This is a genomic window from Labilibaculum euxinicum, assembly GCF_009795715.1.
GTDB classification, from domain to species: domain Bacteria; phylum Bacteroidota; class Bacteroidia; order Bacteroidales; family Marinifilaceae; genus Labilibaculum; species Labilibaculum euxinus.
In genome coordinates this window covers 57672-288357 of sequence record NZ_WTCR01000003.1, presented here as the reverse complement: position 1 = coordinate 288357, position 230686 = coordinate 57672, and the positions used below count along the sequence as shown (strand labels likewise).

Genomic DNA, 230686 nt, shown 5'->3' with positions numbered 1-230686 from the left:
AAAAAATGATTACAAAGCATTTATCGACGAATGTCACAGCAGAGGAATAGCTGTTTATATGGATATGGTACTCAATCATACCTACGGACAATCCCCATTTTTACGCATGTACTTCGATGGTTCAAAACCAACTGCAGATAATCCATGGTACAATGTTACAAGCAATTTTGAAAATCCGGATGCCCAATGGGGATACGATATTAATCACACAAGTACGGCGACACAAAAGTTAGTGGATCGGATTAATACCTATTGGATGAACGAATATCACATTGATGGATTTCGTTTCGATTTTACCAAAGGATTTTCAAACACACCACACAGCAACACCACTGATCCTTGGGGAGGACAATACGACCAAGAACGTATTGATATACTAAAACGTATGTCTACTGCAATTTGGAACGTTAAATCGAACGCTGTGGTGATTTTCGAACATTTATCCGATAATGCGGAAGAAAAAGAACTGGCTGCTCATGGAATTATGCTTTGGGGAAATGCCAATCATGAATACAGTGAAGCTTCCATGGGATATTCTTCTGATTTCAATTGGTATTCATGGAAAGAGAGACAATGGGTCGGCCCAAATTTGGTGAGTTATATGGAGAGTCATGATGAAGAGCGCATGATGTATCGTAATCTTACCTATGGAGCTTCTTTAGGTAGCTATAATGTAACAAACCTAAATACAGCCCTTTCAAGAGTTGAAGCTGCAGCAACTTTATTTTTCACTGTTCCCGGGCCAAAAATGGTATGGCAATTTGAAGAATTGGGTTACGATGTCTCGATTGATGAAAATGGTCGGGTTGGCAAGAAACCTATCCATTGGGAATATCAGGATGATCCAAACAGAAAAAGACTGTACGAAGTATTTTCGGCACTTATCAAGCTGAAAAAAGAAGAAGTTGCCTTCGAATCGGAGGATTTCACACTGAATACAAATACCGTTTTAAAACGTATTGAAATCAATCATTCCGATATGGATGTTAGAGTAATTGGAAATTTCGACCTTAAACTAAGAAGTATTGATCCTAATTTCAGTAAAACAGGTACATGGTATGATTATTTTACCGGGCAAGCAATTACTGTTACTGATGTTAACGCATTTATAGATCTTAAAGCCGGGGAATATCATATTTACACAACAAAACAACTTTCCATTCCTGATGTAAAATCAGCACCTGTTGCTTCAAACATTACTGTAAGCGGAACTTTCAGAGAGGATGAAACCTTAACGGCAAGTTATACCTTTACGGATTTGAATAATGATCCGGAAGGAAGTTCAATTTACAAATGGTACAGAGCAGACGATGCAAATGGAACCAATGAAACTGTTATTAGCGGAGCCGATCAATTATCTTATACTCTTGTTAGAGCCGATCGCGGTAATTTTATCCGCTTTTCAGTAACTCCTGTTGCACAAACAGGTGAATTATTGCAAGGTGATATTGTTTACAGTGCATACAGTGAAGAAATAACCTACTCAACAGGCATTAATGATATTTTAAACAAAGAATTACGCCTGTATCCAAATCCGGTTCGTGATATTCTTCATCTTCAAAATCTAAAACAAGTAAATAAATTACAGCTTTTTGATTTATCAGGAAAAGCAATCATAGCTGTAACAATGCCAAATGAATCGGCAGATTTAAACGTAAATAATCTAACAACAGGAACTTACATTTTAATATTTGAAATGGAGGATGGTTCGCAACTCAGTAAAAAAATAGTAAAGCAATAAACAGCATTTTTTTTCAATAGGTTTTAGATTAGATAAAATCCCGTTTTTTGGAACACCAAAAGCGGGATTTTTGACTACTTAATTGTCAGCTCCAATCGATATTTGATTTCTGAACCAACGGGAATCATCAGTAATTGATAATCTCCTGGAATCAATGGATCATCGGGCATTGAAACTTTAAATACAAATGGAGAATCGCCGTATTTGCCGATTTGTTCTTTAACCAGCTGCTTCTCACTATTCAACAGTTGCAACTTTAATGTCGTATTAAAAAATTGTCTCAAATGGAATTGAACAAATATATTTTCCGATTCAGAATAATAATATTCCTGATCGGCTCCCATAAACTCATCCCGGTCTTGAACATTGTTCTCATTCAAATCAATAAATCCTGTAAACAGAAAAAATCCCTCCTGCCCTTTTTTGAATTCAGGTGCTAAATTATCCACATTCTCAGAGGTTCCCATTTTCATTTTCGGTGCAGAAGAAGTTGTATCTTCAGCAACAACCGGTTCGGGCTCTACAGCTGGTTCTGAATCAGCAATCTGTGTTGTATCTATTATCTGAATGGGAATTTGATACTGTTTCACCTTCTCTCCTGCAACCGAAGCTGTAATCAGATAATTTCCAACGGAAGCATCACTTAAAACCTTCAGAAAATCATTCCCATTATGCAGGGTATCCTCTTTCATAGTATAATGCTGCAAGCTATCCAATTTAGAAATATTCATGCTGAGCAACTGATGCTGAGCATCCCAAACCTGATAAACAACCTGATTGGTAACAGAAGGAAGATTTAAACCCATTTCAAATTTTACATCACCTAAAAAGTATTCTTTCTGATTTAAAGCAAACACTTCAGAGCTATCTATTTTCATATCTCCATCCTCATCTATCCACATCCTAAAAATATACAGATCTTCAGGAAGTAGTTTTTTGCGAATTTGAGCAAAAGTGTTTCCATTTGGCTCTTTTAATGAAAAACGAATTTGGTAGGTTGTTCCGGTTTCCTCCGGATTAATGGTAAAAATATAATTCCCAACTGGCAGAAATGAATCGAAACCTGAATAAGTAAATAAAGGAGTTGAAGTATAATTCTTTTTAATTGTACGAATCAAATTACCACTGGTATCCCAAATTCTTAGTTTTAAATTTGAACCTTCGCTCAAATTTGGATCATATAAAGAGACACTAATGGCTTCACCTTTCGAAAATGAGTCTTTACCTAATCCGAAAAACTCATTACTTTCAACAAGCCCGTTCTCATTCAGATCAACCCATTTATTATATGCAAATAATCCAACTGGGATTGAATTTTTTTGAGCTTCCTGTGTAATTCCCAATGAATCAATCAGAATTAATTCTCCATTTTTGTCAGGTAGTTGTTCCTGACTTTTAACAGGTAAAATACTAAAACAAATGAAGGCAAGCGACAACAAACACCTACCGATTGTGCGGATGTATTTATGCAATGTCATGGCTATAAGTTTAAAGTTGAATAAAATGATACCCTATCAACTAGGGTACGATTTTAATCAAGCATTTGTTTTATTATCAGGCTGATAGTTTGACGAATTGCCTGCTAAAATTGGTTAAAAAAGCTTAACGGGAAATAACTAATAAAAGAACCTTAGAATTTTGATCCTGTTATTGAATGGTTTTAGCTCATTTAATGGGATGTGTAAAATAAAAAGTAGATCCTTCTCCATATGTTGAATCAAACCAAATTTTACCTCCCAATAATTCAGTTAAACTCTTTGAAATAGATAATCCGATTCCAACTCCATTATATTTCCTCGAAAGCTTTTCATTAGCCTGTCTAAACAAGCCAAAAATACTTTCCTGTACCTCCTCTGGAATTCCAATTCCTGTATCCTTTACAAAAAAATGAAGTACCCTTTCCGAATTCACATCTCCGTTCATAACGCCATATTCAATACTTCCTTTATCAGTAAACTTCAAAGCATTTTTTAATAAATTCAGAAATACCTGCTTAAAACGATGTGGGTCAGTATTTAAAATAAAATCCGAAAAATTAGGAGGAAGGTTTAATATCAATTCAATATGTTCCTTTTCAAGCACATTCCTCTCAACATGAATTACAGCATCAATTTCATAAAACAAATTTAAGAGGTTGTAATCTTCATGTTTAATTTTAACCGCACCGGATTGTATTAAACTAATATCGAACAGATCTTCTACAATATTTAATAGATTATGTCCGCTTTGATGAATCATTTTGCAATATTCAACTGCCGTTTCAATATCAACTTCATTATCTACCAATCCCGAAAACCCTATTACCGCATTTAAGGGGGTACGTAATTCATGTGACATAGTGGCTAAAAAAACCGACTTTAAACGATCCGATTCTTTTGCGTCATGTAAAGCTTTATACAATTCCTGTTCGGTTCTTTTTTGCTCGATAGAAATACTAATCTGATGCGAAACCAACTCAAGCATCTTCTTGTCTCCTTCAGAAAAAGCATTCTCGTCTTCGTAACTTTGAATCACCAAAACACCAATCACCTTTTCTTTTCCCTTAAGAGGCATTCCGAGCCAAATTTTGGAAGGTTCTCCCTTAAGTTCCACTTCTCCTTTGGCTCCTAACTCATCCAATTCTTCAGCTGTTGCCAAAAGTGCCGTTTCATGATCAACAACCCAGCCGGAAATAGTCTTGCCTTTAGGGAATTCCTTGAACAAATCATGTTCATCGTCATGAAAAGGCAGGCTAAACATCTCCGTTTCGTCATCATATAATGCAACAAAAAAGTTTGTTGTATCAATTATAGAAGACAATTCTTCCCTAATAAACTGAATAAATTCAAACAATGTATTTTGCGAAAAGACAGCGTTCGAAATATTTAATATAATCTTCTTAATTTGTTCTTGTCTCTTTCGTTCTGTAACATCTTCCTTAACTGCTATAAAACTAATAATTTGCCCTCTTTCATCCTTTATGGGTGATATTGTTGCAAACTCCCAAAATAATTCTCCGTTTTTTTTCTTATTCTGAATCTCTCCTCTCCACTCCTTACCGGATCTTATTGCTTTCCACAACGATTCATATAAATCAGTTGGATTATTTCCTGAGCTCAAGATGCGAGAATTCTGTCCAATTACTTCTTCCAAAGAATAACCGGTAAGTTCATTAAACTTTGGATTTACATACTCAATATTCCCCTCGCAATTTGTAATTACAACAGAAACCGGACTTTGTACAACGGACTGGGATAACTTAAGCAATTCGGTCTTGGTATTTTTATAATTGGTAACATCACGAATGGAAAGCAAACATATTACCTTACCTTTAAATGTAGAATTCTTAATTCGAACAACCACATCTATCTTTGAACCATCTTTTTTAGTACCGATCGCTTGAATTTTATGACGAAAATTTCTAGATTTTTCATCAAGCGAAACGATCCAGTGCTCTTTCTCAATAAAACTAAAAATAGAAACACCCGATAATTCCAATTCAGAATACCCAGTCATTACTTCAGCCCGAGTATTTATTTCAACAATCTTATCCTCATCAACAATAAAAACGGCTTCATTACTGGCATCTGCTAAAGTTTTATATTTACTTTCAGTCTCTGCTAATTGCCTAATAATTTTACCTCGATCAAGTACAATTGCAGTTAAATCCGATAATTCTGAAATTAACTCGATATCTTTTGTTTTGGGAATATTGGGTGTACGATGATAAATGGCAAAAGTCCCAAGAATTTTACCCGAAGCATCTTTAATCGGTTCCGACCAACAAGATCCTAAATTTGCATCTTTTGCAATACTTTTGAAGCTACTCCAATAAGGATGGCTATTAATATCTTCTACAGTAACCCTTTCGCCTGTATAAGCTGCTGTACCACATGATCCCATTCCATTTCCAATAGGAAGACCACTTACTGCTTTATTATAAAAATCCGGTAAGTCGGGTGCAGCTCCCAATAATAAGTGCTTTCCTTCCTCATCAATGCACAGAATTGAACAAATTGAACCATGAGAAATATCCTGAGCCTGTTTTACAATTTCATTCAAAATTACTGCCTCAGGTTCTCCCTTATATAGCAACTCCAATATGCTCGATCGTAGTGTGTTCTGCTCTTTCATTTCACAAAACTATCATATTTTAGCGATCACATGTACTTACCGAACAATTTATTTTCATTTAAACTGGTTGCAAAACAATAATTTTAATTGCTGAAAAGACATAGAGGTAAATCTATTTTGAAATTCTGCACTAAGAATTCATCGATGAGTATTCCTAAATACAATAGATACCTTAGTGCCTTCGCCATAAACAGACCCAAGACTAATTTTGCCATCATGTAAATGCATAATAGATCTTGAAATTGGCAAACCTATACCAGAACCATTCTCCTTTGTCAAATCTTAAAAAGATTGACCCAATTTAAAACAAATACACAACACCCTGTTTTACAACAACCTGAACCAAACACAAACAAAATATCAATACACTCTCCTTTTGTCCTTCACTTACGACTATTGTGGTCGTGGTAGCACGACCGTTGTAGTCGTAGTAGCACGACCGTTGTAGTCGTAGTAGCACGACCGTTGTGGTCGTAGTAGTACGACTATTGCAGTCGCAGCTCGATAGATGTGGCAGGGCGAGAAAGTGTCCTTTTTCAATATAGTACATCAACAATACTATTTACTGGAAACTAAAAAAAGTGCCACTCCGAAGAGCAGCACTTTTTAAGGTTGCGTATATAAAGAGAAAACTTTATCCTACTAATTTGCTTTTAGGTTTCATCCTATTCAGCATTTCCTTGGTTTTAAGATCCAAACGAGACTCTTTTTCTTCCGGTTGAGTAATCTCACCAGTCGCCTCCTCTGAAGTTCCACCCAAGCTATATAATCCTCTCAAAAGCATTGCTCGCTTTTCCTCAGCAGGAATTGCCTTGTAAGCAGCTTTTTGCTCGTCGATGATTCTTTGTTTTTCATTCTCTTCAGCTTCTACTTTTGCGTAGTAAGCATCCGCTTTGCGATTCTTCAGGAAAGGACCTGCAACTGTTGGGAACAATTCCAACAACAACATTTCTTTCTCGTTCTCAGCAAGCTTAACGCCACCAAACTCTTCCAATATAGGATTCTCTGGTGATTTGTATTTGCTTACATCGAAAGCTGTAGCATCACGCTGTCCGCAAATCTTCTGACGATACTCCGGATCAATCTCGATTGGAGTTTCGCCATATTCACCTTTCACAAGGTTGAAGAATTGGTTGTTTACGTTTGTATAAGGAGCTTTACCGCTGTTCACATCCAACACATAATTTACTGCCTGCACACCAATAATTTGTGATGATGGAGTAACCAATGGAGGACAACCTGCAGCAACACGTACTTCGGGTACCTTCAATAGTACTGTTGGCAGCAAATCTTCCAATCCCAATCCTTTCAACTGAGCCAACATATTGGTATACATACCACCTGGAATCTCAGCTGTTTTTACTTCTTCGTTTGGTGCAGGGAAGTTGAAGAATTTATCGATAGCGTTACATACGTCTAACAATTCTGCTTCTTTATCTGCTTTCGCTAATTCAATCGCTTTATCGAACAATGCATCAATCTCTTTTGGAAGATAATCAGCTGTAATATCGAATTCCAACGGGAACATTTTGTATGAATCGAATTCTGCAATCCGACTGCGGATTCCCTTTAATTCAGCATTAATTTTAACAACAGCATCTAAATTCACACCTGTGTCTAAACCTAACTTATCAGCAAAAATCTGAATGATTTCGAATGCCGGAGCAGCTGGTCCACCTGCAAAGTTCAGAATGTTTGTATCTACAATGTCAACACCGTTAACAATTGCCATTAAAACAGCACCTAATCCGTAACCAGGAGTACAGTGAGTATGGAAATCAATTGGTACATTCAATTCATTTTTCATTCTTCTGATAATTTTCCCTGACAATGATGGTGGAATCAATCCAGCCATATCTTTCACGGTAATCATATCAGCCCCCAAAGCCTGCATCTGTTTTGCCTTGTTCAGGAAGTAATCTACATCGAAAATCTTCTTAGGCAATCTCTTTCCGGACAGCAATGCTTTCCATCTTTGTTTTCCTGTAAATTTAGGATCAACAGTATAACAAACCGCACAGTCGGCAATACCTCCGGCTTCTTTCATGTATTTGATGGTGGTTTCCATGTTCTTCACATCATTCAAACAGTCGAAGATACGCATGATACCCAAACCGGATTTCACTGCATTTCTGTTGAAACCTTCGATTACTGATTCAGGATATGGAGAATATCCGAACAGGTTTCTACCACGGGATAGAGCTGTTAGATAAGAAACATCACCAATCACTTCTTTGATTGACTCCAAACGGTGCCATGGATCCTCGTTCAGGTAACGCATTACTGAATCGGGAATTGCACCACCCCATACTTCCATTGCATAAAAGTTGGCATCCTTATACATCGGAAGCACTTTCTCTATTTCAGCCTGAGGTACACGTGTTGCAAACAATGACTGCTGACCATCACGAAGGGTAAGATCACGAATCTTTAGTTTACCTGTACGTTTAATAGCAGCTCTTTCTGCTGCAATTTTCTTGCGGTTAACTTCTCTTTGAGCTTCGAATTCTGCTTTACGCTTTCCTTCCAGATAACCTTTAGCTACCAACGGGAACAACTCAAGCAACATGAATTCTTTATTATCCTTCGCCAACTTCACGTTTCCGTACTGCGGCAATGTTGGATTTTCAGGAGACACATAAGCATCTACATCGTATTCTACTTTTTCAGCTTTCCCGGTAATTTTTTTACGGAATTCAGGAGCAATCTCGATTGGAGTTGTTCCATACTCTCCTTTTACCAAATTAAAGAACTGATTCGATACATTGGTATAGAACGGACGTCCTGAATTCTCATCAATTACGCAGTTTACAGCCTGAACACCAACAATTTGAGAAGAAGGGGTCACCAGTGGCGGACAGCCAGCGTCCAAACGAACCACCGGTACCACTTCCAGCACTCTCTCTAACAGGGTTTCCAAACCTAAAGCTTTCAACTGGTTAAGCATGTTGGTATACATACCTCCGGGAATTTCCGCATCCTTAACCATTTGGTTCGGAGCCGGGAAATTAAAATATGCTTCAATTGCATGACATGCAACAAGTAGTTCCTCTTCCTTATCGGCTTTGGCATACTTAATCGCATCATCGAATAACTGATCGATGCTGGCAGGCAATTTATCTTTTGTAATATCAAATTCAATAGGGAACTGCTTGTAGCTGTCAACATCAGCTAAAGCATTCATACGAATCTCTTTCAGAATTTTGTTGATCTCAACAACGGTCTTAGCATCACCATCCAGTTCGATGCCTAATTTCTGACAGAAAATGTAGATCAATTCGTAAGCCGGCGCTGCAGATCCACCTGCAAAATTCATGATATTGGTATCGATGATATCAACGCCATTGATAATTGCAGTAAGAGCAGAAGCCAAACCGTAACCTGGTGTAGAATGTGAATGGAAATCTACAGGAATATTTAATTCTTCTTTAAAACGGCGGATGATTTGACCAGCATACGAAGGAGAAGCCAATCCAGCCATATCTTTTAATGAAATCATATCGGCACCTAAAGCCTCAAGCTTCTTAGCCATATCAACAAAGTAGTTCAGATCAAAAATCTGATCAGGAAGGTTCTTTATTGTTAATCTTTCAAGATCTTCTTTTTTGGTAGGAAATTTAGAATCAACAGTAAAACATACTGCACAATCAGCAATACCACCAGCAGCTTTCACATACTTAATAGTAGACTTCATGTTTTCGATATCATTCAAACAATCGAAAATACGCATGATTCCCAATCCAGACTTAACCGCCTGAGTATTGAAATCTTCGATTACTGATTCCGGGTAAGGACTATATCCAAAAAGGTTACGACCACGGGATAGAGCGGTAAGTTTGGAAACATCGCCTATCACTTCTTTAATCGACTCCAAACGATACCATGGATCTTCATTAAGGTATCGCATAACTGAATCAGGAACTGCACCACCCCAAACTTCCATTGCATAGAAATTGGCCTTTTTATACAGGTGTAATACCTTTTCAATTTCTGCCTGTGGCATTCTTGTAGCAAAAAGAGATTGCTGACCATCTCTTAATGTAAGATCTCTAACTAATAACTTCCTTTTTTTCATACCCTGACTTGTTAATTTTTTATTCCCATTTAATACTCGAGAGAGTTGCTTAAAATTGGAATCGAATCAATGCGATTTAATTCTGCATCAAAAATAAAAACAATTTTTCATTGGAGAAATTTTTCTGTATTATTCGCTGTATGTTGTACAATACACCGTTTAGTGGGTGTTTATACCCAAGAACATTAATGATTTTTTTCTTTAATAATAACATGTAGAAACTGCAATCGATAACGAAAATTGCAATCTTCACATAACAAATCACAAAAAAAGTACTGAAATAGGCACTCGCAGAAATACAGCCTGTAAAATGATTTACATTTAACCGATAACAACTACTGTTAAGCATTGATTGAGCTTAAATACCCAGATCAATTTTTTCGATTTCACAAATCTGCTGTACAACATGCCTCATTCTGCAAAGTCAGTTCGATTTAATGCTCTTTTCCAGGAAGATTTTATAGAGCAGAGCATTTTCAATTCGAAATTCGGGAATTGGCAATGCAAACGAATATTTCGTAAAAAGATGCTTACATTTACCGTGTTAAATTTTTAAGTAGTAAAACCGCACTTTCATCTGTAAGTGATTCTTATTCAATACAGATAAAGTGATAAAATATAATATTGTGAGTATGATTGGTCAGTTTGCATCGTTAAAAGTTGCTAAAATAGTCGATTTTGGAGTGTATTTACAGGGAGAAGATGAATCTTTAATTCTTTTACCTACCAGATATGTGCCTCCTAAAACCCAATTGGATGATACTATTAAAGTATTTATCTATCGTGATTCGGAAAATCGAATTATTGCAACAACTCTTATTCCCTATGCTACAGTAGGTGAATTTGCTTATTTAAAGGTGAAAACAGTCAATAATTTGGGCGCATTTCTCGACTGGGGAATCGCTAAAGATTTGTTTGTTCCGTTTAGTGAGCAAAAGGACAACATGCAGGTTGGTTATTCTTACTTAATATTTGTTTATCTGGACAATGCATCCGGCCGGATTGTTGGAACAGCCAAAATAGAAAACGTACTTAGAGACGTAGAAACCTCGTATGCCGAAGGCGACGAAATAGAAATCCTGATCGGAAGAAGAAATGATTTAGGCTATCAGGTATTGATTAGCAACGACGCATTAGGAATGTTGTATCAGAATGAAATTTTTGAACCTGTTCGCTGCGGAGATGTGCGCAAAGCATATATTAAGAAAATTCGTCCTGATGGAAAAATTGACGTTTGCCTTCAAAAACAAGGTTACGAAAACAAAATTCCTGATTCAGGAGAACAAATTCTATCTCAGCTAAAGAAAGAAGATGGTTTTCTTCCTTTAAACGACAAAAGTTCACCTGAAGATATTTATCACCTTCTAAATATGAGTAAAAAGAACTTCAAAAAGGCGGTCGGTCTTCTTTACAAACAAAAACTAATCACCATTGAAGATTCGGGCATATTTTTAGTGAAAGGCGCTAAATAGAAAAGAAGAACAAACAACACAATTGCTAAACAACACAACACGAACTTATGAAGAAACAATTTAGAATGAGCTTGTTCATTTTAATGGCGTCAATTTCATTTTCTGCCGTTGCTCAGGACAAATCAGATTGGAAAAACGGTGTTCCGGAAGGATGCACCACCATCACGGTTGGCAAAATGGCTACTGCCGATGGCTCTGTTATTACATCTCACACCGATGACAGCCACCGTACAAGAGCATGGATGAATGTTGTTCCCGCTAAGAAACACGACAAAGGAAATAAATTTGAGTTGTTTGAACGCTCTGCCTGCGATAGTTTGGCAATGCCAACTTATCAGCACAAAAAAATCGGAGAAATCGATCAGGTTGAAAAAACCTACCAATTCCTGAATACTGCCTACCCTTGCATTAACGAAAAACAATTGGCCATTGGTGAATCTACTTTTGGAGGTCATGAAGAATTGTTCTCTACAGAATGTTTGATCGATTGTCAGCGTTTGCAGCAATTAATGCTGGAAAGATGTTCTTCAGCCAGAGAAGCAATTAGTTTGGCTGATGATTTACTAAAAAAATACGGTTGGCGCGATTATGGTGAGTGTCTTACCATTGCTGATAAAAAAGAGGTTTGGCATTTTGAGGTTGTGGGTCCGGGAAAAGGAAAAGTAGGAGCCGTTTGGGTTGCTCAACGAGTTCCGAACGATCACATTTCGGTAAATGCGAACGCCAGCACCATTAAAGAGATTGATTTAAAAAATCCGGATTATTTTATGGCATCGGCGAATATTTTTGATGTTGCCAAAGAAAACGGATGGTGGAAAGAAGGCGAAACATTCCGCTGGAATTACGCTTATGCACCGGAGAGTCGTTTGTCTCTGGCTTCACGAAGAAGAGAATGGCGGGTACTTTCAATGGCAGCTCCTTCCCTGAATTTGGATGCCAACGACAAAGATTATCCTTTTTCGGTAAAACCGGATGAAAAAATAACAATGAATAAATTGGTGGAGATCTTTAAAGATTACTACGAAGGAACTCCATATAACTTTGTGAAGAATATCAAACAAGCAGATAAAGACGGAAACGAAGTGATATCTCCTTTTGCAAATCCTTTTATGCCTTACGATATGAACAAATTGTTTCGTGTAAATGGCGGATGGGATGAGTTGGGAGAAAGAACCATAGCCCGTTGGTATACTATGTATGCTACGATTATTCAATGTCGTGATTGGCTGCCCGATGAAGTTGGCGGAATTGTTTGGTTGGCGCAGGATAATGTGGCAAGCTCAATTTATATTCCGGTTTATTCGGGATCTACAGATTTAGCCGAAAGCTACAAAGTAAAAGCCCGCACATTGGGATATACCCGCACTTCTGCATGGTGGGCTTTCAACAGATTGGGCACACTATCTGCCCAGCGATGGGGCGACATGCGTCACGATATTGACAAGGTGTTTGTTCCATTACAAAAAAGCTATTTTGAAGAACAGGCGAAAATTGATGAACAATTCATGAGTTTGAGCAAGAAAAAAAGACTGGAATTCCTTACCAACAGAACCATTCAACTAGGAAACGAAGTGGTTGAAAAAGCATGGAAAATTGGAGATGGAATCTGGACCAAATACGATGAGAAATTCTAAGATCCATAAATATTAAATGAGAAAAGAGCAACCAAGCAGTTGCTCTTTTTTTTTGCAGCCTACTGTACAAACAGAATCAAGCTCATCATAAAATAAAAATGCATTACTATTTCTCATCTTGTTTCGGAACAAAAAAGGGGGTAAATTGTTGACTCGTTAATGTAAATAATCATACCATGCGAAAAATAATTACCATCTGTATCTTACTTATTTCAACTTCTTTTATGAGCTTTGCCCAAGAGAGTATCTATCAATTTACTGTTACTTCAATTGACGGTTCAGAGTTTAATTTTGCCGATTTAAAGGGCAAAAAAATCATGATTGTCAATACAGCATCTAAATGTGGATTTACTCCGCAATACGAATTATTAGAGGCATTGTACAAAGAATATCAGGATAAAGATTTTGTAATTGTAGGCTTTCCTGCAAATAACTTCCTTTGGCAGGAACCTGGAACTGATGAAGAAATAAAAGAATTTTGCACAAAGAATTATGGCGTCAGCTTTCCCATGATGTCAAAAATATCGGTAAAAGGAAGTGATATACATCCAATTTACAGCTGGCTGACACAAAAGTCGAAAAATGGAGTGATGGATTCGAAAATAAAATGGAACTTCCAAAAATACCTGATTGATGAAAATGGGAAGCTTATTGATGTACTTTTCCCAAAAGAAAAACCAAATTGCGAAAAGGTAATTTCATGGTTAGAACAATAAATGAGTTTCAACAAAAAAGAGACGCGATGGCGTCTCTTCAATATAATTGTATTGTTCTGACTGATCTAATTCTTACGTTCCAGTTCGTTTAAATTCTCCATTTTCTTTTTGCTCAGGAATGAGTAAATATCACCCAAATGTTCCTTCACCTTCTTGTTGCCAAATTCGTATACCTTCTCGGCCAAACCATCCAGAAAATCACGGTCGTGAGAAACCAAAATAATAGTTCCGTCAAATTCTTTTAAGGCGGACTTCAAAATATCTTTGGTTTTCATATCCAAATGATTTGTCGGCTCATCAAGAATCAGCAAATTCACCGGCTCCAGCAACAATTTAATCATTGCCAACCTGGTTTTTTCTCCACCGGACAGAACTTTCACCTTCTTTGTTGAATTGTCGCCTCCAAACATGAAAGCGCCTAATATATCTTTAATTTTTGTTCGAATATCTCCCTTGGCAATATCATCAATGGTTTGAAAAACCGTTAAATTTTCATCCATCAACGAAGCCTGATTCTGAGCAAAATAACCAATCATTGTATTGTGCCCGAGCGTTAAGTTACCTCCATGCTCAATTTCCTGCATAATGGCTTTTACCAAAGTAGATTTCCCTTCTCCGTTTTTCCCTACAAAGGCAAGTTTCTCCCCTCTTTGTATTGTGAAATTTACGCCCGAAAATACGGTATGATCACCGTAAGTTTTTTCAACATCTTCCATAATTACAGGATAATTTCCTGAACGAGGCGATGGCGGAAATTTTAAACGAAGTGCTGAATTATCCTCTTCATCAACCTCAACAATATCGAGTTTTTCGAGCATTTTCACCCTCGATTGAACTGCCAGTGTTTTGGAATACGTGCCCTTAAACCTGTCAATAAAAGTCTGATTATCGGCAATCATTTTTTGCTGTTCCTCAAATGCTTTTTGCTGATGAACTCTTCGCTCCTTGCGAAGCTCTAAATATTGAGAATAATTTACTTTGTAATCGTAAATTCTACCCATTGTAATTTCAATGGTCCGTGTTGTGATTTTATCAACAAAAGCCCTGTCATGAGAAATAATAACAACGGCTTTTCCCGAATTAATCAGAAAATCCTCTAACCATTGTATCGATTCAATATCCAGGTGATTCGTCGGCTCATCCAAAAGAATCAAATCGGGATTTTGCAGAAGAATTTTTGCCAATTCAATTCTCATTCTCCAACCACCGCTAAATTCACTGGTTGGTCTTGTGAAATCTTCCCGTACAAACCCCAATCCAAACAGTGTTTTCTCAACTTCGGCATCGTAGTTTATTTCTTCTATCGAATAGTATATTTCACTTAAAGCAGAAACATCCTCAATCAATTTGTAATAGCTCTCCGATTCAAAATCTGTTCGCGTACCCAATTCCACATTCATTTCCTCAATCTGCTTCTCCATCTCGAAAATGGAAGCAAAAGCCTGAGCTGTTTCTTCGAATACCGTACGGGTATTATCTGTCATTAAATGCTGCGGCAAATAAGCAATCACCTTATCCTTAGGACTTGAAACTCTTCCCCGGGAAGGACTTTCGGCTCCTGCAATTATTTTCAAAAGAGTAGATTTACCAGCCCCGTTTTTTCCCATTAAAGCAATTCTATCCTTTTCATTAATCACAAAGGAAATGTCTTTAAATAAAGTGGTTCCTCCAAATTCTACCGCTAAAGCATCTACACTAATCATCTCTTTAATTTAAATGAGCCGCAAAGATAATCACTTTAAGGAAATCTGAAATAAATTCTGTGCGATTGACATTTAAAATTTAAATAAGAACCCGATTGGCACTAGTCGCTTCTCTCAGTTTTAATTCTCGTCAAGTTTATCTATTACCCATTTATTGGTCACACTTTTAGGTCTGATAATTGGCTGTCCCAATCCTAAGGCAAGGATATTCTGAGCGCAAAAACCCATTACTCTCGAAACACCAAACAAAACGGTATAAAAATCGAACTCATTCAACCCGTAATTATGCAGAAGTGAACCCGACATGGCATCAACATTTGGCCATGGATTGGCAACTTTGCCTTCTTTGTAATGCATTAATATATCCGGAACAACCGAGAAAAGTTTCTTTGCAATCTTAAAACAATGATTATTCGCACAATTCGCCTCCCCAAATTTCATAAAAGCTGTGAATCGGGGATCTGTAACCCGCAATACAGCATGCCCGTAACCAGGAATCACTTTACCCGAATTTAAAACATCCAGAATATATGCTCTCAACACTTCCTCATCCGGATCAGCCCCAAATTTATCGTGAATTTTTAGAATAAAACGAAGGCATTCCTGATTCGCCAATCCGTGCAGCGGACCTGCCAAACCGTTAAGTCCTGCAGAAACAGCATAATACAAATCTGAAAGCGCGGAATTCACAACTCTCGATGTAAACGCACTTACGTTCCCTCCTTCGTGGTCGCAATGCAAAACCAAATACAGACGCATTAAATCTGCAAAACCCTCATCATTATTAACACCAAGCATGTGTGCCAAATTACCCGACCAATTCAAATTTGAATCGTAAGAAATTAAATTCCCGTCGCCAAAGCGAATTCGATAAATACCTGCTGCAAGCTCTGGTAACTTTGCAAGTATATTCATCGCATCCTCCAAGGTGTATTTCCAATAATCTGCTTTTTGTAAGCCTTTCCGATACTCCTTTTTAAATACAGACTCATTTTCCATCGACAAAATACCCAGACTCAACATGGTCATCGGATGAGTGTCTTTTGGAAGACTGCGCAACACATCCCACGTGTATTGCGGTACCTTGGCGCGTTTATTCAAATCATTCTGAAAATCGGCAAGCGATTCCTTATCCGGAAATTTTCCTGTACTCAAAAGGAAAAATATTTCCTCAGGTAATTTATCCGAAAACTCATTTGTTGTATACTTTCCGATATAAAGACCCGAATAAGGATCAACATAAGAGGTGTTGCAAGCCAATGCAACCAATCCGCGCATTCCACCGTATATTTGTCCGACAGTAATTTCCGAAACTACTGAATTACGGCCTCGGGCAAAAATATTATCAATTTCCAACTGCAATTCAATAATGTGATTTTGAATTCCTTCCCGTAGATTATCCATATCAATTTTATTATTCCGTTTCAACACAAATCAAAAAAAAAGAGTGCAGGCAATACACTTAACAGAGGCAAGAGGTGTCTTTATAAGTTACGACATTTCAACTAATTAATAAACCAAGGAGAAGGATTATTGATTGTTTCATAAACGAAATTTTTAAAAGGAATAAACAAAATTGGTCGGGAAATTTACAGATGAAACAGATTACAAAACACAGATGCTGATATTTAAAGAAAAACAACTAACTTTTCTATTACTTAATTATTACATAGAAAATCCGCAAATTAAAAATTACAGCAGATGGAAAAAAGAAACAAAATAATTTATTGGATTGCAACCGGCCTATTATCGGGCCTTATGCTCATGTCGGCAAGTTTGTATTTTACGAAATATGAAGTGGTAAGTGGAATGTTTACCTTTTTAGGATTTCCGACATTCGTAATTTATCCTTTAGCCATTGCCAAGATTTTGGGGCTCGTGGCAATATGGTCGAACAAATCCAAACTTTTAAAAGAATGGGCTTACGCCGGATTTTTCTTTGATTTTGTTTTAGCCCTCGGAGCTCATCTTGTTGCTGCCGACGGACAATTTGGAATGGCTGCAACCGCACTTGTATTACTGATTGTGTCGAGAATATATAACAGCAAAATATTTGGTAAGTAAACACTTTGAAATTACATAAGAACAAAGAGTGTGTCCGAAAAGTAAAGCTCCCACTTGGAAATATCATGTTGAGTGATCTATCGGGACGAAACATCTGTTATTCAAACACAAAGATTCTTCGACAAGCTTAGAATGACAATAAAATTGAACTTTTCGGACTCCCTTTTTCTACAATAAAAAAAGCACCCCAAAATGGGATGCCTAAAACCAAGCTCTTTCGTTTTTATTATTTCACTGCAACAACTAAATATTTTGATGCTTTCCAGAACTCATGAGGATCAAGAATTGTGATTGCTTCAATTTCTTTATCAGTTCCTTCAAATCGATAGGAATCACTTGGGTGCGATGTTACTAAACTAACTTTTCTTCCGGATACAGGAATCGTTGTTGTTTGAGTAATATCAATATTGTTGAAATTTTCAGGATTAATTTTCTGATTCAACTTGTTGGTTGATCCGATTCCTAAAATACCACCAGTACTTGTTACAACCTGCTTCAATTTCAGCTCCTTAATATCGCCGATTACGTAATGTGCTGTGTTTAAATTGGCAGTTCGTTCTTCAATCGTCTTATTGATGCTGTCATTCTCAGTACTTAATGCAACAACAGTTCCATTCAATTCAGTAACCTGACCATTCAAATTGTCAACTTCAACATTAAGCTGTGCAAGCTGCTCCGATAAAGCATTAATTGATTTATCCTTTTCTTCAATTTGTACTTTTAAACCAGCAATCAATTTTTTTAGTTTTGAGTTTTGGTACCAGCTGTTATTCAATTTTTTATCCAGACTTTCAAGCTTTGCCTTGTTTTCTTCCAAAAGATCGCGAACCAAACCTAAATCAGTAACGATCTGCGCTTTTTTTCCGGCACTTGGATTCTCACTTGCACTAACAGAAATAATATTTTCTTTCTCTTTAATTATTGCCAGATTAGCCGCAATAACATCAAACGATTCAACAAAATCATCAATAGTAGAATCTTTTTCCTGAGCCATTTGAGTCAGTTGAGAATTTTGCTCACGCAATTGCTTTAATTCTTTCTGATTACATGCTGTAAATAGAGGTAATACCAGGAGTGCAAATACTAACTTTCTCATAATTTTTAATTTTAATAAGTTTACATCAATTCAAATTCACAGATCAATATGAGAAATCTGTGCCAGAAATAAATTCAAATTAAAAACCACAACACAAAAGCAAATTAATCACTCATTACCAATACAATACACTCTGGCAGGCAATTCTAATTTTTCAATTTTCAGTTCGTAAATGTGTGGAATCTTTCCCACAGTTTGTAGAAACAATTTCTACAAACAAAAAGTGCCTGCATAAATGCAGGCACGAGGGGTTAACTTTCAAACTAAGTCTGAAAGCTATCGGTTATCTTTTGTTCCAGATTAAAGATGCTGCACCTAAAACCGCTGCGTCATCCTCAATTCCTGAAGCTAATATTTTAATTTTCCCTTTGTAAATGGAAAGAAGTTGTTTTTCGAGTGTTTCTGCAACCGGATTAAAGAGAATATCTCCTGCCTTTGTCAATCCTCCAAATAGAAAGATTGCCTGCGGACTGGTTACAGCCACAACATTAGCAAGAACCTCTCCCAGCATCCTTGCAGTATATGTAAATGTTTCTTTTGCAACTAAATCGCCTCTGCCGGCCGCTTCAGCAACCATTTTTGCTGTCAGCCTGCTAAACGGAACATCTCTTAGCTCACTATCGCCCATGTGGCGCGCCAACAACTTATAAACAGTTCTTTTCACTCCTGTTGCAGAAACATAAGTCTCTAAACACCCCTTACGTCCGCAGCCACACTCCCGTCCACTCGCGCGGACAATCATATGTCCAACCTCACCAGCAAAACCATCGTGACCATATAACAAATCGCCGTTCACTACAATTCCACTTCCCAATCCGGTTCCCAAAGTAATCACAATGAAATTATTCATTCCTTTTGCAGCACCAAAAACCTTTTCGCCCATGGCAGCAGCATTGGCATCGTTGGTAATAATAACCGGAACATCTATTCTCTTTTTCACTAAATCTGCTAAAGGGATACTCCCCTTCCACCGCAAATTAGCTGCATTTTCAATAGTTCCCGAATAAAAACTGGCATTTGGAGCACCAATACCAACTCCAATTATCTGCATCTTATCAGCTGATCCATTCATAGCAGATTCAACCTCAACAAACAATTCATCTAAATAATCCTCAATAGCCTCGTGCTTTTGAGTTGGCAAACTTCCTGTCACCAAGCAATTCCCTTCCGAATCAATACAGCCAAAAACTGTATTGGTTCCACCTATATCAATACCTAAAGCAACTTCCTTCATCCCAACAAAATAAAATTATTAATTAATTGTGTTTGTGTCCTCTTAAGGCATAGAATAAAATGTATCCGTAACAGATAATGGTTAAAGCAAATGCATTTCGCAATCCGAAATTATCAGCTAACACTCCCATTATCATTGGGATTATTGCACCACCAACAATCGCCAGACACAAAACACCTGAACCCTGACTGGTATATCTGCCCAAACCATCAATTGCAAGAGTAAAAATAGTCGGGAACATGATTGAGTTAAACAATCCTACCAAAACAAGACTCCACATGGCAACGTATCCATTGGTAAGCATACTTACAACAACTAATGCTACAACCATAACGGAATTGAAAGCCAACACTTTTGAGGCTGATACCTTTTGCATGATTGCTGATCCTATAAACCGGCCGATCATCGCTCCACCCCAAAATACCGAAACATAGCTGGCCGCTTCTGCTTCACCAAACAGGTGCAATCCTTCGTCTCCAAAATACATTACCAAAGCACTTCCTATAGAAACCTCTGCACCCACATAAGTAAAAATGGCAACTGCACCCAAAATTAAATGTCTGAATTTCCATACCGAACCTTCTGCTTTTTCTTCCTCAACCTCCTGTATTTTAGGCAACTTCACCAAAGCAAAAATCACAGCAATTACAGCCAGCGCAATTGCCAGACCAAGATATGGCATTTGAACCGCTTCAGCCTTGCCTGCACTATCAATACTTGTGTTATCCAATATTAAATAAGCACCAAAAATTGGAGCTACAGTGGTTCCCAAACTATTAAATCCTTGAGTAAGATTCAAGCGGCTTGAAGCCGTTTCGGGTGTGCCTAATTCTGCAACAAAAGGATTTGCTGCCACCTGAAGAACAACTATACCTACTGCCAACACGAACAAGGCAAAAAGAAAAAATCCGTAAGACAAGAATGCCGCTGCTGGAAAAAACAAGGCAGCACCCATAGCCGCAACACCCAATCCTGTTACAATTCCCATTTTATAACCAATCTTTCCGATAATCCAACCAGCCGGCAAAGACATTAAAAAGTAGGCACCAAAAAAGGTAAACTGTACCAACATTGCCTGCGTAATTGATAAATCGAACAATCCTTTTAAATGAGGAATTAAAATATCATTCATGCAGGTTAAAAATCCCCACATAAAAAACAGAGAAGTCAGCAGGGCCAGAGCTCCTTTGTAATTCATTCCCTGCGCCTGTGTGCCGGAATTACTCTTACTATTCGTACTAATTGAGACCATAAGTATATTTTTTCAATCGTTTGTATTTCTGTTTACAAATCTCAATCAATTTCTTATGAATTAATTTTACTATTTTATCATTTTATTGCACTATATTCACACTTTATTAATAACAAACGATAGCAAAAGGCAATAATGCACAAGTACTGCTTTTAATGATATTAATTTGCAATTTGAATTTAACACAAAAAACAGCCGGTAATATATTAGCTTTTATTGAGTAAATATTAAACAGAGCAGTTAAAATAATACAACTATGTCGCTACTACTTGAAGAGATACCGATAAAAAATGAGCATTCGTTCCGATCTAAGATTGATGTTTTACCGCACATTGAAGTTCCGTGGCATCATCATCCCGAATTTGAATTGATCTACATTGAAAAAAGCAGAGGCACTTTGGTGGTTGGCGACTGTATTGACAATTTTAAAGATGGTGATTTGATATTTATTGGGCCCAACACTCCTCATGTAATGAAGAACGATGAGTCTTACTACCGAAAAGAAAATGATTTGCGGGCCATTGCCTGGGTCGTTCATTTCAAAGAGGATAGTTTTGGCAAAGAGTTCTTTCTATTGCCTGAAATGTATCGAATTAAGAAGTTCCTGACCAAATCGTTTCAGGGAGTGCGGATTGAAGGCAGTTCCAAATACAAGATCATTCAGCATTTAAAAACACTTCATTCATCGGAATTCGCCCAGCGGATTCTTGTACTGCTGCAGATATTGCAGGTTTTGGCTCTATCGGACGATCTGGAGTATCTGGCTTCGGATAATTTTGTGGAAACGTTCCAGCACAGAAACAATCAAAAACTGTATCAGATTTACGAATATGTAAGTAAAAACTTTCAGCAAAAAATAGAATTGGACAAAGCAGCTAAAATTGCCAACATGAGTAAAACTGCATTTTGCCGCTTCTTTAAAAGCAAAACAAATAAAACCTTTTCTGAATTCGTGAATGAGATGCGAATCAACTATGCAAAAAAGCTTCTTGCCGAAGGCAGGTTAACGGTGGCTCAGATTGCCTACGAATGCGGCTTCAACTGTCCCTCCTACTTCAACAAGACTTTTAAATCGGCTACCGGAAAATCACCTCTTCAGCTAAGAGGAAAAGGTCTGGAATCGTTCCAATCTTAAAATCAGAAGAGATCGCGGCAACATTCAAGCAATTCCATTGAATTGGCGTATGTTTTTTCGGCATCGATGAGCAGGTATTTCTTTTCCAAATCGCGTAAGCAGCCGGCACTGCTGCACAAGCGCAGTTTACGGGCTCCGATGGTTTCTGCTCCGTAATCAACACCAATGTGACCGCTGACCAGTGTTCTCATTGGTGAATTTTGGCGATCCGCACTTGCGAACTGCAGCAAATCATCAATCATTTTCAAATATTCATCTCCATACTGCCGTTCGTTCCCATTCATTAATACATCCCACAAATAATCCCCTTCGGCAGTATTCATAAAATGGGAGCTAATCTGCGGATTATAGGTGTGAATACTTTCAATATGTGCAGTAAATTCTCCTTCGTGAGAATACTGCCTGAACCAATTCAAATCAAACTCTTTGGTACGCGCATAACGATCGGAACTACCGGTATGGTTCACCAAAACGCCTCCTTCGGTTCTCAGCAGAAAGGGCATATCCATAAAAAAGCGTACCACCTCTTCCCTGTTCTTCCGAATCCGGTTCTCGAACCAGGAGGTAAACTCCAGATTGCCCCGATGCAGAGGAATATGATAGATGTGAACCATCTCATGATTGCCCAACAAACAAATCACATCGCTTCCCTTTTGGTTTGCGCCCATTTTAATGAGCTCCTGAATCATTTCCAGAGATTCATCTTTTTGCTTTCCGGGATAAGCATGAATTAAATCGCCCAGAAAAACCAGATAATCCGCTTTCCCTTCGCTTTTTAATTTTCCATACACCCTCAAAATCTGCCGAAAATCAAATCCATTTCCATGCAAATCAGACACAATCATTAATCGCCCGTACTGAATATCACAAATCATTTTTACTTATCTTTATAATTCAAAGCTTTAATCTGCAAAAGTTCTAAAATTGTTATAAATTATATTTGCAAACTTACAATTACATTCAGGTAAAATTAAAATTTTTTAGATATGCTTGAAAAATTACTGAAAAACCCCGAAAAATATTTTTGGTCGATAAATAACGACGGCGATCTCGTTTTGGGAAATGCCGATCTTGGACTGAAAGCAAAACTCACGTTAACCTTAACCAATAAATGGATCAATCTGGCTCCTTTGGTTGAACGCAGTCCGGGAAATTACATCGGACAATCGGAAACCTTCATGAAAAATACAAAAGAATACGAGCTGGTTGCTGAACTTTACAAACTAATTAAAGCCCAGTTAAAAGAACCTACGCTAATAGAAAGAGAGAAAACCACTAAGAATACATATGCTTTTCTACTCAAATATTATAAAGAAAATAAATAATACCGATTGAATAAATCAGCGGGCTGCATTTCGCCATGCTCAACATTGCTTCCTGTTTGTTCGATCGGCATTCTACATATTTTGATTTTAAAACGGCATAATGATCAGATCAATTATAACTGCAGTATTTCTTAGCATTATCATCATCCAGCAAACAGCAGCACAAAATCCAGATAAATTAAAATCAGGAGATCTTTTCCCCGAAATAAAAGGGGAATTGTTGTCCTCTAAAATGGTCACTCTTCCCGATCATTGCAAAGGAAAAGTGAGCGTTTTAATCATTGCATTTAAAAGAGGTACTCAAGCCCAAGTTGACACCTGGACCAAACCACTCATGAAAGAATTCAGCATCCGCAACGATTTTCGTTTTATTGAAGTGCCCATGATCAGTAACTTTTACTCTTGGCTGTCGCATTATATCGACAATGGAATGCGGGGCGGCATTGCCAAACCAATGCACAAAAATGTAATGACTTATTATGGCCCTTTGGACAGCTATTACGACTACTTCGATGTTCAGGACAAAAAGCTGTGTTACCTTTTCCTTTTGGATAAAGAAGGTAGAATTCAGTTCCTTACCAAAGGCGAAGCCAAACCCGAAGAGCTATCTGTTTTACTTCAAAAAATAAAAATTCTTTTAAAATAGATTATCAGATTTTAGATAAGAGATATCAGACTGATTTACAAGACGCTTGTTCCCATTTTCTTTCTGCCGAAACACCCATCGGGAAAATCGCTCAGAGAATTAAGCAGAAGCAAAACATTCGTATTTTAAATGGCAGTACAGCATTTTCAAACTTTTTATCGAAATATTTAATGAATAAAGTTTACTTTTAATGCTTCGATAAAAAAGCATAGAAATGAATAAAAGAGGATTTGCAAGCGATAATTTTTCAGGAATATTGCCAGAGGTAATGGAGGCTATTCAGAATTCGAACCAAGGTCATGTAATGGCTTACGGCGGAGATCCGTACACAGCTGCCGCAATTGAAAAGTTCAAAACCCTGTTTGGAAACAATATTGATGTATACTTTGCCTTCAACGGAACCGGAGCCAATGTTATTAGTCTTTCAACATTAACCCAATCCTATCATTCCATTATTTGTCCGGCAACGGCTCACATTCAGGTTGACGAGTGCGGTGCCCCGGATAAATTTACAGGATGTAAAGTTATTCCTATTGAAACACCCGACGGCAAAATATCGCCCGAATTAATTCTCCCGCATTTGCACGGATTTGGTTTTGAGCATCACTCCCAGCCAAAAATGATTTCGATTACTCAATGTACCGAACTGGGAACCGTTTATACGCCCGAAGAAGTGAAAGCCATCTGCGATTTGGCACATGCCAACAACATGTACGTTCATATGGACGGCGCACGACTGGCAAACGCTGTTGTAAGTCTGGATGTTGATGTAAAAGAATTTACCACCCTTGCCGGTGTTGATGTACTCAGTTTTGGCGGTACCAAAAACGGCATGATGCTGGGCGAAGCAGTCATCTTTTTTAATCCGGAACTATCGAAAGAAGCCAAATACGTTCGTAAACAAAGCATGCAGCTTTGTTCTAAAATGAGATACATCGGTGCACAGTTCGATGCCATGCTCACCAACGGATTGTGGCTGAAAACAGCCCGTCATGCCAACAAAATGGCCAAACTGCTCGAACAGGAAGTCCTAAAAATAGATCAGATAAAAATTACCCAAAAGGTTCAGGCCAACGGTATTTGGGCACTTGTCCCTAAAAATAAAATTGAACAACTTCAGAAAGAATACTTTTTTTGGGTTTGGGATGAACATGCAGGCGAAGTGCGCTGGCTGTGCTCTTTCGACACCACCGAAGATGATATTCTTGGTTTTGTAAAACTTCTTAAACAGACTCTTTAATTCCATTCACCAATAACTGATTACTGCTCACTGAAAACTGATAACATGGCCTCTCTTCGTAAAAACGTTTCCTTAAAAGATTATAACACATTTGGCATAGAAGCCAATGCCAGATATTTTTTCGAATTTGATACTGTCGAAGAAATTCAAGACTTTTTAAGCAAGAATGATATTCTTAACATTCAGTATTTACTGCTGGGCGGCGGCAGCAACCTTCTGTTTACCGAAGACTTTAACGGCCTGGTGATTCATCCAAAGGTGAAGGGAATAAAAATTATTGAAGAAGATGACGATTCGGTTTTGGTGCAGGTGGGTGCCAACGAAGATTGGGATGAATTTGTAGCCTGGAGTGTTGAAAATCATTTATCGGGTATCGAAAATCTGTCCCTGATTCCGGGTGTGGTTGGTGCAGCTCCCATTCAAAATATAGGAGCCTATGGTGTTGAGGTAAAAGACGTGATTGAAAGCGTGGAAGCCATATCCATTGAGAGCAACAAAAAAGTAACTTTCAGCAATGCGCACTGCGAATTCGACTATAGGTACAGTGTTTTTAAAAACGAATACAAAAATCAATTCATCATTACCCACGTTAACTTCCGATTCAGCAAACAGGCCGAATTTAAAGTTCATTACGGCGCCATTGCCCGGGAACTGGAAGCTTACGATGAAGTGAATCTGAAAAATATCCGCGAGGTAATCATCAAAATCCGCGAAAGCAAACTGCCCGACCCAAAAGTACTGGGCAATGCAGGCAGTTTTTTCAAAAACCCTGTGGTTGCCAAGGCTGAAGCCGATGCGCTAAAAGCAAAGCACGAAGGCATGCCTGTTTATGAGCTAAACGAAACACAAAGCAAACTGGCCGCCGGCTGGCTGATTGAACAATGCGGCTGGAAAGGCAAACAAATAGGCGATGCCGGTGTTCACAAAGATCAGGCACTGGTGATTGTGAATCTTGGACATGCAAAAGGATCTGAAATACTCGAATTGGCCAACGAAATCAGAAAATCGGTGCTCTATAAATTTGGTGTGAAGCTGGAAATGGAAGTAAATGCGGTATAATCAGCCCAATGTGATGATGAAAAGTAATACCGCATTTTTTTTTCGATCGCCGCAGCTCAATAAATAAGAGAAACAATATAATATTGTATCAGTCTTGTCCTAATTGATTTTAGTAATTGGGCTTTCCGCCCAAACGCGACATCTTTTCTTGTCTTGAAACAAGAAACGAAGCAAAGAAATTCAAGGCTGCTTTTTAAAAAACTTCCTTATTTAACTCAAATCTAAGTGTGGCCGGGCGATCTTCGAACAAGTTCTCAGCTTCCCGGTCTTACTAAAGATTTGAACTAAAGCGAAAGCCCTTAAAAAAAGATGCCAATTAAAAACACATAAAAAAACCCCTTCGGACAATTGTTCAAAGGGGTTTGCTTCAGTTTGTATGTAGTTGCAAGTAATTCTCTTTAGTTCAATTTTAAATCTACTTTTTCCTTTTTGCGCTTTAAAGCAGCCATACGGTCGCGCAGCTTGTTATTGCCGGTTTCAATTAATGTACTTACCACATCGGCAAAAGGCTTGTATTTTGCAGGATTTACCTTCGCCATTGCGCCTAAATAACCCAACAACTCATTGTTAATAATGTTCTTCAATTCCTGGGCAACAACCGATGCCGATTTGGTATTTTCCCGTTCGTTTTTGTCTTCGATTAATTTGGATGCTGAAACATCAAAACCGGCCTGCGATTGCTCCAAATTATCCATCAATTGTTTTAAATCAGGTATTGCCTGAACATGTTCCTCCAATTCGGGCGCATTTAAATCGCTCAACATGGCCCGCACTCCAACACTTTCTATGCTGTACGATTCTTCGGCGATTTTTATCCCGTAACGATTCAAAATTTCATTTATATGCAAAGCCTTTTCCTGAGCAGCACTTGGGCGGCGCATGCATTTGGCTTTTACTTCATAAAAAATGGCGCGCAGATCCAAATCACGTGCCTCATCCTTATCCTTTAATTCACTATTCAACCAACCCGCATTAACCTTCCCAATTAACTCGTTCGACATCCCGGTTAATTTTTCGAGTGTGATGCTGTAGTATGCATCTTCTGTTATGGGATATTTTTTACTTAATTCTATTATGCCTTGACAGGCTTCTACAACTTCATTGGTAATTGCATTTGCATGTATTTTTTTCATCTCTGTTTGGGTTTGGTTAAAAATTGAAAGCTAAAATTATTCATAATATTTTAAAAAACAAACATAAACCAATAAATTATGGATGAATACACAAACACAAAAGGCCTATGTTAGCAGATTAAAATAGAAAACAATCAACAACACCAGTCAAAATAGACTAAAACTACCACCCTATTTAAACTATTTTATCAGATTAACAGATAATTAATAACTAATTAAAACAAACTTTTATAAACTCCTCAGATAAACAACTCCATATTTTATTTAACCAATTGATATTTACTCCTAACACAAATTCATATTAACCATTTTTTTCGTTGGACGGGATATCTGAAACTCATGGAAGGCATTTTTTCCACTGGACGGAATATCTGAAACTCATAGAAGCCATCTTTTCCGTTGGACGGAATATCTGAAACTCATAGAAGACTTCTTTTCCGCTGGACGGAATATCTGAAACTCATGGAAGACATCTTTTCCACTGGACGGAATATCTGAAACTCATAGAAGACATTTTTTCCACTGGACGGGATATCTGAAACTCATGGAAGACATTTTTTCCGCTGGACGGGATATCTGAAACTCATAGAAGACTTCTTTTCCGTTGGACAAGAAAAAAGGCCGGACTGAGGGCCTGGCCTTTTCAAAATAGCTACTGCATGAATTTCCTAACATTCAATAGTTGTTGTGTGTCCTCTTCCAAATAAAATATTTACAATCCCCGGGCTAAAGCACGGGGCAATGGATGTTGTGTATACCCTTCAAAATAAGAGCAATTACAACTAAAAAAATTAGGAGGAAGTGTAAAAGGAGGTTGTGTATACCCTTCAAAATAAGAGCAATTACAACACACCCAGAAAAATAATCTATACATCAGATTTGTTGTGTATACCCTTCAAAATAAGAGCAATTACAACTAATTCACAGGAGTATCAACTTGAAGCCGTTGTTGTGTATACCCTTCAAAATAAGAGCAATTACAACATTATTCTTTCAGTTTTTTCATGTTTAGGTGTTGTGTATACCCTTCAAAATAAGAGCAATTACAACACAATGGTAAATAGATACGGATACACATGGGTTGTGTATACCCTTCAAAATAAGAGCAATTACAACCTAGGTTTTATAAATGCCTTATTTGCAAAGGATAAACCGTTTTTTGCCGGGCAAAAAACGGAAGTATTTTCTACTATATAGCTAGTATGGCGTCAATTTTCTCATTGTAACGTTCTGCTATTTGTTGGGCAAAATTACTATTGTCCCACCGGGCAACAAACAAACTCATCGTTCTTTTTTGAGGGAATAAATTGTGCGAAAAACAATTCCGAACCCCATTTAAAAACAAAAATTCGTTTTCGTTTATTACCCCCTCTTTTGTAAGCCACTGCAAATAGGCTTTGTGCGGAATGTGTCCGTTTTTACAATCCTCATCTATAAAATTATCGGCACGATTGTTTGCAAGCAGCTTTTTTTCAAGTTCAAATGCCGCATCTAGAACCTTTTGTTTGGCTGCATTATAGGCCTCCAATTCGTTTTTAAGATTGGGCAATGGTATTTCGTTTTCTTCAAAATACTCGAACAACTCGGGCAAACGCCGGTCGAAAACATATTTATGAAGCATACTGAAATCTTTGCGCTTACGCCGATCAACAATTGTTTTTGTTATTTCGGCATTATTCTCAAAATACAATTTTCCGGTAACTAGTTCCTTTACGGTAATAATCTTGTTTAAAAGCGTATCTATCTGGTTCAGTTTTAAGTTCAAATCCTGATTGGGAGTCATCAGTTTTTCGAGCATCAGAAGCATTATCCGATCTTCTTCCTGCAGCAAACGAATTTGCTTTTCGGAATTCGAAATGCTTCGCTTAAACACTTTTTCTACCTGACTGAACTTAATATCCGGCAAACTTCGGTCGGTTCTTTGTTCTATTCTTCTTGCATTTCGTTTTGCTCTAAAGGCTTTTTTTACACTATCGGAATAAAAATCGGCAAACATGGCATTCTCCTGCAGTTTAAAATTCACTTTCTCATCAAAAATAAAATACTCCCTTTCGGCATTGTAAAAGCTTTGTGTGCTGTCGCCGCGCTTTTTCCACCAAATTTTAAAAAGCTCGTTGTATTTGGCCTCTGCAGGATACTCCACTGCGTGCGCTTCCAAATTATTTTGCAGCAAACGAGTTAGGGTTTCATCGAACAGGTTGGTTGGTAAATTGATCGGCGCTTTACCATCCCCTTTTACCTTTCCCTTTGTTACATTATACAGCCATTCATCCAGATTGTAGTTAGTTTTCTCTTTTAGCTGACGCAGTGTAAAAGGAACATTAGATAGATTAAATGGAATTCTTACCGTAGTAGATTCTTTACCTTTTTTATCATCCCATGCTAAATCGTAGAAGGTAGTATTCATCCATGAATCATCATTATAAGCATTCCTTTTCACTTTTTCCTGCAGGTATTTTGCATACAAGTCTTGCAAATAATTTAAGTTCTTAAAGCGAATATTTTTCAGGAAAGGATGTCCTCCAATATCATTAAGCATTAACTCTTTACTGATGAGATCAATAAACAGCGTTTTTTTTTCGGGATCGGCAAATAAGGCCAAACACTCCTGCATTTTATCGTAATAAAAAGAAGTGATTTTTTTCTTTTTATCGGTACTGATTACCATATCAACAATATCCTTTGCCAGAAAAGTAGCCATTTCGCCAATTTTTGGGATTTTCCCCTTTCCGGTTTTGGTAAATTTCTGATACGCCTTTAAGCGATCCATACCCTCTCGCTTCATTCGTTTAATCCTTTCGGAAATGGCTCGGTTCTCATCAATATCAACAATACACAACCAGTAATCTAAAATGCGTGTTGGTATTTGTTTGTGATTTAAATTGTATTGTGCCAGCACCTCATCCAAGGTTTTTTTACGTTTTCTTAAATAAGCCAATGCATTTGGCTTGTAGGCAGGATCTTTTTTCGAATCCGATCTTTTATTGAATTCGTTCCAGTCGTTTGGCAATTTCGCCTTCACCTCATCAATAAACTGCTTGTTGGTAATTTTACTGTTGCAGGCCAAAATAAAATCGTTGATCAATTCTTCCGGTTTTCCTTTCTTCAGGTGTTCCAATACAATAATTTTGGGCAGCTCGTGTAAGCTAAGAAAGGCTTCGGGCAAAGCTTGCTTAAGGTTTTTCTTAATTTTCGATTCAGAATTCGGCCTATTGATTATTATCGATTTCGCACTATTGGTGTGCAAACCTATCTTATTGTTTTTTGTGCTGTAAAAGGGTGCGTATTGCTCAAAGCCCAACGAATTCCCGTCTTTGTCAATCTGTTTTAAGACTTCTGCCTCTTCTTCAAAATCGTTTAACTTTCCAAATGCTTTCACATTTTGCACAATGCTTCGTGGGTACAATTCATTATTAACGGGCTTTTCGTATTCGTCAATCAATAGTTTCCCCAGATTAACCTGGAAACGCAATTTGCTAAAGATATCTGTTTCGTCGATAAATTTTAATGCAAAATAAGAGAAGCGGTTGCTGTGTCTTATTTTTCGTGTAAGTGCCTCAATGTACTTGTCGTAATCTTCAATAGCAGCCTTGTCGTTCGTGCTGTTATCCAACAAATTTTCAAGTTTCAGGCTATCCAAACCTGGCTTGAATGCTTTCCTTTCCTCATCGGTAATTACGCTGTACAGTTCTTTAGGGCATCGGTTCAGGGTATTGATTATATCCAGTGTGAGTGCCTGCTTTTTATCTTCGCTTACAAACCGATCGTGCGGAAGTTTAACACAAAAGGCCATTAATACCTCTCGTGTGGCAATAAAACTATTGAACTGAGTTCCTTTTAAGCCTTTAATTTTTCCAATAAACTGAAACGCATGTTCCCGCTCTAAAAACATGGAGATTAAAAAAACAAAACCATCAGTCGTTATTGTGTTATCCTGATTTACAAGCACACGTTCTTTGGCAGGTTCAAAATCTTCATCGTTTAAAACGCCGTTGAACCTTTCCTTTGTATATTCAATAGCCCGTGCAAAATTAAGCCTAAGAAATTCGGCCGCTTCTCCCGAAATTGTCGTTTTTCTTTTATCCCCATTTGCTATGGAATAGTAATGAGAGTAATCGTTTCTGAACTCTTGAATTTCGCTAAACAAACATCGTAGAGAAGCTGTCATTGCAGCAAAGTCTTTTCCTGCATTCCTATTATTCAGGTCGCCGGTTCTTTCCTGTTTTGGAAGACTCTCAAAGTCGAAGACCTTTACTATTGGCAGAAACTTAACTGCAATAGAATGAGCCAAATTCCAGTTGAGATGCTTTCTGTTGTTAGTGCATAAAAAACTATCCAGTATTTTTTCTTCATCGGAAAGAGTTGGCAGTTTAATTTTATGAGCAACCGAATTGTTAATACTAAAAATATTTAACCGTGCCATATTCAGATAGCCGCCAAAATACTGCGGATCGTTTTCCACTGTTTTGTACACATTTAAGCCTTTATGCTCTGTTTTTTCGATTGTTTCCATAGCACTAAATTTGTTTTAGGTGAGTAAAATAAGCCCAATACATTTTCATGACCATTCGTTTGCGATACCATTGGGCAAGCTGTGCCGAAACAAAAAGAATAAAGAACAATAATCCACCCAAGCAGAGTGCGGTAAATATATCCGGCTTGTTTAAATGGAGAGAAGTAATAAAATGCAAGGCAAACAAAAATACCTCCAGAAAGAGAAGCAGAATGCAGGCCAGAGCTGTTTGCCGAAAGAAAAAATAAAAGCTTTGAAAGGTTTTAGGGTGTTCTATTTTAGCATGATGCTCCAATTCGTAATACATGCGGTCGTAAAACTCATCCTGTAAAACATCCATTTTTTTCTGTTGATATGCTGCAAGATTATCGAAATTGGCTTTACTAAAAAAGATGTTTTTTCCGTACCATTCTTTTGCTTTCTCATTTAAAGTTTCATTCATCAGTTTGTGAAGAAACTCCATTTTTAAATAAAGAACAGCAACCGGTTTGTACATTCCCAAAAACCAATTGTACCATTTCTGTTGTACTAAATAGAAATTTACAGCGTAAAGCGTGGCTCCAATTATAAGTACTAAACACAATGTGATGCCAATGTTTACCTGCCAATTAAGCGCTCCGAAGAATGCAGGTGCAAATCCATAAAGATTACTTATGACATTACAAAAAAACAAAAAGAGTACTCCGGGCAGCAGCAGCCCTAACAAATCGTAAAGTGAAAACTTTCCCATCCTATTTATTGTTTGATTTAACTTCGGCTTTCAGCGGAATATCTATTCTACAGCATAACCAATTGTGAATCCGAATCTACAAAACAATAATTAGTTAACAAAATAAACAATAGCGAATAAAAAAGAAATTGCTAAAACGCTGGCAGATCTTTGGCGCTGTCAGGAGTTTTAGCAATTGGTGAATGTAAAGTTGGGGGAGCAAGTAAAATGTTCAAACAGCTTGTCAATGATAATTTTGTTTTTGTGGAGAATACCATGTGAATAGATACTCTTAGCAACTCAAGTTATCTATTTTATGTGGCTAAAGCCTGTTTTTAAATTTCATGTTATCAGTTGCTTAAAAGCAAAGCAATAAATGTTTTGTTTCAGCATCATTTTACTCCTTCAATAGTCTTCATTTCTTGTTATCAATTGCCTGAAGGCAATTACAATAAATGCTTGGCTTTTAGCAAGAATACTCTCTTATTTTATCTATCGCAGTTCGGCTTTAGCCAACTGGATTTAAAATATTCCAATCTTTTGCTTTAGCATCATTTTTACTCCTTCAACAATCTTCATTTCTTGTTATCAATTGCCTGAAGGCTATTACAATAAATGCTTGGCTTTTAGCAAGAACACTTTCTTATTTTATCTATTGCAGTTCGGCTTTAGCCAACTGGATTTAAAATATTTCAATCTTTTGCTTTAGCAACATTTTTACTCCTTCAACAATCTTCATTTCTTGTTTTCAGTTGCCTGAAGGCTATTACAACAGACACCTGACTTTTAGCAGGAAATCCTTTATAATTTCATCTATTGCAGTTTGGCTTTAGCCAACTGGATTTAAAATATTCCAATCCTTTGCTTTAGCTTCATTTTTACTCCTTCAACAATCTTCATTTCTTGTTATCAATTGCCTGAAGGCTATTACAACAGACACCTGACTTTTAGCAGGAAATCCTTTATAATTTCATCTATTGCAGTTCGGCTTTAGCCAACTGGATTTAAAATATTTCAATCTTTTGCTTTAGCATCATTTTTACTCCTTCAACAATCTTTATTTCTTGTTATCAATTGCCTGAAGGCTATTACAATAAATGCTTGGCTTTTAGCAAGAATACTCTCTTATTTTATCTATTGCAGTTCGGCTTTAGCCAACTGGATTTAAAATATTTCAATCTTTTGCTTTAGCATCATTTTTACTCCTTCCGCCCTAATCTTTTCTTGTTATCATTACCAAAACATTATTTAGAAGACTGATTTTATAAGCCTGGCTATGGCAGTTATTTTTTGTTTATTCCGAATGGCTCTGTAGGTTTCGAATTTCTTACAACAATTGCTGTTTGAAAAAAATCTGTTGTATTCCAGTCTAAGTCTCTATTAACTATCAAAAACGGATTGCTTTTAAAAGGTGAATTATTATGAGTGAGGTCGTAAACAAAAATTGAATTTTTGGGTGTTACATTTCTTAATTCCTTAACCTTCTCCTTCGTACCCGTAACCCAATTATCATCATTTTGTAAATTCAGATTGTAATAAAGTTTTTTCTTAGACTTTGTAATCTTTAAAAGACCTGGTATCCATTTCTCTGAAATCATGCATTTGCTGTCAAAATAAAAAATCCGATACGTATAAACCTTCTTTTTTAATGCATCCTTTAAATTAGCAGCAAACCAGCGAACTCCATCGGTTGGTTCTTGAAGTGTATGTGAATAGCCCCATACTCCAATCATTTTTTGATTCTTTAAATGAAGCTGAGATTCTAATTTCTTATAATTATCAAAAATACAGGAATCTCTTACTTTATCCCAACCAATATCAGATGCTGTATGAATTGCTGAGCTATAATTTAATATATTTTCCAAATGATACCTGTATTCAAATAAGTCTTCACTTCCGTAGCTTTTATTCTTCGATTCCTCATACAATTTTTTAATGTACCTAATATTCTCCTGATTCGAATTTATATTGTTGCCGATAGAATCCAATTTAGCATCAGCTTCGCCATACTTCTCTTTAATTTCAATAAGTCTGCATACAGTATTGCTTATGCCACCTGCAGGAATATCTACCCCCACGTATAAAATTTTATTTTCACTTTGCCTGTTAAGGTTTATGAGTTTTTTGTAAAAATCATATTTCTCTTTACACCACGCAGGTGACGACTTGGTTTTATCTATTAATCCCTTTAAACTTGTAGTATCTTCGTTTAACAAGTAAGAGTTCAACTTTTGAGATGTGGCCCAGTCCATTTCTGCCAATAAATAAGTGAAGTCAGTTCTGCTTTTATATTCTTTTATCAGCTTGTAAGCAACTTTATAGTTATCATTAAAACCATGTGTCTCACCAATAAAAACTATATTATATTTTTCAACAACACTGTCAGGAATTAATTGCTCCTGTAAGCTAAACTCTTGTTTCACAAGATTTAAATAATCAACAATACTATCCTGCGCTTTGCAGTTTATAGTCAGTAAGTAGATTGAAAGAAAAAGAATTAGTTGTTTCATATTCGCTTATTTAGTTCAGACTAATGTAAAAGTATTTTTACCTTTTCGGTTTTAAAATTAACAAAACATTATTTAAAAGACTTATTTCATTTCTCAGAATAGTTCCAAATAAAGGGTAAAAAGGAATTATCCATTGCAGTTTGGCTTTAGCCAACTGGATTAAAAATATTCCAACTAAATGTGATAAACTCGAATTAAAAGTTTGCCAATACTCCGGGAAGTCTTCGGTGCAGTTTCGTTTTTGCAGGCATAAAAAAGACCGGGCATGATGCCCGGTCTGCAATTTTCATTCAGCGCTTCGCTTTTCGCTTAATCCTTATCTACCAATTTCATAGCTGCTTCGGTATAACGCTCGCCGGTATTGGGATACTTTGCAATAATGGCTTCAATTTCCGCCACTTCGTTTGCTGTAAACTCAATATCTGCAGCCTTGGCGTTTAAATCAAGGTATTTGCGTTTTTTTGTTCCCGGAATCGGAATGATGTTATCGCCTTTCGCCATCAGCCATGCCAATGCCAGCTGGGCAGTATTGATGCTCTTGCCGTAAGCGAATTCATCCAGTGCCTTCATCAGGTTCTGATTGTTGATTAAATGTTCTCCCTGAAAGCGGGGTAAGTTCAAACGGATATCATTTGATGCAATATTATCCACATTAAAATTCTCGGTAAACATTCCTCTTCCCAAAGGTGAATAGGGAACAAATGTGATGCCCATTTCTGTAATTTCGGGCAGTACTTTCTTCTCTACATCTCTTGTTAAAAGTGAGTATTCACTTTGCAATGCCGAAATGGGATGTACTGCGTTTGCTTTTTTGATATTGGTAATGGATGCTTCTGAAAGTCCCAGATAACGCACTTTTCCCTCCTTTACAAGTTCTGCCATTGCTCCTACTGTTTCCTCAATCGGTACGTTCGGATCAACCCGGTGGGCATAATACAAGTCGATGGTTTCGATGCCCAATCGCTGCAGACTTAATTCCACAGCCTTGCGCATATATTTGGGTGAGCCGTCAAAACTACTGGCCAGCAAATTTTCCCCGCCATACTTAAACCCGAATTTAGTGGCTATAAATATCTTGTCCCGGTTTGGTTTCAGTACTTTTGAAATAAGTTTTTCATTCGCTCCTCCACCATAAAAATCGGCAGTGTCCCAAAAATTAATCCCTAATTCCAATGCTTTGTGCAAAGTGGCGATACTTTCCTCATCATTTCTTTCGCCGTAAACATGCGACATCCCCATACAGCCCAATCCTATGGCAGAAAGCTGTTCTTCTGTTTTTCCTAATGTTTTGTATTTCATCTGTTTATAATTTTAAGTTTTTATCGGATAGCCTGTCCCGAGCTTATTTCGGGAGAACTTACCATATAATCATCTCCTGTGTGTCGCAATTGCATGTCATGAATGTTTCATACCAATTGTTTAAATAATTACACAACAAAATTAATGATCCTGTTTCAATGGAAACAAGAGGAATCAAACCAAAAATTATAAAATTCAAACAATCTGCAATCTCGCTTCCTTTGGCGTTATCCCGGTTGCTTTTTTGAAAAAATTATTGAAATAAGCAGCATATTCAAAGCCCAGACAATAGGCAATTTCGGCAACAGGCCAATCGGTATGAACCAGCAATTCGCTTGCCTCGATAATAATACGGCCTGCAATGTGTTCAGTAGTTGTTTTTCCTGTAACCTCTTTTACTGCTCTGTTAAGATGGTTGGTGTGCACGGAAAGCTGACAGGCATAATCATTCGCCGATTTTAGTTTCAATTGATTCTGCATCGAATCAATAGGAAACTGGCGCTCCAGCAATTCCATGAACAGTGACGTAATACGGGTGGCTGCATTCTGCGTTTGCTCGTAGTTTTTTGCGGGTTCCATCCTAAGTGCATAATGAACAATCAGATGAAGATAATTGCGAAGCACATCCTGCTTGTGAATGTACGAACCTTCATTTTCCACCATCATTTTCCGATACAAATCAGCAATTTCCTTCACGGCATTTTCATCAGGAAAATAAACCTTATCGTGTCCCAGCTGAAACATTGGAAGATCCGTAAGCAGCTCATCCCGTTGTTTTACAAAGAATTCATTAAAAATACAGAACCATCCCGTCTGCTCTTTGGAGATATTCTGCCAGTTATAGGGAATCAACGGATTCGAAAACAATAAAGCAGGCCTGTCTATGTAAATGCTTTTATCTGCATAATCGAGCCTTCCTTCGCCCAATATCAAAGTTATTTTATAGTAATCTCTTCTTGAATAAGTGAGCGGTCCCGTACAGGCCGACCGTTCAAAAACATTAATATGGGGCCTGCTTAAAACCAGCTCCTGATCGGGCTTGTACTTTATTCTGTTGTAAAATTCGTTTAAATCTTCTCTCTTTTCCATGAAGCCAAATTACAAAATTCAAACAAAACAAACGGGCATGAATTTCGCTTTTTTTTTATTTTCATCATTTATAAAGGATGTAATCAGGCTTGTGGCAATCCGTCTCCGACTGAAGTTTTAAATCACCGACCGATCGGAACCAGCCGTGGTTTTCAGAGCATTCAGCAGCTTTTCTTTTAGTTCTGATAACTCCTGATCGTTTGGCCTGGTTTCTTCTGCATTTATTATTTTACTGTCCATCGTCCAAATCGGTTTCAAAGGGTTGGGATCGTCTTCATATCTGGGAATAATATGCCAGTGCAGGTGAGAATATGCATTTCCCAACATTTCGTAGTTTATTTTTTTGGGTTGAAAAGCCAGATGAACAGCCTCGGCAACGTCACTCATTTCCTTTAAAAATTTCATCTTAAACTCGTCGTCTAATTGATACAGCTCAGTTTTATGTTGTTTACAAAGCAATAAAACGTAGCCCTTAAAGAATTGAAAATCGCCCAAAACAACATAACCTGTTTCCAATTCAGCCACAAAGTATGGGTTTTCATGATTTAGAATTTTTGAAATTCTTTCACAAACAAGGCATTTATGGTGCATATTTTAAAATTTATGAATGAATAATTCTCGGTTATAAAGGACAGCCGAGTTTCCCTGCATTTTTTAACGAAGATAGCTGAAAAGAAACATTTTGCAGGATCAATTTTGATGTTAATCTGATATAGCTCTCCTATTAAAACATTAAGCTCTCCTTAGTCTGCGGGGAGTTAATTTGATAAAAAGCATTCGGTAGTTTGGTTTCTTATTGTTTTGCATCACCATAAAAACAGAAGTCAATATGAGAAGAATGGCCAAAGAACTTTTTAAGTCCATTACATCATTAAATACAAACACTCCTACCATAACTCCGGTAAGAGGTTCAAGTGTTGACAGAAGAGACGCATTCCCCGGACCGGTATGTTTCATGCCCATATAGAATAAAACAACCGACAAAAAAGTAGACCAAAAGCTAAGATTTACGATATAAAATATGGACAGAATACCAGGATTTGTGTTGATATTATTTGTGAAGAAGCATTTGCCAAAGAACAAAATTGCAGAGATGCCAAAAATCCAAAAAGCAACGCTGTAGGGCGAAATTTTCCTTAATTCGGGATTGGCCATGCACAAAATGTAGATGGCGTAAAATAAACCTGACACCAAAGCCCATAAAACACCTGTTGCATTAATTGCTGCACCACCACCTAAGGATAACAAGGCAATGCCAACAATTGATAAGAAGAGAGCCGTTAATTTTTTCAGTGTAAATTTCTCTTTGTAGACGATGCCTGCAAAAACAATGGTGATAATGGGGTACACAAAATGAAGTGTGCTTGCCAATCCCGACGAAATATACTGATAGGATAAAAAAAGTGTGTAGGTGGTCATCATGGTTCCTACAAATGCGAGAATCAGCAGCAGAAAAAATTGTTTTTTATTGATTCGGATACTAATCTTTTTGTAGATACAAAACAAACCAATCAGCACAAATGCAAAACTGAATCTGTACAACAACAGGTTACTCACATCAAAACCTTCGGCATAGGTTTTAATGGCAAAAAAAGGCAGCAGTCCAAAAAATACTGCTGATAAAAGTACCATAATGGTTCCTTTTGTCTGTGTTCCAATCATTGCTCTCAATTCAATTTACTTTGTTGCAATGATAATAAATCCTTTGATACAAAATGTGAGACGCAACTCTTATTTTTCAAGCCGGTTGCGTTTAATTATGCAAAGCTTTCTCTTCCGGCATTCCTCTTCCACTGATCCTGAATTTACAGATATAGAATTCACGGTTTATGGAACGTAAATATTCGGTCAGCAAAAAAAAGAGGATGTCCGAAAAGTTCAGTTTTAATTTGATTGGTGAACTTAAGTGCTGTAATAATCCCCCCCTTCCTTTCCGCTTTTAGAAAATGAAGGAGGTTTTAATTTTTCATGAATCAAAAAAACCTGCCAGTGCTATTACAAATTAAAAGCTTCTTTAAGGAACATTCTTAAATCCGTTTGTTCCCGTCCCAAAATACTCTCTAAAGTACCGTCAGCCATATTAAAATCATTATTCTTAATTCCTTTGGCAAACAAAACGGACATCAATACAATTTCTTCGGGCAAACCAAATTGCTTTAACATATCTTCAAATGCATCATCTTCCGGACTGGTGTAATTTACTTTTTTGCCTGACAATGTGGTAAGTTCAGCAGCAATATCCGCAAATGAATAGGTTTTTGATGCCGTTAAGTGATAGGTTTTGTTTTCGTGTCCTTCACCTGCCAAAATAATTGCAATAGCTTCTCCCAAATCTTTTCTGACAGCAAAAGGCACTTTACCCTCACCTGCAGGAAAGAAAATACCTGTTTTCAAAACATCTTCACCTACAAACATTGGAATCACCTCTGCATACAAACTATTTTGCAAAAAAGTAAATGAAAGCCCGCTTGCTTTTATGTAATCTTCTGTTTGAAAATGATCCTGAAGCAATGGCTGTAAAGGAGATGCTGCAATATCTTTCAATGCAACACCTGTATATAAGATATGTTTCACTCCTGCTTGTTTAGCAGCATCAACCACATTTTTATGCTGACCGATTCTATCATTAAAATCACTTGATGAGATTAGCAAAACTTTATCTATACCCTTCATCGCATTATTTAATGAATGGATATCCTGGTAACTTCCGATATTAACAGTTACACCTTTTGCTTTTAAAGCCTGTGCTTTGGATTCATCCCGAACTAAAATTGAAATTTGACCGGCGGAAACTTTTTTAAGTAGATTTTCAACTACAATATTTCCCAAATGTCCTGTTGCGCCAGTTACTAAAATTTTTTCCATCTTATATTTTATTTAAACTTACTATATAAAAGTTTTATACTTACTTTTGTATAGCAAAGATATATTAGTTTGTAAAAACGACCAATAAGGTACATCCTTGTTCTAAACTAACTTCAAGGTAACTATTGTTGATAATCAAAGATCTATGATGGGAAAAGAAATAAAAAAAAGTGAATGGGATATTACAAATTGTCCTGTCAGAACGGTTTTAGATCGCTTTGGTGATAAGTGGTCTATTCTTGTATTACTGATTTTAGGCGAAAAGCAGAAGCTGCGTTTCAATGAAATCAATAAAGAAGTTGGTTCAGATATATCTCAAAAAATGCTGACTGTTACATTAAGAAAATTAGAGGCTGACGGATTTATTCTTCGAACTATTTATCCGGAAATTCCTCCTAAAGTTGAGTACGAAATTACAGACTTAGGTAAATCTCTTGTTCCCCATGTGGATAATTTAACGAAATGGGCGGTTTCCAATATGCCGGCAATCAAAAGGTCCAGAGAAAGATTTAAAAAGTAAGCAGATATCCGTTATGAATACACTGACATTTGCCATACAGTGTATTCTCAATAAAAGCCTGAAAATTACAACCCGTAAATAGCAGAAGTACTAATTATTTCATGATGCCTCTTTGATTGAGCGCTCTTTGATAGCGACTTGCATTTTGATTGTGTTCGCGCAAGGATTTGGCAAATACGTGATATCCATTGAATTCGGGACTGGCACAAAAGTAGTAGTATTTGTGTTTTTCGTAGTTTAGAACGGCTTCGATACCGGAAATAGATGGCTGACGAATTGGTCCCGGAGGTAGTCCGCGATATTTATAGGTGTTGTATGGAGAATCGATTGTTTTGTGTTTGTTAAGAACCCTGCGTATGGTGAAATCGCCCAAAGCAAACTTTAAAGTTGGATCGGCATCCAATTTAATTTTACGGTTTAAGCGATTCATGTAAACACCTGCAACACGTTTCTTTTCATCTTTTTTAACGGTTTCCTCATCGACAATTGATGCCAGCGTGCTCACCTGAATAGGTGAAAGACCAATATTTTCAGCTTTTTGCAAGCGCTCAATATTCCAAAACTTACCATACTCTGTATGCATTCTCTCAATAAAATTTTCTGCATCTAAATTCCAATATACCTGATAGGTGTTGGGGATAAACATTCCTATAATGGTATGAGGTGCAAATCCGTATTTCTGCAATTTAGATTCGTCTTTTAACAGCGATAGGATGCTAATTGAATCGGCCTCGATTTGAGCAGCTATTTTGCCCGCAAAATCTTCTAAAGTGCGGGTATTATTAAAAGTAAGATTGAGTGGCGTTTGAATGCCTGAGCGCAATAAATTTATTAATTCATTATTGCTCATGCCATTTTTAATTTCGTAACGCCCCGGATGAATGTGATTTGCGAAATTTTTCTTCTCCATAACCCACTGAAAGGAAGAGCTGTTTTTCAGGCAGCCTTTTTCATTTAGAATTTGCAAAACATCTGCCTGATTTGAATTGGTGGGTATGTACAGTAAGCTGGTTTCTTCTTCGCCCAAATTAATGTTTGCTGAGAAAATATCCTGATAAAGTTTAAAAAGTACCGATCCTGTTACAACTAATACAAGCATTACAGCAAACACTACAAACTTCCACTTTTTTGAACGGTTGTCTTTCAGACGAAACAAATTGATCATTAGTTTGAATTAAAAATAAATACAGGACTACTCTGCAAAAATAAAGAAATAATATTTCCTTGATAAACAGACTTCCAAAAATAGAAGAATTTGTGATTATTTAAACGTTTACTAATCGTGAATTAGTACTCCGGCATCGCAATATAAGAATTCAACAGTTTCCTTGTCTGTAAAAATCAAAAAATCTACCTTTGAATGAATCACAAAAAAAACGACACACACATGAATATTTCATCGAATTTTGATGGCGGTAAAATTGAAGTTATTGATGCCGCCAATCCTCAAAACATACAGCTAAGCATCCCCAACGACACAAATTCTGAATTTTTTCAATGGTTCCATTTCAGATTGATGGGCGCAATGGAAGAATCTGTTAAAATGCGGATTACAAATGCCGGTAAAGCATCTTATCCGGAAGGATATGAAGGCTACCAAACTGTGGCATCCTACGATCGTGAGAATTGGTTTCGGGTTCCATCGAATTACGATGGCAAAGAGTTGATTATTGAGCATACGCCACTTTATAACTCGGTTTATTACGCTTACTTTGCTCCTTACACCTACGATCAGCATTTAAATTTAGTTCATCAGGCACAAATGTCGCCGGAGTGTGAATTGGTTTCGATTGGAAAAACGGTGGAAGGAAAAGACATTGATATGTTGATTGTTGGTGAAGCCGACGAAACGAAAAAAAGCATTTGGGTAATTGCCCGTCAGCATCCCGGCGAGCCCATGGCCGAATGGTTTATGCAGGGTTTAATTGACCGCCTTTTGGATCAGGATGATCCGGTTTCGAGAAGTTTGCTAAATAAAGCTGTTTTTTATTTGGTGCCTAACATGAATATTGATGGCAGTATTGCAGGCAATTTACGCGTAAACACAAAAGGATTTAACTACAACCGCGAATGGGCCGAACCTTCGATTGAAAACAGTCCTGAAGTTTTCCATGTGCGTAATTTAATGGACGAGTATGGCTGTGACTTAAATCTGGATATCCACGGAGATGAAACTTTGCCTTATAATTTTATTTCGGGAATAGAAGGCATCCCTTCCTTCGATGAAAGATTGAAAAAATTAACGGAAAAATTCATTGGTTCATGGATTGATTTATGCCCTGATTTTCAGGACACTCACGGCTATCCCAAGAACGAACCTGGAACTGGAAATTTAGCAATTTGCTCGAAACACATTGGAGAAAGATATAAATGTTTATCTTTGACAATTGAAATGCCATTCAAGGACAATAATGATTTACCAGACCCTGAATATGGTTGGTCTCCCGAAAGGAGTATTTTATTGGGAGAATCTGTTCTTCAGCCAATCTATCAAGTGGTGAATCACCTAAGATAATTAAAAGCATATACTACTAAGTATATTACTCGAAAGGCCCATGCTCAAGCTTCCGTGAGTGTGGGTCTTTTTTGTGGGGTAAATTCTGTTGTTTCAAGAAAGTGATCCATTTATTTTAACTTGATGTTCTTTTATTGGTTGTGGCATAGGTCTACACATATCATGAGGAACAATCCTTTTTCTCAACAAGGTCTTATCCATAAAATGTCTAGATATGTTATTGATTTTATCTATAAAATCATACTCATCTCCTTTTTCTCCATGATAGAAAACCTTTATTGATTTACAATTCTCGTGTTCAAATAAAGTATTCAACATCGTTCTATCTGATAATCCACATGAATGTCCAAAAAGGTATACTTGAAAAGGCAATTCGTCAATATATCGAATAAGAGAAAAGTAATTTTGCTTCTTAGAATATTCAAATGATTTTATATGTTTTAAATATTCATTATCATTCAAATCTTCAAACTCTTTATAATTTTGATCAAATTCATCCCCAAACCCAAAAATAGGATCACCATACCTTTTATCTAAACTACCATGTATGAAATTAAAACTTTTATGATTCACTGTCAACCTATCAAAGTATTCATGACCGATACTAGTATAATTAAAATTCAAGAAATAAATATGTTCGGGTCTTCCATTTTTAATAAAATCATTAGATACTATTTCTTTATCATTTACATCCTCTAAAAAGCACTCTACAATATTTTCAGAACAAATCGTTCTATCAAAATCATTTTCCTGAATCCGCAAATACTCAGATAATAGATTTTTAATAAATTCAAATTCCTGATGTAGTTCATCTAAGCCTTTCCTTTTACTCGTTTTAACAACCAAGAGTAATTTAAAATATTCCATTTCAATATCAACCCATCCTAGTGTTTCTATCCTGTTAAAAACAAGATTAAGAAGTACTGATTTAATCTTAACATATACACCTTTATCTCCACCTAAGACTTTTAATACCTTAAACGCATCTTCCTCAGTAACAACACCTATATCAAGTGGATTGATTCGTCCATTAAATTTGAATTTAACATCTAATAATAAATCTGAGTATTCATTTTTGCTATAAAATGTATTTATAGCATTAGCGAAGTAATCAGCTATAAAATCCTTAAAACTAGTTTTGAGACCATGAGCTAGATCAAAGCCATTTCCAATAATAATTAATCTATTCATTTTACAAGATTGAAAGATGAAACAAGATCTAAAAATAAAAAAAACAATTCTATAATTATCATAAATTTGATAACCTTTAAAGACTAATTTAAATCATCATTCTTCCCTAACTATTTGCTTTCAGGCTTGATTCTTGTTTCTTTTATTTATATTTAAAACTGAATCATCATAACAATATGAATACTTCCATAAAATCCATACTCTTTTTACTATTCTTTTTGGCTTATTCTCATGCAAATGCACAGTTGATCAATAAGATAGATGGTCTCATTTCGAAATACCCGGCAAATTTTAGCTCTTATGAGGAATTAGCTGATAAAATAAAAACTGATTTCAATACGGATGAAGATAAAGTCAGAGCTGCCTTTGCATGGATTGCCATGAATGTTGAATACAAAACAAAAGGAGTAAACAAGACTCATAAAATCCGCTTTTCGTATACTTCGGACGAAGATTTGCAGACACAAAAAGATCAGTTCAGAAGAGATCTGGCATTGGAAACAATAAAGAGCCGCAAGGCTTTGTGTGAAGGATACTCTACGCTTTTTCAGGAAATCTGCCACATACTAAACATAGAATGTGTAATAATACCGGGCGCTGCAAAACGATTTGTTTCGGAGATAGGAAACAACAAGTTGCCTTCGAACCATGCCTGGAATGCTGTAAAAATAAATGGGAAATGGAAGCTTGCAGATATTACCTGGGCGGCTGGTTCTGTTGACTACGCCAAAATGGAATTCCTAAAAGAATATACTCCTGCTTATTTCGATAACGATCCAAAGGAATTTGCCATGAAACATTACCCTGACAATCAGGAATGGTTACTGCTGAATAAAGAATTTACCCGGGAAGAATTTGCCCTTCAGCCCACCATTTTTAATGAATTCATCGGCAAAGGCTACCAAATAATCAATCCGGAAAATGGATTAATATCAATCCGAAAAGGAAATGAGATTGCCTTTTCAATTGCAAATGTTCCAAGTGGCATTCCGATTGCTTATCATTTTAAAAGTGAAAAATTTGGCCAACTCGTAAAACCTATTCTAAAAAAGAACATCGTTAACTTTTCTGTACCAACAAACAAGAAAGGCGATGATGAGTTGATCATTTATTTTGAAAACCAGCCGGTACTGGGATATAAAGTGAGTATAAAGTGAAAGATGCTACAAGGGTAAAGCTCCCCGAAAATGAAAAAAGCCTCCCCATAATTGAGAAAGCTTCTTAATAATCCAAATAAATATGCAGACACTGTCAGGTTAAAAAACGCTGTCAGGTCATGCCTAATTCTCGTCTCTGAAAAACAGTTTGTAGTAACTTAAATCACGAGCAGCATCGTATCCCTTTTCTATAAATTTTCGTTGCCCATGAATGTAAACATGAAAGTTTTTATCCAGCTTTAATATGTGTTTAAAGTGCTTTTGCTCTCCTTTTACAGCATCATTATTAATTGTGAATTCTGGTGTAACAGTTGTTCCCTGTTCGTTTTGATAATAGGTTTTGTACTCATCAAAAGCTGTGGCCACCTCAGGCTGTTCAATCACTTCCTTTTTAAATAATTCCTCGTTGAACAGCTTTTTATCCTTAAAAAAATTGATTGACTTGTTCATTAAATCAATCTGATCTGCTTTGGCAACTTCATTCTCGTCGTTGTACACATCACCAATAAAACCTTTACACATATCCAAATAATTTTGGGTATGATAGAAATTATCTTCGCGAAGTTTCAAATTCAAAAAGTCCTCTTTCCAGTACAAAGCCTCTTTGTTCGAATTGGTTTTATCTACAATACAAACTTTGAATCCTTTTTCCTTTTCGGAGTTGAAAATCAGGCAGCCTTTGTCCAATTTCTTGATATTGATTCCATTTTCACATCCCAACTCAAAATTATCCTGCTTTTGGTACACCTTTAAAAAAGTGTCTTTATTTTCTGATTTAAAAATACCCAACGCATCGCAAACTTCTCCATCAACCACGCAATTCGAGAAGCCCACCAAATAAAATTCGCCACCCTTTATATTCGGATGGTTTGATTTTTCATACAAATGAACTGCAATATTGGTTGACTGATCGTAAAAGGAAACATTCTCCTCGAAATACTCCGAAGCATAACAAAACACTTCATTCATATTCAAATCGGTATCATGTTGGAAATTATAGAATTCCTCCTTATTAAAGGCTGTTAAAAAATACTTTAGCAGGATATCCTTAACATCATCATCTTCCAATTGAATTTCCAATTTAGAAAGTTTCAAATCTTCATCGTGATGTTTATTTCCTACATTGTGAACCACAATACGGTCCAGATTTATATCTTCAAAGTTGAACATGCTTTTCCTTTTTTTAATCCGGCGATAAAGATACAGACTTTCAGTAAATAATTATTTCCTTTTAACTTATCATTTACAATTAGTAGATTTATCTAAAGTAACCCGTTAAAATATGAATGGCTAACCGCTTAAAAGAATTGGGAAGCAAGGTGAAATTCACGTTTTATCCTGAATCAACTCACAATTCGCGGACTGAGACTTACAATAATCCTAAACTATACATTTGGCTGCTGCAACAAAAAAAGAAGTGACTCCACATTCAACTAAGCTGATAAAAAAATTATTTTCTTTTGCTTCCGATACAAAACAAATCCTATTATCAAAATCCACAAAATACTGATTCCTGCCAATGGAATAAAAAGAATATAGAACCTGCCAAAAATATATTGGTAAATTCTACCGGTATGAGTTTCCAAACACAAATTCCAAAGTGACATGGGCGATTGCTGAATATTTTCAGGCATTGAGGTAAAACCGGATTGATCACTTAAATTTCCTGAGCCCAAATTGTAATCAAACAAAATTTCTTTTCCTTCTGAATCTTTCAAATATCCAGCAATTGGATGGGCAGAAATTGGTGGCCCGATTGTTTTTACAGGAACATATGTTTTTTTAGTAATATAATCGAAAACTAATCCCTTTTCAGGAATCCAATAAAATAATCCACTAAACGATCCAACCAGATAACTCCCATCATTCACCTTTTCGAACACATTCACTCCCATTACTGAAATGGGAGGCTGTACTGCAAAAACTTTCGGAGCAGAAGTAAAATCATCATCAGAATAATATACACTCTCATTGGTTGCCAAAAGAATCCGATCCAATTCTTCATCATACATGATTCTGCGCAACTGATCAAACCATGGATTGGGGTTATCTAAATGCGTAAATGAAATTTTAGGAACCCGATTCGAAACTATTGCAATCAACAATGGCGGACGCAAAAACATCCCCGTTAGAGTAGTTAAGACAAGAAAAATTATTAACCAATATCCAAAGTGATTGTGCCATTTCAAATTAAATTTCAGAAATTTAATCTTCCTCTTAGCATCTTTACTTTTCTGCTTTAACTTCTTTATCCATTTGGGATAGATAAAATACACCAAACCACTAACACACAGAAGAATGAACACCAAGCCTATAAAATCAACAAACAACTGCCCTATTATACCAAAAGCCTCACCACTATGAATTTCCCACAATGTTTTAAACAAACTGATCTTATTGTCGTAATTCTGATCTGGAAGCAAATTTACAATCTCAAAACCAATCTCTGTTTTTTTCAACAAGTGAGAACGTGTCAAAACAAATAGTTGATTATTAATCTCAACCAAATCAACAACTCTCTCCTCAGAAACAGGCAAGTCAATGTTTTCCCAATTTTCACTTTTCGGATTGTAATAGAAAAGTCCAAACAATGTTCCGGCATAAAGCGCTCCCCAACTGGTTTTAATCACTTTTTCAATTTTCCTATTGTCGACGCCAGATGTAAAGCCGGAATTAAAGTCCTGAAATGTTTTGAAATTATCGGTAGTTTTCCAGATTCCGATATTGCCGTAAATTAATGCTGTATCTCCTTGAATTGTTACAGCCGATTTCACCGCAGCCTTATTCCAATTTGAATACTGATACTCACTGCCTAAATATTTTCGATCTACATCAACAGAAGAAAATACTCCCCGGTGATTCATCACAATTCCAGAAATTGCGAACAATAAAATAAAGAAAGTCAATGCCAAAGAAGGCCATTTATGGTACTTCTTTAAGAATTTCATTGTTTTAGCTTGATCCATAACTGCATATAACATTACATAAATTGTTCCTAAAATAGTAACAAAATCAAACAAAAAACTGCCTAATGCAGAGTTTAAATCATCTACATTAGGCAGCTAATCACCCTAACAAACTAAAAAACGTTCCATTCACAAATCTCCTCTGTCTTTCTTCACCCGCAAAACGCTTTTTAAAACCTCAATTTCATCCTTAATTTAAAAACATTTTCATGTCTTCGTCAACAGTACCAATTCCTGCAATTCCGAAAGTATCAATCAACACTTTAGCAACATTTGGAGAAAGGAAAGCCGGCAATGTTGGTCCTAAATGAATATTCTTAACACCCAAAGATAAAAGTGCTAATAATACAATAACTGCTTTTTGCTCATACCATGCAATATTGTAAGCAATTGGTAGATCATTGATATCGTTAAGTTCAAACACTTCTTTCAATTTCAATGCAATAACTGCTAACGAATATGAATCGTTACACTGACCTGCATCTAATACTCTTGGTATTCCTCCGATATCACCCAACTCTAATTTGTTGTAACGATACTTAGCACAACCAGCTGTTAGAATTACTGTATCCTTTGGTAAAGCAGCAGCAAATTCAGTATAGTAATCACGACCTTTCATACGACCATCACAACCAGCCATTACAAAGAACTTACGAATAGCTCCGGTTTTCACAGCATCAACAACCTTATCAGCCAATTGCATTACTTGATTGTGAGCAAAACCCCCTACGATAGTTCCGTTCTCAATTTCAGTTGGAGCAGCACAATTCTTGGCTACTTCAATAATTTCAGAGAAATCTTTCTTTCCATTTTCGCCAGCAGTAATGTGCTTGAATCCTGGGAAACCAGAAGCTCCTGTAGTATATACTTTATCCTGGTAAGTAGATTTTGCAGTTGGAGGAACAATGCAGTTGGTTGTAAACAAAATAGGTCCGTTAAATGTTTCGAACTCTTCATTCTGCTTCCACCATGCATTTCCGTAGTTACCTACAAAGTGCTCATATTTTTTGAATGCTGGGTAGTAATTGGCAGGCAACATCTCAGAGTGAGTGTAAACATCAACACCAGTTCCTTCAGTTTGCTTCAACAATTCTTCCATATCCTTCAAATCATGACCTGAAATAAGGATACCTGGCTTGTCGCTTACACCAATATTCACTTCAGTAATTTCAGGATTGCCATAAGCAGATGTGTTTGCTTCATCAAGAGTTGCCATAGCAGTTACACCATTAGCTCCACATTCCATAACCAAAGCAACCAATTGATCAGCGGTCAATGTATCATCAGTAGTAGCCTGCAAAGCTTTCTGCATAAAAGCATACATTTCCACTTTTTCAAGACCTAAATTGTAAGCATGCTCAACGTAAGCCGCAAAACCTTTCAAACCATACAATAACAATTCTCTTAATGAACGAACATCTTCGTTTTCAGTAGACAAAACACCAATAACACGGGCTTTTGCGTCAAAATCATTCTCTTTATCAGCAAACCATGTTGCGGAATGATGAAGGTTTTCAAAAGTAACACCTGCTGCTTCAGCCTGATTTTTAATTTCTTCACGCAACTTAAGGCCTTCACGAACAGCCGCTACAAATTTTACTTTATCAAAATTGGCATTAGTAATAGTCATAAACAAACCTGTCATAATGAAGTTGTTCACTTTATCATTCTCAACACCAGCTTCACGGGCTTTGGTACTGAAAACGGAGATTCCTTTCATCACATACATCAGTAAATCCTGAATGTTTGCAACCTCATCGGTTTTTCCACAAACACCTTTAATTGTACATCCGGTCCCTTTTGCTGCCTCTTGGCACTGATAACAAAACATAGCCATAATAATATTTTTTAATGTTATAAATTTGATTATTCCAGTAACAAAATTGAGAAAGAACAAACAAAATAATTTCTGAAAAAAATCCGATTTACTCTTTCGATACCACAAAGATGCAACAGGATGATCGCAAAAAGTGTAACGGATGTTACAAACACGTAAATAATTCAGATTTTTTCATCTCTTTATCCCCATTGCTGAATTTGGACAAAAAAAATCCCAACCTAAATCGATTGGGATCCTATATTTTAAATTTATTTTTACATCAAATCTTTGCAATTCCGTTTGAGTTCTTCCTTCAGCTCACACTTACATTCAATGTAACTTGCCAACTGTTTATCAGACAGAACATCTTTCATTTCTACTTCTTTGCGTTTCAAACTATCACGAACTGCCTGCATACAAGGAAATCCATCCTTCTCCATAGTCAGCTTTTCAATTTCTTTTTCATACTTCAAATTTAAAACCTCAATCTGCGTAATCTGTTCCACAGACAAATCCAACTTCTTCTCCATCCAGGATGTAATTAGATTTGCTCTTTTTTCGGCCAAAGAATTGTTTTTGGCACTCACAGAAACACTCATCATCACAAATAGTAGAATCAAACTTCCAGCTACAATCTTCATATACTGATTTTTAATTTTCACTTCAATCAAACAGCTATAATAACGGCTGATTAAATAAAAAGTTGTTAAAACAATGGAAATTTAAATATTTTTAACGAAACATCCAAGCAAGACACAATTTAACAAGCTGTTATTCAGATCATAAAACGGCCTCCTAAGAATCTGCAATTAAAGAAAATTCAGTGCAATTAATTAAAAATTATTTAATAATTTAGGCATCCCTTTCTAATCATTTTAATGTAATCTTACGCAGGTAAAAATAGGATTGCAACAATAAACTTACGAATAGAAAGACAAAAAACAAAGACCATGAAAAAAATAGATATATTCCCAAGTACTAAAGCATTTATTTTTGATTTAGATGGAACCTTGGCTGACACCATGCCTTTACATTATGAAGCCTGGGTAAAAACAGCCAAAATCATGAACTTGGAATTTAGTATTGATTTTTTAAAAAGTTGTGCAGGAATGCCTTCTTCTAAAATTATTGATTTACTAAACGAGAAAAACAACCGTACTATTGATCCACAAAAATTCTCTGATATGAAAGAAGAATTTTTCGCGAAGGAGATGCACAAAATCAAAGAAATTACTGCCGTTACCGGTTTGGTATACAAATATCATGGTAAAATACCAATGGCAGTAGGAACTGGTGGGAAACGCAACATTGCCTCTGAAACCATGCAACTTTTAGGTTTAGATAAGTACATTTCTATTCTGGTAAGTGCTGATGATGTAGAAAATCACAAGCCGGAACCGGATACATTTTTAAAATGTGCTGAACTAATGGGGATTTCCCCTAAAAATTGCCAAGTGTTTGAAGATGCAAGCTTAGGCTTTCGGGCCGCTGAAGCTGCAGGCATGAGAGTAACCGATGTCACTCCTTTTTATTAGAATCAATAAAACTATTTCATGTTAAAAAAATTACTGTTTGTTCTTATGGTGGCTCTCATCGCCTTTTCCTGTTCTCAGGAAAAAAAAGAGTATACAATTGCATTTTATAATGTCGAAAATTTATTTGACACTCTTAACGATCCAAATACTCGGGATGACGATTTTACTCCAGAAGGAAAATTAGAATACACTGCCGAACGATATCAGAAAAAATTGGTAAATCTTTCCAGTGTATTATCTTCTATCGATAAAAATAATTTCCCTGCTATTATCGGACTTTGTGAAGTAGAAAACCGATCTGTACTGGAAGCATTAATAAGTCAGGAAAAATTAAAATCTGCGGATTATGGCATCGCCCACACCGAAAGTCCGGATCGAAGAGGAATTGATTGTGCACTTCTGTATCAAAAAAACAAATTCAAATACCTAAGTCATGACATAATTGGAATTCATTTTCCAGATGAACCAAACTACAAAACACGCGATATTCTTCATGTTGAGGGTATTTTAGGTTCTAATGATACCTTACACCTATTTGTTAATCATTGGCCATCAAGAATAGGAGGAGCAGAAAAATCGGAGAAAAATCGCGTATTTGTGGCTGAGCAATTAAAAATTGCCGTTAATAAATTGCAGGAAAAAAATCCCAATGCGAAAATCATTATCATGGGAGATTTTAATGATGAACCCAACAACAAATCTGCTGAAGAGATTTTAGCCGCTACCAACAATAAGGATACATCAAATCCTGAAGCTCTTTACAATCTAATGTACGATTTAAAGATAAACGGAAAAGGCACTTACAACTACAAGGGTGATTGGAACATGCTTGACAATCTAATTGTTTCCAACAGCCTTATAAGCAATACAAAAGGGCTGCACACAAATCATCAGGCAGGCAAAATCTTTAATGCTGACTGGATTTGCCACAAAACACCAAAAGGTATATTGGTTCCCAACCGCACTTACGCCGGTCCTAAATACTTTGGTGGTTACAGCGATCACTTCCCCGTTTACTTTCAGTTAAGCAATTAAAAAAACAATCAAATAAAATACAACAGCTGATTACCAACAACGTAATCGGCTGTTTTTCTTTCTGAAATGATCTGATAAGCTAGATTTTTCATTTAAAACTATCAAGGTTCATATTGTTTCTATATTTTAGCAATTCAGACATCGAACCAATCAAAAGTGCTGCATGAAATTTAAAATTGAATCAAAATTTAAACCAACAGGTGATCAGCCAAATGCCATTGAAGAATTATGCAAAGGCTTAAACGATGGCGCTCCTCATCAAACTCTGCTTGGGGTTACCGGTTCGGGTAAAACATTTACCATCGCCAATGTAATTGAGCAGGTACAGCGCCCAACCCTGGTTTTAAGTCACAACAAAACTCTTGCCGCTCAGTTATATGGTGAATTCAAAACGTTCTTTCCGAACAATGCTGTTGAGTATTTCGTTTCCTATTACGATTATTATCAGCCGGAAGCATATCTGCCGGTAACAGGCACCTATATAGAGAAAGACTTATCCATTAATGATGAAATTGAAAAGCTGCGTTTAAGCGCTTCCTCTGCCCTTCTGTCCGGAAGAAAGGATGTAATTGTAGTTTCATCTGTTTCCTGCATTTATGGTATTGGAAACCCTGAAGATTTTCATGCTAATGTTACCGAAATTAAAAAAGGACAATTAATTTCCCGTACCAAACTTCTTCACTCCTTTGTCGATGCTTTGTACTCAAGAAATGAAATAGAGTTTGACCGTGGAAATTTTCGGGTGAAAGGAGATACAATTGATATTTATCCGGCATACGCTGATTTTGCTTATCGCATTATATTCTGGGATGATGAAATTGAAGAAATTTACTCTTTTGACCCAATTAACGGAGCTAAATTAGATCACTATGACAGAATAACGATTTATCCTGCAAATATATTTGTTACCAGTAAAGACAGAGTCCAAAAAGCCATTCATCAAATTCAGGATGATATGGTAGCTCAGGTTGCCTTTTTAAAAGATATAGGAAAACATCTGGAAGCAAAACGTTTGGAAGAAAAAGTCAATTTCGATTTAGAAATGATCCGAGAATTGGGACACTGTTCAGGAATTGAGAATTACTCGCGGTATTTTGATGGAAGAGCTGCAGGAACCCGTCCGTTCTGCCTTATGGATTATTTCCCGGATGATTTTTTGGTGGTAATTGATGAGAGTCATGTTACCATTCCGCAGATTCGTGCCATGTATGGTGGTGATCACTCCCGAAAAATAAATTTGGTTGAATATGGCTTCCGCTTGCCTTCGGCGCTGGATAACCGCCCATTAAAATTCGAAGAATTCGAACAGATTGCCAAACAAACAATCCACGTAAGTGCGACACCTGCCGATTACGAACTGGAAAAATGCGAAGGCGTTGTTGTAGAGCAGGTGATCAGACCAACCGGATTACTTGATCCGCAAATAGAAGTTCGCCCAAGCCTTAATCAAATAGACAATTTAATTGCCGAAATCGACAAACGCACACAAATTAGTGAACGTGTTCTGGTTACCACACTCACCAAGCGAATGGCAGAAGAGTTATCGGAATATTTCACCAATTTAAATATTCGCTGCCGATATATTCATTCCGATGTTACTACATTAGATCGGGTGAAAATAATGGAAGATCTAAGAAATGGTGTTTTTGATGTTTTAATTGGTGTAAACTTATTGCGTGAAGGATTGGATCTTCCGGAAGTGTCTCTCGTTGCAATTTTAGATGCTGACAAAGAAGGATTTTTGAGATCCACCAGATCTTTAACACAGACCTCGGGAAGAGCTGCCCGTAATGTGAATGGCAAAGTGATCATGTATGCCGATAAAATTACCCGATCGATGCAGGAAACCATCGATGCAACAGATCATAGAAGAGAAAAACAATTGGATTACAATACCAAAAACGGCATTACTCCAACACAAATTACCCGTTCGAAAGCAAGCACAATGAATCATGGCAAAGATAACGGACCTGTTGCATATTCCGGTCCGGATTCAATTGAAATCGCAGCAGATCCTGTTGTTCAATACATGAGTAAAAGCAGTTTGGAAAAAACCATTGAACAAACCAAAAAAGCAATGCAAAAAGCAGCTAAGGAAATGGACTTTTTACAAGCAGCTCAATATCGCGATGAAATGTATAAGCTTGAAGCGCAATTAAAAGAAAAGAAATAAAAAAAAGCAGTTTCTTTCGAAACTGCTTTTTACATATCGTAAATGGAATGTTTTATCCCAAATAAGTTTTCAGTAATTTACTTCTGGAAGTATGACGTAAACGACGAATCGCTTTTTCTTTAATCTGACGAACACGCTCACGTGTCAAGCCAAATTTTTCACCAATTTCTTCCAAAGTCATTTCCTGAATACCAATACCGAAGAAAAGTTTGATAATGTCACTCTCTCTTTCAGTAAGAGTAGCTAGTGCACGATCAATTTCTTTAGTAAGAGATTCATTCAAAAGATTTCTGTCGGCTATCGGAGAATCATCATTCACCAATACATCCAACAAACTGTTGTCTTCCCCGTCAACAAACGGAGCATCAACAGAAATGTGACGACCGGAAACACGAAGTGTATCTGCTACTTTATCAGCAGGCAACTCTAAAGATTCAGCTAACTCCTCAGGAGATGGCTTTCTCTCGTGCTCTTGTTCAAATTTAGAAAAAGCTTTGTTAATTTTATTCAAAGAACCAACCTGATTCAATGGCAAACGAACAATTCTTGATTGCTCAGCTAAAGCCTGCAGAATTAAATCCTCGTGTCTCATCAAACTTTTCAGCTGCCTTAATCAAACCTAAATTACCCTCGTTAATAAGATCCGGTAGGCTTAACCCTTGATTTTGATATTGTTTCGCAACCGAAACAACAAAACGTAGGTTAGCTCTTGTTAATTTCTCTAAAGCTCGTTGGTCGCCTTTTTTTATTCGCTGCGCCAATTCAACTTCTTCCTCTACCGTAATAAGATCTTCTTTACCAATTTCCTGTAAATACTTATCCAAAGAAGCACTTTCACGATTGGTAATTGATTTGGTTATCTTTAATTGTCTCATAGTCCCTTTTCATCGAAATATTTTGCAAAATTAGACTTTTAAATACTTAAAGTCAAAATTAATTGCTCTTTTATTCGAATTATTATTATTTTCCCATTTAATTTCCTAATCTTTATCATTTAGAGAAAACGCGTAATACTTAACGCTTCCATCCGGATAAATTCCAGAGATAAATACACCTCCATCTTTTACATCCTGAAGCGCATCTTTAATATCATCTACCTTGAAGATTGGTGTTTCGTTAATTTTATAAATAATAAACCCCTCCTTAATCTTCTCGTCCTTAAACTTCCCATCTCGCAGATTCTTTACCCTCACTCCTCTGTTTATTTGAAGACGATACTTCTCCTGTGTTGATATAGGTTCAAATTCAGCTCCAAGAAAAGCCAGATCTTTAGATTTAATTACGTTGGTATTTCCTAGTCTATTACGTAAGACTACCTCAATTTGTTTCCTTTCCTCATTTCTTTTTATTAAAACCTTAATTTTGTCACCTGGGTGGAACTTACTAATCTGCTCTTGAAGCTCAGCACTAGAATTTACAACTTTCCCTTCTATATTCAATATAATATCTCCTTTTTTTATTCCGGCATTCTCGGCAGCACCATCTTCATTTATACCCGCAACATATACTCCTTCAATTTTATCAATTTTAAATTCATCAGCTAAATTAGCGTCAACTGTTCGAATAGACACTCCAATAAATGCTCTTTGAACCTCTCCGTATTTTTTCAAATCGCCAATTACTTTTTCAACGATAGTAACCGGAATGGCAAAAGAATAACCCGAATATGAACCTGTTCTGGATTCTATTGCAGTATTAATTCCAATTAGCCTCCCTTTAGTATCAACCAAAGCCCCACCACTGTTACCTGGGTTAACGGCAGCATCGGTCTGCAAAAATGACTCAATACTCATTCTATTTCCATTTAAACCAAGATTTCTTGCCTTTGCACTAATAATACCAGCCGTTACTGTAGATGTCAGATTAAATGGATTGCCTACTGCAAGAACCCACTCTCCAAGTTTTAGATCATCTGAATTTCCAAAATCCATTTTCGGAAGATCTTTTTCATCTATTTTAATTAAAGCCAAATCTGTATAAGGGTCAAAACCAACTAATTTTCCTTCATATTCTCTTTTATCGTAGAGTACAATATTTATTAAATTCGATCCTTGCACAACATGATTATTCGTTACAATATATCCATCATCAGAAATAATTACTCCGGAACCAGATCCTATACTAGCTCTTGGTTGCTGACTTCTACCTCTCTCTCCAAATAAAAAATCATAAAAGGGATTGGATTGGTATTCCTCATTTGAATAAAGTGTTTTTACATGAACAACCGATTTCACAGACATTTCTGCAGCGTATGTTAAATCAACCTGAGGCACACCAACAGTATGGTTTGTAAGTTGTGTCGTTCGCACTTCAGGAACAGTAATAATTCTTTCTTTTTTATCAGTAAATAACACAAATAATAAAACGGCAATTGTTCCACCTAAAATGGCAATTGCTAATTTTCCCAAAAATAATTTCAATTTCATCTGAAAAAACTTTATTAATTAATAATTATATGATGCCTGTTTGAAATCAAACAGGATGTTTTTCTTACTATGCCTAAAAAAAGGCAGAATGTTGCTTTCTCTATCTAAAATAAAAATCAAATAATTTCATGGATCAAATAATTTTGATTTTCTTGAGTGACGAAATAACTGATACCAATAAGATTCCTACATTTATACAACAATTTTAACGATATAAACTTAACAAGTGTTTATAATTTATTGGTATTTAACACTTCTTAACAAGATTTAAAAATGAAAGTTGAATTTTCAAAATATCAGGGAACTGGAAATGATTTTGTTTTAATTGACAATAGAAACGGTAGGATTGCTCCAGATGACTTCTCATTAATCGAAAAACTTTGCGACAGAAGATTTGGAATTGGTGGTGATGGATTAATGTTACTTGAAAATGCAGACGGATTCGACTTTCGAATGAGATACTACAACTCGGACGGAAAAGAAGGCAGTATGTGCGGAAATGGTGGTCGTTGTATTGTTGCTTTTGCTTATCATTTAGGACTTGTCTCAGAAAAAACAAAATTCATAGCTGTGGATGGAGAACATGAAGCAAAAATTACGAATACTGAAGATGGTATTCAGGTTAGTCTAAAGATGATTGATGTTTTAGATATTGAAATGGGTGACGATTTTTATTTTTTAAATACCGGATCGCCTCATTTTGTAAGATTCATATCCAATCATGAAAATTTCGACACTTTTGCTGAAGGAAAGAAAATACGCTACAACAATAGGTTCGCCGAAAAAGGGACAAATGTGAATTTTGTATCATTTCAAGGTCAAAATATTACTGTCAGCACTTACGAAAGAGGTGTTGAAGATGAAACCTATTCATGTGGAACAGGAGTTGTTGCATCGGCTATAAGTGCCGGTTTTAAAACGGGCAGTAACAAATTTATAATCAAGACAAAAGGTGGTTTTCTTGAGGTTCATTTCAGAAAAATAAGTAACAAACAAATTGAAGATATTTGGCTGACAGGACCGGCAACACATGTTTTTAATGGTACTCTCACAACATAATAATTGAATTCTACTTCCACCTTAATATGAAATTCTTTCTTGCTAAAATTATTGAAGACAAAAGCATTTCTAAAGTATTTTTGGTTTCACTTCTCGCCACTTCCTTTCTCCTAATTTCCATTCTTGGGATTTTTTGGGTACAGCAGGCAAGGCAAAAATTTAAGCAAGAGTCTAAACAAATACAGGACGACTTTTTTAAGATACAAGAAAAAACCCTTCAACACGAAACTCAAACTCTTATAAATTATATTGAAAACGAGAGAGAGCAAACAAGAAACACACTAAAAAAAGACATCAGCAGCAGAGTTTACGAAGCGCATTCCATTGCAGCAAACATATACAACAGCTGTAAAAATGATCTTACGGAAGAGCAGATAAAAAAACTCATAACAGATGCGTTACGCTCTGTTCGTTTTAATGATGGAAGCGGTTTTTTCTATATAAACAGCTTGGCTGGTGTTGTGCAAATGAATTCAGAAAACCCGGAATGGGAAGGACAAAACAAACTATCACTTAAAGATGTTTTTAGTATTCCGATTATCAAAAATGAAATAAAAATTGCACAAAATAATGGCGAAGGTTATTCAAACTATTCATGGCAAAAGGAAGAAGGGCAAAAAATCGATCCTAAAATATCCTTTGTTAAAATATTCAAACCATATAATTGGTATATCGGATGTACTCAATATGTGGAAAACTACGAATTAAAAATTCAAGATAAAATTCTGGATAAAATTACAGACATGCGATTTGATGAAAGCTTCTCAATTGTAGTATTTAATTTTAACGGAACGTGTTTAGCACATACACAAAAGGATCTTATTGGTCAAAATCTTTGGAATAAAAAAGACAAAGATGGCAAAAAGATAGTTCAGGAGCTGATTACAAGAGGAACAGATAAAGATGGTGGATTCGTTAGGTATGCGGATCCATACAAAAAGGGCAGTCAAGAATCTATCGCAAAATTGATGTATGCAAAAACCTACAAAGACTGGCAGTGGGTAATAGGGAGCGGTGTTCATATCAGCCAACTCACAGAATCAATTCAGAATAAGAGAAATGAACTAAAAGCTCTTGTAAATGGGTATTTTATAAAAGCAGGTTTAATCTTTTTATTAACAATTTTCATTATAATTACATTCACCCGATTTATGGTAAAAATCAGCAAGTCGGGATTAGAAATTTTAACTCAATTTTACAAAAACGCTGCGAGTAATTCACACATAATTGACATATCTAAACTACATTTTAAGGAATTTAAAATTCTTGGTGAGCATGCCAATGAAATGATTCTTAAAAGAAAATCGATTGAACACCAGCTTAATATTGAAACCGCGTACTTTGAACAACTTTTCGAAAATTCTCCGGAGGCGATAGCAATTACTGACAACGAGAGTAATGGTATAAAAATCAACAAACAATTTACAAATCTGTTTGGTTACACCAAAGAAGATTTAAAAGGAGTGGTAATAGATACCTTGCTTGCCGATGAAACAAGACAAGATGAAGCCAATAATTTAAATTACATCACAGCCAAAGGCCAGCTGGTAGAAATTGAGACTGTCCGGAAATGCAAAGACGGCAGACTAATTGACGTTTCGATTATGGGAAACCCAATTGAGGTTGATGGTGAGCAGATTGCTATTTTCGGTATTTACAGGGATATTACAGAGAGAAAAATATATGAAAAACATTTAACCGAAGCGAAAAACAAAGCGGAGGAATCTGACAAATTAAAATCAGCCTTTCTTGCGAATATGTCTCATGAAATAAGAACTCCAATGAATCACATTCTTGGATTTACTGAAATTATTACAGCTCAGGAAGTTAATGAAAGCGAGCGGCAAGAATACGGAGATCTGATAAAACAAAGTGGTATTAATTTACTGCAGCTCATTAACAACATAATTGATTTATCGAAAATAGAGTGCAAACAAATAAAACTTTCCTCTTTGGAAATTCCTGTTAATACAGTACTTACCGAATTATATGAAAAGTATTACATTCACAAAAACAAGAATAAAAAATCCCACCTTATTCTTAAAATTCAAAAGACTCTAAACGATGAAGACTCTATTATTTATACTGATCCTGGTCGGTTAGAGCAATTACTATCAAACTTAATCGAAAACGCAATCAAATTTACCGACAATGGGTTTATAGAGTTTGGCTATCAACTTAAAGAAAAAAACAAAATCGAATTCTTCGTAAAAGATACCGGCATTGGAATCGCTGAAAAATCAATGGAAAATATCTTTCACAGCTTCAGACAAATGGATGGATCGGACACCCGACGGTATAGCGGAACAGGTCTGGGCTTAACCATTTCGAAACGATTAGCTGAAATACTTGGCGGAGAAATAAGAGTTGAATCAAAAGAGAATATCGGTACATGTTTTTTTGTCACTCTTCCCTACAACAGAGAGAAATTGCAGATTGAAAAAACCGAAGTTTGTGACAAAAAAAATTACAACTGGAAAGGCAAAAGCATTCTTATTGTTGATGATGAGAAGATTAATTTCTCCTTCTTTAAAGCAAGTCTGGTAAAAACCAAGGCAGAAATACTTTGGGCGAAAAATGGAAGTGAAGCAGTAACAATATGTCAATCAATCGCTGTTGATCTTGTACTAATGGACATACAAATGCCAATCATGAACGGTTACGATGCAACGAAAGAAATTAAATCATTCAACTCACAAATTCCGATTATTGGCCAAACTGCTTACTTTCAAAAAGAATACAAGCAAAAAGTAATGGCGGCCGGATGTGATGACTATCTCTCAAAACCAATTAAAACAGCAAAATTACTGGATTCTATTGAAAAGCAGTTTCTAAAAAACTAATCCCATTTTGTCTTTAACTGTTCTTTTTTATAGTTCTGAATGTAATTTATAGCACTATCATAACTATTTACAAATAAATAATAGTCCCGGTAATCCTCTTTTGCAAAATTCTCTTGATAAGAAAGTTCAAATTGCGCTTTTAAAAAATCATAAAACCCATCCGTATTAATGAACACAATTGGCAAGTTATGATATCCCAACTGTTTCAGGGTTATTACTTCCAGAATCTCTTCGAGCGTACCAAAACCTCCCGGCAAAGCTACAAATGCATCTGATTTTTCACGCAGAATTTTTTTCCGTTCCGACATGTCAGGAGTGATGACTAATTCATCCAAAAAATCAGCCGATATTCCATAATCATTAATCAGCTTTGGCACTACGCCAATCACCTTTCCTCCAGCCTCTTTAACCGAAACTGCAACCTGATTCATAAGCCCCACGTTTGTTCCCCCGTAAACCAAATTGTATCCTGATTCACCAATTGATGTTCCAAGGTTTTTAGCTTCCAGAAAATACTTTTCATCCACAGAATTACTGGAAGAACAAAACACACAAATATTCATATTTTCAACATTTAAAATTTACGTGGGGTAAATTATTAATTTTGTTTTACACAACAAATAAAAACCACAAAATTGATGATTTGATAATAAAAAAGCCCTTGAGAAACAAACTCAAGGGCTTAACATATTGTATTTTACTGTTTATGCATCAATATTGGCATAAGTTGCATTCTTCTCAATAAATTCTCTTCTTGGAGGAACCTCATCACCCATCAACATAGAAAACACATGATCAGCCTCAGCTGCATTTTCAATTGTTATCTGGCGTAATGTTCTCACTTCCGGATCCATGGTTGTCGACCACAATTGTTCGGCACTCATCTCTCCAAGACCTTTGTAACGCTGAATGTGCAAAGAAGATTCTTTTCCACCACCCCATTCTTCAATTAAGCGCAAACGCTGATCTTCATTCCAACAATACTGTTCATTCTTACCTTTTTTAATCAAATACAATGGAGGTGTTGCAATATATAGGTAACCACTTTCGATTAATGATTTCATGTATCTGAAAAAGAAAGTCATAATAAGAGTTGCGATGTGACTACCATCAACATCCGCATCACACATGATTACAATCTTGTGGTAACGAATTTTCTCAACATTTGCAGCTTTACTATCCTCTTCGGTTCCAATTGTAACCCCTAAGGCAGTAAATATATTCTTGATTTCTTCACTTTCGAAAACCTTGTGCTGCATGGCTTTCTCAACATTCAAAATCTTACCTTTTAACGGAAGAATTGCTTGAAATTTACGATCTCTGCCTTGCTTGGCTGTTCCACCCGCCGAATCTCCCTCGACAAGGAATACTTCACAGTTTACAGGATCCTTATCTGAACAGTCGGATAATTTACCAGGCAATCCGGAGCCACCTAAAATTGTTTTTCTCTGAACTAATTCACGGGCCTTTCTAGCGGCATGACGAGCTGTAGCCGCCATTATCACCTTCTGTACAATAGTTCTGGCATCTTTTGGATGTTCCTCCAAATAATTAGCCAACATTGTGCTTACGGCCTGATCAACAGCAATACTTACTTCCGAGTTTCCCAATTTTGTTTTGGTTTGTCCTTCGAACTGCGGCTCTGCAACTTTCACAGAAACAACAGCCGTTAAACCTTCCCGAAAATCATCACCACTAATATCAAATTTCAATTTTGACAACATTCCTGACTTATCAGCAAATGCTTTTAAAGTTCTGGTTAATCCACGACGGAAACCTGTTAGGTGAGTTCCACCCTCTATTGTATTGATATTATTCACATAAGAGTGAATATTTTCAGAATAAGAAGAATTGTATTGAAGTGCTATTTCAACAGGAACTTCATTCTTGTCTATCGAAACATGAATAGTTTCCTCAATTAACCGCTCTCTTGTGCTGTCAAGATATTCAACAAATTCTTTTAATCCTTCTTTTGAATAAAAGGTCTCGAAACGAGGTTCTCCATTCTCATTTAGATCTCTTTTATCTGTAAGATTCAAACGGATCTCTTTATTCAAAAATGCCAGTTCTCTTAAACGTGCAGCTAAAATATCGTATTTATATTCAGTTACAAGAAAAATTGAATCATCCGGTTTGAAAGTAATATAGGTTCCTGTCAAATCAGATTCACCTATTGTTTCTATCGGCGCCAATGGCACCCCTTTAGAATATTCCTGACGATATATTTTCCCGTCACGATGGATTTCCGCAGTTAAAAGTATTGACAATGCATTAACACAAGAAACACCAACCCCGTGCAAACCTCCGGATACCTTATAAGAATCCTTATCGAATTTACCACCGGCATGCAAAACAGTCATTACTACTTCAAGTGCCGATTTGTTTTCCTTCACATGCAGGGAAGTAGGAATTCCACGACCATCATCCTTAACGGTAACTGAATTGTCCTCGTTAATAAACACATCGATATTTTTACAATATCCACCCAAGGCCTCATCAATCGAGTTATCTACAACCTCATACACCAAATGGTGCAAACCTTTAATATTTACATCACCAATGTACATGGAAGGGCGTTTACGAACCGCTTCCAATCCTTCTAATACCTGAATACTATCAGCAGAATATTCATTATTCCCGTTTGGTTTCTTTTCTAAATCACTCATTTATCAGATCTTTAGTTGTCAATCAAAGAATTTAACCAATAAATCGTATGATTATTGATCAAAATCATGATCTTATATTCTAATATTTTTTTTGTACAAAAATTAATTCATTCTCAGGAAAGTTTTTTCTGACTAAACCGATAAAAACCAGTAGTGAGGAGAAAGACAAAACACACTTACTGTCAGCATGTTAATCCATTACTAAAGCCTAAAAATAAAAGTAAAACAAAGATAGTAAAAATGATGAGTTTACAGGCTGTTTTATCTAGAAAAATCGTGCTTTTTAATAGTTTTTGTCAAACTGTTTTTAAAAGTACCAATCAGAAGAGATATCTGTCCGTTTATGTTTACAATTCCATAGAATTACTTCGGCGGGGTCTTTTCATTTTAAACCTGATAATAAAACTATTAATATCATTTCCCGTTTTAGTACGCCCGTATTCGTGAAGTTCAAATACTGTAGTTACATTTTTAAAATTTTTAGGCATTGCTTTCCACATCTTGTAAAAAACAACCTGAACATTCTCCATATCGGCATTATCGAGTTTAATTTTAAGAACCTCCCTGTTTTTTGGCATTGCAAAAACACTAACTCCGTGTGAATCCCAATCGATCGATTCTTCGGCCACAAAAGCCAGATTAAGAGTATCTCTGGTGATATCAAACAGATAGGTTACTCCCATATCCTCCATTCCCATCTCCATTAAAATTTCGAGTGGCTTTTGGTCATTATTGACTGAAAGCTTCCACCGCTCTTCTTTTTGAGCACAAAGCTCACTTACACATGAAAAAAGTATAATAACGAACGGAAGTATATATCTTGATTTACGGATCAATTTACAGGACATAATTTTGATAGAGATTTGATAATACTATTAAAAATAGCAAAAAGCGTGCAAAAAACAATTTGCAAACATAAGCAAAAAATAAAAAAGGATGCTCTACAAATAGAACACCCTTCTGTAAAATGCTTTTAATGCGACCTAAAATACGACTTTCACACCCAATAGAAAATTAAGTCTCTGAGAAGGATATCCATCCCACTGATAGTATTTGTCGGCAAATAGGTTATTTACTTTCCCAAAAGCCGTAAAATGCTTATTTAAACGATAATTCGCACCAATACTCAGATCATACACGGCATCCAATGTTTTTACAGTAGATCCCATAGAAACAGGTCTCTCGCCCAATATATTAACTCCCGCCTGAAAGTCAAGATCATTTGTGAATGCATATGTGGCATTTACATTCATTTCAAATTCCGGCTTGTGCCAGGCCTCTGCTTGCTTATCGAGAGTATATTTATTAAACCAAACTGATGAATTCAGTTCCAATTTATCGGTCCAACCTATACTTACTTCAGCGCCTAAACGAAGCAAACTAATATCATCATAAACCACATCAAATTTATTTGAATAAGTAGTACCAGAATAATCTGCATTTGCTGCACCGGCATTTCTTTGCATAAAGAAGTACTGATCATCAACAGAGCTGTATTCTGCCGACAATTTAAAGGATGAGTTAGAAGACAAACTGCCTTTTACACCACCAAACAATCTGTATTTTTGATTGGAAGGCACCACATTCAAACCTGAGTAAACGTATGGATTCTCGGCAATAATATCATTGTAATTATTCATTTTTAAATCCCCGTCCAATCCGGCAAACAGGGTCATAATGCCATCAATTGCTTCAAAATCAACAGCTATATCAGGATACAGCTTTGCTTCTGAATCGTCGCCCATGGCAAGAACCGTATTCAATCCTAATTTCAAATTCAAATTGCCGGTTTTAAGCGAATATTGAGGATTTAAGTTCCAAACGAGAGTATTCCTTTCAAACATAGATCCCAACTCTTCCATACTGGTAATTCCGTCGGTTGCAAAATAATCAAAAGATGATTTTAAACTCCAAAAACCATCACCACGACGAATTTTAGCCTCGGCACTAATCAATACATCATTCTCTGTAACGTAGATATCATCCGTAAAGTGCTCGTATTGCAAACCAACACCAAAATTCAACTTCTCTTCATCTTTAAAGGCAGTAAGGAACTCTGCATTCAATCCAAAACGATTTTGAACCTGCTCAGTATATGGAAATAAATCCACATAATCTGCTGCAACATCATCTTCTGCCGGAAATCCGAAAAAATCGTATCCTTTGTGCTCGTAATACACCTTTCCTGAAATCTTTCCCTCATCCAAATACACACTGCCATATACTTCAGCCAATTGTTCTTTCCAATCGGGCTTTGCTTTCCGACCATTTTCCAACTCCAATTTTCCGTTGGTGGAATAATGACGAATATGAATTCCAAAATCGCTTATTTTCGAGCGTTGGTTATTGAAACGATAATCCCCGAAAAGGGTTGAATAATTACCCCCTGCAAGAGTTAAGGCATGACTGTTAATTGATTGCAATGGCTCACCAACAATTCGTGCTGCCGGGATTAAAGCAGGAGAAAATCCTACGGCCAAAGGTTTTGTTTGTATAAAATAGGAAAACGAAGGAGTAAAGGTTGCTGTATCCTGAACCACCGGCAACTCACCAATTCGCTTTGATTTATTTATTTTGGGCTGATAAGCGGTTTTCACCTTCACTTCTTTATTTAAATCTCTTTCTTCCTGCGCATAAGAAACTGAACAAGCCAAACCGGCTATCGCCACAGTGAATATGATTTTTTTGAACATTTCTTCTTTTTATTAGTGGTTATTTACTTAATATCTAATCTATTTAACATCTTCTCTAACATGATTCTCTCCTCATCTAGTTTAAGAGAATCTGTTTTTACAGAAGACTTTTCAAATAACTTATTGCTTTCGGTACTGTCGGCTCCTTCGAACTGAACCTTTACTTCATTATTGGTTATTTTCTCCTCGGCCTTTTTCTCACTGGCTAAAAGAACATCCAGTTTCGCCTGAGCTCTTTCAATAATCCCATCGTTCTTTACCGCATAATTATCAACAATACTTTGCAGGGTATATCGAGCCTGAAATGGATCATTCTTCTTCATAAACACATCCGACAGCAAAAGAAAACTTTCTGCCAGCCAGTATTGATGAGGAGAATTCATTTCTATGAACCCGTTAATTTCTTTTTCGGCCAAATCGTACTTACCATTCTCAAAATAAACTTTTGCCAACAGATATTTTGACTCTGCCCCTTCGACACTCTGAGTTTCTTTGGCCAATTCTTTAAAATCGTTCGATGCCGCGACTGTATTCCCCAAATTCAAATAAGATTTGCCTCGTTTGTACTTCGCTTCCCGGATTAGCTCTTCCTTCGATTTGGCTGCCTCGAGCACATCGTTCGCCGCCTGAATGGTATTTTCATACTCCTTTAAACTATACACCGATCGCATGTATCCCACTTTGGCCAATTTCACATTCTCCGGAATCTCGGCCATTTGTGTCAATCTCGAAAATTGTTTCTTCGCCTGAGAGTAATTCTTATTTCTGTAGTTTAATTGCGATGAAGCCAGCAAAGCCCTTTCTGTAAACAAGTTGTTTGGACGATTCAGCACCTGTTCGAATCCGGCAAGTGCCTCATCGAATTTTTGCTGATTTAAAGCTGCATCTGCTTTGTAGAATTGCGCATTTAACTGAAACATTCCATTTGGGAAATTGGATAAATACTCATTCAATGCATTTGTACCTCGCCCGGTATCGCCTGACATGTACAATCGTTCGGCTGAAATATACGAAAGAGAATCTTTCTCTGAACTTCGAATTGCTCCACCTCCTTTAAACGACTCTGCGAACGCAAAATAGTCCTTCACATTATTCATATCAACATAAACATTCTTTAGTCCGATAAAGGCACTTTTCTTTTCTTCGCTTTGCGGATAATTTAAAACCACCTCTTTGTACGCACTAATCGCTTTTTGATATTCTTTTGCATTGTAATTGAGCTGTCCTAACTGCAGCAATGATTTAGGAGCATAACTGCTATTCGGAAATTTGCCTGCCAATTCTTTATAAATAGATACGGCAGCTGCCTGATCGTCCAGCTTCACTTTTGCATTGGCCAATTCGAACAATGCATCATCTAAATATTCCGAATCGGGATAAAAAGTACGTATTTGCTCCAGCAATTGTGCCTTTTCGCTTGTGTTGCCCATTAATCCAACCGAAAGAGCCTGCTGATACAATGCATAATCTGTATCCCATTTGTTGGCAATTGCTGATTTCCGGTAATATTCGGCCGCATTTTTATAATCTCTGTTCAAAAAGAAACAATCACCAATGCGGTTGCAGGCATCCGAAACAAAAGTGCTTTTTTTGTCGGATTGATTGACAAACTTGCGGAACCAATCGGAAGCTTCACTGTAGTTATCCTGTTCGAAGTAAGCATATGCAATATTGTAATAGGCACGCTCGTAATATTCCGAAGAACCGGAACCCGGTGACAATAAAAACTCGTTATAAAGAGTCGTTGCCTTAGCAAATTCACCCATTCTGTAATAAGCTTCTGCTTTCCAGTAGATGCATTCGGCTGCAATCTGGGAATTATAAATTTTGTATTGCAAAGCGGCATCAAAAGATTCGATTGCCTTGCTGTAATTCAACTGCTTCATCAACTCTAAACCACGCAGCCAGGAAACTCTTTGGTAAGCTCTTTTAATCTCCGGAGTTTTGTTTGCAATTTTATCCATAGAAAGTAACGCATCGCCATAATTCTTAGTAGTCATGTACACTTTCACCAGATAATCGTAAGCTTCATCATTACGATCAGAGTCAGGATAGTTCTGTAAATATTCATCGAAAGCCTTTATGGTCTCGTTAAAAGGCGAATAAGAAAGCTCGTAAGTCAATTTTGCAAAATTAAACAAAGCATCCTGTTGCATATTTTTATCGAAATCCATTCGGGCAGTAGTTGCAAAAGCAACTTTAGCTCCTTGTTTATCTCCCAATTGCAGAGAACAATCTGCCAGACAATAATTGGCAACCATCAGCAACTCATCATTTTCGCCGCCAACTCTCTCAAATTGCTCAACTGCTTCCCCATATTTCTTTTGCTTGTAAAGACAATATCCGTAAGCAAACTTATCCTCACGCGAAAAGCTTTTCTTTCCTTTATCCAGAAATAGAATTGCCTTTTGGTATTCTTTTAACTGGTAATGAGAAAGTCCGATCATCTTCGCAATTTCGTCGCTTCGTGTTACCGAGGCATCATCTAAAAATTGCGGAGCATATTCAATTACCTTCGCATATTTCTCCTGCAGGTAATAAATTTGCGTGATGTAGTAAGGAACAATCGGCTGAAAGGTTTTATTCTTAATCAGCTTTTCAAACCCATTCAGTGCAGTTTGATAATTCCCGTTTAAATAGGCAATGTGAGCATAGTAGTAATTTGCCGGAGCATTATATTCTCCCGACACTTCGATAATATCGAAAAAGAATTGTCTGGCCTCTTCATATTTCTTTTCTACAAAATAAGAATAGCCCATTTTAAACTGATATTCGGTTCGCTGATCAGAATTTAAAGCATAAACATCAACCTTTTTAAACCATTCCAAAGCATCCTTGTATTTCTTACTTTGATACTGCTGTCTTCCCAACTGAAAATAAGCAGCCTGTTTTAAATTACTCTCCGGATGTTTCTGAATAAAAGATTTCATTTCCTCTTCGGCCTCCGGACGAAAAAGTTCGATGGAACACCAGGCCATATAAAAATCAGCTTTGGTGGCTCGATCAGAATAAGCATCCTTCTCCATTTGAATAAAATCGGCGAATTCGTGTCTGGCTCCGCCATAATTTTTGTTTTGGAACATTTCCATGGCCGATTGCCAAACTTGATTACTGCTTTTAAGGGGTAATGATTTTTGGGCCTGAACTGTAAATCCCAAACATAAAAAAAACAGGAAAGTCAAAATCCACAAACTATATTTATTTCTCATATCTTCGTTGCGTGTGTAGGTATAACAAGTTAAAAAAACGTTGAATATCCAAGCCTTTCAGTGGCTGATTTCCGAATCAGATTCAACTCATAAAATCAGGCCTAAAGGTATAAATAATCTGTAAGCTTATTGTATTTCAAACGGTGGAAAGAAAGAAAAATTGCACTCTGTTTTGATAAAGAAAAGAGCAATAAAAAACCTTCTGCCGAAATAATTTTTTAGATTTGTATGTCAACACACAATTTGAATCCTAAAAAAACGAAATACATGACCAAATCTCCTATCATTGAACTTAAAAATGCAGTTATCCGCCAGGCAGATAATATTATTTTAACAGACGTTAGTTTGGAAATTGAAAAAGGAGAATTTGTTTACATCATAGGAAAAGTGGGCAGCGGCAAAACCAGTTTAATGAAAACCTTATACGCCGATCTGCCAATAAAAGAAGGAGGTGGTTCGGTTGCCGGATTTTATCTTCCTATCATCAAAACCAAACAAGTTCCTTTTTTAAGACGAAAAATTGGTATCGTATTTCAGGATTTTCAATTGTTAACCGATCGTAATGTTCATTCTAATCTGGAATTTGTTTTGAAAGCTACCGGCTGGAAAAACAAAAAAGAGATTGACCATAGAATAGAGGAAGTTTTGAGCAAAGTAAAAATGGGCAAGAAAGGATATAAAATGCCGCATGAGCTTTCGGGAGGAGAACAGCAGCGAATCGTTATTGCCCGTGCCTTACTCAACTCTCCGGATATTATTTTAGCCGATGAGCCAACTGGTAATCTTGACCCCGAAACATCGGATGAATTGGCTGAATTGCTTATGGATATCAGTAAAAACGGGCGGACTATTGTGATGGCAACACATCAGCACGATTTGCTGAAAAAATTTCCTGCCCGTACGCTTGAATGCATCAACGGAAAAGTTGTTGAAATTTCGAATCCAAAAACCGATGAAGAAATAGAGATTGAATTGGATTAAAACATCAGAAAACACCCCAAACCCCTAAAGGGGCTTCACTACTTATAAGTGCGGAATTTTGCGAGAAACCAGACCATACAATAAGGATTTTGAAAAATTGAGGCTAAAGCACAGTTTGATTTTTCCGCTCGCTTTTGTTTTTTTGATTTGGGCTGTTAAAATATTTGAATGGGGACTTGACCTTAATTTGTATTATCTGGGAATTTTCCCTTTGCACGCAAAAGGTTTATTGGGGATTCTCACCAGTCCGTTAATTCATAAGGATTTTAGTCATTTAATGGCCAACACAATTCCCTTTTTTGTTTTAAGTTGGGGCATCTTCTATTTCTATCGTCCGCTTTCGTACCAGATATTTATACTGTGTTATCTTACAACAAACATTCTGGTTTGGCTGGGCGCACGCGAAGCCTATCATATTGGTGCCAGCGGATTGGTTTACGCTTTTGCATCTTTCCTGTTTTTTAGCGGAATTATCCGCAATCACTATCGTTTAATTGCTATCTCTTTTATTGTGGCTTTTCTGTATGGCAGCTTATTTTGGGGCGTGTTCCCAATTCTAACTGATGTTTCGTGGGAAGGTCATTTGTTTGGTGGTTTCTCTGGAATGATTTACGCCTTGGCTTACCGAAACCAAGGGCCGAAAAAACCTGCAATTATTATTCCCGAAGATGATGACTCGATTCCTGAGGAAATTTGGAATTCGGAGGATTTTGAAGATAAGGAAGTGTTGAGGAAATGAGCAGTTAAAAAAATAAGGAAAAAGACTAAAGGAGTGAAAGAGAGAGGGGAAATTAAATGCAAACCGATGAAAAATTACACATCCAACAATTATTACCTTAGTGATTATCTTTCAGCCATACTGATACCTATAATTCTTATTGGTGCATTATCTTATTTTCTTAGAGATAACATTATATTTCCGGTAATTGGTACAGCACTACTAATTCCTCTATTATTAGTTGCCTGCCTGATATTTAAGAGACTGATGAAAATTGAATTCCAAGACAATTTCATTACCGTTACTTATAAATTCTCTCGAAAAATAATTCAAATAAAATACTCTGAGATACATGAATTAACACACATTTCGGCTTATCGAGGAACCAGCCGTACTATTTTTAAATATCAACAAAACAGATTCAAAAAAATAACCACGACTTCTGTTCTTTCAGATCAAGACTTTCATGAATTCATGATTTGGTTGAAATCCAAAAATGAAAATATCGAATTTAAATTTCTCCCATCAGATTCATTGGTGAAAGAAAGATATTTGAATCAACCAAAATAAAAAGACCTCACCCTATTCCTCTTCTTTAAGGAAATGAGAACATGGCTTCGAAAACCTTCGCAATATTCTCAGAAATTGAATAAAAAAATGGCATCCTCACTTGTTGTGAGAACGCCATAAATTTTTAAACAGTTTCTTATATGCTGCAGATTATTATTTCTTGTAATACTTCATTGCTTCAGGCAAGTATGCTTGCAAATCTTTTACACGGGTTGCATCGGCAGGATGAGTTGATAAAAATTCCGGTGGTTTTTGGCCTCCGCTCTCTCCCATTCGTTTCCAAAAATCGATTGCTTCAGCAGGATTGTATCCGGCCATAGCCATAAAAATCAAACCCATTTTATCGGCTTCACTTTCGTGAGAACGCGAGAAGGGAAGCATGACCCCAACATTAGCACCAACACCAAAGGCAGTCATCCAAATTTGTTGTGTTTCGGCAGGCTTTTCATTTAAAGCCATTGACAATCCGGTACCTAAAGCCTGAATTCCCATTTGCTGACTCATTCTTTCGTTACCATGACGTGCAATAGCATGTGCAATTTCATGTCCCATAACAACAGCCATACCGGTTTCGGTTTGTGTGTAAGGTAAAATTCCTGTGTAGAACACCACTTTTCCGCCAGGCATACACCAAGCATTTGGAGTTTCATCTTCAACCAGGTTGAACTCCCAAACAAAATTTGCAATGCGGTCGCTCATGCCGTTATCATTCATAAATTTTTCCACTGCGGCAGAAATTCGGGCACCGCAGGCTTTTACCATTGCCGATTGCTCTTTGTTATCGGAAAGCTTACTTTCCTTTAAAAAGGCATCGTATTGAGTTAAACTGGTAGCAATCATTTCTGTTTCGGGAAACAGATTCATTTGTTTTCTTCCGGTAATGGGCACAGTTGCACATGCAATTGCAAACAACAAAAAACCCGAAAGCAAAATGGTACGCCTGTTTTTCTTCATCATTTTCTTATTTTGATTTTAATAATTGGTTCTTTAAAAATTTATTTCCAATAAACTCAACGCTTACAGGTCTTCGACGCTGTCAGGTTTCAATTAAATTAATTCGCTCAACACTTCATATCCATTATTCTATTCTCAGGGCCTTGCCCTGAGCTGAAATAGTAAAGCCCTTCAGGCTTACAAAACAATCACTGTTTACTAATAACTGTTCTCTGCCTCCAGTTGTTTTAACAGATCACCGACCTTCGTAACAGGCCGTTTGCAGGTATGATTTTTACAAAGATAGAAAGTTGTTTGCCCATTTACATATCTATTTTGAAGCAAAGGCAAACTGCTTTCGGTTTTGCTCCCTGAAATCAAGACATTGGGTAAAAATAATTCTTCAATTTTCCGTTTCTGAACTATCGCATCTTCTCCGGCAACAACAATTTCGATGAGTGGATTTGCCAACCAAAAATACAACTGTCCCCAATTGGAATGATAGGAGATTGCCTTTTCGAGACGTGGTTTTACATTGGCAAGCATCTGTGCAGAACGCTCAACATATCGGCTGTTTCCCAAATAATTTCCTACTAAAAACAAGCTTTTGGCAATGGATGAATTGGATGAGGGAATTACATTATCGAGCAATTCCATTTTACGGGCAATCAAATCCGGATCCTCGTCGGATGTGTAAAAAAACATGCCCGACTGCTCATCGGAAAAATGAAGGATAACATGCCCGAGCAAATCGTTGGCTTTCAGCAGCCATTTCTCGTTAAAAGTTGCCTGATAAAGTGCAGTAAAAGCCTCGATAGTGAAACTGTAATCGTCTAAAAATCCGTTTATTTTCGAATTCCCATCTTTATAATTACGATGCAAATGCGCTTTTCCTTTCCAAAGGTATTTTTGAATGAACTCAGCATTTTTAATGGCTCTGTTCAAATATTTTTCGTCACCTAAAGCCTTGTAAGCATCTACATATCCTTTCAGCATTAGTGCATTCCAGCTGGTTAATGATTTATCGTCCAAACCAGGGCGGATCCTGCCCTTTCTTCTCTCCAAAAGAGCTCTTCTCCCCTTCTCCAAAACTTCGTCCAGTTTCTTTACGGATATTTCATACTTATCGGCCAATGCCTTTTTATCAGTCTGAATCATCAATATGTTTCCTTCCTCCCAATTGGCCCGGTCGGTAATGCCGTAATACTCACAAAACAGTTCGGATTGACCACCCAAAAGCTGATCGACCTCAGACTTTTCCCACACATAAAATTTCCCTTCCACCCCTTCGCTGTCGGCATCGAGCGAGGAATAAAAGCCACCTTCGGGCAAACTTAATTCCCTATCGGTAAACTCCAAAGTTTGCTGAATTACCTGTTTGTATTCAGGAATTTTAGTGAGCTGATAGGCCTCGGCATACAAACTAACCAACTGCCCGTTGTCGTAAAGCATTTTTTCGAAGTGCGGCACTTTCCAAATGGCATCTACCGAATATCGGGCAAAACCTCCGCCCACCTGATCGTAAATACCACCCATGGCCATTTTATCGAGCGTAAGCGTTACATGATTAAGCGCCGGCTGATTTTTTGTAAAATAATAGTAGCGCAGTAAAAACTGAAGGGAATTGGGCAATGGGAATTTTGGCGCCCAATTGTTTCCCCCTTCACGGGTATCGAATTCGGATTCCCACTGGCGAAAGGCTTTTTCTAAATCTGCGGCAGCAAACCGGGATACCTCTTCTTTTACTGCAATTATTTCGTTTTCACGGATTCCCCCGGCCAACTGATCGGCCACCTTCTTTACTTTATCCTGTTCGTTGATCCATGCATTTTGAATTCCTTTCAGCACATTCATCCAATTATCAGCAGGAAAGTAAGTGCCTCCAAAAAACGGTTTTCCACCGGGCATGGCAAAACAGTTCAAAGGCCAGCCACCACTGCCGGTCATCATTTGCACGGCATCCATGTAGATCTGATCGATATCGGGCCGCTCCTCGCGGTCGACTTTTATGCAGACAAAAAATTCGTTCATCAGCCTGGCAACCTCCTCGTTCTCGAAGCTCTCGCGCTCCATTACATGACACCAATGACAGGCGGCATAACCAATGCTCACCAATATAGGTTTGTTCTCTTTTTTGGCTTTGGCTAAAGCCTCTGCGCCCCACGGATACCAATTCACAGGATTGTGTGCATGCTGCAGTAAATAAGGACTATTCTCCTTTATTAAATGATTTGTATGTGTGTGATTCATTGTTTGATCGTGATTTTGAGAACGAGCCAGACTTACTTTTACAAGCACAAGCGATAAAAGCAGCACTACCCGTATCAATTTAATCCTCATCGTTTCCCTTGTTTTTAAAGCAAACTAAAGATAGAAATTATTTTTAATGATTTTAAATAAGAATGCAACAAACGGGTTGCTGCAAACGAATAAAATCGTATCAATTTATAAACCCACAGCACCTGTTCGGATTGTATAGGAACAGGCTTTTTTTAGATCTGATTGTTCGCACTGCAATTTTGCAGACAAATTTCTCTCAATCAATATCAATAGTGATAAAACCTGACAAATTGATTTTTTACCCCGTGCTAATAGTAGCAAAGCATGAAAAAATGATTTTTTGCTTCATGCTAATTGTAGCAAAGCCCGAAAAATTGGTTTTTTGCACCGTACTAATAGTAGCAAAGCATAAAAAATTGATTTTTTGCCCAATGTACAAAGTACAATGCACGAAAACTTGAATTTTGACTCAATGTACTGAATACAAAGCCTGAAAACTTGAGTTTTGACTCAATGCACTGAGTACAAAACTTGAAAACTTGAGTTTTGACACAATGTACTGAGTGCAAAGCTTAAAAACTTGAGTTTTTGCCCGATGTACTCAGTACAAAACAAAAAATGATAGTTTGAAAACTCAATAAATACAAAAACAAATCAGTCTTTGAAATATTTTAATTTCAGCGGGCTAAAGCCAAACTGCAACAGATGAAAAAACAACTCTCCTATTTGTCTCCCGTCCCGTTCAGAAAGCCTTTTTTATGCAATAATTCTTAAAGCCTGCAAGTTGGCAACTTTGACAGCTTGAATCTTTGTTTCGGTTTAGTACTTGATACCAAATTGGCTATAGTGTGAGCTATAAAGCTAAATGGTATAAGCTCGCGAATCTGTTTTACGCTTGAATACTGAAGAACAATCAGTTTGATTTTTCATTCAATACATTATTGCCACAAAATTATTTCTAAACAGCACAAAAGTATTGATTATAATTTGCTAAGTTTGGTATTGTAAAATTGAAAAAGGTGCACAATACACCCCAATACGGCATGTATTGTGCACCTTTTCATCTGATATAGCAGAAATAAGTGCACCCATAGTGCACAATTTAACAAGTTAGGTTGCATTAAAAATAATACTCGTGCTATCATGAAAGAAAATTCAAAAATATGCCTATAGATAGAGTTTCATTAGGAAAAAAACTAATTCGCTGTAGAGAAAATCTTGACCTTGAAATATCAAATGTTTCAGAAAAGATTGGAATACCTGTTCACCGTTTGGAGTCAATAGAGACAGGTAATACGGAACCAACTGGCGATGAAATATTAATTTTTGCTGATTTTTACAGGCAAGATTATAAGTATTTTATTAGTAATGAAAGATTATCGGCATCTGAACAAGTTGAAGTATTATATCGGAAGTTTGGTGATGATTTTTCAAAAGAAGATAGGTGGGCAATCCAAGAATTTATCTTTTTATGCGAAAACGAACAAGACATATTAAGCTACCTAGATTATAAAAAAACAGATTTCATAGCACCAAAGTATTCTAATGTATACAAAACACAGGGAACAGAAACAGCTGAAAAACTTAGAGGTTTCCTAGGATATAAAGATGATGAGCTGTATTCTGATTTATTTTCTGAGTTTAGGAAAATTGGATTACATATTTTTCGTAGAAGACTTAATAACTCAAAAATATCAGGTTTATTTATTAAACATCCGATTGCTGGAAAATGTATTTTAGTCAATTATGACGATGATACATATAGGCAAAACTTTACACTCTCTCATGAAGTATGTCATGCATTATTAGATGATGAAGTTGATTTTAATGTTTCGTTTAAAAACGAAAAAAACTATAGAGAAATTCGAGCCAATAATTTTGCTAGTAGTTTTTTGATTCCTAAAAGCCATATTGAAAGATTAAGGACTGTAACTTGGAATGACGAATTAGTTTTAAAAGTAGCAAAACAATTAAAAGTTAACGTTCAAACTTTGCTAATTGCATTGAAATCTAATAATTGTATTACGAAACACCAATATGACAAGTATATTTCTCTCAAAATTCCTAGAATGCAAAAAGATGATTTTGAATTAAATGGGATATCAGCTACAATTCAATCATCAAAGAAAACACTATTAGAAAAAGGTTTATCTACATTTTACGTTCGAAATAGCCATGAAGCATATAAAAAAGGGCACATTTCATCAGGAAAACTAGCTGAAATTCTACTAGTAGACGAATCGGAGTTGACTTATATTTTAGACTTGTTTAAACTGAAATTGGATTATGAATATTGATATAACAGAGTTTAAGAAAATAAATGTGATTGATACTTGCGCTATTGATAATCTCCTTTCTTCTACAACATTGTACCGTGCTGCTCGGTCTTCCAATTGCAGCTTTTGTTATACAAAATTTGTTGAGTATGAAATGTTGTATAAGAGCAGAAAGAAATTAGATGAAAAATCCAAAGAGCTTCAACAGAAGCTTAAGGATGAGACGAGCGCAAGACGGTTTGAATGCCATAATTTGAGTATTGATGACTTGCAAGAAATTGAAATCCTAGAACAACGGAAACGATTAGGGGGTGGAGAATTATCAAGTATTGCATTTGCAAAAAAAATAAATCAGAATTTCATGACAGATGATTCAAAAGCAAGAAAGTTAGGGATTTCCGTTTTGGGTAAAACAAGAGTTCAGACAACTCCACACTTGGTTGGATGGTTATTTTATAACCGAGATTTAATAGATAGTGATTTTTCTGTAATTATCTCCGAACATAAGGAATATAGAAGACCTTTAAGTAAATATTTTGAGGAGGCTTATCATGAAAGTTTGAGAATTAGAAGTATGAGTAAATAACGCAACCTAACAATGGCTCATAAAGCATAGCTTGCCGCAGGCGCAACACAAGCTACGCTTCATAGTCTGGTCGTTACCAGCAATTATGAAAACTGCTATCTACATATTATTAAGCTTTTTACCGTGTTTTGTATTTGGACAGGACTATCCCAAAATTGACACGTTGACCTATAGCGAAAATATCAGCCATGTGAGATATTTCATACAATACGACGGAGAAAAGGAGATGTTGTTGGAGACATATTGGTTCAATGAAATTGGGAAACATACAATTACTTACAGCGGATATGACGGCTTTGAATTATTCAAACAAACAAAAACAACCTTTGACTATGACACTTATGGTAATCTGTCCGAAACACAAAGCATATATTATATTAGTCCCAAAAATGACAGCATTGGCAAACTATACTCCAATGAAGCAAGAGAATATTTTCGCAAATACAATTCTATTGAGAAGTTAGATGAGAAATATCGCTCTTTGTATGAAAGAGTGAATCCCGAAAGTGTTGATTGGAATTCTGATTTGCCAATTTATGCAAAATTGATTTTTAAACGTAATACTTTAGGCAGAGACTCAATTATTGAAATATATAACACATTCGGTGACAAAATATATCTGGATGAGACTGTGTCATTTTTTTATGATAGTAAAAATAATCTTAAACGAAAAAAGTGGATGGACATTACCAATCCCAACATAATAGAATTTCAAGCATTCAGACCAAGTAGTACCGAGTTAGCAGACACAATAACGAAATTAACTGGTTCATATCAAGAGAAGACTCTCAACTATTTTAAAGATTCAATTGTGATACAATATTTTGCAAATGGAGAATTAACTGGTAACGAAATACAAATGACGGTCGACAACGGACAATTAAAAACAGAACTTACTTTAAATGCGAATGGTGACACTCTTTCATATTATAAAAGTGTTTATGATTCCGATAATCGTCTAAAGACTTGGCAAAGAATAATAGATACTGGATATGACGGATTTGGTTATACCATTGATTTGTCATTGGGCAATATTAAAAAGTATCAATACGATTTTAAAAACAGACTTTTACAAATTGACACTTATGAGAATGACAAACACATTTGTACTGAGCGATTTGAAATTAATAATAAATAACTGCTGGTAGTCGAGTAAGCTAGGGGAATTTCACCCCTAACTTCTCACAGAACCGTACGTGAATCTCTCAATTGGCTTCGCCGAACTTCGTTTCATACGGCTCTTATTATGCAGTCAATTCAATTTTAGGTTAACTGATAGCCTAATGTCCAATGATAAAATAGATTGGGATAACAATTACAGATATGCCTTAACCATCTCACAGCTAGTGCGCGATTTTATCGCGTTCCTTTATACTGGGAAAGAAGACAATTATTATCATGCGGTAAGTAATAATAAAGAATAAGTTTTCCATTTTATGCATCCTTAAAAACCACTATATTTAAAATTGAATTGTGCAGTTTAATTAATTTTTAGACAGACTGCCGTTAGGCTTCATGAATTCATCGATCGAAAAATAAATTTAACATGGAAACACCACCAGAGATATTTTATAAACCTGATTGGTCAACAATATTTGCTGGTTTAGCTCTACTTATATCATTTTTTGCACTTTATTTTGCAAAATTTAGTCGAGGAAAATTAATATTTCAAGGGTAATTTGAAGGTTAAAATTTACCGTTGGTCAGAATTTAAACGGAGATACTACATACCATTAATTATAGATAATGAAAAAAATATTTTTAGTAATACTGACTTTGGGTATTTTATGCCAAGTTGTTTTATCTCAAAACTTTAATAAAGACAAACTGGATGACTATTTCGATGTTCTTGAGTCAAATAATAAATTTATGGGCAGTGTTGCTGTTTCACAAAATGGTGAAATTATCTATTCAAAATCATTAGGATTTTCTGATTACGAGAAAAAGCTCAAAGCCAACGAAAGCACAAAATATGGTATAGGTTCCATATCGAAAACTTTTACTGCAGTATTGGTATTTAAAGGAGTTGAAGAGAAAAGAATAGACATAAATCAAACAATTAATAAGTATTTTCCAACAATTGAAAACTCCAATAAAATAACAATTGAAGATTTGCTCTATCACAGAAGTGGCATACATAATTTCACTGACGATAAAGATTATTTGACTTGGAATACTCAACCCAAGACAGAAAAAGAAATGGTAACAATTATCGCAAACAAAGGAAGTGATTTTGAACCAAACAGTAAGTCTCAATATAGTAATTCAAACTACATTCTATTAAGTTATATCCTTGAAAAGAGTTATCAGAAATCCTATGGAGAATTATTAAAAGAATATATTACTGCCCCAATCGGATTGAAAAACACCTATTTCGGAGAGACTGTTAATAATTCCAATAAAAAGTGTAATTCATACAGATATTTAGATAGATGGAAATTAGTCCCTGAAACGGATATTTCTGTTCCAATGGGAGCAGGAGGAATTGTTTCAACTCCTATAGACTTAGTAAAATTTAGTAACGCATTGTTTGACGGACAACTGCTAAATAGTGAGAGTCTAAAGAAAATGATGACTATTAAAGAAAATTTCGGAATAGGTTTGTTTCAAATTCCATTTTATAACAAAGTTGGTTTCGGTCATACTGGAGGCATTGATGGATTTACTTCCGTTTTTTCACATTTCTCAGATGGAGATATTTCCTATGCCTTAATTTCAAACGGAACAAACTATACCAATAATGATATCTCGATTTCTGTATTAAGCGCTGTTTATAATAAACCTTACGAAACCCCTACGTTTTCAACTATTGAAGTTAAATCTGAAGATTTAGATAAATATTTAGGAATTTACTCTTCTGCACAACTACCAATGAAAATAACAGTTACGAAAAATAACAATACACTAATAGCTCAAGCTACAGGACAATCATCATTTCCACTTGAAGCAACTGAAAAAGATAAGTTTAAATTTGACCAAGCAGGAATTGTTATGGAATTTAATCCTTCTGAAAAAACGATGATATTGAAACAAGGAGGAGGGCAATTTTTATTTACAAAAAATTAAAAACTACACACAATCGAATAGCCCGCCCCGCTAGTAATCACTAGCAGGGAGAGGCTTTCACACCACTGTACGTACGGGTCTCGTATACAGCGGTTCATTAAGTTGTGGGGAAATTTTCTTGTAAATGTCGAGCATAGATTCATAACCACGTTTCTGCAATCTTTCAAGGGTAATGGTCGTTCTCAGAATCGGACTCTGAGCTATCGCCCAACCACCCATTCGTGATCGACTCCATGCATAGGCTTGTCCTTGCTGAACGCCCAAGCGGATAAGGCTTCGCCTTTTCTTTTCGGGTTTCTTCCAATGGTGCCAAATGCAATATCTGAGTCTGTTGCGTATCCAACCATCAAGATCTTGAAGCTTGACTAAAATACTTGCCATACGGAAGTTATTTACCCAACCTTTTTGAACCTCTTTCAGTTTTTGAATGCGCTCTTCAAAGCTCATCGGTGTCGTTTTCCGAGTGATTGTTTTCAGCTTTTCTTTCAGTTTCTTCCAACTTTTGTCCGATACTACCAATTGATACTTACCCCGTTCACCTTTCTTGTAGGTCGGCACAAAACCGAAACCCAGAACGGTAAAATGAACAGGTCGCCGAATGCCACTCTTTTCCCGATTAATTGTCAACTTGAGTTTATTTCGTAAAAACTTGTAAACCTTGTTGCCTACTCGTCGGGCGGTAGCTTTCAATTTGGTATAAATACTAAAATCATCGGCGTAGCGGATGAATTTAAGTCCCTGTTTTTCCAGTTCCCGATCCAGTTCATGCAACATGATATTGGACAGTAACGGACTCAGTGGACTCCCCTGCGGTACACCTTTCCGACGTTTGACCAACCTGCCGTCGATTAAGATCGGGGCACGCAACCATTTGCGAATCAGGCGCATTGTGTCGCGGCATTTTACCTTACGATATAACAACTGCAACAAATGACAATGATCCACTTCGTCAAAAAAGGTCTTCAAATCAATATCAACGATATGCTGATAACCATCGTTGATGTATCCCTGAGCTTTTAGTACTGCCTGATGCAGACTCCGATTGGGTCTAAAACCAAAGCTAGAGTCCGAAAAATCGAACTCAAACTTTGCCGTGATAATTTGAAGTACAGCTTGCTGAAGCAAACGGTCGGTTACAGTCGGGATACCCAATAAGCGCATCTTCCCGTTTCCTTTTGGAATCTCAACTCCTAAAATGGCTTGAGGCAAATACTTACCCGAACGAACACTCTGTGTCAGTTCCGCTTTGTCAATTGACATCAGATCTGAGAGTTTAGTCACGGGCATACGATCAACTCCTGCTGAACCTTGGTTCTTCTGGACTTGATGCATCGCCCGCACCATATTCTTGCGTGTAAGTATTTGTTCAATCATTTTAATTTACTTTTTCTTTTCCCTGTTCCGCTTAACACAAAGCTAGAGCCTAAAAACAACAGCTTCTTTGCAACATTTGGAACAGCTTAACGTTCAGCCCTTCACTGCTCTGTGAGTCCTCCACAGTCTCTATTTGTGGCTCATGGTCTTACAGCTACTATGGCCTCTGCTGACTTCTCACCATAACCAACTCGTGGTTGATGAGATCTCCCTTGGTAAGGTAAATGTCCTTCCATCTAATCCTGCGGAATCTACATCGCTATCCTTTTGGTACTCGTGGGGCTTTGCAGTGATGTGCCTACTTACCCGAATAACAATGCCTCATATCCCGTTCCTGTTCGTCAGTTCAGACTTTTGCCGGTTGGCTTACTTCAGTGCATGGGTCAACCCAAACCACCTTGCCACTTGCTGATGCTTCCAGGAGTCACCCCAGTGCATAAGGGACTTGCACCCTCTGGACTTTCTTTTATAAAACTTAACATTATAAAAGAACTTTTATTAAATTTACCATTCAAGGCACACACATTTTGTATAAGTAATGGCAGGTAAAGTCTTAAATATCAAGGTTTGTAGCCCGCTCAGACTGCGCCGCGGTTTGACAGGAAACTACCACGCAATCTGCCACTACTCATACAATTTACCGTTGTACATAATTAAGAAAGACATTGCAAATGAGGAGAATAGTAAAAATAACAGGAAAAGTTGTTTTATTGATAATTGGATTGATAGGAGTAGTTTATTTAGGATTTCTGATAAATGAGTATTTAACAGGGAATAAGTATGTGGATTACTTAAAGAAACATAAATTAATATCGACTCAGATTAATGATTCTATTCCGCTAAAATTCGACAATACTTTTTCTGACAATCAATTGTTTTTAGTTGGAGAAATACACGAAGTGGGAACTTCACCTATTATTGATGTAGCAACTTTTAAATATCTCAATCAGCAAAATAATATTACAACCTATATTGCAGAAATGGATATTCCACAATCCTATTATATTAACAGATACCTAAAGGATTCCACAGATTTAAGTCTTGAAAAAATACTTAATAAATGGGTTGTCTATATTGGCACTATAAGTTCTGAATACAGAGCCAAAAAATGGGGGAACCTCAAAAAATATTACCAACAATTGGATGATACAAAGAAATTTGAAGTTTATGGTTTAAATAGACTTAATGATTTTAATTTATTAAATCGACTTTTAAAAGAAAAATTGCCTCTAACTTATTCTGCCGAAATTCCTGAAAGTAAAGATTCTTTAATTAATTGGGTTTCGTCTAATATACCTCAAATAGTTAGGACTACGTCCTTCTCAAAGCAGGATAGTTTATTATTATCAAATATTGAATTTAACTGTTCGAATCTTGAAAAAATTAAATCCAGAGATGAATTTATGTATGATAATTTCCTTAGGTATTATGAACAAAATGATTGGGAATCTAAAAAAATATATGGATGTTTTGGTTTATATCATTCTTTGCAGGGTATTGATAATACCTTAGGTGGAAGAATTAAGACAAATTCCTTTTTAAGTGGAAATATGGTTTCGTTGATTGCTCTTTATAATCATTCTCATCTTACTGTGCCAAGTCAAGGATTACCAGATTATTTAGCTGATAATAATACTTATACCAGATTACCCTACAGCAACGGCAATATATTTTTGGGATATATAAAAGGTATTGAGGATTTTAAACGTGTATCGGCTAAGAACTCAATTAATTTATTTAAGCTTGATGGCACAAATTCACCGTACAATCAATCAAATAGAGGATTAGATAACTTTAGCCTGATTAAATTATTTGGAGGAATCCCAATAAATGAGAATAGAGTGACGACTGACTATATTCAATATCTTTTTTATGTGGATGGAGCTGATTGGATAAAACCTGAAGAATAAAAACTATGCACAATCGAATAGCCCGCCCCGCTAGTAATAACTAGCAGGGAGAGGCTTTCACACCACCAGAAACTTCGCAAGCTCAGTACAAACCAAGCGGGTTTATTCACAAAATAATTTCACAATAAGGTATTCATTAAGGCTTCGCCGTACGTATACGGTTCCGATACACAAGGTAAAATTTAGGCATAACAACTAAATAGCAGCAATATGAAAAAAAAGAACTGGATAATCAGAGTCGGAATATTTTTGATTATTTTCTGTATTCCTTTTTTTCTTTTCATAGCTATAATTCCATTCCTCGAAATGGAAGCGACAACCAAAATTACAATCTCAACCATATCTCTGATTATTGGCGAAGTGCTGTTTTGGCTTGGAGGAATAATGGTGGGAAAAGAGCTTTTTAGCAAATACAAAACCTACCTGAACCCTAAAAACTGGTTTAAAAAAGCAGATCAAAACAAGGAATCAGAATGATATTTTGATGACAGCCGTAAAAACTCTATTCCCTCCATTTTAGGTAGGAGATTCATAATTTAACACCACAAAATCGACAATTTTGGCAGCCAGGCTCGCCGTATGCATGTCCCTGTCGAGCGATGGATTTAACTCTGCAATATCAAAAGCAATGACTTTCTTTGTTGCGAATAAAAAACTCAACAATTTAAACACAAAATAAGGTGTGAAACCCAATGGAGAGGGCGCACTTACGCCAGGTGCATAGGCCGACGAAAAGCCATCCATATCGATGGTAATGTACAGGTAATCGTTATTGGCAATAATGGGTGCCAGTTTGTTTTTAAGGCTTTCCATTTCCATAGCTGATGATTCACAATCGTAATTAATCGAATAGTTGATGTGCTCTCTTTTGGCAATATCGAACAATTCTTTGGTGTTGGATTGCTGCTGAATACCAATGGCATAATAATCTACCAGACCGCCCTTTTCGTGGCATTCCGAAATAATCTGATTGAAAGGAGTTCCGGAATTTCCTCTCCCCTCTACCGGGCGAAGATCAAAATGCGCATCGAAATTAATAATTCCCACTTTTCGCTTCGGATTTTCCTTAACGGCATCGCGTATTCCCATAAAATGTGCGTAAGACATATCGTGCCCGCCACCAATGCCAATCGGAAATATTTTCTGTTTTATTAAGTCGGAGATTGCATAGGAAAAAAGTGCCTGACAAGCTTCCATATCGTCATCGTTGCAGACAATATTGCCGGCATCAATCACGCGTTTGGACTCGAAGTGTATGGGTAATTTGGCCAATCGGTCGCGAATCGCCTTAGGTCCTTCGTGCGCTCCCATTCTTCCGCGGTTCCGTCGTACTCCTTCATCGCAAACATAACCCAAAATGGCAATATCGATCTTTGAATCATCAGACTGCTGATTCAATTCATCCCAGTTTACAAATTCAATTTGCTGGTGCCAATACTGTTTTCCCATGTCTGGATTTGACTTGCGTCCCTCCCAGTATCCTTTTTCAGCAGGCCTGTATTCAGCATTTATCGATTCATTATCTCTTCTCTCCACAACTACAAATTCGTATATATGAAATTGGTTCAGGAAATACCTGAACCAATTCTATTTTGATCTAAAAACGATTTTTAAAAAAGATCAGTCAGCAGGTTGTCATCTACCAGATTGGGAACGGTTACCTTTAAATCAGGTGTGCGTTCCATTTCCCGTTTAATGGCAAACATCGCTTCCTTGTTTCTTGCCCAGCTGCGTCGGGCAATACCGTTGTTTACATCGTAAAACAACATGTTTTTCAGGCGTGCATCAGCTTCCCGGGTTCCGTCCAATAACATTCCGAATCCACCATTGGTAACCTCTCCCCAGCCTACGCCGCCGCCATTGTGAATCGACACCCAGGTAGCTCCTCTAAAGCTGTCACCAATCACATTCTGAATGGCCATATCGGCAGTAAACTTACTGCCGTCGTAAATATTGGAAGTTTCGCGGTAAGGAGAATCTGTTCCACTCACATCGTGATGATCGCGGCCCAAAACCACCGGACCTATTTTACCGGCTGCAATGGCATTGTTGAAAGCTTCAGCAATTTTCGAACGTCCTTCGGCATCGGCATATAAAATGCGCGCCTGCGAACCAACTACCATTTTGTTCTTCTTAGCATCCTTAATCCAGGTAATGTTATCCTGCATCTGCAATTGAATTTCTTCAGGAGAACTTTCCATGATTTCCTGCAGCACATTCATTGCAATTTCATCGGTCTGATCCAAATCTTCAGCTCTTCCCGAAGCACAAACCCAACGGAAAGGTCCAAAACCATAATCGAAGCACATTGGACCTAAAATATCCTGAACATATGATTTGTATTTAAAATCAATTCCATTTTCAGCCATGATATCTGCGCCGGCGCGGGAAGCTTCCAACAAAAAGGCATTCCCGTAATCGAAGAAATAAGTTCCCTTTGCCGTATGATTGTTAATAGAAGCAGCATGGCGGCGTAATGTTGCCTGCACTTTTTCTTTAAACAACTCAGGCTCTTCACGAATCAATCTGTTCGATTCTTCATAGGAAGTATCAACAGGATAATATCCACCTGTCCATGGAATGTGCAATGATGTTTGATCGGAACCAATATGAATGAAGATATTCTCCGCATCGAAACGCTCCCAAACATCAACTACATTACCAATAAATGCAATGGAAACCACCTCGTTGGTCCCCTGTGCTTTTCTTACACGGGCAACCAATTCGTCCATCGAATCAATCAAAACATCAACCCAACCCTGCTCGTGACGTTTTTTGGCTGCTTTGGGATTCACTTCGGCCGCTACGGTAATACAACCGGCAATATTTCCGGCCTTTGGCTGCGCACCACTCATTCCACCCAATCCGGCAGTTAAAAAAATCTTTCCTGAAGGAGTTTCTCCCTTTTTCAGGATTTTACGAAAAGCATTCATCACAGTAATGGTTGTACCGTGAACAATTCCCTGCGGACCAATGTACATAAACGATCCTGCTGTCATTTGACCGTATTGAGATACACCCAGCGCATTAAATTTTTCCCAGTCATCTGGTTTGGAGTAGTTAGGAACAACCATACCATTGGTAACCACCACTCTTGGAGCTCCTTTCGAAGAAGGAAACAATCCCATTGGATGGCCTGAATACAGATTCAAAGTCTGCTCGTCGGTCATGGTCGCCAAATACTGCATGGTAAGCAGGTACTGCGCCCAATTCTGAAAAACAGCTCCGTTACCGCCGTAAGTAATCAACTCCTCGGGATGCTGAGCTACTGCAGGATTTAAATTGTTCTGCATCATCAGCATAATACCTGCAGCCTGTATTGATTTAGCAGGATATTCCTGAATCGGCCTTGCATACATTTTGTATTCCGGCTTAAACCGATACATGTAAATGCGTCCAAAATCGAGTAATTCCTGAGCAAATTCAACAGCTAACTCTTTGTGCCATTCCTTAGGAAAATAACGCAGAGCATTACGAATCGCCAACTGCTTTTCCTCTACCGATAAAATATCTTTCCTTTTAGGAGCTCTGTTCGCATCCTTCGGATATGCTTTTTTTGCAGGTAATTCGGCTGGAATCCCCTTCAATATCTGTTCCTGAAATGTCATACTTTTGTCTTTACTATTTCACAATAAAAGCTCTGGTCTTCACAAAATCAATCATTGCGTAGATGTCATCTTTTAAAACACGGTCATCTTCTAGTTTATCCACTTTACTTCTGATAATTTTGAAATTTTCTGTCATGATATCTGAAAAATGATTAGGACTTCTGAATTCCAATGCCTGAGCAGCATACATCAATTCAATGGCAAATATTTTCTCTATATTACCCAATATCTGATTGAATTTTCGTCCCGAAATACTTCCCATCGAAACGTGATCTTCCTGTCCTAATGAAGTTGGAACACTATCTGCTGACGGAGGAAAACAAAGTGATTTGTTCTCGGTTACCAAAGCAGCAGTAGTATATTGAGGAATCATAAATCCTGAATTTAATCCACCACTTGCAGTCAGCAAACGAGGCAATCCAAATTTACCTTCCAACAGCAGGTAACATCTTCTGTCGGCAATATTACCAAGCTCCGATGCCGCTATAGAACAGTAATCCAAAGCCATCGCCAAAGGTTGTCCGTGGAAGTTACCGCCTGAAATAGCTTCGGTATCGCTTAATACAATTGGATTATCTGTCACCGAATTCATTTCGATTTCAGCCAGCTCATTCAAATGATACCATGCATTTCTGGATGCACCATGAACCTGTGGAATACAACGTAACGAATATGGATCCTGAACACGTTCACAATCAATATGGCCCGCTAAATTTTCTGAGTTTTCCAACAGCATACGCATGCGTTCCGCCACTTTAATATTTCCTTTAAACGGACGAATAGCATGTAATTCCGGTTTGAAAGGAGCTGCACTTCCCTGAAAACCTTCCAGACTCATTGCTCCTGCAACATCAGCCAAATCAAGAAGATATTCCATTTTATACAAACCACGTATGGTGTGAGCCAAAATAAACTGAGTTCCGTTAATCAAACCCAAACCTTCTTTTGCTTCCAAACGAATAGCCTTCAGTCCATGCTTTGCCAATACTTCTTTGGCAGGAACAATATCTTTGCCGATCCAAAATTCACCTTCCCCTAAAAGAGGTAAAAATAAATGCGACAAAGGAGCTAAATCGCCCGAAGCACCAACAGAACCTTGTTCCGGAACAACTGGAACCAAATCATTTTCAATAAAAAATAAAATACGTTCAATCACTTCCAACCGAACACCCGAAAAACCCTGCGCCAATGCTTGTACCTTACAAATCATCATGATTTTAGATAGCTCTTTACCAATAGGATTTCCAACACCTACAGCATGAGTTATCAGCAAGTTTTCCTGCAATTTACTGGTTTCTTCCGGCGAAATCTGAGTATCACACAAAGGGCCAAAACCTGTATTAATTCCATAGTAAGCTTTATTGGACTTCGCCATTGTTTCTACCTTGGCTCTGCAGGCATTCACTTTACTGACAGCTTCTGCAGTTAATCCCGCTTTTAGCTCTCCCCGAGCAATTTGTATCGTCTTATCAACATTTAGTCGATCAATTCCGTATTTAAACATAATTCAAGTAGATTTATTTTTTATTACAAAGTTATTCGTAATTTTGATACTCAACAAGACTATTATTGTCATCATTTAATAACTATGAGTAATCAAATTGAGTTCAGACATTACAAATATTTCCTTGCTTTAGCCGAAGATCTGCATTTTAGAAAAGCAGCAGAAAGCTTGTTTATATCGCAGCCCGGATTAAGCCGGCAGATTAAACAAATGGAAGAAATTCTTGGAATCAGCTTGTTCGAACGCCACAACCGAAAAGTAAAACTTACTGAGGCCGGTCTTTACCTGCAAAAAGAGTTGACCACTAACTTTAAACGTTTGGATGAAATTATAAACCATGCTAAATTGTTGCATGACGGCTTGAATGGCAATTTGAATCTCGGCTATGTTGGTTCTGCCATGCAGGATGTGATCCCTGAACTATTATTAAAATTTAAGCAAACTCATCCAAATGTTCTTTTCAGTTTAAAAGAAATGGACAACAACAAACAAATTCAGGCACTGCTTAATCATGAAATTGATGTTGGTTTTGTGAGAATGGAACGAGTGCCCAGAGGATTAAGCATCCAATCCGTTTTCGAAGATACATTTTCCTTAGTTCTTCCTAAAGATCACCCAATTAACGAATCGAACTTCACGAATTTGTCTCAATTTAAAAATGATTCGTTCATCTTTTTTGATGCTTCGTACAGTGAATCGTATTTTGAAAAAGTAATGCAAATTTTCGATGAAAGTGGTTTTGCACCATTGATTTCGCACAACACGGTTAATGCCAGTTCGATATACCGGCTGGTAGAAAATAAATTTGGTGTTTCAATTGTACCAACTTCTCTGAAATTAGGCTACGACATGGCAATTAAATTTATTGAATTGAATAAAATACCTCAGAGAACAACCTTGCGGGCTGTCTGGAACAACAAAAATACCAATCCAATATTAAATGACTTTCGTACTATGATTGATGACAAAATGATGAATAAGTAAGTTTATCAAGACTAAAAGCACCTATTTCTTTGGTAAAAATATCGCGTCAAAATTTGTCTTTACAAAATTATACTGACCTTGTAACCGGGGTGAATTGTCTTCTATTAAAATTTCACAAACCAAGGAATTAATAGAATAGATAAAAAAAGCGAAGCTACTTCTCAATCAGAACATTAAAATATGTACTTTTGCGACTGTTTTGCGAAAAAGCAAGAAGAAGTGTCCTTAAAAAAACACTTTACATATATCAATTAAGAATTTTAGAAAGAGCCTGTATGAAGCGAGTTAATGCGTACAAAAAATTATTTAATGTTGATCAGGATACTGATCTTAAGAAATTAAAATCAACTTATCGAAATTTGGTTAAAGAGTGGCATCCTGATAAATTTCAATCTGATGATGAAAAATTTGCTGAAGCAGAAATCAAAAGCCGCGAGATTATTGATGCTTATCACTTTTTAGTGAGTATTGCTCCGGAGACAATTGAAGCAAACCTGGAAGAATATACTTCAACAACTACCGAATCGGGCATTGCTGATTACAAACACAAAGGCTTGTTGCTTGAAATCTCTTTCACCGATGGAACTACTTATGAATATTTTGGCGTTCCAAAAAACGTATTCAATAAATTCATCAATTCAGATAAGCAGTATCGCTTTGCCAAAAGAAGCATTTTCAACTCTTACCTGTACCGAAAGTCAAAAAAGGACGCTGCAGCAGCCTAAAGAATATATGATCAATAAAAACCCCAAGCTCAAAAAGCCTGGGGTTTTTATTTTTCAATCCTCCCAAAACCAATCAACTGGTTTTTAACCATCCGGTAATGCTTAAGCGTGGCTGATTACTGAGCAAAACTTCATGCTCGAGTTCACTGCTCTTAAAAAAAACACATTTGCCGTTAAGCGGAGAAATACACTGATTGTGATCCGAATGGTAAATGCACAATTCGCCGCCATCACCCGGCTTCCAATCCGGATTTAAATACATGATCATAGTGAAAGCTCTTCCCTTATTATTCACAAACTGATCGAGATGCTTTTTATAGAAAGTTCCTTTTTCGTAAAGAGCATAATGAAATTCATATCCGGTAATGCCTGTATAGCAAGTCTGATTTAAATAGGCTACAAAACGATCCATCAAATCAAAAAAACAGTCTTCGTGTTCATCATGATGTTTTCGATCGAGCCAATGTATTTTATCGCTGCGAATTAATTGATTGTGAACTAAATCAGTATTATTTCCAATCCCGGCAGGAAGCATCTGTTTTTGCGACAACAATCCTAATAAATTGCTTTTAAGCTGAGAGGCCAGAGTTTCACTCAGGAAATTATCTGCCAGGCCAACATTATTTTCTAAATAAGTCCTGACCAAATCATCAAATGTTGTATTCAATTGAATCAATTAATGTGTATGCGGAACGAATCCGCTGAACTACAAGGTAGACTATTAAACTGAGACATTTCCATGTATTCTAACGATCAAAGAAAGAAGTTCAATTTTAAGTGTTTATCTTTCAAAAAAAAAAATGAAAACAAACCTACTCGAAAACTTCAAAAAAATCAATGAATATTTCTCTCCCAAAGTGATTGGAGAAGTAAACGATTCTTACGTTAAAATTGCCAAAATAAAAGGCGACGAACTACCGTGGCACGATCATAAAAATGAAGATGAACTGTTCTATATCATTGAAGGCAGCCTTTTAATGGAAGTTGAAGGCTCTGAACCGTTTACTATGAATGCCGGAGATATGTACATCGTTAAGAAAGGCACTCAACATCGGGTATCCGCAAAGGAAGAATGCAAAATCATGCTGATAGAAAATAAAACTACGGCTCATACTGGAGATGTTGAATCTGCAATAACTAAAAATATCCAAGATCAACTCAAATAGGATACTATCTTATTTAGAATCATCCCGGCAATTTAATTTGTCGCTGCAATGTCTTTCGACCTAAAATTGCTTCTAAATTCTATATCTTTATTCATAAAAATAAGCTGAGTGATAAATATGGTGCATATTAGAAGAATTTTTCTTCAGATTTTAATTTTAACAGGCTTTATCCTGAATGCATCAGCACAGGACAATGCAATAGTTAACAAAATAAGGTTTACAGGAATCGATACGCTGCAAAAGGAAATTCTTCTTACGCAGATGAATACCAAAGCCAGACCTTTTACCGGAAAGTTAACTTTTTGGAAAAAAACCACCCGATTTTCCAGTTTCACATTTGATGAAGACTTACTTCAACTGAAAAAATACTATCAGAAGAATGGTTTTTTAGATGTATCAATTACATCGGATCTTCTGCCAGACAAAAGAAACAAAAAACTTGACATCCTAATTCACATCCGTAAAGGAACTCCTATTTCCATTGGTGAAATCAGCTATTCCTTAACCGGGACCGAAGCAAACATGCAAATTTTAGAGTCTGTAAAAATGATTCTTCCCCTAAAAACCGGAAACCTGTTTCAAGATGAAAAAATCATAGCCTCCGAAAATTTAATCCGAGAAAAATACAATCACGAAGGGTTTCCTTTTGTGAAAGTGAAAAAAAGCATCCATTTAAATGAAAAACTACATGCTGCAAATATTAATTTCAGTGTAAACCCTGGAAATAAAAGTTATTTTGGTGAGATTAATCTGGAAGGAAATTCTGTAATCAACAAAGCATATATCCTGAAACATGTTGAACTTAGTAAAGGGGAAGTCTTTTCTCAGGTGAAAATTGAAAAGACTCAGGAAGAATTATTCAACATGAATCTATTCCGGTACGTAACCATTCGTGCAATGTTGGATAGTGTAAATCATGATTCAGTGCCAATTTCCATTCACATAAAGGAGCTTCCCCGCTGGTCCGTTAAAATTGGTGTAGGATATGGAACCGAAGATAAAATCAGGACATCCATTCTATTCAAACGATTAAATTTTTTAGGTGGAGGACGAACTCTGTCGATTAAAGCACAGCACTCCTACTTCACGCCGCTTAGTATCGAGAGTAAATTTATACAACCCGATGTATGGAGCAAAAATCTTGATTTCATTTTAAATCCGTTCTTCTCGCGCGAAAGAGAAGACAGTTATGAAGTAGACAGGCTGGGAACTTCGGTTACTTTTCAGAAGGAATTAACAAAAAAATCTGCCGCTTATATTTCCTATACATTTGGTAAAGATAAAGTGGATATATCGAAAAGTGATGACTCCATATCGATTGAGGATGCCGGCAAATTAAATCACAATAAATCAGGCGTAACATTGGGCTACAACCTAAACACCACCAATGACATTTTTTCTCCTGAAAAAGGATTGAAATATGAAGGAACAGCAACCTATATGGGAATTGGTTTTAATTCTCAGTTTCATTACTATAAAATTATGACCGAAATAGACTATTTCCACTCTCTGTGGAAGAATGTTGTTTTTGCCGGAAAAATAAAAACTGGAATTATTGAACCAACCCAAGGCGATTCTCAAAGTCCTATCGAAGATCGTTTTTTAATGGGAGGAGCACTATCCTTGCGTGGCTGGGGCCGTAATCAGATCTCTCCAAAAAACGAAGCAGGAAGCAAATTGGGTGGAAACAGCATGATGGAAACCAGTGCTGAAATAAGATTTCCATTGTACGGTATCTTTTCAGGCACAGCCTTTACGGATTTTGGAAATTCATGGTTAAACTCATGGGAATTTAAACTAAACCAGCTAAACTATGATGCAGGCTTGGGCCTACGTGTGAAAACACCTGTTGGTCCTATTCGTTTGGATGTTGCAAGCCCATTATTCGAGGGGAAATTCAGAACCCAATTCTTTATTACTATTGGGCATGCTTTTTAATGTGAAATTAAATGATTGAAGGAATGAAACGATTTTTAAAAACAGCAGGTATTGCAAGTGCAGGAGTAATTATTCTCCTGGCAATTCTGCTTTTTCTCCTTTCTACCGGACTTTTCAATAATTGGATTTCGGAAACTGTGTGCCGCATAGCCAATCAACAACTAAATGCTGAGCTTACGATAGGAAAAATTGAAGGCAATCCTCTCTCCCATCTTCTAGTAAAGAAAATTGATTTGGAACAAAACAACAGCAAGCTGATAACTCTTGATGAACTGGAAATAAAATACAACATTTGGAAGATTGCAGGAAAAAAACTGGAAATTACATCTCTGAAATTAAATGGAACATCGGTTTTCTTACAACAAGACAAGGATGATTTATGGAACCTTGAAAAACTGATTCCCGGGGCAGAAAATTCTGAAGCTAAAGTTCCTTCGAGTCCCTTTTCATGGGAAATAGAATTGGCAGATGTATCTACGAAGAATTTTGAGGCCAAAATCGTGGCGAATGACAGCACACAGTTAATTCCGCAGCATGTAAAATTTGATGCTTCTCTCAGTTTCAAATTTGCAGCTGATTTTATGAATATCAATCTGCACAAACTTGAAGTAAGCACACAAAAACCATCTCTGCAGATTCAAGACTTACATTTTGAAGCAAGTTTAATTGATTCGGTATTTAGCTGGACTAATTTTGAACTTCAACTTCCTAAATCAAAGCTTAACTCAAAAGGTTCGGTTCCTTTCAATCAATTGCTTGGTTCCGAAGTTTCATTTCATGCAAACCCATTCGATTTTGAAGATGTAAACGAATGGATCCCTTCAATTCATGGCAAACCCAACATAAATCTTGAAATACTCAAAAAAGAAAATACCAGACAAATAGACTTCTCTATCAAACAACAGAATCAGATTTTTAAAATACTGGGAGAAATTAAAGATATTAACAGCTTGCCGGCTTTTGATTTTACTATAGAAATTGATAGTTTAAACGGCGAATACTGGACTCATAATGAAGACCTTAAATCGAATATAAAAGGTGAATTTGAGATCAATGGAAATGGATTGGATTTCGAGGAAAACTCAATTCATGCCAAGGCTAAATTCACCGATTTAAAATATAAGAATTACGAATTGGATGATTTTATTCTTCTTATTGACAAAGACAAAAAAGAACTCGATGCAAATTTAAAAGCAAGTACTCTTTTCGGAAAGTTAGATTCCAAAATTCACATCGAAAACATCTCTGAATTTGCAACTTACAGTTCCGAACTGAAAATTCGCAATTTGGATTTGAGCAAACTAAGCAGGAATAAGAATTTAAAATCAGACATTAACATCGACTTACAGGCAGTTGGCAAGGGCTTTATCCTTGGTGACCTGCAAACAAAACTTCATTTAGAATCAACCAAATCAGTCCTTTTCAATCAGCCAATCACAAATTTAAATGCCAACATTGTTATCAACAAAAAAGAATATCTAATTAATGATATCCATTTTGAAACGCCCTACTTAAAGGCTATTCTTTCGGGAAAGGGAAACATTGCCGAAAACAATCTTATTCATTTAGAGCTAAAATCAAATAACCTAAACGCACCGCTTATCGCGCTAGGCTTTAAACCCGTCGATTTTAACGGGAAAATTACAAGTGACTTATCCGGACCTTTTAATGCTTTGGATTTTAAAAGCGATATCAATATCGCACATGCCGGAATCGACTCACTCATTTTGCAAAATTTCAAAGCTAAGCTTCATTCGCGCTTTTCGGGGGATGAACTATTGGCAAATACGGATTCGCTTGAGAAAAAGGAAACCGGTACGGATATCTTTTTAAAAAACATCTATCTAAGTGCAAAAGCAAGTGCAGATTATATTGCATTTGAAAAGTACTATATGGCGAATACCAACTTAACTTTTGAGAAAAACCAAGAAAATAGTAGTGGTAACATTACTTCCTCCACAGTTTTAGGAAATCTGAAAACCAAATACTCTATCGAAAACCTATTCTCGGTTCCCACATATAAAATAGAAAGCAACTTGAAAAACATTGATCTTTCCAAGATCACAAAAAACAAAAAGCTCCGTTCCGATTTGAACTTTGAAATAGTTGCAGCAGGGAATGGGATTCAACCCGAATCAATGAATGCTGATCTGGAAATTCAATCGAACGGATCATCTATATTTGATTTGCCTCTTGAAAAATTTAAAGCAGAAATAAACTATAAGAAGGGAAAATATCAGGTAAACGGATTTCATATAGAAACGCCCTTTGCTTTCGCCGATTTAACGGGCAAAGGAAACTGGGAAAAGAACAATCTGCTCGAATTAAACATCAAAACTACTGACATTCAGCAGCTCCTCTCTGCCTTAGGAACCGACAAATTACAACTTGTTGGACAACTAAAAGCTGAAATTAAAGGTCCGGCCGATTCTCTGCAAATATCCTCTTCGGTGAATGTAACTGAATTGAAACTCGATACCATCAGCATCAACAAAATAACAGCTGATGCTGAAATCCATTTTGCAGATTCAACATATTCCGGATTCATGAACCTTTTGGTAAGTGACTCTAAAATACAGAATTTTAGTCTTCAGGAACTTCATTTTAAAAGTAAGTTCAATCAGCATAAAGCAACTAATTCGTTCGCCTTTTTTGCCAGCGATTCTTTACAGGGTAAAATTTTATCCGAACTAAAAATCAATAATAATCCCAGCATTTCCTTTCAGGATATACAATTAAATTTAAACAATCAGATTTGGAAGGGAGGCAACGATTCCAACTACATTAAATTTAGGCAGGATTCTATTGAAATAAACCAATTTGAACTTAGCTCGCAGCAAAGTGCATTAAAAGCAAATGGAATATTTGCTTTTAAAGGAACTGAAGATTTGCATGTTGAAATTCAGAACCTTAACCTGATCAACATTTCAGAACTGCATTTTTTGCCCTATCAGATATCAGGAAAAGTGAATGCTTTTCTCGACATTTCCGGAACAGCAAACAAACCAATTATTAAATCTATTCTCACTATTGATAATCCGGAAATTGACAGCCTGCGATTTAGCAAATTCCAATCTGATATCAACTATACAAACGAAAAGCTTCGTTTTGAGACATATCTTGATGGTTATTCGTCACGACTTATCAACGCAGAATTTGAACTTCCTCTGCACTTTTCATTTACTGAAAAGTTTGTACTTCCCAAGGAAGACAATCCCATCCATGCCATTGTAAAAATCGATCAACTCGATATCAATAAATTCAATCGTTTTATTCCAACAACAGGAATTGAAGCTAAAGGTTTGCTAAGCCTACAACTCAATGTTGATAACACCATTAACAATCCTCACATTAGTGGTTATCTAAATTTTGGCAAGGGTGCTTTTCAATATAAAAAACTGGGAATGAATTACAGTGATATCGAAATGCGCAGTCGCCTGGCAAACAACTATTTTTATCTCGACAGCCTTCTCATAAATTCCGGAAAAGGAAAATTGCAGCTGAAAGGATCGGCTGAAATGAAATCACTGGTTGATACTGAATTAAAAAACATTAATCTGGATGTAAAAGGAGAAAACTTCAAAGCCTTCGACTCCGAACTAATAAAGGCCGTTATCAATACAAATCTTAGCCTGAGCGGTTCCCCTGAAAACCCTACCTTCAAAGGAAAAGTCACAATTCTAAACTCAAACCTAAATACCGATATATTCCTAAAAGAATTCAATCGTGTTTATGATGATTCCAACCAACCACTCTTGGTTACTGCACGGAAAAATGCAGAAAATGAAGAAATAAAGTACACTATAAAAAAGAATTCAACACAAAAAGATTTCCCTTCAATTTATAAAAACCTGAAGGGAAATTTCGACATCGAGATTCCTAGAAACACCTGGATAAAAGGCAAAAACATGAATTTTGAACTGGCAGGAAATCTACAAGCGATCAAAGAAGATGAACAGATAGACATTTTCGGAACTATGAACGTAAAAAGAGGATTTTATAAAATTTACGGACGAAGACTTGAATTTGAAGAAGGTGAAGTCACGTTAACAGGTGGAGCAACTCTAAATCCGATTGTCAATTTCAAAGTTGCCTACAAATTCCGCGATCCGGATAATCAATTGCGAAAACTTAGCGTAAATGTAACTGGACGAATTTATGAACCCGAAGTTAAATTTTTTCTTGACGATACCTCCATCGAAGAAAAAGACGCCATTTCTTATCTGATATTCAACAAAAGCACGAACCAACTTGATACGAGAGAAAATACATCAATGAAGAGCAGTAATATGGATATCGCCAAGGATTTTGCAATCGGCCAATTCTCGAATGTACTTAAGGATGCCTTACAATCATCACTTGGTTTGGATGTGATTGAAATTTCGGGAAAAAGTGGTTGGACGCAAGGCAGTGTATCGGTTGGTAAATACATAACAAACAATTTGTACCTGAATTACGAACGAACATTTGCCATCGATAAAAAAGATAAAATTATTGAACCGGAAAAAATTTCAATGGAATACCAATTTTACCGCTCTCTTTTTTTACAGGCGACCAATCAGAGTGCGAATTCCGGTTTTGATTTCATTATCAAATGGACCTGGAAATAAGTTGGAATTCGAAACCTGTTAATTCGGTAAATAAAAGTAAATACCCAAGCCATTTGTAAATAGAATATTTCCATACAAAGAATGCTCCAAAAAAACTGCGTTTAACGATTTGTTGCGAAGATAGGTAAAGGAAAAAATAAGACTGCCTGCAAAGGTAAAGATCAAAGCCATCCAGTTTCTAAAAATAATGTGAGCCATGGAAAAACAAACCGCATTTATCAACAGCAGTAATAATGGATTTCTAAAAAGAAGTTTATACCGATAAAAAAAGAATGCCCGGTAAATGAATTCCTGTGTGTATGCTGACCAAATAGGATAAGTGAAAATTACAGCAAGCCAAATCCAAAAATTATTCCTCGGAAGGTAAAAAAATACATCTCCCCTAAAAATATAAACCCATATTGAGGTAATAAACAGCAATACAAATCCTTTCAATAAAAATTCCTGCCATGGATAGTCACGCTTAATTCGAAAAATACCGCGGTCAAAATTTTTATCCCTAAAAACAATAAAGAGACAATAGAGAAATACAATAACCAGTGGCACAGCTTTATGAACCGGTATAAGCTCGTAAAAATACAAGACAGGAAGTACCAGAAACATAAAAATCATTTCTAACCACAGGTATAATTTTTTCATCTCACTATCCACTAAAAATTTGAAAACAATAGAAAACCAATTGAAATAAGGAGGACTCCTTATTAAGACTCGTTCTATTTAATTTACAATTTTTAGATGGATTTTGTTTCAAAAACTTTGGTGAAATTTAGGAACGGAGGATTTTTATTGACTAACGAAATTATAGGGTTAATAAATCCAAAAAAATGACAATAAAAAGCCTTTTTTAATTGATTTATCTAACTCAAAAATAGACAAATACCTACAACTCGCTACAACTGCCAGCTAGAATTCTTTTCTTTGCGCTTTTCTTGCAGCAATAATTAGTAAATAACCCGCAATTACGGGTCCGTAAGACACAAAATAATATCCCTTCATATCGAACCAATGGAAATAGGTTCCCAGAGTAATTATACCACCAATTATCATTAGAGTCCATCCTATCAGGCGCAATTCCCTAGCCTTAAACTTCCCTTTCTTCTTCACTTCTCCTCTTAAAATCCGATCATCAATTGCGCGGACAATATCCTTAATCAGATCTTCTTCGATATTCTTTTCTACTAATTCTTTACGGATTTGGGAAAAATCCATTCCCTCTATTTTCTTTTGGTGATATAAATCAACCAACTCTCTAAAATTATTTTCCATAATTCAATTGTGCTATTCGTTCAACAAAACTAGCTACAATTGAACACATATTCAAAACAGTACCGGTAAATCTTTCAAGCATTAAGTAAAAACCAATCATAAACACAAGAGCAATACAAACTACCACTACAATACGACTCATCACCATACAACTAGAATATACCACCATATAAAGCGAATCTACTACCAAATAACTGAAACCTACTACCAAACAACTGGAATCTATCACCATGAGAATGGAATCCACCATCGTATAACTGGAATCCATCATCATACAACTTGAATTCATCATCATACAACTTGAATTCATCACCACAGAATATGAATACAGCCCCGGTAAGCTAAACCATTTAAAAAGTAAAAACGATTCCCATTAAAAAACAGGCTTCCCGAATAGGGAAGCCTGTGATGTATCTGATCAAAAATATTTGTTCTATTTATAAATTGCCTTTTTAGCAGCAAGCAAAGTATTCTGTAACAAGGAAACAATCGTCATTGGACCAACGCCACCCGGAACAGGAGTTATGAAGGATGCTTTAGGAGCAACTTCATCAAACTTCACATCGCCCAACAGCTTCCAGCCCGACTTTGTTTTATCAGATTTTACTCGGTGAATTCCAACATCGATAATAACAGCGCCTTCTTTTACCATATCACCTGTTAAAAACTCTTTCATTCCCAAAGCAACAATAACGATATCCGCCTGACGGGTAATTTCTGCAATGTTCTTAGTTCTGCTATGGCAAAGTGTAACTGTACAATCGCCATACTCAGCTTTACGCGACATTAAAACACTCATTGGAGTGCCTACAATGTTGCTTCGGCCAATAACAACGCAATTTTTACCTGATGTCTGAATTTTATATCTTTTCATCAACTCAACAATTCCTGCCGGAGTTGCCGGCAAATAGGTAGGAAGGCTCGATACCATTTTACCAACATTCATAGGATGAAATCCATCAACATCTTTTTCGGGACGTATGGTTTCAATCACTTTCGATTCTGAAATATGTTTTGGCAATGGCAATTGAACAATCAATCCGTCGATATCATCGTCGTCATTCACTTTTCTAATTTCTGCAAGCAATTCTTCCTCGGTAATGTCCTCTTCGAAACGAAACTCTGAAGATTTAAAACCTACCATATGACAAGCTTTCACTTTTGCAGCCACATAAGTTTCACTGGCTCCGTCGTGTCCAACAATCATAGCAGCCAAATGAGGAGTTTTTCCTCCAGCCTTTTTGATTAGTTCTACTTCGGCAGCAATTTCCTGCTTCACCTCTGCTGAGATTTTTTTTCCGTCGATTAATTCCATGGTTGTATCGTTTTGCGGTATAAAAAATGCCTGACCAAGTGGCCAAGCATTTCTATTTGTAAGTTTATTATCTTCGGCCTCCCATATTCCCCATCATTCGGGACATGTTTCCGCCTTTTGTCATCATTTTCATTAATTTTCGCGTTTCATCGAATTGTTTGATTAAACGATTCACGTCCTGAATGGTAGAACCACTACCATCGGCAATCCTCTTTCTTCTTGATCCGTTAATTAGCCCCGGATCTTCTCTCTCTGCCGGAGTCATCGAAAATATAATTGCTTCAACACCTTTAAAAGCGTCATCATCAATATCAACATTCTTAAGTGCTTTTCCAACCCCGGGAATCATCGAAGCCAAATCTTTCAGATTACCCATTTTCTTAATCTGCGAAATCTGAGACAGGAAATCGTTGAAGTTAAATTGGTTCTTGGCGATTTTCTTCTGAAGTTTTCTAGCTTCGTCAGCATCAAATTGATCCTGGGCACGTTCTACAAGCGAAACAATATCACCCATACCCAAAATACGATCGGCCATACGACTGGGATGGAAAACATCAAGAGCTTCCATTTTTTCTCCCGTACCAACAAATTTGATTGGTTTGTTAACTATTGAACGAATTGAAAGCGCAGCTCCACCACGTGTATCACCATCCAATTTCGTTAAAACAACACCATCAAAATCCAAACGCTCGTTAAATTCTTTGGCTGTATTCACCGCATCCTGACCGGTCATAGAATCGACAACAAACAGAATCTCGGAAGGATCAATAGCTTTTTTAACAGCCTCAATTTCCTTCATCATTTCCTCATCGATAGCCAAACGACCAGCTGTATCGACAATCACCAAATCGTTTCCGTTTGCTTTTGCCTGCTTAATGGCATCCTGAGCAATCTTAACAGGGTTCTTGCTCTCAATATCCGTATATACAGGAACTCCAATTTGTTCTCCTAATACTTTCAGCTGTTCGATCGCTGCAGGACGATATACATCACAAGCAACCAACAATGGATTCTTAGAACGTTTTGTTTTCAGAAGATTTGCCAGTTTACCTGAAAAGGTGGTTTTACCCGACCCCTGCAAACCAGCAATTAATATTACAGCAGGTTTTCCCTGAATATTTATATCAACCTGTGTACTCCCCATTAATTCAGCCAGCTCATCGTGAACTATTTTCACCATTAACTGATTTGGTTTTAATGCGGTTAGTACATTCTGTCCTAATGCTTTTTCTTTTACTGTATTGGTAAAGGACTTGGCTATACTAAAGTTTACATCGGCATCCAAAAGGGCACGTCTCACATCTTTCAATGTTTCTGCTACATTGATTTCAGTAATTTTTCCTTGCCCCTTTAATATCTGGAAGGATCGCTCAAGTCGTTCGTTAAGATTTTCAAACATTATTATACAGATTTATATTTCACTGCAAAATTAAAAAAATCTGCTTAGCGATAAAGACTATGCGATAGAAATGTCGATAATTTTATCATGATTCTTCATTTTCGTTAGAAATAGTATTAAAACAACACTTTTAAAATAAAAAAAGAGCGAATTCCAAAAATGAAATCCGCTCTTTACTAACAAATATATTTTTACATTCTTTCAGGAACACCAATTCCTAACAATTCCATTCCACTTTTTATAACCTGTGCAACCTGCTTAGAAAGAACCATTCGGAACGCTCTTAATTCAACATTGTCCTCTTTAGCAATTGGAAAATCGTGATAAAATTGGTTGTATTCTTTCACCAAATCATATACGTAATTTGCAATTTGAGCAGGACTTGTTGTATCACCGGCTTCTTTAATGATAACCGGATAGTTGGCAATCATTTGAATTAAATTTGATTCTTTCTCAGAAATCTCAATAGCTGTATTTGCGAATTCAGGAAATTCAATTCCTTCATCAACAGTCTTTTTCAAAACCGATTGAATCCTAGCATATGTGTACTGAATAAATGGTCCGGTATTCCCATTAAAATCAATTGATTCTTTAGGATTAAACATCATATTCTTTTTAGGATCTACCTTAAGAATAAAATATTTTAATGCTCCCATAGCAACTTTATTATACACATCCTCAGCTTCTTCTGCTGAATATCCCTGAAGCTTACCTAATTCATTTGAAGTGTCGCGGGCCGTATTTACCATTTCATCCATTAACTCATCTGCGTCAACAACAGTTCCTTCGCGGGATTTCATTTTTCCTTCAGGCAATTCAACCATACCATACGACAGATGCTGAATTTTATTACTCCATTCGTATCCCAGTTTACCTAAAACCAGCGACAACACCTGGAAATGATAATTTTGTTCATTACCTACAACATAAATATGCTCATCGATACTGAATTCATTGAATCGTTCGTAAGCTGTACCAATATCCTGAGTCATATAAACAGAGGTTCCATCATCACGTAACAATAGTTTATGATCCAATCCATCTGCCTCAAGGTTAGCCCAAACAGAACCGGTATCTTTACGGTACAAAACTCCTTCTTCCAAGCCTCTTTCAACAATTGCTTTTCCTTTCTTATAGGTTTCCGATTCGAAATAAACTTTATCGAAATCAACGCCCATTTTTTGATAAGTAACATCGAAACCAGCTAAAACCCAATCGTTCATCTTTCTCCACAAAGCAACAACTTCCTTGTCGCCCGCTTCCCATTTCACCAACATTTCCTGAGCTTCCAACAACAACGGAGCTTGTTTTTTAGCTTCATCAGCATCCATTCCGTTGGCTACTAAAGCTTCAATTTCTTTTTTGTATTCCTGATCGAATTTCACATAGTATTTTCCAACCAAATGATCTCCTTTTAAACCAGTTGATTCAGGAGTTTCACCTTCACCAAAACGCAGCCACGCAAGCATCGATTTGCAGATATGAATGCCACGGTCGTTCACCAAATTTACTTTGATTACTTCGTAACCATTCGCTTTTAAAATTTGAGCAACAGAATACCCCAATAAATTATTACGAATGTGCCCCAAATGCAATGGCTTATTTGTATTTGGTGAAGAATACTCGATCATCACTTTTTTAGCACCTGCCTCTAATTTTTTAAAGCCATAGTTTTCCGATTGAAAAGCAGTATTCAACACTGATATCCAATAAGAACTGTCAATAACCAAATTCAGAAATCCTTTTACAACATTAAAAGCAGTAACCGCTTCAATATTTTCCTGAAGAAAAACACCAAGATCATTGGCTGTAGCTTCCGGTGATTTTTTTGAAAAGCGCAAAAAAGGAAATACAACTACAGTTAAATCGCCTTCAAATTCACGTCTTGTTTTTTGAATCTGAACTGTTTCATTATCAATTCCATGACCATAACAACTATTTACGGCCTCTATAACCTTACCTTTTATAATGCTTTCAATACTCATCTGAAAATTCTTTATTTCGAATTCAACTATTTACAAACTATATCTCTTATCAGATCAAAATGGTCTTTTAGCCAGTCTAACTTTTCCATGCATTAACCGCCCCTAAAAGTACCCGATAATCCGAATGTGCAAAGATAATACGAATAAAATAAATAGTTCCCTACATTTAGAAAAAAGTCATTCATGACCTTGTTTATGGAATCCCTCAAATAGCCTCATCTATTTAACTTCTTATAGAGCAACATTACTTACCTTTGAGAAATTACAAAACCTTGTCTATTTTTAATTTGATATTTTTTAATTCTTTATTAAATTAAATAGAAATAAAAACAACAAAAACTTTCATTTTAAGTTATAACAGTTAATTGCACAAATTCTTAAGTTAAAAAGAATGAAAAACATACTCCTCCTTCTATTTTCACTAATTACCACCTTTCACGTCACAGCAACCGTCCAATCAGAAAGAATAGACTTTACAATAAAAAATGCAAATCTTGATCGCGTAATCGAAATTGCCCAATCCTACTTCAATTCAAATAATGCTGAAGCTTTAAAATTAAGCTTGCAGGCCGCTGATAAAGCACTTGAATTTGAGAACATGAAACAATACGCAATCGCGAATGAATTATTAGGGAAAATATATTTGTATCAGGGAGAATTTAAAAATGCCGAAACCTGTATTAATATTTCTCTTGAATATTGGAAAAGCATGAGAGACACTCTGAAAATGAGTTTTTGCTATGGTTATTTAGGCAATTTAAACTATTCAACATGTAACTATGATACCGCAGAATTGTTTTATCAAAAAGGATTTGAATTAAAAAAATTAACCCAAGACAGTATTAATTTCAGTTTTAGCTACAATGCCATTGGCAATATAAAATTAGAAAACTGCAGGTACGATGAAGCATTAAAAAATTACCATAAGGCATTGGAGCTAAATATACGTTTTAAGAACAATTCAGGCATTTGCTACACCCACAATGCATTGGGAAATGCTTATTTTGAAATTAATGATCTGGAATCATCAAAAAAACATTTCGAAAAAGCGCTGGAAATTGGCAAAGAAAATCATCTCGACAAAAATATTGCATATACTTTAAACCATCTGGCAAAACTGCACAACAGATTAAGCAATAGAATTACAGCCATTGATCTATACAATGAATCGTTACAAATCAGCAAAAAACTATTATCGAAAAATGGGATAGGACTGTCATATATGGGGATTGGCGAGGTCTATCAATCCCTTATGCAGAATGACAAAGCTTTAGAATATCTGCATAAAGCACTAAAGCTTTTTGAAGAGCTTGGATCTCAAAAAAATATTGCGAATTGCTACTTAAACATTGGTATGGTTTTATATGAAATGAAGGATCACACCATGGCTCGGGAAAAGTTTCAAAAATCAATAGAAATAAACGAACGAATCGGATATTTAAAAGGCAGTGCCGATGCTTATCGCAAAATAGGGAACACCTATTACCAAGAAAAAAATTACCCTCTTAGTCTTGCCAGCTATAATAAATCGCTTTCCATTCAAAGAAAAATAGGCAATTTAAAAGGAATCGCATCCTGTTATACAAATATCGGTTTAATTCATGTAAAAAGAGATAGTTTGGCGTTAGCCATGGATGTTTTCAACAAGGCAATTGTTATTAATATGGGTATTAATAACATTGGTGGTGTTGCATCAACTTACAATAATTTGGGTGAATTATATAAGACTAAAAACAACCACAAACTGGCAATTCAATATCTGTTAAAAAGCTTTGATATAGCCTCTGAAATTGGCCGAAAAACTCTCATGGCTGAGTGTGTAAAAAATTTATCAGAGATCTATTCATCCGATAAAAATTATAAACAATCCTTGCACTATTACCAATTGTATTTTGATTTGTACAACCAAATGTACAATGCACAAATGGAAAATAGAATTGGTTGGATTCAGATGCAAAACGAAAGAGAAAAACGAGTAACTCTGGAAAAAATTTTCGCCAATGAAAAATCAATCGAAAAAGAAAAATTAAATAAACAATCCCTTATCAATTCATTTTTAATAGTAATTGTAGTTCTCATTCTGCTCTCAACAACATTAATTTACAGACTTTACCTTGCTGTAAAAAAGGCAAATAAGAAATTAACCAGCGAAATTACGGTACGAAAAAAAGCAGAATTACAGCTAGAGGAGAATCATCGAAATCTTGAGAATCTCGTAAAAATACGGACGATTGAATTAATTAAAGCAAAAGAAAAAGCAGAACAATCGGATCAATTAAAATCCTCCTTTTTAGCGAATATGTCTCATGAAATTAGAACTCCAATGAATGCTATTATTGGGTTTTCTAAACTGTTGACGATGACCAATTCTTCAAAAAAACAAAACCATTACACTTCAATTATTTATGAGAACGGACATATTTTGCTCACTCTTGTCAACGATATCATGGATATTTCGATGATTGAATCAAAACAGTTGAAAATTAAAGAATCAAATTTCAAGGTTTATCCAATGCTTGAAGAATTAAAAAGCATTTTCGATGAGCTTAAATATGCTGACAAAAAGAATCATATTGAATTTACCATTCACTACAATGATATACCTAAAGATCTGACAATTAACTCCGACCGGGTTCGAATAAAACAAATTCTAATAAACCTCCTGCGAAATGCTTTAAAATTCACAAAATCGGGTCATATTGATTTTGGCATCGAATTAATTGAAAACAAAATACGCTTCTTTATTAACGACTCAGGCATTGGTATTCCGTACGAAGATCAATCTTTAATTTATGATCGATTTAGACAGGCAAGTAATAATTCTGCAGAGCACGGGGGTACAGGTCTGGGATTAACAATTTCAAAGAGTTTGGTTGAATTACTAAATGGTAATATTTGGTTTACATCGAAACCGAATGTAGGAAGCCAATTTTATGTGGATCTTCCTTTCCAATCAAATCCCATTAAGATAAGTTCCGAAACTTCAGAAGACGATAAGGAAACAGATTTTACCGGAAAAAAAATATTAGTAGCAGAAGATAAAAAATCAAATTTCCTTTACATTAAAGAAGTACTCCGAAAGACAAATGCAGAAGTAACCTGGACAAAAGATGGGGCTGAAACAGTTGAGCAGTTTAAATTAAATCATTTTGACTTGGTATTGATGGACATTCAATTACCAAAAATTGACGGATACGAGGTTACTAAGAAAATAAAGCTGCAAAACCCACATGTGCCTGTAATTGTTCAAACTGAATTTAACCATCAGAATGAAGAGCAAAAACGTTCAGAATCGGGCTTTGATGACTTCATAATAAAACCCTATACCGGGAGTAAACTTCTTCGTATCATATCACAGAATCTATCTTAAAATGTTCTTTACCAACTCTTAAATACTTGATTCCACTCATTATTATTTTTGATAATAAAAAATCCCCCCCCCATGAAAAAAGCAATTCTACCATTATTTATTATCATCACTCTAATAGTAAGCAGTTTTATTTTATATCCTGATGCAGAAAACAAATCTGATTATGCAATTGTAATTCATGGCGGAGCCGGAACTATACTGCGTAAGGATTTCACTCCTGAAAAGGAAACACAGTATAAAAAAGTACTTCAAGAGGCTCTCCAAATTGGTGATTCCATATTAAGAAATGGCGGAAGCAGCCTTGATGCGGTTGAAAAAACAATTCGCATTCTAGAAAACTCGCCCCTGTTTAATGCCGGTAAAGGTGCAGTATTTACCAATTCCGGAAAGAACGAACTTGATGCCTCAATTATGTGGGGAAAAGATTTAAACGCAGGAGCAGTAGCTGGCGTTGATGATATAAAAAATCCTATTAGTGCAGCCAGAAAAGTCATGGAAAATTCAGAACATGTAATGCTGAGTGGCCACGGTGCTTCTGAATTTGCCAAAACACAAGGTCTGGAAATAGTTGACCAGAGTTATTTTTTCACACAAAACAGATGGGATCACCTGCAGGAGATCCTTAAAAAAGAGAAAGAAATGACTCCGGAAGATCGTCACGGTACAGTTGGATGCGTAGCTTTGGATAAGGATGGAAACCTAACGGCTGGAACGTCTACGGGAGGTATGACGAATAAGCGTTTCGGGCGTATCGGAGACTCTCCCATTATTGGTGCAGGTACTTATGCCAACAATGCAAGCTGTGCAGTTTCATGCACTGGTCACGGCGAATTTTTTATTCGATTAGGTGTTGCTAAAGATATTTCATCCATGATGGAATACCAAAATATTAGTTTGGAAGAGGCCAGCAACAAAGTTATTGATAAATTGACTAAAATTGGAGGAACCGGTGGAATAATCGGCCTTGATAAAAACGGCAATATTGTAATGAAAATGAATACGGATGGTATGTACAGAGCTTATTCCAATTCAAAGGGGGAAACTGAGATATTGATCTATAAATGAGAATAATTTATTTTGCGGAATGAATATTTCAAGCTAAATTAAACTTAGTCAACAATCACACAAAAAAAATTAAGCTATGAAGATAAACCTTAACGGAAAATGGAAAAATCAGTACAATTCAGAAATGGATCTAACTGTTACAGAAAATCGTGTAAGCGGAACATTTCAAACTGCAATAGGGCAACCCAAATTCGAAGAGAAATTTGAAATTACAGGAAAAATCAATGCTAATGTTATTGCATTTATGGTAGATTTTGAAAAGTACGGATCTTTGGCTTGTTGGACAGGTCGTTTTGAACTGGACGAATCCGGACCTGTAATTCACACCATGTGGCATTTGTCACAGAGTGAAGGAGGTGAAGAAGAACAGCTTGCCAAAGCAATTCTTACAGGAGTGGGAACTTTTAGAAAACCATAGGTATAAATTAAGGGGCTAATTAATTAGCCCTTTATTCATGTATCTTAAATTAGACTGCAACATCTAAATTATCAATTTTACCGAGTAAGTTGTGTGTTGAATCTAACAAATCATCGTATATGGACTTATAATGATTCTTGATTTCTTTTGTTGTTTTACCACTTAATTTTTGATTAATGCGCGCAATATATTCATTTCGAGACGCTGCCGCCTCATTCATGATAACATACACGTCTTCCGAATTTTCACGTCCAAAGAAATTCAAATGAATGATACCTCTCATTAATATCTCGTTTGTTAGGAAATTTATGTCTTTTTTAAAATTTCTTCTGCTTGCCATAATTAAAATTTTAGATTTTGATGATTGCTAAATTACTAAAAATACCAAGAGTATGCATTCCAAAATTTATAATTCACACACATATTTTATAATCTTGAAATCATTGCAATTGGTGAGCAAAAAAAGTTTATTTGTAGTTGTAAATCTACATTAAGAACAGAGGCTGTTGATTATGAGTGAGTGTTTCCATTACATTTTTCTGAAAAATGAAAAAGCAAAACCTGCTAAAGATTTTAATGATAAAATCTTTTTGCGGGGAATAAGCCTGTATGAAGTTATTCGGGTCGTTTCCGGGAGAGCTTTATTTCTTGAATCACATTTTCAACGATTAACAAATTCAGCGACTTGCCTTGAACAGAACCTTTGGTTAAACCTGAATCAAATTAAAGAAAGCATATCTAATTTAATTGCATTGAACGATTCCCAAAACGGCAATATCAAATTAGTATTTCATATCGACGGTGAAAATAAAACTTTTCTGGCCTATTTTATTCAGCATTATTATCCCAATGAAGATCAGTATAAAAATGGTGTTAGAACTCTTGTTCATCAGGCTGACCGACCAAAACCAAATGCTAAAGTATACAACCACTCCCTTCGTTCTACAACCAATGATTTAATTAAAGAAGCTGAAATCTTTGAAGTACTGCTCCTAAACTCTATGGGAAACATTACTGAAGGGAGCAGATCTAATCTTTTTTTTATTAAAAACAATGAGTTACATACTGCTTTAGATACAGATGTTTTACACGGAATTATTCGTAGTAAAGTAATTGAAGCTGCTGAAGAACTTAAAATTCCTATTCAAAAACACTCCATTAAATATGATGATTTACCAAGTTTTGAGGCTGCCTTTTTAACTGGCACATCATTACAGATTTTACCAATAAAAAGAATCAATTCAATTAGTTACTCAAGCTCTCATGAAATTATTGGCAGGTTATCTGAAGTTCTTCGAACTAAAATCAGTGAATATTTAAAGTAAATATCCTATTGCTTAGGAAATCCTATCACCACTTTAGTTCCACTTGGAAATCCTTTTTCATCTGTCAAGTCTTCAATAAAATATTCATATATCCGACCATTACTCAGAACTTTATTCAATAATTTAATTCTATCCTGTGTAATAATCATTGTTTTATGATGGACTTTAATATTCGAATCCTCGTGCAGGTCTTTGGCCTTTTTTCGCCCGACACCATTATCTTTAATAATACATCTTAAATACCCATCCTGCTCAATCTCAAAATTCACATCAAGACTTCCCTTTGTCTCCAATGCTGCAAACCCATATCTTATTGCATTTTCCAAAAATGGTTGTATTAGCATTGGCGGCAATTTAGACTTAAAAGGATTAATTGCTGTATTTACAGTTATTTTGTACGAAAATTTATTAGAAAACCGCATTTGCTCCAACTTCAAATAAAGTTGTAAATAAGCAATTTCATCCGATAAAGAAATAAAATCCTTATTTGCATTTTCAATCTTCTTTCGCAGTACATTCGAAAAATCTGAAAGATATTCCAGGGCACTCTCTTTTTTCTCTTCCAAAATAAAACTCTGTATTGAATTTAAAGAATTAAAAATAAAATGCGGATCTAACTGATTTTGCAAAGATTTCATTTTCAATCCAATAACCCTATTCGATTGTTTAATTCCTTCCTTTTCTCTTTTTCGAATAAAATACGCATAACCCCACATGGCGACATAAACGAGTCCTCCAAAAATCAAGCTCAGCAATATGATGAACCACCACACTTTCCACCACGGAGTCTTCACAATAATATCAAAAGAAGAAGGAATAATAACACCTTCGCTTAAGTGTTTTCCTTCCACTTTTAAAGTATAATTACCACTTGGCAAGTGAGAAAATACAGCATCTGAGGAAGAACTCCAATTTGACCATTTCTCATCAAATCCATCTAATAAATATCTGAACCTAACATTTGATATATTCTGGCAAAAATCCATTCCAAACGTAAAAGCTAAATCATTCTCACCATAATTTAACTCAATTGGTGAATTAGTCCATTCATCTGCCAGTGAACTATTAGGCATCCAATCTTCACCATGGATTTGTGCCGAAAACCATAAATTCCCTTTTTCGTCTTCACAAATTGAATTAATTCTTTCTCCCTGCAGTCTTGAAAGTTCTTTCCGAAACTTAATCTCTTCACCAATAAATTCAAACAGTACTGCATCGGCCGCAAACCAAACCAGCTCTCTTGAATCTTGGAAAATATCAAAAACAATATTACTGAGAAGTCCATCAGCAATTGAAAAGTTCCTTGTTGATTGTAAATATGCTTTTACACACATTGGCATCCCAACAAAAAATAATATGATCAAGAATAATACTCTTCGGATAAAAATCATTCTGCAATAATAGTAAATAAGAACAAATTAAAAATGTGTCAAATGTGCCAAATGTGTCAAGTGTTATTAACAACTACTTATTTACTGAAAAATTGCATTAAACATGCTTGAATAATTACTACTCAGGATACTTTATCCACATCAAAATCAAGCCAAAGCATAAGTTTGCTTATTTACGATGATTCTGAATTACAAATTACAAGTATGATTTCACAAGAATTAAAGTCAAAAGATTAACAATTTTCAATTTGTTTCGTATTTAATTTATGATTTTAAAACATAAAAAGGCTCAATTTTAAATTGAATTTGTAAACCATTCATATAATTTCACTTCTTTTGTTCTCTTAATTACCAATTGAGAAAAATTATTTTATGAAATATACTTTTACTGCAACAAATTTAGCGAAGCTTAGCGAAGAGTATTCTGAGAATCAAAATTTTGTTCTTACTACGCTCCCACGGTTAAAAATTCTTCATGCAATAAAAAAAGACCTAAATGCCATTACTAATTTGGAATGGAACATAGAATACAGTCCTGTCAATATAAATATGAACCGCATAACAATCCACTATAAAAATCAAACATGTAAAGATTTCAATTTTTTTTATGAAATCCCGCTTTCCTTAAATTTTGAACTACGGGTTTATCTTTCCAACTCATCCATCCATTTTATTGATTTGTACAATTTTCTTCTTGAAAAGGAAATCCTGACCAAAGATCAATTTTCGATAAAAGCGGCTTATCATACTATTCCACATTTCATAATCAACAAAAAAACCAAGCGTTACGACATAAACATCATCAATAAATATTCTTATACAAATGAGTTTAATAAAAACTTAATTGATGAAAATGTGAAGAATGATATTCAATCCGGTTTTGAAATATTTAATCCGGTTTTTGACCAAATAATAGAACAATTCAAAATTTGAGTTAATTTTAGAATATGAATTTAAGGCCTTTAAAACAAAAACAAAATAATCTTAGTATTAGTAGAGCCTACTTTTTACTATTTCTTGTCTTAACGGTAAGCTTTCTTGTTGGAATAGGAGGCATTTGGATCTATAAAGAAGTCTCAAAATTCACAATTGAATCAGAAGCACTTAGAATTAAATCCATCGCTCACCAAAAGAAATTGCTGATAAGCAAAACCGAAGAGTGTACTAATTTTATCAATTATCAAAATACTCAGGCCGAAAACAGAATTAAAAACAGACTTAAAAACTTTGTTAATCAAGCACATGCTATTGCATCAAACATTTACAGACAAAACAAAGGAAAAATATCCGATCAGGAAATAAAACGCAGAATTAAGCAAGCTATTTCCCCCATGCGTTTCTCGAATGATAAAGGATACATTTTTATTAACACCTTGGCTGGAAAAGGCATTCTATATCCTTTATCAAAAGAAAAGGAGGGACAGAATTTAATTGATTTTCAAGATCTTAATAAAAACTATCTCATTAAGAATGAAATCAACTTAATGATGTTTCAAGATGAAGCTTATACTAAATATAAAAATCCGAATAAAGTAAAAAACAAATACAATGCTTACACAAAGGTATCATATATCAAGAAATTCATACCTTACAATTGGTACTTTGGAAGCTTCTCCTTTTTAGATGACCTGCAGGATGAAAATCAAAAAGAAGCGTTAAATAGAATTAGTCAAATCAGCCTTGCTGATAATAATTCCTTCTTTGTATATAAAAAAGATGGAACCTGTCTGCTTCATAATAATACTGAGAGTATTGGGAAAAACTACCGAGACTATAAAAATGCTCTTCGCAGAAATAATGTTGAAAATCTTTTATCACACGCAAAGTTAAAAAAGGAAGGCTTTATTGAATATGAAGATCCTTATTCAAATCGAGGCACAAAGGTCTCGTATATTGCAACAATTGAAGATTGGGATTGGATAATTGGAGCAGGTATATATACAAGAGACATTGACGCAAACATTCAAACAGCTCATATTGAATTGCGGAAAACGGTTTTAAATTATATCTATCAGATTATTATTTTGATTGGAATTGCCATTCTAATCTTCTATTTCACTTCGAAATTTATTTCAAAGAAGATGAATCGAAACTTCGTTTCATTCAATAATTTTTTCCGTAAAGCATCCACTCAATCCATTAAAATTAATCCTGATGAATTGTATTTTCCGGAATTTCGGGATATGTCGAAAACAATCAACAGGATGATTGACATTCGTAGTCAGAAGGAGAAAGAATTGGAAATTGCTAAGGAACGTGCAGAGGAATCTGATCGTTTAAAATCTTCCTTTCTTGCCAACATGTCTCATGAGATACGTACTCCAATGAATGCTATTATTGGATTCTCTGAGTTATTACAAGAAGATGATATACCTTACGACACCAGAAGACAATTTTTCAATCATATAAAAAACAGTGGAAACTCCTTACTAAATTTAATTAATGATATAATCGATTTTTCCAAAATTGAATCGGGGGAGCTTAAAATCTCAAGAACTATTTTTAATTTAAATCAGCTTTTTGATGAATTGCATCAAACTTTCGAAAAAATTAAAACGGGCAAAGGGAAAGATCATATTGATCTTCAATTCCTAAAAGGCTTAAATGACGAACAATCTGTTATTTACACTGATCCTTTTCGCTTAAAACAAATTATTACAAATCTCGTTGAAAATTCGTTAAAGTTCACCGAAAAAGGCAGTGTTATAGTTTCGTATCAATTAAATGGGGGTGAAATAATCTTTTCGATAAAAGATACTGGAATTGGAATATCAAAAGACAAGCAAGATGTTATTTTTAATCAATTTAGACAAGCAGATGATTCCCATGCTAGAAAATATGGAGGAACTGGCCTGGGACTTTCCATATCAAAAAAACTGGCAAAACTTTTGAATGGTAAAATGTGGCTGGAATCTACCGTAAATGTTGGAAGCAGCTTTTTCATCAGTATTCCTTATCAGAAAAAAAAGTCTTCTGCAGTAAATTCAACATCAAATGAGGATTCTGATTTCAATAAAAAATTAGCAGGGAAAAAGATTCTGATCGTGGATGATTATAAGGTGAATCTCACCCTCTTGGAAAAAATGCTTAAAACGACGGGAGCTGAACTCATCATTGCTCAAAATGGAAAGATAGCCGTTGATTATTGCATGAATAATCATTTTGATTTGATTCTATTAGACCTTCAAATGCCAAATTTAAATGGCTACGACACATTTAAACTAATTAAAAAAGATAGTCCAAACACAAAAATAATTGCTCAAACAGCCTATGCCTTAGCCAATGAAAAAGAACAAGTTCTTAAGTCGGGATTTGATGGCTTCATTACCAAACCAATTATCAAGCAGGAATTAATTGAAATTATCCACAGGATGATTTAATGAAAGTCTAGAATTTCGGACACTTAATTCGACCAATTTGTCTTCGGCGCCTAAGGTTTTTTTCCATAAAACCTGACGATCTGTTTTTAAACCTCATTAAAAAAGAAATTTCGTGAGCTCCTGTGTTTGTGTGTATTAATTTAGAAACCGTTTTATCGTAACTATAAGAAATCTGCCACCAATCACGAATAATTCCTAATTGCAGGATTATTGCATCGTATTCCAACTCCAAATTATCTCTGTACCACATTCCGTAAATAACAGAACCTTTTGAGAGATATAAGCCGTAATTTAGCTGTCTGTTAGTCCCTTGTTGTTGAAGCAAAAAATTAGGCGCTAAACTAAAATCAGCTCGATGCAAACCATTTCGGAAAACCGGCACGTTAACGCCACAATGCAAAGTGTATTTTCTTGGCAACTTAGAATAGTCGCTTTCATTTTTAAAAGTTTCGTCTGGTTCAGTTATATGATGAGCAGCAAACCCAATAAACCAATTTTTATAGGAAGCGATCATCCCGGTTGAGAAATCGAAATAATTCCTGCTTAAGTGATCAATAGCCCCTTCTCCTGTAAAAGGATTTATCAAGCCATTGATATAAAATTCATCAGTCTGATCCGGATAAGTAAAATTAGTATCATCCAACTTTCTTTGAATAAATGAAACCTGAAAGCCTGTTTTTATCAACAAATCACGGGACACCCGAAGTGTGTAGGAGTACATCCCACTTGCCGTTGTGGTACTAATTGTTCCATCGCCTTGTTCATCCTGCATAATCTGAAGCCCAAAACCACCGCCAAGCGCATTTACATATTGGTCGTAAGCTACGCTGTAGCTTATGTACGCTGAGTTTAACTCAGGCCACTGATTTCTGTATCCAAATGAAATTCTGGGATCGAAATCGGAACCCGCAAATGCCGGATTCAAATAAATTTTATTCGCATAGAACTGAGAGAACTCTACATCTTGTGAAAACAGATTTAAAGAATTCAATAGTAGTATAATAACACTTACTATTTTCAGTTTGTTTCTCATTATCTAAATAAGGTTACGGTGCCGTGAGCCCGTTCTTTTCCACCATAAAAAATCATCCAAACATATACGCCAATTTCGGCTTCTTCTCCTTTATAGGTTCCGTTCCAGCCATCGTATTTCAACTCATTATTACTGACGACATCTTTTCGCAACTCGAAAACCTGCTCACCCCATCGTGAATAAATATACAATTCAAAATCGGTAACCACACCTTTAAAAACAGGATAAAATATCTCATTTGGGCCTTTCCCGTTTGGTGTAAAAACATTTGGAACAACCATTTTAGGTTGTAATAATTTCACTGCTGCTGCTGATTGTGCAACACAACCAAAATCATTCATTACCTGAACAGAATAGTCGCCGGGTTCTTCAACCTCAATACTTCTCCAATCTGATCCTGTGCTCCAATAGTAAGAAGAATAACCAGAACCAGCATCTATCGTAACAGTCTGACCTTTGTAAAAGCTTAAGGTATCTGCAGCCAAACTTAACTCAGGACTAGGATAAACCTCCACATGCAAGGTATCTGTACCCATTATACCGTATACATCCCAAACACTTACGATATAATTGCCCGATTGGTTCACATTAATTGTTCTTGTTGTTTCACCGGTACTCCATTGATACCTTTCCCAGTGCCCTGGATCAAGCATAAGAGAGGTTCCCTGACAAATACCGGCATTCCCCCCCAAATTTATATTTGGAACAGGATTTACAGCTACTTTCACTTTCCCATTACCTCTGCAACCGTTCATATCTACAACATTCACAGCGTACTCTCCGTCTCGGTCCACTTTTAAAAATTGTGAGCTTTCCTGATTGTTCCACTCATACTGAACATACCCACTGCCTGCATCTAGTAAAAGAGTAGTTCCTTCAGCAATTGTAGTATCACGCCCCAAGTAAACATTCGGATTATCGTGAACAAATATTCTAATTTCATCATTCCCCACACAACCAAAATCATCAGTAGCTTTCAATGTAAATTCACCCTCTTCGTATACATAAATTTCTTTTGTTTGTCCGCCGGGAATCCATTCTGAATGATATCCATCAGGTGCTTCAATAATCAATTCTTCACCTGCACAAATAAACAAGTCAGGCCCCAGATCAACTATAGGAAGATCATGAACAACTACATTTACAGAATCGTAACCAATACACCCATTCAAATCCCGAACCTCAACAGAATAAACACCACTACTGTAGGCCAATCTTGTCTGAGTTGTAATTCCATCATTCCATAAAAAGCTTTCGCCATCACCTATATCCAACATCACAGATTCTCCAAAACACATATCAATCTGATTTGGAAGAGAATTAATTGGCAGATGAATTATTTCTACATGTACACTATCGGAACCTAAACATCCATTCTCATTTATAATATTTAGAGTGTACCATCCGGTATCCCCTGCCTTAATTGAATAATTTGCTTCGCCCACTAGCTGAGAACCATCCTTATTCCATTGATACGAATATCCTGTTTGAACAGGACCTTCTATATATGTTGAATCTCCATAACAAACCAAATTTGTTGAGTAAGATAAATTAAAATCAAAAGCCGGGTAAAAATTTACTGTAACACTATCTGTTGCAACACATCCGTTCGCATCTGTAAAATCAACAAAGTAATTATTTGCATCAGATACTGTAATTGTTTGAGTAGTTTCACCGGTAGACCATAAATAACTGCCAATTTGAGTTCCCGCATCAAGAACTACAAAATCTCCATCGCAATGTGTTTGATCCGCTCCCAAATCTAATGTTGGATTTGTATGGATGGTTGCATTGGCATCATCCGTAGCGGAACAGCCGTTAGCGTCAGTTACTGTTACCGAATAATTGCCTGAAGTGGAAACAGTGATTGTCTGTGCACTTTCACCTGTACTCCATAAATAAGTTGAACCTGCATTGCCTGCATCAAAAGTAATTGTACCTCCGGAACAGGTCTGCTGATCGACTCCCAAATTGACGGTTGGATTCGGGTGTATTGTTGCATTGGCATCATCCGAAGCCGAACAGCCGTTAGCGTCAGTTACTGTTACTGAATAATTGCCTGAAGTGGAAACAGTGATTGTCTGTGTGGTTTCTCCTGTATTCCATAAATAAGTTGATCCTGCGTTGCCGGCATCAAATGTGATCGTATTTCCTGAGCAAGTTTGCTGATCTGCTCCCAAATTAACAGTTGGGTTGGCATGGATACTTGCATTGGCATCATCCGCAACGGAACAGCCGTTGGCATTAGTTACTGTTACGCTGTAATTTCCTGAAGTGGAAACTGTAATACTTTGAATGGTTTCTCCCGAACTCCATAAATAAGTTGATCCTGCATTGCCGGCATCAAATGTGATACTGTTGCCAAAACAAGTTTCCTGATCTGCCCCAAGGTTTACCGTTGGGTTTGCATGAATCGTAGCATTCACATCATCTGTTGCTGAACAGCCGTTGGCATCAGTTACTGTAACGCTGTAATTTCCTGAAGTAGAAACACTGATGGTTTGAGTTGTTTCGCCGGTACTCCATAAATAAGTTGAACCTGCATTGCCTGCATCAAAAGTAATTGTACCTCCGGCACAGATTTCCTGATCCGCTCCCAAATTGACGGTTGGATTCGGGTGTATTGTTGCATTGGCATCATCCGAAGCCGAACAGCCATTGGCGTCAGTCACAACTACTGAATAATTGCCACTCGCTGAAACTGTAATTGTCTGTGTGGTTTCACCTGTACTCCATAAATAAGTGACACCAACATTTCCGGCATCAAAAGTAATTGTTCCACCTGAACAGGTTTGCTGATCTGCTCCCAAATTGACGGTTGGATTCGGGTGTATTGTTGCATTGGCATCATCCGAAGCCGAACAGCCGTTGGCGTCAGTTACTGTTACACTGTAATTACCTGAAGTGGAAACTGAAATCGTCTGTGTGGTTTCTCCCGTACTCCATAAATAAGTTGATCCTGCATTGCCGGCATCAAATGTGATGCTGTTTCCTGCACAGGTTTCCTGATCTGCTCCCAGATTGACGGTTGGGTTTGCATGGATAGTTGCATTAGCATCATCTGTTGCCGAACAGCCGTTGGCGTCAGTTACAGTTACTGAATAATTGCCACTTGTCGAAACAGTGATTGCCTGAGTTGTTTCTCCGGTAGACCATAAATAGGTTGAACCTGCGTTGCTTGGGTCAAATGTGATCGCATTTCCTGAGCAAGTTTCCTGATCTGCTCCCAAATTAACTGTTGGCTTCGGATTTATTGTTGCATTGGCATCATCCAAAGCGGAACAGCCGTTGGCATCAGTTACTGTTACGCTGTAATTTCCTGAAGTGGAAACTGTAATCGTCTGTGTGGTTTCACTGGTAGACCATAAATAAGTTGATCCTGCATTGCCTGCATCAAATGTAATGGTGCTTCCGGCACAGGTTTCCTGATCAATTCCTAAATCAACAACTGGATTTGCATGGATGCTTGCGTTGGCATCATCACTTACTGAACAGCCGTTGGCATCAGTTACAGTTACTGAATAATTGCCACTCGCTGAAACTGTAATCGTCTGAGTGGTTTCGCCGGTAGTCCATAAATAAGTCGAGCCCAGATTTCCGGCATCAAAAGTAATTGTACCTCCGGCACAGGTTTCCTGATCTGCCCCAAGGTTTACCGTTGGGTTTGCATGAATCGTAGCATTCACATCATCTGTTGCTGAACAGCCGTTGGCATCTGTTACAGTTACACTAAAGTTTCCTGAAGTGGAAACTGAAATCGTCTGTGTGATTTCTCCTGTATTCCATAAATAAGTGGCACCAATATTTCCGGCATCAAAAGTAATTGTACCTCCGGAACAGGTTTCCTGATCAATTCCTAAATCAACAACTGGATTTGTATGGATGGTTGCATTGGCATCATCCGAAGCGGAACAGCCGTTGGCGTCAGTTACAGTTACACTGTAGTTTCCTGAAGTGGAAACTGAAATCGTCTGTGTGATTTCTCCTGTATTCCATAAATAAGTGGCACCAATATTTCCGGCATCAAAAGTAATTGTACCTCCGGAACAGGTTTCCTGATCAATTCCTAAATCAACAACTGGATTTGTATGGATGGTTGCATTGGCATCATCCGAAGCGGAACAGCCGTTGGCGTCAGTTACAGTTACACTGTAGTTTCCTGAAGTAGAAACTGTAATCGTCTGAGTGGTTTCGCCGGTACTCCATAAATAAGTGGCACCAATATTTCCGGCATCAAATGTGATAGTGCTTCCGGCACAGGTTTCCTGATCCGCTCCCAAATTGACGATTGGATTCGGATGTATGGTTGCGTTGGCATCATCCGTAGCTGAACAGCCGTTGGCGTCAGTCATCACAACAGAATAATTCCCGGAAGTGGTCACCAAAATTCCTTGCAAGGTTTCGCCTGTGCTCCACAAATATGTAGATCCTGCATTACCTGCATCAAAAGTAATTATTCCACCGGCACAAGTCTGCTGATCCGCTCCCAAATTGACTGTTGGATTCGGGTGTATTGTTGCATTGGCATCATCCGCAGCTGAACAGCCGTTGGCATCAGTTACTGTTACGCTGTAATTTCCTGAAGTGGAAACTGTGATCATCTGAGTGGTTTCGCCTGTACTCCATAAATAGGTTGATCCTGCATTACCTGCATCAAAAGTAATTGTTCCACCGGCACAAGTTTCCTGATCAATTCCTAAATCAACAACTGGATTCGGGTGTATTGTTGCATTAGCATCATCTGTTGCCGAACAGCCGTTGGCATCTGTTTCAGTTACACTGAAGTTTCCTGAAGTGGAAACTGTGATGGTCTGTGTGGTTTCTCCTGTATTCCATAAATAGGTTGATCCTACATTGCCGGCATCAAAAGTGATGGTGCCTCCGGCACAGGTTTCCTGATCATCTCCCAAATTGACGATTGGATTGGCATGAATCGTTACGTTGGCATCATCCGAAGCGGAACAGCCGTTGGCGTCAGTTACTGTTACGCTGTAATTTCCTGAAGTGGAAACTGTAATGCTTTGAGTGGTTTCTCCGGTACTCCATAAATAGGTTGATCCTGCATTTCCGGCATCAAATGTGATGGTGCCTCCGGCACAGGTTTCCTGATCAATTCCTAGATCAACAACTGGATTTGCATGGATGCTTGCGTTGGCATCATCTGTAGCTGAACAGCCGTTAGCGTCAGTTACTGTTACTGAATAATTGCCTGAAGTGGAAACAGTGATTGTCTGTGCACTTTCACCGGTACTCCATAAATAAGTTGATCCTGCGTTGCCGGCATCAAATGTGATCGTATTTCCTGAGCAAGTTTGCTGATCGACTCCCAAATTGGCGGTTGGATTCAGGTGTATGGTTGCGTTGGCATCATCTGTAGCCGAACAGCCGTTGACATCAGTTACTGTTACGCTGTAGTTTCCACTTGTCGAAACGGTTATTCCCTGAGTTGTTTCGCCTGTATTCCATAAATAAGTTGATCCTGCGTTGCCTGCATCAAATGTGATGGTGCCTCCGGCACAGGTTTCCTGATTCGCTCCCAAATTGACGGTTGGATTCGGGTGTATTGTTGCATTGGCATCATCCGAAGCGGAACAGCCGTTGGCGTCAGTCACAACTACTGAATAATTGCCACTCGCTGAAACTATAATCGTCTGAGTGGTTTCGCCGGTACTCCATAAATAAGTTGATCCTGCGTTGCCTGCATCAAATGTGATCGTATTTCCTGAGCAAGTCTGCTGATCTGCTCCCAAATTGACGGTTGGATTGGCATGAATCGTTGCGTTGGCATCATCCGAAGCGGAACAGCCCTTGGCATCAGTTACTGTTGCACTGTAATTACCTGAAGTGGAAACTGAAATCGTCTGTGTGGTTTCTCCTGTATTCCATAAATAAGTGGCACCAACATTTCCGGCATCAAATGTGATGGTGCTTCCGGCACAGGTTTCCTGATCTGCTCCCAAATTGACGGTTGGATTGGCATGAATCGTTGCGTTGGCATCATCCAAAGCTGAACAGCCGTTGGCGTCAGTTACTGTTACGCTGTAATTGCCTGAAGTAGAAACTGTAATCGTCTGTGTGGTTTCTCCTGTATTCCATAAATAGGTTGATCCTGCATTACCTGCATCAAAAGTAATTGTTCCACCGGCACAGGTTTCCTGATCTGCCCCAAGGTTTATCGTTGGGTTGGCATGAATCGTTGCGTTGGCATCATCCGTAGCGGAACAGCCGTTAGCGTCAGTTACTGTTACGCTGTAATTTCCTGAAGTAGAAACTGTGATTGTCTGTGTGGTTTCGCCTGTACTCCATAAATAAGTTGAACCTGCATTGCCTGCATCAAAAGTAATTGTACCTCCGGCACAGGTTTCCTGATCTGCTCCCAAATTGACGGTTGGATTCGGGTGTATTGTTGCATTGGCATCATCTGTTGCTGAACAGCCGTTGGCGTCAGTCATCACAACAGAATAATTCCCGGAAGTGGTCACCAAAATTCCTTGCAAGGTTTCGCCTGTGCTCCACAAATATGTAGATCCTGGATGACCTGCGTCAAACATGATGTTATTTCCATTACACTCCTCTTGGTCTGCCCCCAAATCAACAATTGGATTTGGATGAACGGTAATATTTATATCATCAGTGCCTGAACAGCCGTTGGCATCAGCTACAACAACAGAATAATTCCCAGAAGTTGAAACCGTAATAGTCTGAGTGGTTTCGCCTGTATTCCATAAATAACTCGCACCAACATAACCGGCATCCAAACTAATTGTATTTCCCTGACAGATATCCTGATCAGAGCCTAAATTCAAATTCAGGTTACTATTAATATCGACCCTCACAGTATCCAATGCAGGATTTACACAAGGAACAATTGGTTGCGCACTTAGCTCTATATCAATAAATCCATTTAAGATATCAGCACTACCAGGTGTATAAGTAGGATTCAAAATTCCAGTATTGTCAAAAAAACCATCCCCTAGACTTCTCCAGATAAATGAAGATTCATTGCTTACAACACCGCTCAAACTTGCTGTCCCTGATTCACAAATGGCAAGATCTGAACCTGCATCAGCAACTACATGCTGAATAACTTCAACCGTTACATCTAATGGAATCTCAGATAATTTATACATACTAATACCATCCAAAGCAAAAGCATTATCAACACCCGTTGTGCTTGTATTATTGATTTGAACATTTAAAGAACTTGAGCTATCGGAATAAACCAGTCTTTGATATTTATCCCAATTACAAGGAGAATTGGTACTAAAGCTTTCGATTACAACACCATTAACAACCAGCTCAAAATCATCAAAACTATCATTCTTAAGATTTGTAATATTTAAAGCAAAGACATAATAACTATCCGGATCAACATTTATATCTTGTTCCCAAACTGTATTATTTACAGATCCACCTTCAACAACCATTACATTATCGGGAGAATTTCCAGTAACACCTGTACAACTGCTTTTATCTGATCCAAATGCCCGAGTATTACTACTAACCGTATATTTACTTGAACGGCTTCTACACGACCAACTTGAAGTACTTGAACAATAGTAGTAGTCACTTTGAAAACCTATATTCCCTAAAGTAAAATCGCCATTATTAACCAATTCCAAAGTCTCATCAATATAGAACACACGTAAATTGTATGTTGTTGTTGAATCTGGTGAAACTACGACTCTGGAAGAAAGACCATCTACATCCCAATTAAATAAGAAGTCATTTCCAGCGTAAAGCTCAACAGACTCATCTCTACAAATAATGGTATCATTTAAAGTTACATCAGGCACAGTACCCGCAGCACTTGTAATATTGACCATATCCATAGCAGAACAACCATTCATATCAAAAACACGAACAGCGTACAAACCTGGCTTATCAACATCAAGATATCTGTTTCTTGATCCATCATCCCAAATATAGAAGAAGTGACTTCCTGCATCCAATCGAATTACGTCACCTGCGTTCAAAACCTGATCAGGTCCTAAATCAACCACCGGAGGTGGAACCAAAGTCACATTAATATCATCTGTTGCATTACAACCATATGAATTTGTGACAGTAACAGAATAATTACCATCACCATACACTATAATCTCTTGTGTTGTTTCACCTGTACTCCATAGATAAGTTGCTCCTGAAATTCCCGCATTTAAAACCACTGGATTTCCTGAGCATACTGTACGGTCAGGTCCCAAGTCAATTGTTAGATTTGCATAGAAACCAACATAAACAGTATCAGTATCAACACAATTAAAAGAATTTGTCACTTCAACAGAATAGGTTCCGGCTGTTGACACTTCAATGGTTTGGGAAGTTTCCCCTGTATTCCAAGAATAAATTGAACCTGCATTCCCCGCATCTAAAATAACATTTCCACCACCACAAGATGCCTGATTATCACCAAAACCAATAACTGGAACAGGATTCAGATTAAGAGTTAAAAAATCAGAGACAGCTCCGCAAGGAGAATTCGAATTAGCTGTCGCTGTAAGTATTACACTGCCAGTGGCTGCATCATTACTTCCCGGAGTGTAACTAGAATTAATATTTGAAGGATTTGAAAAAGTACCATCACCCGAAGTTGACCACAAGAAACCTGTTTGGTTGGAAACTGTTGCACTCAAACCTGCAGTTTCATTACCACATATAGTAATATCTGACCCCGCATCAATCATCGCAGGTTCAATTACTGTAACTGTTCTGCCGTCCGGCACTTCAACCAAAGGATTAAAAGAAATACCATCTAAGGCATAATCGTTACCACTTCGGATTAAATTTTTATTTACAATTGATATTTCAATAGATGTTTTTGTACCCGAATACCACAAAGAGTAAAACTCTTCCCAGTTACAAGTCAATCCAGCACTAGGTTCAATATAATCCCCCATTAAAACTCCATCAATCTTAAATTCCAATCGAGCCGGATTGGTTGGATGAACATTTGCAGCCCAAGTAGAAAATGCATAATATTGATTCGGATTTACCGTAATGGTCTGGCTCCACACAACTACATCTTCATCAGGAGCACCATTAACAATCAGCATTTTATCCGGACTATTTCCTGTATGTCCGCTGCAAGGAGAAAAATTAGCGTGATATGCCTGAGGATTGCTGTCAACAGCATATCTTCCCTCCATCCACAAAGATTCATTATCGGAATGACTAGCTGAAGACAAAACAGGATCCGGACAATAAATATATTCACTATAAAAGCCAGTATTTCCAAGATCAAATTCACCATTGGAAATTAACTCAGTTCCTGTATCCGGAACAAAGACACGAAGATTGTATGTGGTTGTTACTGCCGGAGAGACACTAATTGCAGATGAAAGTTGTCCTGTACTCCAATTGTACATATACGAACCTGTTTGTGCTTCTAAAATAACAGATTCACCAACACAAATAGTTGTATCATTAACTGGTCGTACAATTTGTGCTGTTCCAGAATAATAACTAAATCCTATAATTATCGTAACACCAATAAGCTGTAGAAATCTTTTCATATTCACTCTTTCGTTAAAAAACCATCTACTCCAAATCTCCAAGCGTCTGCCTTTTGATGAAAGGCTATTTTTTTTACTTTAATTACGCAAATTTAACGATTAAAGTTTGGCTTTTTGTCACTTGATTCACTTTGCTCTTCAAAAAAACACCTAACCAACAGGATATGAACAAATTGCTCATTTGTTTAATTTTTATTAAAATGCAGACTAAATAAAAATGCGGTTGGATTTATTAATTAATAAATCTGAACAATCATATTTTTTCAATACCTTAAAATACAGCCACAAAACCGAAAACGATTTCGTAAAATAATACTTTTCAACCCTTCATAATTCAATTATGATATATTTAACAAAGCTAAAATTTAAATTATCACCCCAACATACTCACTACCTAAATATAAAAATATCGTTTAAATGCATTATCATCTCAAAATATTTCACATTTTTTAACACAGATAAAACATCTAATTAAAAGACACTTAACAATCATACGTAGTGGCAATGTTGTGTTGATTTTCATTTCTGTTGAGGTTTAATAAACACAATCAATTTGGAACAAACACCTATATAGGCCGACCTTTATGAGGTTATTAATAATCAAAAATAAAAGAGCATGAGATTACTATTATCTAACCTAATTCTTTTGTTGTTTTCTATATCTGTATTTGCACAAAGCAGTACTAATATTACAGGTATAGTTACAGACCAATCTGAAATGCCATTAATTGGTGTTACCGTATTTGTTAAAGGAACCACTTCTGGAACCGTAACAGATATTGATGGGAGCTACAGCATTGAAGCTTTAAGCAATGCTACACTCGTTTACAGTTTTATAGGTATGAAAACTCAGGAAATTCCTGTAAATAATCAAACCTTGATTAATGTGTCTTTACTTGAATCTACCACAGGTCTGGATGAAGTTGTTGTTATTGGATACGGAAAGATGAGCGTAAAAGATCTAACGTCATCAATAACCACTGTAAAATCTGAAGACTTGGTTAAAACTCCTTCTGGTAACGTTATGCAATCGTTACAGGGGAAAGTTGCCGGACTTCAGGTTATTAGTTCCGGGGCTCCGGGTGAATCACCAACCATACGCCTTCGTGGTATTGGTTCTTATCCCGGACATGGCAACGAAGGACCTTTGTATGTTGTTGATGGAGTATTTTACGACAACATCGATTTTTTAAATACGGCTGATATTGAATCAACCTCAGTACTTAAAGATGCGTCAGCGGCAGCTATTTATGGAGTGCGGGCTGCAAATGGAGTTGTATTAATTGAAACCAAATCCGGTAAACGAAATCAAAAAGCCCAAATTAATTACAATGGCTATTACGGATATCAAGTGGCTCAGAATGTATTGAAAATGGCTAATGCTGAACAATACACAAATATGGCCTTAGAATCAGGATCGGCGGCAGATGAACAATTCATATTAAATGCGATGCAGCGATACGGCAGAAGTCGTATAAATCCAAATGTACCAAACGTAAATACAGATTGGTATGACGAAATTATGCGCACTGCAGCTATTCAAAACCATAGTTTAAGTGTATCCGGAGGTAACGAGAATACGACTTACTCAATTGGAACAAGTTTCTTTACCCAGGAAGGTGTTTTGAATATGAAGAATGAGTATGAACGTTTTAACCTTCGTTCAAAAATTGACTTCCAGGCAAATGAATGGTTCACAATTGGTGGCAATATTATATTGAGTAATTCGACCAAATATGAACCCGAATCGGCAGCTTGGAATGTGGCTTATTTTGCGGTACCAATTATGCCTGCTTACGATGAACTAAATACTGCTGCAAGCCCAACAAGATATGCGAGTGCTGAAGACTTAGGGTATCGGGGAGGTAAAAACCCATTTCCAACGATGGATTTAAGTGAAAATCGCATTAGAACAAAAAAAGTACTTGCAAATTTCTATGCTAAACTGGACCTTATACCAAAAAAATTAAATTTCAAAACAACTTACAGTCAGGATTTCACTTCACAGGAAGGACGATTTGTTGATCTTGCTTATTTTGTCAGCACTAATTTTAAGCGTACTGATGACTCAGTTCAAAAAAACTCTCAAACTACAACAAACCAAACCTGGGATAATATTTTAACATATACCGACAGCTTTGGAGGACACAACTTTACACTTATGGCTGGATCATCTTACAGAGATGAAACCTGGAATTATCTTAGTGCAACCGGTTTAAATTTCCCATCCGGACTTGAAGAAAACTGGTACATTAGTAAATCAAAGAGTAAACCATCTGATAGTGTTAATGATGACGGAAGAAAACAGTATGGTATGTCCTATTTTGGAAGAATGTCTTATAATTTCAACAACAAATATTTACTCTACGGAACCATGAGAGCGGATGGCAGCTCAAAGTATCAGGAAAAATGGGGTTATTTCCCAACTGTTGGTGCTGGTTGGGTTATTTCAGAAGAAAACTTCATGAAGGATGTAGAATTTATTGATTTTTTAAAATTTCGTGCAAGTTGGGGTAAACTGGGAAATAATAAAATCGCGGCCAGCGATGGTGCTAACTCAACCAATGTAGTAACGACTGCAATTGATGGTGTTTTAGTTTCCGGTACAACAACCTCGAGTACCTACTCTTCTCTTAAATGGGAGGTTACCGAAGAAACAAACTTTGGTGTTACGACAACTCTTCTTGCTAACAGACTATCTGTAGATGCTGATTATTATATCCGCGACACAAAAAATGCAGTTATAGATGTTACCAATCCTCTTATAGGAGGTACTGTAAGAAAAAATGTTGGTGAAATCAGAAACTCGGGATTCGAGCTGGCTTTGAATTGGAGTGATAATATTACGAAAGATTTAAAATACTCAATTGGAGCAAACGTTTCTACTCTTAAAAACGAAGTAAGGGATTTGTTTGGTCAGCCCTATATAGACGGAGGACAAGCAGAATTTCGTCAGCGTTCAATTGTTGGAGAACCATTATTGGCATTTTTCGGACGTGAGGTAGTTGGTGTTTATCAAAATGAGGCTGAAGTCGCCGCTGATCCTGTTGCCGTGGAAAATGGGTTGGCTCCCGGGGATTTAAAATACAAAGATCAAAACAAGGATGGAAAAATTGATGATGACGACAGAGTTGTTTTAGGCTCTTATTTTCCAAATTTCATGTACGGTGCAAATCTTGGTATAACTTACAAAAACTGGGAATTCACAATGAACATTTTAGGACAGACAGGAAACAAAATTCTCAATCGTAAACGCGGTGAGTTAATCTGGACAAATGATGGAAACCTGGATGCTGATCTTGCAAAAAATCGTTGGCATGGTGAGGGAACATCAAATAAATATCCTTCATCTGCAGGATTAAGAAAAGGCTGGAACCAAAAGATGAGTGATTATTTTGTCGAAGATGGATCCTACTTCAGAATCCAAAACATTCAAGTTGCTTACAATCTAAAACAAAAGGTAGTGTTTGGTGTAAAAGTTCCTGATGCTAGAATTTCATTCACTGCAGATCGTCCTTTAACCGTATTTAGCTACAATGGATTTAATCCTGAAGTAGAAAATGGAATTGATACACAAACCTATCCTATTCCTGCAGTATATACACTTGGCTTAAATGTTAATTTTTAATTCGAAAAAACATTTCATCATGAAACTATTTAAATATTCTATACAGATCACCCTTGCAGCAGCTGCAATTCTATTTGCGACGGCCTGCGATGACAAATTAGACGAACCAGCCGAGAATATTGCCATTACAGACAGCACTGACTATTCTATTGCTGAAAATATGATTTCACCCTTAATTGGTCTTTATGCTGAATTCAACAATAAAGGCTGGGAAGCAAATCCATTGATATCCGTTCGGGGAGATGATGTAAATGCAGGAGGTTTAGGTGATCAGCAAGATTTTGCCGAGACTGACCTATACAATTACAACAAAGATTTTTGGATGTACAATTCCGCCTGGGAAGGTGAATACCGCGATGTAATCACCTCTCACAGTACAATGGAGCAAATTCAATTGTATGCTGACAAAACAGGAAATCAAAGCTTAGGAGACCAGTATATTGCAGAAGCAAAAACAATTCGCAGCTGGATTCTCTTTAATATATCCCGAACATGGGGAAATATTCTTGTTCCTACGAGTTCAGATCCTACAGAATTATTGGCTGCAGATATCACATCAAAAAATGATGTGATGCAGCACATTTCTAATCAAATGGACGAGGCAATTCCTTTCTTACCGGATATGAATCCGAATCAAAGAACTGATATTCGTGGCGGCGTAACCAAATACACCGCGCTTGCGATAAAAGCTCTTGCAAATTTGGAATTGAAAAACTATCAGGCTGTTGCTGATGCTACTTCGCAAATTATCAGTTCAAATAAATTTAGCTTGGAAGCTGATTTTTACGAGCTGTTTAAAATTCCCGGGAAGCTAAACAATGAGAATTTACTGGAAATGCAATATTCTGACTTTGGACAAGCTTCAGGAGACAGCAAAAGTTACCTGTTCGAATTCTTTGGACCGCAAAGCTGGACTCCAAAAGTTGAAGGAGCCGGCAGTGGCTGGGGATTTTGGGAACCTAGCTTAAAATACATCAAATTCATGCTTGACAGAGGTGAAACTGTTCGTCTGGAAACCAGTGTATTATTTACAGACAGGGGTATTTCTGAAATTCAAAAAGATCCGAATTATGCAACACTTCCTGCATGGGTTTCAAACACAACCCGATCGGGAGATGTAATTAATGATTATGCCCGTGCACTTTTTGCCAGTGGCAAGCACTATTTACCATCAGACCAGCTTACACCTGGACGTACTACATACGGTACGAACAAAAACTTCACCTGTATTCGTTATGCTGAAATCCTGTTAATGCACGCCGAAGCCATAACGCAAGGCGCATCAAGCTCATCAATATCTGCAGATGCTGCGGTTAATTTAGTTCGGGAAAGAGCTGGCTTAACAGCAATTTCAGGAGTTACAAACGAACAGGTTATGGATGAAAAATTTGCTGAATTAGCCATGGAATGGGGAACACGCTTTTTTGATATGGTTCGTCTTGAAAAATACAACGAGCTAAGCTACGAAGGAAGAACCTTTAATGCTGATTTGATTTACTTACCCTATCCTCAAAATCAAGTTGATTTACTTCCAGTCTTAAAAGGCAGCAACTAATAATTTTGATCATTAAAATGAAACGCCCATGTAAAAAAACTACACACAAGAGAATGAGTGTAATTTGGGAGTTCCATATGGCAAACAGAAACAAATAATAATCATATGAAATTATTTAAAAATATACTAATTGTAATGATTGCTCTCGTATTTGCTACGGCATGCGACGAAGGAATTGATCCGATTACAGCAGTAAAACCAGGAGTGGATGAAACTGCCCCCGTAATCAAAATAAACTACCCTACTGAAGGAACAGTCATAAAAGTTCTTGATCTGGTAACATCAATTAACATTGATATTAAAGTAACCGATGATATTGAAATTGGAAGCATATCAGTTCTAATGGATGGAAATGAGATAGCCGGTTTTACTACATTTACGGATTATCGAATTGCTCTTGAAGAATTTACCTATGACAACGTAAATACAGGAAATCACATTATGACTGTGATCGCAACTGACCTGGAAGGAAAAAGTACCACATCGTCGGTAAATTTCTCAAAAGAACCTCCTTACACACCATTATTCGATGGAGAATTGTTCTACATGCCATTTGATGGAGATTATTATGAATTGGTTAACATTGTACAGGCAACTAAGGTTGGATCTCCTGGTTTTGCCGGGGAAAGTATAATCGGAACTGATTCTTATTCGGGAACTACCGATTCTTATCTAACCTACCCAATTGCTTCAATGCATACACCTGAATTTACTGCTGCATTCTGGTACAAGGTGAATCCATCACCGGATCGGGCAGGTATTTTGGTTATTGGAAATGATACCCCTGAAAATCGTAATCAGGGATTCAGATTATTCCGGGAAGGAAATGGTACCGAGCAAAGAATTAAGCTTAATGTAGGTATTGGTACTGCAGAAGTTTGGAATGATGGCGATGTTATTGACGTTGCCGCCGGAGAATGGGTACACATTGCTATGACTATTTCACAAACTCAATGTACAATATTCTTTAACGGTGTTGAAATGCGATCTTCCCCTTTAGCTACTGCTGTTGATTGGACTGGCTGTGAAACATTGACAATTGGTGCCGGAGGCGAAACATTTAGCTATTGGAATCATCTTTCGGACAACAGCGCAATGGATGAGTTACGTTTATTCAATAAAGCGTTAACTGCAGGCGAAATTCAAGATATGATTAATGTTACCAATCCGTACCAGCCAAAATATGGTGAAACATTCTATATGCCTTTCGATGGAAACAATACCGATTTAGTCAGCTACAATGAAGCCACAGTAGTAGGTACAACAGGCTTTGCAGGCGAAAGTGCACTTGGAAGTGATGCTTTTGCAGGAGCCACTGATTCTTACCTTACTTTTCCTATCGAAGGGCTGTTTGGAGAAGAGTTTAGTACTGTATTTTGGTATAAAGTAAACCCTGGTCCGGACCGCGCTGGAATTCTTGTAGTTGGAAACAACATTCCCGAAAATCGCAACCAGGGCTTTAGATTGTTTCGGGAAGGAAGTGCAACCGAACAAAGAATAAAATTAAATGTTGGTACCGAAACAGCAGAAGTTTGGAATGATGGCGGTGGTATTGATGCAACTGCCGGCGAATGGATTCAAATTGCGGTTACTGTTTCTCTAACTAAAAGCACAATTTATTTCAATGGTGTGGAAATGTTATCCTCAGATCTTTCTAAAGGTATTGATTGGACCGGATGTACCACGATGACGATTGGTGCCGGAGGTGAAACTTTCAGTTACTGGAATCACTTATCCGATTCAAGTTTCCTTGATGAATTACGTTTTTTTAATACAGCTCTTTCTCAGGAAGAAATTCAAACAATATATGATGCAGAGAAGTAATCTCTCTGTATAGAATTCTTAATTCCAGAGGTTTCTCACAACCAGAAGCCTCTGGAATTCAATATTACTCAACCAGAATTAAAACCAATGCTCAGACTATTAACCATCCTTTTAACTTTTGTAAGTGTTTCAGCTTTTGCTCAGCGTACAGCAGAAACCTATTGCAATCCGCTGAATATTGACTACACCTACATGATTTACAATTCCCAAAACGACCTTTCCTATCGCTCTGGAGCAGATCCTGCAGTAGTGGAATTTCGTGGCGAATACTACATGTTCGTAACACGGTCATTGGGTTACTGGCATTCTACAGATTTGCTGAACTGGGATTTTATTCAACCCGAAAAGTGGTATTTTCAAGGATGCAATGCTCCTGCCGCACACAACTACAAAGACTCGGTTCTATACGTAACCGGAGATCCTTCCGGTTCTATGAGTGTTTTATATACCGATAATCCTAAAAAAGGAGATTGGAAAATTGTCCCTGCCATTCTCAATAATCTTCAAGATCCCGATCTGTTTATTGATGATGATGATCAGGCTTATATCTTTTGGGGATCTTCCAATCAATTTCCAATCAGAGGCAAGAAGTTAGATAAAAACAAAAGATTCATTGCAGAAAAAAACACCACTGAATTATTCAGCCTTAACCAGGAAATTCACGGATGGGAACGATTTGGGGAAAACCATTCCGATACCATTCTTAAAGGATATATGGAAGGTGCCTGGCTGACAAAGCACAAAGAAACTTATTACATGATGTATGCCGCACCGGGAACAGAGTTTAATGTTTATGCTGATGGCGTTTACACCTCTAAAAATCCACTGGGACCTTATACTTACCAAGCTCACAATCCGGTTGTATACAAGCCCGGAGGATTTATGAACGGAGCCGGACATGGAAGCATCGTAAAAACAACTTCCGGTGCTTACTGGCATTTCGGATCGATGGCTCTTTCTGTCAACGAAATCTGGGAGCGCAGACTTTGCATGCATCCTGTTTTCTTTGATGAAGACGGACTCATGCACAGCAATACCCGATTTGGAGATTATCCACATTATGCGCCAAATTCAAAAGAAAAAACCGGCAAATTTCGTGGATGGATGCTTTTATCATACAATAAACCCGTTAAAAGTTCATCTCCCAAAGGAATTGAAAACCTAACAGATGAAAATGTAAAAACATTCTGGTTGTCAGAAACAAACACTGGCGGAGAATGGTTTACAATCGATCTCGAAAAGCCAATGGATGTAAAAGCGGTTCAAATCAATTTTCACGATCACAAATCGAATATGTACGGCAGATATAAAAATTTAAAACATCGGTATCTGATTGAATACTCTGTTGACGGATCAAATTGGAAATCACTGATTGACAAATCCAATAGTTTTAAAGATACTCCCAACGATTACGTTGAACTGGATCATGCTTATAAGGCCAGATTTATAAAATATACCAATATTGAGGTTCCTACTCCATCGCTTGCAATTTCGGATATTAGAATATTTGGAAATGCTTCAGGCAAAGCACCATCAACAGTAAAGAACTTTAGCGTTGAACGCTTAAAAGACCGACGCGATGCAAAGATCAGCTGGAAACAAATGGAAGACTGCCAGGGATATAATATCATTTGGGGAATCGCTCCGGACAAGCTATATAATTCATGGATGATTTATGGTAAAAATGAACATTTGCTTAAATCACTTGACTCTGACAAAACCTACTACATCACAATTGAAGCGTTTAACGAAAACGGCATTTCGAAAACCTCTCAGGTTATTGAAGTAAAATAAGACAACAAGTTATGAACTATACAATTTTACTATCTCTTTTCATGCTTCTTTCATCATGTGGTAAAGATAAAGAGGTTAACATTCCCGAAGAGGAAACCGGCAATAATGGCCCAAAAATTTATCAGGGATTATCCGATGAGATGTTATTGGATACCATTCAATATTATACTTTTCAGTATTTCTGGGATGGTGCAGAACCCAATTCGGGTTTGGCTCCTGAGCGAATCAATTTATCAGGAATTTATCCGCAAAACGATCAACATGTTGTAACAACCGGAGGTTCGGGTTTCGGGCTTATGGCTGTACTTGTTGGAATCGACAGAGGATTTATTTCCCGTGAAGAAGGCGTGCAGCGCTTTGAAAAGATTGCCGGTTTTTTGGAAGAAGCAGATCGTTTTCACGGAGCCTGGCCACATTGGATGGATGGAAAAACAGGAAAAGTTGTACCCTTTGGTCAGAAAGACGACGGCGGCGATTTGGTTGAAACATCCTTTCTTGCGCAAGGCTTAATATGTGTTCAGGAATACTTTAAAACCGGATCGGAAAGAGAAAAACAATTGAGCGAAAGAATTAAAAATCTTTGGCATGGTATTGAATTTAATTGGTATGAGAAAGACGGCAGCAATGTGCTTTACTGGCATTGGTCACCAAATTATGCATGGGAAATGAATTTTCCTCTGGAAGGTTACAACGAGTGCTTAATTACTTACATCACAGGAGCCTCATCGCCAAACTATTCCATCAAAGCCGATTCATATCACAAAGGCTGGGCCCGAAATGGAAACATTGTTCAGCCAAGTTCAAAATACGGATATACTTTAGATCTAAAACACAATGGCAATCCATCTGCTGGCGGCCCTTTGTTTTGGGCACACTATTCCTACTTAGGTTTTAATCCAAGTATCAGTTCTGATAAATATGCCAACTATTGGGATATTAATGTTGCACACACCCTAATGAACCGAGCCTATTGCATTCAAAACCCTAAAAAGTTTGATGGATACGGCGAAAATCTGTGGGGATTAACAGCCAGCTATTCCATAAAAGGGTACAGCGAATGGGAAGATGGTGGAGGAAGAGAACGAAATGATTTGATTGCAAGTGATCTCTATTTGGGGTATGCAGCTCATAATCCCGATAAAGACTATGGAGTCATCGCTCCCACCGCAGCTCTTTCCTCTTTTCCTTATGCACCAGACGAATGTATGAAGGTTGCAAAGAATATATACTTCAATTTGGGAGACAAAACCTTTGGTAAATATGGTCCATACGATGCTTTTAGCGTGGAATACAATTGGTATCCGAGAAGTTATCTAGCCATCGATCAGGGGCCAATTGTATGCATGATTGAGAACTACAGAACTGGTTTACTCTGGGATTTGTTCATGAACTGTCCGGAAGTGAAAGAAGGATTGAACAAACTGGAATTTACTATTCAACAGTAAGTTATAAATCGTGATCAAACATTATCTAAGAAACATTCAAAATGAGAGATTTTAAAACTATATGTCTCGGACTGATCCTTTTTTTGAGTTTAGGGCATACTTATGCTCAAGACTTAAACCTGTATCAGAAGGCCAATTTTATTCTTGAACAGGACACCTTAAAATATCGAATCCTTTATCCGGAAAACATGGAAAAAGGCAAGAAATATCCATTGGTATTATTTCTTCATGGTTCCGGCGAAAGAGGAACTGACAACCAAAAGCAGCTGACTCACGGAGCAAAGCTTTTTCTGGATCAGACAAACAGAAAAGAGTATCCTGCTATTGTTGTTTTTCCCCAGTGTCCCCCTGATATTAAGTGGACACATCGATTAAAGGAAAAATCAGCAGCAGGAGACTGGATTTTTAAATTCCCTGCGGAATCAGGGCCAACAAAACCAGCCTATATGGCCGATCAGTTAGTAAATAAAATAGTAGAGGAAGAAAATATCGACCCGAAGAGAATTTACATCATGGGCTTATCAATGGGAGGAATAGGAACGCTGGAATTTTTATACCGTTGGCCGGATAAGTATACGGCGGCTGCTGTAATTTGCGGTGGACACAACCCGAAATTGGTCACAAAATACTCTCACGTTCCAATTTGGTTTTTTCATGGGGGCAAAGATGATGTTGTACCCGGAAAGTATTCTAAACTAGTCTACGATGAGCAAAAAAAATACAATGCTGAATCAAAATACACGCTTTATCCGGAAGCCAATCACAATAGCTGGGATCAGGCATTTGCAGAACCTGATTTAATAAAGTGGCTCTTTAGCAAGAGCAAATAATTAATTACAAATAAACAATAAAGCGATTACAGATTACTATGAAAATGATTAGAAAAATGAAAACAAAGCTTACACTATTCAGCATATTGGTATGCATTGCAATGTTTTCATGCAATACATCCAAATCGAAATACAAAAGTTATAGCGGCGATGCCGAAATTGAACGAAAAGTGGATTCTGTTCTCTCTTTAATGACATTAGAAGAGAAAATTGGACAAATGACTCAGTTCTCTGGAAGAGGTGATATTACAGGACCCGAAATGCAAAATGAGGTAATGCCTTATCTTAAAAAAGGTTTGGTAGGAAGTATGTTTAACGAAGCAACTGTTGAAAAAGTCAGGCCACTTCAGGAGGCTGCTCTGGCAGAATCAAGACTAAAAATTCCTGTACTTTTCGGATACGACGTCATTCACGGCTTTAGAACTATATTCCCAATGTCGCTTGCAGAATCGTGCTCCTGGGATCTTGATTTAATGAAAGAAAGTGCCCGGATAGCTGCAACAGAAGCTGCCGCCGAGGGCATTTCATGGACTTTTGCTCCAATGGTTGATATAGCCAGAGATGCACGCTGGGGACGCGTAATGGAAGGTGCCGGAGAAGACGTTTATCTTGGAAAACTGGTTGCCACAGCAAGAGTTAAAGGTTTTCAGGGTGAAGGCTGGAAAGATTTAAAATCGACCAATACGGTGCTGGCCTGTGCCAAGCATTTTGCTGCATACGGAGCGGCAGAAGCTGGTCGCGACTACAATACAGCTGAAGTTTCGGAACGTACTTTAAATGAAATCTATCTTCCTCCTTTCAAGGCAGCCAAAGATGCTGGTGTAGCAACCTTCATGACTGCTTTTAACGAAATTGGCGGCGTACCATGTACTGCGAGCAAATATTTATACAAAGATGTTCTTAGAGACCGATGGGACTTTAGAGGCTTCGTAGTTACCGACTATACCGCAATTAACGAATTGGTTGAACACGGCATTGCAAAAGACGAAGCTCAGGCTGCAGAATTGGCAGCAAATGCCGGAATCGATATGGACATGACAGGTGGTGTTTACCTGGAGAACCTAAAAGCTCAGGTTGAAGCCGGAAAAGTAAGCATGGAAAGCATAGATATCGCTGTAAGTCGAATTCTGGAAATGAAGTTTTTACTTGGCCTTTTCGACGATCCTTATCGATATATGGATGAAGCCAGACAAGAATCAACACGAATGAAACCAGCATTTCTGGCATCAGCAAGAAATATTGCGAAACGTTCTGTTGTTTTATTGAAAAACGAAAACATATTCCCAATTGATAAATCTTCACGAAAAACCGTTGCTTTAATTGGCCCGATGATTAAAAACCAGACCAGCTTAAATGGTGAATGGGCTGGCCGTGGAGATAGAAATCAAAGTGTTTCTTTGTTCGATGGTTTACAAGAAAAATACAAAGGTTCAAATATTCAATTTACCTATGCTTCGGCCTGCGGTTTAAAAGGAAACGATAAATCAGGATTTAAATCAGCATTTAATATTGCGCGTAAAGCTGATCTTGTTCTTGTTGCCATGGGAGAAGATTTCAATTGGTCAGGCGAAGCTGCCTGCAGAACAAATATTCAGTTGCCAGGCGTTCAGCAGGATTTTCTAAAAGAGCTTAAAAAACTAAATAAACCAACAGGTTTAGTCCTTATGAACGGACGTCCGTTGGATTTATCGTGGGAAAATGAGAATATGGATGCGATAATGGAAGCCTGGTATTTGGGAACAACAGCAGGAGATGCTCTTGCCGATGTTATTTCAGGAGATTACAATCCATCTGGAAAGCTAACCTTATCTTTCCCCCGCAATGTAGGGCAGGTTCCAATTTATTACAATGAGAAAAACACAGGCCGCCCAATTCCCAAAGATGATCCTGATGCAGATTATAAATCCACTTATATCGATGTTGAAAACTCCCCTCTTTATCCTTTTGGATATGGTTTAAGTTATACCACATTTTCGATAAAAGATGTGAAATTAAATACCAATACTCTTAAATCAGGAGAGCAATTAACGGTAAATGCCACGTTAAGCAATACCGGCGGCCTTTACGGAGAAGAAGTGGTGCAATTGTATGTTCAGGATTTATACGGAAGCGTAACCCGTCCTGTGAAAGAATTAAAAGGATTTGAAAAAGTAGGATTAGAGCCGGGAGAAAGTAAAGAAATACAATTTACAATTTCGGAAGATGATTTGAAATTCTTCGATATTAACATGAATTTCGTTGCAGAGGATGGTGATTTTAAACTTTGGGTAAGTACCAGCTCATCCGACGAATCGAACGAACGTTCATTTAACTTTAAGCATTAGTTTATCAATAGTTGGTTTTATTAGTTACAGCGGTACAATTTCTAAATTGTACCGCTGTTTTTTTTTGCTTTACAGCCAACAAAAAATAAAATTCCCACAAGTTAAAACTCATCTAAAATACTTTTAGATTCAGAATTAAATTATACCCTGACATCACAGACTTGGTTATAGCAAAAGCATAACAAGCCGCTGTTTTAAGCCGTCCTGATCTTTAATCGTATTATTTGTTGCCGCCCAAAAGGCGAATTACCTCTTTCAGGATTTCATTTTCAGTAGTAAGCTTCTCTATTTGCGGATTAATTGGGTTTTCAATATTGAGTTCTCCGGCGAGTATCTTAAAAAAATTAACCTGAAGTATTTCACTAATCTTAGCCAGACGATCGGTTTGAATGTCTGGCTTTTTTAGGGTGTTGTAGGTGGCATTTAAACTTAAGCCAAGCTTTTTAGCCATATCAGATATGCTCACTTCCTGCTTTTTCATTTCTGATAAGATCAGCTCGTTAATGGGGATTGTTTTATTCGAAGTCATGCTTAAAAATAGTGATAATAATTTACATTCTGGAATAACAAACAAATTTAAATGGAAACTTATTCCTATATTTCAGTAATTAATTACAATAAAGAAGTATAAAAACACAATCACACAATGATAAAATACCAATACTTAATTATAATATATAGTCCTATGGTAACATATTACATTCCTACAGTAGCAGGTTACAATCCTAAGGTAGCAGTTTCCATTCCTATGGTAGCAGATTACACTCCTACAGTAGCAGGTTACAATCCTACGGTAGCAACTTCCATTCCTACAGTAGTAGATTACATTCCTATGGTGGAAACATACAGATCTGCAGCAACAATGGTAAATCACCAACAAAACTATGTCAAAATGTTTCTTTTAGATTCAAGTCATACCCTGGAATAGACGGCTTGATTGTAGTAAGAATATTAGCTGACAAATCAATTAATACCTCATAATCACTTTGGTGAGATTTTCATCGGGTTCCAACTCCATTTTTTTTCGTAGTCTGTATCTGCTCACCTCCACACTTCGAACTGTAATTCCCAGAAGTATCGAAATTTCTTTCGAATTCATATTCATTTTCAAAAGAGAACACAATCGTAAATCCGCAGGAGTTAAATTTGGATAATTCTGCCTCAACCCATCGTAAAACCCACTTTGAGATGCAGCAAAATGCCGCTCAAAATCGAGCATGTCCTTTTTCTGAGTCAGCTGTCCGTTTATTACTTTCAAAATCTTATCGTAATCGCGGTGAGGAAAACGTCCTTCCAATTTCTGGAACATAACTTCCAATTCGCGTTTTATTGTATTTATCGATCTGTCCTTCTCAACCAGAGCGTTGGCTGAAACCGTTAATTTCCCCTGCAGATTCTCCAGTTCTTTTTGTAAAACATCATTCTGAAGCTGCTCTATTGTCGATTCGTTTTTCTTGTGTTGATCGGTATGTTTTTTCTCAATGATATAGGTCTGTTTCTCCAAAATGCGTTTATTAAAAATAATCAGTAAACCAACACAAACCACCAGCGATAAAATGATAACAACAACGCCTGTTTTTGAAGCAAACCAAGGAGGCAAAATTACGAATGGGTATTCTACCACATTCGATCTGCTGCCGTCGGAAAATACAGCTCTGGCCTGATATACATATTCTCCGTGCGGTATATCATTTATTGTATTTACATTTTCAGTTTCACCTTCAATCCAATCGTCATAAAGATTCACAATACGGTATTGATAGGTCACATCATTAGGGCCATAGTTGACCGAATTAATAGTAAATTCCAGAGAATTATCTCTGTTCTTAAGTTCCAAAACCTTGTTGTTATGCAAAGGCAGTAAAATTCCCTTATTATCGACACCCTTTTTCCCCTTTACAACTTGAGTGATGACCAATGGCTGATGCTTGTAAACATCATTCGATTCATTGGGAAGGATAGCAAAGCCATTCTCCAAACATAAAACACTGGCATCTTTGTTAATTGAAATATTCTGATACTTATCGGGAAATGAAAATTGTTTATCCAGCGTGAAAGCACTTACAAAACTCATCGAATCTGCTGTGTTTTTCATATAAACAGCCTCATTATCGGCGATAGCCCAAAAATGGTTTTGATCGGCATTTACAATATTTACAGCCTTTTTAAAACGGCCAAGAGTATTATTCAACTTGTTAAAAGGCAACATTCTATCAGTAAGATCATCATAAGTGTAAATCTCCTCTCCTGTTGTTACAACCACCCGGTTATTAACGGTAAAAACATTCAGCTGATATTCTGTAGGCAAGCCTGATTCCAAACCAAAATACTTGTTGGATACTACCTTTCTAAAATCATCAGACAGCTTCAAACGATTCAAGCCTTTTATTTCGTGACTGATCCAGACATAACCAGCATGATCAACCTCAATAAACCGACATGCACCTTCAAATCCATCAACAAAATGAGAAAAAACCCATTGGTTATTTTCTCTTTTAAACATCCTTATTTTGAAGTAAGTAGATTCAATTAACCATTCCTGCCCGTTTTTTTCAATAATTTCAAAATCAGTACCTCCGATTGCTGTTGACAATGGATAAGCGTTTCCCTGATCCAATTTGAAGATACCATTATTGCTGCCACACAAGAGTTCGCCCCTCAAAATTTCCAATTTCCAGATGTGCCCGGTAATCCCCTCTAAAAGGGATAATTCTCTAAAATCCAGATCTGCATAATCCTTATCAAATTTTGAGCAAAGAACCCCGTTGTTTGTTCCAATATAAATGTATCCATTGTGTTTTATGACAGAATAAATTGCCGACGGAGCATTATCCATATCTATTTTATACTCAATGGTCGAATTTAAGTCGACATAAGACAATCCATTATCCATTCCCAGCCATAAATCTCCCGAATGATCGAGAGCCATTCCCAAAACAGTATTGTTTTCCAGTTTAGACTGCCGGTCGATGTGACTAAGGATTTTACCATCATGATTAATAATGTATAAACCACCCAATAAGGTTCCTACTGCATATGCAGTATCACCAATGGAAACGGCAGAATTTACATCTTTTGAAGACAATACCTCATTGGCTTCACAATTCCATTTCTTAGTTTTTCCATCCTTTAAAATGTGAAGTCCTGATTTTCCATCGCCAACAATAATACCACGCTCGTTGGGTAAATAAAAACGGATGGTCGCATTTTTTGCAAAATCGGAATCAGCAATAACTTTAATCTCCCCGGCTTCGATTTTACAAATTCCCCGACCGCTGACTCTTGAATAGACTGTGTCATTTATCTTTCCTAAAAACATCAGTTCACCTCCCGGCACTACAGATTTTACCTCTTCGGTTTCCGTATTGTATATAAAAAGTGTTGGGAATGACTGAAAAAGAATTTCTTTTCCGCTCTTAACAATGGACCATATTCTCTCACTGGAGAACTTGTAATCGTTTAATTTTTCGGCTAATGAATAATAATTTAATACGCCTAAGCTGTCCCTCTTCCAATATCCAAAATCTTCGTAGCAACCGGAATACAATCTCTGGCTATGCTCATCAAACAACAGAGATCGAATTGCCGATTTAGATCTGTGCTGATGTAAAACCCAATCTTTCCCGTTGTATTCAAGTACACCGCCGCTGTTCCCAAAATAAGCCCTTCCAAGCTCATCAAATGCTACTGCCCAGTTCTGGCTCATTGCCTGATACTCACTCCGATCGTGATTAATAACAAAAATCCCAAACGGCTTTTCTATTGCGGAAATAAAAGTCGTCTGAAAGAGTAAAAATAAAAGAAGAATTAAATTGGCAGGTTTCATAGTTGCAATTCGATCTGGTTTCCTACAAATATAAAAAAATCAGGCACGATATTACCTGATTTAGTTGATCTTGCAATAAATAGCAAAGAAAAAAGGAATTAAAAATTTAAGAATATTACTATTTTAAATCTCATCGAAGGTTTTAGCGGAATCCTCGCACAAATTGAGCAAGGTTTGCAATTCTGTTTTAGTAAACGAGCGGTACTTTCCAACTTTTAAGCTGCCTAAGGAGATGTTCATAATCCGAAGCCTTTGCAGGGTTTTCACATTATAATCCAGATATTCGCACATTCTGCGAATTTGTCTGTTTAAGCCCTGAGTCAGAATTATTTTAAATGTAAAATCATCAACTCTCCAAACTTTACATTTCTTAGTTACGGTATCTAATATAGGAACACCATTTCCCATTTTTTTAATAAAATCGGATGTTATTCTTTTATTTACCCGAACAATATATTCTTTTTCGTGGTTGTTACGTGAACGAAGTATTTTGTTCACGATATCGCCGTCATTGGTCAGAAAAATAAGCCCTTCACTCGGTTTATCCAATCGTCCAATTGGGAAAATCCGCTCCGGATAATTAAGGTAAGTTATGATATTTCCCTTTATATGAGTATCTGTAGTGCAGGTGATGCCAACTGGTTTGTTAAATGCCAAATAAATATTTCCAACTTTCTTACTTATGATTTGTCCTTTAACCTTGATCGTATCCTCGCCGGTAACCTTAACGCCTAAATCTGCAGTTGTCCCGTTCACCTTCACTCTCCCACTCTCAATCAGCTTATCAGCCTCTCTTCGTGAACAATATCCTGTTTCGGCAATTGCCTTGTTTAGTCGTTTTAATTCCATTTTTTCTCTGCTTCCATCCAATTGAAATGCAAAACTACAGTAATTAATTAATTATCTGAAAAGAAGAAGCTTTTCTTTAAAAAAAACCAATTTAAAATTGCCTGCAGCCACTCCTAAAAACAACACCCCCAACCCGAAAGATGGAGGTGTATTTTATGATTGTGAGGCAAAAAATATTACTGATTATTTTTATAATGACGATCCAAAAATAAGTAGCGATTATCATTCTTTGCGTGAACCACTTTTGATTCTACATCAATAAGCATGACAGGCGGAGCAGGATCCATTGCCTCAGCTGCCGGCCATTTCTCAAGACCAACTCCACTAGGGTTGCCTGTTCGTATAAAGTTGGCAAAATAAGTCAGCATGCTTTCCGATACAGTATAATCATCATCTGTCCATGCATAATCGTTAACCAAATACAGGTTGCCCATGCAGTATTCAATTTCACTGGCATGAGCAGCGCCAATCGGCTCAGGCATCTTAAATGAATCATCCTCTTTCTTTTTCGTACCTCCGGCAAGTCCTGACACGGATTCCTGATCAACCAGGGCCGGACGAATTCTACTGAAAAGATATCTGTACACAGGCTGAGAACTATTTTTCCGGTGCAAATCGAACCATTTCCACGTACTGTAGGATATAAACCTGTCGGACGCAAGATCCGTTGCCGACTGTTCTATTTCTTTTTCAGTATCATGTGCATAAAGTTTTAGCACCTCATCGTAAGAATCAGGATAAGTAATTTTCACCTTTTTAATAAAATTCTCCTTAGTATACGGCAGTCCCTGCATAAATGCCATTCCGGGAATTTCAGCCGAATTCCATCCCACCAATAAAGGCACCTGTGCCTGTTCCTTCGCATTAAAAACAGCAGGGAGTGATTTGGAGTAAAAATATCCGTCAAGCACCGTTGGAAAGCTATAAATTTTCGATTGTTTGCAAATTTCAAAAAGTTCATCCGTAGTTAGTTTTCTTAATTCGGCCAATGAAGTTAAACCAGCCTTTTTAGTAAACTCTACGCCTTTTTGCTCTGCCTCTGCCAAAGGTATTGGAAATAAAGTTGGATTTATTGCGGCCCCACTTTCGCCGATTGCACCTGCAATTAATTTATTTGATAAAGGAGAAGCCATCTGAGCACTTACTGAAATAGACCCTGCTGATTCTCCTGCTATGGTCACCTTTTTCGGATTCCCTCCAAATGCTGAAATATTTCTTTGCACCCATTTCAGGGCTGCACTCTGATCAAGCAATCCATAATTACCAGATCCCTTATAATCCGTTTCGTCACTAAGTTCCGGATGGGCAAAAAAACCAAAGATATTCAAACGATAATTTACGGTAACTACAACAATTCCTTTTTGCGCCATACTTGCCCCATCATATCTTGGTTCAGAGCCATCTCCAGCCATAAAACCACCACCATAAAAATAGACCAGAACAGGTAATTCTTTCTTATCTCCTTTTTTAGCCGGAGTCCAAACATTAAGATAAAGACAATCCTCACTCATACCCTCCGATCGGGATTTCATATCACCGTAAACATTCGTTTGAACGGGCTTTGCTCCAAATTTTTTAGTCTCTAAAATTCCGTCCCAATTGTCCAATGGCTGAGGAGCTTTCCATCGCAATTCACCAACGGGTGGCTTTGCAAATGGAATTCCAAAATACAGACTAAGACCTTTGTGCGGATCTTTAATTCCTTCGATTATTCCATTCTCAATTTTTACTTGTTTGGAACTGTTTGTATTCTGAGCCATTATGGATATACTCAGCGAACAGAAACAAACTACCAGATACATTTTTCCCATTTTGTTTTGTTTATTATATGATTGTAACAACCAGTCACATTGAAATTAGTGATGAGCAAAATTTTCCTTTGGCAGACTGTACCTGCATTCTTGTATACCATCAAACTGTTAATTGTATGTTTTTAGAACCAAAAAACCAAATAAAAACCAATGGGAATAAAAACACCCCGGACACTCATCCATCCAGCATCATCAATTTTACAAAAAAATCAGCAAATAAAGGAAAAAACCGAAGCTGTATTTTACAGATACAAGGAAATTAATATAAATCTTCAAGGAGTCAGATGAAGTTCTGCAGGATTGCATTTCTGACTCGATGCAATTGAATAATTGAAAACGAAACTGTAAAGCAAGCTTTAAAAGCGTTATTTTACACACATTAATCTTTTGCGTGGCATTGCAATGAGTCGACAGTATTGTTACCCGTTCACCAATTGTCTAAATTTTTATTCTTCTACAATCGACAAGCGGTTGGTTTCCACATGATAGAACAAAGGAGCAACTGTAATTTTCGGATATTTCACACGCAATCGCTTGGCTTCAGTCACTACAAATTCTATTTCATTTCCTATTTCGAACATGGGAGCGAAATTGGTAAAATGTTCTTCCGCTCTTTCTGCTGTCCAACCTGCAGTACCAACCAAACCACGTATAAATTCATCTTTTCGGGAATGCAGATTAACCATGCCGCAGTTATCATGGCCAATGAGTGCTATGTGCTTAATTTTACCAACAGAAATAGCATATGAAACTTTAAACTCACTATATCTTAAATTGGCTCCTCCTGATCGGATAATATAAGAGAAATTTTCAGGGATATGCAGATGTTTGCGATTATCCATACACATACCAACCAAAAGCTGGGCTTCGGTATAAGTGGCAAAAGGCCGTTTTAAGTTATGGAACTCCAGCAGCAATCCAATGGGTGTTTGTCGATATTCCGGCAAAATATCCTCAATACAATTAACAGGCAACAGTCGATTCATGATTACAATAGCTATTTCTTTTCCACTAAAAAATCATCATTTTAGAGTGGTATGGTTTAGAATGATTCTAAAGATAGCCAAATGATTCTTCTGTGCAAATCAGAAATACAAAGAAGAATTATTCGACCGGATAATTTTCCAACTGTCCCCATTCCGCCCACGAACCATCGTAAAGATATTTGCTGTTTGTTCGCACCAGCTCGCAGGCCAGTAAAACAATACAAGCACTTACTCCCGATCCGCAGCAAAAAACCAAGGGTTTATTCTTTACAGATAAGCGTTCAAAAATCTCATTTAATTCATTTTTCGGCAGAAACATTCCATTAGCCAAAACGCTGCTAAAAGGAATATTAATGGATTTTGGAATGTGACCACTTTTCACATTTTCCCTGGGTTCGGGAACTCTGCCCAAAAACCGATCTTCTGAACGAACATCAATTACAAGGCTCTGCTCACTATTGATATTTTCGAGAATTTGTTCAGAATTCAAGACTGATTCCAGATTAAAATCAGCTTGGAAATCGCCCGGTTCCAATTCGATGGATTTCTTTGTCTCAACGGCAAAATTTTCTTTGCTCCAACACGGCAAACCACCATTCAAAACAGCGACATCATCATGCCCCATTGCTTTAAACAACCACCAAACTCTTGGGCTCGAATAGGTACCTAAATTATCGTAAACAACTATTTTACTATTCTTATTAATTCCCAATTTACGGCACTCTGCGGTAAAACGATCCGGACTTGGAATCATATTTGAAATTGGATTGTCAGGATCACAAAATGTATTTTTCAAATCGAAAAAACGCGCATTTTCAATTTGAATACCTTCGTATTCTGATTTTAACCCGGCCTTATTATCCTTTAGACTAGCATCAAGAATAAGCAGATTAGGATCATCCAAATGCTGAGAAAGCCATTTGGCTGATACTACCGGTTTCAATTTGATTTGTGTTTTTAACATGAATTAAAAAATTGAAGATTCAGTTTCGCTGGTAAACAGTTCCAAAAATTTCATTCCCTTACTCGAATTTCCCTTTTTATTCAACCTTGGACTCCATACTGCAATGCTGTATTGATTAGGAAGAATGGCAACAATACCACCACCAACACCACTTTTCCCCGGCAAACCAACTTTAAACGAGAATTCACCAGCTTCATCGTAAAAACCACACAATTGCATTACAGCATTAATTCTTTTCGATTTACTGGAACTTAAAAACTTCTCATTAGTTATAGGATTTTTCCCATACGAAGCCAGAAAAAGGAATGTTCTTGCCAGCTCACTACAAGTCATTTCGATGGAGCACAAATTAAAATAAAAGTCCAAAACTGTATCAATGTCATTACTGATATTCCCTAAATCCTTCATTAAATTGATTAGAGCAGCATTTCGATAACTTGTTAATTTTTCAGATTCGGCAATACGGGAACAATACTCAAGAGATGAATTACCTGATAGAGTTCTCACAAAATGAAGAAACTCTTCCTTAGGATTTTCAAGATGTTCCACTAAAACATCGCAAATTACCAACGCTCCTGCATTTATGAATGGATTACGCGGAATTCCCTGATCGTATTCTAACTGAACCAAGGAATTGAAAGGAGTACCCGATGGCTCAACCCCCACTCTCTTCCATAAATCCTCATCTTCCAACTTGTATGCCATTACCAAGGACAAAACTTTTGAAATACTTTGTATGGAGAACTTTTCTTCTGAATCTCCCAAACTATAATTTTGGTTCGTATTTGTAATTAAATGAACTCCAAATTTATCCGGATCAACATCACGAAGTTCCGGAATATAAGACGCAGGACTCCCGGAATCCTTATAATCGTCCATCTTTTTTAAAATCTCAGTAAATATCTTTTGGTATTCCATAAACCAGCTTATTAAGTTGGCTTAAAGTTACATTTTGAACGGTAAAAACCTAATAGATTAAAATGAGTTTACAGTACTCTATTTTCCATATGCAATACAAAGACAATAAGGATTTTGATCTGATTCCCTTCCAATTTATATTTTGTGGTGATTGAGAGCCATAATGCAATTCCCGGCTTTCTTAAATTGATTATTATTGGAAACAATGCTGAAAAGCTATCAATCAACCGAAAATTATGTCCTCTTTTTAGTCAAAGGTCAGTAATCGCCTTTGTATTTTCCCTAATCTTATTCAACAGTTCTTCTCTCTTAAAAGGCTTTGCGATGTAATCATTGCACCCAACATCCAAAGCCTTCTTTTTTTCATTTCCAATGGCAAAAGCAGTTTGAGCAATAATAGGGATTTTATTACGAAACTCCCTAATTATCTTAACTGCTTCGTAACCGTTTAAAACCGGCATTTTAATATCCATCAAAATCAATCCTAAATTTGCGTTCTTCCGACAAATGTCCACTGCCTCCTGTCCATTTTTCGCTCTTAAAAAATCGATTCCCGCATCGTTTAATATTTTTGATATATAAAGAAAATTATATTCTTCATCTTCTGCAACAAGGACACAACCCGGCCTTAAAACACTCTTCGAATCTGCTTTTTCCTCTACTGTAGGTTTCTGAACAACGAAATCACCAGGAATTGTAAAATAGAATTTGGAACCAATTCCAAGATTGGATTCTACCCAAATATCACCACCTAATAAATTCACATTCCCTCTGCAAATGGCTAAGCCTAAACCCGCTCCACCAATCGTTTTTGTTGTTTCAATCTCTGCCCTGTGAAAACGATCAAAAATTTTCTCATGATATTCCGGAGCAATCCCAATTCCTGAATCCTTTACAGAAAACAGCAGTTTATTTTCCTTCGTCTCACACCCCAATTCAACCTCTCCTTTTGGAGTATACTTTATTGCATTACTAATCAGATTATCCAGGATTTGTCCCAACTTTACCCTATCGGAAAAAACAATGTAATCTGAGCTGAAAAGCGTATTATTTAACTGAAGAGAAATATCCTTCGTTAGAATTGTGCCATGAACTGAATGAATCTGTTCCAGAAATTCATTAAGATTAAATTGAGTTTTATTAATGATCACATTTCCCGAATCTATTAATGAAACATCCAATACATCATTAACTACATTAAGCAATTGATCCGAACTTTTAGTAATAATATCAAGGTACATTTCCTTTTTATCTTTGGTCAGATCGTTTTCTTTTAGAAGGCCTGCAAAACCTACAATCCCATTCATAGGTGTTCTTATTTCATGCGATATGTTCTGCAAAAAAGCAGTTTTCAACTGATCGCTCTCTCTGGCTTTCTTTTCTGCATTTCGAATTTTAATCAAATGCTTCTTTAGTAAGAAGTAAAACAAAATACCAGTCACCAAAACATAAAACCAACCTTTATAAGTTTGTATTTCTGTCAGATAATTGGGATCAGAGATTATCTTTTTCGCCAATTGATCAGAGAATGAGATCCATAATCCTCCTATCAATAAATATGAAATAAGAATTTTATATTCAAATTTTACTTTTACCATATCTAGTCTTCCTAATATCTGAAATGCCAACAATAGTACGCAGGCAAAACATTAAAGTTGAACTTTTTGCAAAAAAAAGCAACAAGATCAATTGCATTTTTTTTTTAGCTTATCAGTTCATTTCGTTATCATTTTTTCCCACTACGGTAAATTTCTTGTACAAAGTATTGCCATGATTGTCAACCAAACTAAGTAGATGCTCTCCTTCATCCGGACTTAATTCCATCTGATGCAGATGAACCGTTGTCCCAATAAATTCACCATCCAAATGCCAAAAAACTTCAGCTTCCGGATCGTGATGAGCCATCTCAAAAACAACTTTCCCACGAATTCCATCCAAACCGATGGGAACAAAAATCTGATCGTTTCCCTTCGGATAAATCAGCTCCATCACTTCATGATTCTGAGTCCCGGAACAATCATCCCGAAAGGGAGGCAAAGGTCGGTACAACGCATTTCTTTTTTTATAATACCATTCCATTGCCGGGGGCAAAACAAACCAGTTTACATGTTGCATATTAGTCACTTTCTCGCATTCAGAATTCACCTGATATCTCTTGCTTGCATCCAAATGTACAAGCCTGTGATAAGGACAGGAATTGGTCTTCAAACCTGTCTCACAAACCAACATCGTATCAACAGTCTCGCACCACCTTCCTGCTCTGTATCCACTTTGCCTGCATACAGGAATCTCTTCCATCTCCTCAAACGGGATATCAAACCAAGAACCTGAAGGAAGTAAATTAAATACATCGAACATGACAGGAGCTGCTGAACTTACACCTGTTAAGCCCGGCCGGCCTTCTCCATCAGCGTTGCCAACCCAAACCCCAACTACAAAATCAGGTGTAGTTCCAATGGCCCAGGCATCGCGAAAGCCAAAACTGGTTCCGGTTTTCCAGGCCACTTTACGTGATGAAGAAAAAGATTTCCACCCATTTTCACCATCCGGTCTGTTGACTTCCAGCAAGGCTTCAAATGTTTGATAAACGGAAGCAGCACTTAGTCTTGATTGGATTTCAGGATTCCCTTTCTTCACAGAATCCTGAAGTCGGTAAACCGGTTCGCGAATATCATTCGTATAATAAGTTTTATTGTATTGATTGTAATGAGTTAAACTTCTTGCCAGTCCGGAATACATCCCGCATAAATCCCACAATGTACCTTCTGCCCCTCCCAAAATTAAAGACAATCCATAATGTCCGGCCGGACGATTAAGTGTACTCATTCCCAATATCTTCAATAGGTGGTGAAACCGCTCTACACCGAAATCGCGAAGCATACGAACTGCAGGCACATTTAAAGACCGGGACAGCGCCTTTTGAGCTGGAACGGCACCATCGTAGCGAAGATTAAAATTCTTAGGCGAGTAGCCTGCTATCTGAGTTGGAATATCGGGAATGAGGGTATTGGGAAGAATTTCTCCGCTATTCAACATGCCGGCAAATAAAAATGGCTTTAAAACACTACCTGTACTTCGGGCAGCACGAATAACATCTACCTGATTTCCATGATTTTCCTCATCCAATTTAGCGGTATTTCCAACATAAGCTATGCTTTGACCGGTTTCTACATCTAAAACCAAAACAGCCATATTGTGAATTTGATTGGCCTCTAAATTCTGCTGATATTTTCGGACCAACGCATTTACCTGCAATTGAAGCCGATAGTTTATTGAGCTTGTAATTCGTTCGCCTGTATGTTCAACATTTGCCTGATCCAATAAATGGGGAGCCAACATTGGCAATGAATGAATTTTAGAAGGTATTTCTTCTAATTTTGCCAATTTACAAGTCATGGAATCAATAATTCCTCTTTCCACCAACCGATCCAAAAGGCGATTTCGTTTATCACGAAGTTTCCTGCTGTTTCTTCCCGGATAAATTAATGAGGGAGCATTTGGCAATACTGCTAAAGTGGCAGCTTCTGCCCATGATAAATCTTTGGCATTTCGTGCAAAAAAACGCCACGAAGCAGCTTCCAATCCAACCACATTTCCTCCAAAAGGAGCATGAGAAGCGTACAAGGCAAGAATCTCCTTTTTAGAATATCCCAACTCTAAGCGAATCGATTTTATCATCTCAACCAGTTTCTGATAGAGGTTTCTGCTCTTGCCTTTGCGGGAAATACGAACCAACTGCATGCTTAACGTACTTCCGCCGCTCACTACATGACCAGCCTTTATATTTTGAATTAAAGCTCGTCCTAACGAAACCGGATTCACTCCCGGATGGTAATAAAAATACTGATCCTCGAATGCCAAAAGTGATTGCTCAAACTTTTCCGGTATTTGTTCCGATTCGGGAAACCGCCATTGTCCATCAGCAGCAATTCTAGCTCCAAGTAACTTTCCTTCTCTGCTATAAAGAATAGTTGATGTGGGATCGTGAAATAATTTTGATGGCAGAGAAAACCAAAATCCGAGCCCCAACAACAAAAATGCCAACATGAAAATGCGGCATTTTTTAGATTGGCAATATTTTATTTTTGGTATTTTCATTTAACAAAGAAAATATCCTTTCGGATTTACTATATTTCAACACAATAACGCTGTCAGGTCTTTCAGACTCTGACAGGTTATCTTATTACCTCTATTTCACAACTTCAACCCATTGACCCGGCTTGCGGGCATGAATACGATCATCGTACATAGCTTCACAGTTTACTGTTGGCAGATAATATTTTCCAACGTAAGCGGCATTCATAGTAATCGAGAAAGTTTTGCTCTTGTTTCGATCCAAATCAAAATAGGTATACACCCGGTCATCACGAATATCCTGATAAGTGGGAACATCAGATTTTACAAGTTCATCAACATCTCCGAAACGAGTATTCACAATCTCCCAGCCCGATGGGAATATCTGAGTTAAAGCCATTTGTTCATAATTGTCCATCACACCCGGATTTTCAATTCGAACTTCTACTTTAAAATCAGTTCCCTGATGCAGGTTTTTCACATCAATCAAATTTCCCTGCATATCTTTGTAAGAAATCTTCATTTTCAGATTCTCCTCGGCAGAGGTCTGGTCTCCTGTTGCAGGAATTCCACTCATACTTACCCGTGCATAAAGAACACCATCGGATAGGTTGTTGACTTTTACACTTGGTTTCCCTGTTTTTAAATCCAAAGGAATTTGAATAAGCGGATTATTGCTCTTTAATTCCTGCATTTCACCACCATTTAGGGAATAAGAAATATTCAATTGCTTTGATTCTCCGCGCCCTGCAAACTCGGCCATCCCAATCAAACAAAATGCTGTTGTTTGTGTACTCATCCAGGACTTACTTGATAATTCTGCTGATAATTTCTGAACCAAAGGAAAAGCCTTTGTTTTTTTATCAAGCAAACTTAAAGTTTCCAAAATCATCGCTCTGTCACGGGTATCAGACCCAAAAGAACCTGAATTTTCACGATAAGCTTCCACTTCCGTTCCCAGATTTTCAATCAGATTCTCTGCAACTTCTGTTTGTCCTATTAAACGATAAGCAGCTGCCAATCTCCATTTTGCAGCTGATGAAAGTTTTATTTGTTCTCTCATCCTGTTCATTGAAGCCAAATCAGGCGTTTCAGCTTCGGCAAGAGTATACAAGCGGTATGCCTGCAGTAAATCATGACGGGAATAGTAAACACCTCCACGATAAGAAGAACTCTCCCAGCTTTTAGCCGCAGATTTTTGATATCGTAACCAGGCAGATTTCAAGCCAATTGGTAAAGTATAGCCCATCTCCTGAGCTTTCAGCATAAAATGCCCCGCATAACTGGTTCCCCAATCACTTTCATAATCTCCTCCCGGCCAATAACTGAATCCGCCGTTTGGCATTTGAAAACTCAACAAACGGTTCAATCCAGCCTGAACGTTTTTAGAAATCCGGGCTTTTTGTTCTGAATCCAGAGTCACTACTTTATCTAAAAATAACTGAGGAAAAACCGACGAAGTTGTTTGTTCAATGCATCCATGAGGATATCCGATAAGGTACTCTAAACGACGGCCAAAATCGATGGGTGGAATATTCGACAATTCCAAAATCCCTTTGTTGGTTCCTTCCATTCCGGGTAGTTTCAATATATTAGCCCAGCTCTCACCCGCTTTTAACAAAGTGTCACTTACATTTACCACACGTGGATTCGGATTACGCACATCCAATTCAATATCATATGTTGTTTTTACATTTCCACTTTCCGCAAAAACTTTTACTTTGGCAACACCCAATTTAGAAGCCACTTTCAAATCAAAATCAATTACCTGCTCTCCCGTTTTTTCAAAAACCACGCTCTTTTCAAGACCGCCTTCGCTGATGAGAAATTCATTGGGTTCGATTCTTACTTTTACGTTCTTAATTTTAGGATCCATAGCAAAAACAGTAACGGGTAATTTTACTGATTCGGCAGGACCAACCACTCTAGGCAAGGTTGCCAGTATCATTAAAGGCTTGCGGACCTGAGTCGTTTTCTCGGCAGAACCATAAGCTCCCTTATCTCCTGCAACTACCATAGTACGAACAGATCCAACATAGTTAGGCATGGAAATTTTGTGCAATTTGCTATCTCCGGCGTGTAATGTGTAAGGACCATAAAACATTACCACAGGTTTAAACCGATTTGCCTTGGCTTGCTTCTTTTCTCCCAAATCTTCATCACCTCCAATAGCGAATGCTTTTTCCAATCTGGCACCAAATGCCCCCATCACTAAATCATACATATCCCAGGTTTTCACTCCAAGAGCTTCGCGGGCATAAAATGTATTCCAGGGATTTGGTGTTTTAAAGCGTGTTAAATCAAGCAAACCATCATCAACAACCGCTAAAGTATAAGTCATTGCCTTTCCATCCTTCTCCGAAACTGTCACCTCAAATTCTTTCTCCGGCTCCAACACATCAGGCATTTTAATTTCCGGATTCAATCTGGTATTTGGATCTTCCACCAAAATTGGAATCACACCATACATCCTAATTGGCAAATCGTTCTCGGTTTGAGCATGAGGCTGAACCAAACTTACACTAACATATGCATTGGGTGACATTTCCGAAGTTATCTCAAATGAAAACTCAGATTCATTGGTTTTTGTATCAATCCAAAATGCTTGTAAAACTTTTGCTCCGGTTTCGATACTTACCAAAGCCTTTCCCGATTTTGAAGAAGGAATTGTAACTGTAGCTTTTTCGCCAACGCTGTATTTGTCTTTATCAGAAGTAAAAGAAAGCATTGCGGCATTGCCTGGCATTCCTTCAGGAGTACGGCCATACCATTTCGAAAAATAAGCTGTTTCGCCGGTTGAATGTCCACTTACCGGATCAGTCACCCGAATTAAATAACGTCCGTAATCGTTCCAATCGTTGTATTTTATATTCAACTTAAATTTCGCTTTTCCCCCTTTGGTGCTTACCCTTTGATGCGAAACAATCCTGGTTGATGAACGGCTAATGTACGAAGCCAGATTTTCCTCGCCTGCATCCCACCACCAACGCCAGTCAATCTTGTAAACTTTCACTTCCAAATCTTTCCGGTCAACAGGAGCTCCATCAGAATTTACTGTGGCAATTTGAATTTCATGATCTGTGTCCGTTAAATACCATCCTCTCTCCGATTCCGGCATTTTTATCCCAACAAATGACTGATAAGGAGCAAACTTCACTCTTTGCATATCAATACTAAAATCACCGCCTTTTTCAAATACACGGGTTATAAAATTGGCATTCAACATTCCGGGAGCAGATTTGTTTCCTTTTAAATCCAAATCCACAACAGCTTTTCCATTCTGATCTACTTTTCCATCAAAAATGACTTGTTCGTCGGCATAAAATTCTTTCGACGGGTCATCAAAAATATAGCGGGGATATTTACCGAATGAGGTTTTAGCTGGAGTCAACCGCAGACTGATATTTGATTTTAAATCGCGGGCAATGGCTCCATGCAGCCATTTCACTTCCAGATTGGCTTTTTGATTCGCTGCCGCAGATTTTAAAACTTCAGATTCAAATTCGAGCTTTATTTTTAACCTGTTTGGTTTAACCGTTTCTATTTTTACCGTTTTGGTAAAAGTTGCACCTCCTACTTGTATTCGGGCAGACCAGGTTCCTGTCGGCACATCAGCATCCGTTGCGCAGGTGAAAGAATAAAATCCATTAGCTCCTCCTGTACTTATTTTGTGAGTAACGGTTTGTCCCTGAGGATTTATCAACTCAAAAACAACCGGATGATTATCAGGTAACACATCATCAGAATCCTCTAAAACAAAAGTCAGGTATAAATTATCTCCCGGACGCCAAACGCCACGTTCTCCGTATAAATATCCTTTTATCCCCTTTTGAACTACTTGTCCGCCAACATCAAAATTACTAAGCGAAAGCGAGGATCCGTCGTCTAAACGCAAATACCCGCGCTGAGTTCCTTTTTTTGCAACCAAAAGGAAAGGCTGCCTGTCCAACTGCACTTTAGCCAAACCATCTTTATCGGTTTTACTTCGGGCCATCAGCTGTTTTTGGTAGTTGTACACTTCCAGTTCAACATTAGCTTCCGGCTCTGCTGTAATCAGATTGGAAACAGCAAAAGTGATCGATTTATCCGTTCCCCCTTTTGCAATAATCCCCAAATCGGAAGCAAATAAATTCCGGCTAACAAACCGTTCTCCGTTATAATAGGATACATGACAAGGATTCTCTTCTTCTCTCCATGTGTATCCGGCAGGATAATAGTAAGACTCATACCATCCCGGCCGATCCCAATCCTGCATTTCTTCCTCTAACTGTTGCTCTGCAACTATATCATCCAGACTATTTAACTGATCCCCGCTTTCCTGTTCTGCTCCGCAGGCATACAATGAATACTCTTTTCTAAAGCGCAATTCAATTCGGTAAATCGATCCTGGTTTCACATCAATGTAATTCGAAATATCCAAGGTGTATGCATTCCATTTGCGCAGATCAACAGCACGATTGGTTCCTAAATCGATTCGTTTTTGCAAAATTAAACGAGCTACTCTTCGAATATTACCCGATTCGCCCATTCGGTTATCCTGCAAAAACTGATGTACATTGTTCTCGAATATTTCTACAACTCTCACATCAACAGCATTCAAACTAACAGCCTCGAATGGTAAAATCAATCCTTGCGATGAAGGAGAAATAACTCCTTTTCCGATTAATCGGACTGCTGGTTTAATGTCTTCAAAAGTGAGTTCCATCTTAGTGCTTTTCATCAAAGCGTATTCCATTGCATTTCGAATTCCTTCTTCAAAACTTACTGTTTTGATTCCAGATAACCGATAGCCGGGATAAGCCCTGACTTCATTTCCTTCTACAATAAATTTCAAAGAAGATACTCCGTCAATACGAATTAAACCATCCAGATTTTGATTCTTTTTCAGTGGATCAGAAAAACGAACCGACACATATTGCTCCGGTTGCTGAATCACCTTTGCACTCATCACTTTAAAAACATTTAATGCAGGAATCTCAATTTCTTTCTCCCCTTTTTCATCCACTCCAATGGATGCCCCGTTCCACACTAAATTCAATTCTCCTTTGTCCTCTTCTCTTTTCAAGCTATCCACAACAAAATGATGCTGTTTTCCATCAGCAGAATGCATCCACTCAATATTTTTTTTCTGAGAATTAATTGTGGCAACCAAAACCGATTCAATCTCATCATCAACAATTACATCAGCTGTTGTAATGTATCCTTTGTATTTCTGATAAAGCATATCTGTTTTATCGTAAGATTGTAAACCTTCTCCTGTAAAGGCAAAACTTTGTTTTATGGTTTGGAAATTGAATTTTAGCTCGGCATATTTCGCAGGAACCTCCATCAATTTCGATAGTTTCACATTCACTTTGTATTCTTTTCCCGATTCCATTCTGGTTTCTGGTCGGAATTCAATACAACGAGGATCTTTCCAATATGCTTTTCCCTTTACCGAAGGAGCAATACTAACAATTCCCTCTTCCAGTTCCTGACCAGATTCAATCTTTTGATCGTAATCATTTACCAGTCTTATTTGAATCACTGACCCTGCAGAAACAACTCCGGAAGTAAAAGCCGAAATATATTGTCCAAAACCAGGATCAACTTTTTGTTTTACACTCTTTTTGTCTTTACAGGAAAACGTCGCAAGGATCAAGATTGACAACGAAATCAGGAGGTAGAATTTTTTTCTCATTTTGTAAATTGTGCGGATTAATTAAGTCAGCATAATATTAAGGATAAGAAATGATTTATCAAAGTTTACAAACGATCATAATCAATACTGTTTTTCAACAATAACCGAATTAAAAAAGCCGAAAAGGATTTCCTCTTCGGCTTTGCATATATTTTAGAATTAACTTCTGTTCCGGTTTCTTACTCAGCTCGTTTCTTGGAGGCTGAATTGCCACGCCTCCATTCTTTATTTCCTGAATATGATGGTTTCGAAGAATTTGGCGTTCTGGAAGCACCTGAAGACTTTGAAGACTTTGAAGAATTCGATGATCTTGAACCGGACGATCTGGATGAATTTGATGGTTTTGAAGATTTAGATGACCTGGGCTGTTGCCTTCTTCTATCTGACTTCACTTCCTCTACGGCATTATCCTCAACTCCACCCGGAAGAAAAGGATGATCCTTAACCACGTCAATATCTTGTCTTATTAACTTCTGGATATCTTTAAGATATGGTTTTTCTTCTGTATCACAGAATGAAATTGCATTGCCGCTTGCACTTGCACGACCTGTTCGTCCGATGCGATGAACGTAAGTTTCAGGAATATTTGGTAAATCGTAATTTACAACCAAAGACAATTCCGACACATCGATACCTCTGGCTGCAATATCTGTTGCAACAAGTACCTTTGTACTTCCATTTTTAAAATTACTTAAAGCAAGCTGTCGGGCATTTTGAGATTTATTCCCATGAATTGCTTCAGCAGGAATGCCTGCCTTTTGCAAGCCTTTAACTACCTTATCGGCACCATGTTTTGTTCTCGAAAACACCAGGGTAGAATCGGTTTCTTCAGTTTTCAAAAGAAAAATCAGCAATTTTGGTTTTGCTTTTTTACTCACGTAGTAAAGCGATTGCCCAACTTTTTCGGCGGTAGTCTGTTCCGGCTTTACTGTTACTCTATCAGGATTACCTAAAATTTTACCTGCCAAACTTACGATGCTTGCCGGCATGGTTGCAGAAAAAAACAAGGATTGTCTTCTTTTAGGCAATAGATCAATAATTCGACGAATGTCATGAATGAACCCCATGTCGAGCATCTGGTCTGCCTCATCCAAAACAAAATACTTAATGTCTCTTAATGAAATATACCCCTGCTGTATTAAATCCAGCAACCTTCCCGGAGTGGCAACCAACACATCAACACCTCGGTTTAAAGCCTGTGTTTGTGCGCCTTGTTTCACTCCTCCAAAAATAACGGTATTCAAAATTCCGGTATACTTTCCATACTCTGAAAAGCTGTCCTTAATCTGAATAGCCAATTCGCGGGTTGGAGTTACCACCAAAGCCTTAATTTTGCGACGACCTTTTTCCGGTGTTGCATCATTGTAAATATGCTGTAAAATTGGAATTGCAAATGCTGCAGTTTTACCCGTTCCTGTTTGTGCACAACCTAATAAATCTCTTTTGCGAAGTAAAATGGGTATTGATTTTTCCTGAATTGGAGTGGGATGTGTATAACCTTTTTCCCCAATCGCTTTAAGAATGGGATCTATAATCTCTAATTTGTCAAATGTCATAAATGTACTTAAAATTGAACGGCAAAGATAGTCTAATAGTTTGGATTAACAGCAACTATCGCAAAATAGCTGATTATCAACAATATTTACACAATAACAATTAAATTAAAATTGGGAAAACTGTTTATTCTAACAACTCAGAAACTATTATTTAAATCAATTATTTCTTCGAAGAATTGGATGAAGGAGAAGCCTTTTTCTTAATATGTATCAGTTCCATTTTTCGGATTCGGGCTCGGATAGCTCCTTTGGTGCGTTTCAATTTAATAGCCATTTCACCAACAGGAACACCATCAAAAAACAGATTGATCAATTCATCATCATCTTTTCTTGACCACGGATTGTAGGCCTGCTGATTTTCTTTTTTAATTTTCTTGATGGAATCAAAATTGTCCTGGTCCATGGTTTTAAATTGTTTGATGTTATTGTTTATGGTGCAAAGGTAGTCAGAAGAATCTATTTTGAAGAGAAAGAGCCACCAAATGAAATGAATTCACTCAATGGCTCTTGATTTATTTAAAACCGATAAAAAAATCAGTTTACTTCTTTTCAAGCATCTTTAACAGCATTTCAGCTACAAGTGCTGATGATGCCGGATTCTGACCGGTAATTAAATTACCATCCTGAACGGCATAAGTAGCCCAATTATCACCTTTGCTGTAAATACCTCCATTTTCCTTCAACATGTCTTCTACCAAAAAAGGAACAACCTTAGTCAACTGCACAGCTTCCTCTTCTTCATTGGTAAATCCAGTCACTTTTTTGCCTTTCACCAGGAATTCACCTTGTGCATTTTTCACATGCCGCAAGGCTGCCGGTGCATGGCAAACAAAGGCAATTGGTTTCTTAGCCGCATTAAAATCCTGAATTAACTTTGCAGAAGTTGCATCTTCCGCCAAATCCCAAAGAGGACCATGTCCGCCAGGATAGAATACCGCATCGTAATCTTCAAAATTAACATCAGCTAAAGCAATGGTTTCATTAATTTTTTTCTGAACTGCCGCATCTTCGTTAAAACGCTTGGTATCTTCAGTCGCATTTTGAGGCAAGCTAGAAGTTGGATCGATTGGTGCAGCACCGCCCTTTGGTGTTGCAATTGTTATATCAACCCCCTGATCAACTAATGTATAGTAAGGATTGGCAAATTCTTCTACCCAAAATCCTGTTTTGTGACCTGTATCTCCCATTTGAGAATGAGAAGTCAGCACGAATAATATTTTCAAAGCTCCTGTTGTAATCGTCATATCTATTAAATTTAAACCTGTTTATTTTTCTTAAAATTATATTTTCACAATCATTTTTCCCTTATTCTTTCCTTCGAAAAGATCAAGAAAAGCCTGCGGCGTATTTTCAAATCCTTCAACAATTGTTTCAGTAGATTTTAATTTTCCTTCCTGCAGCCATTTTGCCAATTGAGGAATTGCTTCTCCCCATTTCTCCAGATAATTGGATACTACAAATCCTTGCATCAGTACCGAATTCTTAATCAGTATGGGCTGAACTCTAGGTCCCATTGGAACGCTGGTCGCATTATACATCGAAATTGCTCCACAAACAATAATTCGTGCAAAACGATTCAAATTCATCATCACGCCATCTGAAATTTCTCCGCCTACATTATCGAAATAAACATCTACTCCGTTGGGACAAGCTTCTGCGATTGCCTGACTCATGTTTCCGGCAGTATTGTAATTAATTGCAGTATCGAAACCAGATTCCGAAACCAGTTGTTCCACTTTCTCGTCGCTGCCGGCAATCCCTATCACGCGACAGCCTTTCAGTTTTGCAATTTGTCCCACAATGCTCCCCACAGCACCTGCAGCTCCCGAAACTACAACAGTCTCTCCTGCTTTAGGCCTGCCAATTTCCAACAATCCGAAATAAGCAGTTAAACCTGTCATTCCCAACACGCCCAAGTAAGAAGACAATGGAGCTTTCTTTGCATCTACCTTTAACAAGCCTTCGCCTTTAGATACCTGAACCTCTTTCCATTCCAACATGCCCGATACAAAATCACCTTTGCTGAAGCCTGCCAATTTTGATTCAACGACTTCAGCAATCATACCCGAGCTAATTGCTTTATTCAACTCGAATGGCTCGACATACGATTTACCTTCCACCATTCTTCCTCTTAAGTAGGGATCAACAGAAATATGTGTTGCTTTTAAAAGTATCTCTCCTTCTGCAATTTGTGGCTGTTCTTCAGTCACAAATTTAAAATCGGATAATTTTGGTACGCCTACCGGTCTGCTTTTTAATTGTATTGTTTGCATCTTATTTTGTTTTTTATATTAATGAATGTTCATTCTCTTTCGAGGATAAAAAAAGCCTTACCTATGAACTCTACAGATAAGCGCCAATCTCTTGTATTTTGTCTGATTCAATTATCTTATAATCTGGTTTTGCCTGAGCCAAAGCATGTAATGCATTTGCAATTGTCTCTGCCTCAATCGCCCGGTATTTTTTCCATTTCCACAATAAAAACGGACTTAGCACTTTCATGATAATCGATCCAATTTTTTCACCCAATCGATCTTCATCTCTTTTCCCATTAATCAGAGAAGGTCTTAAAATATAGGTATTTGCAATCTCCAGACTTAAAACCGCCTGCTCCATTTCTCCTTTTGTTTTGTTGTAGAAGATATTGCTCTCTGCATTTGCTCCCAAAGCTGAAATTACAAGGAAACTTTTAATTCCATTTGCCTTAGCCAAACTTGCCGCTGATGCAGGAATACCAAAATCAATCTTCCTGTAAATGGTTTTATCCTTCGTTTTCTTGGCAGTAGTTCCAATGCAGCAAAATACTTCATCGCCGGTGAAATCCTTCTTAAATTCCTCTAAACTAAGCAGGTCTCCAATAAACTCTTTTAACTTGGGATGAACCAAATCTAAACCTCGGCGGGTAAAAATCTTCACTCTCGTATAGGCTTCATCTTCCAAAAGCCGGTTCAACAGAAGCTTCCCTGTTAATCCGCTTGCTCCCAATATAATTGCTGTCTTTCCCATAACTGTATTATATTCGAATGCTATCCCAGGCCGACTGAAATGCCTGTTCCAAACTTTCTTGATTTATCTGGTAAAGGCCGCGTTTTTGCATATTCATTAAAAAGGCCAATGGATTGATGGCATAAGCATAAAGAATGTATGGCGAAACATCTTTAATAATACCTTCCTTCTGCCCCTTTTCCCATAAATCCAGTAATGGCTGTAAATGTTTTAAACCTTCCTGCCTGCTGTCCTCATCAATCATCATTGTGTTATCGCACTGCGATAAAAACCATGCTTCCTCAACCTGTTTCAACTTATAGTCAGCAATATTGTACCAGATAAATTCAAAGGCTTTTTTTACGGGCATATTTTCAGAATAATCTTTGAATGCCTGCTTAGTATATGATACTTTCAGTTCCAGATAAAGCTGATTGATCAGATCCTGTTTGTTTTCGAAATAAATGTAAATAGTTGCCGGTGACACATTGGCCATCTTGGCTATTTTAGACATCGGAGCATCATGAAAGCCGTTATTGTTCACCAAATTCAAGGTAGCTTTTAACAAAGCATTCCGTTTCTCCTTACTTTTTTCTCTGATTGCCATATTGGAAATTCTGATTTAATAGTCTTTTTTGATTTTGATAGAACAAATATAAAATAAATAATTCACAAAATGAATGAACGTTCACTTATTTTAACATTTGAAATACAAAAAAACCGGTATCAGAGGATTTCAGAAGTATTCTATGCAGGAAAATGAGTATACAGAATAAAAAAGAAGCTTGTAATCTCCACTTCTAAGACTAAACAAGGAAAACAACAGGCAATTAGTTTGTATCGGAGTAAGTGTAATGCCCAATAATGGGAAATTCAAATAAACAATCTTCAATTATCTGACCAGCGCCAATGTTGTGCACTATTAAGAAGCGTTTGCCATCTCTGGATTTTTTATTAATTACGATGCCAATGTGTGTAATTGCACCGCCTAAATTCCAGCAAACAATATCGCCGGGAGAATAATCAATGGAATCTTGACTTAATGGTTTCTCCTGTCCGTTACGCTCAAAAAATTTCATCAGGTTGGGTACTCTTCGGTGATCGATATTGGTATCGGTATGTTTCAACCCCCAAATGTCCGGATACAAACTAAAATTGACTTTCATATCCTCATGAACCTCTTTCTGCAAATCGATTCCCAATTTTCGGTAAGCACGAATCACAACATCAGTGCAAACGCCTCTATCCGAAGGAATATCTCCATTTGGGTAAGGAATTGAAAAATAGCTGGGATCGTAAATAACTCTTTGCTGGGTTAGCTGCAAGGCGGCATCCGTTAATTGCTCAGGAAATGTTTGTGCAAAACCAACTCCTCCAACAACAAAGAGTAAAACTGTGAATAGAAGTTTTTTCATCTGTTTATAATTTTAAGGTTTTGCCAGATGGTCCCGAAAGCTTTCGGGATTACCATGCTGGAATAATCACCCCACTGTGTGTCAAAACATCCTCGTCATGGACGTTTCATGTGTCTAAATTTGTTTTTTATTACCACATAGCCTGTCCCGAACTTGTTTCGGGAGAACTCGCCAACCTAGTCATCCTCGTCTGTGAGAAAAGTCTTCTCATGGCTCGTTTCATCAAATCATTCATGAAAATATAGAGAACACAAATAAACAGCATGCTCCCGGAAGATAAAAACAACCGAAACATGCTGTTTAATATTATTTTATAAAATTAATCTTTCTCGGGAGACATGTACTTGTATACCAAGCCGGCCAAAATTGCACCTGCAATCGGCGCTAGCCAGAACAACCACAATTGATCCAAAGCCCAATCGCCAACAAAAAGTGCCTGACTTGTACTTCGCGCCGGATTCACTGATGTATTTGTTACCGGTATGCTGATTAAATGAATCAGAGTCAACCCCAGACCAATTGCCAATCCGGCAAATCCAGCTGGTGCTTTTGAGTGTGTTGCTCCTAAAATAATCAGTAAAAACATAAAAGTCATTACCACTTCGCTCACCAAAGCTGCCAACATGCCGTATCCACCGGGCGAGTGCTCGCCATAGCCGTTCGCAGCAAAACCTCCCATATCAAAACCAGCTTTACCACTTGCAATCAAATACAAGATTCCTGCACCTGCAATTCCTCCCAATACCTGAGCCACAATATAAGGCCCCAGATCTTTCAGTTCAAAACGTCCGCCAGCCCAAAGACCAATAGACACTGCCGGATTTAGGTGACAACCAGAAATATGCCCAATTGCATAGACCATGGTAAGCACAGTTAATCCAAAAGCAATTGCCACACCAACAAATCCAATTCCCAATTCGGGATATGCGGCCGCCAAAACAGCACTTCCACATCCACCCAGAACCAACCATAGGGTTCCTATAAATTCTGCGACTAATTTTTTCATGCGTTCATATTTTTAAGGTTTAAGGTAAAATAAACTAGATTTGATAATAAACAGATACTTCTCATCTTACCAAACAATAAATATAATAAATTCTTTTTTTACGGCTAAAAATTTATCAGTGGACTCTAATAATTGACTGAACCAGCTCCTAATTACAAATCTACAGGTATAGAAGTTGGACTGGCACTTCTTTCACAAAAAAATAACTTCGAAATCGATTGTATCTGATTAATATTGACCACATGCTGTTTCAGTATTTTTAAATTATTAGAATAATTCCAAATAAATTATACTTTTGTGGGCTTAATTTAAAATAAACAAGATTTATGACCTGCTACTCAACTTTATTGTTAAGAGTACTAACTCTGTTTTTATTATTTTCATTTTGTAAAAATTCATATTCCGAAGAAATAACTCTAAATAATAATGTTCTAACAACAAAAAAAATAAGTGTTTCAATTGATGGAATTGGTGGCCACCAGAATCATATTCATCCTTTAAATAGTACAATGCTTATCACTAAGGAGAAATGGAATCATCAATATTTTTTAAATCCTGAACCATGGTCAGCAATCAATAGTAATTCTGTATGTTCGTTACAAATTGAGTTTGAAATTTCAAATTCACAGTTGAAAAATAAAATCGGCTCCGATCTTCCCTATCAGCATATATCTGATGTTCTATTGAAACTAGACAATAACAAGGTTGAAGATATCAGAAGACATAAACTATACTATTATGCAGATAATGCTTGGATCGAGAGCAAGTACATTCATAATTATAAAATCGCTCAGAAGGATGTTAGAGTATTAATAAATATCCCAATAGTAAATTCAGAATTAGAAACTATAATCAATAGCAATTCCAATTCGATAAAAAAAGTCAGAGTTTTGTTTGATAACGATGAAAAATACATTGATTGGGTTCTTGATGAGAATAATGAAATATTAAAGGAATTGAATAGAATTGCACAAATTGATTATAATGAGAGTATAAAAGAATTACACAGAAACCGAATACTCAAAGATTTTTAATCGTATTAAAACATCAATAGCAGAAAAGATCGTTATACAAACGATCTTTTTTTTTGCTTAAATAATTATTTGCATAGTACTTTGTGCTTATAAAGAATAGGCTATTGCTGTAAATTTACAATTGACAGGTAATGAGTTAAAGATTCACAATCCATATTTTCTTCAAAATCAAATTAAAAACGCTAAACTAAGCCTGGTCTGGAACAACAGTGTTATTTAAAGTAACATAATTTTCAAATAAACATTGGAGGAATCTCGAATTTATTGCTAAATTCAAGCTGTTTTTTTTAGATCTAAAACCTCATATTCTATTATACCATGTCAGATCAATCAGATTTAGAAATTCTACTGGATGAAATCAATGCCATAGCAAATGAAAACATAAAGCATTGCGACATGCCATTCGAAATTTACATCTATGAAGCCGAACGGCTGCACACACGTGCAACAGAAGATCTGTCGAAACTTTCTGCCGTAAATATGCCGGTCGGTTTAATTGATAAACTGCATACCCGCACCAAGGCTTTGAGCCGTGCACAGCTAAACTGGGTGGAACTGACAGGTGAAAAGAAACAGGCAATGACCAACTTTAAAGCCGAAACTCCCGCCCTGCTAAAACTGCGCAAACACCTGATTGACAACATGCAGTTTGCTTTTAGAAATGATAAAGATCTGCTGAAAAAAATCAGAGATATTAAAAAAGGCAATTCGCTGGCCAGTATTATTTTCGATTTGGCTCTATTGGCCCGACTGGGAAAAAGCAATGTTGAAGCACTGCAAGCCATCAACTTCGATTTAAGCCTGTGCGACAAGGCCTCCGAAGAATATGAACGAATAAGTAGTTTACTGGCTGTAAAAGACAGCAAAATGTACATTCCCGACGAGATGCTGCTAATCCGAAACAAGGCCTTCACTCTACTTAAACAAGTGGTTGATGAAATCCGACGCTATGGTAAATTTGTTTTTCGGGATAAGCCCGGGATCGTAAAGGCTTACCAAAGTGAACACCACTGCAAACGCAATGCTGAGTATTATAACAACAAGAAAAACAACAGCTCTCAGAGTTAAATGAATACTTACAATACAAAAAAAGTCTGATATTACTCCATTTTCATACATCCAGCCTAATAATTATTTGCTAACGCTTACTAATTATATTTCTCTGCTGAAATATTATATATTCATTTTATTAAATCACATCATCAGATGAATAAATGATTACTTCAGATTATGAAATGAATAGATCAGCTGTCATCTGATTGTATTGAATTTTCATCTGAAATGATAAGGATTTCAGCAAATAGTTTGGTTTATTCATCTGACAAGGCCATTTATTACGCAAACTATATTGTTCCATCTTCTGATATAGTAATAAAATCAGCAATCGTTCTGCAATCCGTAACTTAAAAGGGAAAACAACCCGGGACAACTACAGATTTGTAATCGAAATAAAATTTTAGAGGTAAAAATTCTAATCCGGAGGGACAAACAAATAAAAAAAGGACAGCAAATCTGCTATCCTTATCTATTCTTTTCAGAGTTTTTTTAGATAAAAAACACGGGTTCTTTGCGTTCCGAACAGTTTTCGAAGAGATTATTTGTTATCTGATTGATAAGCGGTGTATCAAAAATCCGGGCATCCTCCGGGCAGGCTTTAACACATGCACAACACCAAATACAAGCCTCTGCATTTGTAATTACTGTTTTGTTTACCTCAATAACATCAACCGGACAAACATCGGCACAAACACCACACAAGGTACATTTCGCAGCAATGGTTCTTGGTGACATTACCGGTGCATTTGGCAATTCTTTGTACGGATAATTACCAGAAATATTTAGCTCCAGACCATCGTTCTTTTCCAATTTATCTAAAATCTCTCCTGCAAATTGTTTTGCTTTTAGAAGATCTGCCTCATCGGGACGATTTTCTGCTATGGGTTTACTTTCTGTTGAATAAGAATGCTCTCCGATAAAAGCAGTGGCGGCTACAGGTAAAAAACCTAATTCTGTACTTACATCTTTTAACTCAAGCAGAGCATCATCGAAATCTCTGTTTCCATAAACCGCGACTAAAACCACAGGTGTGTTTTTAGCTTTAAATTTTTTCAATCGTGAAATTACATCAACTGGCAAACGTCCTTTGTAAACAGGCACACCAATAATGGTCAATTCATTACCAAAATTCTTAAACTCAAAATCGGTTTGTGTAATGTCAAACTCGCTTATTTGTTTAGCTTCCAATCCCTGCCCAATGGCTTTAACTACTTTTCTACTTGTTCCTGTTGGAGAAAAGTAGATTAAATTAACTGATGGTAAATTCATAGAATATTCTTTGTTCGTGCTACTGCCCGAAAGTAGGAAGTCTTACTATCATTTAAATTTATCGGAGCAAAAAAAAATCTCCCTATCCAAAATAGAATGGGAGATTTTCAACTTAAGTAAATGTGTATTATTGATTTAAGGGTTTAAATAAATCCACCACCACCTTGTGTTTCCTGACTATCTCTTTGCTTTCTTCTTTTGGCTTTGTTTTTACCGCTGCCAAACCGGTACGAAAAGCCAAGATATGCTGTTCTACTCTCCCAATGAAATTCACCTTCCTGGTTGTAAGGTACTTTTGAATCAAACTTAAACTTCATTCCTTCAAAAATATCGTTTACTCTAAAGGTTAGTGTTCCTTTTCCTTTCAGCACCGTATAACTTGCTCCTGTATTGATCATCCACATTGGATCCACTTTAAATTGTAAATCTTCACCACCTCCGCGGTACATTGCGAACAACTGAAATTTCAATTTTTTAGTAGCCGTAAAGCTATTGGACACCCGGGCATTAAAGGAACTGTTGGTAATCTCAAGATTCTCACCATTCGAAACACCGGTTTCTTTCTGAACATACAAATCGGAACTTGCATTCATCGACCACCATTTAAAGAATTGATAATTTGCTGACAATTCTATTCCATAACGATTGTTGCTGTCCGTATTGTAATAAGACATTTCCACCTTTTCAATATCCAAAGGATCTTTGTTTAATACTCTCGAGATATTACCATTTACTCTGCGGTAGAAAGCTCCAATTGTGGCAGAGCCATTCTTTAATCCTTTAGTATAATTGAATTCGAACGAATTGGTGAACTGAGGATCTAATTCTGGATTTCCAAATGAACTAATTAAAGGTGTACTCCACTCTCTAATCGGATTCACTTGCCCGATAGATGGCCTGTCAACCCTGCGGCTATAACTTAACTGCAATTGGTTTTTTTCACTCGGATTGAAAGTGAAAAATACAGAAGGATACACAGTAAAACGACTATCAGTATACTTAGCCCTTTCATCTCCTTTAGCAAACTCTCCATCTACTTCGTACTGCTCAAGTCTCGCACCCATTTGCATCGTGAACTTATCTATTTTGTGATTTAAATTCAGATATCCCGAATAGATACTTCTGTCATATGTAAATGCAGAATTGCCTATTTCATTATTAGTAAAATCATGTTGATTTGTTACTCTTGAATTCTCAGTATCATTTAATCTCAACTCCACACCTAATTCCAGCTTTGTATTTTCCGTCAATGGATTTGTGTAATCCAGGTTTAGAAGCGTATTGGTGTAATCATTTTCAATCCCATCCATGTAATTCGAGGTCAAATCAATCGGATTAAGCAATTCTTTATAAGTAGCATCTTCGGGCGAGTCGCTCTCACTATAAGTTGCTTCGAATTCCAGATTGTGTCCTTCTTTTTCAAAGTCTATTTTGTAGTTAAGATTATAAGTACCTGTAGAATTATCTGTTTCAGATTTCATCAAACTATGATAATCCAAATCTGTTCCTCTAAAAATCTTTGTCGTTCCATCAAATACACCATCGCTAAAATTTTGTGTGGTATAAAATGAAAGTGTATTCTTTTTATTCAAATAGATATCGGCTCCTACTTTTAATAATTGAGAGTTATTTTCGCTGTTAAATTCAAATTTTTGAAGAATGTCATCAGCTAAAATAATTTCACCATCTCCATTTTCTGAATGTCTTAAAACTTCACCATAATTATTTCTTTTCCCTCCATTTGCACCAAAGTTTAAAAAGAAATTAACGGCTCCTGTTTTGTAATTTAAATCCAGAGAACCATTAGCACGTGTGTTTACTCCTCGTGTTACCCCCAAATTTACATTGCCGTTAAAGCCAATATTTGCGTTCTTATTCAATACAATATTTATAATCCCACTCATCCCTTCAGGGTTGTATTTTGCTGAAGGATTGGTAATCAACTCAATACTTTTAATTGAGGTAGAAGGTATCTGCTGCAGCAATTGAGCTGCACTAATATTAGTAGGCTTTCCATCCACCAATATTCTCACATTCTCGTTTCCTCTTAAGCTCACTGTTCCCGTTTGACTATCAACACTAACCGATTGCACATTGTTTAAAACCTCCGAAGCTGTGGCTCCTGCAGCAGTTAAATCTTTGCCAACGTTTATAACTTTTCTATCCACTTTCTGAGTTACGCTGGACAACTCTGCTCTTACCGTTACTTCTCCAAGAAGTTCAGTATCCTCTTCAAGCTCAACAGTTCCCAATTTATGCGCTGATATTTTAGATGAGAAATCCAACTTTCTAACATATGACTTGTAACCCATGTATTGAATCTCAATTGTGTTTTTCCCTTCGGTAATTTTCTTAATAACGAACGTTCCTTTGTCATCTGTTATACCTCCGGTAATTATTTTATTATTGGCATCTCTTATCACCACATTTACATATGGTAACGGCAACTTGGTCTTAACATCTATAATAATACCAGTTAACGATCCATTCTTAATTTCCACTCCCATATCAGCTTGTGCATAACTGGAAATACTGCATATCATTAATATGATTATCAATATTCTTTCTCTCATAATTAGTTTATTTACTTGGTTTGTTCTGTGGTTAATTAGACTACAATAAAAATTGAATGGTTACAAATAGATTTTTACAATTGTTCTGAACTACTACATTGGGCTTAAGTTAAAGCCCCCGGCAAAATGGCATAAAACTCTATTTTAACACATATCGGATTTGCCTTATCACATATGATGCCGAAAAACGTATCAATCACACAATCAACACAAGAAGACTAGTTTAATTTTAAAACAAAATGTACGATAACGAACATACATTGTACGATTGTGACTTCTATTTTAAAAATAACAGGGAAGTACAAAGTCAAGGCACTGTAAATAGATTTTCTCAAAAGGCTATCTGGTACAAATGCTGTATGTTTTGTTTGCAAAAACGAATGAAGAGCAATTGGAACTATTCAACACCTTACAAGCCTACCTGATGCAATTTGAGAAAAGCGAAGATGTGTAATTACCTGACAATTTATATTTGTAATTGAGACCTGAGCCACTAAAAATATTGATTGGTTTTTTTATACCCTCTTAAACCGATAAATGATCAAGATTAGACAGGAATAAACGCCCTCAATTATAGCTCCTTTGTTAGTATTTGTTAAGAATACGCTATTAAATCTCTTCTTATAATAAAATAACATATTAACATTATTGGCTAGATTTAAAATTAACTTAAATCAACAATTAAGTTTCATTAATACTAAATAGACTAAATATAAATAATAACAATAACTGACTCACATCCAACATCATAACTAACATAAGTACACTTATCTTATTTTTTTATGGTTACCTTTTAATGAAAAATGGTACTAAGGTATGTAACGAAGTTTAATCATATTAATAACAATTATTGAACTTCCAAAATAGTATTTCATTAATATCACTTAAAATTTTAAAAAATGAAAAATTACATTTATTATTGCTTTTTTAGTATTTTATTTTTTGCTTCTTGCAGTGATGAAATCCTTATTGAAGATGAAGTTATTTCTAATACTGAAACCTCTTCAAACCATACTAAGGCATCTCCCACCATTTCAGAATATTTTGATTGGGAAAATGATACTTATATCTGGTATGGTGGTACGCAATTGATGTTACCTTGGGCTTCAACAAATGCAGAAATCCCATTAGATATTAAACCCGATTTTAAAAAATCGGATGGCTGGAAACTATTATATAATAGTTTCATGTTAAATGAATCAGATCCTTTTTTTGCGTTGTATAATGTTTATACTGGTTTAATCCGAGTATATATCTATCCTACAAATCAACAATACCCTAATAACACATATACCTTTGGTATAGGATTAGCTACAAACAGTTGCTCTACTTCTGCTCTAAATTTTTCCTGGGCTAAAGCTCTTCCCATTGAAACTAAAAAAACCAATCCATATCTATACAAGCCAGGTTGGTGTTCTACTATGACTTCTACACCATATGGTATACAAAATAATTATTGGTACTATAACGAATTTGAAATAGCTTATGATCCAAATTTAAGCTCTCTAAACAGAGATAATATTGAATTGCAATTAAGAATGCTAATAACAGAAAAGAGTTTCACTGAATCGACTGGAACTATAGCCGGGACAATTGAAGGTACTTTTACCATGCCTCAAAGTGGAGCTTCAGGAGGTATTCTATCAAGTATGGCTTCAAGTATTAACTTTAATAGTCTAGATGACTTTAAAATTAATCTTCCATCAAAAGAAGTTGCTTCCAAATATCTTACTGACCAAGTTGCAAAACAGGCAAATTCAACATTAAAAGGATTACTTAATACGGGACTTTCTAAAATAGGAAGTGCAATCAAAACTTCAAATCCAATTTTAGGTTTAGTTACCTCAGGAATATTTTCACCTAAAAGTTATACTCCCGGTTCAATAAATTTAGATTTTGAAGCTAAAACGAAAACAACTGGTACAATTACCTCTAGTTATGCTGGCCCAAGTAAAGCTTCCTTGATTTACCCTGGGGTTGCAATAGGTTCATCAACAATAGGTGGATTAATGCCACATTATAACAAGTTAATTGGAGTTTGGAATATCGATAAAACACCGATTATTAGATATGGATATACATATTATGACGCAATGGAGCCTATGAGACATACCGAAGCATCTTTGGATTTACAGTCATTTAATGTTTTGATAAACCCTGAAGTAACGAATACTGAAAATGCTACCGTTCGAGTTGTAAGTAAGGATCTGATTTTGTATGATACTGGAGGATTGTATGAATTTGGAGGCACTTTAATTAATAGTTCTGAATTGAATACATATAAAAGTCAATGGATAGGTGTTAAGTGCGGAGGTAGCCCACGTCGAACCGCTGGACATATCAATCTACCTCTAAAAGGAAAATGGGCAGTTCGTGTTACTATTGCAATCAAACCTGAAGGAAATAGTGATGAAATCATCTTAATTAAAGAGTTTGCACCAAACCTTGTATTTGATGCAAGCATTTAAAGTCTTTTTTTAACGAAAAATATAATTATGTGCTCTGAGTTGATAAATTCAGAGCGCGTAACTATCTATTCTTTGTATAGCCAAGCCATTAATCGACTTCTGACTTCTTTTTTTTAGCCTTCAAAACAGAATTATTTACAATAATTAAAATAACTGTCTTATTTATCCATCTAGCCGTTATTAGCCGTCTTATAAAGAACTTACGATCGGGTATGATCATCTGTTAATTCCCTGTTTTAAGGATACAAGAGCCTTTACCTTCTAAAGATTTTATTTATAATTGAGCCAACTGATATTTTAGACTTCGGGCAATTAAGACCTGAGCCACTAAAAATATTGATTGGCTTTTTTATCCGCCTAGTCGTCTCCTATATCCGTCTTAATAAGTAGATTAAAGTCTGGTATGGTTTATAGTACCCTCGTTTTAAGATCACACAAACCTTGTTTACCAATGAAAACTACTCATTTATCTGTCCAACCGTTTATTAGCCGTGTTATAAGGATCTTACGGTCTGGTGTCATTATCAATAAGGCTTATTTTCTCTGGTGGAATGATTTTTTTTTGCGAATTGTTACACCTATTTTCTTGAACTAAAAACAGGCTCCAAAAAAAAGCTAAGCCTGGAACAATAACTTTTTTGTTAATAACAACGTATATTAATGATCAATAAAAACAGCTTTAAATTATAAAGTATATCAGGAGTCTGTTTAATTATAATTATTTAAGAGATTCTTCCTGATATGGACCTTTATATATTAAATAATGCTTATTGAATTGAAGGTAATTCTAAATTAATACACCGAATAGAATGAAGAATGTTAATGATTGGAAAGCAAACTTGTTATTTATATTAACATTAATTTTCACACTATTTGCTTCAATTTTTGTAAAGTTTCTAAATGATAAAAAGGATGAAGCTGAATTTAGGTTCGAATGTAGGGAAATCAGCAGTAAAATAGATTTACGATTGCATGCTCATGCACAACTGCTTCGCAGCGGGGCTGCATTTTTTAGCGTATCAGATACCGTAAAGCGTGAGACATGGGGTAATTTCATAAAACAGTCAAAAGTAGACCTGAATTTGCCAGGAATATTAGGCACAGGATTTTCCTTGCTTGTACCTAAGGATCAGTTGGAAAATCATATTTTACAAATCAGAAATGAGGGATTTCCTGACTATAAGGTCTGGCCGGAAAGCTCGGGTGATACATCTACTGCAATTATTTTTCTTGAACCTTTTTCAGAACGTAACTTACGTGCCTTTGGTTATGATATGACAACCGAGCCCGTGAGAAGGGAAGCAATGGAACGTGCCCGTGATTTAGATATAGCTGCCCTTTCGGGAAAAGTCCTTTTGGTTCAGGAAACAAAAAAAGACGTACAAGCAGGTAATTTAATGTATGTGCCTGTATACCAAAAAGGAGTTAAACTAAATACTGTTGAAGCACGCAGAGCTGCAATTAAAGGTTGGGTATATAGCCCGTATCGGATGAATGACCTAATGTCAGGTATTCTGAATAAATGGAAGCATATCGATAACAAAAAAACATTTTACCTGCATATTTTTGATGGTGTTAATTGTACTTCTCAATCCTTGTTGTTTGAGTCTCACAGTACAGAAGAGCAAAAGAAATCAGAGAGGATACGTTTCAACTTAAAAGTTCCGATAAATTTTAATGGTCACCAATGGACATTGGAATATACACAACAAAAAGAAAATTTTATTGTTGATTATATAGCCTCATGGATGGTATTTTTTGGAGGTTTAATTATTAGTATTTTACTATTGCTGCTCTCCAAATCAATGCTTAGCACAAAGCTTAAGGCACAACAAATCGCAGAAAGATTAACCTCTGAACTAAAAGAAAGTGAGCGTTTACTGAAAGAATCACAAGAAATTGCACATCTGGGAACCTATTCGCTGGATATAAAAACGGGTACGTGGAAGAGTTCCGAAATACTCAATACTATATTTGGGATCGATGAAAATTACACACTCACAACTGAGGGATGGAGTGCTATTCTTCATCCTGATTACAGAGAATTGGTGCTGAATTATTTTCAAAATGAGACAATAGCTCAGAGGTTACCTTTTAATAAGGAATATAAAATAATCAGAAACTGCAATAAGGAAGAACGTTGGGTGCATGGTTTGGGTAAATTGGAATTTAACAGCAATAACAAGCCTATCCGGTTAATAGGCACAATAAATGATATCACAGAACGTAAACTTGCTGAGGAGCAATTAAATTTAAGTCGTGAACAATACCGAAGTATATTCGAAAATTCACCACTTGGGATTTACCAGTCAACTCCTGAGGGGGATATCATAAATGCCAATAAAGCCCTCTTGCAGATGTTGGAATTTGAATCATTGGCTGAATTACAAAATAGAAATCTGGCAACAGAAGGGTACAGTAAAGAATCTACGATTAGCCGTAAGCAGTTTGTCGAAATGATTGAAAAAGACGGTTATGTAAAAGGTTTGGAGGAAAGTTGGACAACTAAAGATGGGCGAGTTATTCCAATTCGGGAAAATGCACGAATCGTAAAAGGTATAAATGGGAAAGTATTTTTTGAAGGTACTGTTGAAGATATTTCGGAACGAAAGAAGACTGAAAAACAACTGCTTTTAAGCCAGGAACAATATACTATAGCAGTTGAAGGCTCCAATGATGGCATATGGGATTGGGATATTATTTCCAATGAGGTGTATTTCTCACCCCGGTGGAAAAGTATGCTTGGTTATAATGATAAGGAATTGGAAAACAGCTTCAGCACTTGGGAAGCTTTACTTCATCCTGAAGATCATAAACCAGCTTTAGCTGTCGTTCAAGCATACTTTGATAATGAGATTCCTGAATACGAAATAGAGTTTAGGATGAAACATAAGGATGACAGCTACAGGTGGATTCTTGCCCGGGGGAAAGCCTTGCGTAACGAAACCGGCAAACCTTATCGTATGGCTGGTTCGCATACCGACATCACATCTCGCAAGATAGCTGAAGAAGAAATCAATAGATTAAATGTGCACAATCAATTAATTCTGAATTCTATTGGAGAAGGAATTTATGGATTGGATTTGGAAGGTAGAATGACCTTTGTAAACCCGGCCGCTGCTGCCATGATAGGAAAACCTATTGAAGAACTTATTGGTAAAGAAGGCCATGCTGACCACCATCATACCCGTCAGGACGGCTCTCAATACCCTCGTGAAGACTGTCTGATCTATAATGTTTTTCGTACAGGAGTAGCCAGCCATGTGGATAATGAAGTGTTTTGGCGGGCGGATGATACTAGTTTCCCTGTTGAATACACATGTACACCAATAAAGAACGACACAGGAAATTTGATAGGGGCAGTTGTTGTATTTAAAGATATTACTGAACGTAAACTGGTCGAGAAGGAATTGAAAGAAAGTGAAAAACAACTTCGTTCAATAATCGAGTCGTCACCTATTCCAATGGTTATAACTAAAGTTTCTGAAGAGATTATAATAATGGCAAATGAAAGCCTTGGTAAACTCTTTAAAATTTCTTTATCGGATGCGATTGGACAGAAATCACCCGATTTTTATTCGAATTCCCAGGATCAAAAAAAATTATTCAAGATACTAATGAAGGATGGAGTTGTGGATAATTATGAACTTGTTTTAAAGAAAGCAGATCAGGAATTATTCTGGGGTTCAGTATCACTTAAATTAATGACCCTCGAGAATGAACAGGTATTGATAACAGGATTTCATGATATCACAGAAATGAAAAATGCTGAGGAAGAAATCATCAAACATCGTGAGCATCTTGAAGAAATGGTCTTTGAAAGAACCCGTGAACTAACTATTTCACAGCAGAAACTGCAACAAAGTCTTAAAGATATCACAGATTACAAATTTGCCCTTGATGAATCAAGCCTTGTTTCTATTACTGACAATAAGGGCGTTATAAATTATGTAAATGATATTTTCTGTAAAAAATCAAAATACAGTCGGGAAGAACTCATTGGGAATACCCATCGAATTATAAATTCGGGTTGTCATTCAAGTGACTTTTTTATTGACTTGTGGCATACAATTTCAAAGGGTAAAGTCTGGCGAGGGGAAGTTAGAAATAAAGCAAAAAACGGAAGTTTTTATTGGGTAGATTCAACAATAGTACCATTTCTTGACAAGCAGGGGAAGCCATATCAGTATGTATCTGTTCGATTTGATATTACCGATAAAAAACTTTCAGAAGAAGATCTAATCAAAGCAAGAGATGCTGCTAACTCTGCCAACCAGGCTAAGAGTGAATTTCTGGCAAATATGAGTCACGAGATTCGTACACCTATGAATTCCGTGATTGGATTTTCGGAACTTTTATCTAAAACCGTGAAAGAGGAAAAACAACGTTCACAGGTAGAGTCGATCCGCAGCAGTGGGAAAAATCTATTGAAAATTATCAATGACATTCTTGATCTTTCGAAAATTGAAGCGGGTAAAATTGACATCATACCTGTACCAGTCAATCTTTATAGTCTAACCAAGGAAATTAAAAATTTATTTGCCCTCACGGTGAATGAAAAAAAGATTGATTTCTTTATCGAATATGAAAGTACAATTCCCAAATTACTTCTTCTTGATGAAGTGCGATTGCGCCAAATTTTGTTCAATCTTATAGGGAATGCTATTAAATTTACTGATAATGGACATGTTATCTTAACAGTTGATGCGCATCGAAATATAAAATTGAAAGATAGTTATGACCTGATTTTACATGTTGAAGATACTGGAATAGGCATCCCGATTGATCAACAGAAATTGATTTTTGAGCCTTTCACCCAACAAAAAGGACAAAGTGCAAAATATGGTGGAACTGGTTTAGGCTTACCCATCACTAAAAAATTGATTGAAAAAATGGGTGGTACTATTCATCTTGAAAGTGAAGCAGGCAAAGGGAGTAATATAAGGGTTATTATTCCAAACATACCTGTTTCTGAGACTGAGATCGAACCCGAGGAGAGCTTGATTGATTTAACAATAATAAAATTCAATAAAGCAAAAATTCTGCTTGTTGATGACAATGAATTAAATCGTGAACTGATTAAGGATATGTTAGAACATTCACAGCTTGATGTCTTTGAAGCCGAAAATGGCGAAGAAGCTGTGCAGTCAGCAACAAAAAATCTGCCCGATTTAATTCTGATGGATTTACGTATGCCGGTAATGAATGGTTATAAGGCCACAGAAATACTGAAGCAAACAAAAAGTACCAAATCCATTCCGGTTATTGCAATCTCAGCTTCTGCAAAAAGTATAATAACTGGAAATAGAAATGTAAAGATATTTAATGAGTTTTTAATGAAACCGTTGGATGCTTCTGACTTGTTTGATAAAATGAAGAAGTATCTCACATATCAGGTTAAAGACGAAGTAGCTGCAGCTGATTCCAAACAAATTGACTTTGCACTGACTCAGGAACAATTAAATCAGCTACCTGAACTCATAGCAGTTCTTGAAAATAAGTTTGTTCCTATTTGTCAGAATGCTATCCAATCGCAAATGATTGACCAAATTGAAGAATTCGGTAAAGAATTAATTAAACTAGCTGAAGAAAATAAGATTGAATATCTTAAAGATTATGCAAGCGAAGTTTGCAGTTTGGCAGATAATTTCGAGATCGACAGATTGTTGAAGACTCTGGTAAAATTCCCGAAAGTAATAGAACAACTTAAAATGAACAAAATATAACCTAAAAGCATATGGAAACAATTAGCAATAATAAAATTAAGATACTCGCAGTTGACGATAATCCTAAAAATATTCAGGTAATTGGCAGCATCCTGCGCGATGAGGGATATTCTGTTGGATTTGCTTATGACGGTCAGCAAGCCTTAAATCTTTTAAATAAGATACAAGATTTTAATCTGGTCCTTTTAGATGTAAATATGCCCGTAATGAATGGTTTCGAGACCTGTAAAGCCATGCGTGAAAACGAAAACATGAAGGAAATTCCAGTCGTATTCCTGACTGCACTTAACGAATCTGAAAATGTGGTTAATGGCTTTGAAGCTGGAGGACAGGATTATATCATCAAACCTTTTAATTCAAAAGAAGTATTGGTGAGAGTGAAAACTCATATCGATCTGAAAAGGAGTAAAGACCAACTTAAAAAAGTAAACCAATGGCTTGAAGAAAAAGTAACAGAGCGCACCAAAGAGCTCCAGAAAGCAAATAGTGAACTTGAAGAGGTCAATCAGGAATTAGAGGTGTTGGATAAAGCAAAATCAGATTTTCTGTCCATAATTAGCCATCAAATTAACACACCTTTAAATGGCATAATTGGTTTCATTGGCATATTGAAAAATGAATTGGTCGATTCTAATGTTACAGAAATGTTACATTATCTTGAGATTTCTGCCAATCGGCTTCATCGCTTTGCTAAAGTAAGTTTGAAAATTACCGAGTTACGCACTAAAAAACAGACCCTTCAAAAAAGTGAAATTAGATTAAGCGATTTAATTGAATCAACCAAGCTTAATCTTTCGGAACAAATTAAAGCAAAAAAGGCGAATGTAGTTTTTGATGGCAAGATTGATAATACGCACATAAATGGTGCTCAAGAACTAGTTGAATTTTGCTTTGAAAGCATTCTTGACAATGCAATCAAATATTCACCCAATGGTGGGCTTGTTCGTGTGAACATAGATTCTGATATAAAAAAAACAACCTGTTCTTTTATTGATCAAGGTGAAGGCTTTAACCCACAGACACTAAAAAATAGATTTAAATTATTTGCTACTAACTCCCAGTATCATGATGATCAAAATGGTCTTGATTTGGCTACAGTGAAACTTATTATGGATGCCCATAACGGAGAAATTATAGCAACAAATAATGAAGAGATCGGAGCTGCAGTGTTATTAATTTTTCCAAACGAATAATTTATGTAAAGAGTTTCATAAGCAGTTATAAATAAGTTGTTCGCTTAATAGTGATAGAGTGCAGTTTGATTAATTCTATAATCGGTGAGTATTTATAAGAGAGACAAATAAAGATATATCACCCAAATAGAGTCTTGCGGAATACTAACAATCAGAAGTTAAAATATTTTAAATTAGGTTCTAACTATGGTATTTGTACACAAATCCAGACTAAAACTCTACCAATATACTCTTTGTCTTTAGTCCTGCCCTATCATTTTTACCGTTCTTCATTTTTTTATCAACAAGCTTGGCGAATATTTGGATATTGCATCCCGTATTATACGGGTACTGCAAATGTGATAAAAGAAACGTTTTTTTGCGTATCAGAAATTTGATACAACACCTAAAGATAGTAGATGTGGCGGGGGTTTGCAACAAAAAAGACGACACTCTCGTATCGTCTTTGTGATCCAGCCAGGGCTCGAACCTGGGACCTATAGCTTAGAAGGCTATTGCTCTAATCCAACTGAGCTACTGGACCGTCCTTGTTTTCTTTTTTTTCCTTTTTGCCTTAAAAAAATGAGTGATCCAGCCAGGGCTCGAACCTGGGACCTATAGCTTAGAAGGCTATTGCTCTAATCCAACTGAGCTACTGGACCATTCCTTTAAAAGGCGATGCAAATATAGGTATTTATTACATTCCTAAACAAGTATTTTTGCGTTTTTTTTCAGTAAAAATCAACCGTAAACCAGTAAGAGCTTATATCACAGTTCTTATCCAGTTTACAAGGCCTTTGCATTTTATTATCTGTTGTAATTTATTGGGTAAAACAGGTATTTCGAATCGTTTTTCGCCAACATGAACGACTCCCTCCTGAAAATCAAGCACAAGCACGTCATTTCTATGGTATGATTCAACAATTTCGCGGTTCACAATGAGTAATAACCCCTGATTAATTGCCGACCTGTAAAAGATCCGGTTTACCGATTTTACGATCACCGCACGTACTCCTGCATGAGCCAATCCAACTGCAGGATGTTCTCTTGAACTGCCGCAACCAAAATTTTCTCCGGCAATCAAAATATCACCTTCCTCTACTCCATCAGCAAAAGAATCATCGAATCCTTTGAACAAATGTGGCCGAATTCCATCCGGATCGGAACTCAAAATCTCGTAGGTTAAGTTTCCTGCAAACATTTGGTCGGTATTCAAATGATCAACATCGGAGTAATCCCAGACACCATTTGATTTTCGATTGTCCGATTCTTGAATTAGGATTGTTCGACTCTGCTGTTTTTGAAATGGAAATTCGATTTGCCGGGAAATATTTATTCTTGGATCTGTTATTTCACCAGTGAGAGCTGAACAGGCTACTGTAGCGGGAGAAGCAAGATATATTTGAGCATTTTTATTGCCCATTCTACCTAAAAAATTTCTGTTCGCAGTTGAAATCACGGTAAATCCATCGGCAGGAATTCCTTGTCCGGTTCCCAAACAAGGTCCGCAGGAAGAACCCAAAATAGCAGCTCCGGCTTTCATCAATTTGGTGATAATTCCCTCTTTAATCGCATCCAAATATATTTCTTTGGAAGCGGGAGCCACCAACAACTGAAAACCAGGAACAATTTGCTTGCCATCCAATATTCTGGCTGCAATCCGCAAATCTTCCAATCTCCCATTCGTACAGGTTCCTATTAATCCCTGATTTACCTTCACACCTTTTACTTCGGCTATGGTTTTTACATTATCCACATGATGCGGCGCAGCAACCAGTGGAACTAAGTCGCTTAAATTAATTTCGTATTCTTTAAAATATTGGGCACCTTCATCGGCCCAAATGCCTTTTACCTTTTGTTCATAAAAATCTTCCAACACTTTATCGGGAGGAAAAACAGCATTCTTAGCTCCCATTTCGGAAGCCAGATTTGCCAATGTCATGCGATCAGAAATAGAAAGACTTTTCACTCCCTCCCCATGATATTCAATAGACATATAGTTGGCTCCCGCCGAACCTATCATTCCGATAATCCACAAAGAAAGATCTTTGGCAAAAACACCTTCCGGCAACTTTCCATTTAGAATGATTTTAATGGATTCGGGCACACGAAACCATGTTTCTCCCCTTTTCCACAATCCGGCAGCTTCAGTGCGGTCTATACCTGCAGCCAAGGCATTAAATGCACCGGCAGTGCATGTATGACTATCACTGCCTACGATTATCATTCCAGGTTTGGCATGGTACGACATGATTTGATGACATATGCCTGAGCCTGCATCATAAAACTTTTTGATTCCTTGTTTCTGAACCAATTCCCGAACCCTTTGATAATCGGTAGCCAACTTGGCATTGGTTGGCGGTGCATTGTGATCGAGAACAACCAGAAGCTGATCAGGACTTTTCACTTGACCGCCCCCCATTTTTTCAAATGTAATTTTGATACTGGCCGTATTGTCATGAGTCAGAACAATATCGGGAGTTTTGAAAACAATGCTTCCACATTTTGCCCGAAATACTTTTTCAACGAAAGTTAGGTTTTGCATAGTGCTAACGTATTTTTTAACCAATAACTAATCTTAACCACAAAGGGCACTAAAAATACTTCGTGGTTAACTATCTAAAACAGTCCTCCATTTTGGTAAATTTCCAGTTGAACTTCAGAGAAACGTTCTCCCTGCACCGAGATATTTTTAGTTGTATTGGTGATTTTGCCCGTCTCTAAATCCAAACGAATTGTATCACCATCAGCTAGGCTTAGTTTTGAAATATCTCCGCAAGTCATAATTGGAAAAGCTGCATTAATGGCATTCCTCTCGTAAATTGCTCCGTAAGATTCTGCAAGAATGCCTTGTATTCCCAATGCTTTGAAACAATCAACTGCCTGTTGCCGGGAACTGCCACTTCCAAAGTTTTTGTGTGCAATCACAATATCGCCCGACTTGGCTTTTTGCGCAAAATCTTCGTATCCTTCCAGATTATCGAAAGTATACTGTCCCATTTCATCCATATCAGTAATAGAAAGATATCGATTGTGATAAATCATATCTGTATCGATATTATCCATGGGAATGTACCAAGCACGCCCTTCAATTCTCTTAGGTCTAATCAACACCTCAGAACTTGAATGAAGCATTGTACCCACTTCTATTTCTTTTCGGGGACCAAATGTTACGGGATGCTCTGGTATTTCATCGTGCGGAACAATGCAACCGGCAATTGCAGAAGCAACTACTGTAGCTGGTGATGCCAAATACACCTTTCCTTTTCCCTGCTTGCCCGGAAAATTTCTGTTCCCGGTGCTAATGGTTACCTCTCCTTCACCATTCTGTCCTACCTGACCGGCAGCACAACCTGCGCAACCAGCATTGGAAACCATGGCTCCGGCTTCTTTAAAAATATTAATCAAGCCTTCTTTTAAACATTCATTCCAAATTTCATCGGTAGCGGGAACGATCTTAAAAACGACACCAGGAGCCACTTTTTTCCCTTTTAGGATATCCGCCACAATCCGAAAATCTTCCATTCGTCCATTGGTACAGCTTCCAATAAAGGCCGAGTCTATTTTCACTCCTCTGACTTTGCTAACCGGAACAGTGTTGTGAGGTTCTCCCGGCAAGGAAACCCGGGGAACAAACTTCTCCAAATCTATTTCAAACACCTGATCGTATTCGGCATCAAGGTCAGCTTTCACTACATCAAACTTCCGTCCATTGCGAAACTGACTGTATTCCATAATGGTATCGTTGGGTGTAAACAAAATGATGATACATCCCATTTCTGTAGCCATGGATGAAATTGTGATTCTTTCATCAAGAGTGAAGTGATCTACTTCCCCGCCATAAATCTCCACAGCATATCCAAGAAGAGAATTCGCTCCAAACTGATTCAAAAATCCCAAAACAATATCCTTGGCATAAATTCCCTCCGGCCGCTTTCCATTTAAATTTATTTTAACTGATTTAGGAACTTTGAACCAAACTTTTCCCTTATGAATTGCAGCGGCTATGTCTTTATCGCCCATTCCTTGCCCGAATGCACCAACAGCGCCCAAAATATTGGCATGAGAATCTGTAGTTACAGCAGTAATTCCCGAATAAGCGAGACCTTGTTCAATTAAGGTATGCGTTCCAATACCTGTATTGATATCAAATACTTTCACGCCATTATCGCGCGCAAACAACCGACATATTTGCTGATTTACTGCATATTTCTGATCTGACCCTGTAGGATTACAATCAAAAGTAAAATAAGTCTTTTTCGGATCGGCAATTTTCAAGTTATGCTTCTGAATATTTTTAACCACATTTGCTCCTCCAAAATCCCGGGCTGCACGAATGTCAATCTCAACATCAATAATATCGCCGGGCTTCACAAAGTTCTCTTTGGAGTGATTTGCCAAGATCTTCTCGATTAATGTCATTCCCATAGTTTCAAGTGTTTTAGATTTGATATCATCTCTCCTTATTATACTACAGCTCACACAACCAACTACTCACCTTCTAATTTACACAAAATATTTTCGTCATCATCACCATTTAATTCAGTTTTACAAACAGCCTGATTGAATGCAAAAAAATACAAGTTCCGCTGGCTTCACTAATAGATATACTGCTCTATACGAGCATTAAAGCCATTCCATTTACCTCTATAAGCAATATAATGAAGATCAAATAATCAAGAACAAAGGCTTTTCTATTTCGAATGTGCGAGTATCTTTGCAACTCAAATAAAAGCAATGAGAAGATCTATTTCCGGAAATATCCCAAAACTGTATTTGATTAAAATTGCCAAGTGGTTCATGCTCACCATGCCCATTATTGTTCTCTTTTATCAGGAGAATGGTTTGAGTATGCAGGATGTGCTAACTCTCAAGGGAATTTATTCAGTAGCGGTTGTGGCTCTGGAAATTCCATCGGGATATATTGCTGATGTTTGGGGCAGAAAAAAGTCTTTGATTTTAGGTTCTATCCTTGGTTGTTTGGGCTTTGTAGTCTACTCTTTTAGCTCAGGATTTAATGGATTTTTAATTGCAGAATTAATATTGGGTGTTGGCAGCAGCTTTATATCCGGTTCCGATTCTGCCATGCTTTACGATAGTCTGCTTAAAATGAATAAGGAAAAAGAATATCTAAAACAGGAAAGCAGAGTGATGTCCGTTGGGAATTTTGCAGAAGCTCTTGCTGGTATTGCCGGTGGCAGTTTGGCTTTAATCAGCCTGAGAACGCCCTTCATTTTTCAATCATTCATCGCATTCATTGCTATTCCTGCGTCAATCTTATTAGTAGATCCAAATCAGAATTCAATAAAACTAAAAGTTGGATTCAATCATATTCTTGGCATTGTAAAATTCTCGCTTTGGGACAATGCCAAATTACGCTGGAATATTGTTTTTTCATCTGTTATTGGATGTGCAACACTCACACTTGCCTGGTTTATTCAACCCTATCTTCGGGATTTAAACATGGAAGTAAGCACCATTGGAGTAATCTGGACTCTTCTGAACTTAACCGTCGGAATTACAGCCCTTTCAGCACATAAAGCTGAGGAATATCTTGGGAAAACAGGGACTTCTATTTTTATTGTTATTGGAATCTCGGGAGGCTTTATGCTGACAGGATGGTTCAATTCATTGATTGGGGTTGGTGTCCTATTCTTTTTCTATTTTGTGCGTGGAATTGCCACTCCTGTTTTAAAAAATTACATCAATCAAATTACTGAATCGGAAATGAGAGCAACGGTGCTCTCTGTCAGGAATTTTATCATTCGAATTTGTTTTGCCATTATTGGTCCGTTTTTAGGCTGGTACACTGACCACTTCAGTATTTCATCAGCCTTGATACTCGCTGGAGCAATCTTCCTTGTTCTTGGAGGAATAAGTGTGATTTTTATGACAAAAACGGAAAAATAAAATTCGTTCAATTAAATCATCAAAAGCAATTACCCTACCTCTATCTCCAACTCGTCGTAGGCCAAAAAAACATTATCGGGCAATTCAGCTTCCACCTCATCATGAAAACCCATCTGATGACTGATATGAGTAAAATAAGCCTTTTCGGGTTGTAATTCTTTCACAATTTCCAATGCCTCCGAAAGAGTATAATGTGAAATATGAGCTTCTTTTCGGAGAGCATTTAACACCAAAACTTTCAAACCTTTCAGCTTTTCCTTTTCTTCTGGGGATATGTAATTCGCATCTGTAATGTAAGCCAAATCACCAATTCGAAAACCATAAACAGGCAATTTCAAATGCTTCACCCGAATGGGCTGTATGCTTGTGCCATTAATATGAAAAGTTTCGCCAGTCACATCAATCAGGTTCATTTGAGGAATTCCCGGGTATTTAAATTCAGCAAAAACGTAAGAAAATTCTTTTTTTAAAGATTCCTGCACCCGCTTTTCAGCGTAAATGGAAACCGCTTTTTTATTCACCCAATTAAATGCACGAATATCGTCTAAACCAGCGGTATGATCTTTGTGTTCATGTGTGAAGATGATTGCAGAAATATTCTCAACTTTTGCACGCAGCATCTGATATCTAAAATCGGGTCCGCTGTCAATCACCAAATTCTGACCATCAACATTTATCAACACAGAAGAACGTAATCGTTTATCCTTGTAATTTTTCGACAAACAAACCGGACATTTGCATGCAATAATGGGAACCCCTTGAGAAGTTCCTGTTCCTAAAAAAGTTAATTTCACCATATTGTATTTCTAATTCGAATTCCCTTTCCTGATTGATCAAGATTACTTACTTGAATCCCTTAACTCTTTTCGAATAGACAGATAGAGCAAATATGCCAGTACAAAAACAGCCATTACTGCTGAAGGAATTGCTGCTTCTTCTCCAAATAATGTTAAAGCTGTAACAACTGCAAAACCTGAACTTTTAATCGTAACTAAAAGATTCTGAGTCATCGCAACCGGAGCTTTAACTCCAAGTTTACGACTAAACAGTTCAAAAATCCATCCCAAACCAAAAATCCCAAGAAAAAGGACCAGAGACACCAGTAAGAGTATATCAAAATTAGAAAAAAATACTTGTCTATTTAAGCCAACAGCAGTAAAAATAATCAGAGCAAATCCCCAATCAACAATTTTACCTCTCACCTTTTCTACTGTTGGTTTAATGGGTTGCCAAAGCAGCAATCTTGAAATCAGCAGGGGAACTAAAACAAGTTGAACCATAGTAATGAATAAATCGAGCGGGTTAATCCCACCATCAATATCTGAAAACAAACCAACAATTAGCGGTGCAAAAAACAAGGACGAAATAAAAGCTCCCAAAGTTCCGACTATAGCATACTTTAAATCACCATCCAATATATGTGAGAAAGGAATAACAGCAACACCAGGCGGTGTAGAAGCAATCACCACAAACCCCAGAAAAAGTTCAGGTGTTGGCATCAACCAATACGACAATGCAATGATTACAGCCCCAAATACCACATAATTCAAAAACGATCCCATCAGCATTGGGAGTATCATCTGCTTTAAAGGAAACATGGCTTTTGTAGAAATTCCAGTGGTTGAAAAGGTCATTACGATTGCTAAAATGTAGAAAGTATACTCTTTTAACAGACTGGCCCAATCGCCAATCAACAATCCTAAAACAACAGCAAGAACCAGAATGAAGTTTCGATTTAATATTATTTTACCTGCAATTTGTGTCATATTGTTATAAATATTGTCAATTACCTGCAAAGATGTAATAAATCAAGATAAATTCAAAACTATTCAGAATGAATACAGATAACAAACCAACATTTGACAAGCGACCATTTAAAGAGTAACAGACTTATTTCGTACATTTGCCGAAAATATATCATTTATGAAAGGCAAACTTTTTTTAATCCCAACTACTTTGGGAGATACAGAAATCGATCAGGTAATACCAAATAACATTCAACAACTGATTCCGGATATTAAACACTTTATTGTAGAAAACATACGGACAACACGTCGTTATCTTAAAAAAGTGAATCAGGATATCAATATCGACGACCTCACCTTTTATGAATTAAACAAACACACCTCTCCAAAAGACATCTCAACTTATTTGGACGCTATTGCCGATCACGACATGGGGATTATTTCGGAAGCCGGATGTCCTGGTGTTGCTGATCCTGGAGCCGATGTGGTGAAAATTGCCCATACTAAAAACATACAGGTAGTTCCATTGGTTGGACCTTCCTCCATATTACTTTCTTTAATGGCATCTGGTTTTAACGGACAAAACTTTGCCTTTAATGGATATTTACCTATTCCGAGCAACGAGAGAAGTAAGAAAATTAAACATTTGGATCACCGTTCGCTAAGTGAAGGTCAAACACAAATGTTCATTGAAACTCCTTTCCGAAACATGAAAATGCTTGAAGATTTACTTCAGAATTGCAGTCCGGCCACTAAACTTTGTATTGCTGCCGATATCACACTCGAATCGGAATACATCAAAACCATGTCGGTACAGGCATGGAAAAACAATCTGCCGGATTTACACAAAAGACCTGCGATCTTTTTGATCCACAGAGAAAAATAAAAAAAAACAGCGCAGATAATGAATCTGCGCTGTAAATTTTAAGACTTCTTACAACTAAAAATCAAATCGGTTTCTTTACAAGCTCTTATAGAATTCAGGCAAAACCTGTTTGAATTGATCAATTGCGTCCTTTAATGACTTCTCGGTTCTGCCGCCAGCAGCATTCATGTGCCCGCCCCCATTAAAATAATCTCTGGCAACCCTGTTTATAGGAACATCACCTTTCGATCGGAAAGATATCTTAACGACATCATCTTTTTCAATAAAAATTACAGAAACAAGCATCCCCTGAATAGATAAAGGATAATTCACAAATCCTTCTGTATCGCCATCCCTATAGTTAAAACGAACTAAATCTTCCTTTGTTAATGTAATAATGGCTGTATTGAATTCGGACAAAACTTCTAATCCCTGATCCAAACAATGTCCTAATAACTTCATCCTGTCCGGAGAAAAATTATCGTAGATATTTGAATGAATTTTACTTTTATCAATTCCTTTTGCAAGTAAACTCCCCACCACCTGATAAGTTCTTGGCTGGGAGGAATTGTAACTTAAACCTCCTGTATCGGTAATAATTCCTGTATAAATACATTCTGAAATGGATTCATCAATCAAGTCTTCATCGCCTAAAGCCTCAATAAATTCGTACATCATTTCGCAGGTAGAACACATTTGAGTATCCGAAAACATCAAATCAACAATTTGTTCAGGCTCAGGATGATGATCAATCATGATTTTTTTTACAGTTGCCTTCTCCAGCACTCCTTCCAAATCGCCTGAGCGCTTAAATGAATTATGGTCTACAATAAAAATAAGGTCAGATGAATTAATATATTCCTCAGCCTTTTTCTTCCCATTGGTATAAATCCAAACATCAGAATTTCCAGGCAACCATTTTAAGAAAACGGGATAAGCACTTGGGCTGATTATTTGTGCCTGCTTTCCTTTCTTTATCAGATACTGATGCAAGGCCAACGAAGATCCAATAGCATCACCATCGGGACCCGAATGCGGTATAATTGAAATTTTTGCGCACTCATTAAGCAATATTTCCGCTTCCTTAATCAGCTCAGCATCAATTCTATTTTGCAAATTATTCATTCTATTTCTCTTGTAATAATTATTATAAGCTGGTAAAGATACAATAGATCATTAGATTTTAGATATGGAAGCAGGATAGATTTACGAATCATTTTCCGAGCATGAGGAATACTTTGAAGAATTAATTCTCAATTACCTGTTTTGTTAAATGAACAGTTGCACAAGTGCTCAGAATCATTATTTTTGTATTCGAAACATTTAACTATACACATATATGAGAAGCGATAGAACCTTTACCATGATAAAACCGGATGCTGTTGCAAACGGACATATCGGAGCTATTCTGGCCAAAATTAATGATGCAGGATTCCGAATTGCTGCCATGAAATACACCAAAATAACTAAAGATCAAGCTAAGAAATTTTATGAGGTTCATAAGGAGAGACCATTTTATGAGGATCTTACCGATTTTATGAGCTCGGGAACAATTGTAGCTGCAATTCTTGAAAAAGATAACGCTGTTGCAGATTTCAGAAAATTAATCGGTGCAACCAATCCTGCTGAAGCTGAAGAAGGAACAATTCGTAAAGAATTTGCAGAATCGATGTCACGTAATGCCGTTCACGGATCGGATAGTGATGAAAATGCTTGTATTGAAGGAGCTTTTCATTTCTCAGGAACTGAGATATTTTAATCTGTAAATTTTAAAAATACAGGGCGCATTAAGTATCATCTTAGTGCGTCTTTTCTTTTACCGAACAATAATCTCATCGATAATGTTAGCCTGCACTTCTCTGTTTAAAGCTCGCATTAGGCCTTCACGAATCATTAGCAGTTCATTTCTAATTACTGATGATCGCACTTTTACAAATAGCTTTCGATTACGAATGTAAATATCAGTAGTAGCATTGGCAACCGTTTTACCAATCACTTTCTCCCACGAATTAACCAACTCATACTCTTTCAAGCGCCCGTCCAGATTGCTTTCCTTTAGTACCTGCCGAATTAATTCATCTATTTTTTGTGTTTGGCTTCTTCTCATTTTATTTAGCTTACAATGGCTCCTTTATCAATAACAAACAGTTGGTACTCCTGCTCCATTCCCGAAAGTATTTCGTTCAAATGATCACGATTGGTGTCGGATATAAAAATCTGACCAAAACGATCTTCAGAAACCAATTTTACAATTTGCTCTACTCGTTGCGAATCCAGTTTATCGAAAATATCATCGAGCAAAAGAATAGGATTAAATCCGGCAATTTGCTTGATAAAATCGAATTGCGCGAGTTTTAAAGCAATCAAATAAGTCTTTTGCTGCCCCTGAGAGCCCATCTTTTTAATAGGATATCCACCCAGAGTTAATTCCAAATCGTCCTTATGAATTCCTACTGTGGTATACTGAGTTACCTGATCTTTCCAACGGGCATTTATCAGCAGATCACGTAATGAGTTATCATGTAAAAGTGATTTATAATCCAAATTTACAGTTTCATTCCCTAAAGAAATCATCTGATAGTACTCCTGAAAAACAGGCATTAACTTATTCAAAAAATCCTTTCTCTTTTCATAAATAGAAGTTCCCAGCGAAATCATCTGTTCGTCCCAAATACTTAGAGTGTCTTCATCGAATCTGCTTCCAGATGCAAAATCCTTCAGCAATTTATTTCTTTGCTGCAAAACACGGTTGTAACGAATTAAATCTTCCAGGTATTTACGATCATATTGTGAAATTACACTGTCCATATACCTGCGACGCTCCTCACTTCCATCCGTAATCAAACTGGCATCTGCCGGAGAAACCATTACAATAGGCAATAAACCAATGTGTTCGGAAAGTTTCTTATATTCCTTTTTATTCCTTTTAAAATTCTTCTTCTGTCCGCGTTTTACACCACAATACACAAGCTCATTTAATTCTTTGCGTCTGTAAGTTCCTTCCAGCACCATAAACTGTTCATTATGATTGATGTTTTGCTGATCACTCACAGAAAAGTATGACTTACAGAAACTTAAATAATACACCGCATCCAGCAAATTGGTTTTTCCCATTCCATTATTCCCAATAAAACAATTGATTTTTGGTGAAAAATTCAATTCTAAATCAAGTATATTTTTATAATTTAAGAGGGATAATTTTTCCAGATGCATGTATGAATAGATTAGATGACTGTTGCAAAATTACTAAATTAAATCAATTTGGATTTACTTATTTAGTTCTATAATATTCTAAATTCCTATCTTCATTTTTTACAGAAAAAATGTCTGATATTTCGTAAAAAAAATTACATTTGCGTTAGAAAAAATAAAACTAATAATATTTGAGCATGTCAAAAAATAAAAACAATCAGGTATCTGAGGATAATTTTGAAAATTTAGAAGAAGCGTTAAGCAAAACCGAACAATATATTGAGAAAAATCAGAAAAAACTGTCCACTATTGCTTTTGTAATAATTCTTTTGGCTGTAGGAGTTTTTGCTTATCAAAAATACTACAAAGCTCCTCTTAATGAGCGTGCTCAAAATCAGCTATTTCAGGCTCAAAGATATTTCGAGAAGGATTCATTTAATCTTGCATTGAACGGAGATGAAAATTATCCTGGATTTTTGGATATAATTGATGAGTTTAGCTCAACTCCGGCAGGAAATATTTCAGAATATTATGCTGGTATTTCTTATTTAAGAATTGGTGAATTCCAAAATGCAGTTGATTATTTAGAAAAATTCAGTTCTGATGACTTCTTGCTTAGCGCTCTTGCCAAAGCTGCTATTGGTGATGCTTATATGGAATTAGGAGATACTAAAAAAGCAGCTTCAAGTTATATGGATGCCAGTTCTTTTAATACGAATGATTTCACAACACCTATCTATTTGCAAAAAGCAGGACTTGCTTACGAAATGTTAGGTGAGTACAATAAAGCACTAACTGCTTACGAAACTATTGAACAAGACTTTTCTAAATCAGCAGAAGCCCGTGATGTTGAAAAATACATTACAAGAGCTAAGTCGATGATAAAGTAAAACAAACTCAAAAAATAAAAACGGAGGCTAAACAATAGCCTCCGTTTTTTTTTGCTCTTTTTCTAAAATACAAACTGATAAAAATTACTATTTACAACAATAGAAAGCGCAGGAAAAGACTTACAGGTATAAATCAACGATCAGCTCTGTTCACAATTCTTTACTCTTTAAACAGCCTAAAAATAGATACTGTGAAATCCCACCATCTGATCTCCGTCAAAAAATCTACAGAAGCGAAATCAGTTCCATTCAATTTTCAGATCGCAATAAAAGCAGCCCTGTTTCATAAAAAAACAGCGTCTCAAATTTCCAGGCGAATTATATTGAAAAAATATTTCATAGGAAATCAAACACTTACATAAATATTTCGTTTTTTTTGAAAAAAAAACACAGGCACCCCTTGTATTTTGTAGTAAAGCTCCTATATTTGCATCCGCAATCAAGAAACAAAGTTCTTTACATACATTGCATTTGGGGAGATACCAAAGTGGCCAACTGGGGCGGACTGTAACTCCGCTGACTTCGTCTTCGTAGGTTCGAATCCTGCTCTCCCCACTTTAAATTTTTTAACCAAGAAACAAACGTGTTTCTTGCATGCGGGAATAGCTCAGTTGATAGAGCATCAGCCTTCCAAGCTGAGGGTCGCGAGTTTGAGTCTCGTTTCCCGCTCACTTTTTTTTGAAATTATTATTTGGGGAGATACCAAAGTGGCCAACTGGGGCGGACTGTAACTCCGCTGACTTCGTCTTCGTAGGTTCGAATCCTGCTCTCCCCACTTTGATTTCGATTGAGAAAGCTCAATCCTTATGAAATCATCAATGCGGGAATAGCTCAGTTGATAGAGCATCAGCCTTCCAAGCTGAGGGTCGCGAGTTTGAGTCTCGTTTCCCGCTCAATTATTATTGGAGAGATGGCAGAGTGGTCGAATGCGGTAGTCTTGAAAACTATTGTGCGGCAACGTACCGGGGGTTCGAATCCCTCTCTCTCCGCCATGCAGAAATGCAACAGAAGGAAAAGCCTTGTAAACTTAACGTTTACAAGGCTTTCTTCATTTAGTACCAACGCAATTAAACACCTAAAACAGCAATAAAAAGGTGTAGAATTCGGTGTAGATTAGAAAGCTTGAAAATGCTACACCTCACACAGGTGCTAATACACTGTAATTCATCCTTTTGCTCCGATCAAAAATCACTCGTTTGCTAGTTTTGAAAATCGTTTTAAAACATTTAAAAACCAGTAAAAATGAGACAAACAACTTCTATTTTATTTTTTGCAAGAAAGACTACTCAACTGAAAAACGGAGAATCTCCATTATTTGCTACAACGACATCCTTACCTCCTTAAATAAGTTGCATCACAAGAATTAATATACTTAATAACCTGAGTTCGATTTATAATGCCTTGATTTTAAGAACAGTAGAAGTAAAATAAGCGAGGAATTATTTGAATAAAAGCATGGATTTTTTCAATTTAAAAGTCTGACAAACAATTAATTACAAATAAAATCCATACAATTAACAGAAGCTAAAATTATAGAAATTTTCTACCTGGCAGATGAATTTTGCCTGGAATTTGACAAAAACATTTCAAAACATCGTTTGGAAAACAAACCTAAAAGGAAGCCTAAATGAGTCAAAGTGAGGTAATAACCATTAATGAATAAGCTAAACAATCTTTATCTCTCCTAAACTTTTCAGTGAACCCTATGATAGTCTTTCCTTTAGACATAGCAATTACATTTAAAAGCAAAAATAATATTTAGTAGTTACTTGAACACTTCAATAATTTTTTTGTCGGTTGTGAAAGTCCAACAAACTGCTAATGTATTATTCCTTTTCCTTGTAGCTACGTTGATACTCCGAAGGCGTTACTCCAAACTCACTTTTAAAGTTAATAGCAAATCTTTTGGGTGAATTAAAACCTACTTCATATGCAATTTCTGATATTTGAAGCTGACTCTTCTCTAGTAATTGACGACCTCTTTTTAGACGTATAGTACGAATAAATTCAGCCGGGCCTTTACCGGTTATTGACATTAATTTTTTATATAAGTGACTTCTGCTTAATCCAATATCGGAACCAAGAGCCTCCACAGAAAATTCTGTATCATTAATATGCTCTTCAACTACTTTAATAGCTTTCTCTATTAGTTGTTCATCAAGTGAGGTAATCGTAATTTCACTCGGTGATACATCAACTTTTTGACTAAATGAAACATGACTCTTCACTGTCCATTCAAGCCACTTACTTATCCGTAATTTAAGTATATCAAAATTGAATGGTTTAGTTATATAATCATCAGCGCCAAGTTCAAATCCTTCAATCTTGCATTCTTCTGTAGTTCTGGCAGTTAATAAAATCACTGGAATATGCGACCATTGAATATTTGTTTTAATTCGATTACACAATTCAGTACCATTCATAACAGGCATCATTACATCACTAACCACAATTTTAATATCATTGTTCTCTAATTTCTCCAAGGCCTCAGCACCATTATAAGCAATCAATACAATGTATTCAACTTGTAAACTTTCAGCCATAAATTCACAAAGGTCTTTGTTATCATCTACAAATAATAATACGGGTTTGATTGGGGATTGTTGAATTTCCATCTTATCTATAGCTTCATCGCTAATGTCTTCAAGTATGTTTAATTCATTATCATAATATATTTTCTGAATTGGAAGTTTAATTGTAAAAACACTACCCTGTGGTTGGTTATCAGAAATAGTAATAATACCATCATGTAAACGAACATATTCACTTACAATATGCAAACCTATTCCACTTCCTGTTTTCTCTTGTTTCTGTGATGCCTGATAGAAGCGTTCAAAAATGTGCTTCTTATCTTCATTGTTAATACCCTGTCCTGAATCTGAAACACTAACACAAACGTCACTATCTTCCGTGCAAACATGTACATTAATATTTCCTCCATTTGATGTATATTTAAATGCATTAGAAAGCAGGTTTAATACCATTTTATGAACTTTAACCTGATCGAACTGCATTGTTAGATTTTCGATTTCATTAGAGAAAGAAAATTGTATATTTCGATCAACCGCATGCGAATTAAATGAAAGACAAACATCTTTAACAAAATTAACAAAATCTCCCAATTGCAAATTTAACACTTCTCCTCCCACATCTAACTTTCGAAAATCCAATAAGGAGTTTATTAGTGAGAATAATTGTTCCGCATTTTTATAAATTACTTGCAGTTTTTTACGTAAACCAGCGTCTAATTCTTCCTTTAATATGGTTTGTAATGGAGTAGTGATAAGGGTAAGAGGCGTTCGTAAATCATGGCTAACATTTGTAAAAAACCTTAATTTCATATCATTTAATATCTTTTCTTGTTCTTGCTTCATCAGCATCTGTTTATATTCGAACTTAAGATTGTTCCTTTTACGGCTTCGATAAAAAATATATGAAATAAGAGTTAAAAGAATAATGATAGACAATGTTTTCCCAATCCATGACAAATAGAAAGGAGGTGTTACATTAATATTCAAAGTGGTGACTTGATTACTCCAAACTCCATTACTATTACAGGCTTTTATAAATAGTTTATATCCACCTGGATTTAACGAAGAAAAAACAATTCTATTCTCCTGTGTTTCAATCCATTGATCACTAAACCCTTCTAGTTTATACTCATATTTTACTTTATCAGCATTTATCAGATCTCCGGTAGTAAAATGAAATGAAAGAAGCATATCCTTATAGCTAAAGGTTACAGTATCTGTTAGCTCAATAGACTTGTTTAAAATTTTACGACCACTATATAATGAATCTACCATTATATTATTATTACCTACACTTAACCCTGTTAAAAAAACTTTGGTATTGTGTAAATAAGTTTCTGCCAGTTTATTGGGATTAATAATGGTGTAACCTTGTGTTTCTCCCAATAAAATATCACCATTAGATAACTTACAAATTGCATGATTATTAAAATAGTTCGTACTAATTCCATCCTTTGTAGAATAGTTCTTGTTCGAAATTTTTAATTCACCGTACAAATCCCGCTCTGTAGAAAGAACTGATAGACCATTACTTGTAGTTACCCATATTTTATTTTGATCATCCTCGACAATACCTCTAATGATATTATCGCACAACCCGCTTTCTTTATTAAGGTAATGCAAAGAATCGTTTTTCATATCCCATATGGTCAATCCTTGAGAATTGCCTAACCAAATATTACCTAACCGATCGATATAAACATTATTAATAACGATTTCTTTTAGTTGCTGCGTTCCTCTTTTATTTTGTTGGTGCAACTCTTGATCTCCATCAGTAATGTCTATAATATAAAGTCCATTTACGGTACCAACATAAAACTTATCACCTCCATCATAGAACATATCTAATGGATATTTAATCTCTTCCGAAACCAAGAATAGGGAATCAAAACTATCATTATCTAATTTCAAACATTGGATTCCACCGTTAAGAGAAGCAATCCATATAGACCCATACCTATCTTCTTTTAAACACCAAATATCATCAGAAACCAACTTACTATTAGCCTTGGTATAATGCTTAATTTTAGCACCTTCGATACAATACAAGCCATTCAAATAGGTTCCGACCCAAATTCGACCACTCTTATCTTCCAATAATGAGATGATAGAACTATTCTCAATTGGTAATTTTTCAATAGTATTTTCAGATACATTTCGGGATACATACAAACCCTTTCCATCGGTACCTAACCAAACATTTCCCTTTCCATCTTCCAAAACCACACTAACATCCTCACATTCGGCATATTCAACATTGTAAAACTTACGAAAACTATCATGATAAAAGGAGATACCTTTTTTATTATGTCCTAACCAAATAATGCCGCTTTTATCTTTATATAAACATGCAACATTATTGGATGCAATAGAAGAGCTTGTTTTATCATCAGAAAGCAAATTGGTCAACTGATTATTGACTTGATCATATATAAATACACCTTTATGATCAGTACCTATCCAGATACGTCCATTGTCATCATTCATTAATTTTAATACACCATTACTTCTTGTCTCCACTGATGAAGGCAATTTCAAAATATTCCAATCAGATTGTCCACTTTTTCGATATAGCAATTGACCATTTTTTCGAGAAAAAAGCCAAATACCCCGGTGATCATCAACAAATATCTTATTAAAATAATCACTATCTCCAGATCCAAAAACGTTATTAACTTTCACTACCTCCTGATTGCCTGTACGTTTATTTATCTGCCAAATAACTCCTTTATTAAAATTACCATACAAACTCTCCCCGTCATCGCTAAAATCTGAAGTAATTACTTCATCCACCCGAACTTTCATTGCAAAAGCTTTTAGTTTCTTTGTATGAGTATCATAAAAGAAAACTTTTTGATCACTTAACACCCATAAGTCTTCATTTTTATCAACATGCACCAAATAGTTCCGATCGACCTCAATGCCAAAATCTTTAAGAAAATCACTTATATCGGTAATGAAACAATCTTTGTTCCTGTTATAAACCATATAACCAAACTTCGTTTTGATCCAGATATTACCAAGTCCATCTTCTTGCAAGTCCAAAATCTCATTGTCTGATAATGACTTACTTATGTCTTTATTTTTTAAATATACTTTAAACCCATAACCATCATAACGATTTAACCCATATCCGGTTCCGATCCATAAAAATCCGTAACTATCTCTTAAGATTGTTCTGACATTACTGTTGGAAAGCCCGTCATTTGTATTCAAATGATGAAAAATATATGAAGGTTGACCAACTACGTTTAATGAAACTGTACATACCAATATTATACTCAACAGTTTTGCTATTCTCCTCATCCTCATAATTTATCTTTTAAACTCTCAACAATCTAAATTTATATAAAATATTTCACAGCCAGGATATTTGATTGATATATTATGGCAGCATCATTAATTGGAAAAAGTATCCCCATGTTTCATTCCTAATAACAAACAATAATCGCCAGTGTAACATTTACTTTTACCTGCATTCAAAGAACAAGATCTGACAATCCTGTAAGCGATTTTACGATGGAGTTAACCCGACTTATTTGCTTCGCTGACCTTTAAATCAGGAAAGTAGTTTTGGTTTCCGACAGCGATTATACTACGTTAATTTTCAATTCTCAACTAAATTTAAGCTAGTGTCATGCTAGCATGCCCTTTAGGAGCCAACCCTAATTATTTTTGCCCAGGCTTGCCTGAAATTCCTTACATGACACTAGTATCAACAACGCAACCCAATCATACATAGTGCTTTTAAGAAAACACCATTTGAAAAAGATTGTGTTTTCTTAAAAGCACTACATAGGGAACTACTAACATTTCTTCTCTTTTGTTGGATATAGCAAAAAAGAGATCAATCAAAAATATACGAAGCTAAAAAAGTGGGACAATAGTATTCACTTACCAATTTCTCTAGCTATGATTCCCGCCATAACTTCAGCTGCCTGCTCATTTGGATGAATACTATCAGGGAAATTAGCACCCTGATCCTGCATTTGATGATACAAATCTATTATTGGCAGATTATTGGCTTTTGCTATTTTTTTAACAATAGGAATCACACCATTAACAACAGTAGAATCGTTGATCCCCCACTTTGTTTTAAACACAGGAACCGGCAAGCATAAATAAATTTGTGGCTTTGCTGGTATGGTTTTAAAAGTATCTATTAAAGCCTGGTAATCTTTTTCATACCGATCTGCTTGCCAGTTATATGGTTTAGTATCATTGGTTCCCAACTTGATAACGATTATATCAGGGTCAAAAGCAAATACATTAGAAAACTCTTTACAAATCCAATAAGGAAAATCCCCTTTTTGCTGGAGTGTTGTAGCACTTCTGCCCGAATTCAATACCCTGTAATTGGTTCCAAGAATACTGTCAAGCACCACCGGATATCCTGTTTTGCTTTGAACTGCCAAACCAAAACCTTCTGTAATGCTATCACCCACACAAACCACCCGGGTAACTTTACCAGTACATGCATTCATTATTGCCATGACAGCAAGAGCATAAACCCACCTATATTTTCTCATCTCACAAAAAAAATGTTTCATCATCTTATTACTTTTAGTGTTTTTAATATTAATCATTTGTCCCAAAGGTCATACCCAATCATTCAGATGCCTCCGGTAGTCCCTCAACGTCAATAACTACCACCGAATTAATTTCGTTTGGAGCATCTTCAGGTAAGGAAATCTTAATCTCTCCGTTGTTAACTGTATAATTAAGTTCATTTTCCGAATCAGCCATCAAATATATTTTTTTAATATCATTTTTCAATGTGGGAATCGTTAACTCACCAGTCTTAGGCCAACTAAAAACATGAATATACAGTTTACCTTCCTTCTTGATATAAAAGCCCCAGTCCGGTTCGGTTTTGAAAGGGCTACGTGTGGTGCCATAAATACTTTCTCCGTAAATTTTCATCCAGTCGCCTATTTTTTGTAAGGTATCTGTTGTTTGAACAGGCACTGTTCCATCCCCCTTAGGGCCAATATTAAGCAGATAGTTCCCATCTCGGGAAACTACTTTTACCAATTCCTGAATTAAGATCTTAACTGATTTATAATCATGATCGTTCTCATTATACCCCCAGCTCTTGTTCATTGTTTGACAGGTCTCCCACTGGCGGTTGCTTGGCGTTTCCGGCACTTCCTGTTCCGGGCATTCAAAATCTCCCAATCCAAAACTTCGCGCTACACGCTCATTTATGATCATATCCGGAGCCAGTTTTACTAGGTAATTATACAAATCTATACCATCTTCTTTTGTCCACCACTTTTCCGGTGTAGGCTTATCTGCTTTACGGGTCCAGTCGCCATCAAACCATAGTACAGCAGGATGGTATCTTTTGATTAGCTCTTTGAGCTGGGCTTTCATATCACGGATATAGGCAGTACGTGCTGAATCAGATTTCATAGAAGAAAAGGTACTGCCATCTATATGATTGATTTTCTGTGAAGAGTGCCCCCAATCAAGGATTGAATAATAGAGACAAAACTTAATATCATTTGCTTCGCAGGCCTTTTTCAGTTCCATTAGCACATCTCTTTTTCCGAAAGTTGTAAAGCGGCGCAAATTGTACATCTTTTTGCCTGTAACATCTTTAAAACTCTTCACTTTAGTATCCCACATGCTGAACCCTTCATGATGTTTAGCTGTGATAACGATGTATCTCATTCCTGCATCTTTGGCCAAACGGACAATTTCATTAGCATCAAATTCTTCCGGGTTAAAATTAGAAGAAACCTTTTCCTGGTAATCAGCTTTCTTCCAGTTTTCAATACTGAAAGCCCATTCTCCATGCCCCAGGTAAGAGTAACTTCCAAAGTGAATAAACATCCCAAAGCGAGCTTCGTACCACCAACCTAATTTCTCAGGAATTTGATATTGGGCTTTAAGGGTTTTGGTTGAACAACAAATTACCAATGCAACCCAAACGAATATGGTTATATATTTTTTCATCTGCTTAAAAATTAGTAGAACACTGATAACCAACGCAATTCACAATCCCCGAATCAAGTTCGGAGTACCTGTTCAGCAACCTTACGGAAGGCTATACTCCTTCCGCTAAAGCGGAACAGGTTCCCGTTTTGACGGAACAGGTTATGTGTCCAATAATTTGCGCTGGCCCTGACAGTTTCATATGTTTATTTTTTCTTCAATTTGCCACATAGCCTGCCCCGCAGCGTTGCGGGGGAACTCGCCAACTTAGTCATCTTTGTGTGAGAAAAGTCTTCACATGGCTCGTTTCAAAAACTCTATTTTTCAATATCTGTACATTTTTAATCTGGCAGGATATGCACACGGCTAAAATGGCAGGAAAAATCAGTTTCTTAATCATTATAGTTGAATACTTTGTTTGTATGTAAGCTCTGTTATTTTTGCAATCTTTATAACTTGCTTACTTTTGAGTAATTCCTTTCCAGTTGTCTGTTCTGAAAGGAATAGCTGGCAAGCCTCCTGAATTTATGAGGTTACATACAGGATTATCGGCCCAGGCATATCGTACTGCCACAGGCTCAGCAACCTTATCTGAATAAACCACAACCTCGTTTCCTTCAATAACAGCTTTTGCCCAATAAAATTTTTTGTCGTTACCGGCAATCACAAATCCGGTTACTTCTTTTCCATCCTTTGTTGAAAGTCCTGAAGCTGTATTTGTAAAACTGATACGGATACGCTTCCCTTTTCTTTTAGAACTTTTATACATTGGACCTGATGCAACGCAATCCTCTTTATATACCTGGTTATTGGCTATTAATGCCAACCGGCGTCCTACTTCCTGCTTATTCAATGGATGAATCGTATTCGCATCTCCAATATCAATGATGCAAGCCATTCCGGAACTGGGTTCTGAAAGCGCTAATGTTTGAGCTTCTCTTAACTCAGCCCATTCGCTTTCGGAAGGAAGAGATTGCTCTTTTTTGTAGTTTGCCAACTGTACATATAGGAATGGAAGATTGCCCATCTCCCAACGTTTCCGCCAGTCTTTTATCATCATGGGAAACATCTTTCTGTAATTATAAGCAACCGAATCATTGGCTTCACCCTGATACCAAATGAATCCCTTAATTCCGTATGGTATAAGCGGGTTAATCATAGCATTAAACAGCATATCAGGATAGTATTGATAGTTGTGAATGGTTGGAATTGTTGGTTCAAGATCGAGTTTATAGAACCACTTTCCGGCTAAAGAAATTTTTAAATCTCCATTTGTAATGTAAATATCTTCTGCCGGAGGATTCAATCCTCCGCCACTCCATAGCATTGCGATTCTTATTGAGATAGTATTTTCTCTACTCTTCACAAAGTTGCCCGGAATGGTATAATAATGCGTTAGATTAGCATTCCAAACTGTCTTACAAATTTCTTCGCCATTGAAATACAGCGAATAATTCATTTCAGGGTGTCCTAAATTCAGGGTTAAATCTTTTCCGATAAAAGATTCGGGCAACACAACCTTTTTACGAAACCATGCCATTCCTTCATAAGCACCAACACCAAAATCTTTTATCAACTTAGGCATTTCAACTTCGTTCCAGCCGGAATTATCATAAACTTGCGCAGAAACTATTTTATCCGTATTGTTCTTTGGATGATATACAATGTCCCAAAAACGGATCATATTCAGGCTGTCTTGTAGAAAGTGTTGAGGAGTAAGTGTATCATTGCCAAGTACACTGGGTTTGGTAATTGGTGATGAAAGCAACATTTCACGGCTTGTCCACGATTCAACAGGTGTTCCGCCCCATGTACTTTGTACAATACCTATGGGAACATTCTGGTCGTGGTGTATTTTACGCGCAAAATAGTAAGCAACAGCAGAGAACTCTTTCACACTGGTGGTATCACATGCCTTCCATGTGCCCGATAAAATATCCTTTTGAGGAGTTAGCTCTGTATCGTGCCCAACAAAAATATAGCGCATCTGAGGAAAATTAGCTTTTGCTATTTCATTTTTGGCATCCTGCGCTTGCTGCACCTGCCATTCCATGTTGGATTGACCTGATGCAATCCAGACGTCCCCAATAAGAACATCTTTAAATTCAATTGATTCTTCTAACTTTCCTGATTCGTATATTTTAAGCACATAGGGACCACCTGCTTTAAATACAGGGAAACGAACCTTCCAGTTTCCATCCTGATCTGCTTTTGTTGTTATACTTTCAGTTCCAAGTTCTGCAACTATTTCCGCTCCCGAAGATGCGTTTCCCCAAACCGGGATTTGAATTCCTCTTTGTAAAACCATATGGTTGCCAAATACCTTAGGCAAGGATACCTGAGCATAACATATGGATTGAATAAAGAGTACTGCAAAAATGCTAAGTGATATTCTTATATTCATCTTTAAATAATTATTTTATAATGCATTAAATATTACTTCTGTCAAACATTTGATCTAACTGCTCTCTAAATACCATTTGATCATTTCAGCCTTAACGTTGTTGTCAAACGAATGTCAGCAGAAGATGCACCTGCCATTACTTCCACATTACCAGGCTGAATAGAAAATAATGCCATTTAGCCCCCACACAACAAGGCCTGCTCGGTAATACTTAGGACTTTGATAAACATAACGAGCTTCACAATCCTGTTGAGCAGCTACCTCTTTAAGCAATTGTTCATCCCACATCTGAGCTAAACCTATTGCTTGATGGAATTGAGTTGTTAGGATTTTGGGGCCATAATTAAAACCCGGACCACCTTGCGATAATCCATGTAGCCCTTCACTATTGCCACTATTCCGGATTCCCAATCTTGGTACAGAAAATCCGGCCCTTAAACAATTAATCTTTTCATCTACAGTTAGTAATGAAATGATATTATCTATCCGTTTTTCATCATCCAGCTTAGTATTTTGAAACGGATATGATTTCTGGGCACAAACACTCACCACAATCATTATGCAAATAATTAATGATAATGTTCTTCTCATAATTAAGATTCAATTTTAAACGTGCTGATTTTAATATCAAGCATGGTTAAATTTATTGCCAATTAACGATAAAAAGAAGTTGCTTCTCTACAACTTCTTTTTATTTGCTTCATAATTTATACTCAAAATATATCTCATCAATAAATGAAACATCTAAGTTTTAGCAATTCTCTATTTCTTTACCAAGTTGAGCATGAAAACATCATTTTCACGAATATCTAGCTCCCTGGTAAATTCTCCGTTCGAATCGATGTCAACCAATTCAGTGAAAACAGGAGAACCATCATTTTGCCTTTTTAGTTCTTCCACCTGCTGTTTGTTAAGTTGATTGGGTCTTCCCATATCTATATAACCGGTATAAGCATCATTTACTCGATAACCCACTTTATAAATCTCCAGTGTATACTGTCCTGACGGAACATTGGTCAGGTTTACTTTTACCTTACCTTTTGACTTTGCCGGTAAATCCTGTATATAATATTTCTGGTTATGTGTAGAATCACCGGGATGTGTGTTTGTGAAATCCCAAAGAAGTAATTGAATGTCACCGCCATCATCTTTTGATGCCCAGGATCTGGTATCATTATTAACCAACTCTGTATCACCGAGCTTATTCATGTAGTTATAAGCATAAAAAGCAGCTTTCTTAATACCCTGAATGGTCATCAATCCAAATCCGCCATGGAAAGGTTTGAAACGAGGCCCCGGTTCTTCAAAAATATCGGTGAATACCCAATACGACATTGAATTAGCAGCAGTTCCAACCTGCTTAATTTTTTCCAGAATATATGCTGCCTCATGATAACTATCGTGAATTGGATCGGCCGGAGTATAGGAAGAACTCCACTCAGTATAATGCAACTCTAAATTTGGTTTTTCGGAAGAAGAAATTTCATTGCGAGATTGAAGCACATCGCCACTTACACTCATTGGATCTTTACTCAGCACTGTGCCACCGTTACCGTATTCATCAAGGAAACCCTGTTTAACACCATACGAATGGGTGCTTATAAAATCGATAGGGATATTATTTTTAATACAAAAATCAATCGTTTCACTCTCCCAGGCAGCACCTGCTGTTCCGGGACCTCCTACCTTGTAATCAGGGTTTACACTTTTTACTGCTTTCGCAGCATATTGATATAGTTTAAAGTAGTCCGCCTGAGTGCCTGTCCAAAATCCGGGTGAAAGGTTAGGTTCGTTCCAAACTTCAAAATACCAGGTTTTAACTTCCTCAACACCATATCGCTCCGTAAAGTGTTGGGTAAGATTGCGTATAAAATCTTCCCATTTTTGATAATCTTTGGGAGGAGTAACATTTCCTTTCCACCAAAAAACAGTTTGCTGGCCGCTGGCCAATGCTTTAGGCATAAATCCCAGTTCTACAAAAGGTTTCATCCCTATTGATAATAAATAATCATACAATGCATCAATATACATATAACTGTACTGGGGATTTTCTTTGCCATCTTCGGTGTAAACAGCCATATCATCGCTCAAAAGACCATGCATACGAATATACTTAAAGTCGCACATTTTTTTTGTGTATGCTAACTGCTGTTGCCAATCTGCACGTAACCCTTCATTTGCACGCCCGGCTCCAATGCATTCTTTGAACATTGTATTCAAAGCTCCTTTTTCAAAGTTGAAATCAACACTGATAACTCTTTCTTTCAAATTAGTTTCCTTATTCTTTTTTGCAAATACCGGCAAAACCAATAAAAATGCAAGCGGAAAAATATACAAACGACTAAATCTCATTCTTCTATTTGTTTATTCAAGTGTTAGATATTTTGTTTTGAGAGGAGTCTAAAATTCTTATACCTTAAACTTTCTTTACCCTAAAATCAAATCTTATATTATTAACAGGTATCGTATGAGTATACTTAATGGCTCATACGATACCTGAAAAAATTATTAAACATTTAATCTAGTAATACAATTACAGTTTGATTGTTTGCTTATGCCCATCATAACTTACTTTTTTACCTTTGGCATCGAATTTAAATCCTTTGGTTTTGTCTTTACTAACCGGAACAATCACAAATGTACGTTGCTTCAACATACCATCAAATTCACCTATTCTCTCTCCTATTGTTAATGTTCCATCAGCATCATTATAAATGAATGGAATATTTGAATAAGCATCTTTCTCATAATTATAATTTACACCTTCATCCTCATAAAGGGAAAACTGACCATTCTGACCCCGATAAACATACACTGTAATTGATTCGGCTGATTTCTCTCCTGTATATTGAATTTCAGGTCCAACCGGAATAATAGATCCCTCGCGGATATACAATGGAATTTGCTCATATGGTGCATCTACTTTTATCTTCTGACCACCTTGAATATATTTACCGGTATAGAAATCGTACCAATTTGTTCCTTCGGGAAAATAGACTTCACGATTACGCGCCTCATATGTGTATACCGGGCACACCATAAAGGAAGGACCAAACATAAACTGATCACCAATATTTTCAACATTTTTATCAGATGAAAAATCCATCACCAAAGGGCGCATTATGGTATAATCGTTAAAATAAGTCATACCTGCCAAGGTATAAATATATGGCATTAACCTATATCGCAAATTAGTGTAATATGTAATCGATTTGTATGCAGGATGTCCTTGGGGTGCAATGTTCCACACCTCTCGAAACGGGAACTGACCATGCGATCTGTATAGAGGCGCAAATACACCAAATTGATACCAACGGGCGTTCAGTTCGCGCCATTCTTTGTAATCTGCATTTTCTTTACCACTCTTGTTGTATTCCATTTGACCTGCAACATAACGGTCTTCGACACAAAAACCACCAATATCCATAGTCCAATATGGAACACCACTTATGGAGAAATTCAACCCGGCAGAGATCTGAGCTTTCATATCCTCCCAGCGTGTTCCTATATCTCCACTCCATGTGGCCGTTGAATAACGCTGTAATCCGGCAAAACCTGAACGTGTTAACAAAAACACACGCTTATTCGGAGCAACACTGCGCTGTCCATCATAAATTGCTTCAGCGTTCATCAAGGCATAGGTATTGAAATATTCGGTAGAAGGCCCTAAAGCAGTCGGTCCACATAAAGCCTTACGATATTCCATATCGGTACAATCAAGCACATTGGGCTCACTGGCATCCATCCACCAGGCATCAATACTTAACGGATATAGATTGTCATACATTTGCTTCCAGAACAACTTACGGGCCCCTGCAGAATAGGCATCGTAGAACGAACCCACATAACCGGGTCCAACCCAGTCCCGAACACTGTCTTTTACAGCCTGCTGATACATCCACCCCTTTTTGTCAAATTCCTTAAAATGCTCAGTAGTTACATAGAATTTCGGCCAAACAGATATCATTATCTTGCCATTCATAGCATGTATGGAATCAACCATTGCTTTCGGATCCGGGAAACGTTTCTCATCAAATTCGTGACTTCCCCATTCTTTTTCGCGCCAGTAATTCCAATCCAGAACAATATTATCAATTGGTATTTTTCGAGTCCTAAATTCTTTAAGAACACCTAATATTTCATCCTGAGTTTTATAACGTTCACGACTTTGCCAATAGCCCATGGCCCATTTGGGCATAATTTGAGACTTTCCAGTAAGCGTTCTATACCCTTTTATAATTTCGTCCATCGAATCACCATATACAAAATAGTAATCGAGCTTTTTATTCATCTCACTCCACCAAACCTGACTATTTTGTTCTTCTTCTGGTTGAGGCGTTTGTACACGTAATCCACAATAAGATCTTCCTCCATCAGGTTTCCATTCCACTCTTAAAGGCACCTTCTTACCAGCTTCTAACTTAACTGTAAACTTATAACTATTGGGGTTCCAAGCTGTACGCCAACGCTCAGGAACAACTAACTGATTATCAACATAAACTTTTACATACCCAGCATAGTATAAAATAAAACGATAAGTACCCTCTTGAGAAGTTTCAATTTCTCCTTCGTAAGTCACGTTTGCACCTTTTAAAGGAAAATTTTCAGGTAGATTCTTTATTGTTTTTATATTCTCAAAAGCAAGAGAATCTTCATTACGAACAAGTTGCTTGAAGTCTTTACCTTCCGGTTGATAAACACCAGTGAGGCTACCAGGCTGTCCACTTTTATTATACAACTTAAAAACCCTGTTAAGTTGCTTATAATCGCGACTATCACCAAAACGACTTATCGAATAGCTATCCCATAAAATGCCGTAATTTTTATTAGAAACAACAAAAGGCACAGAAACCTTTGTATTATATTGAAAAAGCTCCTCACTTTTCCCTTTATAATTAAATTCATCCGACTGATGTTGTCCCAATCCGTAAAAGCTCTCATCAACAGGAGAATCAAACAGTTGTCGAACAGAATAACCATTTGTCTCTTCAACTTTGATAGGTGAAAATGTTCTACCTCCACCTGATTTCTCGGCCAGAATTAAGTGGTTATCTTTGTCCTTAAACTTAATGCCTCCATCTGATTTCGAAACCATAACATTAAGTTTTGCAGTACTCAACATTATTGAATCTCCTTGATCGTCGACTTGAAAAGGTACAGTTTGAAGACCGGGCACAATAATTAAACTTGAATCCTTTGGAAAGTCTTTATCAGGCGTTGCAGACACATGAATCAATTCATCACCAAGCACTTGCAAATACACTTTACTTGGATTTAACTTATTTTCCTGATTCAAATTTAAGATAATACCATCTTCTGACAACTGGTATTGAGGAACAGAACATGCGGTTAAAAACAGGCCGGCACATAATAAACCTAAATATCTTCTTTTATTCTTCATTTATTATTAAAGGTTTTAAATGTATTATTTAATGAATGCTAAGGTCAATAAAAAAAGATGAATAAAGGGTGCTTTATGTGTTATAAAAGGTATTGTAATGAACTAACTTTTCGAAACAGGAAACTTTTCTATTCGAACAAAAAAATTAGGATAAAGGTATCCACGCCTACAGTCTACGTCTATACATATAGGATTAAGTGATCTAATTTTGCTGCAAAAAAGATGAACAGGAAAGAAGAGATGCTTACTTTAGGGAGCAGTGGAGGAAATCTGGGCTAACGCGCAAGTCATCTGCAAACCAACATGGCTTAAAAAGCGAGTCGTTCAATTATTGGTGCAAGAAATAATACGGGGAAGTTGAAAAAGTGAAGGCTGATCAGCGGACATATATCAGATGAATCTCAAGCAACAACGCTGGGATTTATAGAACTTATACCAATTTTATTTCAAAATAGACTTTAATTAAAATGAATTAATTTTTAGCTGTATCGAGGCAAAAAAGTAAAGCACAGCCATGTTACGATGCATCTTTTTTAACGAAGATATAGCTGAAAAGAAACATTTTATAAGGCATGTTTTTGATGTTAATTTGGTATAACTCCCGGTTTGAAACACCATTGATGTATGTTTGATAATAGGAAAAAAAAACTGCCATTTCTGTGGCATCTTTTACACTGGGCTCATTTGCTCCGACAAAAAGCAAATACTCATCGTAATCTTCAAAATAGATTGCAATCTGCTTCCAATATATAACAAGCCTGTTATTTACCTGACCTTTAAATTAAGTAATTGGAAGCTCAACTGTATTAAAACCTGAAGCTTTCTCCTGATCATATATCAGGTGTAGGTAGAAATTCATAGTTTCACTTGATTTTAGGCATATTAAAATATACCTATAACCAAGTGAAACTATCAGGGGCTTGAGGATCAATGAACCTTAATATTCACTTCTCCTTTTATATCTCGAGATGAACTTCCAACTAAAAGGGTATAACTTCCCGGTTCTATTACCCAATTGTTATCTGTTTCACTATAATAGGCCAAATTATTTATTAAAACATCCATTGTTACAACACGGCTCTCTCCTGCCTTTAAATATACTTTTTCAAAAGCTTTTAGTTCCTTTGCTGCTCGTTCAACTTCTGATTGAGGCTTAGCCACATAAAGTTGAGCTATTTCAGCACCATCAGTGCTGCCGCTATTGGTTATTGTAAAAGACACTTTAACTGTTCCTTCAGCATTTATCTCTTTTTTATCCACTGTAGGTTTTGAATAAGTAAAAGAGGTGTAACTCAATCCATAGCCAAACGGATAAAGAGGTTCAATCTTTTTTGTATCGAACCAACGGTAGCCCACTAAAATACCTTCTTTGTAATATTGATTAATGCTATCACCAGGGTATGAAATTTCCCCAAACGACTGAGCAGCATTATCTTTCAATATTTTGGGAAAAGAAAATGGCAATTTACCTGATGGATTCACATCTCCTGAAATAACATCTGCCAGTGCATTCCCGGCTTCTGAACCAAGATACCATCCTTGCATAATTGCCTGAACTTTGTCAACCCAAGGCATAGCCACTGCATTTCCGCTTAGAAGGATTACTGCTGTGTTTTTATTCACTTTTAATAAAGCATCAATCAATTTATCCTGTCCGAAAGGAAGGTTCATTGCTCTCCTATCACCACCTTCACAATCCTGAAAATGATTTTTATTCAGGCCTCCAATATAAAGTACAACATCAGCCTTTTTTGCTGCTTCTACAGCTGCAGCAAAAAGCGAATCAGTGTCTAACTTTGAAGATTCTTCCCTGCCGTATAAAGAAGGTCCTGAAGCATAACCAAGGCTATAAATAATGTGAGCATCGCCATATTTTTCTTTTAATCCTTGCAATGGAGATACCTCATATGCCACTTTCAATGAAGAAGAACCTCCTCCAATAACCAGACTTTTTGAAGCATTTTCACCTATAACAGCAATCGTTTTAAGCTTACCTGCAGGTATTGGAAAGAAATCATTTGTGTTCTTCAAAAGAACAATTCCCTCTTGGGCAATTTTCCGTGCAGCCTCGCTATGTTCTGGTGACACAAATCGCCCAAATGGACGGTTGGCACTCATTGTTGTACGGAATATCAATCTTAAAATACGACGTGCTTTATCGTTTAACACTGCCATATCATATTTTCCATCTTTGATTCCTTTAAGGAAAGGATTAGCCAAATAATACTCAGAATATGGAAAATGACCAGCCGTAGTCAAACCATTAGTAAAGGTTCCCATTTCAATATCCAGTCCGTTGTTTACTGCTTGCTCTGTATCATGAACTCCACCCCAGTCGCTAATGACAACACCATCAAATTTCCAATCGTGTTTAAGTATTTTATTTAGCAAAAGATTGTTATGGCAACAGTGCTCTCCTTTGAATTTATTGTAAGAACCCATAATTGACCAGGCTTTTCCTTCCTGAACTGCTACCTTAAAAGCAGGTAGATAAATCTCGTACAGAGCCCTGTCACTTAAATTAACATTGATGTGCCCACGCCAAACTTCCTGATTATTCAAAGCAAAATGCTTTACACAAGCTGCTACACCATTTTTCTGTACACCTTTTACATAAGGCACCACCATGCGCGATGCTAAGTAAGGATCTTCGCCCATATATTCAAAGTTTCGCCCATTCAGTGGTGTTCGGTAAATATTAACTCCAGGTCCTAACAACATGGTTTTATTACGATAGCGGGCTTCTTCCCCAATTGACTTGCCATAAAGCAAAGCTAATTCAGGATTAAAAGAGGCTGCTAAACAAGTTAGTGCAGGGAACGCGGTACACGAATCATTTGTCCAGTTGGCTCCACTCCATTCATCCCAAAAAACCTCCTCACGAATTCCATGAGGTCCATCGGAAGTCCATACTTCAGGTATTCCCAATCTGGCTACCCCTCTAGAACTGAATTTTGACTGAGCATGACAAAGTTCTACTTTTTCAGCTACTGTCATCAATGAAAGAGCACTTTCAACACGTTCTTCTAATGGCCTGGTTACATCCAGATATGCAGGCTTACTGTTTTGAGCAGAAAGGAATAGTACGTTTCCTAACATTAATATAAAAAGAATTTTAAGTTTCATCGTTAAATCGTTATTCAATTAAGTGTTATAATCTCAACTTCTCACTCCATACCAATACACCGGCAGGCTTCAATTTCTTTTCACCAATTAGAATCTTAGCTGATTCCGGAATATCCATTATATAATCATCTGAAGAATAGTTTACTGCAATATTGAAACCTTCGCGCCAATACACATAAACACCTTCAGGGTAGTTTTGGGTAGCGGCTCCTATTCCTTCATAAGTATTGCGCAGAATATCCTTTTCAAGTTTAGAATCATCTGTAACAACTCCAATGTAAGTCACAGTACCTTTACCTATTTTATTTTTCACAACAGCAGCCTTGCCTTTGTAAAAATGGTTGTCATACGCAGCTAGCACTTCTGTGTTTTTATCAGGATTTAGCAAGTCGCCCCAATTATCCCAACTGTAATGAGTTGAATTCATTAAAACATCTCCTTTTTTCGCATAGTTAGATAACATATCTGTTGCTTCCACCTTTGCCCCAATTAAATCTGATAAAGGCGCAGCCCAATCTCCTTCCCAAATATGTCCGTCGCGATTTCGAGTGGCAGTGCGGCAAGTTAAAACTAAGTGGCCTCCATTGACTACGTAGTCTGTCCATCTTTTCACCAAAGCAGAATCAACTAAATCATATGCCGGAGCTATTAAAACCTTATACTTTGAAAAATCAGTCTCCTCTGAAATAACATCTGTAGGTGCCCCTAAAGATTTTGCCATTTCCATAAATTTAATCGGGTAATTCCATGTATCCCACTGATAAGTTAGTTTCTGACGATCAATAGCCCAGTAGTTTTCCAAATTCCAAAGTATAGCAGTTGATTTCTTTGCTAGTTCCTCAGGCATCTTCTGGTTTGCTTTGCAGGCTTTACGAAGTGTTTTTATATCCTTCATAAATTGCATGTATTCTTCTCCTCCCTGAGATGGAGTAACTCCATCAGGTTTTATAATACCTGAATGATACTGCTCTGAACTATAATTAATTTGACGAAACCTGTATGAACAGGCAATTTTACCTCCAGCTGCAAAAGTATGAAATAACCACATATGTACAGTACCGGGAACTAGCAACGGATTATACCTACCCCAGTTTACTGGTCCGGGTTGGATTTCCATAACACCGGAAACTCCACCAACAGACTTATAATACTCAGCTGCAAAAAGAATTAATTCACTATTTCCCAAACGATAACCAAGTTCTCCTAAATTGTCGCTACCTCCGTTAGGATAAGCCGTATAAGAAGCAAAATCAAGATATTTAGTTCGACGAGGATCGGCTCCTTGAGAAACAGCAGTATAATTTGTAGTAATATACTGACTATCCAAAATATACTTTCTCAAAATTTTTGCCTGATAGTCAAGCATATTAGCTTGATTATCGGCTTGAAACCTCTTAACATCTAAAAGGGCATGAGGATTATTCCCCCACCATCCAACTAAATCGGTATTTGGAATAATAACTTGCTCAAAACTATCCAACCATTGACTCCAAAAAGCGGTTCCCCATGCTTGATTTAATGCATCAACTGTTTTGTATTTATCTCTTAACCACAACCGAAAGGCAGCTTGCGACGAAGGACTATAATCAGCAATAGCAGGTGGCTCATTATCTATTTGCCAACCAATAACATTCTTATTTTTACCATAATGTTCCCCCAATTTTGTCACAACTTTTTCAACCAAATCACGGTATTTTGCATTTGTAACAGAATTTAAACCACGTGTTCCGTTCTCGGCACGAATATAGTGACTATTTTCAATAAAGGTTTCCGGGTAATTAACGCGCATCCACGTAGGACTTGTAGCTGAAGGTGTACACATAATTACCTTTAAGTTATTCTTTATGCACAAATTGACCACTTTATCAAGCCATTTAAAGTTGTACGTTCCCTCTTCTGGTTCCAACTTGTACCACGCAAACTCTGCCAAATGGACAAATTCATAGCCCATATCAGAAATCTTCTTAATATCCCTTTCCCATTGGTTTTCGTTCCAATGTTCAGGATAATAGTAGATACCAGTAGATATTAAATCCTTATCAGAAAAAAAACGATTGGCATCCTGTGTTTGTGCCCTTAATCCTGTAATCATCATCGACAGGATGAATACTATTGAGAGCACCTTCATTCTATTCCATTTTTGTTTATCCATATTTTTCACTTTTTTTTAATTGCTGAGTTCATTTTCGAAACATCTTCCATATTACCCATGTTCCCATGGTATGGGCGGATAGAAAAACTAAAAGTTGCTTTTTCTGTTTTCATCTGATATTTTCCCATTGGTCCGGGGCAGCAACTTCCTCCACCTAATCCGCAATGCTGCATATCAACAGTCAGGATTGTTTTTTTCCTGCGTGTTAATTCGTAGGGGTAGTTTGCTTTTCCCAAATCGAGCGGAGTATAATGAAGTGCGCTGAAATTCATCAAATTATCGGCAGTTACCATCATTCCAACACACATTTGACCGATTGCCACAATCCTGAGTACGCAAATAAGGCACAAACATATTATCGACTGATAATTCGTGACGGCCAATGGGTAGTCTAACTTGTCAGGATCAAAATCTGTGGTCACATCAACAAACCCGTTTCCGTAAATTTTCCAGATAATTTCATAACAACCAATTTGTTTATAATATACATTATTTCCTACCCGAAGATTCTCTTGCTAATTATTTACTCAACAATAAACCTTTCATTTCAAGCCATTTTCGACAAGCTTCAGTCCAAGTTGATTCAGTATTTGTCGAATTACCCATACCGTAACCGTGTCCTCCTGTTTGGTAAAGATGAAGTTCGCAAGGAATTTTAAACTTTTGCAAAGCCAAGGCATAGTTAATACTGTTTTGTACAGGCACGGCACCATCATCCAAAGAATGAACCATAAAAGCCGGTGGAGTTTCGCTATTTACCTGCAACTCGTTTGAAAAATGCTTCACCTGTTCCGGCGTAGGATTATCGCCAAGCAAATTTACCCGAGATCCCCAATGGGTAATGCCTTTCTCCATCGAAATAACTGGATAAATCAACAATGAAAAATCGGGTCTGGCACTGGTCAAATCATCTGATTCATACACTTTCTCATTGTAATGAGTTGAAAGGGTAGATGCCATATGTCCACCTGCTGAGAATCCCATGATCCCAATTTTTTGTGGATTGATGCCCCATTCTTTCGCATGACTGCGAACTATACGAATTGCTCTTTGTCCATCCTGCAAGGGGGCAACGGTCTTATTTTTCATAATACTATCATCAGGCAAACGGTATTTTAGCACAAAGGCTGTCACGCCTAAACTATTTAGCCATTTTGCCACCTGTGACCCTTCATGTTTGACAGCCATCCCCACATAGGCTCCACCAGGACAAATAACAACTGCAGTGCCATTTGACTTTTCTTTAGGAGCCAGATATACATCAAGGTAGGGATTGATAATGGAATGCTTATCAACCCAGCTTGCAGTCGTATCAACAATCTGTTTGAACTTATCATTGTGAATTGCACCAGGAACTTTTCCGTTCCAAAGTTCAATTACCTTACTTTGGGAAAATGAACTCCCAAAAACCATAAGCATCAAAAACATTAATATTCCAACTCTTTTTAATTTCAAAACACTTTCCATTTTATTTAATTATTTGTTGTTATAGTTCTTAAAATATATTTCAATTACATACCAATTGAAAATTATTTCGTCCATTTATATCCAATTATTGTTTTATCCAAAGTTGGTATTATTAACAATTCTTCTTTACTAATATATTCAATATCGGCTGTAATGATTTTTTCTTTTCCTAAATCAATTATTAGCTTTTTATTACCATCTGAATCGACATGAAATATTTGCCCCTGCCAGGCTCCAGACACGAAAAATCCGTTTGCACCATCGCTAACAATACCATCCAGATTATCAATTCCGCTAAAAATTGAACGATGCTTCTTAGTCAATTTATTTATCGCATAAGCGGTTTTGTCTTTCATATTCAGCATTAAAAGATCCTCTTTTGTGCACAACAAACCATTCGGATTTGAAATAAAATTAGAATCGAGCCATACCTTAATTTTTCCGTTTGCTATTTTATAAATTTTATTCCCAAAACAGTCAGAGGTGTAAATATCTCCGTTTGAATCAGATGCAATATCGTTAAAGAATTTTGCTCCTTCAACCACAAATACTTTTTCAATTTTAGCAGTATTCGTATTAATCTGAACAACCCTGCTAATATCTGCTACATACAATTTGTTTTTATACAAACCCAAACCTTGTGGACTATCAAGTCCTTCTACCCATTTTAAGGAATCTATTTCACCATTTGTTTTGATTTTGGAAATAAACCCATTTCTATCCTTTGCAAGGTATTCACCGTTAATATTTGAGATATAAACAATTCGTTCTGAAGAGTCAAAAAGTGCCGATTCTGGTTTAAGAAAAAGAGAATCTGACACCCATTCTTTTGAAAAATTTTGACAAAAACTAATTGTCGAACTCAATAGAAGTAAAAATAACAGCAGTGTTTTTTTCATTTTCCTTTGTAATATCGGCTCATAATATACCAAGCCTTTTTCTTCTCTCCGTTTTCAGATATCAGTCCTTTTCGGTTGTAACCGTTCTGGTAAATCTGGTTCATTCTACTCAAGGATTTATAATCGAATAAAATCCACGGACATACACCCGCTAAATTGGGAATAGTCTTGAACATTTTAACTTGATCTTTATATATTTGTTCTTGGTACCCCTCGGTCCAGTTAGAAGCTTCATCGGAGGGCAAATCATTGTTCCCATATAAAGCTTCACCTCCAAACTCGGATATAAACACAGGCTTATTTGGAAAATCGATCTCCCATTTAGTGTCTGAAGGTTTTCCTTGCCAAGGTATATACCAACCTATATACTCATTAATCGCAACAATATCTGAATACTTATAAAGCGAATCACGAACCGTAAAGGTATTGTCACCATAACCCTGCGTATTAATTACATGACTAATTAAACGCGTTGAATCCATCGCTTTGCATTTTTGTGTTAATGAAATGAGTGCATCATTTCTATTTGGTGTAGAGGAATATGTTTCATTGGAAAGGCTCCATATCGCCACAGCTGCACGGTTTTTATCCCTAGTCACCATTTCCTTTAGCATCATTTCCATTTTCTTTGGAACAAGACTGTCTGAAAATTTAATATGTTGGTATATAGGAAGCTCATCCCAAACCATGAGCCCCATTTTTTCAGCTTCCTTAATCATGTTTTCACTATGAGGGTAGTGTGCCAAACGAACTAGGTTACAACCCAATTCCTTCGCTGCATTAAGCAGAATTCCTGCATCTTCTTTTGAAAAGGCTCTGCTTCCCTTAAAAGGATTTTCTTCATGAATATTGACAGCTTTCAAGAATATGGGCTTCTTGTTCAGAAAAATTTCACTCCCTTTAACTTCAATACTTCTAAAGCCAATATTATCATCAACAGCATCCGTTTCACTTTCTATGGCTACCTTATAAATTTTAGGGTTTTCTGGAGACCAAAGAGTAAATTTTGAAGAGAATTCTATATTGGCAAAACCCTTATCATCTGTTTTTGTTTTATAGTTCAGATTTAACTCTGGAATTTTAATGGTGATTTTTTGGTTTGTCTTGGCTCCATTTAATTGAACCCATCCTAAAACGTTGTTTAAACTTCCTTTTTTTAGTTGGATAAAATAATCTTCAATAAAAACATTGTTTGTTTCAATTAAACCAACATCTCGGGTTATTCCCCCAAAATTAAGCCAATCATAACCTACACCTGGCAAACCATTTTCTTTGCGCTGGTTATTAACCTTAACAATTAAAGTATTGTTGCCCTCTTTAACTTTATTGGTTATCTCAAACTGAAAGGGTGTAAAACCACCTTCGTGACTACCAATTTTTTCACCGTTCAAATACACGTCTGCTAAATAATTGACAGCTCCAAAATAGAGGAACAATCTTTTGTCTTCTCTCTTTGTGTGACTAAACTGCTTTTTGTACCAAACTGTTCCCTCAAAATAAGTGAGTTCTGGCATTTGGGTGTTAAAATCTCCCGGCACATCTAATTCTGGCCCACCTTCAAATGAATACTCAACAAAATCGGTTTTTTTTTGAGGCTTTTTTTCTTGCCAAACCTGTCTCCAATCTCCAATACCGGTTGGATCAATTATAACTTTCCATTTGCCGTTTAAACTTGTTAGATTACGCGATTGGACGTTGACCATTGCGGTTTGAGCCTGTAAATAATTACAAAAAAGAATGATTAGAGCAACCAAAATCTTTTTTTTAAACACTATTTTGTTTCTTTTTTTATTCATTATACCTTATACTTTATAATTGTTTTTCTTAATTCTAAGCTATAGGAAAAACACCATTACCCCTACATTAATCTAAATCTCCAGGTTTGTATATAAACGTATCAAAATCAGCATAAGCTTTGGTCTTTTTATTTTGGGATGTGGCATACAATCCAATATATACCCCCGTGAAACCACCATTGGTTTCAGAGCTCAAATACCATACATTTATCTTGTCTAAAAAATTAAATTTCTTACCATCAAGGGAATAATAAAACGAGTAAAAATCCTTGTCTCCTTTTACTTTCAAATAAATTTTATCACTAGGTATTTCTTTTTCGTATGCAATGTGGTTCAACTCTCCCATGTGATAACGCACCACCAATTTATATTTGCCTTTTTCTGATTTTTTTAAAAAGAGGTCATAATGAGCCTGGCTCGTGTAGAACATTGTCATTCCCGCTTCATCGCCTTCCTTTGCATCGTTTAATGATAACACAGTAGTAGCTGAAAAATCCATATGTTCCTGTCTGCGTCCCACAAAAGTTGGGGAATCGTTATCGTCCAAAGAAACCTGGCTTGCTTTCAACCGCAATGCCCCTTTCTTTTCTGTTAGCGAATAATTATTCATAAATGGGTTTCGGAGGTAGTTCCAATCAACACCTAACTTCGTTTCATCAAAATCGGTTGAAAGACTATGTTGCTTTTCAGGCTTTAAAGGTAAAGTAGGCACATTCATATCTATGTTTACCGTACCGTTGCCATTTATCACAGGCCAAGCATTTGCATCCCATCTTACCGGAGCTAAAAAGGTTTCACGCCCCAATACGTGGTGAAGTAAGCTTTGCGGACGAAAGCCCAAGAATATTATCCACCACGAACCGTCATGAGCCTGAACAAAATCTCCATGTCCTGTTCCTTGGATTGGGTTGCTTTGTGCATTTTCATTCATGTGCGTAAGAATTGGATTAGCAGGATTCGATTCATAAGCTCCATAAATAGATCTGCTGCGCGCAATCGTCACTTTATGTCCATATTCGGTACCTCCTTCAGAAATGAGTAAATAATACCATCCATCCTTTTTATAAATATGCGGTGCTTCTGGATAGCGTCCTCCTGTACCATTCCATACAATTCTGCCTTCGGTAAGTTTTTTTCCCGTTTTAATATCTATTTCAGAAATGGTGATGCCTTTGCCATTGGACACGAAATAGCATTTATCGTCTTCAAAATATAAAGTTGGATCAATACCACCCTGTTCTACAAAAACAGGTTCAGACCATTCTCCTGCAGGATTATCTGTATATACATAAAAATTTCCTCCACCAGATACATTTGTAGTAACCATATAAAAACGACCTTCGTGATAACGGAGTGTTGGTGCATAAATACCCGCAGAAGGTGCGCATTTTTCTAATTTAAGTTGGGAAGGACGGGTCAGACAATGTCCGATTTGCGTCCAGTTAATTAAGTCTTTACTATGAAAGACCGGCACTCCCGGAAAATATTCAAAACTACTGGTTACCAAATAATAATCATCACCAACTCTGCAAACACTTGGATCCGGATGAAAACCAGAAATAACAGGATTTTTATATCCCTGAGCGTTTGAGTCGTGAAAGAAACCCAAAATACAAACTAAAAGAAAAATTATTTTTTTCATATTAAATTTATTTAAAATCAATTATAATGTCTTATTTCAAAATAAAGCTTGCTGTACCTTTGATATCGGCAGCCGAAGCTCCAATCATAATTTTGAAATTACCTGGTTCTGCAATCCATGCATTTTTTTTGTCATCATAATAAGAAACATCCTCTTTTGTTAAAGTGAAACTCACCGTCTTTTCCTCTCCCGGCTGTAAAGAAATTTTCTCAAACCCTTTTAATTCTTTAAGCGGACGAGGCAAACTCGATTTTTCATCATTAACATACAATTGAACTACTTCTTTTCCCACAACTTTACCTGTGTTTTTTACTGGAATTGTTACAACTAATGAATCGGCTGTTGTAATTGATTTTGAAGAAATTGTAGGTTTTCCGTATTGAAATGTTGTATAACTCAATCCATGCCCGAATGGGAAAAGAACAGGAATGTTTTTAGTATCATACCAACGGTATCCTACAAAAATATCTTCTTTGTAATACACGTTGACACCATCGCCTGGATAACAGAGTTTGTCAAAAGCATGTGCCCCAACATCTTCGAGTTTTTTAGGAAATGAGATAGGGAGTTTTCCTGAAGGGTTTACATCACCGGAAATAATATCTGCCAAAGCATTTCCAGCCTCAGAACCAAGATACCACCCTTGCAAAACAGCAGGTGTTTTATCTAACCAAGGCATCAAAACAGCATTTCCGCTTAGTAAAATTACGCCTACATTTTTATTGACTTTTAGTATATCTTCAATTAGTTTATCTTGTCCGAATGGTAAACTAAGAGATTTACGATCACCACTTTCACAATCCTGAAAATAATTTTTATTCAATCCGCCAACAAAAAGCACCAAATCGGCATGACTCGCAACTTCAACAGCTGCAGTTCGCAATGAATCTAAATTTAATTTAGAAGGCTCTTCTGCCCCATACAGCGACGGCCCTGAAGCATATCCCATGCTGTAAACAATATGATTTTCACCGTATTTATTTTTTAATCCCTGCAATGGCGAAATTTCATAAGCAGCTTTCAGCGATGTAGAACCTCCTCCAACAATCAGACTACGAACAGCATTTTCGCCTATCACAGCAATCTTTGTGTATTTGCCTTCAGGAATAGGTAAAAACTGTTTGTTATTTTTAAGAAGAACAATCCCTTCATCTGCTATTTTTCTGGCTGCGGAGCTGTGTTCTGGTGACACAAAACGTCCAAACGGACGATTAGGACTCATAGTGGTACGAAAAATCATTCGCAAAATTCGGCTCGCTTTATCATCAAGTTTCGATATTTCGTATTTCCCTGATTTAATTCCTTTCAAGAATGGATCAGCTAAATAATAGCTTGAAAAAGGGAAATGACCTTGTGTTGTCAATCCATTGGTATAGGTACCCATTTCAATATCAAGTCCGTTATTCACAGCCTCATCAGTACTGTGTACACCGCCCCAGTCACTAACCACCACGCCATCAAACTTCCAATCATTTTTCAGAATTTTATTCAATAATAAATCGTTGTGACAGCTATGTACGCCCCATATTTTATTATATGCGCCCATGATTGACCACACATTCCCTTCCTGAACGGCAGCTTTAAAGGCTGGAAGATAAATCTCGTACAATGCTCGGGCACTTACATTTACATTAATCTCACCACGGGAAATTTCCTGATTGTTCAATGCAAAATGCTTTACGCAAGCAGCAACTCCATTAGACTGTACACCTTGAATATATGGCACTACCATACGTGAAGCCAAAAAAGGATCTTCGCCCATATACTCAAAATTCCGACCATTTAGTGGCGTACGATAAATATTGACTCCTGGCCCTAACAACATGGTTTTGTTACGGTATCGGGCTTCTTCTCCAATAGATTTTCCGTAAAGCAATGATATGTCGGAATTGAATGTTGCCGCAAGACATGTTAATGCCGGAAAAGCGGTGCAGGAGTCGTTTGTCCATTGCGCACTACTCCATTCATCCCATAATTTTTCATCGCTCACACCATGTGAACCATCAGAAGACCATACATCTGGAATACCTAGCCGAGGAACTCCTTTTGAACTGAATTTAGACTGAGCATGACATAACTCTACTTTTTCTTCTAACGTCATTCGTGACAATGCATCCTTTACTCGAGTTTCTATGGGTTTACTTGTATCCAGGTAAACAGGCTCTTGCGCCCATCCATTCAGAAACAACAGCGTAAATAGTACTAGTAAAACGCTAATTTTTCTTTTTATCATGATGTAATATTCTCTTCTTCTATTTATAAGATTCCTACTGTATTTATTATTTCGTAATCACATCCACTTAGGCATACCCGGCAACATTATCACCATGGGTATTTTTCAAAATACACAACCTAACATAACACTCGTTTGCCAATGTAAAATTTTTGATTTGCATCAAAGGGTTGTTTTTGATGTTCGAAAACTCTCCTTTATCAACTAATTTCCAATTCACATTGTCTTCTGATGTATAGAACTCATATTTTGATTTAATTTATATGATCAAGCGTATTTTAATTAATATTTAATACACTTATTTTTTGGGGCTAATTATAATGGCAAAACCGCCACCATTGGCCATATTTACCGTTAACTTATCGGTATTTGTAACATCAATTGTTTCTCTTTTATAGTCTGTAGGATCTTTATCCGCATTAATGCCATCTCTAAAAATTTCGGCGGAGTAGGTTCCTTTATCAAGGAATGATAGGTCCACCATCATCTCTCTTGATGTCCAGTTAGTTAAACCGCCTACATACCATATATCACCCTTTCTTCTGGCAATGCTTACATATTCTCCCACTTTACCATCAAGGGCAACTGTTTCATTAAAAGTAGTAGGGATCTTGGTAATAAAAGTCGTGCTTTCCTGTTCTTTCATGTAGGCCGTAGGACTATCGGCCATCATTTGTAATGGAGCTTCATAAACAACATACATACCCAACTGGTGACATCTGGTTCCCTTACTCATCGGCATGGAGTTACTTGGACGAAAATCTGCTTTTGTTGCATTACGCATGGCTCCTGGCGTATAATCCATAGGTCCCGCCAGCATTCTGATAAAGGGAATACAAGTGGCATAATATGGGGTATCATCATTTGCTGTCCACTTAACGTTCTCCAAGCCTTTTACCCCCTCAAAATTAACAATGTTCGGATATGTTCGCTGAACGCCAGTGGGTTTATACATACCATGGAAATCAACAAGAAGTTTATAAGAAGCGGCCTTTTTAGCAATGTTATAAACCGACTTTACCATTTTTTGGTCATCACGATCTAAGAAATCTATTTTAAACCCTTTCACTCCCATTTTTGAATATTTAATAAAAGCATCGTCTAAAACCTGATTGATAGCATACCATGAAGCCCAAAGAATAATTCCTACATTTTTTTGTTTTCCGTAGTTAATGAGTTTCTCAACATCCATACTTGGTGCTATCTTCATCATATCGGTTTCTTCACTCCAACCTTCATCCAGAACCACATACTCAATATTGTTTTTAGAAGCAAAATCGATATAATATTTATAGGTTTCGGTATTGATCCCTGCCTTAAAATCGACTTTCGATATATTCCAATCATTCCACCAATCCCATGCTACTTTACCTGGTTTTATCCAGCTTATATCATTAATTCTAGAAGGTGCGGCAAGCTTTTGCACCATATCATTGTTCAACAGATCTTTATCGCTTTCACTTATTATGATTGCTCTCCATGGAAATTTTCGTGTGCCGCTTGTCTTGGCAATATAAGGTTCCCTTTTTGCTACCATATAGTCCATGTTATTGTAGCCCCCCATTCGTTCTTCCTTCGGATAATGAGCAAAAGCTCCTTTCAGACCTTGCTTCGTTTGATTATTTCGTGTTAAAAACATGCCAGGGTAATCTTCCAAATCAGCCTCTATAACAGCAGCTTTTTTCCCATTTTCCAGATCAACAAGCAGCGGAGAAATAGCCAGTGAATCTTTTACAAATCCAGAAAGAGGTGTCTCAACATAATCGCATTCAAAGGCGAATGAATACATGTCATTTTCTCTTAGATCACGTACATAGGGAACATAGGCTTTATGGTCCTTACTAAAGTTAAAACCAGCTTCTTCCGATTCAACAATAATTTGTCCTTTCTTATTTGTAAAAAAACGGTAGGCCGCACCATCATCATAGGCTCTTAAAATCAAGCCATAATGCCCCTTAAAGTTTACTATAACCTGATTATACTCGTCAACCACCGATTCCTTTTTATAGATAGGCGTTGTAAACGTAGTGTTGACTTTTGATTTTTTAGTGCTAATAACTTTTGCATTGTTGCCTAAAACCTCTCCGCTACCAAGTGTTAACGATATAGTAGAAGGCACAATAACTTCTGTATTTTCATGTTTTACAGACCAGGTTAGCTTTGCTCCACTTTCCAAAGCCATGTCAATCTTCCCGTTAGGGGATTTTACATGGATTACATTGCTTTGAGAATATGTGAACGAAGCACTAATTAAAAGGGAGGAAAACACAATTCCTTTGAAAATTTTTTTTATCATTTTTCCTAATTTATTTGTATTAATATTACTTGAATCACAAATAATACATTCCTTGATTATTTTACTTTATCACACCAACAAACCCTCCTCGTGGAAGGCATTCAATTTTCAATGCATCCCCTCTCTTCACTCTTATTATTTCTGAAGAAAAAGATTTATCATCCTTCCCGTCTTTGATAAGCTGGAAATTATAGCTTCCCTTATCCAGAAAATCAAACTTTACTATTAAAGTCTGGGATTCATCTTTTCCATTTAACCCACCGATATACCACTGATTTCCTTTCTTACGGGCAATAATTACTTTTTCACCTGGATAACCATCCAGAAGTTTTGTATTGTCACACGCAACAGGTACGGTTTTCAGAAATTCTTTTGGTTCTGCTGGTAAAGATTCATACGCTGATGGACTATCTGCAAAGTGCTGTAGCCCTGATTCAAATACAACAGACAAAGCCAACTCGTGAGCATACGATGTGATATGCGGATGCTGTGAATTTGAAAAAGTAACCGGAGTGTAATCCATTGAACCAATTACATTACGTGTAAATGGCAGCGTGGTATTATGGGCTGCAGCTTTATCAGTCAATACAGGTTGATTGTTATACCATTCTGCACCATATACAGCTTCAGTTGACATTAAATTTGGATATGTACGAGCCCAGCCTCGGGGAACTGTTGCCCCATGAAAATTCACCATCAAATGATATTTTGCTGCATCTTTCAAAATGTCTATATAATATTTCATCATATCCTGCTGGTCTCCGGCAAAGAAGTCAACTTTTATGCCAAAAACACCTATTTTATTGAGCCACGCAAACTCTTTAGCACGTTTTTCGGCAGTCAACAGCCTGTCATTCGGCGTTGGGTCGAGCCAAATTGTACCTGAATTATACCATATCATTGGTTTTATTCCCTTGCTTTTTGCGTAGTTCAGAGCATCGATTATATTACCACCATTGCCCATTACATCCCACTCCCAATCTATCAGCACATAAGGCCAATTCATTTCCTCAGCAAGGTCAACATATTCAACTACTTTTTTGTAGTCTTTTGAACCTCGATTGTTTGCCCAATATATCCACGAAACTGGACCCGGTTTTATCCAACTTGTTTCTGTTAATTTATTAGATTCGCTAACGTCTGTAATTAAAGTAGATTCTACTACATCAGACAATTGACCTATTATTAGCGTATGCCATTGTGAGTTCCAAGGTAACATGGCTTTCACTCCTGTTTGCTTGAAATTATCACGAGGAGAAGGGTATGTAACTTGATATTCCTTAGCATTTTTCAGATTGCATAGTTTAGCAGCACAATTATTTTCGCTGATATCTGCTTCCGAAATCAGCCCCCAAATTGATTGATTATTGACTTTAAATAATGCAGGATAACCCCACTCCTGCTTCCTTTGCTTATCAACGCCCGTTCTACTCAACGGATAAAAATTTTCGTATGACCTTTCATAAGGCTGCATCCATCGGCTTGTACTATCGGGCAAAACATAGGTTGTTTCTTCACCAATAATGCTTTTTGCAGAATCAGAATAATTAGGAAAAACATATCTAAATGCAATACCATCATTATAAACCCTAAAAACAATATTTAAGGGTTGATGATTGGAATTTTGGAAACTGAATGTTTTTTCAGTACCAAAATTTTCGCATAGGCAGCGTTTACCACAAACCATTTTATACTTATCGTGTATTGAAACAGGTTTCGATGCTGCAATAAAAAGAAGGTTATCTGTAAACTGCTCATCGGTACGATTAATACCTAATTTAGAATCGGGCAAAACTTCAACAAACCTGTTTTCAACTTTATATAAGGTTTTAAAAAAACATTCATGAGAAGCATTGTTTTTGGGCAAATTCAAAACAATCTTTATGTTCCCATTAGGTGAAATTACTTCCTGAGCATTTATAATAAACGAACTTAAAATAAAAAATAAAAAAAAGAGAGGTTGTTTCAATGATATTCCCATGCTTTAATTTTTTTGTGTTGATTTAATAATTATACTTTTTTCCTCCAATCCATCTGATGTTACCGATAATATAATATCACCTACATGATGATTGCTTTTTATCACCACCAATGCCTTCCCTTTCCATGCTTTTCGTGTATTATCTACATAAGAGTCGGTGTCTTTGATGTTGGCATTATCAACTCCTGCAATTACACCGGGGCCATCAATTTTGAAATGCAAACGATTTGTGGCATTCGGTTGGATTATTCCATCCTTGTCCGTAATTTCTACAGATATGTATGATAAATCCTGTCCATTGGCCAATATCTCTTTTCGGTCGGCTGTAAGTTTTATTTTTGCAGCATTGCCGGCAGTTTGCAGCGTAGTAGCTTCAACCTCTTTATTATTCTCAACTCCAACCGCCTTTAGCTCTCCTAATGCATAAGTAACTGAAAATGTGGCTTTGTATTCTTGATCTTTCGTTGTTGCCTGTTCACCAACCAGCTTGTTGTTCTGATACAGTCTTACTTTAGGATATTTGGAATATACCTCAACCTGAACAGTTTTTCCTTCAAAACCAGGCCAGGTCCAGCTTTCCCAAGTTGGCCACACCGACCACCATGTTGTTTTGATTTCCAATGGCTCTGGTTCAGGTTCGCGAACGGCCATATATAATTTTTCGTTATTATTGTACAACATGCTTCGGTAATGCGAAATGGGTTTTCTCCAACCAATCAAATCAATATCACCACAATAGGCAGCATGAATGGGAAACATATCGTTATCCCAGTTTTCACCAGGTGTTTCGCCAGAATAATACGTTCTACCAATACCGGCTTCACCAAGATAATCTATCGCCGTCCATACAAAATCACCGATAACGTAATTGTTCTCCTGTACCAATTTCCAATTAACAAATGCATCTTTTGGATAGGATTCCGTGTGAACAATCATTCTTTCAGGCACTCTTTTATGATCGTCCGGCGCACTATACAGATGATAATTATAACCCGCCACATCGTGTACATCCATTAGCGAGTCCATTATTGTCCAATCCTTGCCACTTTCAACAATAGCCGAAGTTACCGGACGGGTATTATCCATTTTTTTAAGCTCTTCAATAAGCATAATCGCTGTTTTCACAGCTTCAGGTTTTCCACGTTCCGGTATTTCATTACCAATGCTCCACATGAAAATGGAAGGATGGTTGCGATCGCGCAATACCATTGATGATAAATCACTTTCCCACCATTGGTTGAAATATTTAGAATAATCGTTACTGTTTTTCCCAACTTTCCAGCAATCGAACGACTCATCCATAACCAGTAAGCCTAATCTGTCGCAGGCATCCAAAAATGCTTCGGAAGGTGGATTATGCGACGTTCTAACGGCATTGAATCCACCAGCTTTGAGCAACTCCACTTTGCGTTCCTCGGCACGGTCGAAAGCAACAGAACCCAAGCAACCATTATCGTGATGCACACAACCTCCGTTTATCTTAACTGTTTTGCCGTTAAGCTGAAACCCTTTTTCGGCAGTAAATTTTATGGAACGAATACCAAAACTGGTTTTTGTGTCATCAAGTACCTTTTTATCTTTTAATACCTGAATTTGAGCCTGATATAAATTGGGGGTTTCAGGTGTCCAAAGCAAAGGATTTGACACGTTTATTGTTTGAGTAATTTCCTTTTCGCTGTTTGCAGGAAGCTCTATTTGCACCTGACCTTTTCCTGCTATTTTAGAACTTTTATTCCAAAGAATAGTTTTAGCAACAATACTTTGTGTTGAAGTCGTTTCATTTTTCACTAATGTCTTTATCTGTACGGTTGCCTTTTTTGTAGATACAACAGGTGTTGTGATGTTTATACCCCAATGAGCCACATGAACCGGATTGCTCACCCTCATCCACACATGGCGATAGATTCCAGAGCCACTGTACCACCTGCTGTTTACCTGCTGCGAATTATCTACCCGCACAGCAATAACGTTTTCCTTTCCGAAATTAAGATATGGTGTAAGGTCGTAGCTGAACGATGTGTAGCCATACGGATGAACGCCCAACGATTTTCCGTTGATAAAGACTTCTGAATTCATGTAAACACCTTCGAAATAAATAGCTGCTTTTTCAGCTTCCCATGCGTCGGGTGCCCGAAAGGTTTTCCGATACCAGCCAATTCCTGCCGGAAAATATCCTCCTCCTCCTTTTGTCGGATTTTTGGGATTGACTTTCCCTTCAATGCTCCAATCGTGAGGCAAATCGAGTTTACGCCAACTCTCATCGTTGAAATCCTTTGAACTGACAGCAGCAGTATCGCCTAAAAGGAATTTCCAGTTGTCATCAAACAGCT

Annotated in this window: 150 protein-coding genes, 7 tRNA genes, 2 pseudogenes and 1 CRISPR repeat array (2 of these 160 only partly in view); of the genes and pseudogenes, 62 read left to right on the top strand and 97 right to left on the bottom strand. The window is 36.8% G+C overall.

Annotated features, from left to right (window positions below; all coding sequences use genetic code 11):
• Nucleotides 1–1741: the 3' portion of an alpha-amylase family glycosyl hydrolase gene (locus GQR60_RS05050; RefSeq protein WP_124991884.1), read on the top strand. 1328 nt of this gene lie to the left of the window's left edge; only the last 1741 of its 3069 coding nucleotides appear in the window; its start codon lies off the left edge, out of view; the stop codon is at nt 1739–1741.
• A 74-nt stretch (nt 1742–1815) separates the two neighbouring features.
• Here the strand turns inward: GQR60_RS05050 and GQR60_RS05045 are convergent, their stop codons facing one another.
• The 4 genes from GQR60_RS05045 to GQR60_RS20050 all read right to left on the bottom strand — a co-directional run bounded on the left by GQR60_RS05045 (nt 1816) and on the right by GQR60_RS20050 (nt 9929).
• Entirely contained in the window at nt 1816–3219 is a 1404-nt protein-coding gene (locus GQR60_RS05045) for a hypothetical protein (protein ID WP_124991883.1), read from the bottom strand.
• 187 nt (nt 3220–3406) lie between these two features.
• Nucleotides 3407–5854, bottom strand: a complete 2448-nt coding sequence (locus GQR60_RS05040; RefSeq protein ID WP_124991882.1) for a PAS domain S-box protein — start codon at nt 5852–5854, stop codon at nt 3407–3409.
• 138 nt (nt 5855–5992) lie between these two features.
• Nucleotides 5993–6133 (bottom strand): ATP-binding protein, encoded by a 141-nt coding sequence (locus GQR60_RS20365; protein WP_124991881.1) that lies wholly within the window; start codon nt 6131–6133, stop codon nt 5993–5995.
• A gap of 355 nt (nt 6134–6488) precedes the next feature.
• Nucleotides 6489–9929: a hypothetical protein gene (locus GQR60_RS20050; protein WP_225441344.1), complete on the bottom strand. Its 3441-nt coding sequence runs from the start codon at nt 9927–9929 to the stop codon at nt 6489–6491.
• A gap of 608 nt (nt 9930–10537) precedes the next feature.
• On the opposite strand from GQR60_RS20050, the gene GQR60_RS05030 reads away from it, so the two are divergent.
• From GQR60_RS05030 to GQR60_RS05020, 3 genes are all read left to right on the top strand, one after another.
• Entirely contained in the window at nt 10538–11401 is an 864-nt protein-coding gene (locus GQR60_RS05030; RefSeq protein ID WP_197092830.1) for a CvfB family protein, read from the top strand.
• A 47-nt stretch (nt 11402–11448) separates the two neighbouring features.
• A complete protein-coding gene (locus GQR60_RS05025; RefSeq protein ID WP_124991880.1) occupies nt 11449–13035 on the top strand; it encodes a dipeptidase in 1587 nt (528 codons plus the stop codon).
• Nucleotides 13036–13211: 176 nt separating this feature from the next.
• Nucleotides 13212–13751, top strand: a complete 540-nt coding sequence (locus tag GQR60_RS05020) for a glutathione peroxidase (RefSeq protein ID WP_124991879.1) — start codon at nt 13212–13214, stop codon at nt 13749–13751.
• 65 nt (nt 13752–13816) lie between these two features.
• On the opposite strand, the gene GQR60_RS05015 is transcribed toward GQR60_RS05020, so the two are convergent.
• Both GQR60_RS05015 and GQR60_RS05010 read right to left on the bottom strand, forming a co-directional pair.
• Nucleotides 13817–15454, bottom strand: coding sequence for an ABC-F family ATP-binding cassette domain-containing protein (locus tag GQR60_RS05015; protein WP_101310680.1), 1638 nt, complete (start codon nt 15452–15454; stop codon nt 13817–13819).
• A 120-nt stretch (nt 15455–15574) separates the two neighbouring features.
• A complete protein-coding gene (locus GQR60_RS05010) occupies nt 15575–16858 on the bottom strand; it encodes a citrate (Si)-synthase (protein ID WP_124991878.1) in 1284 nt (427 codons plus the stop codon).
• 297 nt (nt 16859–17155) lie between these two features.
• Between GQR60_RS05010 and GQR60_RS05005 the strand changes: the two genes are divergently transcribed.
• On the top strand, nt 17156–17518 hold the full coding sequence (locus GQR60_RS05005) for a DoxX family protein (RefSeq protein ID WP_124991877.1): 363 nt from the start codon (nt 17156–17158) through the stop codon (nt 17516–17518).
• 226 nt (nt 17519–17744) lie between these two features.
• Here the strand turns inward: GQR60_RS05005 and GQR60_RS05000 are convergent, their stop codons facing one another.
• The 3 genes from GQR60_RS05000 to GQR60_RS04990 all read right to left on the bottom strand — a co-directional run bounded on the left by GQR60_RS05000 (nt 17745) and on the right by GQR60_RS04990 (nt 21100).
• Entirely contained in the window at nt 17745–18614 is an 870-nt protein-coding gene (locus GQR60_RS05000; RefSeq protein ID WP_124991876.1) for a Cbp1 family collagen-binding glycoprotein adhesin, read from the bottom strand.
• 283 nt (nt 18615–18897) lie between these two features.
• The gene (locus tag GQR60_RS04995; protein WP_124991875.1) at nt 18898–19848 is read right to left on the bottom strand and encodes an ROK family protein; all 951 of its coding nucleotides are present in this window, start codon (nt 19846–19848) and stop codon (nt 18898–18900) included.
• A 22-nt stretch (nt 19849–19870) separates the two neighbouring features.
• Nucleotides 19871–21100: a sugar MFS transporter gene (locus tag GQR60_RS04990; protein WP_124991874.1), complete on the bottom strand. Its 1230-nt coding sequence runs from the start codon at nt 21098–21100 to the stop codon at nt 19871–19873.
• Nucleotides 21101–21356: 256 nt separating this feature from the next.
• Between GQR60_RS04990 and GQR60_RS04985 the strand changes: the two genes are divergently transcribed.
• Entirely contained in the window at nt 21357–22235 is an 879-nt protein-coding gene (locus tag GQR60_RS04985; RefSeq protein WP_124991873.1) for an AraC family transcriptional regulator, read from the top strand.
• 2 nt (nt 22236–22237) lie between these two features.
• Here the strand turns inward: GQR60_RS04985 and GQR60_RS04980 are convergent, their stop codons facing one another.
• Nucleotides 22238–23110, bottom strand: coding sequence for a metallophosphoesterase family protein (locus GQR60_RS04980; RefSeq protein ID WP_124991872.1), 873 nt, complete (start codon nt 23108–23110; stop codon nt 22238–22240).
• A 111-nt stretch (nt 23111–23221) separates the two neighbouring features.
• Here GQR60_RS04980 and GQR60_RS04975 point away from each other — a divergent pair, with 111 nt between their 5' ends.
• The 4 genes from GQR60_RS04975 (at nt 23222) to murB (ending at nt 26505) form a co-directional block, all read left to right on the top strand.
• Complete coding sequence (locus GQR60_RS04975) at nt 23222–23560, top strand: hypothetical protein (protein ID WP_124991871.1); 339 nt, start codon at nt 23222–23224, stop codon at nt 23558–23560.
• 100 nt (nt 23561–23660) lie between these two features.
• A complete protein-coding gene (locus GQR60_RS04970; RefSeq protein ID WP_124991870.1) occupies nt 23661–24206 on the top strand; it encodes a hypothetical protein in 546 nt (181 codons plus the stop codon).
• A 214-nt stretch (nt 24207–24420) separates the two neighbouring features.
• The gene (locus GQR60_RS04965; RefSeq protein ID WP_124991869.1) at nt 24421–25446 is read left to right on the top strand and encodes a threonine aldolase family protein; all 1026 of its coding nucleotides are present in this window, start codon (nt 24421–24423) and stop codon (nt 25444–25446) included.
• Between the two features lie 45 nt (nt 25447–25491).
• The gene (murB, locus tag GQR60_RS04960; protein ID WP_124991868.1) at nt 25492–26505 is read left to right on the top strand and encodes a UDP-N-acetylmuramate dehydrogenase; all 1014 of its coding nucleotides are present in this window, start codon (nt 25492–25494) and stop codon (nt 26503–26505) included.
• Nucleotides 26506–26903: 398 nt separating this feature from the next.
• On the opposite strand, the gene GQR60_RS04955 is transcribed toward murB, so the two are convergent.
• The 9 genes from GQR60_RS04955 to GQR60_RS04915 form a co-directional block, all read right to left on the bottom strand.
• Nucleotides 26904–27638, bottom strand: a complete 735-nt coding sequence (locus GQR60_RS04955) for a DUF6261 family protein (RefSeq protein ID WP_124991867.1) — start codon at nt 27636–27638, stop codon at nt 26904–26906.
• Nucleotides 27639–28385: 747 nt separating this feature from the next.
• A CRISPR array of direct repeats spans nt 28386–28754; the repeat unit is 36 nt; unit sequence GTTGTGTATACCCTTCAAAATAAGAGCAATTACAAC.
• Between the two features lie 73 nt (nt 28755–28827).
• Nucleotides 28828–32151, bottom strand: coding sequence for a type VI-B CRISPR-associated RNA-guided ribonuclease Cas13b (gene cas13b / locus GQR60_RS04950; RefSeq protein ID WP_124991866.1), 3324 nt, complete (start codon nt 32149–32151; stop codon nt 28828–28830).
• Between the two features lie 4 nt (nt 32152–32155).
• The gene (gene csx27 / locus GQR60_RS04945; protein WP_124991865.1) at nt 32156–32881 is read right to left on the bottom strand and encodes a type VI-B CRISPR accessory protein Csx27; all 726 of its coding nucleotides are present in this window, start codon (nt 32879–32881) and stop codon (nt 32156–32158) included.
• 1262 nt (nt 32882–34143) lie between these two features.
• Nucleotides 34144–35370 (bottom strand): TraB/GumN family protein, encoded by a 1227-nt coding sequence (locus GQR60_RS04940; RefSeq protein WP_124991864.1) that lies wholly within the window; start codon nt 35368–35370, stop codon nt 34144–34146.
• Between the two features lie 309 nt (nt 35371–35679).
• Nucleotides 35680–36669, bottom strand: a complete 990-nt coding sequence (locus GQR60_RS04935; RefSeq protein ID WP_124991863.1) for an aldo/keto reductase — start codon at nt 36667–36669, stop codon at nt 35680–35682.
• Between the two features lie 195 nt (nt 36670–36864).
• Nucleotides 36865–37758 (bottom strand): helix-turn-helix domain-containing protein, encoded by an 894-nt coding sequence (locus GQR60_RS04930; RefSeq protein WP_124991862.1) that lies wholly within the window; start codon nt 37756–37758, stop codon nt 36865–36867.
• A 117-nt stretch (nt 37759–37875) separates the two neighbouring features.
• Nucleotides 37876–38349: an HIT family protein gene (locus GQR60_RS04925; RefSeq protein WP_124991861.1), complete on the bottom strand. Its 474-nt coding sequence runs from the start codon at nt 38347–38349 to the stop codon at nt 37876–37878.
• 141 nt (nt 38350–38490) lie between these two features.
• The gene (locus tag GQR60_RS04920; RefSeq protein WP_124991860.1) at nt 38491–39420 is read right to left on the bottom strand and encodes a DMT family transporter; all 930 of its coding nucleotides are present in this window, start codon (nt 39418–39420) and stop codon (nt 38491–38493) included.
• 333 nt (nt 39421–39753) lie between these two features.
• Nucleotides 39754–40623, bottom strand: coding sequence for an SDR family oxidoreductase (locus GQR60_RS04915; RefSeq protein ID WP_124991859.1), 870 nt, complete (start codon nt 40621–40623; stop codon nt 39754–39756).
• A 148-nt stretch (nt 40624–40771) separates the two neighbouring features.
• On the opposite strand from GQR60_RS04915, the gene GQR60_RS04910 reads away from it, so the two are divergent.
• Nucleotides 40772–41143 carry a winged helix-turn-helix transcriptional regulator gene (locus GQR60_RS04910; protein WP_225441343.1) on the top strand — a complete coding sequence of 124 codons (372 nt, stop codon included), beginning with the start codon at nt 40772–40774 and terminating at the stop codon, nt 41141–41143.
• Between the two features lie 94 nt (nt 41144–41237).
• On the opposite strand, the gene mltG is transcribed toward GQR60_RS04910, so the two are convergent.
• Nucleotides 41238–42308 (bottom strand): endolytic transglycosylase MltG, encoded by a 1071-nt coding sequence (gene mltG, locus GQR60_RS04905; RefSeq protein ID WP_124991857.1) that lies wholly within the window; start codon nt 42306–42308, stop codon nt 41238–41240.
• 195 nt (nt 42309–42503) lie between these two features.
• Between mltG and GQR60_RS04900 the strand changes: the two genes are divergently transcribed.
• Nucleotides 42504–43658 (top strand): M14 family metallopeptidase, encoded by a 1155-nt coding sequence (locus GQR60_RS04900; RefSeq protein ID WP_225441342.1) that lies wholly within the window; start codon nt 42504–42506, stop codon nt 43656–43658.
• Nucleotides 43659–43751: 93 nt separating this feature from the next.
• On the opposite strand, the gene GQR60_RS04895 is transcribed toward GQR60_RS04900, so the two are convergent.
• Entirely contained in the window at nt 43752–44849 is a 1098-nt protein-coding gene (locus GQR60_RS04895; RefSeq protein ID WP_124991856.1) for an AbiH family protein, read from the bottom strand.
• A 176-nt stretch (nt 44850–45025) separates the two neighbouring features.
• Between GQR60_RS04895 and GQR60_RS04890 the strand changes: the two genes are divergently transcribed.
• Nucleotides 45026–46006: a transglutaminase domain-containing protein gene (locus GQR60_RS04890; RefSeq protein WP_124991855.1), complete on the top strand. Its 981-nt coding sequence runs from the start codon at nt 45026–45028 to the stop codon at nt 46004–46006.
• A gap of 123 nt (nt 46007–46129) precedes the next feature.
• Here GQR60_RS04890 and GQR60_RS04885 read toward each other — a convergent pair whose 3' ends face one another.
• The 4 genes from GQR60_RS04885 to GQR60_RS04870 form a co-directional block, all read right to left on the bottom strand.
• Nucleotides 46130–47176 carry a nucleoid-associated protein gene (locus GQR60_RS04885; protein WP_124991854.1) on the bottom strand — a complete coding sequence of 349 codons (1047 nt, stop codon included), beginning with the start codon at nt 47174–47176 and terminating at the stop codon, nt 46130–46132.
• Nucleotides 47177–47439: 263 nt separating this feature from the next.
• Entirely contained in the window at nt 47440–48954 is a 1515-nt protein-coding gene (locus GQR60_RS04880; RefSeq protein WP_160463414.1) for a PepSY-associated TM helix domain-containing protein, read from the bottom strand.
• A gap of 208 nt (nt 48955–49162) precedes the next feature.
• A complete protein-coding gene (gene hcp, locus GQR60_RS04875; protein ID WP_124991852.1) occupies nt 49163–50809 on the bottom strand; it encodes a hydroxylamine reductase in 1647 nt (548 codons plus the stop codon).
• A 257-nt stretch (nt 50810–51066) separates the two neighbouring features.
• Entirely contained in the window at nt 51067–51432 is a 366-nt protein-coding gene (locus GQR60_RS04870) for a hypothetical protein (RefSeq protein ID WP_124991851.1), read from the bottom strand.
• Nucleotides 51433–51741: 309 nt separating this feature from the next.
• Here GQR60_RS04870 and GQR60_RS04865 point away from each other — a divergent pair, with 309 nt between their 5' ends.
• From GQR60_RS04865 to uvrB, 3 genes are all read left to right on the top strand, one after another.
• Entirely contained in the window at nt 51742–52326 is a 585-nt protein-coding gene (locus GQR60_RS04865; protein ID WP_124991850.1) for an HAD family hydrolase, read from the top strand.
• 18 nt (nt 52327–52344) lie between these two features.
• The gene (locus GQR60_RS04860) at nt 52345–53361 is read left to right on the top strand and encodes an endonuclease/exonuclease/phosphatase family protein (protein WP_124991849.1); all 1017 of its coding nucleotides are present in this window, start codon (nt 52345–52347) and stop codon (nt 53359–53361) included.
• 163 nt (nt 53362–53524) lie between these two features.
• Entirely contained in the window at nt 53525–55534 is a 2010-nt protein-coding gene (gene uvrB / locus GQR60_RS04855; RefSeq protein ID WP_124991848.1) for an excinuclease ABC subunit UvrB, read from the top strand.
• 52 nt (nt 55535–55586) lie between these two features.
• Here the strand turns inward: uvrB and GQR60_RS04850 are convergent.
• Together GQR60_RS04850 and GQR60_RS04845 are read right to left on the bottom strand one after the other, a co-directional pair.
• Nucleotides 55587–56409 (bottom strand): annotated as a pseudogene (locus tag GQR60_RS04850) (sigma-70 family RNA polymerase sigma factor).
• Between the two features lie 105 nt (nt 56410–56514).
• A complete protein-coding gene (locus tag GQR60_RS04845; protein ID WP_124991847.1) occupies nt 56515–57960 on the bottom strand; it encodes a S1C family serine protease in 1446 nt (481 codons plus the stop codon).
• Between the two features lie 273 nt (nt 57961–58233).
• Here GQR60_RS04845 and dapF point away from each other — a divergent pair, with 273 nt between their 5' ends.
• On the top strand, nt 58234–59019 hold the full coding sequence (gene dapF, locus GQR60_RS04840) for a diaminopimelate epimerase (RefSeq protein ID WP_124991846.1): 786 nt from the start codon (nt 58234–58236) through the stop codon (nt 59017–59019).
• Between the two features lie 26 nt (nt 59020–59045).
• Complete coding sequence (locus GQR60_RS04835) at nt 59046–61862, top strand: cache domain-containing protein (RefSeq protein ID WP_124991845.1); 2817 nt, start codon at nt 59046–59048, stop codon at nt 61860–61862.
• Here the strand turns inward: GQR60_RS04835 and GQR60_RS04830 are convergent.
• The 5 genes from GQR60_RS04830 to GQR60_RS04810 form a co-directional block, all read right to left on the bottom strand.
• Complete coding sequence (locus GQR60_RS04830; RefSeq protein WP_124991844.1) at nt 61859–62425, bottom strand: LOG family protein; 567 nt, start codon at nt 62423–62425, stop codon at nt 61859–61861. The genes GQR60_RS04835 and GQR60_RS04830 overlap by 4 nt on opposite strands.
• 141 nt (nt 62426–62566) lie before the next feature.
• Entirely contained in the window at nt 62567–64528 is a 1962-nt protein-coding gene (gyrB, locus tag GQR60_RS04825; RefSeq protein WP_101311073.1) for a DNA topoisomerase (ATP-hydrolyzing) subunit B, read from the bottom strand.
• Between the two features lie 347 nt (nt 64529–64875).
• Complete coding sequence (locus GQR60_RS04820; protein WP_124991843.1) at nt 64876–65376, bottom strand: hypothetical protein; 501 nt, start codon at nt 65374–65376, stop codon at nt 64876–64878.
• A gap of 135 nt (nt 65377–65511) precedes the next feature.
• The gene (locus tag GQR60_RS04815) at nt 65512–67221 is read right to left on the bottom strand and encodes a TonB-dependent receptor (RefSeq protein ID WP_124991842.1); all 1710 of its coding nucleotides are present in this window, start codon (nt 67219–67221) and stop codon (nt 65512–65514) included.
• Between the two features lie 23 nt (nt 67222–67244).
• Nucleotides 67245–70430 (bottom strand): tetratricopeptide repeat protein, encoded by a 3186-nt coding sequence (locus tag GQR60_RS04810; protein ID WP_124991841.1) that lies wholly within the window; start codon nt 70428–70430, stop codon nt 67245–67247.
• Nucleotides 70431–70697: 267 nt separating this feature from the next.
• On the opposite strand from GQR60_RS04810, the gene GQR60_RS04805 reads away from it, so the two are divergent.
• From GQR60_RS04805 to GQR60_RS04795, 3 genes are all read left to right on the top strand, one after another.
• Nucleotides 70698–71411: a cell division ATP-binding protein FtsE gene (locus GQR60_RS04805; RefSeq protein WP_124991840.1), complete on the top strand. Its 714-nt coding sequence runs from the start codon at nt 70698–70700 to the stop codon at nt 71409–71411.
• A 58-nt stretch (nt 71412–71469) separates the two neighbouring features.
• Nucleotides 71470–72150: a rhomboid family intramembrane serine protease gene (locus GQR60_RS04800; protein WP_156195610.1), complete on the top strand. Its 681-nt coding sequence runs from the start codon at nt 71470–71472 to the stop codon at nt 72148–72150.
• Nucleotides 72151–72216: 66 nt separating this feature from the next.
• Nucleotides 72217–72699 carry a hypothetical protein gene (locus GQR60_RS04795; RefSeq protein ID WP_124991838.1) on the top strand — a complete coding sequence of 161 codons (483 nt, stop codon included), beginning with the start codon at nt 72217–72219 and terminating at the stop codon, nt 72697–72699.
• Between the two features lie 153 nt (nt 72700–72852).
• Here GQR60_RS04795 and GQR60_RS04790 read toward each other — a convergent pair whose 3' ends face one another.
• Nucleotides 72853–73653, bottom strand: a complete 801-nt coding sequence (locus GQR60_RS04790) for a M48 family metallopeptidase (RefSeq protein WP_124991837.1) — start codon at nt 73651–73653, stop codon at nt 72853–72855.
• A 198-nt stretch (nt 73654–73851) separates the two neighbouring features.
• Nucleotides 73852–75972 (bottom strand): thioredoxin domain-containing protein, encoded by a 2121-nt coding sequence (locus tag GQR60_RS04785; RefSeq protein ID WP_124991836.1) that lies wholly within the window; start codon nt 75970–75972, stop codon nt 73852–73854.
• A gap of 1103 nt (nt 75973–77075) precedes the next feature.
• Here GQR60_RS04785 and GQR60_RS04780 point away from each other — a divergent pair.
• From GQR60_RS04780 to GQR60_RS04760, 5 genes are all read left to right on the top strand, one after another.
• Nucleotides 77076–78209 carry a helix-turn-helix domain-containing protein gene (locus GQR60_RS04780; RefSeq protein WP_124991835.1) on the top strand — a complete coding sequence of 378 codons (1134 nt, stop codon included), beginning with the start codon at nt 77076–77078 and terminating at the stop codon, nt 78207–78209.
• Nucleotides 78199–78774: a hypothetical protein gene (locus GQR60_RS04775; protein ID WP_124991834.1), complete on the top strand. Its 576-nt coding sequence runs from the start codon at nt 78199–78201 to the stop codon at nt 78772–78774. Before GQR60_RS04780 ends, GQR60_RS04775 begins: the two co-directional genes overlap by 11 nt.
• Nucleotides 78775–78964: 190 nt before the next feature.
• Nucleotides 78965–79912, top strand: a complete 948-nt coding sequence (locus GQR60_RS04770; RefSeq protein WP_124991833.1) for a hypothetical protein — start codon at nt 78965–78967, stop codon at nt 79910–79912.
• Between the two features lie 145 nt (nt 79913–80057).
• Nucleotides 80058–80198, top strand: coding sequence for a hypothetical protein (locus GQR60_RS04765; protein ID WP_154675799.1), 141 nt, complete (start codon nt 80058–80060; stop codon nt 80196–80198).
• A 322-nt stretch (nt 80199–80520) separates the two neighbouring features.
• The gene (locus GQR60_RS04760) at nt 80521–81840 is read left to right on the top strand and encodes a serine hydrolase domain-containing protein (protein WP_124991832.1); all 1320 of its coding nucleotides are present in this window, start codon (nt 80521–80523) and stop codon (nt 81838–81840) included.
• Between the two features lie 57 nt (nt 81841–81897).
• On the opposite strand, the gene ltrA is transcribed toward GQR60_RS04760, so the two are convergent.
• Complete coding sequence (ltrA, locus tag GQR60_RS04755; protein WP_124991831.1) at nt 81898–83214, bottom strand: group II intron reverse transcriptase/maturase; 1317 nt, start codon at nt 83212–83214, stop codon at nt 81898–81900.
• 671 nt (nt 83215–83885) lie between these two features.
• On the opposite strand from ltrA, the gene GQR60_RS04750 reads away from it, so the two are divergent.
• Both GQR60_RS04750 and GQR60_RS04745 read left to right on the top strand, forming a co-directional pair.
• Complete coding sequence (locus GQR60_RS04750; RefSeq protein ID WP_124991830.1) at nt 83886–85124, top strand: hypothetical protein; 1239 nt, start codon at nt 83886–83888, stop codon at nt 85122–85124.
• Nucleotides 85125–85334: 210 nt separating this feature from the next.
• Nucleotides 85335–85601: a transporter suffix domain-containing protein gene (locus GQR60_RS04745; protein WP_124991829.1), complete on the top strand. Its 267-nt coding sequence runs from the start codon at nt 85335–85337 to the stop codon at nt 85599–85601.
• Between the two features lie 39 nt (nt 85602–85640).
• Here the strand turns inward: GQR60_RS04745 and hutG are convergent, their stop codons facing one another.
• The 3 genes from hutG to hutH form a co-directional block, all read right to left on the bottom strand.
• Nucleotides 85641–86660, bottom strand: coding sequence for a formimidoylglutamase (gene hutG, locus GQR60_RS04740; RefSeq protein ID WP_306598736.1), 1020 nt, complete (start codon nt 86658–86660; stop codon nt 85641–85643).
• Nucleotides 86661–86734: 74 nt separating this feature from the next.
• Complete coding sequence (locus GQR60_RS04735; RefSeq protein ID WP_124991828.1) at nt 86735–88732, bottom strand: urocanate hydratase; 1998 nt, start codon at nt 88730–88732, stop codon at nt 86735–86737.
• Nucleotides 88733–88745: 13 nt separating this feature from the next.
• Entirely contained in the window at nt 88746–90236 is a 1491-nt protein-coding gene (gene hutH / locus GQR60_RS04730) for a histidine ammonia-lyase (RefSeq protein ID WP_191991590.1), read from the bottom strand.
• Nucleotides 90237–90320: 84 nt separating this feature from the next.
• On the opposite strand from hutH, the gene GQR60_RS04725 reads away from it, so the two are divergent.
• Both GQR60_RS04725 and GQR60_RS04720 read left to right on the top strand, forming a co-directional pair.
• Complete coding sequence (locus tag GQR60_RS04725; RefSeq protein WP_124991826.1) at nt 90321–91220, top strand: LysR substrate-binding domain-containing protein; 900 nt, start codon at nt 90321–90323, stop codon at nt 91218–91220.
• 275 nt (nt 91221–91495) lie between these two features.
• A complete protein-coding gene (locus GQR60_RS04720) occupies nt 91496–91945 on the top strand; it encodes a KTSC domain-containing protein (RefSeq protein WP_124991825.1) in 450 nt (149 codons plus the stop codon).
• A 73-nt stretch (nt 91946–92018) separates the two neighbouring features.
• On the opposite strand, the gene GQR60_RS04715 is transcribed toward GQR60_RS04720, so the two are convergent.
• Complete coding sequence (locus GQR60_RS04715) at nt 92019–92612, bottom strand: 2OG-Fe(II) oxygenase (RefSeq protein ID WP_124991824.1); 594 nt, start codon at nt 92610–92612, stop codon at nt 92019–92021.
• A gap of 133 nt (nt 92613–92745) precedes the next feature.
• On the opposite strand from GQR60_RS04715, the gene GQR60_RS04710 reads away from it, so the two are divergent.
• The 3 genes from GQR60_RS04710 (at nt 92746) to GQR60_RS04700 (ending at nt 99659) form a co-directional block, all read left to right on the top strand.
• Nucleotides 92746–93111: a cupin domain-containing protein gene (locus tag GQR60_RS04710; RefSeq protein WP_124991823.1), complete on the top strand. Its 366-nt coding sequence runs from the start codon at nt 92746–92748 to the stop codon at nt 93109–93111.
• A 117-nt stretch (nt 93112–93228) separates the two neighbouring features.
• Nucleotides 93229–95049, top strand: coding sequence for an outer membrane protein assembly factor BamA (gene bamA / locus GQR60_RS04705; RefSeq protein ID WP_124991822.1), 1821 nt, complete (start codon nt 93229–93231; stop codon nt 95047–95049).
• A 23-nt stretch (nt 95050–95072) separates the two neighbouring features.
• Nucleotides 95073–99659 carry a translocation/assembly module TamB domain-containing protein gene (locus GQR60_RS04700; protein ID WP_160463413.1) on the top strand — a complete coding sequence of 1529 codons (4587 nt, stop codon included), beginning with the start codon at nt 95073–95075 and terminating at the stop codon, nt 99657–99659.
• A gap of 18 nt (nt 99660–99677) precedes the next feature.
• Here the strand turns inward: GQR60_RS04700 and GQR60_RS04695 are convergent, their stop codons facing one another.
• The 6 genes from GQR60_RS04695 to argS all read right to left on the bottom strand — a co-directional run bounded on the left by GQR60_RS04695 (nt 99678) and on the right by argS (nt 105624).
• Nucleotides 99678–100298 carry a CPBP family glutamic-type intramembrane protease gene (locus GQR60_RS04695; RefSeq protein WP_124991820.1) on the bottom strand — a complete coding sequence of 207 codons (621 nt, stop codon included), beginning with the start codon at nt 100296–100298 and terminating at the stop codon, nt 99678–99680.
• A gap of 264 nt (nt 100299–100562) precedes the next feature.
• Nucleotides 100563–100925, bottom strand: coding sequence for a hypothetical protein (locus GQR60_RS04690; protein ID WP_124991819.1), 363 nt, complete (start codon nt 100923–100925; stop codon nt 100563–100565).
• Complete coding sequence (locus tag GQR60_RS04685) at nt 100915–101235, bottom strand: hypothetical protein (RefSeq protein WP_124991818.1); 321 nt, start codon at nt 101233–101235, stop codon at nt 100915–100917. The genes GQR60_RS04690 and GQR60_RS04685 overlap by 11 nt, the downstream gene beginning before the upstream one ends.
• Nucleotides 101236–101358: 123 nt before the next feature.
• Nucleotides 101359–102240 (bottom strand): bifunctional 5,10-methylenetetrahydrofolate dehydrogenase/5,10-methenyltetrahydrofolate cyclohydrolase, encoded by an 882-nt coding sequence (locus GQR60_RS04680; protein ID WP_124991817.1) that lies wholly within the window; start codon nt 102238–102240, stop codon nt 101359–101361.
• Nucleotides 102241–102307: 67 nt separating this feature from the next.
• On the bottom strand, nt 102308–103639 hold the full coding sequence (ffh, locus tag GQR60_RS04675) for a signal recognition particle protein (protein WP_124991816.1): 1332 nt from the start codon (nt 103637–103639) through the stop codon (nt 102308–102310).
• A gap of 191 nt (nt 103640–103830) precedes the next feature.
• Complete coding sequence (gene argS, locus GQR60_RS04670; protein ID WP_124991815.1) at nt 103831–105624, bottom strand: arginine--tRNA ligase; 1794 nt, start codon at nt 105622–105624, stop codon at nt 103831–103833.
• Between the two features lie 391 nt (nt 105625–106015).
• On the opposite strand from argS, the gene GQR60_RS04665 reads away from it, so the two are divergent.
• The 3 genes from GQR60_RS04665 (at nt 106016) to GQR60_RS04655 (ending at nt 110477) form a co-directional block, all read left to right on the top strand.
• Nucleotides 106016–108994, top strand: coding sequence for a tetratricopeptide repeat protein (locus GQR60_RS04665; RefSeq protein ID WP_124991814.1), 2979 nt, complete (start codon nt 106016–106018; stop codon nt 108992–108994).
• Nucleotides 108995–109066: 72 nt separating this feature from the next.
• Nucleotides 109067–110059: an isoaspartyl peptidase/L-asparaginase family protein gene (locus GQR60_RS04660; RefSeq protein WP_124991813.1), complete on the top strand. Its 993-nt coding sequence runs from the start codon at nt 109067–109069 to the stop codon at nt 110057–110059.
• Nucleotides 110060–110135: 76 nt separating this feature from the next.
• On the top strand, nt 110136–110477 hold the full coding sequence (locus tag GQR60_RS04655; protein WP_124991812.1) for an avidin/streptavidin family protein: 342 nt from the start codon (nt 110136–110138) through the stop codon (nt 110475–110477).
• Nucleotides 110478–110526: 49 nt separating this feature from the next.
• Here GQR60_RS04655 and GQR60_RS04650 read toward each other — a convergent pair whose 3' ends face one another.
• Nucleotides 110527–110817, bottom strand: coding sequence for a hypothetical protein (locus GQR60_RS04650; protein ID WP_124991811.1), 291 nt, complete (start codon nt 110815–110817; stop codon nt 110527–110529).
• Nucleotides 110818–110989: 172 nt separating this feature from the next.
• Between GQR60_RS04650 and GQR60_RS04645 the strand changes: the two genes are divergently transcribed.
• Complete coding sequence (locus tag GQR60_RS04645) at nt 110990–111802, top strand: aminotransferase class IV (RefSeq protein ID WP_124991810.1); 813 nt, start codon at nt 110990–110992, stop codon at nt 111800–111802.
• Between the two features lie 5 nt (nt 111803–111807).
• On the opposite strand, the gene GQR60_RS04640 is transcribed toward GQR60_RS04645, so the two are convergent.
• Nucleotides 111808–113166 carry a histidine kinase gene (locus tag GQR60_RS04640; RefSeq protein WP_160463412.1) on the bottom strand — a complete coding sequence of 453 codons (1359 nt, stop codon included), beginning with the start codon at nt 113164–113166 and terminating at the stop codon, nt 111808–111810.
• Between the two features lie 399 nt (nt 113167–113565).
• Here GQR60_RS04640 and GQR60_RS04635 point away from each other — a divergent pair, with 399 nt between their 5' ends.
• Nucleotides 113566–114126, top strand: coding sequence for a hypothetical protein (locus tag GQR60_RS04635; protein WP_124991808.1), 561 nt, complete (start codon nt 113566–113568; stop codon nt 114124–114126).
• A gap of 14 nt (nt 114127–114140) precedes the next feature.
• Entirely contained in the window at nt 114141–116573 is a 2433-nt protein-coding gene (locus tag GQR60_RS04630; RefSeq protein ID WP_124991807.1) for a cache domain-containing protein, read from the top strand.
• 7 nt (nt 116574–116580) lie between these two features.
• Here GQR60_RS04630 and GQR60_RS04625 read toward each other — a convergent pair whose 3' ends face one another.
• The gene (locus GQR60_RS04625; protein WP_124991806.1) at nt 116581–117606 is read right to left on the bottom strand and encodes a PorP/SprF family type IX secretion system membrane protein; all 1026 of its coding nucleotides are present in this window, start codon (nt 117604–117606) and stop codon (nt 116581–116583) included.
• Complete coding sequence (locus tag GQR60_RS04620; RefSeq protein WP_124991805.1) at nt 117606–127118, bottom strand: T9SS type B sorting domain-containing protein; 9513 nt, start codon at nt 127116–127118, stop codon at nt 117606–117608. The genes GQR60_RS04625 and GQR60_RS04620 overlap by 1 nt, the downstream gene beginning before the upstream one ends.
• A gap of 616 nt (nt 127119–127734) precedes the next feature.
• Between GQR60_RS04620 and GQR60_RS04615 the strand changes: the two genes are divergently transcribed.
• From GQR60_RS04615 to bglX, 7 genes are all read left to right on the top strand, one after another.
• Nucleotides 127735–130746, top strand: a complete 3012-nt coding sequence (locus tag GQR60_RS04615) for a SusC/RagA family TonB-linked outer membrane protein (RefSeq protein ID WP_124991804.1) — start codon at nt 127735–127737, stop codon at nt 130744–130746.
• Nucleotides 130747–130765: 19 nt separating this feature from the next.
• A complete protein-coding gene (locus tag GQR60_RS04610; RefSeq protein WP_124991803.1) occupies nt 130766–132301 on the top strand; it encodes a RagB/SusD family nutrient uptake outer membrane protein in 1536 nt (511 codons plus the stop codon).
• A gap of 105 nt (nt 132302–132406) precedes the next feature.
• Entirely contained in the window at nt 132407–134125 is a 1719-nt protein-coding gene (locus tag GQR60_RS04605; protein ID WP_124991802.1) for a LamG domain-containing protein, read from the top strand.
• An 87-nt stretch (nt 134126–134212) separates the two neighbouring features.
• Nucleotides 134213–135919: a family 43 glycosylhydrolase gene (locus GQR60_RS04600; RefSeq protein WP_124991801.1), complete on the top strand. Its 1707-nt coding sequence runs from the start codon at nt 134213–134215 to the stop codon at nt 135917–135919.
• An 11-nt stretch (nt 135920–135930) separates the two neighbouring features.
• Complete coding sequence (locus GQR60_RS04595; protein WP_124991800.1) at nt 135931–137364, top strand: glucoamylase family protein; 1434 nt, start codon at nt 135931–135933, stop codon at nt 137362–137364.
• Between the two features lie 41 nt (nt 137365–137405).
• Entirely contained in the window at nt 137406–138194 is a 789-nt protein-coding gene (locus GQR60_RS04590) for a carboxylesterase family protein (protein ID WP_124991799.1), read from the top strand.
• Nucleotides 138195–138250: 56 nt separating this feature from the next.
• On the top strand, nt 138251–140518 hold the full coding sequence (bglX, locus tag GQR60_RS04585; protein WP_124991798.1) for a beta-glucosidase BglX: 2268 nt from the start codon (nt 138251–138253) through the stop codon (nt 140516–140518).
• Between the two features lie 220 nt (nt 140519–140738).
• On the opposite strand, the gene GQR60_RS04580 is transcribed toward bglX, so the two are convergent.
• Nucleotides 140739–141047: a helix-turn-helix domain-containing protein gene (locus GQR60_RS04580; protein ID WP_124991797.1), complete on the bottom strand. Its 309-nt coding sequence runs from the start codon at nt 141045–141047 to the stop codon at nt 140739–140741.
• 156 nt (nt 141048–141203) lie between these two features.
• Between GQR60_RS04580 and GQR60_RS04575 the strand changes: the two genes are divergently transcribed.
• On the top strand, nt 141204–141446 hold the full coding sequence (locus GQR60_RS04575; protein ID WP_124991796.1) for a hypothetical protein: 243 nt from the start codon (nt 141204–141206) through the stop codon (nt 141444–141446).
• Between the two features lie 39 nt (nt 141447–141485).
• Here GQR60_RS04575 and GQR60_RS04570 read toward each other — a convergent pair whose 3' ends face one another.
• From GQR60_RS04570 to aqpZ, 17 genes are all read right to left on the bottom strand, one after another.
• Complete coding sequence (locus GQR60_RS04570) at nt 141486–144344, bottom strand: helix-turn-helix and ligand-binding sensor domain-containing protein (protein WP_124991795.1); 2859 nt, start codon at nt 144342–144344, stop codon at nt 141486–141488.
• 123 nt (nt 144345–144467) lie between these two features.
• Nucleotides 144468–145193, bottom strand: a complete 726-nt coding sequence (gene rluF / locus GQR60_RS04565; RefSeq protein WP_124991794.1) for a 23S rRNA pseudouridine(2604) synthase RluF — start codon at nt 145191–145193, stop codon at nt 144468–144470.
• A 176-nt stretch (nt 145194–145369) separates the two neighbouring features.
• A complete protein-coding gene (locus GQR60_RS04560; protein WP_124991793.1) occupies nt 145370–147004 on the bottom strand; it encodes a carboxylesterase/lipase family protein in 1635 nt (544 codons plus the stop codon).
• Nucleotides 147005–147450: 446 nt separating this feature from the next.
• Nucleotides 147451–147990 (bottom strand): carbonic anhydrase, encoded by a 540-nt coding sequence (locus tag GQR60_RS04555; RefSeq protein ID WP_124991792.1) that lies wholly within the window; start codon nt 147988–147990, stop codon nt 147451–147453.
• A 118-nt stretch (nt 147991–148108) separates the two neighbouring features.
• The gene (locus GQR60_RS04550) at nt 148109–148954 is read right to left on the bottom strand and encodes a sulfurtransferase (protein ID WP_124991791.1); all 846 of its coding nucleotides are present in this window, start codon (nt 148952–148954) and stop codon (nt 148109–148111) included.
• A 3-nt stretch (nt 148955–148957) separates the two neighbouring features.
• Nucleotides 148958–149872: a glutaminase gene (locus GQR60_RS04545; RefSeq protein ID WP_124991790.1), complete on the bottom strand. Its 915-nt coding sequence runs from the start codon at nt 149870–149872 to the stop codon at nt 148958–148960.
• A gap of 251 nt (nt 149873–150123) precedes the next feature.
• Nucleotides 150124–151470: a hybrid sensor histidine kinase/response regulator gene (locus tag GQR60_RS04540; protein WP_124991789.1), complete on the bottom strand. Its 1347-nt coding sequence runs from the start codon at nt 151468–151470 to the stop codon at nt 150124–150126.
• Nucleotides 151471–151582: 112 nt separating this feature from the next.
• On the bottom strand, nt 151583–153919 hold the full coding sequence (pbpC, locus tag GQR60_RS04535) for a penicillin-binding protein 1C (protein WP_225441341.1): 2337 nt from the start codon (nt 153917–153919) through the stop codon (nt 151583–151585).
• 142 nt (nt 153920–154061) lie between these two features.
• Entirely contained in the window at nt 154062–159626 is a 5565-nt protein-coding gene (locus GQR60_RS04530; protein ID WP_124991787.1) for an alpha-2-macroglobulin family protein, read from the bottom strand.
• Nucleotides 159627–159805: 179 nt separating this feature from the next.
• Entirely contained in the window at nt 159806–161182 is a 1377-nt protein-coding gene (locus tag GQR60_RS04525) for a DEAD/DEAH box helicase (RefSeq protein WP_124991786.1), read from the bottom strand.
• Nucleotides 161183–161342: 160 nt separating this feature from the next.
• Nucleotides 161343–161585: a hypothetical protein gene (locus GQR60_RS04520; RefSeq protein WP_124991785.1), complete on the bottom strand. Its 243-nt coding sequence runs from the start codon at nt 161583–161585 to the stop codon at nt 161343–161345.
• A gap of 136 nt (nt 161586–161721) precedes the next feature.
• Entirely contained in the window at nt 161722–162426 is a 705-nt protein-coding gene (locus tag GQR60_RS04515; protein ID WP_124991784.1) for a type 1 glutamine amidotransferase domain-containing protein, read from the bottom strand.
• A 36-nt stretch (nt 162427–162462) separates the two neighbouring features.
• Nucleotides 162463–163455, bottom strand: a complete 993-nt coding sequence (locus tag GQR60_RS04510) for an NADP-dependent oxidoreductase (protein ID WP_124991783.1) — start codon at nt 163453–163455, stop codon at nt 162463–162465.
• Between the two features lie 70 nt (nt 163456–163525).
• Nucleotides 163526–164188, bottom strand: a complete 663-nt coding sequence (locus tag GQR60_RS04505) for an NAD(P)H-binding protein (RefSeq protein ID WP_124991782.1) — start codon at nt 164186–164188, stop codon at nt 163526–163528.
• 7 nt (nt 164189–164195) lie between these two features.
• Entirely contained in the window at nt 164196–164774 is a 579-nt protein-coding gene (locus tag GQR60_RS04500; protein WP_124991781.1) for a TetR/AcrR family transcriptional regulator, read from the bottom strand.
• Between the two features lie 223 nt (nt 164775–164997).
• Nucleotides 164998–165582: a DUF1287 domain-containing protein gene (locus GQR60_RS04495; protein ID WP_124991780.1), complete on the bottom strand. Its 585-nt coding sequence runs from the start codon at nt 165580–165582 to the stop codon at nt 164998–165000.
• Nucleotides 165583–165901: 319 nt separating this feature from the next.
• The gene (gene aqpZ, locus GQR60_RS04490; RefSeq protein ID WP_124991779.1) at nt 165902–166588 is read right to left on the bottom strand and encodes an aquaporin Z; all 687 of its coding nucleotides are present in this window, start codon (nt 166586–166588) and stop codon (nt 165902–165904) included.
• Nucleotides 166589–166914: 326 nt separating this feature from the next.
• Here aqpZ and GQR60_RS04485 point away from each other — a divergent pair, with 326 nt between their 5' ends.
• Nucleotides 166915–167622 carry a hypothetical protein gene (locus GQR60_RS04485; protein ID WP_124991778.1) on the top strand — a complete coding sequence of 236 codons (708 nt, stop codon included), beginning with the start codon at nt 166915–166917 and terminating at the stop codon, nt 167620–167622.
• A gap of 318 nt (nt 167623–167940) precedes the next feature.
• The gene (locus GQR60_RS04480; protein WP_124991777.1) at nt 167941–168690 is read left to right on the top strand and encodes a hypothetical protein; all 750 of its coding nucleotides are present in this window, start codon (nt 167941–167943) and stop codon (nt 168688–168690) included.
• Between the two features lie 477 nt (nt 168691–169167).
• Here GQR60_RS04480 and GQR60_RS04475 read toward each other — a convergent pair whose 3' ends face one another.
• Nucleotides 169168–169947, bottom strand: a complete 780-nt coding sequence (locus tag GQR60_RS04475; protein WP_124991776.1) for an EFR1 family ferrodoxin — start codon at nt 169945–169947, stop codon at nt 169168–169170.
• Nucleotides 169948–170090: 143 nt separating this feature from the next.
• Complete coding sequence (locus tag GQR60_RS04470; protein WP_124991775.1) at nt 170091–172520, bottom strand: outer membrane beta-barrel family protein; 2430 nt, start codon at nt 172518–172520, stop codon at nt 170091–170093.
• 899 nt (nt 172521–173419) lie between these two features.
• Here GQR60_RS04470 and GQR60_RS04465 point away from each other — a divergent pair.
• From GQR60_RS04465 to GQR60_RS04455, 3 genes are all read left to right on the top strand, one after another.
• A complete protein-coding gene (locus GQR60_RS04465; RefSeq protein WP_124991774.1) occupies nt 173420–174988 on the top strand; it encodes a hypothetical protein in 1569 nt (522 codons plus the stop codon).
• An 809-nt stretch (nt 174989–175797) separates the two neighbouring features.
• Entirely contained in the window at nt 175798–180714 is a 4917-nt protein-coding gene (locus GQR60_RS04460; RefSeq protein WP_124991773.1) for a PAS domain S-box protein, read from the top strand.
• An 11-nt stretch (nt 180715–180725) separates the two neighbouring features.
• Nucleotides 180726–181907 (top strand): hybrid sensor histidine kinase/response regulator, encoded by a 1182-nt coding sequence (locus GQR60_RS04455; RefSeq protein ID WP_124991772.1) that lies wholly within the window; start codon nt 180726–180728, stop codon nt 181905–181907.
• A 448-nt stretch (nt 181908–182355) separates the two neighbouring features.
• On the opposite strand, the gene GQR60_RS04450 is transcribed toward GQR60_RS04455, so the two are convergent.
• From GQR60_RS04450 to GQR60_RS04435, 4 genes are all read right to left on the bottom strand, one after another.
• Nucleotides 182356–182430 (bottom strand) — tRNA-Arg (locus GQR60_RS04450).
• 43 nt (nt 182431–182473) lie between these two features.
• A tRNA-Arg gene (locus tag GQR60_RS04445) sits at nt 182474–182548 on the bottom strand.
• A gap of 101 nt (nt 182549–182649) precedes the next feature.
• The gene (locus GQR60_RS04440; RefSeq protein WP_160463411.1) at nt 182650–184431 is read right to left on the bottom strand and encodes an aconitase/3-isopropylmalate dehydratase large subunit family protein; all 1782 of its coding nucleotides are present in this window, start codon (nt 184429–184431) and stop codon (nt 182650–182652) included.
• 74 nt (nt 184432–184505) lie between these two features.
• Nucleotides 184506–186314, bottom strand: a complete 1809-nt coding sequence (locus GQR60_RS04435; RefSeq protein ID WP_225441340.1) for an aconitase/3-isopropylmalate dehydratase large subunit family protein — start codon at nt 186312–186314, stop codon at nt 184506–184508.
• A 309-nt stretch (nt 186315–186623) separates the two neighbouring features.
• Between GQR60_RS04435 and GQR60_RS04430 the strand changes: the two genes are divergently transcribed.
• On the top strand, nt 186624–187796 hold the full coding sequence (locus tag GQR60_RS04430; RefSeq protein WP_191991589.1) for an MFS transporter: 1173 nt from the start codon (nt 186624–186626) through the stop codon (nt 187794–187796).
• 29 nt (nt 187797–187825) lie between these two features.
• Here GQR60_RS04430 and GQR60_RS04425 read toward each other — a convergent pair whose 3' ends face one another.
• The gene (locus GQR60_RS04425; protein WP_191991588.1) at nt 187826–188593 is read right to left on the bottom strand and encodes an MBL fold metallo-hydrolase; all 768 of its coding nucleotides are present in this window, start codon (nt 188591–188593) and stop codon (nt 187826–187828) included.
• Between the two features lie 42 nt (nt 188594–188635).
• Complete coding sequence (locus tag GQR60_RS04420) at nt 188636–189562, bottom strand: bile acid:sodium symporter family protein (protein ID WP_124991771.1); 927 nt, start codon at nt 189560–189562, stop codon at nt 188636–188638.
• A 157-nt stretch (nt 189563–189719) separates the two neighbouring features.
• Between GQR60_RS04420 and GQR60_RS04415 the strand changes: the two genes are divergently transcribed.
• Complete coding sequence (locus tag GQR60_RS04415; protein WP_124991770.1) at nt 189720–190427, top strand: SAM-dependent methyltransferase; 708 nt, start codon at nt 189720–189722, stop codon at nt 190425–190427.
• A 75-nt stretch (nt 190428–190502) separates the two neighbouring features.
• Here the strand turns inward: GQR60_RS04415 and GQR60_RS04410 are convergent, their stop codons facing one another.
• Complete coding sequence (locus tag GQR60_RS04410; RefSeq protein ID WP_124991769.1) at nt 190503–191531, bottom strand: DHH family phosphoesterase; 1029 nt, start codon at nt 191529–191531, stop codon at nt 190503–190505.
• 214 nt (nt 191532–191745) lie between these two features.
• Here GQR60_RS04410 and GQR60_RS04405 point away from each other — a divergent pair, with 214 nt between their 5' ends.
• On the top strand, nt 191746–192165 hold the full coding sequence (locus GQR60_RS04405) for a nucleoside-diphosphate kinase (RefSeq protein WP_124991768.1): 420 nt from the start codon (nt 191746–191748) through the stop codon (nt 192163–192165).
• 57 nt (nt 192166–192222) lie between these two features.
• Here GQR60_RS04405 and GQR60_RS04400 read toward each other — a convergent pair whose 3' ends face one another.
• Together GQR60_RS04400 and recF are read right to left on the bottom strand one after the other, a co-directional pair.
• On the bottom strand, nt 192223–192513 hold the full coding sequence (locus GQR60_RS04400) for a DUF721 domain-containing protein (RefSeq protein WP_101259901.1): 291 nt from the start codon (nt 192511–192513) through the stop codon (nt 192223–192225).
• Nucleotides 192514–192518: 5 nt separating this feature from the next.
• Nucleotides 192519–193619, bottom strand: a complete 1101-nt coding sequence (gene recF / locus GQR60_RS04395) for a DNA replication/repair protein RecF (RefSeq protein WP_124991767.1) — start codon at nt 193617–193619, stop codon at nt 192519–192521.
• A 176-nt stretch (nt 193620–193795) separates the two neighbouring features.
• Here recF and GQR60_RS04390 point away from each other — a divergent pair, with 176 nt between their 5' ends.
• From GQR60_RS04390 to GQR60_RS04365, 6 genes are all read left to right on the top strand, one after another.
• Nucleotides 193796–194488, top strand: a complete 693-nt coding sequence (locus tag GQR60_RS04390; RefSeq protein ID WP_124991766.1) for a tetratricopeptide repeat protein — start codon at nt 193796–193798, stop codon at nt 194486–194488.
• A gap of 473 nt (nt 194489–194961) precedes the next feature.
• Nucleotides 194962–195043 (top strand) — tRNA-Tyr (locus tag GQR60_RS04385).
• 41 nt (nt 195044–195084) lie between these two features.
• Nucleotides 195085–195157 (top strand) — tRNA-Gly (locus GQR60_RS04380).
• 24 nt (nt 195158–195181) lie between these two features.
• Nucleotides 195182–195263: transfer RNA gene (locus GQR60_RS04375), tRNA-Tyr, on the top strand.
• A 45-nt stretch (nt 195264–195308) separates the two neighbouring features.
• Nucleotides 195309–195381, top strand: a tRNA-Gly gene (locus tag GQR60_RS04370).
• Nucleotides 195382–195392: 11 nt separating this feature from the next.
• Nucleotides 195393–195480: transfer RNA gene (locus tag GQR60_RS04365), tRNA-Ser, on the top strand.
• A gap of 834 nt (nt 195481–196314) precedes the next feature.
• Here GQR60_RS04365 and GQR60_RS04360 read toward each other — a convergent pair.
• The 7 genes from GQR60_RS04360 to GQR60_RS04330 form a co-directional block, all read right to left on the bottom strand.
• Complete coding sequence (locus GQR60_RS04360) at nt 196315–200325, bottom strand: two-component regulator propeller domain-containing protein (protein WP_225441339.1); 4011 nt, start codon at nt 200323–200325, stop codon at nt 196315–196317.
• 584 nt (nt 200326–200909) lie between these two features.
• Entirely contained in the window at nt 200910–201548 is a 639-nt protein-coding gene (locus GQR60_RS04355; protein WP_160463410.1) for a DUF459 domain-containing protein, read from the bottom strand.
• 79 nt (nt 201549–201627) lie between these two features.
• Nucleotides 201628–202980, bottom strand: a complete 1353-nt coding sequence (locus GQR60_RS04350) for an alpha-L-fucosidase (protein WP_124991763.1) — start codon at nt 202978–202980, stop codon at nt 201628–201630.
• A 439-nt stretch (nt 202981–203419) separates the two neighbouring features.
• Nucleotides 203420–205363 (bottom strand): sialate O-acetylesterase, encoded by a 1944-nt coding sequence (locus GQR60_RS04345; protein ID WP_124991762.1) that lies wholly within the window; start codon nt 205361–205363, stop codon nt 203420–203422.
• A 147-nt stretch (nt 205364–205510) separates the two neighbouring features.
• Complete coding sequence (locus GQR60_RS04340) at nt 205511–205954, bottom strand: hypothetical protein (RefSeq protein ID WP_124991761.1); 444 nt, start codon at nt 205952–205954, stop codon at nt 205511–205513.
• Between the two features lie 171 nt (nt 205955–206125).
• A complete protein-coding gene (locus GQR60_RS04335) occupies nt 206126–207715 on the bottom strand; it encodes a GH39 family glycosyl hydrolase (protein ID WP_124991760.1) in 1590 nt (529 codons plus the stop codon).
• A gap of 181 nt (nt 207716–207896) precedes the next feature.
• Nucleotides 207897–210764, bottom strand: a complete 2868-nt coding sequence (locus tag GQR60_RS04330; RefSeq protein ID WP_124991759.1) for a TIM-barrel domain-containing protein — start codon at nt 210762–210764, stop codon at nt 207897–207899.
• A 266-nt stretch (nt 210765–211030) separates the two neighbouring features.
• Between GQR60_RS04330 and GQR60_RS20360 the strand changes: the two are divergent.
• Nucleotides 211031–211111: pseudogene (locus GQR60_RS20360) on the top strand (hypothetical protein); the annotation flags it as partial.
• A gap of 580 nt (nt 211112–211691) precedes the next feature.
• On the opposite strand, the gene GQR60_RS04325 reads toward GQR60_RS20360, so the two are convergent.
• The 12 genes from GQR60_RS04325 to GQR60_RS04270 all read right to left on the bottom strand — a co-directional run.
• Nucleotides 211692–213890: a glycoside hydrolase family 3 protein gene (locus GQR60_RS04325; RefSeq protein ID WP_124991758.1), complete on the bottom strand. Its 2199-nt coding sequence runs from the start codon at nt 213888–213890 to the stop codon at nt 211692–211694.
• Nucleotides 213891–213915: 25 nt separating this feature from the next.
• On the bottom strand, nt 213916–216042 hold the full coding sequence (locus GQR60_RS04320; protein ID WP_225441338.1) for a beta-galactosidase: 2127 nt from the start codon (nt 216040–216042) through the stop codon (nt 213916–213918).
• 5 nt (nt 216043–216047) lie between these two features.
• Entirely contained in the window at nt 216048–216338 is a 291-nt protein-coding gene (locus GQR60_RS04315; RefSeq protein ID WP_160463409.1) for a beta-galactosidase small subunit-related protein, read from the bottom strand.
• Complete coding sequence (locus GQR60_RS20355) at nt 216319–216426, bottom strand: beta-galactosidase small subunit-related protein (protein ID WP_160463423.1); 108 nt, start codon at nt 216424–216426, stop codon at nt 216319–216321. Before GQR60_RS20355 ends, GQR60_RS04315 begins: the two co-directional genes overlap by 20 nt.
• A gap of 135 nt (nt 216427–216561) precedes the next feature.
• Nucleotides 216562–217509 carry an alpha/beta hydrolase gene (locus GQR60_RS04305; RefSeq protein WP_225441337.1) on the bottom strand — a complete coding sequence of 316 codons (948 nt, stop codon included), beginning with the start codon at nt 217507–217509 and terminating at the stop codon, nt 216562–216564.
• Between the two features lie 62 nt (nt 217510–217571).
• Nucleotides 217572–218408: an SMP-30/gluconolactonase/LRE family protein gene (locus GQR60_RS04300; RefSeq protein WP_124991756.1), complete on the bottom strand. Its 837-nt coding sequence runs from the start codon at nt 218406–218408 to the stop codon at nt 217572–217574.
• A complete protein-coding gene (locus tag GQR60_RS04295) occupies nt 218405–220204 on the bottom strand; it encodes a glycoside hydrolase family 2 protein (RefSeq protein ID WP_225441336.1) in 1800 nt (599 codons plus the stop codon). The genes GQR60_RS04300 and GQR60_RS04295 overlap by 4 nt, the downstream gene beginning before the upstream one ends.
• A gap of 67 nt (nt 220205–220271) precedes the next feature.
• Nucleotides 220272–221846 (bottom strand): glycoside hydrolase family 43 protein, encoded by a 1575-nt coding sequence (locus tag GQR60_RS04290; protein ID WP_124991755.1) that lies wholly within the window; start codon nt 221844–221846, stop codon nt 220272–220274.
• A 31-nt stretch (nt 221847–221877) separates the two neighbouring features.
• Nucleotides 221878–224079, bottom strand: coding sequence for a glycoside hydrolase family 3 C-terminal domain-containing protein (locus tag GQR60_RS04285; protein ID WP_124991754.1), 2202 nt, complete (start codon nt 224077–224079; stop codon nt 221878–221880).
• 298 nt (nt 224080–224377) lie between these two features.
• Entirely contained in the window at nt 224378–226375 is a 1998-nt protein-coding gene (locus tag GQR60_RS04280) for a glycoside hydrolase family 97 protein (RefSeq protein ID WP_124991753.1), read from the bottom strand.
• A gap of 61 nt (nt 226376–226436) precedes the next feature.
• Nucleotides 226437–228356 carry a glycoside hydrolase family 97 protein gene (locus GQR60_RS04275; protein ID WP_124991752.1) on the bottom strand — a complete coding sequence of 640 codons (1920 nt, stop codon included), beginning with the start codon at nt 228354–228356 and terminating at the stop codon, nt 226437–226439.
• Nucleotides 228357–228359: 3 nt separating this feature from the next.
• Nucleotides 228360–230686 carry the 3' portion of a sugar-binding domain-containing protein gene (locus GQR60_RS04270; protein ID WP_225441335.1) on the bottom strand. It continues 190 nt past the right edge of the window, so the window shows 2327 of its 2517 coding nt (coding positions 191–2517); the start codon falls outside the window, past its right edge; its stop codon occupies nt 228360–228362.

What these genes read in the sequence shown, in the direction of transcription:
- GQR60_RS04415 (WP_124991770.1), top strand. Translation starts at nt 189,720, where the DNA reads ATGAAAGGCAAACTTTTTTTAATCCCAACTACTTTGGGAGATACAGAA.
- GQR60_RS04285 (WP_124991754.1), bottom strand. Translation starts at nt 224,079, where the DNA reads ATGATAAAAAGAAAAATTAGCGTTTTACTAGTACTATTTACGCTGTTG.
- GQR60_RS04645 (WP_124991810.1), top strand. Translation starts at nt 110,990, where the DNA reads ATGAGTGAGTGTTTCCATTACATTTTTCTGAAAAATGAAAAAGCAAAA.
- hcp (WP_124991852.1), bottom strand. Translation starts at nt 50,809, where the DNA reads ATGGCTATGTTTTGTTATCAGTGCCAAGAGGCAGCAAAAGGGACCGGA.
- GQR60_RS04425 (WP_191991588.1), bottom strand. Translation starts at nt 188,593, where the DNA reads ATGGTGAAATTAACTTTTTTAGGAACAGGAACTTCTCAAGGGGTTCCC.
- GQR60_RS04980 (WP_124991872.1), bottom strand. Translation starts at nt 23,110, where the DNA reads ATGATTTGTGATATTCAGTACGGGCGATTAATGATTGTGTCTGATTTG.
- ffh (WP_124991816.1), bottom strand. Translation starts at nt 103,639, where the DNA reads ATGTTTGAAAATCTTAACGAACGACTTGAGCGATCCTTCCAGATATTA.
- murB (WP_124991868.1), top strand. Translation starts at nt 25,492, where the DNA reads ATGGCCTCTCTTCGTAAAAACGTTTCCTTAAAAGATTATAACACATTT.
- GQR60_RS04780 (WP_124991835.1), top strand. Translation starts at nt 77,076, where the DNA reads ATGCCTATAGATAGAGTTTCATTAGGAAAAAAACTAATTCGCTGTAGA.
- GQR60_RS04830 (WP_124991844.1), bottom strand. Translation starts at nt 62,425, where the DNA reads ATGAATATTTGTGTGTTTTGTTCTTCCAGTAATTCTGTGGATGAAAAG.
- GQR60_RS04590 (WP_124991799.1), top strand. Translation starts at nt 137,406, where the DNA reads ATGAGAGATTTTAAAACTATATGTCTCGGACTGATCCTTTTTTTGAGT.
- bglX (WP_124991798.1), top strand. Translation starts at nt 138,251, where the DNA reads ATGAAAACAAAGCTTACACTATTCAGCATATTGGTATGCATTGCAATG.
- GQR60_RS20050 (WP_225441344.1), bottom strand. Translation starts at nt 9,929, where the DNA reads ATGAAAAAAAGGAAGTTATTAGTTAGAGATCTTACATTAAGAGATGGT.
- GQR60_RS04410 (WP_124991769.1), bottom strand. Translation starts at nt 191,531, where the DNA reads ATGAATAATTTGCAAAATAGAATTGATGCTGAGCTGATTAAGGAAGCG.
- GQR60_RS04775 (WP_124991834.1), top strand. Translation starts at nt 78,199, where the DNA reads ATGAATATTGATATAACAGAGTTTAAGAAAATAAATGTGATTGATACT.
- GQR60_RS04545 (WP_124991790.1), bottom strand. Translation starts at nt 149,872, where the DNA reads ATGGAATACCAAAAGATATTTACTGAGATTTTAAAAAAGATGGACGAT.
- GQR60_RS04355 (WP_160463410.1), bottom strand. Translation starts at nt 201,548, where the DNA reads ATGAGAAAATATAGGTGGGTTTATGCTCTTGCTGTCATGGCAATAATG.
- GQR60_RS04440 (WP_160463411.1), bottom strand. Translation starts at nt 184,431, where the DNA reads ATGCAAAACCTAACTTTCGTTGAAAAAGTATTTCGGGCAAAATGTGGA.
- GQR60_RS04510 (WP_124991783.1), bottom strand. Translation starts at nt 163,455, where the DNA reads ATGCAAACAATACAATTAAAAAGCAGACCGGTAGGCGTACCAAAATTA.
- GQR60_RS04680 (WP_124991817.1), bottom strand. Translation starts at nt 102,240, where the DNA reads ATGGAATTAATCGACGGAAAAAAAATCTCAGCAGAGGTGAAGCAGGAA.
- uvrB (WP_124991848.1), top strand. Translation starts at nt 53,525, where the DNA reads ATGAAATTTAAAATTGAATCAAAATTTAAACCAACAGGTGATCAGCCA.
- GQR60_RS04870 (WP_124991851.1), bottom strand. Translation starts at nt 51,432, where the DNA reads ATGAAGATTGTAGCTGGAAGTTTGATTCTACTATTTGTGATGATGAGT.
- GQR60_RS04785 (WP_124991836.1), bottom strand. Translation starts at nt 75,972, where the DNA reads ATGAGGATTAAATTGATACGGGTAGTGCTGCTTTTATCGCTTGTGCTT.
- GQR60_RS04915 (WP_124991859.1), bottom strand. Translation starts at nt 40,623, where the DNA reads ATGGAAAAAATTTTAGTAACTGGCGCAACAGGACATTTGGGAAATATT.
- GQR60_RS04650 (WP_124991811.1), bottom strand. Translation starts at nt 110,817, where the DNA reads ATGGCAAGCAGAAGAAATTTTAAAAAAGACATAAATTTCCTAACAAAC.
- GQR60_RS04455 (WP_124991772.1), top strand. Translation starts at nt 180,726, where the DNA reads ATGGAAACAATTAGCAATAATAAAATTAAGATACTCGCAGTTGACGAT.
- GQR60_RS04720 (WP_124991825.1), top strand. Translation starts at nt 91,496, where the DNA reads ATGAAGCGAGTTAATGCGTACAAAAAATTATTTAATGTTGATCAGGAT.
- GQR60_RS04515 (WP_124991784.1), bottom strand. Translation starts at nt 162,426, where the DNA reads ATGACGATTACAACAGGAGCTTTGAAAATATTATTCGTGCTGACTTCT.
- recF (WP_124991767.1), bottom strand. Translation starts at nt 193,619, where the DNA reads ATGCATCTGGAAAAATTATCCCTCTTAAATTATAAAAATATACTTGAT.
- GQR60_RS04305 (WP_225441337.1), bottom strand. Translation starts at nt 217,509, where the DNA reads ATGGAAAGTGTTTTGAAATTAAAAAGAGTTGGAATATTAATGTTTTTG.
- GQR60_RS04560 (WP_124991793.1), bottom strand. Translation starts at nt 147,004, where the DNA reads ATGGGAAAAATGTATCTGGTAGTTTGTTTCTGTTCGCTGAGTATATCC.
- aqpZ (WP_124991779.1), bottom strand. Translation starts at nt 166,588, where the DNA reads ATGAAAAAATTAGTCGCAGAATTTATAGGAACCCTATGGTTGGTTCTG.
- GQR60_RS04690 (WP_124991819.1), bottom strand. Translation starts at nt 100,925, where the DNA reads ATGGAAAATAATTTTAGAGAGTTGGTTGATTTATATCACCAAAAGAAA.
- GQR60_RS04860 (WP_124991849.1), top strand. Translation starts at nt 52,345, where the DNA reads ATGTTAAAAAAATTACTGTTTGTTCTTATGGTGGCTCTCATCGCCTTT.
- GQR60_RS04340 (WP_124991761.1), bottom strand. Translation starts at nt 205,954, where the DNA reads ATGAGAAGAACATTATCATTAATTATTTGCATAATGATTGTGGTGAGT.
- GQR60_RS04495 (WP_124991780.1), bottom strand. Translation starts at nt 165,582, where the DNA reads ATGAAAAAACTTCTATTCACAGTTTTACTCTTTGTTGTTGGAGGAGTT.
- ltrA (WP_124991831.1), bottom strand. Translation starts at nt 83,214, where the DNA reads ATGATTGAACAAATACTTACACGCAAGAATATGGTGCGGGCGATGCAT.
- GQR60_RS04990 (WP_124991874.1), bottom strand. Translation starts at nt 21,100, where the DNA reads ATGGTCTCAATTAGTACGAATAGTAAGAGTAATTCCGGCACACAGGCG.
- GQR60_RS05000 (WP_124991876.1), bottom strand. Translation starts at nt 18,614, where the DNA reads ATGAGAAAGTTAGTATTTGCACTCCTGGTATTACCTCTATTTACAGCA.
- GQR60_RS04420 (WP_124991771.1), bottom strand. Translation starts at nt 189,562, where the DNA reads ATGACACAAATTGCAGGTAAAATAATATTAAATCGAAACTTCATTCTG.
- GQR60_RS04735 (WP_124991828.1), bottom strand. Translation starts at nt 88,732, where the DNA reads ATGACATTTCAGGAACAGATATTGAAGGGGATTCCAGCCGAATTACCT.
- GQR60_RS04810 (WP_124991841.1), bottom strand. Translation starts at nt 70,430, where the DNA reads ATGAGAAATAAATATAGTTTGTGGATTTTGACTTTCCTGTTTTTTTTA.
- GQR60_RS04985 (WP_124991873.1), top strand. Translation starts at nt 21,357, where the DNA reads ATGTCGCTACTACTTGAAGAGATACCGATAAAAAATGAGCATTCGTTC.
- GQR60_RS04815 (WP_124991842.1), bottom strand. Translation starts at nt 67,221, where the DNA reads ATGTTCAAAAAAATCATATTCACTGTGGCGATAGCCGGTTTGGCTTGT.
- GQR60_RS04500 (WP_124991781.1), bottom strand. Translation starts at nt 164,774, where the DNA reads ATGGCAATCAGAGAAAAAAGTAAGGAGAAACGGAATGCTTTGTTAAAA.
- GQR60_RS04400 (WP_101259901.1), bottom strand. Translation starts at nt 192,513, where the DNA reads ATGAGAAGAAGCCAAACACAAAAAATAGATGAATTAATTCGGCAGGTA.
- GQR60_RS05040 (WP_124991882.1), bottom strand. Translation starts at nt 5,854, where the DNA reads ATGAAAGAGCAGAACACACTACGATCGAGCATATTGGAGTTGCTATAT.
- pbpC (WP_225441341.1), bottom strand. Translation starts at nt 153,919, where the DNA reads ATGTTGGCATTTTTGTTGTTGGGGCTCGGATTTTGGTTTTCTCTGCCA.
- gyrB (WP_101311073.1), bottom strand. Translation starts at nt 64,528, where the DNA reads ATGAGTGATTTAGAAAAGAAACCAAACGGGAATAATGAATATTCTGCT.
- GQR60_RS04620 (WP_124991805.1), bottom strand. Translation starts at nt 127,118, where the DNA reads ATGAAAAGATTTCTACAGCTTATTGGTGTTACGATAATTATAGGATTT.
- bamA (WP_124991822.1), top strand. Translation starts at nt 93,229, where the DNA reads ATGGTGCATATTAGAAGAATTTTTCTTCAGATTTTAATTTTAACAGGC.
- GQR60_RS04530 (WP_124991787.1), bottom strand. Translation starts at nt 159,626, where the DNA reads ATGAGAAAAAAATTCTACCTCCTGATTTCGTTGTCAATCTTGATCCTT.
- GQR60_RS04695 (WP_124991820.1), bottom strand. Translation starts at nt 100,298, where the DNA reads ATGAAAAAATTATACCTGTGGTTAGAAATGATTTTTATGTTTCTGGTA.
- GQR60_RS04965 (WP_124991869.1), top strand. Translation starts at nt 24,421, where the DNA reads ATGAATAAAAGAGGATTTGCAAGCGATAATTTTTCAGGAATATTGCCA.
- GQR60_RS04325 (WP_124991758.1), bottom strand. Translation starts at nt 213,890, where the DNA reads ATGAAACTTAAAATTCTTTTTATATTAATGTTAGGAAACGTACTATTC.
- GQR60_RS04480 (WP_124991777.1), top strand. Translation starts at nt 167,941, where the DNA reads ATGTCAGATCAATCAGATTTAGAAATTCTACTGGATGAAATCAATGCC.
- GQR60_RS04280 (WP_124991753.1), bottom strand. Translation starts at nt 226,375, where the DNA reads ATGATAAAAAAAATTTTCAAAGGAATTGTGTTTTCCTCCCTTTTAATT.
- GQR60_RS05020 (WP_124991879.1), top strand. Translation starts at nt 13,212, where the DNA reads ATGCGAAAAATAATTACCATCTGTATCTTACTTATTTCAACTTCTTTT.
- GQR60_RS04760 (WP_124991832.1), top strand. Translation starts at nt 80,521, where the DNA reads ATGAAAAAAATATTTTTAGTAATACTGACTTTGGGTATTTTATGCCAA.
- GQR60_RS04335 (WP_124991760.1), bottom strand. Translation starts at nt 207,715, where the DNA reads ATGAGATTTAGTCGTTTGTATATTTTTCCGCTTGCATTTTTATTGGTT.
- GQR60_RS04615 (WP_124991804.1), top strand. Translation starts at nt 127,735, where the DNA reads ATGAGATTACTATTATCTAACCTAATTCTTTTGTTGTTTTCTATATCT.
- GQR60_RS04520 (WP_124991785.1), bottom strand. Translation starts at nt 161,585, where the DNA reads ATGGACCAGGACAATTTTGATTCCATCAAGAAAATTAAAAAAGAAAAT.
- GQR60_RS04295 (WP_225441336.1), bottom strand. Translation starts at nt 220,204, where the DNA reads ATGAATAAAAAAAGAAACAAAATAGTGTTTAAAAAAAAGATTTTGGTT.
- rluF (WP_124991794.1), bottom strand. Translation starts at nt 145,193, where the DNA reads ATGGAATTAAAACGACTAAACAAGGCAATTGCCGAAACAGGATATTGT.
- GQR60_RS04930 (WP_124991862.1), bottom strand. Translation starts at nt 37,758, where the DNA reads ATGGAAAAGAGAGAAGATTTAAACGAATTTTACAACAGAATAAAGTAC.
- GQR60_RS04725 (WP_124991826.1), top strand. Translation starts at nt 90,321, where the DNA reads ATGAGTAATCAAATTGAGTTCAGACATTACAAATATTTCCTTGCTTTA.
- hutH (WP_191991590.1), bottom strand. Translation starts at nt 90,236, where the DNA reads ATGTTTAAATACGGAATTGATCGACTAAATGTTGATAAGACGATACAA.
- GQR60_RS04315 (WP_160463409.1), bottom strand. Translation starts at nt 216,338, where the DNA reads ATGATGGTAACTGCCGATAATTTGATGAATTTCAGCGCACTTCATTAT.
- GQR60_RS04910 (WP_225441343.1), top strand. Translation starts at nt 40,772, where the DNA reads ATGGGAAAAGAAATAAAAAAAAGTGAATGGGATATTACAAATTGTCCT.
- GQR60_RS04390 (WP_124991766.1), top strand. Translation starts at nt 193,796, where the DNA reads ATGTCAAAAAATAAAAACAATCAGGTATCTGAGGATAATTTTGAAAAT.
- GQR60_RS04550 (WP_124991791.1), bottom strand. Translation starts at nt 148,954, where the DNA reads ATGTTAAAAACACAAATCAAATTGAAACCGGTAGTATCAGCCAAATGG.
- GQR60_RS04665 (WP_124991814.1), top strand. Translation starts at nt 106,016, where the DNA reads ATGAAAAACATACTCCTCCTTCTATTTTCACTAATTACCACCTTTCAC.
- GQR60_RS04845 (WP_124991847.1), bottom strand. Translation starts at nt 57,960, where the DNA reads ATGAAATTGAAATTATTTTTGGGAAAATTAGCAATTGCCATTTTAGGT.
- GQR60_RS04805 (WP_124991840.1), top strand. Translation starts at nt 70,698, where the DNA reads ATGACCAAATCTCCTATCATTGAACTTAAAAATGCAGTTATCCGCCAG.
- GQR60_RS05005 (WP_124991877.1), top strand. Translation starts at nt 17,156, where the DNA reads ATGGAAAAAAGAAACAAAATAATTTATTGGATTGCAACCGGCCTATTA.
- GQR60_RS04525 (WP_124991786.1), bottom strand. Translation starts at nt 161,182, where the DNA reads ATGACATTTGACAAATTAGAGATTATAGATCCCATTCTTAAAGCGATT.
- GQR60_RS04610 (WP_124991803.1), top strand. Translation starts at nt 130,766, where the DNA reads ATGAAACTATTTAAATATTCTATACAGATCACCCTTGCAGCAGCTGCA.
- GQR60_RS04625 (WP_124991806.1), bottom strand. Translation starts at nt 117,606, where the DNA reads ATGAGAAACAAACTGAAAATAGTAAGTGTTATTATACTACTATTGAAT.
- GQR60_RS04540 (WP_124991789.1), bottom strand. Translation starts at nt 151,470, where the DNA reads ATGGTAAAAGTAAAATTTGAATATAAAATTCTTATTTCATATTTATTG.
- GQR60_RS04765 (WP_154675799.1), top strand. Translation starts at nt 80,058, where the DNA reads ATGTCCAATGATAAAATAGATTGGGATAACAATTACAGATATGCCTTA.
- GQR60_RS04580 (WP_124991797.1), bottom strand. Translation starts at nt 141,047, where the DNA reads ATGACTTCGAATAAAACAATCCCCATTAACGAGCTGATCTTATCAGAA.
- GQR60_RS04485 (WP_124991778.1), top strand. Translation starts at nt 166,915, where the DNA reads ATGACCTGCTACTCAACTTTATTGTTAAGAGTACTAACTCTGTTTTTA.
- GQR60_RS04435 (WP_225441340.1), bottom strand. Translation starts at nt 186,314, where the DNA reads ATGGGAATGACATTAATCGAGAAGATCTTGGCAAATCACTCCAAAGAG.
- GQR60_RS04575 (WP_124991796.1), top strand. Translation starts at nt 141,204, where the DNA reads ATGGTAACATATTACATTCCTACAGTAGCAGGTTACAATCCTAAGGTA.
- GQR60_RS04300 (WP_124991756.1), bottom strand. Translation starts at nt 218,408, where the DNA reads ATGAAAAAAACACTGCTGTTATTTTTACTTCTATTGAGTTCGACAATT.
- GQR60_RS04920 (WP_124991860.1), bottom strand. Translation starts at nt 39,420, where the DNA reads ATGATTGGAACACAGACAAAAGGAACCATTATGGTACTTTTATCAGCA.
- GQR60_RS04465 (WP_124991774.1), top strand. Translation starts at nt 173,420, where the DNA reads ATGAAAAATTACATTTATTATTGCTTTTTTAGTATTTTATTTTTTGCT.
- GQR60_RS04895 (WP_124991856.1), bottom strand. Translation starts at nt 44,849, where the DNA reads ATGAATAGATTAATTATTATTGGAAATGGCTTTGATCTAGCTCATGGT.
- GQR60_RS04925 (WP_124991861.1), bottom strand. Translation starts at nt 38,349, where the DNA reads ATGCACCATAAATGCCTTGTTTGTGAAAGAATTTCAAAAATTCTAAAT.
- GQR60_RS05015 (WP_101310680.1), bottom strand. Translation starts at nt 15,454, where the DNA reads ATGATTAGTGTAGATGCTTTAGCGGTAGAATTTGGAGGAACCACTTTA.
- GQR60_RS04970 (WP_124991870.1), top strand. Translation starts at nt 23,661, where the DNA reads ATGATCAGATCAATTATAACTGCAGTATTTCTTAGCATTATCATCATC.
- GQR60_RS04505 (WP_124991782.1), bottom strand. Translation starts at nt 164,188, where the DNA reads ATGGGAAAGACAGCAATTATATTGGGAGCAAGCGGATTAACAGGGAAG.
- GQR60_RS04935 (WP_124991863.1), bottom strand. Translation starts at nt 36,669, where the DNA reads ATGAAATACAAAACATTAGGAAAAACAGAAGAACAGCTTTCTGCCATA.
- GQR60_RS04290 (WP_124991755.1), bottom strand. Translation starts at nt 221,846, where the DNA reads ATGAAAAAAATAATTTTTCTTTTAGTTTGTATTTTGGGTTTCTTTCAC.
- GQR60_RS04605 (WP_124991802.1), top strand. Translation starts at nt 132,407, where the DNA reads ATGAAATTATTTAAAAATATACTAATTGTAATGATTGCTCTCGTATTT.
- GQR60_RS04660 (WP_124991813.1), top strand. Translation starts at nt 109,067, where the DNA reads ATGAAAAAAGCAATTCTACCATTATTTATTATCATCACTCTAATAGTA.
- GQR60_RS04570 (WP_124991795.1), bottom strand. Translation starts at nt 144,344, where the DNA reads ATGAAACCTGCCAATTTAATTCTTCTTTTATTTTTACTCTTTCAGACG.
- GQR60_RS04880 (WP_160463414.1), bottom strand. Translation starts at nt 48,954, where the DNA reads ATGAAATTCTTAAAGAAGTACCATAAATGGCCTTCTTTGGCATTGACT.
- GQR60_RS04750 (WP_124991830.1), top strand. Translation starts at nt 83,886, where the DNA reads ATGAGGAGAATAGTAAAAATAACAGGAAAAGTTGTTTTATTGATAATT.
- GQR60_RS04975 (WP_124991871.1), top strand. Translation starts at nt 23,222, where the DNA reads ATGCTTGAAAAATTACTGAAAAACCCCGAAAAATATTTTTGGTCGATA.
- GQR60_RS04635 (WP_124991808.1), top strand. Translation starts at nt 113,566, where the DNA reads ATGAAATATACTTTTACTGCAACAAATTTAGCGAAGCTTAGCGAAGAG.
- GQR60_RS04865 (WP_124991850.1), top strand. Translation starts at nt 51,742, where the DNA reads ATGAAAAAAATAGATATATTCCCAAGTACTAAAGCATTTATTTTTGAT.
- GQR60_RS04955 (WP_124991867.1), bottom strand. Translation starts at nt 27,638, where the DNA reads ATGAAAAAAATACATGCAAATGCAATTACCAATGAAGTTGTAGAAGCC.
- GQR60_RS04890 (WP_124991855.1), top strand. Translation starts at nt 45,026, where the DNA reads ATGAATACTTCCATAAAATCCATACTCTTTTTACTATTCTTTTTGGCT.
- GQR60_RS04900 (WP_225441342.1), top strand. Translation starts at nt 42,504, where the DNA reads ATGAATCACAAAAAAAACGACACACACATGAATATTTCATCGAATTTT.
- GQR60_RS04460 (WP_124991773.1), top strand. Translation starts at nt 175,798, where the DNA reads ATGAAGAATGTTAATGATTGGAAAGCAAACTTGTTATTTATATTAACA.
- GQR60_RS04995 (WP_124991875.1), bottom strand. Translation starts at nt 19,848, where the DNA reads ATGAAGGAAGTTGCTTTAGGTATTGATATAGGTGGAACCAATACAGTT.
- GQR60_RS05025 (WP_124991880.1), top strand. Translation starts at nt 11,449, where the DNA reads ATGAAGAAACAATTTAGAATGAGCTTGTTCATTTTAATGGCGTCAATT.
- mltG (WP_124991857.1), bottom strand. Translation starts at nt 42,308, where the DNA reads ATGATCAATTTGTTTCGTCTGAAAGACAACCGTTCAAAAAAGTGGAAG.
- GQR60_RS04360 (WP_225441339.1), bottom strand. Translation starts at nt 200,325, where the DNA reads ATGAGGAGAATAGCAAAACTGTTGAGTATAATATTGGTATGTACAGTT.
- GQR60_RS05045 (WP_124991883.1), bottom strand. Translation starts at nt 3,219, where the DNA reads ATGACATTGCATAAATACATCCGCACAATCGGTAGGTGTTTGTTGTCG.
- GQR60_RS04350 (WP_124991763.1), bottom strand. Translation starts at nt 202,980, where the DNA reads ATGAAAAAATATATAACCATATTCGTTTGGGTTGCATTGGTAATTTGT.
- GQR60_RS04745 (WP_124991829.1), top strand. Translation starts at nt 85,335, where the DNA reads ATGAAAAAAAAGAACTGGATAATCAGAGTCGGAATATTTTTGATTATT.
- GQR60_RS04330 (WP_124991759.1), bottom strand. Translation starts at nt 210,764, where the DNA reads ATGAAGAATAAAAGAAGATATTTAGGTTTATTATGTGCCGGCCTGTTT.
- GQR60_RS04685 (WP_124991818.1), bottom strand. Translation starts at nt 101,235, where the DNA reads ATGAATTCAAGTTGTATGATGATGAATTCAAGTTGTATGATGATGGAT.
- GQR60_RS04430 (WP_191991589.1), top strand. Translation starts at nt 186,624, where the DNA reads ATGAGAAGATCTATTTCCGGAAATATCCCAAAACTGTATTTGATTAAA.
- GQR60_RS04600 (WP_124991801.1), top strand. Translation starts at nt 134,213, where the DNA reads ATGCTCAGACTATTAACCATCCTTTTAACTTTTGTAAGTGTTTCAGCT.
- GQR60_RS04320 (WP_225441338.1), bottom strand. Translation starts at nt 216,042, where the DNA reads ATGGATAAACAAAAATGGAATAGAATGAAGGTGCTCTCAATAGTATTC.
- GQR60_RS04655 (WP_124991812.1), top strand. Translation starts at nt 110,136, where the DNA reads ATGAAGATAAACCTTAACGGAAAATGGAAAAATCAGTACAATTCAGAA.
- GQR60_RS04790 (WP_124991837.1), bottom strand. Translation starts at nt 73,653, where the DNA reads ATGAAGAAAAACAGGCGTACCATTTTGCTTTCGGGTTTTTTGTTGTTT.
- cas13b (WP_124991866.1), bottom strand. Translation starts at nt 32,151, where the DNA reads ATGGAAACAATCGAAAAAACAGAGCATAAAGGCTTAAATGTGTACAAA.
- GQR60_RS04940 (WP_124991864.1), bottom strand. Translation starts at nt 35,370, where the DNA reads ATGAAACAACTAATTCTTTTTCTTTCAATCTACTTACTGACTATAAAC.
- GQR60_RS04275 (WP_124991752.1), bottom strand. Translation starts at nt 228,356, where the DNA reads ATGGGAATATCATTGAAACAACCTCTCTTTTTTTTATTTTTTATTTTA.
- GQR60_RS04820 (WP_124991843.1), bottom strand. Translation starts at nt 65,376, where the DNA reads ATGTCCTGTAAATTGATCCGTAAATCAAGATATATACTTCCGTTCGTT.
- GQR60_RS04710 (WP_124991823.1), top strand. Translation starts at nt 92,746, where the DNA reads ATGAAAACAAACCTACTCGAAAACTTCAAAAAAATCAATGAATATTTC.
- GQR60_RS04630 (WP_124991807.1), top strand. Translation starts at nt 114,141, where the DNA reads ATGAATTTAAGGCCTTTAAAACAAAAACAAAATAATCTTAGTATTAGT.
- dapF (WP_124991846.1), top strand. Translation starts at nt 58,234, where the DNA reads ATGAAAGTTGAATTTTCAAAATATCAGGGAACTGGAAATGATTTTGTT.
- GQR60_RS05010 (WP_124991878.1), bottom strand. Translation starts at nt 16,858, where the DNA reads ATGGATAATCTACGGGAAGGAATTCAAAATCACATTATTGAATTGCAG.
- GQR60_RS04835 (WP_124991845.1), top strand. Translation starts at nt 59,046, where the DNA reads ATGAAATTCTTTCTTGCTAAAATTATTGAAGACAAAAGCATTTCTAAA.
- GQR60_RS04795 (WP_124991838.1), top strand. Translation starts at nt 72,217, where the DNA reads ATGAAAAATTACACATCCAACAATTATTACCTTAGTGATTATCTTTCA.
- GQR60_RS04555 (WP_124991792.1), bottom strand. Translation starts at nt 147,990, where the DNA reads ATGAATCGACTGTTGCCTGTTAATTGTATTGAGGATATTTTGCCGGAA.
- GQR60_RS04700 (WP_160463413.1), top strand. Translation starts at nt 95,073, where the DNA reads ATGAAACGATTTTTAAAAACAGCAGGTATTGCAAGTGCAGGAGTAATT.
- GQR60_RS04885 (WP_124991854.1), bottom strand. Translation starts at nt 47,176, where the DNA reads ATGTTCAACTTTGAAGATATAAATCTGGACCGTATTGTGGTTCACAAT.
- GQR60_RS04345 (WP_124991762.1), bottom strand. Translation starts at nt 205,363, where the DNA reads ATGAATATAAGAATATCACTTAGCATTTTTGCAGTACTCTTTATTCAA.
- csx27 (WP_124991865.1), bottom strand. Translation starts at nt 32,881, where the DNA reads ATGGGAAAGTTTTCACTTTACGATTTGTTAGGGCTGCTGCTGCCCGGA.
- GQR60_RS04595 (WP_124991800.1), top strand. Translation starts at nt 135,931, where the DNA reads ATGAACTATACAATTTTACTATCTCTTTTCATGCTTCTTTCATCATGT.
- GQR60_RS04405 (WP_124991768.1), top strand. Translation starts at nt 191,746, where the DNA reads ATGAGAAGCGATAGAACCTTTACCATGATAAAACCGGATGCTGTTGCA.
- GQR60_RS04475 (WP_124991776.1), bottom strand. Translation starts at nt 169,947, where the DNA reads ATGAATTTACCATCAGTTAATTTAATCTACTTTTCTCCAACAGGAACA.
- GQR60_RS04470 (WP_124991775.1), bottom strand. Translation starts at nt 172,520, where the DNA reads ATGAGAGAAAGAATATTGATAATCATATTAATGATATGCAGTATTTCC.
- argS (WP_124991815.1), bottom strand. Translation starts at nt 105,624, where the DNA reads ATGAGTATTGAAAGCATTATAAAAGGTAAGGTTATAGAGGCCGTAAAT.